Genomic DNA, 223992 nt, shown 5'->3' with positions numbered 1-223992 from the left:
AAGTTGTTCTCGGCCAGGACGGCCAACGCGCTCATACCCTCACCTTACGCCGGTGAAGAGGTCGTCCTCGGGCGTGGTGGTCTCGACGAAGCTCTTGACGAGCTCGTAGTCCTCCGTGGGCCAGATCTTCTGCTGGATCGGCATCGGCACCGCGAACCAGAAGCCGTCCGGGTCGACCTGGGTGGCATGGGCGCGCAGGGCGTCGTCGCGGACCTCGAAGAACTCGCCGCAGGGGACCCTGGTGGTGACGCGCTGGTCGGGGTCGGGCCGGTCCTCGCCGTCGCGGCGCTCCTGCCACTCCTTGAGCCACTCGGTGTAGGGCGACTCGCCCGTCGCCTCCAGCATGGCCTCGTGCAGGAGCGTCATGCGCTTCCGCGACCAGCCCATGTTGTAGTAGAGCTTCAGGGGCTGCCACGGCTCGCCGGCGTCCGGGTAGCGCGACGCGTCGGCGGCGGCCTCGAAGGCGACCATGCTGACGTTGTGCGTCATCACGTGGTCCGGGTGCGGGTAGCCACCGCGCTCGTCGTAGGTGGTGATGACGTGCGGCTTGAACGTGCGGATGAGCTTGACGAGGGGCTCCGCGGCGACCTCGGGGTCCATGAGCCCGAAGCAGCCCTCGGGCAGCGGCGGCAGCGGGTCGCCCTCGGGGAAGCCCGAGTCGACGAAGCCGAGCCACTCCTGGCGGACGCCGAGGATCTCGCGGGCGCGGTCCATCTCGGCGCGGCGGATCTCGCCGATGTTCTCCCAGATCTCCGGGCGGTCGAGCTTCGGGTTGAGCACGCTGCCGCGCTCACCTCCGGTGCAGGTCACGACGAGGACGTCGACCCCCTCGGCCGAGTATTTCGCCATGGCGGCCGCGCCCTTGCTCGACTCGTCGTCGGGGTGTGCGTGCACCGCCATCAAACGCAACTGCTCGGTCACGAGCTATCCCTCCAGAGAGACCCACCGCGAGGCGAGGAAACGGAACGACCCTATTGTGGTCGGTACCTCTGACAAAAAACGACGAGGACGCACTCCCGTGACCACTGCCAAAGAGACGCACACCACAGTCAAGTACCCGCCGGGCCGCTACGGCCGGCGGCGCGAGCCGCTGCCGCAGCGCCGCTGGCTGGTGGTCGCGCTGGCCGCGGTGGTGGCCGCGGCCGGGCTCGCGATCGCGTGGCAGCTCTTCCAGCAGTACGGTCCGCAGGACTTCGAGCCGCAGGTCCAGCGCTTCTACAACGTCACCGACGACGGCATCACCGTCGACTTCGTGGTGCGCAAGGAGCCCGACCAGCGCGCGACCTGCAGCGTGCGGGCGCGCTCGGCCAGCGGCCAGGAGGTCGGGCTGGCCCAGGTGGACGTGCCCGAGGGGGCGGAGGCGTACGTCACATATCGGCTGGCGACGAGCGATCGGCCGGTCACCGTCGAGGTCCCCGCGTGCGGGCCGCTGAAAAGCAGGTAACGCCCGGGAAAATTCAAGTGGCCGCGGTGATGCGAGTCACTGGTACTTTGGTGGTTTGACCCGAGCGTGCTTGTAAGGAGATCTTCAGTGTCGACCACCGACGGCAACCAGGCCACCACCTGGCTGTCGCAGGACGCCTATGACCGGCTGCAGGCCGAGCTCGACGAGCTCATCGCCAACCGCCCGGCAGTAGCTGCCGAGATCAACGCACGCCGCGAAGAGGGCGACCTGCGCGAGAACGGCGGCTACCACGCCGCCCGCGAGGAGCAGGGCAAGGCCGAGGGTCGGATCTTGTACCTCAAGGAGTTCCTCCGCAAGGCGGTCGTCGGCGACGCGCCCACCTCGGACGCGGTCGCGCCCGGCACCGTCGTCACCATCCAGTTCGACGACGACGAGGACGACACGGAGAAGTTCCTCCTCGGCTCGCGCGAGATCGCCGCGACGACCGACCTGACGGTCTACAGCCCGGAGTCCGCCCTGGGCAAGGCGATCCTGGGCACCAAGCAGGGCGACATCGTCACCTACACGGCCCCCAACGGCGCCGCGATCACGGTGAAGGTCATCGCCTTCGAGCCCTTCGCGGGCTGAGCAGGCGTCGAGAGCCCTACGGACGGCGGGCTACACGCCGAACGTCACCGTGTAGCCCGCCGACCTCAGGGCGTTGACCAGGCGATCCGAGTGCTCGGACCCGCGCGTCTCGACGGACAGCCCGAGCTCGACCTCCCCCAGCTGCAGCCGCGAGTCCTGGCGGCGATGAGCCACGTCGACCACGTTGGCGCCCTGCTCCGCGATGTACGTCAGCAGCTTCGCCAAATGCCCGGGCCGGTCCCCGCAGCGCACGGTGAACGTGAGGTACCGCCCCGCGGCCGCGAGCCCGTGCTCGATCACCCGCAGCATGAGCATCGGGTCGATGTTGCCGCCGGAGAGCACCGCCACCACCGGCGTCCGCACCGTCACGACCCCGGCGAGCAGCGCGGCCACCCCGACGCTCCCGGCCGGCTCGACCACCATCTTCCCGCGCTCGAGCAGCATGAGCAGCGCCCGGGAGATGTCCTCCTCGGTGACCGTCACGACCTCGTCGACGAGCTTGGCCACGTGCTCGAAGGTGATGTCCCCGGGCCGGCCGACCGCGATGCCGTCGGCGATCGTCCCGAAGTTCTCCAGCCGCACCGGGCGACCCTGGGCCAGCGAGGGCGGGAACGCGGCGGCGTCCGCGGCCTGCACGCCGATGACCCGCACGTCCGGGCGCAGCGCCTTGATCCCGACGGCGAGCCCGGAGATCAGCCCGCCGCCGCCGACCCCGGTGATCACGGTTTTGACCTCGGGCACCTGCTCGAGGATCTCGAGGGCGACGGTCCCCTGCCCGGCGATGACGTCGGGGTGATCGAAGGGGTGAATGAACACGGCGCCGGTGCGCTCGGCGAACTCCTTCGCGGCGACCAGGGCCTCGTCGACGGTGGAGCCCGCGAACTCCACGGTGGCGCCGTAGCCCTTGGTCGCGGCGATCTTGGGCAGCGGGGCGCCGTGCGGCATGTAGACCGTGCTGCTGATGCCGAGCAGCCCCGCGGCCAGCGCGACGCCCTGCGCGTGGTTGCCGGCGCTGGCGGCAACGACCCCGCGGCGGCGCTCCTCGGCGGAGAGGCGGGCGAGCCGGACGTATGCGCCCCGCACCTTGAACGAGCCCGCGCGCTGGAGGTTCTCGCACTTGAGCCACGCCGGGCCGCCGAGCTTGGCGGTGAGTGGCCGGCTCGGCTCCACCGGGGTCAGGCGGGTCACGCCGGCCAGCAGGTGCCGTGCCGCTTCAATCTCGGCCAGCGTCACGAGATCCGAGGAGACGGTCATGGCCCGATCGTCCCACCAACGACTCCGCGCAGCCGGGCCACCCGTCCGTACTGCGCGGAGGTCACATTGGCGATCAGGAAGAGTGCGGCCCCCGCGGCCAGAACGAACAGGGCGGCCGGAGGCAGATAGAGGATCAGCTCCCGCCCGAACAGGTACGCGGCCAGCGCGTCGTCCACCGGGTGCCCGGCCCGGGCCTGGTCGCGCACGGAGGCGATCTCCGCCGCGGTCTCGTGCCCCGCCAGCCAGGCCACCCAGGCCCACACCAGCGCCACGGACGCCGTGCCGTAGAAGACCCACTGCAGGATCGTCACGCGGCGACGCAGGTCCGGCGCCCGCCCGACGCTGTCGACGACCCGGCGCGACCGGACCCCGAAGGCGACCAGATTGCCGCGGGCCCGAAGCAGCCAACCGGCCCAGGCCACGGCGGCTATCAGCAGGCACCCGACGAGCAGGGTCCGGGCGAACCATCGCAGGAACAGGGCGACCGTCGCGGACTCGACGCCGGGGTGATGTACCGCATGCAGATCGGCCAGGGGCAGGAACGCGATCCCGAGGTTGACCAGCGCCGCGGCCGCGACGCCGAGCATCGCGGCCGCCGCCAGGCCCGATATCGCTCGGATCATCGGCGCCGCGCGGCGACGCGGGGCCACCCGGGCGCGTGCCGGCGCCAGGGCGAGGCCTGCTCCAGCTGACCGGCCAGGGCGAGCAGCAGCGGCTCCGCCCCGGGCGGGCCGACGAGCTGCACCGCGGCCGGCAGCCCGTCGGGGCGCACCCCGACCGGGAACACGAGCCCGGGGAAGCCGGCGAAGTTCCACGGCGCCGCATAGGGCGCATAGCGGGTGTTGACCAGCATGTTCGCGGCCCACGAGCGCGCCGACCAGCGGTCCGCGGACGGGGGCGCGGCGGCCAGCGCCGGGGTCACGAGCACGTCGAAGCCGCCGTCGCCGAACCAGTTGCGGCAGCGCTCCCGCCAGGTCGCCCGGTCGGCGTCGCGGACCAGGCCCTGCTTGAGCGCCCGCTCGCCGAGGGCCACGTGGCGGCGGGTCCGCGGCTGCAGCGCGGCCTTGTCCAGCTCGGCGGCGTCGAGGCTCGCGGCCCCGAACCAGGTGGACAGCACCCGGGCGGCCAGCGCGGGCGGATACGACGGGTCGGCGCGCACGGCGGCGTGGCCATGGGCGAGCAGCAGCCGTACCGCATCGCTGAGGCCCTTGCGCGACCCGGCGTCCGGCCACACCCCCGCGACCGGGCTGCGCAGCGACACGGCGACCCGAAGCCGGGCCGGCTCGGTGAGCGCGTGCGGGGTGCGCCCGGCCAGCACCGAGTAGCCCAGGTGCGCGTCGGCGACGGTGGTGGCCAGGATGCCGTTCTCGGCCAGCCCGTACCAGTCGTTGCTCCCGATCCCGGCCGGCACCGAGCCCGAGCCGGGCTTGAGCCCGACGATGCCGCAGCAGGCGGCCGGGATGCGGATCGAGCCGAGCCCGTCGTTGCCGTGCGCGATCGGCACCAGCCCGGCCGCGACCGCCGCGGCCGAGCCGCCCGAGGAGCCGCCGGGCGTGCGGTCGGTCCGCCACGGGTTGCGCGTGACGGTGCCGGCGTCGTCGGTGGTGGCCCAGATGCCCAGCTCCGGCATCCGGGTCACGCCCACGACCACCGCCCCGGCCCCGCGCAGCCGCCGGACGACCTCGTGGTCGCGGTCGGCCACGGGGCAGCGCGCGGTGGCCGAGCCGTTCCACGTCGGCAGCCCCGTGACCGGGACGTTCTCCTTGACCGCGACCGGCACCCCGGCGAGGGCCAGGTTCGCGAGGTTCGGCTGGTCGTCGACGATCTCCGCCTCCGCGATCGCGGCGCCCCCGCGGACCTCGCGGAAGGCGCCGACGATCCGGTCGTAGGCGCGGATGGAGTCCAGGTGATCGGCGACGACGGCCGTGGCCGAGGTGTCGCCGCGGCGCACCGCACGGGCGATCTCCCTGGCCGTGGCCCCTACCCAGGTGGTTGCGCGGTCCAGCATCGATGACACCTTCCGTACCCGTCCGTGGTGCGGTCAAGTGTGTCAACGAGCGAGCGCGTACTCCAGATCGGCCAGAAGATCGTCGATCGTCTCGATTCCGACGGACAACCGGACGAGGTCCCCCGGCACCTCCAGCGGGCTGCCGGCCGCGCTCGCGTGCGTCATCCGGCCCGGGTGCTCGATGAGCGACTCGACGCCGCCGAGCGACTCGCCGAGCACGAACAGGCGCGCGCGGTTGCAGATCTCGACCGCGTGCTCCTCGGACTGCGCGCGGAAGCTCACCATGCCGCCGAAGCGCCGCATCTGCTTGGCCGCCGTCTCGTGCCCGGGGTGTTCGGGCAGCCCGGGGTACAACACCTGCGAAACGGCCTTGTTCCGCGACAGGAACTCGACGACCTTCTCGGCGTTGTCGCAGTGGCGGTCCATGCGCACGCCGAGGGTCTTGATGCCGCGCAGGGTCAGCCACGCGTCGAACGGGCCGTTGATCGCGCCCATCGCGTTCTGGTGGAACGCCAGCTCGCCCATCAGCTGCTCGTCGGCGCCGATGAGCGCCCCGCCGACGACGTCGGAGTGCCCGCCGATGTACTTCGTCGTCGAGTGCACGACGAGGTCGGCGCCCAGGTGCAGAGGCTGCTGGAGGTACGGCGAGGCGAAGGTGTTGTCGACCACCAGCAGCGCCCCGCGGTCGTGCGCGACCTGGGCCAGCGCGGCGATGTCGGCGATGCCCAGCAGCGGGTTGGTCGGCGTCTCGACCCACACGATCCGCGTGCGGTCGGTCATCGCGGCGCGGATCGAGTCGACGCTGTGGATCGAGGCGGCGCTCCAGGTCAGGCCCCAGCGCTCGGCGACCTTGGAGAAGAGGCGGAACGTGCCGCCGTAGGCATCGTCGGGGATGACGACGTGATCGCCGGGGCGGCAGACCGTGCGCAGCAGCGTGTCCTCGGCGGCGAGGCCGGAGGCGAAGGTGAGCGCGCGGCGGCCGCCCTCGAGCGCGGCGAGGCACTCCTGCAGGGCGTCGCGGGTCGGGTTGGTGGTGCGGCTGTATTCGTACCCGAGCCGCGGGCTGCCGACGGCGTCCTGGGCATAGGTGCTGGTCTGGAAGATCGGCGGGACGACCGCTCCGGTTGCCGGGTCCGGGTCCTGCCCCGCATGGATGGCGAGGGTTTCGAAGCCGTGGGTCATGGGCCGACAGTAGTCGCGACTAGGCTGGCGATCGTGTCGGACTGCCTGTTCTGCTCGATCGCGTCGGGCGCCTCGCCCGGCTACCTGGTGGCCTCGACGGACACCGCCGCCGCCTTCCTCGACATCCGCCCGGTGTTCAAGGGCCATGTGCTCGTGGTGCCCAAGGCGCACGTGGTCACGCTGACCGATCTCGACCCGACGGACATCCCCTCGTACTTCACCTTCGTCCAGCGGATCGCGGCGGCCGTCGAGACCGGGTTGTCCGCGGGCGGCACCTTCGTCGCCATCAACAACCGGGTGTCACAGAGCGTCGCCCATCTGCACACGCATGTGGTACCGCGGACGAAGGGCGACGGCCTCAAAGGCTTCTTCTGGCCGCGGACGAAATACGCGAGCGAGGAGGAGGCGTTCTCCTTCGCGGAGAAGGTCTCCGCCGTAATGAGCTCATAAGGCATCGCGGCGCATTTCGCGGCAGACTTGAGCCCGAAAGCCTCAAGTTTTAAGGAGCGGATCGTGTTCCTGCGGTACAACAAGCAGCTTGACCTGCCGACCGCCGAGTCGGCCATCCCCGGGCGCGACACCGAGATGCCGGTCGCCGCGAAGCACACCGTCCTCGGCACCCCGCTGCGCGGCCCCTGGCCCACCGGGCTCGAGGTCGCCTACTTCGGCATGGGCTGCTTCTGGGGCGCGGAGCGCATCTTCTGGCGGATTCCCGGGGTGTATTCCACCGCGGTCGGCTACCAGGGCGGCTTCACGGCGAACCCGACGTACGAGGAGACCTGCTCGGGGCGCACCGGGCACACCGAGGCCGTGCAGGTGGTCTACGACCCGGCCAAGGTGTCGTACGAGACGCTGCTCAAGGCGTTCTGGGAGAACCACGACCCGACCCAGGGCATGCGCCAGGGCAACGACGTCGGCACGCAGTACCGCTCGGCGATCTACACCACCACGCCGGCCCAGGCGACCGTGGCCGAGGCCTCGCGCGCGGCGTTCGCACCGGTCGTGCAGAACGCGGGCCACGGCGAGATCACGACGGAGATCGGGCCGGCCGGGCCGTTCTACTACGCGGAGGACTACCACCAGCAGTACCTCTCCGACGCCAAGAACCCCGGCGGGTACTGCAACCACGGCCCGAACGGCATGACGTGCCCCATCGGCGTCGCAACCGTCCCCGACGCCGTCTGACCTGCCGGAACCACATGGCCGCCAGCCACGCTGGCGGCCATTCTGTTCGGAACGATCAGATCGGGCCAGACGTACAACTTCAACGTTCGTTCGGTACGCCCCGCAGCCCGAGCGTCGCGTGGCGGGCTCGCTCCTCGCCCGGGTACTGCTCGCCGAACAGCCGCGGAATGACGGCCAGCCCGAAGCCGACCGCCAGCGGCAGGAGCACCAGGAGCACCGGCCCGTAGGCGATGATCCCGCGCCCGGCGTCGCGCTCGTGGGTGGGCGCGTGGCGCAGCCAATGCCGCCCCCAGAACACGCCGGGGACGACGAGTGCCGCGTACACGTAGCTGACCACGTCCTCGCCGCGCGATGAGCTGTGCGCGGCCGCGCCGCCGAGCAGCCACACCATGGCCGCCGCGCCGCCGAGGGTGCCCAGCACCGCCGCGGCGGCGGCCAGAGCCCGGCGGCGGCGGTACTGCGGGCCGCGCTCCAGCCAGGTGGTACCGATCCACCGCAGCGTCACCGCCGGCCCGTCCGGCGTGTCCCGGACGTGCAAGACCCGCTCGACCGCCATGCGCCGGCCCCCGTTCCCCGCTACGACCGCCACGCCGCCCCGACGGGGCAGCGACGCGCACTGTACCGGCCAGGCGCACGGATATTCATGGCGGTCCGGACGTCCGTGGGCGTGTAACCACACGGGCCAGTGCAAGAGCACCGGCCGTGCTGCTCGCGCGGCTGGCGCTCGACAAAGTTCTTCACGGGCAGGGCCACGGCGGCGCACTGCTCTCGGACGCCCTCAACCGGATCGTCGTCGCCACGCAGACCGTTGCCGCCAGGTTCGTGGTCGTGGACGCGCTCGACAGCGCGGCCCACGGTTTCTACCGGCACCACGGCTTCCGGGAGATCCCTGGCTCGATGCGTCTGGTTCAAAAGGTCGGCGACATCGCCGCCGCGCCTGGCCCTTGAGACGATGCTTTCCGAAGTACCTCCAGGTCACTGTTCGCCCCATCGGCGTCGGCACCCTGCCGTCCTGACCTTGCTTGAGGACGGGCATCGACATAGCGAAGCCGCCGCGCCGGCCGATGACGGCGCGGCTTACATTGTCGGCATGATCGTGTTCGATATGGAGGAAGAGGAAGCCGAGCCCCATCCTCCCCGGTGGCGGAGGGTGCTGTCGCTTTCCGGTGGCTTCCTGAGCCTTCTGGTCATGACGATGCTCCTGCTCGCCGCGCTGGCCTTCGTGGCCTGGGTGCTGCTCTGGGCGGGCGTGCTCTTCTACGAGATTCCGCGGGCCTGACGGCGCCGACGCGGGCGTCCGCTCCAGCAGGCCGGGGCCGAGGGGCATCTCGACGATCTGACGGCCGGGCGCCTCGCGGGTCCTCGCGACCCATCGCCTCGACGGCCGGCGCGAGGATCGCGAATCGGGCGAGGCAGCGCCGGCGGCTTCCGCTGACACGCACCTCGACCTCGCCCATGGAGAGCCAGTCGGAGTCAGCCGCCCCGGGTTCCGCGCCTGAACCCGAACTGGAGACCGCCGAGTCCGGCGCAGATCACCAGGCCGACGAAGTACGTGCCCCATCGGCGGCGGCGCACCGACCGGGTAGCTGATTTGGGGGTTTTTGTCACTACTTCGGTGGGATGATCAGGGCTTGAGGCCGCCCCGCGGAGGCTTCCGCACGGGCGGCCGGCCATCGAAGCAGTGACACACGCGGGGGACTGAAGAGTATGGGCCACGCCGACGAACGTCGTGCCGAAGCGAAGAACCATCAGTCAGCGGATGAGAGGGTGCCCCGGTGGGCACGGCGGCGCCGGCCGTTCGTGCTCGGGGGCGTCGGGCTGGCGGCGATGCTGGGGGTCGGGGGCTTCGTGGCCCTGCAGACCAGCGCCGGGGCCGCCACCGACCCGGTCGCGAGGGCGGCCGCACAGAACGTGGCCGCGGCCGCCAGTGACGACACCGGCCCGTCGACCGCCCCGGCCCCGTCGGCCGGCGCGGCCACGAGCGAGCCGGGCGCCGCGGCCATGGACACCACGGCGACGCCGAGCCCGATGACGAGCGAGCAGCGCATCGGCGCGGCCCGCTCCGCCGCGGCGATGGCCAGCAACAACGTGCGGCAGCCGCTCCCGCCGGCGCCGGGCGGGGCCACGGCCTCGGCTTCGGTGAGCGAGACGACGGGCCCGGGCAAGACCACGCTGCGCATCGTGAGCGCGCACGCCGACCTCACCGGGCAGCGCGAGCTGGCCTGGGTGGCCGACGACGGTCGCGCGGTGGGCGACGCGCAGTGCTCGCAGAACTTCCGGCTGAGCGCGAACCAGCCGGTCTCGCACAAGCCGAACATGCTGATCTGCTGGCGGGTGAGCGCCGCGAAGAGCGTCTTCACGGTGCTCATCGACCAGGGCGGCCACCCGTCGGAGGCGGACAGCTTGGCCGCGATCGACCGGACGTGGTCCGAACTCGGCTGATCGAGTACGGCAAACAGCAAAACGGCCCGGGAGCTGAGCTCCCGGGCCGCTTTCGTGTGCTGGATCAGTAGTCGGACACCGTGAAGGTGGCGCCGCTGACGATCAGCGAGACGCTGTAGCCGGTGCCGGACTGCGCTCCGACCGAGCCGTCGTTGACGACCGTCAGCGTGTAGGTACCCTTCGGCACCGGCGTGCCCGACACGGCCGCACCGGTCGTGTCGTCGAGGCTGTCGTGCAGGTCCATCGTGCAGATGAGCTCGGTGTCGCTGACGACCAGCACGCTGCCGCACTCCGCGACGCCGCCGAGGGTCTTGTTGCTCGAGTTCGTCGTCGGGTCGTACTTGCCCGGCACCAGGTACACGTGCGCCTTGGTGTCGATCGTGCCGACCGTGTTCGAGCTGCTGAAGTCCATCGCCGAGAAGCCGACGCCCTGGACGTCGACGTCGACCGTGGTGTTCTGCGGGGCGGTGTTCGGCGAGATCACGATGCCGTTGGTGTACGAGTACGCCGTGGTCTTCGTGGCCATGCCGCCGGCCGAGTTGATGATCAGCGACACGCCCGTCTGAGCGGCGTGGGCCGGCACGGTGGCGGTGAAGCTGGTGCCGCCCGTCGCGACGACGATGTTGCTCAGCGCCAGGCCGCCCAGCGTGCCGGTCATGCCGGTGCTCGGGAAGTTGGTGCCGGCGACGGTGATGGTGTTGCCACCCAGCGCGGGGCCGGTGGACGGCGTCACGGTGGTGAGCGTCGGCTGGCCTGCGATCGCGTACGCCGCGTTGCCGATCAGCGGGCTGCCGGACGCGCCGGTCGTGGTGCCCGTGTAGACGCACAGGTTGTACTTCGCGGTGGACTGGTTCGTGCCGCCGCTGCTGCCGAGCACGACGCCGGCCGGGACGGTGACGGCGATCTTGTTGGTGGCGCTCGTGCCGAGCTTCTTGACGGTCGTCGCGGCGATGACGCCAGCGTTCTGCACGAAGGCGCCGCCCGTGACGGTGCCGGCGACCGCCGCCGGCGCCAGGTAGGTCGCGGAGCAGCTCGCCGCCGCGCCGGTGCCGACGTACTGGAACTCCACAACCGGCGTGATCGCGGTGGTGAAGATGTTGGTCGTCGCCGTGGCGGTGATGGTGTTGCCGCCGCCGCTCGGGCCCGTGGCCGAGCTCAGCGTCAGGGGCACCGTCGCCGCGAGGGCGGGGGCCGCGGTGGCCGCGATCATCGCGGTGACGGTGCCGCCGACGAGGACGGCCCGAGTCCGCCAGGTGCGAAGACGCGTCTTCGGGTGGTTCATGTGTGGTCTCCTCCGGTGGTCGCCACAGCAAAGCTGACTTGAGGGCTTACCTCACGCAAAGTAGCAGCGAAATAGCTGAGAGTTACTCAAATCAGCCAAGAAGAGAGCCCCGGCCGCAGCCGGGGCTCTCGAGGTACCACATGAAGGGTTTTGGCAGGCGAGGGCACATTTTCGCGATATATGCGGGGGAACCACGAGAAGTGCCCTCGCCTGCCGGGTAGACCCGCCCGTTCCCTGGGGAGGACGCCTGGCCGGAGGCGTTCGGAGCCGACGGAGGCATGTCGGCAACCGCGTCCGGGCGGGTCTTTGTGTCGCGGGACTGCGTTGCACTGGCGGGGCGCGCCGAAGTCTCCGCTGGTATCAACGATCGTGTTACAGGAAGGTTCCCCGGTTTCCGCCGGCTCGATGCCAGCCGCCGCGCGAGCGCGGCTTGCCGAGGTCGATCCGCCAGTCGGGCATGGTCCGCAGGCTGTAGAGGTCGTGACGCGCGGTCCAGGCCTCGTTCCAGGGGCGGCGCGAGGCCTCGGCGGCGTTCTCCGCGAGCCGGCGCGGCGCGCAGGGCCACTCCCGCCCGCACCAGAGGCACAGCCCCTCCCCGTCGGACTCGCTGTGCCGACTCAGGATCTGCGTGGCGTCCCGCCACAGGAGTCGATCGACGACGTCTGTTGGCTCGGACTGGTCAACACTGACCAACTTCCCTACCCCCAGTCTCATGAGGCTTCCTGAGCACCTCCGGACGAAACGTTAAACAGTCCGGCCCTCCAGTGGAGCGGACAAGCAGTGCGACATTCTCCCGACCACACGAAAGAGGACGGCGTGGCGCCTGGGATGATGACGGCCATGCAGAACCCCCTCTTGCAGCGCATTCGTGCCGCGGTGATCGGCGATGACCAGGTCATGCGGGGGCCCTTCGGCGCGCGCCGGGTGACCTATGCGGACTACACCGCCTCGGGCCGCGCGCTGGACTTCATCGAGCGCTTCGTCCGGGACGAGGTTCTGCCGCTGTACGCCAACACGCACACGGAATCGTCCGGCACCGGCCTGCAGACGACCCGCCTGCGGGAGGACGCGCGCCAGATCATCAACGAGGCCGTGGGCGGCGACGCCGACACCGTCGTGATCTTCACCGGATCCGGCTCCACCGCGGCGATCGACAAGATGGTGCACATCCTCGGCCTGCGGGTGCCGGCCGCGCTGGAGGACCGCTACGAGCTCTCGGCGCGCATCCCGGCCACCGATCGCCCGGTCGTGTTCATCGGCCCCTTCGAGCATCACTCCAACGAGTTGCCGTGGCGGGAGTCCATCGCGGACGTGGTCGTCATCCCCGAGGATCACAACGGCCACATCGACCTGGACCGACTGCGCGCCGAACTCGTGCGGCACGCCGATCGACCGCTGAAGATCGGATCGTTCTCGGCGGCCTCCAACGTGACCGGGATCGTCAGCGACACGCACGCGATCTCGGCGCTGCTGCACGAGCACGGGGCGCTGTCGTTCTGGGACTTCGCGGCCGCCGCGCCCTACATCGACATCGAGATGCACGACAAGGACGCCGTCTTCATCTCGCCGCACAAGTTCGTCGGCGGCCCCGGCACGCCGGGTGTGCTGGTCGTGCGCCGAACGCTGCTGACCAACCGGGTCCCCACCGTGCCCGGCGGCGGGACCGTGGACTACGTCAATCCGACCGACCACCACTACATCGCCGACCCGGCCCACCGCGAGGAGGGCGGCACCCCGGCGATCGTCGAGTCGATCCGCGCGGGCCTGGTGTTCCAGCTCAAGCGGGCGGTCGGCACGGACACGATCCGCGCCCTGGAGGAGGGGTTCCTGCGCGAGGCGATCGCGTCGTGGCAGACCAACCCCAACCTCGAGATCCTGGGCAACCTGGACGCGCCCCGCCTGTCGATCGTGTCCTTCGTGATCAAGAAGCCCCGGGGGCGGTACCTCCACCACAACTTCGTCGTCTCGCTGCTGAACGACCTGTTCGGCATCCAGTCGCGGGGCGGCTGCTCGTGCGCGGGCCCCTACGGCCACCGGCTGCTGGGCATCGACATCGAGCGCTCGCACCGCTTCGAGCAGGAGATCATCGCCGGCTGCGAGGGCATCAAGCCGGGCTGGGTGCGGGTCAGCTTCAACTACTTCATCTCCGAGGCGGTCTTCCGGTACATCGTCGACGCCGTCCACCTCGTGGCGACGCACGGGTGGGCGTTGCTGCCGCAGTACCGCTTCGATCCGCGGACGGGCCTGTGGAAGCACCGCGACGGCGTGGTCGAGCCCCCGCTGCGACTGTCGGAGCTGACCTACTCGGACTCCGGCGAGCTGACCTGGCCCTCGCACCACGAGCGGGCGCCCGAGTCCGACCTGGCCGGATACCTGCGCTACGCCCGGGAGCTGTTCGAGTCGCTGCCCGCCGAGGCGGAGCCGGACGGGGTCGTGTCGGCCAACTTCGAGGCGCTGCGGTGGTTCGACCTCCCGGCGGTATCGCTGTTGGCGTAACGGCGGGCGGCATTGCCGGGCCGTCCCCGGTGTTCCTCCTCGCATGGACCCCGAAATCGATGCGCTCGACGCGTACAGCCGGGTCGTCTCCACCGTGGCGGCCACCCTGTTGCCGAGCGTCGCCAGCCTGACCGTGCGCAGCCGCCGCGGCGAGGGCGCCGGCTCGGCCGTCGTCTACACCCCGGACGGCTTCACCCTGACCTCGGCGCACGTCGTCGCCGAGGCCGACGGGGGCGTCGCCGAGTTCACCAACGGCACCCAGACCCGCTTCGACGTGGTCGGCGCCGACCCGCTCGCGGACCTGGCGGTGCTGCGCATCCGCGAGGCCGGGGTGCCGCCGGCGACCCTGGGCAACGCCGACGACCTGCGCATCGGCCAGCTCGTCGTGGCGGTGGGCAACCCGCTGGGCCTGGCCGGCTCGGTCACCGCGGGCGTGGTCTCGGCGCTCGGGCGCTCGCTGCCGGTGCGCGACGGGCGGCACGCCCGGCTCATCGACGACGTCATCCAGACCGACGCGGCCCTGAACCCGGGCAACTCGGGCGGCGCCCTGGCCGACTCGGCCTCGCGGGTCGTCGGGATCAACACGGCCGTGGCCGGGATCGGGCTCGGCCTGGCGGTGCCGATCAACGGCACGACCCGCCTGATCATGTCCGAGCTGATGGCCACCGGCCGCGTCCGGCGCGCCTGGCTGGGCGTCGCCGGGGCCACCGTCCCGCTGCCGCCGCCCCTCGCGCAGCGCCTGGGGCAGTCCAAGGGGCTGCGGCTGGCCGAGGTGGTGCCCGGGAGCCCGGCCGGGCTGGCCGGGCTCTACGTGGGCGATGTGGTGCTCAGCGCCGGCGGGAAGCCCATCACCGGCGTGCAGGACGTGCTGCGGCTGATGCTCGGCCCCGCGATCGGCACGAGACTGCCGATCACGGTGCTCCGCAAGGACGCCCTGGTGGACGTGGTCGCCGTCCCGGCCCAACTGGAGTAAGCGCCCCGGGTGCGCTTTGCGGAGACCGAGGCGGCGACCGTGCAACGCCCGGTGCGCTTTGCGGAGACCGAGGCGGCGACCGTGTGCCCCGGTGCGCTTTGTGGAGGCCGGGACCTGAGACGATCCCGGCTCCCGCAACCGACTACGGCGACCAACGTGTGGGAGGGGGTTTGGGTGGAGCGGAGCTCCCCCAAGACGAGCGAAGCGGGGAACTCAGCTCAGGCGCTCCAGCACCATCGCCATGCCCTGACCGCCGCCGACGCACATCGTCTCGAGGCCGATGGACTTGTCGTGCCAGTTCAGCGAGTTGATGAGCGTCCCGGTGATGCGCGCGCCCGTCATGCCGAAGGGGTGCCCGACCGCGATCGCGCCGCCGTTCACGTTGAGCTTCTCCAGCGGGATGCCCAGCTGCCGGTACGACGGGATGACCTGCGCCGCGAAGGCCTCGTTGATCTCGACGAGGTCGACGTCGTCGATGGTCATCCCGGCCCGCCGCAGTGCGCTGCGCGAGGCCTCGACCGGGCCGATGCCCATGATCTCCGGCGACATCGCGGTCACGCCGGTGGAGACGATCCGGGCCAGCGGCGTGATCCCGAGCTCGCGGGCCTTGGTGTCGCTCATGATGACCACCGCGGCCGCGCCGTCGTTGAGCGGGCAGCAGTTGCCGGCGGTCACGCGGCCGTCGGGCCGGAACACCGGCTTGAGCCCGGCCACGCCCTCGAGCGTGACGCCCGCCCGCGGCCCGTCGTCGGTGGAGACGACCTCGCCGGTCGGGGTGGTGACGGGGGTGATCTCGCGGGCCCAGAAGCCGTTCTTGATGGCCTCCTCGGCGAGGTTCTGCGATCGGACGCCGAACTCGTCCATGTCCTGCCGGGTCACGCCCTCGAGCTCGGCCAGGTTCTCGGCGGTCTGCCCCATGGCGATGTAGATGTCGGGCAGCTCACCGTCCTCGCGCGGGTCGTGCCACGCGTCGGCGCCGCCCTCGGAGCGCTTGGTCGTGCGCGCGTAGGCGTCCGCGAACGCCGGGTTCTGCCATGGCCCGCCGACGGCCGCCTGCGCGTCGGGCGGGAGGGCGTCGGAGTTGCCGCGGGCGTACCGCGACACGCACTCCACCCCGGCCGAGATGAACACGTCGCCCTCGCCGGCCTTGATCGCGTGGAAGGCCATCCGCGTGGTCTGCAGCGACGATGCGCAGTACCGCGTGGTCGTGGCGCCGGGCAGGTGGTCGAACCCGAGCAGCGTGCTCACCACGCGGGCCATGTTGAAGCCCTGTTCGCCGCCGGGAAGGCCGCAGCCCAGGTAGAGGTCCTCGATCGCGCGCGGATCGAGCTGCGGCACCTTGTCGAGAGCGGCACGGACGATGGTGGCGGCAAGATCGTCGGGGCGGAGGTCGCGCAGCGATCCCTTGACGGCACGGCCGATCGGGGACCGGGCGGTGGCAACGATGACAGCTTCCGGCATACCTCGGATGCTACTTCGAGGTAACCCCGGCCCATCCGCCTTCGTCCAGCCAAAATTGTCACACGGCGTGCGTAATCACAGGGACCATGACTCGGGTCCGCGGTGGTCCGGACCGTCGCTCCCGCCAGACACCGCTGGGCGCTGGCGCGCCGACGCTGCCAGGCCCGCGGATGGTCACCCTTCCGTCTGTCAGCCTGGGCAGACAGGCTCGCGGCCGGTCACCCTACGCCGGCCGGTCCCGCACAACCCGGCGCACGGCCGGTCACCGCCTCCGGCGGCAGGTCACCCGACGATCGCCGGTCCTACAAGGCCCGGCGCACGGCTCGTCGCCGTCTCCCGCCCGCAAGTCCTCGCGGCAGGCCGCCCGACGATCGCCCGTCCTACGCGCCCCGACGCACGGCTCGTCGCCGTCTCCCGCCCGCAAGTCCCCGCGGCAGGCCGCCCGACGATCCGATCGCCCGTCCTACGCGGCCCGGCGCACCGCCGCGGCCTCCTCGACGGCGGGCAGCAGCGCGTGCGCCCAGACCCGATACCCGTCCGCCGACGGATGGAAGCCGTCATGGCAGAGCGTCCCCGCATCCGCCCGGAACACCGCCCCGGTACGCGCCCCCAGGTCGACCACCACCGCGCCCGCGGCCCCCGCCTCGGCCGCCTGGAGCCGGGCCATCCGCCGGCTCCGCAGCCCCAGGAGCTGCCGCAACGGCGGCGCGAAGGCACGCAGCGCGCCGAAGTCGGGGCAGGTCCCGACGACCACGGGAATGTTCGCGTCCTGCAGCCGCCGGCAGGCCGCCCCGAGGTGCTCGGCCGCGTCCGAGGTGCGGCCGGGGTGGGTGACGTCGTCGGTGCCGACGAGCACGAGCGCCACGTCGGGCACCGGCCCGACGAGCGCCCGGGCGACCTGGGTGGCCAGGTCGGAGGAGCGTGACCCCGCCACGGCGACGCTGGAGAGCTCGACCCGCCGCCCCGAGGCACCGCCCGCCAGCAGCGCCGCGAGCTGACCGCCGACGGTGTCCGCCACCCGCTCGACCCCCACGCCGAGCGCGGTCGCGTCGCCGAGCAGCACCAGGCGCATGGGCGGCTTCCCGGCACCCCCGATCGACGAGCGCATCGCGAGCCGCATGTCGGGCTTCGCGTAGGTGCGGGTGCGGGCGGCAACCGCCTGCGCTGCGAGCACGGCGGCCCCGCCGACCGTGCCCGCGATCACCGTCACGGTCGCGAGCTTGGCGAGGCGCTTGACGACACTCACGCCGTCACCTCCGTTCCGGGCCAGTCAATCGAATCACGGTCCGGGTGACGCGAACAAGGGGCAAATCCGGACGAATTGCAAAACGCAAGGTGACGGAAACCACCCTCGGCCCGTTCACCCTGCCGACTCCCGGGCCGGCACCGGGCCGTCGACTACGCGGCGTGTCACTGGCGCCACGTGATGGCCCACGAGCCGCCCGGCCCCGCGGACTGCCGCCCGCCGCCGAGCGCGGCCCCATGGCCACCCGAGGAACCGCTCTGGACCACCGGCCCACGAACCACCCGGGAGACCGCTCCGAACCACCGCCCACGGTCACCTGAGGAACCGCTCCGAGCCGCCGGCCCACGCCCGGCCGCGCCGAGCCCGGTCGCCGGTCCACCTGGCTCACGCGGGCTCCGCGGCCCGGTCCGGGGTGCGGTCCGCGGCGCCGTCCGTGGCTCGGTCCGGGGTGCGATCGGCCTGCTGCGGGAGCCGGTGCCAGACCCGCCGGCGCAGCTGGGCCCAGCGGCCCGCCGGACCCCGGTCGTGCCCGGCCACCTGGGCCGCGCTGACCTCGGTGCCCGGCCGGTGCGCGGCCTCCGCCGCGGCCTGCGGCAGCGCCCGCACCCCCTCGCCGGACGCCAGCGCCTGGGCCGGGGCCACGAGCGCGCCCGCGACCGGGACCGGCTCGGTGAGCGCGGCGACGACGGTGGGCAGGACGGCCTGGGCGGCGGCCAGGTATCCGGCGCCCGACGGGTGGAACCGGTCGAGGCTGAACATCCGGTCGGGCTCGGCGTAGAAGAGCTCGCCGAGCAGGTCGCCCAGCGAGACCGTCCGGCCGCCGGCCTCGACGACCGCGATCGTCTGCGCGGTGGCCATCTGCCGGCTCCAGCGCCGCGCGAGCCAGCGCAGCGGCGGCTGGATGGGGCGGATGGTGCCCAGGTCGGGGCACGTACCCACGACGACCTCCACGCCCGCCTCACGCATCACGCGCACCGCGCGCACCAGGTGCCGCACGGCGGTCGGGATGCTCACGCGATGGGTCACGTCGTTGCCGCCGATACAGATGACGGCGACGTCCGGCCGCTGCCGCAGGGCCACCTCCACCTGCGGCGGGAGGCCCTTGGACTCGGCGCCGACGACGGCCAGGCAGCGCATCCAGACCGGCCGGCGCAACTGCTCGGCCAGCCCGGCCGCCACCGCGGCGGCGAACGTCTCGCTGGGGCTCAGCGCGCCATACCCGGCGGCGGAGGAGTCCCCGAGCACCACCAGGCGCACCGGCGTCCCCTCGAACTGGGTGCCGTAGAGCCCGTTCGCGCGCGGCGGCGGGCTCACCACCTGGGGAATCGTCTTGCGCGCCAGCAGCGCCTGGCCCAGCACCAGCCCGTAGAACAGCGCGCCCGCCCCGGCCACGCCACCGCCACCGACCACCGCCGCCGTGGCTATCCGCTTCACCCGCTCCGACTGCAGCTTCACCGCCCCCGCCCTTTCCATCCCCGAGGTCCCTGCGGCCCCCGAGGCTAACCCCCGCCCTCCAAGTAACCGTCGCTCATCCGGACCGGTCCGGCCCCGCTCGGAGCAGGGTGATCCGAATCAGCACCCGTTGTTCCGCAACCATCGCGGCGCGATATTCATCCCAGTTGTCGTGTTCCCGTCCGGATGCCCGCCGGTAGTAGTCGACCAAACCTTCAACGCTCTGCGGGAGCGAAACGATCTCAGCTTCACCCTCGACCTGGACCCATCGGCCGTAGAACCCGTCGGGCAGCACGCACACCGCCGCGCGCGGGTCCCGCCGCAGGTTGCGCACCTTGTAGGCGGGCTCGCGGCTGCTGATCACCACGCGGCCCTCGGCGTCCACCGCGACCACGACCGGTGACATCTGCACCCCGCCGTCGGTCCGGCGGGTGGCGAGCACGGCCTGGTGCTGGTCCGTCAGGACGGCACGAGCCTCATCGAGATCCATGTCGCCATTGTCCCTCAGCCCGGCTCGTGGCCGCCTCGCGCGGACGAACCGGTCCGGGAGCCGACAGTGACTCCAGCACATGGTGACGGACACCGTTACATTCGAAGCAAGGCAGAGAGGGCGGTCATCATGGCGGACAGTGCGCTGCGACGGCGGATGGCGTGGACGGCGCTCGCGCGCGTGTTCCGCTCCGACACCCCCGGGATCGGCAGGCGGCTCGCGGCGATCCCGCGCATGGTCAAGGCGACCATGAAGGGGCAGTACGACGGCGGCACGCGCCTGGCGATGCTGGCCGTCGCGGGGGTGTACATCGTCTCCCCCATCGACGCCGTGCCGGAGGCGTTCCTGCTGGTCTTCGGGCTCGTCGACGACCTGGCCGTGGCCGGGTACTTCGCCGGCGCCCTGATGGACGAGCTCGAGCGCTTCCTGGAGTGGGAGAAGCAGCGGGAGCACATCATTCCCGGACACGTCGTCGGGTAGTCCCGGGCAGGCCGGATACGCTGGCGGCGTGCGCTACTACGACAACGTCGTCGAGTTGGTGGGCAACACGCCCCTCATCCGGCTCCGCAACGTCACCGCCGGCATCTCCGCCACCGTCCTGGCCAAGGTCGAATACCTCAATCCGGGCGGCAGCGTGAAGGACCGCATCGCGCTGCGGATGGTCGAGGAGGCCGAGAAGTCCGGGCTGCTCGGGCCGGGCGGGACGATCGTCGAGCCCACGTCCGGCAACACCGGCGTCGGGCTCGCGCTGGTGGCCCAGCTCAAGGGGTACCGCTGCGTCTTCGTCTGCCCCGACAAGGTGAGCGAGGACAAGCAGAACGTCCTGCGGGCCTATGGAGCCGAGGTCGTGGTCTGCCCCACCGCCGTCGCCCCCGAGGACCCCCGGTCCTACTACAACGTCTCCGATCGCCTCGCCCGGGAGATCCCCGGCGCCTGGAAGCCCGATCAGTACGCGAACCCGGCGAACCCCCGCTCGCACTACGAGACCACCGGCCCCGAGATCTGGGAGCAGACCGAGGGCCGCGTCACCCACTTCGTGGCGGGCGTCGGCACCGGCGGCACGATCTCCGGCGCCGGGCGCTACCTGAAGGAGGCCTCCGGGGGCCGCGTGCGCGTCGTCGGGGCCGACCCCGAGGGCTCGGTGTATTCGGGCGGCACCGGCCGCCCCTACCTCGTCGAGGGGGTCGGCGAGGACTTCTGGCCGACGACCTACGACCGCACCATCTGCGACGAGATCGTCGAGGTGTCGGACAAGGACTCGTTCGAGCTCACCCGCCGCCTGGCCCGCGAGGAGGGCCTGCTCGTCGGCGGCTCCTGCGGCATGGCCGTGGCCGCGGCGCTGAAGGTCGCCCGCGAGGCCGGCCCGGACGACGTGGTCGTGGTGCTGCTGCCCGACGGGGGCCGCGGCTACCTCTCCAAGATCTTCAACGACGACTGGATGGCTCGGTACGGCTTCCTCCGCACCGCCGAGCAGACCCCCACGGTCGCCGACGTCCTCGTCGGCAAGGACGGCCGGGTGCCCGGCATGGTGCACGTCCACCCCAACGAGACCGTGCGCGACGCGATCGACTACATGCGCGAATACGGCGTCTCGCAGCTGCCGGTGCTCAAGGCCGAGCCGCCCGTCGTCACCGGCGAGGTCGCGGGCTCGATCGCCGAGCGGGACCTGCTGGACGCGCTCTTCTCGGGCCACGCCCACCTGCACGACATGGTCGAGCGGCACATGGGCGACCCGCTGCCGATGATCGGCGGCGGCCAGCCCGTCAGCGAGGCGGTCGCGCTGCTGGAGAAGGCCGACGCCGCGGTGGTGCTCATCGACGGCAAGCCGGCCGGCGTCATCACCCGCCAGGACCTGCTCGCCCACCTGACCTGAGGCCGTCTACCCGAAGGCGCCGCGGACCGCCGTGATGCGGGCCGCGGCGTCCTGCCGCACCGCGAGCGGTGCGAAGCGGCGCAGGTCGGCCGCGACCACCTGGAGCTGGTCCGGCAGGGCCAGGTCGTTGTCGAGCCGCGGCACCGGGATCGGCGGCCGGCCCTCCGCCTCCGCGCACCGGTCGGCCATCCACTGCACCAGGTCGTGCATGAGGTCGGCCCGGCTTGGCCCAGACAGCCCGGAAACAGACAGACCGGACGCCGCCCATCGGGGCGGCGTCCAGTGTGAGACCTGGCCGACCAGCTTGCGCACCGCGGTGTCGAGCTGATCGTCGTGCGTCATCAGCGGCGCAGGTAGCTCAGCATGCGCAGGATCTCGTAGTACAGGAAGATCAGGCCCACGAGGATGCCGAACGCGCAGTACCAGGCGTACTTCTCCGGCATCCCGTAGCGGGTGCCCTGCTCGATCGCGTCGAAGTCCAGGATGAAGGTCAGCGCGGCCACGCCGATGATCACCAGGCTGAACACGATCGGCAGCCAGCTGACCTGGCCGTTCATCGTGTACTCACGCAGGCCCAGGTTCACGCCGAACAGGTAGAACAGCCAGTTGGCGAGGGACAGGACCACGACGCCGATGAGGGCGCCGATGACGAACTTGGTGAAGCGCGGCGTCGCGCGCAGCACCTTGAGCTTGTAGAGCACCGCCATCACGGCGAAGATGCCGAACGTGCCGACGATCGCCTGGAGCACGATGCCCGAGAACCAGCTCTCGAACGCGCGGCTGATGACGCCGAGCGCGACGCCCTGCAGCGCCGCGTAGGGGATGATCACCGCGGGGCTCGTGACCCGGCGGAACGAGATGACGAGGCCAAGCACGAGCCCGGCGATGCCGGACATGAAGGCCGCGAAGTAGGTCACCGGGCTGCTGGCCGGCAACAGGATCCACGCGCCGGCCCCGACCACGCCGGTGATGGCGAGCAGGGCGACGGTCCGGACGACGACGTCGTCCATGGTCATGGCGCGCGTGGGCGCGCCCGGATACGCGGTCTCGTAACGGGAAGCCCGCGCCGCCTCGCCAAGGCGGGTGAGCACCGGGTTCGAACTCTGCACGATCGGCCTCCATGGGCTCTCATTCACGTGTAAGCCCAGGGTACCGCGAACTCGCCCGCGGGAAACGAGCACCATACAGCCCGACGTTACGGTCGAAGATAACGACGGAATTCGTGCGATTTGTGGGGGCAACGACCATAAACTCGGTGCCCGGGGCGGGGTTCGAACCCGCACGCCTCGCGGCAGCCGCTTTTAAGGCGGCCGTGTCTGCCGTTCCACCACCCGGGCGTAGAAACGCGATCTCACGGTAGCCCGTCCGACGAACCCCCAACACCGACAAGGGGTTGGCCGTTACTGTCGTCCGGGTGACCAGCGCCCCACAGACCGACGAGGCGGGCACTGCGCCGGTTGACCATGAAACACCGGCCGCGCAGCCATTGCGCATTCGCCGCTTATGGATTAGCGACCTTGCCGCGTGCGCCCTCATGGTGCTCGCGGCCGCCCTGCTGACACGGGGCCTCTGGGCCGATCCAGCGGGTCGCGGCCTCGCGCTGAACGCCAATGACCAGGCTCTCGACGAGTGGTTTCTCGCCTACGCCACCCGAGCGTATCGCGGCGACTTCCATTTCGTGACCGGTGCTCTCAACGCGCCCGAGGGCATCAACGTGCTCGGCAACGCCTCGCTCGTCGGGCTCGGCGTGCTCTTCGCCCCCTTGACTCTGGCGTTCGGGGCGCCGGTGACGTTCGCGGTCGTGACCGGGTTCAACCTCGCGGCCACCGGCGCCGGGTGGTACCTCCTCTTCGCCCGCACCGCCGGACTCCACCGCCTGGCCGCGCTCATCGGCGGCGCCTTCTGCGGCTTCGCGCCGGGCATGGTGAGCCAGTCCAACGGCCACCTGCACATGACCGCGGCGTGGCTGGTGCCCGCGATCGCCTGGTGCGTGTTCAGCCTCGCCAAGGGGCAGCGCAGTGTCCGGCTCGGGCTGCTGCTGGGCGCGCTGGTCGTCGCGCAGTTCTTCCTCGGCGAGGAGGTACTGCTCCTGGCCGCCATCACCCTCACGCTGTTCTGCCTGGCGTTCGCCGCGACCACCCGGCCGATCCCGAGGCATGTGCTGCCGTCGCTGGGCATCGGGCTCGGCGTCGCCGCGGCCGTCGCCCTGGTCGCGCTCGCCTACCCGATCTGGCTGCAGTTCCGCGGACCGCAGAGCGCGCACGGCGGCGTGTTCAAGCCGGAGTTCTACTCGGCCGACCTCAAGAGCTTCGCGGCCATCTCCCCGCTCTCGCTGGCCGGCGGCGACGGCGCGGCGAGGCTGGCGAGCGGGCCGGCGGAGTACACCGCCTTCTTCGGCGCCCCCGTGCTCATCGTGGTCCTGGGCGCGACGCTGTGGATGTGGCGGCGCCCGGCCGTCGTGGCGTGCACGGTGGTGTCGGTCGTGCTGTGCGCGCTCGCGCTCGGCCCGCACGTCGTGGTCGGGCACGAGCGCACCGAGCAGTGGGCGCCGTACTCCCTGATCGCCCACGTCCCGATCGTGGAGTGGGCGCTGCCGACCCGCTTCGCGCTGGCCGCCGTCCCGCTGCTCGGATTCGTGCTGGCGTGCGTGGTACACGCCGCGCTGACCCAGACCGAGACGCTCAAGCTGCTCGTGCCGGTCGCGGTGGTGGCCGCGCTCGTGCCGCTGGCCCCGATGCCGCTGCCCACCGCCGAACGCGCCCCGGTGCCGAAGTTCTTCACCGAGGGGTACTGGCGCGGCTGCGCCCCCCGCGACGGCACGATCGTCCCGGTGCCGCTGCCCGACTGGAACGACCCGCAGGCGATGCGCTGGGCCGCGGCCACCGGGGTGTCGTTCGCGACCCCGCAGGGGTGGTTCATCGGCCCGTACGGCGACGGTGGCGCATCGGCCGTGGGCGTCTACCCGCGGCCGACGTCGCAGCTGCTGCACCGGGCGATGGCCAACGACAGCCCGCCGGTGCTCACCGACCAGGACCGCATCGACCTGCGCCGGGACGTCGCCTACTGGCGCGCGTCGTGCTTCGTGCTCGCCGACGGCCAGCGGGGCGCCGCGGCGCTCACGAGCACCCTCGACGCCCTGCTCGGCCCCGGCGAACGCGTCGCCGACGTGTGGGTCTGGCGCGCTCGAAGCTAGTCGGGCTCAGGCCGCCTTCTGCTCGGCGGTCTGGCCCCGCACGGGCAGCGGGATCGGGACCGCGACCTCGGTGAAGGCCTCGCGCGGCTCGTGCAGGGAGCCGAGCGCGACGACCTCGCGGCGCAGCACGAGCTGCAGGGTCCAGTCCACGAGCACCCGGATCTTGCGGTTCAGGGTCGGGATGCGGCTGAGGTGGTACGTCCGGTGCATGAACCACGCCGGGACGCCTCGGACCTTGATGCCGTACACCCGCGCGGCCCCCTTGTAGAGCCCGAGCCCGGCGACCGAGCCCACGTGCTTGTGCCGGTAGTCGGCGGGCGCCCGGCCCCGCACCACCGCCGCGATGTTGTCGGCGAGCTGGGAGGCCTGCCGCACCGCGTGCTGGGCGCTGGGCGAGCACAGCGCGCCCGGGTCCGCGGCGGTGAGGTCCGGCACCGCGGCACAGTCGCCGGCGCTCCACGCGCCCTCGACCACGTTGCCCTCGGCGTCGACGACCTGCAGCGTCGGCTTGCAGGTGATCGCGCCGCGGGGGCTCCTCGGCAGGTCGGTGTCCTCGAGCATCGGGTGCGGCTTGACGCCCGCGGTCCACACGATCGTGTCGGCCTCGAAGGCGTCGCCGTCGGAGAGCTTCACGAGGCCGTCGACGCACGACTCCAGCCGCGTGCCGAGGCGGATGTCGATGCCGCGCCGCGTCAGCTGTACCGCGGTGTAGGCCCCCATCTCCGCGCCGACCTCGGGCAGGATGCGGTTGGCCGCCTCCACGAGCATGAAGCGGACCTCGTCGCGGGGGATCTCCGGGTAGTACCGCAGCGCGCCCCGGACCATGTCCTCCATCTCGGCCAGCGCCTCGACGCCCGCGTAGCCGCCGCCGACGAAGACGAACGCGAGCGCGCGGCGCCGCGTGGCCTCGTCGTCGGTGGTCGCGGCGACGTCGAGCCGGTCGAGCACGCTGTTGCGCAGGAACACGGCCTCGCCGATGGTCTTGAAGCCGACCGCCTGCTCGCGCAGGCCGGGGATCGGCAGGGTGCGCGAGACCGAGCCGGGCGCGACGACGATGTGGTCGTAGGGAACCTCACGCGCCGGGCCGATGATCGGCTGGACGATGGCGACCTTCCGCGCGTGCTCGATGCTGGTCACCGTGCCGGACAGCACGTGACAGTCCTTGAGCTCGCGGCGCAGCGGGACGACGCTGTGCCGGGGGGAGATGTTGCCGGCCGCCGACTCTGGCAGGAACGGCTGGTAGGTCATGTGGGGCTGGGGGTCGACGACGGTGACCTCAGCCTCGTGCCGGTTGAGCTTCTTCGACAGGCGCAGGGCGGCATAGAGCCCGACGTGCCCGGCCCCGACGATCAGGATTCGCTTCGCAGCCACGAATGCAACGCTAGGGATGAGCGTCGCTCTCTTCTGCCGCGGGCCGGACACATGTAATGCCCGTTACCAGGGCTGTAACGGCGGCCACAGGGGTCAGCCGGACACCCGGCGGGCCACGAGATAGGCCAGGAGACCGGCCGCGGCGACCCCCACGAGGGACGCGACGAGGAACACGGGACCGATCGCCGCCCGCACGAGGAACAGCATCGCCACGCTGACCACCGCGCTCACGGCCACCACCGCGCCGGCCCGCAGCAGCCAGCCGCTGATCACGCCCGGGGAGAGCACGGCGTCGTACGGCAGCACCGCGGCCAGGGCGGCCAGGGAGTGCATGAGGTACAGCGCCGTCGAGAGCCCGATGAGCCGGGGGACGGAGACGCTCTCGCCGTAGAACAGCGGCCCCAGCAGCCAGCCGAACGCGCACGCGAAGATCGCGAGCCCGGGCAGGCGCGAGCGCGGGAACGTCGCGGGCAGCAGTGCCACGACGGCGGCCAGCACGATGGCGGCCACGTTGTGCATGACCTCGGCCGGGAACGCGAGCACCAGGCTCAGCGCCGCGAAGAGCACGATCGCGCCGCGGACCAGCAGCGGCCCGGCCGCGGCCCGCTCGACCTTGTCCCGCAGGCGGCCGATGCGCCCGGAGAAGTATTCCGCGAGCTCGTCGAGCATTACGCCGTCACCGTCCGCCCGACCGCCACGCGCGCGACCCCCTGCAGCACCTCGTCGAGGCTGCCGGCCCCGCCCCAGGCGACGACCGGCACGCCGTGCTCCCGCAGCTGGCCGATGATGGCCTCGCGCTCCAGGCGCCACATGCGCTGGGCGACGTCGCCCCATTTGCCGGTCGCGCGCAGGCGCAGTACCGGATCCGCCAGGGTGTCCACGGCCACCACGAACCTTCCGGCGCGGGCCAGGTTGGCCAGCATCGCCGCGCTGCGCACGTCCAGCAGCGGGGTGAGCACCATCACCAGCGCGTTGCCCTGGATCATGTGCGGGCCGAAGGACGACGGCGGCGGCTCGTCGGACTGCTCCCCGGCGGCGACGTCGAGCAGGAACTCCAGCGCGGTCATGTAGTGCCGCCGGCCGCTGGCCGCGCGCAGGTGCCGCACGGTCCCGCCGTACTGCAGCAGCGCCACCCGGTCGCCCCGGTGCAGGTAGTGCTCGGCGATGCCGGCCGCGGCGCGCACGGTGATGTCGAGCACCGAGGCGCGCCCATCGATGCCGCCGGAGCGCCCGGCCTCGTGCAGCGCGTCGAGCAGCACGACGACCTCGGCGTCGCGGTCGGAGAGGGTGCTCACGACGTGGATCTCGCGGGTGCGCAGCGACACCCGCCAGTCGATGCGGCGCAGGCGGTCGCCGGGGCCGAAGCGGCGCACGCCCGCGAGCTCGCCGCCCTCGCCGGTGCGCCGGGAGCGGTGGCCGCCGACGTGCCCGGCCGCGCGGGGCATCGCCTCGGCCGCGTCGAAGTGCTCGGTCGCCGGATACGCCTTGAGCGGCAGCGGCGGCGTCTGCACCGCGCGGCCGACGAGCAGCCCGTCGGAGGCGACGGCGTGCGCGGTCACCGGGCCGAGCGGGTGGCGGCCCCAGCGCAGCACCCGGCCCTCGAGGTCGACGCCGGAGATCGTCCCGCCGTCGACGGTGACCGCGTAGGGGCGGTCGCTGTGCTTGAGCCGGACCCAGCGCGGGACCACCGAGCGGACCACGAGCAGGTCGAAGCCGACCGGGTTCGGGTTGCCGACGTTGATCGTGACGCCGAGGTCGGCCCCCTCGACCAGGAACGGCTCGGCCGCGATGGCCTCGACGGTGGGGCCGCGGCGCGGGCGGCGCACCAGCGACACGGCGGTGCCGATGGCGAACGGCGCGGCGATGACCACCAGGTCGAAGCGGCCGGTGAGCACGGCGACGAGCACGAGCGCGCCCGTGACCAGCACCGCCCGGCCCAGGGCGCGGGTCGGCTCGAACGCCCGCGCGTGCGACCGGGGTGCCCCGCGCTCGCTCATCGGACCTCAGCCACGGCGACCGCCGTAGGACGGCAGCGCCCCGCTGGCCGGGGCCGGCGTCTGGGCCAGCACCTCGGTGACCACGGAGCGCGGGTCGATGCGCTTGAGCCACATCTCCGGGCGCAGCGAGATGCGGTGGGCCAGGGCCGGGATCGCGACCGCCTTGACGTCCTCGGGCACCACGTAGTCCCGGCCGCTCAGCGCCGCCGACGCGCGGGACAGCAGCAGCAGCGCGAGGGAGCCGCGGGGCGACGCGCCGACCAGCACGTGCGGGTGCACGCGGGTGGCGGCGGTCAAGGCGACGATGTACCGCCCGATCGAGTCCTCCACCACGACGTCCTCGAGCGCCGCCTGCATGGCCAGCAGCGTCTCGGAGTCGACGACCGGCTCGAGGATCGCCTCCTCCTGCCGCCGCGACATCCGCCGCCGCAGCACGTCCCACTCCTCGTCGGCCTCCGGATAGCCGAACGACACCCGCAGCAGGAACCGGTCGAGCTGGGCCTCGGGCAGGGGATACGTGCCCTCGTACTCGATCGGGTTCGCGGTGGCGAGCACGTGGAACGGCGCGTCGAGGCGGTAGGTGGCGCCCTCGACGGAGACCTGCCGCTCCTGCATCGCCTCCAGCAGCGCGGACTGGGTCTTCGGGGGCGTGCGGTTGATCTCGTCGGCGAGCAGCAGGTTGGTGAAGACCGGCCCGGCCCGGAACGAGAACTCGTGGTTGCGCTGGTCGTAGAGGAACGAGCCGGTGACGTCGGCGGGCAGCAGGTCGGGGGTGAACTGCAGGCGGCGGAAGCCGATGCCGAGCGCCTGCGCGAACGAGCGCGCGGTCAGCGTCTTGCCCAGGCCGGGCAGGTCCTCCAGCAGCACATGGCCGCCGGCCAGGATCCCGGCGAGGACCAGCTCCAGCGAGTCGCGCTTGCCGACGACCACCGTGCCGACCTGGTCCAGGACCACCTTGGCGATCCGGCCCACCTCGGCCGGTGCGAGCGTCTTCATAGCGCCTCCACCTTTGCGACGATCGATGCTATGTCCTGCGGGCTGGGCACGCGGGACGGTGTGTAGTGCAGCAGCTGCCAGAGCTCCTCGCCGACGAGCCGGCGCGCCTGCTCCGGCTGGCCGGCCAGGGTGATGCCGTGGCGCTGGCGGAGCCGGGCGTCGACCAGGTCGGTGAAGCGGGGCACGACGACGGCCGCGAAGCGGTTCGGGTCACGCTCGCCCCACACGAACCGGTCGTCCCACTTGGCCACGGCCAGCAGGATGCCGTCACCGGACGGGATCGCGTCGCGCCGCCCCGGCGCACGCTCCGGCCCTCGCCCCTCCCGCGGCCGGGCGACCGGCTCCAGGCCGGCGCCGGTCAGGGTGGCGGGCAGCTCGTCGGCGCGGACCTGCTGCAGCATCTCCCAGATCACCTGGATGGCGACGATGACGAGCAGCAGGAGCGCGTACTGCAGGGTGTAGCCGACGAAGTACAGGATGCCGCCGCCGACCGTGGTCAGCGCGACGGCGACGAACAGCCGGCGCACCCACCAGCGCCAGTCGAACGGGCGCGACGGGCGGCGGGCCGGGCGCGGCGCCTGCTCGCGGCGCGGGACCGCGGGGCCGCCGTCGAAGAGCTCGTCGAGGCCGACCACCTGCTCCTCACGGGGCACCGGGCTCACCTCCACGCGCGCCGACGCCGGCGAGCTCGGCGCGGATCTGCCGGAGGGCGCCGATCGCGTCCTGCCGGGAGCGCTCGCCGACCGGGTGGGTGGCGTAGCGGGCCTCGCGGTACACCTCGGCGAAGCCCTCGAGCGTGGGGCGGCTCACCTGATGGGCCGACAGCAGGCGGGTGACGAGCTCGGTCGGGCTGTCGCCGACCAGGCGCGGGGTGCCGGCGGCCGCGGCGGCGCGCTCCAGGCGCACCCAGCAGGCGATCACGGCCCGGCGGGGGTCGGTGTCGGTGTCGCTGAGCTCGACGATGCCCGCCTCGACGGCGGCCATGACCTCCTCGGCCGCGCCCGTGGTCATCGGGCGGGGGGCCTCGGGCTCGACGAAGACCCGCGGCTTGGGCTTGGCGGTGCGGTTGCTCAGCAGGTAGTACACCAGGCTGCCGACCAGGACCAGGACCAGCAGCCCGCACAGCGCGGTCGCGCCGGTCAGCACCCAGTCCGGGATCTCGAGGTCGTCGTTGCGCCCGGCGCCGGCCGGCGGCTCGGCCTCCTGCTGGTCGCTCGTGGCCACGACGGTCGGGGTCGGCCGGTCCACCGCCGGCGTCGCCACCGGCACGTTGTTGATCTCCAGCGTGGACATGGACGACGCCAGCCCACCGATGATGAGCACGGCGATGACGCCCAGCACCGGCCACCATCGGCTGAAGGTGCGGTCCCGAGCCTCCACCAGCATCCCGTCGCTCTAAGCAAGCCCGGCGAGCTGCTTCGCCCGGGCGAGAATCTCGTCCAGCATTCCTGGCGTGAGCCGACCGGTAAAGGTGTTCTGTTGACTCACGTGGTAACAACCGAGCAACGCCGGGGCGCGTTCGGCCTGCCACAGGGTCCCGTGGCCGAACGGTACCTTCCTTGCCGGTGCTACACCGTAGACGGCTCGCAGCGCCGGCCAGAAGGCGGCCCACGCGAATGCGCCGAGGGCGATCACCACGCGCAGGTCAGGGGCGATCTCGCGGAGCTCGCGATGCAGGAAGGGCGCGCAGGTGTCGCGCTCGACCGGGGTCGGCTTGTTGTCCGGCGGGGCGCAGCGCACGGCGGCGAAGATCCGCAGGCCGGTCAGCGTGAGCCCGTCGTCACGGGAGGTGCTGGTGGGCTGGTTGGCCAGGCCCGCGCGGTGCAGCGCCGCGAAGAGCACGTCGCCGGAGCGGTCGCCGGTGAAGATCCGGCCGGTGCGGTTGCCGCCGTGGGCGGCCGGTGCGAGCCCGAGGATGGCGATGGGCGCCCGGTGCGAGCCGAAGCCCGGCACCGGGCGCCCCCAGTACTCCTGGTCGCGGAAGGCCGCGCGCTTGACGGTGGCGACCTCCTCCCGCCACGCCACCAGCCGGGGGCAGCGGCGGCACTCGGAGATCTCCTGAACGAGCCGGTCGAGCGCGTCTTCCACAGGTCAGACGTTAGCCCGACGCCGACGGGGTCCCGCTCGGGCTGGCACTCGGGCTGGCACTCGGGCTGGCACTCGGGCTGCTGGACGGGGTGGCGGAGGGGGTCGTGGTCGGCGTGACCGAGGGGGTCGGTGCCGTCCGGCCCAGCGGGCACAGCGGGTAGGCGGGGGTCGCCCGGGGCTCGGGCTCCTGGCCCGTGTAGCAGCGCCACGCGTCGCCCATCGAGATCGGGTTGCCGTTCTGGTCGTACAGCGTGACGTTCTGCAGCGGCCGCCCGTCCTGGTCCACCGGGTACACGTCCACAACCCCCTCGTAGGGGTTGTAGGAGGACTGCGGCAGGTAGGTGTGCGAGCCCCCGAGCCGGTCCAGGTTCACGGCGATGACCAGCACGCCGATCACCCCGAGGGCGGTGATGCCGTAGCCGACGAACCGGTGCATGCGCGGGCGGCCGACGGCGCCCAGCCGCACCGAGACGATCACGGCCACGGCCATGAGCACCCAGCCGAGCGGGTCGTCGATGCGGTCGGACGGCAGGATGTCCATCGCGAAGATCAGCACCACGATGGCCACCCCGCGCGCGACCCACCAGGCCGGGCGCAACAGGCGCAGGAAGTCGGTGGCGCGCTCGTAGCCGATGAGCCGCCCGCCGCGCTCGTCCGCGATCCGCAGCCGGCCGCGCAGCCGCTCCAGGTCGATCCGGGCGGCGCTCGTGGTGCGGGCGCCGGCCTCGATGCCGGCCGCGGCGCGCAGCTCGGCGGCGTAGGCGGCGGGCGGGCCGAGCCGCTCGACCAGCGAGCCGCCCTGCTCCTCGAGGACCTCGGCGAAGTGCGCGGGCAGGTCCTCCATGAGGTCCTCGCGCACCTCCTGCGGCAGGTCGGCCAGCGCCTCCCCGACCCGCTCCAGGTAGTAGTCGATCTCCAGGCTGCTGCCACTCGGCGCGATCATGCCGCCACCTCCGCTTCGCTCCGGCGCCGGCATGACAAGGCCTGACCTTCCCGATGAGCGGCCACTCCGCTTCGCTCCGTACCGCTCATGCCGCCACCTCCCCGATGAGCCGGTCCATGGTCTGCGCGAAGCCCGTCCAGACCTTGCCGGACTGGGCGAGCTGGGCCCGGCCGGCGGCGTTGAGCGCGTAGTACTTGCGATGCGGCCCCGACTCGCTGGGCACCACGTAGGTGGTCAGCGCGCCAGCCTGGAAGAGGCGGCGGAGGGTGCCGTAGACCGACGCGTCACCGACGTCGTCGAGGCCGGCCGAGCGCAGCCGGCGCAGGATGTCGTACCCGTAGCCGTCCTCGTCGCGCAGCACGGCGAGAACGGCGAGGTCGAGCACCCCCTTGAGCAGCTGGGTGGTGTCCACGGCAAGCAGAGTAGTACGCAATGCACAGTAGTATCAAGCGCGTAGGACCGAGGCGCGCAAAAAGGCGGCCCGCTGCCGATGCGGACCGCCCTGCGAAGCTGTTGCCGGTTCTTGCTGCGCCTTTTACTTGGCGTCGTCGAGGCAGAGGGCGTCGCCGCTGCTGACGTCGGTGCCCTGCCAGAGCACGTACTTCGCGTCGGAGTACGCGTCGCAGACGGTGGCCTCGTCCTGCAGGGACTCGGTCTGGGACACGCCGTTCTTGATGCCCACGACCTTGTACTTCGCGGTCGCGTCGTCGCACTTCACGATCTTCACGCTGACGTTCTTCGACGTGCTGTCACTGATCGAGTCGCCGGCCAGGCAGTCGCCCACCTTGGCGTTCGACGGGTCCGAGTTGACGCTGTCGACGATGTCGTTCCAGGTGCTGCGGGCGAAGAAGAAGATGCCGCCGCAGCAGACGAGCGCGAGCACCAGGATGACACCGAGGATGATCAGAATGATCTTGCCGGCGCTGGACTTCTTCGGCGGCGGGGCACCGAACGGCGCGCCACCGGGCGCGGCCGGGGCACCGTAGGCCGGCGGCTGGCCGTAGGACTGGTCATACGGGGCGCCCGAGGAGGGCTGGCCGTACGGGGAACCCGAGGAGGGCTGGCCGTAGGGTGCGCCGGACGACTGCCCGTACGGCGGCTGGTCACCACCGGGCGGCGGGTAACCCCCGCCACCGGGTGGCGGGTAGCTGCCGGGCGGCGGGTACTGATCAGACATTGCGTTTCCTTCCGGGGTATGCCGCAAAGATCACCCTAACGGGCAAAATGACGGTTGAGCTTGGAAAACCGACCTCTTGCCTGCTGGAGACGGCTCACGATATCGGTAGAGGGCCAATGCGCGCAGCACTGAGCGTGCTCGTATTACGGTGTGCGCCGTGACCGATCTGTTGAAACGGCTCGCCGCGGCGCCCGGTGTCTACCGAGGCCGCGGGGACGGGCTGGAGTCCGGACCATTCGTCGCCCGGATCAAGGTGACCTCGGTGGTGCGGGGCAATGCCATCACGCTGGACTACGAGGCCGTCAGCGACAGCAAGGGCCTGCAGCACGTCGAGCACACGATCCTCACCGCGAGTGAGGCCGGCCGGCTGGAACTGCACGTCACGTGCCTGGAGCTGCCCGGCGTGACCCGATTCGTGCAGAGCGAGCCGGGGGTGTTCAACGCCTACGAGGGCGCCCTCCTGGCGAAGATCATCGTCACCATGCCGAGTGACGGTGTGCTCACGTACGGCTGGTGGTGGTCCCGCGACGACGCCGAGCCCCGCGAGCAGTCCCGGGCCGAGGTCCGCCGGACCGGGTGACCCTCCGTGCATGGCACCTGAGCTGCTCTGACACAAATCCGACAGGGCAAACCTGAGGAACTTACGCGAGTGACAGGGCGATTCCGTCGAGAATGTCCGACTCGGAGGCGATCACCGAGTCGACTCCCACCCGATCGACGATCACCCGCAGGATGAGCGCCCCCGCGCCGATCACGTCGGCGCGGCCGGGGTGCATGACGGGGTGCTCGAGGCGCTGGGCGGCGGACTGGCCGAGCAGCCCCGCGGTCACCTTGGCCACGTCGGCGGCGGAGATCCGCGCGCGGTGGATGCGCTTCGGGTCGTACTCCCCCAGCCCGAGCGCCAGCGCCGCCACCGTCGTCACCGAGCCGGCCAGCCCGACCAGCGTGCACGCCCGGGCGCCGTCGACCGCGGCCAGGGCCCGGTCCACCGCGGCCTCGATGTCCGCCTCGGCCGCCGCGATCTGCTCGGGGGTCGGCGGGTCCGTGCGCAGGTGCCGCTCGGTCATCCGCACACAGCCGATGTCGACGCTGATGGCCGCCTCGACGTCGCGCTCCCCCACCACGAACTCGGTCGAGCCCCCGCCGATGTCGACCACGAGGAACGGCGCCTCGGCGGTGAGCCCGCGCACGGCGCCGGAGAAGGACAGCCGCGCCTCCTCGTCGCCGGTGATCACCTCGGGCGGGAAGCCGAGCGTGTCGAGCACCATCGCGCGGAAGTCGCCCGCGTTCCCGGCGTCCCGGGAGGCGCTGGTCGCCACCATGCGGGCCGCGTCGACCCCGGCCCCGGCGATGTCCGCGGCGTAGTCGACCAGGGCCAGCCGGGTGCGCTCGATCGCGGCCTCGGACAGCCGCCCGGTCCGGTCCACGCCCTCGCCCAGCCGGACGATACGCATCTGCCGGGTCACGTCCGAGATCTCCGAGTCCTCGGAGACGTCGGCGATGAGGAGTCGGACCGAGTTGGTCCCGCAGTCGATGGCCGCCACGCGCTTCACACCCGGAAGCCTACAAATGCAGCAGCATCCGATGGTTGCCGAGGGTGTTGGGCTTGACCCGCTCCAGGTCGAGGAACTCCGCGACACCCTCGTCGTAGGAGCGCAGCAGCTCCTCGTAGATCTGGTGGGTGACCGGGGTGCCGTCGATCGGCACGAAGCCGAACGAGGCGAAGAAGCGGGTCTCGAAGGTCAGCACGAAGACCCGGCGCACGCCGATCTGGCGCGCCGCCTCGAGCAGCTCGGCGACGATCCGGTGGCCGATCTTGTGCCCGCGCAGGAGCGGGTCGACGGCGACGGTGCGGACCTCGGCGAGGTCCTCCCACATCACGTGCAGAGCGCCGCAGCCGACGATCGTGCCGTCGCTCGTGCGCTCGGCGACCCAGAACTCCGGCACGGCCTCGTAGAGCGCGACGGTGGGCTTGGAGAGCAGGCGCCGGTCCGCGACGTACATCGCGACCAGTCGCCGAATCCCCCGCACGTCGGCGGTTCGGGCCCGCCGGACGGTTACCTCCATGGGCGTAAGGGTAGTGGCGCGCGGATGTGGCTCCTGACACGCGATCGGGTGCTGATGGTCACCACTGCGCTCATGACGGTGGTGGCCGGCACCATGACGGTCCTGTACGTGACCAAGGACGCGCCCGCCGAGCGCCCGCCGATGGCCTCCGTGGCCGGCACGACCCAGCCGCCGCGGCCGACCGCCCACACGTCCGCCGCCCCCGGATCGGTCAAGGCGGCGTACGCGGTGCGCAGCAAGTGGAAGGACGGCTTCAACGCCGAGGTCACCGTCACCAACCTGGGCAGCCAGCCGCTCATGGGCTGGATCGTCCAGCTGAATCTGCCCAAGAACGTCGATGTCACATCGACCTGGGGCGCCACCGCCGAGCAGGGGCCCGGGCGGCTGGTGCTGCGCTCGCAGGCGTACAACACCTATCTGGAGGCCGGCGGGGCGATCCGGATGGGGTTCGAGGCCAAGGGACCAGCCGATCCACCGCCAAGCTGTTCCGTCAATGGCTCACCCTGCTAACGTCAACAATCCGACTGTTCGGCCGCGAACGGCCTCCGGTCCCGCCCGCGGGTGAAGTCTGACGTACCTTCTTTGGGTGCTGACCCCACCGGCCGGACTCCCCGAGGACGCCCTCGGGGCGGTGCTGACCAAGGAGTGGGGCATTCCGGTCAAGTCGCTGAGCTATCGGCCCGTCGGCTTCGGCAGCCACCACTGGGAGCTCGCCGACACCGCGGGTTTCCGCTGGTTCGTCACCGTGGACGAGCCGGCCGACCCGGCGAAGCTCGGCGCCTCGTTGCGGGTCGCCGCCGACCTGCACGCCACCGGGCACTCCTTCGTCGTCGCGCCGGTCCCCGCGCTGGACGGCGCCGTCGCGGTGCACCAGGGGCCGTTCACGATCGCGCTGTACCCGTTCGTCGAGGGCGCCAGCTTCGAGTGGAACGCGTTCACGGGCCCCACGCACCGCCGGGCCACCCTGGACATGATCATCCGGCTGCACACGGCCCCGCCCGTCGCCCGCCGGCACGCGCGCGTGGACGACTTCGCGGTGCCGCACCGCGACGAGGTCGAGGAGGCCCTGCGCCGGCCCGGCGACGAGATCGCCTGCGGCCCCTACGCGGTGCCCGCGGCCGACCTGCTCGAGGCGCACCGCCGGCCGCTGCAGCGGGTGCTGGCCCGTTACGACGAGCTCGTGCTGCAGAGCCGGGCCGAGCCGGTGCGGGCGGTGCTCACCCACGGCGAGCCGCACTCGGGCAACACCATGCGCACGCCGACCGGGTGGCGGCTCATCGACTGGGACACGGTGCTCGTCTCCCCGCCGGAGCGGGACCTGTGGCTGATCGAGCCCGGCGACGGGTCGATCTTCGAGGCCTACGCCGAGGCCACCGGGGTGCTCGTCCGCCCGTCCACGATCATGCTGTTCCAGCTGCGCTGGGCGCTGTCGGACATCGCGGTCGAGGTGCGCCGCTTCCGCCGGCCGCACACCGGCACCCAGGACGACGCCGAGGGCTACGAGATCCTGCGCTCAGTCGTCACCAGCATCGAGTGACACGCAGGGCCCCTGCGCCCACCACTCGCCGGCCAGCCGCACGGTCTCGTCGCCGAACGGATTCACGCCCGGCCCGACCGCCAGGGCGTGCCCGAGGTGCACGTGCAGGCACTTCACGCGGGTCGGCATGCCACCCGCGGAGACGCCGTCGATCTCGGCCACGTGCCCGACCGCCTCGCGGCGGCGCAGGTAGTCCTCGTGGGCGGCCTGATATTGGGCGGCGAGCTCGGGGTCCGCGGCGAGCCGGGCGCCCATCTCGCGCATCAGGCCGGCCGACTCGAGCCGGCTGCACTCGTGCACGGCCCGGGGGCAGGTCAGGTAGAACAGCGTCGGGAACGGCGTGCCGTCGGGCAGCCGCGGCGTGGTCTCGACGACGTCGGGCAGGCCGCAGGGGCAGCGGTGGGCGACGGCGCGGGTGCCGCGCGGCGTCCGGCCGAGCTGCTCCGCGACCACGGCGAGATCCTTCTCGGTGGCCGGTTCGAAATCGCTCACTGCTTGTCCGCCGCCTCGACGCTCGACCAGAGTTTGTCGTACCAGGGCCGGGGCGGCTTCGGCGCGCCCGGCAGCTCGGCGGGGTCGGTGGCCTGGTTGTTCGCCGGGTCGACGACCACGTAGGGCTTCTCGCCGGGCAGCACCATGTGCAGCCGCTGGCGGGCCTGGGAGATCACGTATTCGGGGTCGTCCCACTTCTTCGCGCGCGCCTGCATCTCGGCGACCTTGACGGACTGGCGCTGCTGGCTCTCCTCCAGCGCCTCGATCTCGGCCTGCTGGGCGAGGTAGACCCGCACCGGATAGGCGTAGGCGAGCAGCAGCACGAGGAGCACCAGGCTGAGCACGACCGCGCGGCTGGTGAACCGGCGCGGCTGCGGGGCCCGGGTGCGCAGCGCCGCCCCGGCGCCGGTGGCCACGGCCCGGCGCGCGACCATCGGCCGCGACGGAGCCCGGCCGGCCCGCTGCGTGCCCCGGCGCTCGCCCTGCCCGCGCGGGGCCGAGCCCCGGGGGCCGATCCCGCGCCCGCCGGGCCTGGTGCGCTGCTGCATGTGCTCCTCCCCCAGGTCCGTGCGGCCCGTGACCCCGGTCCGCCCGGGGGCAGATCGGGGTCGCGGGCCAATCAGAACGATTTATGCACGGTAGCGCGGGAAGGCGCCACGGCCGGCGTAGCGCGCCGCGTCGTCGAGCTCGTCCTCGATGCGCAGCAGCTGGTTGTACTTCGCGACCCGCTCGGAGCGGGCCGGCGCGCCGGTCTTGATCTGGCCGCTGCCCACGGCGACGGCGAGGTCGGCGATGGTGGTGTCCTCGGTCTCACCCGAGCGGTGGCTCATCATCGTGCGGAAGCCCGCGCGGTGCGCGAGGTCCACGGCGTCGAGCGTCTCGGTGAGCGAGCCGATCTGGTTCACCTTCACCAGCACCGCGTTCGCGGTGTCGGTGGCGATGCCCCGGGCGATGCGCTGCGGGTTGGTGACGAACAGGTCGTCGCCGACGATCTGGATGCGGGAGCCGAGCGCGTCGGTCATCGCCTTCCAGCCGTCCCAGTCCTCCTCCGACAGCGGGTCCTCGATGGACACGATCGGGTAGGCGTCGACGAGCTGGGTGTAGTACGCGATCATCTCGTCGGACGACTTGCCGGCGCCCTCGAACGCGTAGGCGCCGTCCTTGAAGAACTCGGTCGCGGCCACGTCGAGCGCGAGCACGATGTCGCTGCCCAGCGAGTATCCGGCCTTCTCGACGGCCTCGGCGATCAGGTCGAGCGCGGCCGCGTTGGTCGGCAGGTTGGGCGCGAAGCCGCCCTCGTCGCCGAGGCCGGTCGACAGGCCCTTCTTCTTCAGCACCGACTTGAGCGTGTGGTAGACCTCGGCGCCGGTGCGCAGGGCCTCGCGGAAGGTCGGGGCACCGACCGGCGCGATCATGAACTCCTGCACGTCGACGTTGGAGTCGGCGTGGGAGCCACCGTTGAGGATGTTCATCATCGGCACGGGCAGCAGGTGCGCGTTCGGGCCGCCGAGGTATTTGAACAGGCTCAGCCCGGCCGAGTCGGCCGCGGCCTTGGCCACCGCGAGCGAGACGCCGAGGATCGCGTTCGCGCCCAGCTCCGACTTCTCCGGGGTGCCGTCGAGGTCGAGCATGGCCTGGTCGACGAGGCGCTGCTCGGTGGCGTCGAAGCCGCGCACGGCCTCGGCGATGCGCTCGTTGACGTTCTCGACCGCCTTCTCGACGCCCTTGCCGAGGTAACGCTTGCTGTCGCCGTCGCGCAGCTCGTTGGCCTCGAACGCGCCGGTCGAGGCGCCCGAGGGAACCGCCGCCCGGGCCAGGGTGCCGTCGTCGAGGACGACCTCGACCTCAACCGTCGGGTTGCCCCGCGAGTCGAGGATCTCCCGCGCGCCGATTGCTTCGATAGTGGCCACTGTCGTGTCACTCCTTGCCGAAAAAATTGTGGTCGGCCGCCACGGTGCGGCACCCCTGAGCCTATCTCCCGGCGGGATCTCGCCCGGCGCTCGGGTTACAGATCCAGCAGCGTGCGCAGGTGGCGCGGGGGCGGGGAGCCGTGCGCGAGCATCCGGTCGTGCCAGTCGCGGAGGGTGACGTTCGCCGGGCGTTCATCGGCGATCTGCCGGACCTCGGTGTAGCCCACGAAATAGGTCGACAGCTGCGTCGAGCTCAGCAGGGCGCGGCGCCACTTGCCGGCCGCCTCGCCCTCCTCCTGGAAGCCGCGCTCCATCATCAGCGCCATGGCGTCGGCCTCGGTCATGTCGTCGCAGTGCACGCGCTGGTCGATGATGGCATTGATGCTCATGCGCAGCTGCATCTTCAGCTGCTGCAGGCGCACCGGCAGGCCGCCGAAGCCCCGCTCGGCCATGAGCTCCTCGGCGTAGACCGCCCAGCCCTCCACGAACGGGCCGCTCCAGCCGATCGCCCGGGCGCGGGTGCGGCCGCGGAAGCGGCGGGCGTGGGCCAGCTGCAGGAAGTGGCCCGGCGTCGCCTCGTGGACGGTCAGGTCGCGCAGCATGTGGCGGTTGTACTCGCGGTAGAACGACGCCACCCGCTCGCTCGACCAGTCGGCCGGCGTCGGGGAGATGCAGAAGAAGGTCGGCAGCTCCGCGGGCTCCAGCAGGCCCGGCGGGTCGCAGTAGGCCACGGCCACACCGCGCGCGAACTCGGGCATCTCCATGATCACCAGGGGGTCGTCGATAAGGGTGATCAGGTCGTGCTCGCGCACGAAGGCGGTCGCCTCGTCCAGGGAGACCTTGGCCAGCTCGACGATGGTGTCGTTGTCCGGCACGTCGGCCGCGGCCCGGGCCAGTGCCGCGCGGATGTCGCGGTCCCCGGTCAGCTCGGCCGCGGCCTCCCGCAGCTCCTCGGTCACCCGGTCCAGGTTGGCCTCGGCCCGCTCCAGCACCGTGCGGGCGCCCAGCTCGGTGTCCAGCGTGTGCCAGAGCCGCGCCTCCCACAGCCGGCGGCCCAGGCGGGGGTCGCGGTCGCTCGAGTCGAGGCGGCCGCGCAGCCAGTCGGCGAAGGCGTCCAGCTCGGTCGCGGCGCGCTCCTGGGCCGGCGCGATCACCTCGGCCAGGCCGGGCTCCTCCTTGAGCAGCTCGCCGAGCTCCTCGCGCACCAGCCGGGCGGTGCCCGCGAACTGGCCGATCGCTGTCTCCACGTGCACGCGGGGCGACTCGCCGAGCACCTCGCGGGCGGTGGCCAGGGCGTCGGGGATCGCGCTCAGCCGCGCGGCGAGCGACATCAGCCGCTGCTCGGCCGGGGCGAAGGGGCGCGAGATCAGGCCGTGCAGCAGGGTGCCGGGGTTGTGCACGAGCGGGTTCCACTCGTGCTCGCGGATCTCGGTGCGCTCGAACAGCATCCGCTCCACCCGGGCCAGCAGCACCGCGTGGTCGACCTGGTCCTGCCGGTCGAGCTCGTCGACGTCGATCTGGCTCAGCGCGGCGGAGGCGTCGCGCAGCATGTCGACGTCGCCGGCCACACCCTCGGCGGAGTAGTCGGGCAGCCGGTTGTCGAAGCGGTGATCCCCGGCGCCGGCGGCCAGCGCGGGCGCACACTCGAGCAACGCGTCCGCGATGTGCTCGGCCAACGGAACAAAGTGCTGGGACATGCCCCGACCGTATCCGGTGCACCGCCCCCCGCGCGCCCCGAGGCGGCCCCGACGCGCCGGGCGCTGGTCCGGGCGCGGCGGATCGCGCACATCATCCGGGGGCGAGCGCGCGGGCGACACCGGCCGGCACCGAAGGTGACGGCTCACATGAGCGTGGCGAGTTTGCGCACCGCGGCCGTCAGCTCGTGCGGCGTGTGCGCGGCGTAGCCCAGGACCAGCCCGCCCGGCCCGCCCTTGCGCACCCGCAGCGTCGACAGCGCCAGCGGGCCCAGACCGGCCTCGGCCGCGCGTTCGGCCAGGGCGCGGTCGTCGACGCCCGGCGGCAGCTCCACGACCAGGTGCAGGCCCGCCGCGATGCCGCCGATCCGGGCGCGCGGCAGGTGCCGGCGCACGGCCGCGACCACGGCGTCGCGGCGCTCGCGGTGCAGGCGGCGGGCGCGGCGCAGGTGCCGGTCGTAGCCGCCGCCGGCCAGGAACTCGGCGAAGGCGAGCTGCTGCAGGGCCGGGCCGCCGTTGTCGGCGTCGTGCTTGGCCGCGAACAGGTCGGGCAGCCACTGCGCCGGCGCGGCCAGCCAGCCCAGCCGCAGGCCGGGCGCGAGGACCTTGCTCACCGAGCCGACGAGGGCCACCCGGTCCGGGGCCAGGCCCTGCAGGCAGGCCACGGGCTCGCGGTCGTAGCGGTACTCGGCGTCGTAGTCGTCCTCCACCACGAGCCCGTCCACGCGGCGCGCCCAGGCGATCACGTCGGCCCGCCGCCCGGGAGCCAGGACCACGCCGGTCGGGAACTGGTGGGCCGGGGTCAGCACCACCGCGCGGACGCGGGTGCGGGCCAGGGCGGCGACGTCGAGGCCGTCGGCGTCCACGGGCACGGCGAGCACGTCGAGGCCGAGCCGGGCCAGGTGCTCGCGCAGCGCGGCCGGGCCCGGGTCCTCCAGCGCGATCCGCTTGATCCCGCGGGCCAGCAGCACCCGGGCCAGCAGCGCCAGGCCCTGCGTGACGCCGGCGGTGACGATCAGCCCGTCGGCGGGCACGAGGGCCGCCCGGACGCGGCCGAGGTAGCCCGCGAGCTCGGCCCGCAGCCGCGGCACGCCGATCGCGTCGGCGTAGTCGAAGTCCGCGTCGAGCGCGCTGGTCAGGGCGGTCTCGTAGGCGCGGCGCCAGGCCGTGCGAGGGAAGGCGCCCAGGTCCGGCACGCCCGGGCGCAGCGGGGCGACCGCGGCGCGCCGCTCGACGACGTCGGCGCGGCGGCGGGGCACGGCCGCGACCACCTCGGCCACCACGGTGCCGGAGCCGCGCCGGCTGACCAGGCGGCCCTCGGCGGCCAGCTGCTCGTAGGCGCCGACCACCAGGCCGCGGGACACGCCCAGGTCGGCGGCGAGGTCGCGGGTCGAGGGCAGCCGGGTGCCGGGGGCGAGGCGGCCTCGCGTGATCGCCTCGCGCAGGGCGCCGACGAGCTGCTCGCCGACCCGTGGGCGGGTGCGGTCGAGCTCGACCAACGCCTCCCATACCGACAAAAAGTGGCCCTTCAAAACGGTCCCTCGGTGGCACTGTAGCGGGTACCACTGGCGCTCGTAAGTTCGTGCGTATGAACCGGCGCCACTCCGCGTACTGCGCGCTGACCTGCGCGATTCTCGGCGGCTCGTTCGTCGTGAGCCGCTCGATCGTCGCCTATCCGATCCTGTCCGGCCAGGCCCTTCGCTACGCGCTGGCCGCCATCGCGCTCTTCGCGCTCGTCCGGCGCGAACCCGCCCGGATTCACCCGACCGGGCGAGAGCTGGTGCGCCTCGGGCTCGTGGCCGCGACCGGGCTGGTCGCGTTCAACATCCTGCTCCTGTACTCCCTCAAGCACGCGGACCCGGCCGTCATCGCCACCATCGTCGGCGTGAGCCCGCTGCTGCTGGCCCTGCTCGGACCGCTGTCGGAGGGCCGCCGCCCGGCCCCGCGGCTGCTCGGCGCGGCCGCGGTGGTCGTCGCCGGCGCGGCGCTGGTCTCCGGCTTCGGCGCGCACGACACCGCGGGGCTCGTCGCGGCCGGTGGCGTGCTGGCCTGCGAGGCCGCCTTCTCGCTGCTCGCCGCGCCGCTGCTGCCCCGGCTCGGACCCGTGCGCGTCTCGGCCTGGAGCACGGCTCTGGCCGTACCGATGCTGCTCCTGCTCCTGCCCCTGACCGGCGAGCGGCCGCGCCTGCCGCACCCGTCCGAGGCGGCCGCCCTCGCGTTCCTCGGGCTGGTGCTGACCGTGGTGGCGTTCGTGTGCTGGTACACGGGCGTGGCCGGGCTCGGCGTCGACCGCGCGGGCGTCTTCCTGGCCCTGGTGCCGGTGTTCGCCCTGGGCACCGCGGCCGTGGCCGACCACGAGGTTCCGGGCCCGGCGAAGGTCTTCGGCGTGTTGCTGGTGGGTGCCGGACTCCTGCTGACCGCGAGGCGTTCAGCAGCGCGTGTTAAGCAGGATGGATGCAACGCACCGCGCTCGTCCTCGGCGCCGGCGGCATCACCGGCGTCGCCTGGCAACTCGGCATCCTCGTCGGCCTGCACGACCGGGGCATCGACCTCGCCCGCGCAGATCTGATCCTGGGCACCTCCGCCGGCGCGATGACCGGTGCGCTGATCGCCGCGTTCGGCGACCCGCGCACCGCCGCCGCGATCGAAGCCCCGCTCGGCCCCGGCGACCCGCCGATCCGCGCCGACTGGAACCGCGGGGCGCTCGCCTTCCAGCTGCTGCAGGACGGCTCGCTGGAGCCGGCCGAGATGCGCCGGCGGATCGGCGCGATCGCGCTCGAGGCCGAGGTCGGCGCGCCGGATCCGTGGCTGGCCGCGTTCGGGCGCCGGCTGCCGATCGAGGGCTGGCCGGACCGGCTGACGGTGACCGCGGTGGACGCCGCCACCGGAGAGCCCGTCGCCTGGGATGCCGATTCGGGTGTACCGCTGGTGCCCGCCGTCACCGCCAGCTGCGCGGTGCCGTGCATCTTCCCGCCGATCCCCGTCAACGGCTCGCGCTTCATGGACGGCGGGGTGCGGTCGCGGACCAACGCCGACCTGGCCGCCGGCTACGACAAGGTCTACGTGCTCGCGCCCCGCATGCCGCTGCTGCAGCGCGAGGCGCTCGACCCGGCGTTCACCCTCATCGAGCCCGACGACCCCGCGACGGAGGCGATCGGCGGCAACGTCTTCGACGCCGGGCGCTGGATTCCGGTGCTGGCCGAGGCCGAGCGTCAGGGCCGCGAGCTCGTCATCGGCTTGTAGTACGTGTCCTGCGCGAGCGAGGAGCGGAACGCGTCCAGCACGCCGGGGTCGTCCGAGACCATGAACTGGTTCGTCGGCCCCTTGTTGTCGGTGGGGTCGGACTCGAAGTACAGCACCGCGCGGATCTGCGGGTTGGCCTTGAACGTGGCCGAGGCGTCGCGCAGCCACGACGCCCGCTGCTCGGAGCCCCAGCTGCGGGCGATGCCGAACTCGCCGACCATCACCGGCTTGCTCGGGTGCCGCGCGCAGAACTCGAGGAAGGGGCGCATGAGCGCGCCGATGGCGCCGTACTTCGTGCCGGCGTACACGTCCACGCAGGTCCAGTCGACCTGGTCATCGCCGGGGTAGAAGTCCGCCGCGTAGCCGCCCTGGAAGCCCTCGGCCGTCGGGCACCACACCCACGAGGCGTTCGTCGCGCCCTCCTGGGTGAAGATGTTGCGCACGTACTTCCACGCCGCGATGTAGTCCGCGCCCGACCACATCTGCGCGCGCAGGTTCGGGCGGTCCATCTCCCAGCGGTAGCGCAGCAGCACCGGATGGCCGAACGCCTTGAGCTCCCGGGCCCGCTGGCGGATGAGGTCGTCGTAGCGGCCCATGGTGATGAGCCGGGTGTCGCCGCCGGCCCACGACAGCATCAGCGTGCTGCCGCGGGCCGCGAACTGCCGGTCGGAGGCGGTGTCGAAGTCCTCGTCGAAGCGGCGGTAGGTGTTGACGATCGCCATCTTGCGCCCGAGCGACCGCTCCCAGGCCGTCATCGCGGTCACCCGGCCGGACTCGGTCAGGCTGCCGGGCCGCACCCAGGCGCCGAGGTAGGAGCCCTGCTTCGGCGGCCCGACGGGCCCGGCCTGGAACGGCCCCTCCGAAGTGGCGATGGCCGGCGGCCCCGTGTCCACTGTGGACGAGGGGGCCGCCGACGGCGGATGCGGCCGGCTCCCGTGGTTGAGCACCGTCAGGGTGATCCCCGCGGCGACCGCGACGGTCACGGCCACCACGGCGACGGTAACGACGATCCGCTTCAAAGGGCTCTCCTACTTCGGAATGCGCCTGGCTACATAGAGAACGTCCGTGGCCACCCCGGAGAGACTGCGCGAGCGGGTGGCGAGGTCGTCGGCCTTGCGGGCCATCGGGCGCAGCCACTCGCGGCGGTACGCGCCGGCCGGGAACACCGCGAAGCCGCGCCGGTCGATGACCTCGAAGCCGTGGCGGGCCAGCAGCTGCTCGACCTCCCCGTGCTGCAGCTCGGCGAACCAGGCGTTGCCGCGGTGCCGCCGGTGGCGCAGGTGGCGCAGCGACGAGCGGTTGCCGTGGTTCTCCACCACCAGCAGCCCCGAGTCGGCCTCGGGCAGGATCCGGGCGGCGAACGCGATCGCCCGGTCACGCACGTCCTTCGGGGCGTTGAGCAGCAGCCGGAACACGGTCACCAGGGCCGGCCCGTCGACCGTCGCCGGCTCCGGCAGCGGCCCCTCCTCGCTCACCTGGTGCAGCTTCGCGTAGACGCCCGCCTCCCGGGCCTTGGTCAGCATCTGCTCCGAGGTGTCGTAGCCGTGCGCGGCCCGCACCACCCCGTGCAGCAGCTTGATGGCCCGGCCGGTGCCGCAGGCGAAGTCGTGCTGAACGGGTCGCCGCGCCGTGAACTCCCGCCGCACCAGCCGGCGCAGGAAGGCCCGCTGGCGCCCGCTCACCGCCGTGGCGTAGGTCTCCGGCGCGTACACCACCCGCTCGTACTTGTCGACCGCCGCCTCCGACTGGAAGACCTCCGCGTAGTCCGTTCTCATCGCTCCCCCTGCATCAGAACCCTTTTCATGCGCACCGCCGCGTAGCAGTACGCGACGGCACCCGCCCCCGTGGCGGCGAATTTCACGATCAGTCCGGGGTGCAGCGGCCACAGCGCGAGCTGCGGCACCGCGAAGCACACGGTCGCCATGGCGGCGGCGAGCAGCGTGGCCCGGCCGAAGGGGTGCAGTCCGAGCCCGCGCACCACCTGCACGAGCGGGACCAGGTTGTTCACGAGCACCGCGGCCGCCAGGCCCACGGAGGCGCCGAGCGCGCCGCTGCGGGGGATGAGCAGCGAGTCGGCGGCGAGCATCACGACGAGGGCGAGCCCGACGTTGGCCAGGTTCCACCAGGTGCGCCCGGCCATCGCCAGCACCACGTCGACCATGCCGCAGGCGGTGGCGACCAGCATCGCGGCGGCGAGCACGCGCACGACCCCGACGCCGCCGTCCTCGTAGTGGTCGCCGAAGAGGCTCAGGTACAGGGGGGCGTAGGTGAACACCAGCAGGTACAAGGGCCAGCAGCACAGCACCACCCACGCGGTGGCCTGCCGGTAGAGCAGGTTGGCGCCCACGGTGTCCCGGACCGCCAGGCGCTCGGCGAGCCGCGGCTGCACGGACTGGGACACGCCCTGGTTCACGAACTGGCCGAGGATGACGAACCGGCCGGCGACCGCGTACATGGCGGCCGGGGCGAGCCCGGCCAGCGCCGCGACCATGAGCACGTCGACGCGCTGCAGCGCCATCTGGGCGAAGCTCGCCACCGCGCGGGGGGCGGTGAAGAACCAGAACCGCTTCGGGGTGAAGTCCGAGGCCTCCTTCCGGTCCGGGTCCAGCCCGATCCGGAGGCGCTTGAGCGCGTACCCCGCCAGCAGCGCCGTCGGGATGTACGGCAGCGCCCAGAACGCGGCGAACAGCTGCTCGCCCCAGCCCGCGGCCCAGACCAGCACCAGCAGCACGAGCTGCGCGGCCGGGCGCACGACCCGGTCCAGCAGCACCGTGGGGCGCATGGCCCGCAGCCCGCGGGTGGTGGACAGCAGCACGTCGGTGAACGCGGCCGCAGGCAGGAACAGCGCCAGCGCCCGCACCAGGTCGGGCCGGCCCGGCAGCAGGTCGGCCGCGAACCACAGCCCGCCCGCGATGCACACGGCGGCGACCGCCACCGGCAGCAGCGCGATGCGCAGGCACTCGCCGAAGCGGGACAGGTCGCCGACCGCGCGCATCCGGGCCGGCCAGTAGACCAGCGACGTCTGCACGCCGAGCTTGGCGAAGGTCACGCCGAGGCCGAAGGTGGCCGTGGCGGCGAAGAACGCGCCCGCCGCGTGCGGGTCGAGGGCCCGGGCGGCCAGCCAGGTGACCCCGACCCCGGCCAGCCCGGTGCAGGCGGTGCCGGCCAGGTTGGCGATCCCGCCGCGGGCCGCGCCGCGCAGCATCCCGCCGGGCGACTCCAAAGCCGGCCGCTCCAGCGTTGCCGTCACGATGGCATCCAGGAGGGTTTGTACCCGAGGAAGTTCGCCAGCCGCTCGTCGTAGGGCGCGTAGTGCTCGGCCAGCCGCTGGGCGATCGAGTCGTCGAGGCGGTTGCGCGGGCGGGCGTTGTGCCGCTCGAACTTCGGGTAGGTGTTCACGTGCGGCAGGTCGAGGAAGTCCACGACGGCGTCGTAGACGGGCTCGGGCCGGGTGAAGAACTCGCCGCTGTCCACCACGTGGATGCGGTCGCGGCCGAGGAGGCGGGCCATCGGCTCGAGGTACTCGATGTACTCGCCGCGGGCCCGGTAGGCGTGGTGCTGGTGGGCGAAGCTGTAGGCGAACGGGTCCCGCAGCAGCTTCTCGCGCTCGCCGGCCAGCCGCTGCTCCTCCAGCTCGAGCGCGCGGCCGAACTCGACCTCGGGCTCGAAGCCGCGGGCGACCTCGTGGGCGTGCTGCGAGTAGGCCCGCTCGACCGGGTCGCGCACGAGCACGACGAGGCGGACGCCGGGCAGGTCGGCGGCGATCCGGGTGAGCGCGTGCGGGTGGTACATGTAGTACGGGCTGGACTCGAAGGTCTGCGCGGGCACGCCGAACTCGGCCCGCACCCGCTCGGCCCGCCGCTGCAGCGGGAAGTGGCCGCGGTACCAGCGCAGGCCGTTGTGGTAGCCGACGTCGAAGTAGTGCACGCCCTTGTGCAGCACCGCCTTGATGACCGCGGGGTGCGCGGCCAGTGCCCGGTAGAGCGAGGTGGTGCCGCAGCGCTGCCCGCCGCAGATGAGGAACTGCGGCAGCATCCGCCGCCCGGCGGTGAGCTGGCCGTAGTTGCGGGATCCGAAGTGGACGATGCGCTTCATCGTCTCGGGTACCTGCACGGGCATGGTTACAGCGCCTCCACTCGCGCGACGAGGACGGGCAGCAGCCAGCTGCCGAGCACGCCCAGCCGGGCGCCGGCCTCCGCCTGCCGGTCGGTGACGTACCGGGTGGCCAGGTCGATGAGGTACAGCAGCGCGGTCACCTCGACCGCCTGGCGGTGCACCACGCCGAAGGGCAGCAGCAGGTCGGGCGCGGCCGCGACGAGCTCGTTGACGGCCTGTCCCGCCGAGGGCGAGCGGCCGATGCCGAGCTGGAGGGCGTGGTGCAGCCCGTCGTAGCCGATCGGCACGCCCGGGGTGAACCGCTCCCAGTCCCAGACCAGCACCCCGTCGGCGACGGCGGCCATGTTCCACGGCGACCAGTCCCCGTGCCACGAGCCGAAGTGCAGCTCCACGTCGCCGGCGGCGCGCGCGACGCGCTCCGCGGCCGTGCGCAGGGCGGCGCCCTCGGCGTGGTCGGCGACCGCGTCGAGCCGCGCGCGCAGCCGGTTCCAGTAGCCGCTGCCGTCGAGGCGGCCGTGGCTCGTGCCGCAGCAGCGCGCCACCTCGAGCATGGCGCCCGCGAGCCGCGGCGCGGTCAGGGCCACCCGCGGCTGCCACACCGGCAGCGCGGACTGCACGAGCACCTCGTGCTCGCCCCACTGCCCGGCGTGCAGCACGTCCGGCACGCGGGTCTGGGTCAGTCCGGCCGCGCCGACGGTGCTCAGCGCGGCGGCCTCGGCCCGCACCAGCTCGCGGGTCAGCGCCGAGGTGCCGAGCTTGGCGAAGGCGAGGGTGCGCCCGTCGCCGTCGAGCAGCTGCAGCACCGGCTTGCGGTTGGCCCGCGCGGGTCCGATGTGGACGCTCAGGCGCAGGCCGTCGCCGAGGTGGCGGCCGAGGTAGGTGTCGATGGTGTCCTCGGCCGGGCTCAGCGTCAGCCGGTCGCGCAGCAGCAGCCCGGACAGGCCGGTGCGCAGGGCGGCCACGACGGCGTCGCGCTTGAGCCGGGCCAGGCGCGACTGCGGCTCCGCGTAGCGGCGCACGGCCGCGGCGGCCACCCGCCGATCGTCGGCCGGCACCAGCAGGCGCGGCTTGCGCGCGTTGGGGATCACGAGGTACTCGACCGGCCGCTCGCCGTTGCCGGGGTACAGCAGGCCCAGGACCTCCTCGATGTACTGGGCGCGCAGCTGTTCGTCGCCGGCCCGCAGTGCGGCCGGCGCGGTCTTCATCGGACTCATCGCTCGCTGAAACCCTTCTGCTGGTTGCGCCACAGGACGGCGTACGCCAGGAACGTCAGGGCCAGCGGGGTGACCAGGGCGTTGTACCAGAGCATCGCCGCGAAGCCGGACACGAGCGCGGCACTGCCGGCGAGGCCGATCGGGCTCGCGTCGCGCCGGAACCGCCACAGGCCGGCCAGGAAGAAGCCGATGTACGACAAGGTGCCGAGCAGCCCGTGCGCGTAGAGCAGCTGCCACAGCTGGCCGTTGCCGCCGATGGTGAAGTTGCCGCAGCGCGCGCAGCTGCTGCTCTCGCCCACCGCGATCGAGTTGCGCCCGCCGATGGTGCTGCGGGTCGAGCCGAAGCCGATCAGCGGCGACTCCCACATGCCGGTGAGGGCCTTCTGGGTGGTGTACATCCGCACGCCGTTGGACTTGCCGTCGTCGACGCGCGCGTTGACCACGTCGCCGAGCGGGGTGACCGCGAGCGCCACGGCCAGGCCGACGGTGACGACCGCGACGAGGCCGAGCGCGGCCACGCGGCCCTTGAGCGCGAGCCGCACGGCCACGTAGACGGCCATCACGCCGAGGCCGATCCACAGGCCGCGGTTGAGCGAGTACACGATCGGCACGACGGCGACGAGCAGCGTCGCGGCCGCGGCGATCTTGGTGCGCCGGCGGCGGGCCAGGCAGAAGCCCGCCACGGTGAGCCAGCCCACCAGGAGGCACACGTTGTTGCCCCAGGTGTTCGTGTACCCCCACGGCGCCCCCGGCCGCGGCGTCTCCCCGCCGAGCAGGTTCATGATCTGGGCCGCGGTCGGGTGCACCAGCGACTGCACGAACCCGTCGTGGCGCACGTGCGCCGGCAGCAGCAGCTCGAACGGCGCGGTGAACTCGAAGCGGGGCGCGGCCATGCCGAGCACGCCGCCGGCCACCGTGACCGCGAACAGCCAGGCGAGCAGGCGCACGAAGCGCTCCTGCGTGAGCACCCGGCGCTCGAGGTTGCCGGCGTAGATCAGCAGCACGGTGAGTGCGCCGTAGCCGCCGAGGCGGAAGGCGTAGGACACCGAGCGGCTCGACCACGTGCCGGGGACGGTCCCGGCGGGGTCGGCGCCGAGGGTGAACAGCCCGAAGCCGACGGTGGCCAGGAACAGCAGCCACAGCAGGAACCCGGGCGGCAGCTTCACCACGTGGCCGGCCGCGCGGTGGCGGATCAGCGACCACGCCATCGGCACCGCGGCGAGGAAGAAGATGAGGACGCCGAGGCCCAGGGCCCACCACAGGGGGTACAGCAGGAGGATCCCGGTCACGGGCCAGGCGGCGAGCCGGTGGACCGGTTTGCGGGGCCGGGACGGCGCGCCGAGGCCGGCTTCGGCGGAGGGGTGGCTCGTCAGGGTCGTCATCGGCGCTTGTCGGCACCGTTCTCGCTGGGGGCCTCGGCCGAGATGCGGGTGACCGAGATGGTGCGGGTCTGCCGCGTCGGCGGGACCGTCTTGGCCTTGTTCACGGTGGGCGGTGCGGGGGTCGCGGGGGCCGTGGACGACGGGGCCGCGGCCGGGGCCGTGCGGATGCGCTTGGCGACCACCGGCTCCTCCTTCTCCTCCTTGGCCGGGAGCTTCTCCAGCACCGTGGTCATGTCGTCGGCCATGGTGGGCGTGACCGCGGCGGTGTCGCGCTCGTCGCCGCCGCGCGGGGCGGCGAGCTTGGGCAGCACCACGGCGCCGAGCAGCGGGGTGCCGACCCGGCGCAGCTGGTCGGCGGCGTCGGCGATCTCGGTGTTGCGGGTGCGGCGCACCTCGACCGCGACGATGGCGGCGTCGGCGAGGGCGGCCAGGCTCTGCGCGTCGGCGCTGGTGGCGGTGGACGGGGCCTCGACCACGACGTAGGCGGCCCGCTCCCGCAGCGTGGCCAGGGTGTCCCGCAGCGCCTGCGACTGCAGCAGCCCGCCGGCGCTGGCGGTGCCGCCGGTCGTCACGACGCTGAGGTTCGGGTGGCGCGGGGCGCGCTGGGTGGCGCTGCTGAGCGAGAAGCGGCCGGCGAGCACGTCGGAGAGGCCGGGCACCGCGCGCACGCCGAGCATCCGGTTCACCGAGGTGGTGTCGACCATGCTGTCGGGGAGGTGGGCGCAGACGAGCACGGTCTCGGCGCCGGTGCGGGCGAACGCGGCGGCGAGGTTGGCCGCGACCACGGTCGAGGCGGCGCCCCGGCTCGCCCCGGCGACGACCACGACCTGGCCCGCGAGCGCGACGCGGGCGTCGCCGCCGGCCGGGGCCGGGATGCTCGCGAGGACCTCGTTGCGCAGCCGGTTGAAGATGCGCCCGCCGGCCCCGAAGGGCGCGAACACGTCGTCGAGGCGCGGCTTGACCCGGCCCGGGACGCTGGCGAGCACGGCGACGTCGACGCGGCGGGGCAGGTCGGAGGCGCGGCGGACGCGCTGGTCGAGCCGCTCGCGGAGCATGGCCGCGCCGACGCCGAGCAGCAGGCCGGCGGCCGCGCCGCTGGCCAGGTTGAGCAGGCGGTTGGGCTTGACCGGGGCGCTGGGCAGGTCGGCGTCGCGGGTGATCTTGCCGGCGCTCACGGTCGTGGTGAGCAGCTGGTTGAGCTGGCCGGCGAGGGTGTTGATCTGCGCGGTGGCGGTGCTGCGCTGGCTCTCGAGGTTGGGCCGGTTGGGGTCCGACGGCTTGAGCGTGGCGAGCTTGTTGTTGATCTGGGTCAGCCCGGTGTTGAGCTGGTTGATCTTGTCGTTGAGGATCGCGATGCGGCCGGCGACGTCGGCCTTGGCGGACTCCTCGCGGTTGCGCAGGTAGGCCTCGGCGAACGCGTGCGAGCCGGCCTGGGCCTGCTCGGCGGTGCTCGCCGAGAACGTGATCACCAGGAAGGTCGTGTTCGGCGGGACCTCGACGCGCACGCTCGCCGCGAGCGTGTCGGGCGGGGTGGTGGAGCGCATGAGCGCGGCGGCGTCGGTGGCGACCGTGGTGCTGGCGACGAGCTGGGCCTCGTTGTCGAGGTTGATGTCGCCCTTGGTGCGGCCGCTGGTCGAGTTCGCGTCCTGCCCGTTGCCGATCGGCGAGACGAGGACCGACGTCGAGGACTCGTAGACCTTGGTCTGCATCGAGGTGAACTGCACGGCGCCGGCCAGGCCGACCAGCACGAGCACCAGCACCAGCCACCAATGGCGCCGGGCCATGCCGAGCAGATCGACGCCGGAGGAGTCGGTTGCGGCTTCGGCGTTGTGCAGGCGTGTGGCGTCCATTGAACGGCGGCCCCTTCGGCGTCAGGTTCTCCAGCCCTTAACGCCGTGACCGCTATGTTCGTAATGGCCGATTGGTCCGTGTCGGCGCGAGTTCACCCGTGCTCGCTACTGAGTTCAACGCGCCGAGCCTGGTCTTGCTACCACGGAGGCCGGGATTTCTGGCGGGAGTGCCCTGTGGGGTCAAGGGGTTTGGGTGAGGACTTTTTGCAGGGCGTTGTGCTGGTCGGGGTTGTAGGGGGTGTTGGTGGTCCAGCATTTCCAGATGATGCCGAGCCAGGCGCGGGCGAGGATTCTGACGGCGTGTGGGTGGCGGTGGCCGCGGGCTCGTGCCTGCTGGTAGAGGTGGGCGGCCCAGGGGTTGGTGTGGCGGGAGTCGGCGGCGAAGTCGCAGACCGCGCCGCGGAGTTGTTTGTTCACAGCCCACCGGAACGCGATGATGGTGACCTTGCCGGATTGGCGGGTTGATGGGGTGACGCCGGCCAGGCCGGCCAGTGCTGCCGGGTTTGGGTAACGCCCGCGGGCGTCGCCGATCTCGGCGAGCAGCCGTGCCGCGCGGACCGTCCCCGCCCGGGGCAGTGAGGTGAAGATCGGCCCGTCCGGGTGCGCGGCCAGGGCGTCGGCGATCTGGTCCTCGAGTGCGGTGATCTGGTCGATCAGGGCGGTCACGGCGGTGAGGTAGGCGGTGGTGACCCCGGCCAGGGCCTGCCCGGCGGGGCCGGTCACCCCGGCCGGGGCGTCGTGCAGCCGGGCGAGGAGAACGCCGGGTTTGATGCGGCGGTAGCGTTGCCCGGCCAGCCAGGCGGTCAGCGTGTCCAGGGTGAGCGCGTCGACCGCGTCCTGGGTGCCGAACGCGGTCAGGAACGCCCGGCTGATCGGCGAGGTCAGCTCACAGAACAACCCGACCGCCCCGGGCAGCACGCTCAGCAGATGCGCCCGCAGCTGGTTGACCATGCCGACCCGATGCCCGACCAGGTCCGCCCGGGCCCGCACCAGCGTGCGGAGGCTGGTCGTCGCGGCCGTGTCGGGCCGCAACGGCGTCAGCCGGCGCCGGTCCGTGCGCACCGTGTCAGCCAGCACATAGGCATCGAACCGGTCATCCTTGTGTCCCGCCGACCCATACCGGCCCCGCAAGCTCTTGACCTGCGACGGCGGCACCACGAACACCTCCAGGCCCGCCGCGAGCAACCCCGCAACCAGCGGCCCGTCCGGCCGTTCGATCCCGACCCCGGCCACCCCGTGACGGACCAGGACCGCCACCGCTTTCCCGATCCCGGCCTTCGAATGGCCCACGACCAGCCGCTCGACCGGCTCCCCAGCCCCGTCGATCACGCATATCGCGTGGGAGTCCTCAGCCCAGTCGATACCCGCGAACCGCTCACCTGTCACACTCAACACCGCTCCAACCGCTGCACAGATCAGTGGAAGGCGCACCTGGTGGTTCGGGACATCACTGCCGGACGCTCATTGACGGGCGCTCTCCACGGCGCAGTAGCCCTGTTGCCAGTCGGGATGCCCCGGACCGCCAAACCCCGCAGAAACTCCCGCAAGCCCTCACACCGGGGGCGGCAACGGTTGGCAGTGACCTAGCGGCCCAGGTGCCACCCAACCCCACCAAGAGCCGGGCAGCACCAGTTCTACCAATGAGCGACGGTCCGGACCACCGCGGACCCGAGCAAGGAATGTCCTAAGGAATGGGCCTCGGGTCCAGCCAGCCGTTGCTGCCCAGGTAGCGCAGGACCGTCGTGACCGCCTCGCCCTGGGACAGGTCGGTCGTGTCGATCGTCAGCTCGGCGTCCAGGGGATCCTCATACGGGTCGTCGATGCCCGTCATGCCCTTGATGAGGCCGGCCCGCGCCTTCGCATACAGCCCCTTGCGGTCCCGCCGCTCGCACTCGGCCAGCGGCGTCGCCACGTGCACCAGCACGAAGTCGGCGCCCGCGTTGTGCGCGAACTGCCGGGCCGCGGCCCGGGCGTCGCGGTAGGGGGCGATCGGGCAGCAGATGGCCACGCCCCCGTGCCGGGCCGTCTCGGCGGCCACCCAGCCGATGCGGCGGATGTTCGTGTCGCGGTCCTCGGCCGAGAAGCCCAGGCCCGCCGACAGGTGCCGGCGCACGATGTCGCCGTCGAGCAGGGTGATCGTCCGCTCCCCGGTCTCCAGCAGCACGTCCGCGAGGCCGGTGGCCATCGTGGACTTGCCGCTGCCCGACAGGCCGGTGAAGAAGACGACCAGGCCGCGCTGGCGGCGGGGCGGGCGGGCGCGGACCAGCTCGCGGGCGACGGCCGGCGGGGTGTGCCACTCCGGCAGGATCGTGCCCCGGTCGAGGAAGTCGTCGATCTCGGCGAAGGTGAGCGGCAGGCGGCGGTGCCGCGGCGGGATGTCGTCCAGGGAGCGCCACTGGCCGTCGCGGCCGTCGTAGGCGAGCTCGCGCGGGACCAGCACGCGCAGGCCGCCGCCGGAGAGCATCGACTCGCTCGAGGCCAGCAGGTGGGTCACGCCGTAGGACGCGGCGACCCGCGTGCGCAGCATCGCGTCGCGGATGTCGTCGCCGTCGTGGTTGGGCAGCGGCAGGGCCACGATCGTCGAGGCCGGCATGCGGTCGCGGGCGGCCAGCACGCAGCGGACCAGGGCCTCCGGGGCCAGGCCGTCCGGGCCGGGGCCGTCGACCGGGACGAGGACCACCAGGTGCGCGGCCAGGGTGCGGGCCGCGCGCGCGATCTGGGCCAGCTGCGGGCGGTGCAGCGGCCGGTCGGCGATGACCCCGAGGATCCGCCCGGGCGGCAGGGAGCCCCTGACCTCCGCCGGGGTGCGCCGCATCCGCCGGAACGCCCCGTGGCCGCCGTCGCCGAGCCGCCGGACCCGGCCGGCCACGCCGGCCGTGGTCTTGCGGGCCGGGTAGACCTCCTGCACGTCCAGGGCCGCGACCGGGGCGCCCTCCAGATCGGCGAGGATCAGCACCCGCCGCGCCGGGTCGGTCACGTCGAACTGCTCCGCGAGGGTGCGGGGCAGTTCGAGCGTGACCGGCACCGGCCAGGCGGTGCCGTCGGCCAGCCGGCCGGTGCGGCGCAGCGCGATCAGGTCGGCCGAGCCGAGGAACCCGGTCAGGGGCGCATAGGCCCCCGACACGAGCAGCTCCAGGTCCGCGAGTTCGGACGGTTTGGGGGTATAGGTCGGGGCGTCCCGCAGGACGTCATCCGGCAACGTGAAACCCTCGACACCCCAACCGTTCACAGACACCTCGCAAGCCTGCCATAGGAACGGTCCCGGGGCTCAGCCGGTGTTGCGCATGCCGGCCGCGATGCCGTTGATCGTGGTCAGCAGCGCGCGCTCCAGGGCCGGGTCCGGCGACGAGCGCCGGCCGCCGGGCCAGGCACTCGCGTCGGCCGACTTGCTGTCGCGGTACTGCCCCAGCAGCGTGACCTGCAGGTGGTGCAGCGGCTCGAGGTAGCTGTCGCGGACCCCGAGCGTGCGCTGCAGCACCGGCTGGCGGTCGAGCAGGGCCGTCTCGCCGGTGATCGCCAGCACCTCGGCGACCGTCTGCTCGTACTCCGCGCTGATCACCTCGAAGATCGGGCGCAGCGGCTCCGGCACGAGCGTCTCGACGTACCGCGACGCGATCTCCAGGTCGGTCTTGACCAGCATCATCTCCACGTTGGACAGGAACGTCGCGAAGAAGTGCCACTTCTCGTGCATCTCGCGCAGCACGTCGCCGAGGCCGGCCTCGCGCGCCGCCTTGAGACCGCTGCCCACGCCGAACCAGCCCGGCACGATCTGCCGCGACTGCGTCCAGCCGAACACCCACGGGATCGCCCGCAGGCCCGACAGGCCCGCGTCGGCGTTGGGGCGCTTGGCCGGCCGCGAGCCGATGTTCAGCGCGCCGAGCAGCTCGGTCGGGGTGGCCGCCCAGAAGTACGCCGGCAGGTCCGGGTTCTCCACCAGCGCCCGGTAGTTGGCGAAGGCCGCGGAGGACACGGTCTCCATCGCCGAGTCCCAGCGGGCCAGCGACTCGGCGGGCTGGCGGGGCTCGGTGTGCAGCAGCGCGCTCTGCAGCACCGCGGCCAGCGTCAGCTCGAGGTTCTCGCGGGCCAGGGCGGGCAGGGTGTACTTGTCCGAGATCACCTCGCCCTGCTCGGTCACCTTGATCGCGCCGTCCAGCGTGCCCCACGGCTGGGCCAGGATCGCCTCGTGGGTCGGGCCGCCGCCGCGCCCGACGGTGCCGCCCCGGCCGTGGAACAGCCGCAGCCGCACGCCGTGCCGGGCCGCGACGTCGCGCAGCTGGCGCTGGGCCTTGTGGATCATCCACTGCGACGTCGTGATGCCGGCGTCCTTGTTCGAGTCGGAGTACCCGAGCATGACCTCCTGCACGTCACCGCGGGCGCGCACGATCGCGCGGTACACCGGGATCGACAGCAGCTCGTCCAGCATCTCGCCGGCCATCTCGAGCTCGCGGGCCTGCTCCAGCAGCGGGGCGAAGCCCACCCGGGCCCGGGCCGACTCGATCGAGGCGCCGCCGAAGCCGGCCCCCGCGCTCACCTCGACCAGGCCCCACTCGCGAGCCAGGACGACGGCCGCGAGAACGTCGTCGATGCCCTGGGTCATCGAGATGATGTACGTCTCCACGACCTCCGGCCCGAAGCGCTCCTGCACCTCGCGGATCGCGGCGAACACGTCGAACGTCTTGCGCGCCGAGTCCGACAGCCCGGTGTCGCGGGTGGCCAGCGGGCGGCGGCCGTTGAGCTCGTCGATGAGCAGCTGGCGGCGGGAGTCGCGGGACAGGGCGTTGTAGTCGACCTCGCCGACGCGGCGGTACAGCTGGGCCAGCACCTCGTGGTGGGCGTCGGCGTGCTCGCGCACGTCCAGCGTGGCCAGCTGCAGGCCGAACGCCGACAGGGTGCGGATCGCCGAGGCCAGCTTGCCGGTCGCGGCGAGCTGGCCGCCGTTGCGGGCCAGGGACGCGCGCATGAGCTCGAGGTCGGCGATGAGCTCGGCGGTGCCGAGGTAGTCGCGGCCCGGCTTGTGCGGCGTGCCCGTGGCCAGGCGCTGGCGGGTGTGGCCGAGCTTCAGGCGGATGCAGCGCAGCTTGAGGCGGTACGACTCCTCCATGTTGACCCGGCGGTAGCGGGCCGGCAGCTCCGGGAGGTTGTCGAGGTCGGCCGCGAGGCTCGCCGAGAGGTCCAGCGAGACGCCGCGCAGGCGCTTGGAGACCGAGATCTCGTCGATGAGCGTGTCGACGACGCCCTCGGCCATGCGGATGCCGTACTCGTGCTGGATCAGCAGCACGTCCCGGGTGACCGCCGGGGTGACGAACGGGTTGCCGTCGCGGTCGCCGCCGATCCACGAGCCGAAGCTCAGCGGGCGGGCGGTCGGCGGCAGCTGTACGCCGAGATCGCGCAGCGTCTCGTAGAGGTCGTCGAGCACCTGCGGGGCCGCGCCCTCGGCCAGGTCGGCGAGGTAGTAGACCGCGTTGCGGGCCTCGTCGCTGGGCTCCGGGCGCTCCAGGCGCAGCTCGTCGGTCTGCCACAGCAGGTCGAGCACCTCGGCCAGGCGCCGGTCGGTGCGCGCGGTGCGGGTCTTGTCCGGCTCCAGCGAGCCGTCCAGCGCGGTCGCCACGGCCTCGGCGTCGAGCTCGTCGCCCACGGCGCGCAGCTTGGTCAGCACCGAGCGGCGGGAGGCCTCGGTCGGGTGCGCGGTGAAGACCGGGCGCACGGCCAGCTTCGAGGCGATCTGGCCGATCTCGCGCACGCCCACGCCGCGGTCCGCGATGAGCTTCGCGGCGCGTTCGAGCCAGCCGCCCTCGCGGACGCGAATCCGGCGCAGCTCGCGCGCGCGGTGGACCTGCTCGGTGATGTTGGCGAGGTGGAAGTAGGTCGAGAAGGCCCGCGCCAACTGCGTGCCCGTCACCACGTCGAGCCCGTGCAGCCGCTCGGCGGCCGCCTCCGGGTCGGTGCGCACCAGCGCGCGCACTTCCTCGACGAGATCGAGCAGCTGCTGGCCGTCCTGGCGGACCAGGCTCTGGCCGAGCAGCGAGCCGAGCCGGCGGATGTCCGCCCGCAGGGCGGCGTCAGCGGCGTCGTCGGACATGTGTCCCCTCCAAGTTGCGGTCGGCTTCAGGCGACTCGGGGCGGGGACGGCGCTGTCCGATTTCATCGGCATCGTATCGGCTCCGTCGTCGGCCCGTGCCGTTCCGGTGAGCCATGTCTCGGTTTCTGTCATACCCTCCGGATAGGGTTGAACCCGCATCGACCACCCCCGCCCGAATCTCGGCGCGGGGCTGTTTGCCGTGCAGATTGGGTGCAAAACGCCATGAAGCTCGCCGGTCTCACCGACGCCGTCCTCGCCGATCCGGCCCTCGCCCGCGCGCGCGACCTCGCCCGCGCCGGGCACAGCGACCAGGTCGACCTGACCGGGCCGCCCGCCCTGCGCGCCTTCGTCGCGGCCGCCGTCGCCGGCGAGCGCCCCGTCCTGGCCGTCACGGCCACCGGGCGCGAGGCCGAGGACCTGGCCGCGGCGCTGACCTGCCTGCTGGAGCCGGACACGGTCGCCGTCTACCCGTCGTGGGAGACGCTGCCGCACGAGCGCCTCTCCCCCCGCTCCGACACCGTCGGGCGGCGGCTGTCGGTGCTGCGCCGCCTGGCCCACCCGACCGCCGAGGCGCCCCGGCCCCGGGTCGTCGTGGCACCGGTCCGCTCGGTGCTCCAGCCGCAGCTCAAGGGCCTGGGTGACCTGGAGCCGATCGAGCTGCGCCAGGGCGGCTCGGCCGACCTCGACGCGCTCACGGTGCGCCTGGCCGAGCTGGCCTACGCCCGCGTCGACCTCGTCACCAAGCGGGGCGAGTTCGCGGTGCGCGGCGGCATCCTCGACGTCTTCCCGCCGACCGAGGAGCACCCGCTGCGGGTCGAGTTCTGGGGCGACGAGGTCGAGGAGATCCGCTCGTTCGCCGTCGCCGACCAGCGCACCATCGAGAAGGTCGAGCGGCTGTTCGCCCCGCCCTGCCGGGAGCTGCTGCTCACCGACGAGGTCCGCGACCGCGCCCGGGCGCTGTCCACCGACCACCCGCAGCTCGCGGAGATGCTCGACAAGCTCGCCGGGGGCATCCCGGTCGAGGGCATGGAGTCCCTCGCGCCGGCGCTGCTCGGCGGCACCGACTCGCTCGAGCTGGTGCTGCACTGCATGCCCGAGGGCACGCACGTGCTGCTCTGCGACCCCGAGCGCATCCGCACCCGGGCCCACGACCTGGTGCGCACCAGTGACGAGTTCCTGGAGGCCAGCTGGGCCGCGGCCGCCGTGGGCGGCAAGGCGCCGATCGACCTCGGCGCGGCGGCCTTCCGCCACCTGGGAGACGTCCGGGCCGCGGCGGCCTCGCTGGGGCAGCCGTGGTGGTCGCTGAGCCCGTTCGCCGCGACGCCCGATTCGGCGCTGCCCGCCGAGCCCTGGCAGGACGCGGCCCCGGCGGTCGCCGTCTCGGACGACGCCGTCTCGATCACGCTCGCCGCGCAGGCCGTGCCGCTCTACCACGGCGAGACCGCCCGGGTCGTCGACGACCTCAAGCGCCTCACCGGCGACGGGTGGCGGGTCGCGCTGGTGTTCGAGGGCACCGGGCCCGCCCAGCGCGCCGCCGAGGTGCTGCGCGGCTCCGACCTCGGCGTCTCCTTCGCCGAGGCGATCCCGGCCGCGCCCGCCGCCGGCCTCATCACGGTCGCCACCGGCTCGCTCGAGCTCGGGTTCCTCGACGAGGGCGCCAAGCTCGCGGTCATCACCGGCACCGACATCTCCGGCGGCCGGGGCGCGTCCACCAAGGACATGCGCAAGATGCCCAGCCGCCGGCGCAACCAGATCGACCCGCTGGAGCTGCGCGCCGGGGACTACGTGGTGCACGAGCAGCACGGCATCGGCCGCTACGTGGAGATGGTCCAGCGCACGGTCAACGGGGCCGACCGCGAATACCTCGTCATCGAATACGCGGCGTCCAAGCGCGGCCAGCCCGGCGACCGGCTCTTCGTCCCCACCGACCAGCTCGACCAGCTGTCGCGCTACGTCGGCGGCGAGGCGCCCACGCTGCACAAGATGGGCGGCTCGGAGTGGCAGAAGGCCAAGTCGCGGGCGCGCAAGGCGGTGCGGGAGATCGCCGCCCAGCTCATCCAGCTCTACGCGGTCCGGCAGAACTCGCAGGGCCACGCGTTCGGCCCCGACACGCCGTGGCAGCGCGAGCTCGAGGACGCCTTCCCCTACCACGAGACCCCCGACCAGCTCGCCGCGATCGAAGAGGTCAAGGGCGACATGGAGAAGGCGGTGCCGATGGACCGCCTGATCTGCGGCGACGTCGGCTACGGCAAGACCGAGATCGCGGTGCGGGCGGCGTTCAAGGCGGTGCAGGACGGCAAGCAGGTCGCCGTGCTCGTCCCCACGACGCTGCTGGCCCAGCAGCACTTCAACACGTTCTCCGAGCGGGTCTCGCAGTTCCCGGTCGAGGTGCGGCAGCTGTCGCGGTTCCAGACGCCCACGGAGACGAAGCTGACGATGGAGAAGGTCACCGACGGCACCGTCGACATCGTCATCGGCACCCACCGGCTGCTGCAGACCGCGACCCGGTTCAAACAGCTCGGCCTCGTGATCGTCGACGAGGAGCAGCGCTTCGGCGTGGAGCACAAGGAGTTCCTCAAGCAGCTGCGCGCCTCCGTCGACGTGCTCACCATGTCGGCGACCCCGATCCCGCGCACCCTGGAGATGGCGATCACCGGCATCCGCGAGATGTCCACGATCGCCACCCCGCCGGAGGAGCGCCACCCGGTGCTCACGTTCGTCGGCGCCCAGGACGACAAGCAGGTGGCCGCGGCCATCCACCGCGAGCTGCTGCGCGACGGGCAGGTCTTCTACCTGCACAACCGCGTCGAGTCGATCGAGCGGGCGGCGCGGCGGCTGCGGGAGCTGGTGCCCGAGGCGCGGGTCGCGGTCGCGCACGGCCAGATGACCGAGGAGGCCCTCGAGAAGATCATGGTGGGGTTCTGGGAGAAGGAGTACGACGTCCTCGTCTGCACCACGATCGTGGAGAGCGGCATCGACATCCCCAACGCCAACACCCTGATCGTCGAGCGCGCCGACCTGCTCGGCCTCGCCCAGCTGCACCAGATCCGCGGCCGGGTGGGCCGCGGGCGCGAGCGGGCCTACGCCTACTTCCTCTACCCGCCGGACAAGCCGCTGACCGAGCACGCCCACGAGCGGCTGGCGACGATCGCGCAGCACACGGAGCTCGGCGCGGGTATGTACGTGGCGATGAAGGACCTCGAGATCCGCGGCGCGGGCAACCTGCTGGGTGGCGAGCAGTCCGGGCACATCGAGGGCGTGGGCTTCGACCTGTACGTGCGGATGGTCGGCGAGGCGGTCCAGCAGTTCAAGGGCGAGCGGCCCGAGGAGGAGGAGCCGGACGTCAAGATCGACCTGCCGGTCGACGCGCACCTGCCGCTGGAATACATCGCGGCCGAGCGGCTCCGGCTGGAGATCTACCGCAAGATCGCGGGGGCCAAGGACGACGTGGCGCTGGACGAGATCGTGGCGGAGATGAAGGACCGCTACGGCGAGCCCCCGCTGCCCGTCGCGAACCTCCTGGCCGTCGCGCGCTTCCGGTTCCTGGCCCGCTCCTACGGGCTGACGGACGTGTCGCTGCAGGGCAAGCACGTGCGGTTCGGGCCGCTCGCGCTGCCGGACTCCAAGCAGATGCGGCTCAAGCGGCTCTACCCGGAGGCCGTCTACAAGGTCGCGGCCGACACGGTCTCGCTGCCCCGGCCGTCGACGCGCCGGGTCGGCGGCGAGCCGATGCGGGACACGCAGCTGCTGGACTGGGCGGCCGAGCTGCTCAAAACGGTCCTGGGCGAACCCGCGTCGCTCCGGGCCGCGGCCAACACTGCGTGAGAGGCTGCTGCACTATGCGTGTTCGTCGCCTCGCCGGCGTGGTCGCCCTGGCCCTGGCCGCCGGCTCCGCCCTGGCCGCCTGCCGTTCCCAGCCGGACGTCGCCGTCTACGTCGGCGAGCGCCAGGTCTCCGCGGCCTCGGTCGACGCGATCGTGAAGAGCGTCAACGACGAGGCCGACCGGCGCATCGCCGCCTTCGCCGAGGCCCACGCGAAGAACCCGGGCACCCTGCCGCCGCCGCTCGTGCGCACCAACGGCACCGAGGTCGTGTCCCTGATCGTGCTCGCCGACCTCGGCAAGCGGGTCATCGCCGAGCGCGGCCTGAGCGCGCGGACGGCCCCGGTCGACACGATCGCGGAGACCTTCGGGATGTCGCCGTCGGACCCGTACGTGGTGCTGTGGACGGAGTACCTGAGCGGCCTGCAGTCCGTGGCCGCGGCCGAGCAGGCGCGGCCGCTCACCGACGAGGAGGCCGACCGGCTCTGGGAGGCCGGCGGGGCGGACGCGGACGTCGACTACGACGAGGCCACGCACCACTTCAAGACCCAGATCAGCCTGGGCCCGCTGTTCTCGGCCCAGCAGCGGCTGGCCGGAGCCCTGGACGCGGCGAACGTGTCGGTGAACCCGCGGTACGGCCCGGTGGTCATGCCCGTGGTCTTCGAGGGCAAGCACCTTGACGTAGGGTTCCCCTCCGAGAAGGACATGCTTCCGGAGGAGGGCTGACGGCGGTGTCGGGCAGCGTGGTCCTGCTGGTGACGTCCCCCCGGCTGCCGGCGGGCGTCCTGACCGCCGAGGCCTGGGACCTGGTGCGCGCGCACCCCGTGTTCACCGCCGCCGCGACCCCGCAGTCCGACGCCCTGGTGGCCGCGGGCGCCTCGGTGTCCGTGCTGACCTCCGCCTTCGTCGACACCTTGCTGACCGCTGTGTCCGCCCACGGCACCGTGGTGTGGCTGGCCGCGCCGGACGGCGACGAGGACCTGGCCCGGGAGCTGGGCCTCCGCCTGGCCCGCGAACCCGGTCTGGCCGCCTTGGAGCTCGTGTACGGCTCGTGGGATCCCCCGGGCGCGCGCCTCCTCGACGTGGTGACCGTGATGGATCGCCTGATGCACCCGACCCACGGCGACGCCTGGAAGCGGGCCCAGACGCACGAAAGCCTGGCGCCGTTCCTGCTGGAGGAGTCCTACGAGCTCTTCGACGCCATCGCTTCCGGGGATTCGCCCGCCGTGCGCGAGGAGCTCGGCGATGTGCTCCTGCAGGTGGTGCTGCACGCCCGCCTGGCCGAGGAGACGTCGGACTTCACGATCGACGACGTGGCCGGCGACCTGGTAGCCAAACTGATCCGGCGCAACCCGCACGTGTTCGCGGACACGGAGGTGGGCGGCATCGACGAGATCATCGCGAACTGGGAGCAGATCAAGAAGGCGGAGAAGGCCCGGGGCTCGGTCGTGGACGGCGTCGCGTTGTCGCAGCCGGCGCTGGCCCTGGCCGCGAAGCTCCTGCAGCGCGTCGCCCGCGCGAACCTGGACGTTGCCCTGCCACCGCCCACTTCCCTGGGCGGCCGGCTGTTCGCGGACGTGGCTGCTTCGTCGGAGGACGCGGAGACGGCGCTGCGGGCGGCGGCCTTGGCGTACATGGAGTCCGTACGCGCAGCCGAGCGCGGCCGATGACACTGGGTTTCCGACGGTTGCTCTGCGTGTTCGGCCCGGAGATCGATTAGGTCGAGCGGGTTACGCTTGAGGTGTAAATCGGAACGCCCGGCCGAGGCAGATTCTGCAATTTCTTGAATGTGCGGGCCGGTCTTGTCGATGGCCTTTCCTTTCCTTTCCTTTCCTGGCCTGGCCTGGCCTGGTCGATCAAAGCAGGCCGAGGAGTCGCTCGGCTTGCTGGTCGAGGGTGCCGGGTGGGTTGCGGTGTTCGGCGGGGCCGCCGGGGCGGAGCGCGTGCAGCCAGAGGATGGCGTAGAGCCGGCGCGCGTCGAGTAGTCGGTCGCCGTCGAACATGGGGGAGGAACTTGGTCCAGTCAGCGCGTCGAGGCGTCTTCGAAGTCGACGATCCGGATCCGCTGCCCGTCCCACAGGTAGTTGGCGAGGCTCGGGTCGGCGTGGCCCAGCACGGTGTTGCCGGCGGGGCCGAGGCGAAGGCCGGCCAAGAAGGACCGGGCCGCGCGGGCGGCCTCGCCCGCTGGGCCCGGCAGGTCCAGACCGGCCATGCGCTCGGTCACCAGCGCGTGGATCTCGGCGGGCGGGTAGGCCGACGCACGGTGCTGACCAGCATTGGCGCAGCGACGCGGGCCAACGCGGCTTGCTGATCGGTGTCCAGGTCGCCGGTCAGTGGGGTGCCGGGCAGCGCATCCAAGTCGGCGTCGTTCGGCTCGGGCACCAGGTCGGGATGTTGGGCGTGTACCCGGTGCAGCACGGCCTACTCCCGGAGGTGTTCGCCGCGTGACCACGACACGTAGCGCTATTCACGGGTTGGGTCCTGATCGGTCTTGCGCCGGGATGGTCGCCTTGATCCCACGGTGACGCAGGTGCCGGCGGTTCGCGCGGGACTGTCCGCGCGCTGCCCAGCGGTCACGAGGGCATGGTCGGCGGGCTCCTGTTCGACCCGCCCGGCGGCTTGTGCCGCAGGTCATCGTCGCGGCGGGCGTCGGCGGTGGGGCTGACGGTCCAGGCGATCAGCCCGGCCGCGTCAGCACAGGCCCGCGGCCCGGTGACGACTCGCTGCCGGACACCGGCACGCTGCCACCCGGACCCACCGCCCGACGCCGCAGACCACGGGCGTAGCGGAAGATGTCAGCGCCAGGAGTCCCGCCGCCGACGCGCGTTGATGTTCGCGTCTCGTGCGTGGAGGGCCTCGGTGATGTCGGAGGTTCGCCCTCGTTGCCGCAGGACCGGCATGAGCGCACGCAGGGGCGGGATGATGCGGTACTCGGCGAGGCGCCGCTGGTGCACGACTCGCGCGTCGCGCACGGCCGCGGGGGCGTAGACGCGAACCTGCTGGACGGAGCAGCCCGCCCGCCGGGCCACGCCGGCGGTGCGCAAGGGGCGATGAGGGTTCGCATCGCCGGCGTCGAGCCTCCGTGATCCAAGGTCGGGACGTGATCGTCCTGCGGCCGCAGCCCGGCGACGAGTCACCCGAGATCAGCCGGGGCGTTGCGTTCTGCTCCCGTCGACGCAGCTGTTCGCCACGATCGTGACGAAGGACTATCCCGACGAACCCGCCTCCGGCCTGGACGAGCCGGGCGCCTTCCGGCTCGACATCGCCGTGCCCAAAGCCGAGTTCGCGCGAGTCTCCGCACGACGCCCATGCCCGCGACATCCGGTCTACGGCGGCGCGGGCATGCATCGGGCGGCGCGCGTCCTGAGCGAGGACGGGGATCAGGCTCGGTGGGCCGGGCGGCGGGTCAGGCGGTAGTGCAGCGAGCGGGCCAGCAGTGCGGCGGCGAAGGGGGCGTCCTCGCGGAGATAGCGGCGGGCCAGGCGCCGGGGCTCGCGGGCCAACCGGTCCAGCCACTCGAGGCCGGCCTTCTGCATCGCCGGGCGGGCTCGCTGAACGTCTCCGGCCACGAAGTTCACCGCCGCGCCGCAGCCCAGGAACCAGGTCGCGGGCAGGGACCGGCGCAGGGACGCGATCAGGTGCTCCTGGCGGGGGAAGCCGATGCCGACGTACACCATCTGGGGTTCGGCCTCGATGACGCGCGCGCAGACGTCGCGTAGCTGGGTTCGGTTGCGGTCGAAGCCGAACGGGGGGCAGTGGGCGCCGGCGATCTGCAGGCCCGGGCACTCCTCGGCCAGGCGGGCGGCCGCGCGGTGAGCGCCGTCCTTCTGCGCGGAATCCGCGGGAGTGCCGCCCAGCACGAAGACGCTGCCGCCCTGGCTCGCCAGGCCCCGCGACAGCGACCAGATCAGGTCGGAGCCGGGCACCCGAGCGGGTAGCGCCCGGCCCGCCAGGCGCGCCGCCCAGACCAGGGGGGCGCCGTCGGCCACCACCAGGTCGGCCGCGCTCAGTTGGGCTCGCAGGGCGGCGTCTCGGGCCACCTTGCGCAGGATGTCCACGTTCGGGGTCACGATCCAGCCGCCCCGGCCCCGCTTCAGGGCGCTGAGGACGCGTGTGACCACCTCGGACTCCGTTACCGGGTCGATGGGCAGGCCGCCGACCGGTACTCGACGGGTGTGGGAGTAGCTGCGCAGCATCGTTCGTCCGCGATTCCTCGTTAGACCTACCAGATGCCAGCGAAACTGGCATATCCACCAAAACGACCAAGGAGGGCGCTTTGGTACGCGTTCTGTTCCTCGGAGGGCTTGGGCGCAGCGGCACCACGCTGCTCGAACGCCTGCTGGGGGAACTGCCCGGCGTGGTACCGCTCGGGGAGGTCGTGCACCTCTGGGAGCGCGACATCGCCGGCGACGAGCGCTGCGCGTGCGGCGACCACTTCTCGGAGTGCGGGTTCTGGCAGGCCGTCGGGGAGAAGGCGTTCGGCGGGTGGCAGCACGTCGATGTGTGGCGGGTGCTCGCACTGCGCCACGCCGTCGAGCGCACGCGGCACATTCCGCGGCTCGCCAGTGTGCGGATGAGTCCGGCGCACCGGCTGCTCGTCGAGGAGTACGCCGACTGGTACGCCCGCCTCTACGAGGCCGCCGCGATCGTCTCCGGGGCCGATGTGCTCGTCGACTCCTCCAAGCACGCCGCGCTGGCCTACTGCCTTCGGTTCGCGCCGAGCATCGACCTGCGCGTCGTGCACATGGTCCGGGACAGCCGAGGGGTGGCCTACTCCTGGACGAAGAAGGTCTCGCGGCCGGAGACCGACAATGCCGAGGAGATGACGCGGTACTCCCCCGGCCGCTCGGCCCTCCTGTGGAACGCGCACAACGTGGCGTTCTCGGCACTGCACCGCTGCGGGGTGCCGGTGCAGCGGGTGCGGTACGAGGAGCTGCTCGACCGCCCCGAGGACACCCTGCGCGATTTGTCGCGATTTATCGAGATAAAGCCGGGTGACCTGCCGTTCCTGGCCGGCAACACCGCCACCCTCGGCGCCTGTCACAGCGCCGCCGGCAACCCGATGCGCTTCACCGTCGGGCCGGTGCCCCTGCGCCGCGACGACGCCTGGCGCACGTCCCTGCCCGGCCGGCAGCGGCGGGTCGTGAGCGCGCTGACCGCCCCCCTGCTCGGCGCATACGGCTACCGGGGCGCCCGATGAGCGCGCCCGCCGGCCACACAAGCTCAACGAGCGCGGCCGGGCATTGGCCGAGCGTCGGCGTCATCATTCCCACGCGCAACCGGCCCGAGCTGCTGCGCCGCGCGGTGGCCGGGATCGTCGCCCAGGACTACCCCGGGCCGGTACGCACCATCGTGATCTTCGACCAGCACGACCCGGACGCGAGCCTGTGCCGCGGGGGTGAGCGCCCGCTCGACGTGCTGCCCAACCTGCGCAAGCCCGGGCTGGCCGGTGCGCGCAACACGGGCATCGTCGCGCTCGACACCGACCTGGTGGCGTTCTGCGACGACGACGACGTGTGGCTGCCGACGAAGCTGCGCCGCCAGGTGCACGCGCTGCAGCAGCGGCCGCAGGCCGAGTTCTGCACGTCGGCGATCGAGGTGGAGTTCGCCGACCGGCTCACGCCGCGGCTGGCGGGCGCCTCGCTGGTCGGGCTGGACGACCTGGTCCGCTCGCGGATGTCGATGCTGCACTCCTCGACGTTCCTGGTGCGGCGCGCCGCGTTCGCCGCCGACGAGATGGGGCTGGTCGCCGAGGACGCGCCCGGCAGCCAGAACGAGGACTGGGACCTGCTGCTGCGGGCGGTCAAGCGCGGCGAGATCGTGCACGTCGACGACCCGCTGGTGCGGGTGCTGTGGGGGCGCTCGTCGCTGTTCGCCTACGAGTACGGGACGAAGATGGCCTCGCTGCGCTGGATGATGACCCGCCACCCCGAGATCGCGGCGTCGACGACCGGGGCCGGCCGCGTGTACGGGCAGCTCGCCTGCTGGTCCGCGGCGACCGGCAACCGCCGGGACGCGTGGCGCTGGACGAAGGCGGCGATGCGCTCGAACTGGCGGGAGCCGCGCGCCGCGATCGCCCTCGCGGCCGTGACCGGCGTGGTCAAGGTCGAAAGCGTGCTCGGGGCCCTGCACCGGAGGGGTCGCGGCATCTAGGCTGCGTATCCATGAGGCTTCACGTTCGCGTGCACGGGGAGGGCCTCGAGGGGGTGCCGTTCCTGCTCGTGCACGGGCTGTCGTCGAACGCCCGGCTGTGGGACAGGGTGGCCGCGCACCTGGTGGCGGCGGGGCACCCGGTCCACGCGGCCGACCTGCGGTCGCACGGGGAGTCGCCGAGCCCGCCCGACGGGTACGACACCGCGACCGCCGCCGACGATCTCGCGGAGCTGGGCCTGCCGCCGGCGATCGTGGCGGGGCAGTCGTGGGGCGGCAACGTGGTGGTACAGCTGGCGGCCCGTCATCCCGAGCGCGTGCGCGCCCTGGCCCTCGTCGACGGCGGGTGGATCGACCTCGCGGCGCAGTTCCCGAGCTGGGCGGCGTGCGAGGAGCGGCTGCGGCCGCCGGACGTGAGCGGCCTGACCGCGACGCGGCTGCGGGCGCGGCTGCGGGCCGCGCACCCGGACTGGGAGCCGTGGGCGATCGAGGCGACGGTGAGCAACCTGCACGTGCACCCGGACGACTCGCTGAGCCGGCGGCTGCCCGTGCCCGAGCACATGCGGATCGTGCGGAGCATGTGGGACGACCCGCCGCAGCCGTACTTCCCGCGGATCGCCGTCCCCGTGCTCGCCATCCCGGCCGGCTCGCACACGCCCGACCTGACCGGTCTCGCCGACGTGAAGCTGCGGCCGTATCCGGGCGCGGACCACGACGTGCACGCCCAGCACCCCGCGTCCGTCGCGGCCGACCTGCTGAGCCTCGCATGAGCGGGCTGCTGGTGATCATGGGCTCGGGCGAGACCGCGCCGACGATGGTCAAGCCGCACCGCGAGATCTTCCGGCGCTGCGGGCACCGGCCGGCGGTGCTGCTCGACACGCCGTACGGCTTCCAGGAGAACGCCGACGACATCTCGGCCAAGGCCGTGAAGTACTTCGCCGACAGCACGGGCCGCGCGCTCTCGGTCGTCAGCTGGCGCAGCACGCCCGCGGCCGGCCTGCCGCTCGAACGGGCGCTGAGCGGCCTGCGCGAGGCCGGCTGGCTCTTCGCGGGGCCGGGCAGCCCCACCTATGCGCTGCGGCAATGGTCGGAGACGCCCTTCCCAGGTGTACTGGCTGAGGTCCTCGCGGCCGACGGCGTGGTCTGCTTCGCCTCGGCCGCGGCGCTGACCCTCGGCTCGCACACGATCCCGGTGTACGAGATCTACAAGGCCGGCAGCGACCCGCACTGGGTGCCCGGGCTGGACCTGTTCCACCAGGTGACCGGGCTGCCCGCGGTGCTGATCCCGCACTACGACAACGCCGAGGGCGGGCACCACGACACGCGCTTCTGCTATTTGGGCGAGCGCCGCCTGGCCCGGCTGGAGCCGCTGCTGCCGCCCGAGGCGTTCATCATCGGCATCGACGAGCACACCGCGGGGCTGTTCGACCTCGGCGCGCGCACGGTGACGGTGGTCGGCAACGGCGGGCTGACCCTGCGCCGGGGCGGCCGCTCGCAGCGCTGGCCGGCCGGCACGACACTGCCCTTCTCGGTCTTCACCGGTCTCCCCGAGGCGGACTTCACGCCCGAGGCTCCCGCCGTCGTGCGGGAGCCGCCGCCGCCCACCTCGCTGGCCGCCTCGACGCAGGCGGCGACGGGCAGGTTCGACGCATGCCTGGCGGCCCGCGACCCGGACGGCTGCGTGGCCGCGGCCCTGGAGCTGGAGCAGGCGCTGCAGGACTGGATCGCGGACACGGACGTGTCCGACGAGCGCGAGCAGGCCCGGGCGGCGCTGCGGGGGATGCTGGTGCGGCTCGGCTCGCTCGCGGGCCCGGACCGCTTCGGTCCCCTGGTCACGGCCCTGGTCGCGCTGCGCACGGAGGCCCGCACGGCGAAGCACTGGGCCCTGAGCGACTCCCTCCGCGACGTCCTGGCCGACGCGGGCGTGACGATTCGGGACACTCCGACCGGCCCGTCGTGGTCCGCACGATAAGTCGGGCACTCCGTGCCGCGACTTATCGGACATTTCGCGATATAGCGTTATCCTGCCAGCTCAGGGCCCGACTTCGAGCCCACCCAAGCCATGCAGTACGCTCGTACTGCTAAGCGTGGACAGCGCGAGAGGAGCGCCCGGCCGATGGCGAAGATCAAGGTAAACAACCCTGTCGTCGAGCTCGACGGCGACGAGATGACCCGGATCATCTGGAAGCAGATCCGCGAGCAGCTGATCCTGCCCTACCTCGACGTCGATCTGAAGTACTACGACCTGTCGATCGAGTACCGCGACCAGACCGACGACCAGGTCACGGTCGACGCCGCGAACGCCATCAAGCAGCACGGCGTCGGCGTGAAGTGCGCCACGATCACGCCGGACGAGGCGCGGGTCGAGGAGTTCTCGCTCAAGAAGATGTGGCGCTCCCCGAACGGCACCATCCGCAACATCCTCGGCGGCGTGGTCTTCCGCGAGCCGATCATCATGTCGAACGTGCCGCGCCTGGTCCCCGGCTGGACCAAGCCGATCATCATCGGCCGCCACGCCCACGGCGACCAGTACAAGGCGACCGACTTCGTGGTGCCCGGCCCGGGCAAGGTCACGGTGACCTACACGCCGGCCGACGGCGGCGCCCCGATGGAGTTCGAGGTCGCCAACTTCCCCGGCGGCGGCGTCGCGATGGGGATGTACAACTACGACGACTCGATCCGCGACTTCGCCCGCGCCTCGCTGCGCTACGGCCTCGACCGCGGCTACCCGGTCTACCTGTCGACCAAGAACACGATCCTCAAGGCCTACGACGGCCGCTTCAAGGACCTGTTCGCGGAGATCTTCGAGACCGAGTTCAAGGACGAGTTCGCGAAGGCCGGCATCACCTACGAGCACCGGCTCATCGACGACATGGTCGCCGCGGCGCTGAAGTGGGAGGGCGGCTTCGTGTGGGCCGCCAAGAACTACGACGGCGACGTGCAGTCCGACACCGTCGCGCAGGGCTTCGGCTCGCTCGGCCTCATGACCAGCGTGCTGATGACCCCCGACGGCAAGACCGTCGAGGCCGAGGCCGCCCACGGCACCGTCACCCGGCACTACCGGCAGTGGCAGAAGGGCGAGAAGACCTCGACGAACCCGATCGCGTCCATCTTCGCCTGGACGCGCGGCCTGGCCCACCGCGGCAAGGTCGACGGCACGCCCGAGGTGACCAACTTCGCCAACACCCTGGAGCAGGTCTGCGTCGACACCGTCGAGGGCGGCCAGATGACCAAGGACCTGGCCCTGCTGATCTCGCGCGACGCCCCGTGGCTGACCACGGACGAGTTCATGAACGCGCTGGACCAGAACCTCGCGAAGCGCCTGAGCGCCTAGTTTTTCCGCGAACGGCCCCGCCGCCCGATGGGTGGCGGGGCCGTTTCGTATCAGGCCTGACGCTCGGCCAGCTCCACGACGTTGGCCAGGAGCATCGCGCGGGTCATCGGCCCGACGCCGCCCGGCATCGGGGCCAGGAAGCCGGCCACCTCGGCCACGTCGGGCGCCACGTCGCCGACCAGCCGCGCCTTGCCGGACTCGTCCACGACGCGGGTCACGCCCACGTCGAGCACCGCCGCGCCCGGCTTGACCATGTCCCGGGTGAGCAGCCCGGCCGAGCCCGCCGCGACGATCACGATGTCGGCGTCGCGGGTGTGCGCGGCCAGGTCCCGGGTGCCGGTGTGGCACAGGGTCACGGTGGCGTTCTCCGTCTTGCGGGTGAAGATCAGCCCGAGCGGCCGGCCCGCCGTCGTCCCGCGCCCGATCGCGGTGATCTCGGCGCCGTTGATCGGCACGTCGTACCGCCGCAGCAGCTGCACGATGCCGTTGGGCGTGCACGGCAGCGGGGCCGGGATGTTCAGCACGAGCCGGCCCAGGTTGGTCGGGTGCAGCCCGTCGGCGTCCTTGCCGGGGTCGATGAGCTCCAGGAGGCGCTGCTCGTCGAGGCCGGGCGGCAGGGGCAGCTGCACGATGTACCCCGTGCACGCCGGATCCTCGTTCAGCTCCCGCACCGCCGCCTCGACCTCGTCCTGGGTCGCGGTCGCGGGCAGGTCGCGGCGGATCGAGGCGATGCCGACCTCGGCGCAGTCGCGGTGCTTGCCCGCCACGTACGCGTGCGAGCCCGGGTCGTCGCCCACGAGCACGGTGCCCAGGCCGGGCGTGATGCCCCGGGCCGTGAGCGCCGCCACCCGCACGCGCAGCTCGTCCTTGATGGCGGTCGCGGTCGCCTTACCGTCGAGAATCGTTGCCGTCACGGGACCCGAGTCTGCCATTAGAGTGCAGGGCGTGCTGCTTCGGCGCGGGGTTGTCGCCCTCCTCACCTTGTTCGTCCTCACGGCGTGCGGCGACGACGCGGCCCCGCAGCCGATGGTGGGCCAGCCGTCGGGCGGGCAGAGCCAGGGCCGCCAGGTCGACGACGGCTCGGCCGGTCTGGCCGGCAAGGGCGCCTCGGCCGCGCCCGGGAACACCGCGGACCAGGCCACGAAGGCGCTCGCGTTCGTGAAGAAGCAGCCGGGCACCTTCGGCATCGTCGTGCGGGACCGGCAGACCGGGCAGGTCTGGCGGGCCGGGGACACGAAGGCGACGACCTGGACCGCGTCGACCATCAAGCTCGCGATCGCCACCGACCTGCTCGAACGCCAGCAGGCCAAGGCGATCACGCTCGCCGCGGCCGACAGGGCGAACCTCGACAAGGCCCTGATCAACTCCGACAACGACGCCGCCACGGCGCTGTGGAACAAGTTCGACGGGCCCGGCATGCTCGACCGGTTCACGGCGAGGTTCGGCATGGGCGATCTCGCCGTCATCGACGGGTACGACACCTTCTGGCGCAATCTGCGGTGCAGCGCCGAGGATCTGCAGAGCCTGATGACGTACGTGCTGGAGAAGCTCGACGCGACGAGCCGGACGTATCTGGTGACGACGCTGCGGAAGGTCGCGGCCAACCAGCACTGGGGCGTGTGGGCGGCCGGCTCGGCGCTGCGGCCCGGCAACAAGGACGGCTGGGCGGAGAAGCCGGTCGACGGCAAGAACGTCTGGGTGACCCACACCGTCGGGTTCGCGGGCGACGGCGAGCGCTATGTCGTGGCCGCGATGTACGAGCAGAAGCCGGGCGGCACCCTGGAGAAGGGCGCCCACGCGGTCAGCGACGCGGTCGCGACCTACTTCGGGGCCAAGGTGCCCGCCCCCGTCACGCTGCCGTAGCCGGGGGCGGGCCGCCTTCGCTAGTGGAATTCGCTAGTGGAAGAAGTGCCGGGTGCCGGTGAAGTACATCGTCACGCCGGCGGCGTTCGCGGCCGCGATGACCTGGTCGTCGCGGATCGAGCCGCCGGGCTGGACGATCGCCTTCACGCCGGCCGCGATGAGCGCCTCGGGGCCGTCCGGGAACGGGAAGAAGGCGTCGGAGGCGCAGACCGAGCCGGTGACCCGCTCGCCGGCCCGGCTGATCGCCAGGCGCACCGAGTCGACCCGGTTGACCTGCCCCATCCCGACCCCGACGGTCGCGCCGCCGGAGGCGAGCAGGATCGCGTTCGACTTGACCGCGCGCACCGCCCGCCAGGCGAACGCCAGGTCCGCCAGCGTCTCCTCGTCGGCGGCCGAGCCGGTGACGAGGGTCCAGTTCGCGGGGGCGTCGCCGTCGGCGTCGATGCGGTCGGCCGCCTGCACGAGCACGCCGCCGGAGATCTGGCGCTGCTCGGCCGGGGCCGGCGTCCAGACCGGGGCGCGCAGCACGCGCAGGTTCTTCTTGGCGGTCAGCACCTCCGCGGCGCCCTCTTCGTAGGCGGGCGCCACGACGACCTCGGTGAAGATCTCGCTGATCTGCTTGGCCAGGTCGACGGTGACCGGGGCGTTGACGGCGATCACGCCGCCGTAGGCGCTGACCGGGTCGCAGGCGTGGGCCTTGCGGTGCGCCTCGGCCACGTCGGCGCCGACCGCGATGCCGCACGGGTTCGCGTGCTTGATGATCGCGACGCAGGGGTCGGTGAAGTCGTGCGCGGCGCGCCAGGCGGCGTCGGCGTCGACGTAGTTGTTGTAGGACATCTCCTTGCCGCCCAGCTGCTCGGCCTGGGCCAGGCCCGGGGCGGCGGCGGGGTCGGTGTAGAGCGCGGCGGCCTGGTGCGGGTTCTCGCCGTAGCGCAGGGTCGCCGCGTGGCGCAGGGCCGTGCCCGCGAACCGCTGGTCGTCGCGGGCGAACCAGGCGGCCACGGCGACGTCGTACTCGGCGATGTGCGCGAAGGCCTGGCCGGCCAGGGCGCGGCGCTCGTCCAGCGTGAAGCCGCCGTCGGCGACTGCCTGCAGTACCGAATCATAGGAAGCGGGCGACGTGACCACCGCGACGCTCGGGAAGTTCTTGGCCGCGGCCCGCACCATGGCCGGCCCGCCGATGTCGATCTGCTCGACGCATTCGTCGTCCGACGCGCCGGAGGCCACCGTGTCGGTGAACGGGTAGAGGTTGGAGACCAGCAGCTCGAACGGCTCGATGCCGAGCTCGCCGAGCTGGGCGGCGTGGGCCTCCAGGCGCAGGTCGGCCAGCAGCCCGGCGTGCACCTTCGGGTGCAGCGTCTTGACCCGCCCGTCCAGCGTCTCCGGGAAGCCCGTCAGCTGCTCGACCCGGGTGACCGGCAGCCCGAGGGCCTCGATGCGGCCCGCGGTCGAGCCGGTGGAGACGAGCTCGACACCGGCGCCGGCGAGGGCGCGCGCGAGCTCCTCGAGACCGGTCTTGTCGTAGACGCTGATGAGCGCGCGCCTGATGGGACGGCGGTTAGCCACGGCCCAGCCTGACCTTTCGTTCGTTGACGGTCCAGCCTTCGCGCACCATCCGCCCGACCGTGTCGACCAGCTGGCGGCGCTCGGCCACTTTGATCCGCTCCAGCAGCGTGTCCTCGGTGTCGTCGTCGAGGACCGGCACCGCGACCTGCGCGATGATCGCCCCGGTGTCGACGCCGCTGTCGACGAAGTGCAGCGTGGCCCCGGCGAGCTTCACGCCATAGGCGAGGGCGTCGCGGGGCCCGTGCGTCCCGGGGAACGCCGGAAGCAGGGCGTTGTGCGTGTTGACATACCTGCCCTCGTACTCGCCGAGAAACCGCGGCCCGACAAGTTTCATGAACCCGGCGGAGACCACGAGATCCGGCTCGAAGCGCGAGCACTCGGCCAGCAGCGCGGCGTCCCACTCGTCGCGGGTCGCGAAGTCCTTGACCGACGCCACGAAGGTGGGCACGCCGTGACGCTCCGCGCGCGCCAGCCCTTCGATGCCGGGGCGGTCCGCGCCGACCGCGACGACCTCGGCGCCATAGGCCGGGTCGGCGGCCGCGTCGAGCAGGGCCTGCAGGTTTGACCCGGAACCGGACACGAGCACGAGAAGCCGAACGGTCACCGCAAAACTCTATCGACCGGGTCGGCCCTGCTCAGCGGCGGGTCGGCCGCCATTTGCTGACAAACTACGCAAAAGTCTAGCGCGTTACCGATACTCCATCGTTTACCACTGCGAAGAGTTGATCGGTCCAAGTAGGCTGCCGTGGTTCCGTATCCCCTCGGGACTACCCTGGTGCGAACCACCACACAGCGATAGTCCCCAGTCTTAGGAGCCAGAAGTCATGGGCTACCCACCACCGGGCCAGGATCCGTACGGGCAGCAGCCCAACCAGGATCCCTACGGCCAGCAGCCGCAGTACGGTCAGCAGCCCCAGTACGGGCAGCAGCCCGGCTACCAGGACCCGTACGCGCAGCCGCAGCAGCCCGCCTACCAGGACCCCTACGCCCAGCCGCAGCAGCCGGCGTACCAGGACCCGTACGCGCAGCAGCCGCCGGTCTCCGGCCAGCCGTACCCGACCTCGGGCGGGGCGTACCCGACCTCCGGTGGCGCCTACCCGGCCGCCGGTTACCAGGCGCCGTACGGTCAGCCCGCGGGCGGCCAGCCGCAGAACACGCTCGGCCTCGTCGGCATGATCCTGGGCATCGCGGCCATCCCGCTGCTGTGCTGCTTCTCGATCGGTCTGCCGCTCGGTATCGCGGCGGTCGTCGTGAGCTACCTCGGCATGAACAAGGTGAAGCAGGGCCTGGCGAACAACCGGGGTCAGGCGCTCGCCGGTCTCATCTGCGGTGGCGTGGCCGTCGGCCTCTGGGTGATCCTGCTCATCCTGTCGCTGACCCTCAACCTCAGCACCGGCTACAGCTACCCGTAAGCCTTCTCGCAGGGCTTTTCTGAAGGGGCGTGCGGGCTCGGCTCGCGCGCCCCTTTTACGTGTCCGCTTACTCGCGCCAACTCGCGCTAACCGCCCTTACTCGCGTGCCGCCTTCGCCCGCAGGGCGATCTTGGTCGCGGCCGCCGACAGCAGCGTGCTCACTCGCGCGCCGCCTTCGCCCGCAGGGCAATCTTGGTCGCGGCCGCCGACAGCAGCGTGCCGATCGCGACCATGAACATCGCGACGAAGCCGACCGCGCCCGAGTGGGGGCCGACGTCGGTCAGGCCGCCGGAGCCCAGCGAGCCGCTGGCCGCCGCGCTCACCAGCCCGAGCAGCATCCCGGCAACGGGCCCGGCCAGCAGGGCGGCGCCGAGCAGGGCGTACCACGAGCGCCCGGGATCGAGCCGCAGCGACCGGCGGGCCAGCAGCCAGCCCGCGATCAGGGCCGCGAGCAGGGGCAGCCCGAGCAGCAGCGGGGCGTAGCCCGTCGCCGGGGTCGAGGGAAGACCGGCCAGCAGTGGTACGGCGGGCAGGGGCCCCACCGTCACGTGCGCCGCGCTGATGAACGTCTCCGAGCCGATGGTGAAGCCGGGCCCGACCAGGTAGCTGGCGGCCCACGCCGCCACGTCCGGGGCGAAGAACCCGCACACCACCACGAGCCCGACCTGCCCCGCGATGCCCGTGTGGTAGTCGTCGATGATCTGGCTCGCGTCGCCGCCGCTGAACGCGACCGCCATGCCGGTGGTCGCCGCGCCGGCCCCGAGCACCAGCAGCGCGGCGACGGCCCCGGTGCGGGTCGCGTCGCGCAGCACCCGCGGCGTGCGGGCGGCGAGCCGGGCGATGCCGCGGGCCTCGGCGAACGCCCCGAGGGAGCCCGCGACCAGGCCGAAGCCGGCGAACGTGAGCGCGGCGCGGACCGGGGACACGCTGATGCCCTTGTGGCCGGCGATCGTCGCGGCGAGGGCGCCCAGCAGGCCGTACACCACCATGATCCCGATCCCGGCGCGCGTCGCCGGCCATGGGGACCACGGTGTGCCCTTGTGGTGGGCGCGCGCCCCGATCGCGCGGGCCGTGTGCACGCCCGCGCGGTAGACCCGCCACGCGGCGATCGCGGTGAGCCCGAGCGGGGCGAGGCTGATGGGGCCGATGCCGGTTTGCAGCGGTACCCAATGGGCCAGCACCCAACCGGCCAGCCCGAGGCGCAGCACCTGCCCGAGCGGGGCGCCGGAGCTGTCGAGGGCGAAGAGCAGCCAGACCACCAGCAGGGTCGGCAGCAGCGACACCAGGGCCGCCCAGAGGGAGTTGACCACCGCGGCCAGGACCAGCGGGGCACGCCGAGCCGGGCGCTTGGCGGGGTCCTTCCCCCGCACCGCGCGCCGCTGGATCGGCAGCCGGACGGTCTCGCGGTCGGCGAGCCGGGTCTGCGCCCCCTCTTCCGGGTCTTCAGGGGTGGTGGTCGGCATCGCCTTTTACTCTGCCAAAGACCGGACGGCCGGTCACTAACCCCGGCCGTCCGGACCTATGTCTTTACAGGGCGGTGACGATGTCCCGCATGAGGTTCGCCGTCTCCGTGGGGGTCTTGCCCACGGCGACGCCGGCCGCCTCGAGCGCGAGCTTCTTGGCGTCCGCGGTGCCCGCCGAGCCCGAGATGATCGCGCCCGCGTGGCCCATGGTCTTGCCGGGCGGGGCCGTGAAGCCCGCGATGTAGCCGACGACCGGCTTGCGCACGTTGGCCTTGATGAAGTCCGCGGCCCGCTCCTCGGCGTCGCCGCCGATCTCGCCGATCATGACGATCGCCGCGGTCTCCGGGTCCGCCTCGAACGCGGCCAGCGCGTCGATGTGCGTGGTGCCGATGACCGGGTCGCCGCCGATGCCGATGCACGTCGAGAAGCCGATGTCGCGCAGCTCGTACATCATCTGGTAGGTCAGCGTGCCCGACTTGCTCACCAGGCCGATCTTGCCCGGGCCGGTGATGTCGGCCGGGATGATGCCGGCGTTGGACTTGCCCGGGCTGGCGATGCCGGGGCAGTTCGGGCCGATGATCCGGGTCTTGTTGCCGGCCGCCTGGGCGTGTGCCCAGAAGGAGGCCGTGTCGTGCACCGGCACGCCCTCGGTGATGACCACCGCGAGCGGGATCTCCGCGTCGATCGCCTCGATCGCGGCCGACTTGGTGCCGGCCGGCGGGACGAAGATGACGGTGGTGTCGGCGCCGGTCTGCTCCATCGCCTCACGGACGCTGGCGAAGACCGGCAGCTTCGTGCCGTCGAAGTCGACCTGCTGGCCCGCCTTGCGCGGGTTCACGCCGCCGACCACGTCGGTGCCCGCGGCGAGCATGCGCCGGGTGTGCTTGGAGCCCTCGGCGCCGGTCATGCCCTGGACGATGACCTTGCTGGACTCGGTCAGCCATACCGCCATGGTCGTTACACCCCACTCGCTGCGAGCTCGGCGGCCCGGCGGGCCGCGCCGTCCATCGTGTCCACCCGCTCGATCAGCGGGTTGCCGGCCTCGTCGAGGATCCGGCGGCCCTCTTCGGCGTTGTTGCCGTCGAGGCGGACCACGAGCGGCTTGGTGACCGCCTCGCCGCGGTCGGTGAGCAGCTGCAGCGCCTGCACGATGCCGTTGGCGACCGCGTCGCAGGCGGTGATGCCGCCGAAGACGTTGACGAAGACGCTCTTGACGTCGGGGTCGCCCAGCACGATCTCGAGGCCGTTGGCCATGACCTGAGCGCTGGCGCCGCCGCCGATGTCGAGGAAGTTGGCCGGCTTGCTGCCGAGGCCCTCGCCCGCGTAGGCCACGACGTCCAGGGTCGACATGACCAGGCCCGCGCCGTTGCCGATGATGCCGACGTTGCCGTCGAGCTTCACGTAGTTGAGGTTCTTCTCCTTGGCCGCCTGCTCCAGCGGGTCGGCCGCGGCCTTGTCCTCGAGCTCTTCGTGGTCCGGCTGACGGAAGTCGGCGTTGGCGTCTAGCGTGACCTTCGCGTCCAGGCAGAGCACGGTGCCGTCGGTGGTCTTGGCCAGCGGGTTGACCTCGACGAGCGTGGCGTCCTCGGCGACGAACGCCTGCCACAGCTTGACCGCGATCGACACGACCTGGTCGGCGACGTCGGCCGGGAACTTGGCCTGCTCGACGATCTGGCGGGCCAGGGCCTCGTCGACGCCCTTGACGGCGTCGATGGCGACCTTGGCCACCTTCTCCGGGGCGTCGTGCGCGACGGTCTCGATCTCCATGCCACCCGCGACGCTGGCGATGCACAGGAACGTGCGGTTCGCCCGGTCGAGCAGGTAGGAGAAGTAGTACTCCTCGGCGATGTCGGCCGTGGTGGTGACCATCACCTTGTGGACCGTGTGGCCCTTGATGTCCATGCCGAGGATGTTGGTCGCGTGCGTGGTCGCCTCGTCGGCGCCCTCCGCGAGCTTGACGCCGCCGGCCTTGCCGCGGCCGCCGACCTTCACCTGGGCTTTGATGACAACCCGGCCACCGAGTTGTTCGGCGATCGCCCGGGCCTCTTCAGGGGTCTCGGCGACACCGCCGCCCAGCACGGGCAGCCCGTGCTTGGCGAAGAGGGCGCGCCCCTGGTACTCGTACAGGTCCACAGTTGGTCCCGTTCCGTCAACCGTGCCGCCTGCCCCATCGCGAGGACGGCTCAACGATCGCAGCCTAACCAGGCGCGGGCCGTCCGGCTTCGCGCGGGTTCCCGATGTGCCCCATTCCACTCCCTGTGACTTTTCACTTCCGGGGGACACGGGCAGGACCGCGTAACCGCCCCGGCGGAGCGTCGTTGAGAGCAGTGTCGGCCCGCCCACGGGAAACCCGGGGGGCGAGGCCGGCACCAAAAACGGCCGATGCCCTGTCGGTCGAGGGGTGGCGGCGGGGCATCGTGCGATAGAGGGGCCGGACGTGTGAGGGGTGCGTCCGGCCCCTCCCCCTTTTTGCCCATTCCGCGTTGACGTACGCCTATTCGGCGACCAGATTCCCCTGCGCCCATTCCACGATGGACTGCGTCGTCGCGCCCGGGGTGAAGATGGCGGCCACGCCGAGCCGCTGCAGTTCGGGCAGGTCCTCGTCCGGGATGATCCCGCCGCCGAACACGGTGACGTCGGCGGCGCCCCGCTCGGCCAGCAGCTCGATCACCCGGCGGAACAACGTCATGTGCGCGCCCGAGAGCACCGACAGCCCGACGGCGTCGGCGTCCTCCTGGATCGCGGTCTCCACGATCTGCTCGGGGGTCTGGTGCAGCCCGGTGTAGATGACTTCCATGCCGGCGTCGCGCAGCGCGCGCGCCACGATCTTGACGCCTCGGTCGTGCCCGTCGAGGCCAGGCTTGGCGATGACGACGCGGGTCCGCGCGCTCATCCTCACGGTCCTTCCCGGCCGTTCGTGGCGGCCACTGGGTCGAGCCCGCACCGTTGCGGGATCTCAGCCGAAGGTACCGCACGCCGCGCCGCCCATTCCGCGATGCGCCCGCAACGACGACCCGACAATGCGGTTACGCACAATTAACCCGACGGGCTTTTATTCGGCGCGGCGCGCACCACAACTTGTGCGAACGATTCCGGCGTGGCTACCGTGACCTTCGGCTTTCAGCATTCTTGATTTATGTTCACGATTTCTTTGTACTTTGTCCGACTCGGAGGTTCCCGCGTTGCCAGCACGGAACATGCGCGCGAACTACCGTGGCCGCCGCCGCCTCGAGGACCCCCGCAGCCGCTATCTCGCCGTGTTCACGACCGCGCTGGTCGCCTCGGGAATCGTGGCGCTCGGCACCGCCACCACGCTGCCCGAGTCGCACACGGACGGCCTGTCCATGGAGTCGACGGGCAACTACGACGACATCTCCACCCGTTCGGGCGACCGCGCGAGCCGCGGCGACGCCCACAGCACGGTGACGACCGCGAACCAGCCCGCGCCCGACGTGTGGATCCTGCCGCTGCGCAAGTACACGCTGACCTCGTTCTACGGCCAGCGCTGGGGCCGCCTCCACCCCGGCGTCGACCTCGGCGCCGCCCAGGGCACCCCCTTCGTCGCGGTAGCCGCGGGCAAGGTCATCCTGTGCCGCTGGAACGCCGGCTACGGCAACAACGTGATGATCGACCACGGCGACGGCGTCGTGACCGTGTACGGCCATGCCTCCAAGCTCCTCTGCAAGGAGGGCCAGCAGGTCAAGGCCGGCGATCGGCTCGCACTGGTGGGCAACACCGGGCATTCCTTCGGGTCACACCTGCACTTCGAGGTGCGCGAGAACGACAAGCCGATCGAACCGCTCGCCTTCATGCGCGAACACGGCGTGGACATCCAGCGGCACACGGAAGCGATCTATTCGTAAATCCGTTTCGGCTCTCGGCCGCTTTCACGTTTCCACCCCCGCCGAGTCCGCGCCCAAACGCTCCAGGCCTTCACACCACATTCGCACTGACTCTGCTCCTCAGGGCGGCGCACGCAATTCGGCAGCCGACGATTCCGCACACCCGGGGTGCCCACTTCCCTGACCGGATTGAGCCAGCACGACGCTCGCCCGCACCCAGCCGCAGCCCGATCCCCACGCGTCTCGGCCGCCCACGCTCTCCTAGCCGGCCCCGTTCGCGCTTTCTCCCAACCGTGGCCCCGCGGACTCGGCTCCGCGAACTTGGCTCGGCGGACTCGGTTGGTCGTCCGGGTCAACGTGGCTCAGCGCGAACGGCGGTGAAAGTCGGCAAGGGCGTGGAAGGCCTCCTTCGGCTCCCACGCCATGTCCGGATAGGTCGTGCTCCGCGCACCGCGGCGCAGCGTCCGGACGATGCTCAGCGCACTGGCGTCCAGGTCATACCGTGGGTCGGGGTCGTACGGCGCGAGCGGGAAGCTGAAGCTCATCACGAAGGTCCCGGCGACGCCGGCCCGCTCCAGCCGTTCGAGCTGGTCGATGAGCAACGTGGCCTGCGCGTGCTCGTCCCGCAAGCGGACCGTGCGCACCCGGGGCCGGACGAGCCGGCCGACCGTGGGCAGGTGCGCGCCGACCATGCTGATCGGGGTCGCGTTGAAGGTGCCGAGCAGCTCGGGGTTGTCGGCCTCCCGGCAGGCGGCGAACCCCAGTTCGGTGTTCACGACCGGTTTGCCGAGGGCCAGCAGCCGATCCAGCACAACCTCGTAGCGGTCGCCGAACTGACGGTAGAGGTTGACGGCGACGACGTCGAAGAGCTCCCAATCCGGTTTCTCGAACGGCAGTGAGCTGTAGCTGACCGGGCCGTGGAAGCTCCGGCGGACAGCGGCGGCAGCGTCGGCGAGGAAGGCGCGTAGCGGCGGGGTGTGCCGGCCGGAGCGCACCAGCTCGCGCAGCGCGGCCGCCTGCCGGCGCCGGCCGAAGGTGCGGCCGGGCACGATGCCGCGCATAAAGAGGGTCAGCTCGTTGCCGACGTTGAAGGTGAGCTGGTCGGGCCACCGACGGCGCAGCGGTTCGACGGCGGCGGCGACCTCGGTGAGATAGGCCAGAGTTTGCGCGGGCGTGGCATTCCAGAGCTCCGGGGAGAACCACACCCGCAAGCCGAGGGCGAGCGCGTCTTCGGTGGCGGCCAGCAGCCGGGCGGGGTCGCGCCCGCAGAGCCGTACGGCGTTGGCGGCCAGGTCGGTACGGATGATCTCCAGCTCGCGGCGGACCAGGGCCGGGGTGTAGTCGGGCCGCCAGGTCGGCAGCCGAGGACCCATCGCCCGGCCCACGTCGTACAGCACCCCGAACTGGCTCAACATCGCCCCTCCAGTTGCATCGCTACCGATGCATCGGCGACGCTATACGGCAGCTCTCCAAGATCGCCGAAGTGACGATGCGGTCGGCGGCCAAGGCGGCCAGCACTCCCCCTGGCGTGGGGCTGATCCTGGCCGATGTCAGCGCCGCCCCCGACAGCTCCATCAGCCAGATCACGGCCCGAACCGGGCTGCCGCAGAGCTATGTGTCGGAGTCCGTCGCCCGGCTGCGCGACCAGGGTGTCTTCGAGACCTCGGCCGATCCCGGCGACGGGCGGCGCACCCTGGTCCGGGTCAGCGCGGCCATCCCCCACGCGGTCAGCCGGTCGGGCGCGGTCACCGTCGACGAGGCTCTGCTGGCCGCCGCCGGCACCGGCGATCCCGCCGCTGACCGGGAACTGGTCGCGGCACTGGAGACCCTGGCCGACCGACTGGTTACGCGTTCCTGACAGCGGCGGCCGACTGAAGGGCGACGGCCTTCACGCGCACCTCCACCTTGCGGACCTTGCCGGTGACGGTCATCGGGAAGCCATCCACCACCTGCAGATGACGACTGACCGTCGGCAACCGCACTGAAACACACAATCAGGCAACGAGGAGACGCCGATGGGACCGTCGCTGCTCGGCCAGGCCGCCGGCATGTTCGCCGTGACCAACATCGACGATCTGCTCGTACTGGCCGTCCTCTTCATCGGCATCGGCCTGACGATTCTGATAGAAAGCGGCGCGTTCGGACTCTGACCGGGTAGGCCCACAGACCCGTTCGTCGCCGACGAATCCGTGCGCTCCGCCAGGACGCCGGGATGCCGTTGTTCGCCTCCGCTCAGTCCGGCCGACGCGCAGCCGAACCGCCCCAGACCGGCCAGCCGACGCGCGCCCGAACCGGCCGCCGGACTCCGGGGCGCTCCCCCGCAAGGCGCCGCGAACCCCGACGCGTCGCCGCGCCCGCCGAACTGCCGACGCGCGCCCGAACCGGCCGCCGGACTCCGGGGCGCTCCCCCGCAAGGCGCCGCGAACCCCGACGCGTCGCCGCGCCCGAACTACTGACGCGCGCCCGTGGTCAGATGACGCTCAAATACACCTTCGTGGCCTTCTCCTCTCGGGTCGCGACCACCGCGCGGCCGTCCGCCGCCTCGATCGTGGCCTCCGGGCAGCGCGTGTCACAGGCGATCGCGCGCTCCTCCGTCGTCGAGCCGTCGTTCGTCGAGGCCGTGAGCAGACGGAGGGCGCCGGCGGTGTTGCGCCACAGCGTGTAGACGCGGCCGTCGGCCGTCGTCGCCGCCACCGGCTGGTAGCCGCCGAGTCCCGCGAGGTCGGCCTTCCACTGCTCCTTGCCGGTCGCCGCCTCGACGGACGCGATCCGGGCCTTGGCCGAGCCCGGGTCGGCGTAGACGATGCTCGCGCCCACGGCCAGCGGCAGCGTGCCGGGCGCTTCGTGGCGGGCCCCGACCGAGCCGCTGCCCGCGTCCATGTACGTCACCCGCTGCGGAGCCGCGCCCGTCAGCGTGACGAACCCGGCGCCGGAGGAGAGGACTCGGAGCTCGGTCGTGCCGCGCTGAATCGCGTGCCAGGACCAGCGCTCGGCCCCCGACCCGGTGTCGAGCCCGACGGCGACGTCGTCGACGCCCTGGGCCCGGCACCGCAGCGCGACCGCGACGGTCTGCGGGGAGCCGGCCAGGTCGGTCACGTCGCACGCCGCCCCGCCCCGCGCCGGCGTCCACCGCCAGCGCTGGGTGCCGTCGTGGGAGTCGATGCCGAGCAGGTCCCCGGCGCCGATCCCGGCCCCGGACAGCACCGCCGTGCTCCCGGCGGCGTGGACGGTCGCCATCTTCCCCGACTGGTACCGCCGGGAGAACCGCTCCGCCCCGCTCGCCGCGTCGAGCGCGGTGACGAGCACGCCGTCGTCGGTGCCGAACACGACCACGACCGCGCCGTCGACCAGCCCCGCGGCCTGGCTGGGCAGATCGGATCGCAGGTATTGCCAGGCCGGGGTGCCGTTGCCGAGCCAGACCGCCCGGATGCCGTCGGCGGCGCGAACGACGGCCAGGCCCTTGTGCACCCCGACGAGCTGCACACCCGGGAACGCCAGCGGCCACGTCTGCCCCTGCGAGGTCGCCGGGGCAGCGCCGGCGGTCGTGGCGTCCACGAACCTTCCCTCGCGCGCCCAGGAGATGGCGTATCCGGCGGCCACGGCCAGTACGACTGCGAAAACCCCGACGGGAGTCCACCGCCGCCAGTTCGCGCCGGGCAGGCGGCCCACGCCGGTGACGACCAGCAGCACCCAGCCCAGGACCAGCGCGGCGGTCCCCACCACGGTCACGGGCCCGCCGAGCCCGATGCCCGCGCTGGGCTCGACCAGGCGGGCGAGCGCCACCGCGATCACGGTCGCCGCGGCGGCCGCGACTCCGGCGACCACCGAGATCAGGCGCGAGCGGCGCGGCTCACTCCGCCCGTACACCACGCAGAGCCCGCTCAGCAGGGGCCCCAGGAACGCGACTCCGGCGATGGTGACCAGGTCGGGATGCCGGCCGCCGGCCATCGTCCACGGCAGCGCCAGGCCGGCGATGGTGGCGACCACGCCGAGCCCGATGACGACGACGCCTGCGGCGCGAGCGATGAGGTTCACGAGGACAGGATGACGGGTGGGTACGACAGTTTCTATTCGGGCTGCTCGCGGCGCTTCTGACGGTAGGCGGCCGACTTCGCGCGGTTCTGGCACGCGAGCGAGCAGAAGCGGCGGGAGGCGTTCTTCGTGGAGTCGAGGTAGTACGCGTCGCAGCTGTCGGCGCCGCACTGCCCGAGCCGGTGGGTCTGCTGCGTGCCGACGAGGAAGGCCAGCGCGGTCGCGGACTCGGCGGCCCAGGCGTCCACGATCGGCGCGTCCGCCGCGTGGAAGGTCAGGTGCGGCACTTCCCCGGCTGCCGCATGCAGATTTGGTACCGCTCCGAACTCCGCCAGCACCGTGTTCAACGCGAACGCGGCGGTCAGCAGGTCCCCGGCGATGCACGTGTCGATCGCGATGTGCAGCCGCCGCGCCGCCGACGCCAGGTCGTCCACGTCGGCCGACGACACCTCGAAGTCCCTGGTCAACGGGTCGGCCGCGAGCCGGGCGAACGCGTCGGCGAGCCCGGCGTCGGCCGGCGCCCGGCGCCCCTGCCGGACCTCGATCGCGAGGTCGTTGACGATCGCGAGACAGAGTTCGACCCAGGCCGAGACGTGACTGTCTATCGCGGCTTGACCAGTGATACTCCCGCCGGATATCGTCACTGCCATAGCGTACCAAGGCAGTGACGGGGAGGACCGAAATGCAGTTCGAGTTCACCGACGCCGGCCGCATCCTGGCCGGAATCGCCCTGCTCTCGATCGTCACCATCGAATTCGGCGGCTACTTCCTCACCAAGATCGTGCGCGGCTCCGTGCCGACGACCCCCTTCCAGCAGGCCTTCGCTCGCGCCGGCCACGCCCACGCCGGCGTCCTGGTCACCCTGGGGCTGGTCGGCATCCTCTACGCGGACCTCGCCCGGCTCGACGGCGTCGTGGGGTGGCTCGGACGGGTCGGCATCCTGGCCGCGGCGATCCTGATGCCGGGCGGGTTCTTCGCATCCTCGGCCGGGAAGGACCGCACGAAGCCCAACGGGGCGATCGTCATGGTCTGGCTGGGGGCGGCTTGCCTGGCCGCGGGGGCACTGGGCCTGGGAATCGGCGTGCTGACGTCCTGAGCGGAGCCGCCACCGACTCGGCAAAGCCCGACTAGACGCAATGCCGTTCAGTCAGGTGGGTGGCTGGTGGGTCAAGGTTCGTCGGTAGCCGCCGCCGCGCTCGCGCTCATGTGGGCCACCGTCCGCGGCACCCGGCTGTACCGCGCCGGCCTCACCGCCGTCGCCGTCCTGCTCGCCTACCTCGTCGCCACCCCCCGACGGCTGGGGCGCCCAACTGCTCAGCCTGCCGTTCGACCAGCATGTTCGCGCATTCTCACACACGCGCTGCAGACGGCAGGCCGTTGCCTGAGCCCCTAACGGGAAGGCCCCCGCCAGAACGACGGCGCCCATTGGACGCGACGAAGTGCCGCAGTAACGTCAGCTGCCTGTCCGCGCGACCACCGGCACGTCCAGGTCGGTCTGCGGCGATTGTCGAATGTTCCGCCCTCGCCCATCCAGAGCCTGCGTCACGCGACGCCCGAGCCGCTGCGCCGGCCGCTCGATAAAACGATGGGTCAATTCGCTGACGCCCAGCGACAGGGCCAGGAATCCAAGCGCCCATAGCACCTGCACAAACACGGGCTCATGCCAATGGCGTTGCATGACCGGCCCCATCCACAAAATCACCACATAATGCACCACGTACACCGAGTAGCTGATCACCCCCAGCCGTACCAGAACCCGCGGAACGCGGCGGCGACGCAACCCCATCCCGATGACGAACAGCACCGCCACGAGCGTCAGCGTTCCCATCCACGGGCGGGCCGAACGCAGACTCGCCGCGCTCAGATCGGACAGCGCCCACCAGGTACTGGCCATGACGCAGGCGAACACCACCCCGATCGCCGGCGCGGTGACCCGCCAGGACAGCTGGCCCTGCTCAGCTCGGTACAACGCCGTGCCGGCGAACATCAAGGCCGGAATCGAGAGCAAGAACCAGCCAGGAAAGCGGCCGCTGGTCACCAGCAGCACCGCGGCCAGCCCTGTGAGCACCACCGCGCCCGCCCCCACCAGCACTTCTCGGCGGCTGACCAGGGCGACGACACCCAGAACGACGGCCAGCACGACCAGAACGGCCGCACGCCGTGGACCCAGTCCGAGCGCGGGCAGCGTGACGAGCGGGAACACGCCCCCCAGCCCGACCGCGACGGCGGCGAACGCGACCGCCCACGCAGCGCTGAACCGGTGCCATCGGACCACGAACAACGCCGATACCAAGAGATAGAAAATCATCTCGTAAGACAGCGACCACAGCACCGCCGGCACCGACGGAAGACCCAAAATGTCCTGCAGCATCACCGTCGACGCGATCGCCGCCGCCAACCCGTGCTTGACCCCCAGCGACTGCGCAGACACCACACCGGTCACCAGCATGACCAGCGTTGCGCCCATACCCGCCAGCATCATCGGGTACAACCGGAACGCCCGACCGGTCCAAAACGCACGCAGGTCACCCCGGCGCTCCAGCGACGCCGGCACGATGTACCCGCTGATCACAAAGAACAGGAACACCCCGGCCTGGCCAGGGTTGAACCAGGAATCCAGATGCACCCGCACCGCGCGCAGGATGTTGTCAGTGGCGTGCTCATACACCACCAGCAGCACCGCGACCCCTCGCAGCGCATCCAACCAGTCCAACCGCGCGTGCCGGTCACTCTGCTCTCCAACACCCTGCCGTCGCACCAAGGCAGCCTAGAGGACCTCCGACTTTTCGTCAGCCGCCCCATCAGACACCTCACGCACCGTCCAACATGCCGCCACCAACCGGAAGAGGTGGCGACGTGGGCAAGGTGGCGCTGCCCGACGGCGCGGCTTCTACAGCGGCTTCTGCTCGTCCCTGGTCGACGCGTCCTCGATCTGAGGTCGGTCGGGGCCTGAACAGCGAAGCGGCCGCCCCGCGGACCGCGCCGGCCGCACCGGTGATCGCTCCACCCACGCCCTTGGCGGCGGTGAGTGCCTGCGGCGCGTCCGGGATGCCGTCGCCGTCCAGGTCGACACTTCTGAACGGACGTGTCACAGCACTCGCCGCGGTCGTCACCCCGGTGAACCCGGACTGGGCCGTCTGAACGGTCATCATGGCAACGCTCATCGACATAAGCGCGCATCGTTGGGCGCGCGAGCTTTGCCTACGGGCTGCGGCCTTACCGAGGCGACGTATCCGGCCTCAACTCACTCGGCGCCGCCGGCCGAATCCAGGCCGAGTCCGTTTCGATCGAGCACTTCGATGTCGACGACAGTCGTACCGGTGGGATCGAGGCTGAGCCAGATGACGTCCATCCCGTCCCGCTCCAGTTGGACAAGGTAAGGTCCAGCCGACCCGGGCGGCGCGGTCAAGAGGTTGGTGCAGGTCGCCGTGCAGGGGCAGCGACCGTAGAACCGCAGGCTCCCCACTGTGCCGGCGAGCGGGTGTGACGGATCGTCCAGCCTCAAGAGCCGGTCGATTTCGGCCGCCAGCGTCGGAAATACCTCAGCCATTCGAGGCAGGGTCGCAACGCCATCGCCCATCCCGTGAGGGTACGGCGAGAGACTCGACCGCTCGCCGGCGTGCCGCGGACGTCGGTCGGGGTGGGCTCTTGGCACCACGGACATGGCTAGGGCGGTCCCTCCGGCCGAAGGCCATCCGGACCGCCCTTTTGTCTGGCGGGAGCAACGGTCCGCAAGTGACGCGGACCCGAGCAAAAAGCGTTTCAGATCTTCTCCACCGCGGCGTGCCGCAGCACGATCCACATCACCTGGTCGCCGAAGTCGATCTGGGCCTGGGCTCGGGGGCCGGCGCCCTCCACGGCCAGGACCCGGCCGAGGCCGTAGCGCTGGTGGTTGACGCGGTCGCCCACGGCCAGGGCCGGCACGTCGCGCTGGAGCTCGCTGGCCGTCGAGAGCTTCGACGCGTCCAGGCCCAGCTTCGCGGCCAGCTGGGCGGCCTTCGGCGTTCCGCCCACGAAGGACGAGGTGCGGGACTGGGTCGTGCCCGAGGAGCGGCCGCCCACGCCCGCGCGGCCGGACCAGCTCGTGTAGGACGCCTCGGTTCGCTCCCAGCGCATGAGCTCCGGGGGGAGCTCCTCCAGGAAGCGCGACGGCGGGTTGTAGGACGGCTGGCCCCAGGCGGAGCGGGTCACGGCGCGGGAGATGTAGAGGCGCTGGCGGGCCCTCGTGATGCCCACGTAGGCCAGGCGGCGCTCCTCCTCGAGCTCCTTGCGGTCGCTCATGGCCCGCTGGTGGGGGAAGACGCTGTCCTCCAGGCCGGTCAGGAAGACGACCGGGAACTCCAGGCCCTTGGCGGTGTGCAGGGTCATGAGGGTCACGACGCCGGTGTGGTCGGGGTCGTCCGAGGGGATCTGGTCGGCGTCGGCCACCAGGGAGACCTGTTCCAGGAAGCCGGCGACGCTCGGGGGCGGGGCGGCGGTCGCGTCGCCCTGCTCGGCGGCCACGGCGACCGTGGCCTCGGCGCGCTCGGTGTATTCGCGGGCCACGCTCACGAGCTCCTGGAGGTTCTCGACCCGGCCGGCCTCCTGCGGGTCGGTGCTCTCCTCGATCTCGCCCAGGTAGCCGGAGCGCTCCAGGGCGGCCTCGAGGACCTCCTCCGGCATCGCGGTCTCGGCCAGGGTGCGCAGGTCGTCGAGCAGGGCGACGAAGTCGCCGATGGCGTTGACGGCGCGGCTGGAGATGCCGGGGGCCTCGGCCGCGCGGCGCAGGGCGGCGCCGAAGGAGATGCGGTCGCGGCTCGCGAGGGCCTCGATGCAGGCCTCGGCGCGATCGCCGATGCCGCGGCGCGGGGTGTTCAGCACGCGGCGGACGCTCACCGTGTCGTCCTCGTTGACCACGGCGCGCAGGTACGCCAGCGCGTCGCGGACCTCCTTGCGCTCGTAGAAGCGGACGCCGCCGACGACCTTGTAGGGCAGGCCGAAGCGGATGAACATCTCCTCGAAGACGCGGGACTGCGCGTTGGTGCGGTAGAACACGGCGACGTCGGCGGGGCGGACGCCCTCGTTGTCGGAGAGGCGGTCGATCTCGCGGGCGACCCAGTCGGCCTCGGCGTGCTCGGTGTCGGCGACGTAGCCGACGATCTGCTCGCCGGCGCCCTGGTCGCTCCACAGGCGCTTGGGCTTGCGCTCGGTGTTGCGGCCGATCACGGCGTTGGCCGCGGACAGGATGGTCTGGGTGGAGCGGTAGTTCTGCTCCAGCAGGATCGTGTGCGCGTTGGGGAAGTCGCGCTCGAACTCCAGGATGTTGCGGATCGTGGCGCCGCGGAAGGCGTAGATCGACTGGTCGGCGTCGCCCACCACGCAGAGCTCGCCGGTGCTGCCGACCAGCTCCTTCACCAGCATGTACTGCGCGTGGTTGGTGTCCTGATACTCGTCGACGAGCACGTGGCGGAAGCGCCGGCGATAGGTCTCGGCGACCTCCGGGTGGCTCTGCAGCAGGTTGACCACGCGCATGATCAGGTCGTCGAAGTCGAGCGCGTGGGCCTCGGTGAGGCGCTGCTGATAGAGCGTGTAGGCCTCGGCGAGCGCCCGCTCGGCCGGGCCCTTGGCGGTGCCGGCGAAGGTCTCGGGGTCGACGAGCTCGTTCTTGAGGTTGGACACCTGCGTGGCCAGGCCGCGGGCCGGGTAGCGCTTCGGGTCCAGGTCGAGCTCGCGCGCGACGAGCTGCATGAGGCGGCGCGAGTCGTCGGCGTCGTAGATCGAGAACGTCGACTTGAGCCCGGCGTGGTCGTGCTCGGCGCGCAGGATGCGCACGCAGGCGGAGTGGAACGTGGACACCCACATCAGCCGGGCGCGGTTGCCGACCAGCTTGGCGACCCGCTCCTTCATCTCGCCGGCGGCCTTGTTGGTGAACGTGATGGCGATGATCTCGCCGGGGTGCACGTGGCGCTCGCCGAGCAGGTAGGCGATGCGGCTCGTGAGCACCTTGGTCTTGCCCGACCCGGCGCCGGCCACGATGAGCAGGGGCTGCCCCTCGTGCGTCACCGCGTCGCGCTGGGGGCCGTTGAGCCCGTCCAGCAGGTCGCGCCTGGGTGGCCTGGACTGCGCCGCCGGGCCCTCGGGCTGCGGCGGGCGGGACTGAGGTACCTCGAAGAGAGCATGCATCGCAGGGGCGACTCTACGCCGACCCCCCGACAGTTTCCGGCGGCCCGGGCCCGGCGGGTCGAACGGGTGACCGAAAACCGACGGCGTCCCAACTTTCGGAAGACCTTTCCGCTGACCTTGACGCCGTGCCATACTCGGCAACGTGATCGAGAGCGCGCGCTACTTTTTTTACGGCTACCGGAGTCCGGCAGCCGTAGGTCGCGCCTGATCGCAGAACCTACCGACGCCCCGGGCTCCGAAGCCCGGGGCGTTCGCGTTCCCGGGGAGCCCAAACCCCGAGTCAGAGGAACGAAGAGAAATGGCCGCCATCACCATGGAGCAGCAGCCCGCCGACGCCCAGACGGCAACCCCCGACCAGCACATCTCCGGTCTGCGGACCCGGATCGACGAGATCGACTCGGCGATCGTGGCGCTGTGGAAGGAGCGCGCCGCGATTTCGCAGGAGGTCGGCAAGACCCGCGTCGCGGCCGGTGGCACCCGGCTCGTGCTCAGCCGCGAGCGTGAGATCCTCGAGCGCTTCTCCCAGGAGCTCGGCGCCGACGGCACGCAGCTGGCGCTGTTGATCCTTCGCGCGGGTCGCGGGCCGCTGTAGGCGGTACAAATAGGAGCATGACGTTTCCTCCCTCGGCCGCGCCCCTGACTGACGTCCAGCGCGCGCTGTGCGTTCTCGCGCACCCCGACGACGTCGACTTCGGCTCGGCCGGCACGATCGCGACCTGGGTCGATGCCGGCATCGAGGTCGCCTATCTGCTGGTGACGCGCGGCGACGCGGGCGGTTTCGACGACACGCCGCGTGAGGAGATGCCCGTGCTGCGCGAGGCGGAGCAGCGGGCGGCCGCGGCCGCGGTGGGCGTGAAGCAGGTGGAGTTCCTCGACGGATACCGCGACGGCATCCTCGAGCCGACGATCGGGCTGCGCCGGGACATCACGGCGGCCATCCGGAGGTTCCGGCCCGACCGCGTGCTGACCAGCTCGCCGCTGCGGCGCTGGGAGCGGCTCGCCGGGCCGAGCCACCCCGACCACCTGGCGGCGGGCGAGGCGACGACCTGCGCGGTGTACCCGGACGCGCGCAACCCGTTCACGTTCACCGACATCGGGCTCGAGGCCTGGACCGTGCGGGAGATCTGGTACAGCGGCGGCCCGAACCCGGATCACATCGTCGACATCACCGACACGTTCCCGCGCAAGCTCGCCGCCCTGCGCGCGCACGCCTCGCAGACGGCCCACCTGGACGGCTTCGAGGAGATGCTGCGCGAGCGCCACGCGATGGTCGCCCGGGCCGGCGGCCTGCCCGAGGGACGACTGGCCGAGGGCTACTCGATCTTCGCGACGGCCTGAAGAAACCGCCAAAGACCATGACTCGGGCCGTCGGGGTGCGGACCGTCGCTCCCGCCAGACACCGCTAGGCGCTGGCGCGCCGACGCTGCCAGGCCCGCCGTTGGTCACCCCACCCCAGCGCCTCAGACCAGACGGCGGTCGGCGGCCCAGCGCGACAGCTCGTACCGGTTCGACATCTGCAGCTTCCGCAGCACGTTGGAGACATGCGTCTCGACCGTCTTGATCGAGATGAAGAGCTCCTTCGCGATCTCCTTGTACGCGTACCCCCGAGCGAGCAGCCGCAGCACCTCCCGCTCGCGGTTGGTCAGCTGGTCCAGCTCCGGATCGGCGACGGGCGCGTCCGGGCGGGCGGCGAACGCGTCGAGCACGAAGCCGGCCAGGCGCGGCGAGAACACCGCGTCGCCGTCGGCCACGCGGCGGATGGCGTCGGCCAGCTCGTCCGGGGAAATGGTCTTGGTGACGTAGCCGCGGGCGCCGGCCCGGATCAGCCCGATCACGTCCTCGGCCGCGTCGGAGACCGACAGGGCCAGGAAGCGCACCTGCGGATGGGTGCGGCGCATCGCGTCGAGCACCGCGCGGCCACCCCCGTCGGGCATGTGCACGTCGAGCAGCACCACGTCGGGCTCCAGCGCGGAGATCTTCTGCACCGCCTCCGCCACGGCGCTCGCCTCGCCGATCACGTCGACGTGCAGGCCGAGCTCGGCCCGGACGCCCGCCCGGAACATCGCGTGGTCGTCGACCAGGAACACGCGCAGCCGCTGGGTCTCTTCGGTGCTCATCGCTCTCCGCTTTCAGAAGACGAACTGGTGGCCGCGGGTTTGCGGCGCCGGCCCTCGGTGTCGATCGGCATGCTGAGGCGCACCTCGGTGCCCTCCCCCGGCGTGCTGCGGATCTCGGCCTTGCCGCCGTGGCGCTGCATGCGCAGGACGATCGAGCCGCGCACCCCGTGCCGATCGTCGTCCACGGCGGACAGGTCGAAGCCGGCGCCCCGGTCGCGCACGAAGACGCTCACGCAGTCGGGCTCGACCTCGGCGTACAGCGAGATCGTCTGCACCTTCGCGTGCTTGGCCGCGTTCACCAGCGCCTCCCGCGCGGCCGCGACGATGGCGCCGACCTTCTCCTCGACGTCCACGTCGCCGACCACGACGGTCTCCACGGCGACCGCGAACGTGTCCTCGACCTCGGCCGAGGCCTCCTCCAGCGCGGCGCTGAACTTCTCCATGGGCGAGGCCGTCGGCTTGTACAGCCAGTTGCGCAGCGTCCGCTCCTGCCCGCGCGCCAGCCGCTGGACCTCCTTGAGGTCGCCCGCATTGCGCTGGATCAAGGCGAGCGTGTGCAGCACCTGGTCGTGGATCATCGCCGCCAGCTCGGCCCGCTCCTGCTCGCGCACCCGGGCCTCGCGCTCGGCGCTGAGCTGGGTGAACATGCGGTACAGCAGCGGCGCGAGGGCAAGCCCGACGCCGGCCAGGGCCACGGCCGCGAACGCGAGCCCGTAGCCGATCGAGGAGAACGGCACGCCCCGCAGCGGGAACACCCCGACCACGAACACGCCGATGATCCCGGCCACGACGAGCAGGCCGCCGCCGACGAAACGCAAGAGGTAGGACTTGCGGTTGTTGTCGACCGCCGCGCCCAGCCACGGCATCCCGGGAACGGTCGCCGACCAGCGCTCACGGCGCTTCGGGTCCGCCTGGTGCCAGATGATGCCGGCGCCGAGCGCGATGATCGCGGCGAGCCAGCCGATCACCGAGGAGACGCTGCCGTCGGGCTGCACCATGAGGCGCAGGATCACGATGCCGACGCCGAGCGCGAGGAACGAGAACAGCTGGTTGACGTTGCGCCCGCCGCCGCGCCCGTGCGGCTGCAGCGGCAGGACGGCCCAGAACGCCGCGTAGAGCAGCGCCCCGAGCCCGTTGAACGCGGCCAGCACCACGAACGCCGCCCGAACCAGCACGACCGGCGCACCCAGGTGCGCGGCGATGCCGGCGGCAACCCCTCCCACGACCCGGTCGGCGGGCTCGCGATAGAGGCGGCGGACGGGGAACGGGCTGCTCATCGGGCTCGTCTCTGCTCGGGTTCCGGATTCGGTACCTCCAGATCGTCACACGGATCCAGGGCGCGAAACCACTCCCAGCGCCCCGGAGCCGCAGAATCAGGGTGGCGTCAGGGTCGATGCCTGAGGCGGTCGACCCCGCGCGTCCGCCAGCATGGATGGCATGACGAACCCGCCTGCCGCCGACGAGCCGGCCGCCCACGCCGTCGCGGGACGGGCCGCGGAGCCAGATCCCGCGCCGCCCGCCGCCCCCGGCGCCGGCGACGCGACACCCGAACCATCGACCCCCGAGCCCTCGACCCCCGAACCCTCGGCCCCCGAACCCTCGGAATCGGACACCGCGCGGCTCGACGCCACCCCGGCCCCCGAATCCGACAAAACGCCCGAGTGGGAGCCGGGCACCGCCACCGCGGCGAACGAATCCGACGAAACGCCCAAGGACGACGAGCCCCGGCTCGAGGCCGAGTACGAGTCGTCCAACCCGTCCGCGCCGTTCGAGTGGCCGACGGGCGACACCCACACTCCCCCGCCCGGGGACGTGCCGCCGCCACCGCCGCCCGGGAGCGCGCCGCCGCCCCCGCCGTTCGGAGCATCGGTGCCGCCACCGCCCCCGTTCGGGTCCGCGGGGTTCAACCGCCACCTGCTCGTCCGGCCGCAGCAGGGCCGGTACATCGCGGGCGTCTGCGCCGCCATCGGTCGCGCCACGAACACCGACCCCACGCTGTGGCGGGTCATCTTCGCCGTGCTCACCCTGGCCGGCGGCGTGAGCATCGTCGCCTACCTGCTCGGCTGGCTCCTGCTGCCCGCCGAGGGCGACACCGGCTCCCCGCTCGAGGCGCTGCTCGGCCGCGGCCGCTCCGGCACCTCCGCGCCCCTGGCGATCGTCATCGGCGTCGGCGCGGTGCTCGCGTTCCTGCTGGTCATGTCGCAGAACTTCGGCGCCGCGCTGGTCGGGCTGGCCGTGGTCGTCGGCGTGATCGCGCTGGTCCTGCGCGGACAGGCCGGCAACGGCCAGCCGCCGCCGGGGCCGTTCGTGCCGCCGGCGGTGCCGAACCCGCCGCCCACGCCGTTCGCGACCGCCGGCGCGCCGTTCGGAGGCCCGCAGTTCCAGCCGACCGCACCGGGCCCCTCGTTCGGGCCGATGTCGTTCGGCGCCCCTTCGTTCGGTGCCCCGTCGTCCGGGCCCACGCCGTTCGGCCAGGCACCGATGCAGCCCCAGGCCCCAGTGACCCCAGGAGCACCCACGATGTCCACCGCACCCGGCGCGCCCCCGGCGCCCGAGTCCGGCACCGGCCCGGCCGAGGACTTCCGCTCCGCCTCGACGCCGCCGGCCCCGCAGCCCGCGGCGTACGCGGAGGGCAAGTCGCCGACGATCGGCCCGCGACCACCGCAGCTGCCGCCGTTGCCGCCCCTGCCCCCGCTGCCGCCGATGCCGGGCAGCGGACCCGGGGCCGGCTACCGGCCGCCGTTCGCACCGCACGGGCCCTACGCGGCCTCCAGCCCGTATGCGGCCAGCCTCGGCTACCCGCCCCCCGGCGTGCCGATGTCGCCGTATCCGGGTCTGGCCCCGACTCCGCCGCCGAAGAAGCCCAAGGAGCGCTCGCGCCTGGGCCGGATCACGTTCTCGCTGATCCTGCTCTCGCTGGGCATCCTCGCGGCGCTCGAGGTCACCGTGGCGGACTTCAAGGCCTCGACGTTCTTCGCGGTACCGCTGGCGATCACCGCCCTCGGCCTGATCACGGGCGCGTGGCTCGGCCGGGCTCGGATCCTGATCCTGCTGGGCGCGGTGCTGAGCATCGCGCTGGCGATCGCGACCGCGGCGACGGGCACCTCGGTGCCGCACCGCAGCGACAACATCAGCATCCGGCCGACCTCGTTCGACGAGCTGGGCGAGCGGTACTCCACCGACATCGGCAACATCGACGCCGACCTCACGCAGCTCAACTTCAAGACGCAGGAGGTCACCCCGACGGTGGTCGCCTTCCGGATCGGTACCGCGGGCAACCTGACAATCACGGTCCCGCCGGACGTGGACGTGACGGTGACCGTGCACATCCAGGGCGGGGACTGCCGGGTGTTCGAGTCCAGCTGCGGCGGGTTCAACACGACCACCACCGTCACCGACTACGGCGCCGACGGGCCCGGTGGCGGCAAGCTTGCACTGGACCTGGACACGCAATGGGGAGATGTGAGGGTGGACCGATGAAGCCGCACCGTCTGGACGGCGTCTCGCTGACGTTCGGCCTGATCTTCCTGGGCATCGTGGTCGTCTGGCTGTTCAACCAGGCCGTCTCGGTGCACCTGAACGCCGGCTGGATCGTGGCCGTGGGCCTGATCCTGTTCGGGGGACTCGGCCTGCTGGGGGCGCTGCGCTCGGACAAACCCGAGCGTGGCAAGGCCGGGCAGCACGGCGACGGGCTCGACTACGACCTGGACGCGGAGTAACCCGGCCGGGCGGGGGGCCCGGCTCGCGCACCAGGACGTGGACCGCCACGTCGCGGCACGGAATATGCTGGCCGACGGGGTTCGTGACCCCGTCGGCCAGCTGCCTGTTGCGGCCAAGACATCTTCACCCTTCTGCCTTTGAGGAGCCCTTCCGAGATGACCCAGTTTCCCGTTGGCGGCACATCCGGCGCTTCCCGCCGCCCGATCCAGATCGGTGACCGGGCCGCCCGGGTCCTCGCCTCCGAGCTCGCCCGCCACGGCGGTCCCAAGACCGGCCTGGTGATCGGCGCGGCGGCCGGTTCCGCGGCGCTGGCCGCGGTGATCGACGCACTGCTGCCCGACGACCGGCTGACCGTGGTCGGCACCGGTCCCGGCGCGGCCGCCGCCCTGCGCGAGCACGTGGAGCGCCAGGGCCGCTGGGTCGCCGACCGCACCCGCGTGATCGACTCGATCGACGCCGCCGAGCCCGCCGACGTCGTGATCCACGCCGAGGCGCTGAGCGGCAGCGCCGAGGACGCCCGCGAGGTGCTCGGCGGCCTGGCCAAGCTGGTCGCCGACGGCGGCGTGCTCACCGTCGTGGTGGCCGCGACCCGCCTGCCCAGCGGGGCGGCGGACGAGGTCGAGCGGCAGGCGGCGCTCTACGGCGTCGGCAGCGACCTGGTGCTGCGCAACGTCCCGCCGGTGCGCATCCACCGGCTGCGGCACACCCCGGCCCACCACAGCGCGGCCGCGAAGCTGCTGCCGGCGCTGCGCCCGTCCAGCGTGCCGCTGACCCGGGGCATGCACATCGACTCCAACGGCGTGGCCGCCGCCGGCATCGCGCTGGGCCTGGCCGCGCTGGCCAAGGCGGCCCGCCCGAAGTCGAAGCTCTGGCTGGTCCCGGCCCTGGCCGCGGCCCCGGTGGCGGCGTTCTTCCGCGACCCGCAGCGCGACGTGCCGGAGGACGCGAAGGCGGTCGTGGCGGCCAGCGACGGCAAGGTGCTCGGGGTCGAGCGCATGCACGACAAGCGCTTCGGCGACATGGAGTTCCTGCGGATCGCGGTGTTCCTGTCGGTGCTCGACGTGCACGTCAACCGCGCGCCGGTGGCCGGCAAGGTGGTCGACTACTTCGTCGAGGACGGCGGCTACGCGGCGGCGATGAAGCCGGAGGCGGAGCACAACGTCGCGGCGTACACGCTGCTCGAGACGGTCCACGGCCCCGTCGCGGTCGTGCAGCGCACCGGGCTGATCGCGCGCCGGATCGTGCAGCGCGCCCCGATCGGCTCGCTGCTGGCCAAGGGCGAGCGGTTCGGCCTGATCCGCTTCGGCTCCCGCACCGACGTCTACCTGCCCGCGGACAAGGCCGACCCCGAGGTCGCGCCCGGCGACCGCGTGGTGGGCGGCCAGACGGTCATCGCCACCTGGAAGTAACGGCCAAGCAGAACGGCCCCGCTCCTGCGATCAGGAGCGGGGCCGTTTTTCGCTGTGGGGACCGCGACTCAGGCGGCCTTGTGGCGCTGCTTGAGCCACAGCAGGGGGCCGCTGACCAGGTAGGCGAAGACCACCACGACGAACGTGATGCGGTAGTTCACCAGGGCGCCGATCACCGGCAGCGCCAGCAGCCACGGCGGCAGCTTCACGAGGCGGGCGAGCTTCGCGTAGGGGAAGCTCGAGACCATCGCGAGGCCGAGCAGCACCACGCCGGCGACGCGCAGGGCGGCCGGCATCTGCGGGGCGATCAGCGTGGCCAGCGCGAGGACCGCGGCGCACATCGTGGTCGGCACGCCGCAGAAGAAGCGGCCGTCCTTCGGCGAGACGTTGAAGCGCGCGAGGCGGATCGCCGCGGCCGCCGCGACCAGGGCACAGGCCGGGATGAGCAGCCAGCCGGGCGCGGACGCGTTCAGCCAGGAGTAGACCACGACGGGCGCGGCCAGGCCGAACGAGCACATGTCGGCGAGCGAGTCCATCTGCGCGCCGAAGGGGCTGGCCACACCGAGGCGGCGGGCCAGGAAGCCGTCGAGGCCGTCGAAGATGACGCAGGCGATGAGCAGCGAGGCCGCGACCCGCACGTCACCCTGGTTCACCGCGATGAAGATCGCCGACAGGCCGAGCATGAGGCTGCTCAGGGTGCAGGCATTGACGAGCGCGAAGCGGATGCGGCGGGCGACGGTGCGCTCGCCGGGCAGCAGCGGGATGGCGAGCGACTGCGGCTCGTCTTCCACCGGCGACGTGACCGCCGGGGGGGCGACCGTCGGCGCGGTCTCGACGGCCGGGCTGACCGGCGCGAGCGCGATGACCTCGGCCGCCAGGTCCCGTGACACTCCGTCACGGCGGCGCATGCGCAGACGCGGCAGGCGGACGCGTCCGGTGCGGGTGTCGGTCTCCGCGGCGGGGACGAGCAGGGAGGTCGCGCCGGCCACATTGCCCTCACCACGGCGCCCCACACGTCCGGCGAAGAGCACCTGGCGGGCGAGGGAGCCGCTGCGTCGCAGCCGTCCCGCCCATTGCCTTCCGCCACCGGGGCGCGGGCTGTCCGTAGTGCGTCGTCGCTGCCAAGGTGTGCTCGGCACTGATCCTCCACTGTAGGAACGAGGTTCCCACGGTCGCTTTTCGGGGCCTTTCGACCCTCGATGTCCGTTTCGCGAGACGGTCTCGCGATCTACACGGTCTCATATCAGGTCGCGATTGGCGATGCCTCAGGACGGAAACCGCCGGTTCAGGCGAACCGCAGAACTACTCAGTGTAGTTTTTCGTTAACCTCTAGTCCATTTTAACGACGTCGGTCACTCGCCCGTTGCGGGCAGTGAAGCGGCCCACTGCACCACCTCGGTGACGGGCAGCCCAGCGAGGTCGCCCGGCTCGAACCAGGCCGCCGACGCGGTCGAGCCGCCGGCCTCCTCCGTCACGCTCGGTGTCGAGGGCTCGGGCACCAGGACGCGGTAGAGCGCCCGGACCGCGTGCCAGTTCATCGGGTACCCCTCCGGGCCGACAAGACCCGAACTGCGCCGGTGCGTCACCCCGAGCAGCTCGACGATCTCGCCGCGCTGGCCGGTCTCCTCGTACAACTCGCGCAACAGGGCCTCGGCCGGCTGCTCGCCGACGTCGGTCCCGCCGCCCGGCAGGTGCCAGCGGCCCGCCCCGGGGAACCCGCGGGCGATCTCGGTGAGCAGGACGCGTCCGGCCGGGTCGGTGACGAACCCGTAGGCGGCGAAGCGCTGCCCCTTCGGCAGCTCGGACTCGCTCGCCGGCTCGGCGTCGGCGGGCCCGGGCGCGTCGGCGGGGACGACGTCGAAGAGGACGCGATCCTCGTGGAGATCGGGGGTGGTCAGGGCGAGCACGTCGCGTACACCCGAAACAGCAACCGGAAGCCCGGCACTCTCGCGGAACAGCCGGACCACCGCGGTCGCCGGATTCTCCCCGTGCCGGATCGGCCCGCCGACCTCCTCGGCCGTGCCCAGCAGCCGCCCGTAGACCGTGATCACCCGTGTCCGCGTCATGGTGATCAGCGTAGGCCGACCCCGCGAAGGGCCTCCTCCGTCACTTCGGTCAATGGCAGCTCGTCCAGGTCGTCCGGGTCGAACCAGCGCGCCTCGGCGGTCGAGCCGCCCACGTCGTGGATCACCGGGCGGCTGGAGCGGGCCACCTGGACGCGGTAGAACGCGCGGACCCCGTGCCAGTCGATCGGGTAGCCCTCGGGGCCGAGCTGGGCCGCGTCGCGGTGGCTGGCCACGCCGAGCAGCTCGACGATCTGCCCCTCCTGGCCGGTCTCCTCGACCAGCTCGCGGATGAGCGCGACGCCGGGCTGCTCGCCGAAGTCCGTGCCGCCGCCGGGCAGGTGCCAGCATCCGCCGCCGGGGTAGCCGTCGGAGATGCGGGTGAGCAGGACGCGGTTGCGCCGGTCGGTGCAGACCGCGTAGGCGGCGAAGCGCTGGGCGCGGTGCAGGCCGTCGGGGCCGGGCACCGCGTAGAAGGACGGCACCTCGGGCGTGCCGTCGGGGCGGATGTCGGCGGTGGCGTCGGGCAGGCCGAGCGCGTCGGCGGTGAACCGGCGCAGCGGCAGGGCCTGGGCCTCCTCGAGGGTGACCCAGCGGGCGAGGTCGGTGGGCTGCCCGACCCGGTCGCGCAGCGCGCCGCCGCGCATCGAGACCTCGTAGATCAGCCGATCGGTGTGGATCGTGAGCCCGCGCGTCGGCAGGGCCCGCATGTCGGCCAGCACGTCGCGCAGCTTGACCACGGCGACGGAGAGGCCGGTCTCGGCCGCGGTCTCGCGCACGACGGTGTCGACCGGGTTCTCACCGTGGTCGACGGCGCCGCCGGGCAGCGACCAGGCCCCGGGCGTCCCGGACTTGGCCGAGGCCCGCACGAGCAGGAAGGCATCGCCGTCGACGCAGACGCAGTAGGCCGCGATGCGCCGCAGCGGCTGTAGCGCTGGAGTCACGGAAATGAATTGTCCGGCTTTCTCAGCCGCTCGCCAAGAGCGAGTTCAGCCTGAAATGGCTGAATGAAATTCTTCTCAGGGGTGGGTGGTCGGGGCGGCAGCCGGGTCATTCCCATTCAATGGTGCCCGGCGGCTTGGACGTAACGTCCACGACCACGCGGTTGACCTCGCGGACCTCGTTCGTTATCCGGGTCGAAATCTTGGCGATCAGCTCGTGCGGCAGCCGCGACCAGTCCGCGGTCATCGCGTCGTCGCTGGAGACCGGGCGCAGCACGATCGGGTGACCATACGTCCGGCCGTCCCCCTGCACCCCGACGCTGCGCACGTCCGCGAGCAGCACCACCGGGAACTGCCACACGCTGCGGTCCAGCCCCGCGGCGGTGAGCTCCTCGCGGGCGATCAGGTCGGCGGCCCGCAGGATGGCCAGCCGCTCCTCGTCCACCGCGCCGATGATCCGGATCGACAGGCCCGGCCCCGGGAACGGGTGGCGCATGACGATCTCCTCGGGCAGCCCGAGCGCGGCCCCGATCTGGCGCACCTCGTCCTTGAACAGCGTCCGCAGCGGCTCGACCAGCGCGAACTGCAGATCGTCGGGCAGCCCGCCGACGTTGTGGTGGGACTTGATGTTGGCGGTGCCGGTGCCGCCGCCGGACTCGACCACGTCCGGGTAGAGCGTGCCCTGCACGAGGAACTCGACGTGCTCGTCGGCGTCGAGCTCGCGGGCGGCCGCCTCGAAGGTGCGGATGAACTCACGCCCGACGATCTTGCGCTTCTGCTCCGGGTCGGTCACCCCGGCCAGCGCGCGGAGGAAGGTCGCGGACGCGTCGACGACCTTGAGGTTGATCCCGGTCGCGGCGACGTAGTCCTTCTCGACCTGCTCCGCCTCGCCCGCGCGCAGCAGGCCGTGGTCCACGAACACGCAGGTCAGCTGGTCGCCGACGGCCTTCTGCACCAGGGCCGCGGCCACCGCGGAGTCCACCCCGCCGGACAGCCCGCAGATCACCCGCTTGGTGCCGACCCGGGCCCGGATCGCCTCGACCTGCTCCTCGATGATGTTGTTCGAGGTCCAGGTGGGCTCGATGCCGGCGATGTCGTAGAGGAAGCGGCGCAGCACCTCCTGGCCGTGCGGGGTGTGCGCCACCTCGGGGTGGAACTGCACACCGGCCAGCCGGCGGTCGGTGTCCTCGAACGCGGCCACCGGCGCGCCCGGCGAGCCGCCGGTGACCGTGAAGCCGGCCGGCGCCGCGGTCACGCAGTCGCCGTGGCTCATCCACACCGACTGCTCGGCCGGCAGGTCGCGCAGCAGCACGCCGCCGTCGGCGGCGAGGGTGAGCGGGGTGCCGCCGAACTCGCGGTTGCCGGTGTGGGCCGCCTCGCCGCGCAGGGCCACCGCCATCGCCTGGAAGCCGTAGCAGATGCCGAAGACCGGCACCCCGGCCTCGAACAGCGCCGGGTCGACCTGGGGCGCGCCCTCCTCGTAGACCGATGAGGGGCCGCCCGAGAGGATGATCGCCGCGGGGCGCTTGGCCAGCAGGTCGGCGACCGGCATCGAGCTCGGCACGATCTCCGAGTAGACGTGGGCCTCGCGCACCCGGCGGGCGATCAGCTGGGCATACTGCGCACCGAAGTCGACTACGAGCACTGGCTGCGGCGTGGTCATGGGCAAAAGCCTAGTCGGAGCGCGGCCGGAGCCTCCGCGGGGACGGCGGGACGTGACGGAGTTATCGGTGCGACCGGGCGATACGGGGCGCCCAGGTCCGGGCGCCGATCCGGCTCACCCTTGTTCGGCCACATCGACGCCGCCCGTTCGGCCTGCGCCGCGATCGTCAGCGACGGGTTCACCCCCAGGTTGGCCGAGACCGCGGCGCCGTCGACGACGTGGAGTCCCGGATGGCCGAAGACGCGGTGGTACGCGTCCACGACGCCCGTCTCCGCCGAGTCCCCGATCGCCGCGCCGCCGAGGATGTGCGCGGTGAGCGGAATGTTGAAGACCTCGGACCAGCCGCCGCCGGGCAGCCCGCCGATCTCCTCGGCCAGCAGCCGGACCGCCTCGTTGCCGGCCGGGATCGAGGCCGGGTTCGGCTCGCCGTGCCCCTGGGTCGTGGTGAGCCGCCGCCGGCCCGTCCACGAGCGCTTGTAGTGCACGTCCAGCGAGTTGTCGAGCGACTGCATGACCAGCGCGATCACGGTCTTGTGCGACCAGCGGCGCACCGAGAGCACCCGCAGGTGCCGCAGCGGGTGCCGGAAGAACACGCCGAACCAGCGCAGCGGCCGCCAGGGGCCGCCGTCGGTGAGCACGGTCTGCAGCAGGCCCATCGCGTTGGAGCCGGGGCCGTAGCGGACCGGCTCGATGTGGGTGTTCGCGTCCGGGTGGAAGGAGCTGGTGATCGCCACGCCGTCGGTGAAGTCGACGCCCTTGCGCAGCGAGCGGGCGCCGACGATGGACTCCGAGTTGGTGCGGGTCAGCTTGCCCAGGCGGGGCGAGATCCGGGGCAGCACGCCGTCGGCCCGCATCCGGTGCAGCAGGCGCTGGGTGCCGATCGCGCCGGCCGCGAAGACGACCTGGCCGGCCTCGAAGGTCTGCCGCCGGCGGCGCCGGTCGGTGCCGCGGGTCTCGACCGAGTAGCCCTCGGCGGCGGGGCGCACCGCGGTGACCGTCGTGAGCGGGTACACCCGCACGCCCTGCTGTTCGGCGAGGTGGAGGTAGTTCTTCACGAGCGTGTTCTTGGCCCCGACGCGGCAGCCGGTCATGCAGGAGCCGCAGTGCGTGCAGGTCTGGCGGATCGGCCCGGCGCCGCCGAAGTAGGGGTCCACGCCGGAGCGCCCGAAGTACACCCCGACCGGCGTGGCGTGGAAGGACTCCCCGACGCCCATGCGCTCGGCCACCGCACGGAAGGCCCGGTCGGCGGCGGTGGTGCGGGCGTAGGTCGCGACCCCGAGCATTCGCTCGGCCTGGTCGTAGAAGGGCTCGAGCTCGGCCTGCCAGTCGGTGATGCCCCGCCACTGGGGGTCCTCGTAGAAGGGCGGGAGGGGGCGGTACAGCGTGTTGGCGTAGACCAGCGAGCCGCCCCCGACCCCGGCGCCGGCGAGCACCAGCACGTTGCGCAGCATGGTGATCCGCTGGATGCCGAAGCAGCGCAGTGCCGGTGCCCACAGGAAGCGCCGCGCGTCCCAGGACGTCTTCGGGAACTCGTCGTCGGCGAAGCGGCGCCCGGCTTCCAGGACGGCGACCGAGTACCCCTTCTCGGCCAGGCGCAATGCGGTCACACTGCCGCCGAACCCCGATCCGATGACCACGACGTCGTAGCGCATGCCCCATAGTGACCCGTGAGTAACTTGGACGGAAGCCCCTTCGGTTTCGGTGGTCATCTGCGGCAGACTGGTCAACTATGGCGAGACTTCCCGGCGGGCTGCCCGTCTGGCGTGGTCGCCGGCTGCTGGGCGCCGACGACGCCGGCCGCGCCGTCGGGGCGACGCCGCCCGCGCTACCGGCCGTCGATGCGAGCCACCACGCGGCGCTGCACTCCGTGGTGCTCGACGCCCTGAAGTTCGCCGACGTGGGGGCTCCGCAGTCGGTACACCTGGGAGGCTCCCCAACGGTGGAGTTCCGGGGCGGCGCGCTCGTCATCGGCCTGCCTCTGGCCTGGGGACTCTCCGCCGACCAGCTGCGCATGCTGCTCACCCACGAGCTCGCCCTGCCCGCCTCGCGCCACCCCGACCTCGTGCGGGGCCTGCTCGACGCCCGCCAAAGCACTCCCGCCGGCGAGAAGGCCGCCGCCCGCCACGCCCGCCTGCTCGGCGCCACCGAGCCGCTGCTGGCCGAGGCCGAGCAGGTCCGCGACGCGGCCGCGATCACGGCGGCCGGCGGCGGCCTCTCCGCCGTCGAGGACGCGGCCCGGGCCCTGCTCAAGGCGGCCGCGATCCACGCCGCGTTCTCGGCCTTCGCCGCGGCCCCGCTGGCCTCTGGCACCATGTCGGCCTTCAACACCGGCTCCCTGCCGACGACCGGCCCGATCCACGCGGAGGACCTGCACGCGGGCTGGCGGCTGCGACTCTCACGCTGGGGCGCGCCCACCGCCGACGTCGACCGCGAGGAGCTCGCCGGGCACCACCCAGGGCTCGCCGAGGAGCTGCGGGCCCCCGCCGACGGCCCGCTGGTGACCCTGGACCCGGACGCGGCCCACATCGACGAGCTCGGCCCGGCGGCGCTGCGAGCGCTGGCCGCCGAGGTGCTGCCGTCCGGCTCCGGCGAGCCCTGGGTCCGCCTCGCCGACCTGCCCGTCGAGGCTTACCTGCCGGACGTGGAGCGACGGGCCCGGCAGTACGTCGAGGCGGTCAACGAGGTCCTCGGCCGCACGCCGGACGGGCGCGACGAGCTGGCCGGGACGCTGCTGCGCCGCCCGGTGGACGTGGAGCGGGCGCGGCGGGGGCTGCCGGCGGCCGCCGACGCGGAGCCGCCGCCACCGTGGATGGGGGCGGCGCTGCTGGCCGTGGTGGTCGAGTACACGCTGCTGCGCAAGGGGTGGCGGCGGGAGCATCCGCTGCTGCCGCGGCGGCTGGTCGCGCCCGACTCGGACGCGGTGCTGGACCTGAACGAGCTGGTGCGCAGCGACCCGGGCGCCCTGCGCAGGCACCTCGGCTGACGCCGGTCGCGCGTCAATTTGCCGCCGGACGCGGCGCCGGACCTCGACAAGTGCGCGGGCACCCCGGCTGACGCCGGTCGCGCGTCAATTTGCCGCCGGACACGGCGCCGGACCTCGACAAGTGCGCGGGCACCCCCGGCTGACGCCGGTCACTCGTCAATTTGCCGCCGGACGCGGCGCCGGACCTCAACGGGCTCGTGCGCAGCGACCCGAGCATCCCGCGTAGGCACCTTGGCTGGCGCTCGTCGCGCGCCGGCGCCGCCAGTCCTGCGGACAGCGATCCTCGATATGTCGGGCCTCAGCTACGTCGGGTGCCCCGCGTAGGCACCTTGGCTGACGCTCGTCGCGCTCCCAGACCCGCGAACAGCGATTTTCGATATGTCGGGCGCTCCGCGCCGCGACATACCGGATTTATGCCCCGTCAGGCGATAAGTCGGAAATATCTGTGCGCGAAGCGCCGGATATTTCCGACAAGCGCGACAGCTACAGGTTCGGCGCCTGGGTGATCGAGAGCTCGGCGGGCTGGATGACCATGTAGCCGTTCTGCGTCCGCTGCTCCACCACGCCCGCCGCGAGCTGGTTCACGCCCGTGCCGTCGAACCGGACCCCGTTCCACGGCATGATCGTCTGGGTCGCGGGCATGCTGAGCTGCTGGACCGAGTTGCGCACCGCCTGCTTCGTGTAGTCGCCCGCCTGGTCCATGGCCATCGCCAGGGTGAGCGTCGCCATGAACGCGTCCGCCGCGACCTCGGTCAGCTTGGTGTGGAACGCCTGCTCGAACATCGCGCCGATGACCTGCGCGGTCGGGTTGCGTGTGGCGAACTCGTTCGACCAGCCGGAGGCCCGCAGCGCGGTCGGGTTCTTCACGCCGTCGAGCGCGGCGACGGCCGGGCCGAGCGCGATCACCGAGGCGGTGCCCTTGAGCTTCACCGCCAGGTCGTTGGCGGCGCTCGCCTCGGCGGGGCTGGTCACGATGGCGAGCACCGCGTCGCCCTTTTGCACCTGCCCGTTCGGCTGGCCGGCCTCGCTGCCGGTGAGGGGCAGCACGTGGTCCTTGCCCGCGACCTCGTAGCCGGAGGACTGACTGAGGTCCTCGATCGAGTTCTTGAGGCTCGCGACCTCCTTGCCGAGCTCGCCGCCGGGCGCGCCGGACGCGGTCACGATGCGCTTGACCTGGCCGTTCGTGCCCTTGTAGCGGTAGAGCAGGTCCAGCGCGGTGTTGACCAGGTGCCGGTCGGTCGGCTGGATGCGGAAGTGCCCGGCGCGGTTGGACTCGCTGAAGGTGTCCGACGTGGTCAGGCCGTCGATCAGGGAGACGCCGAGGAAGTCCGCGACGCGGCTGGTCGTCTGGGCGACGTCGATGGTGTCGGCGAGGATCAGGCCGACCGCGCCGTCGTCGACGAGCTTGGTCGCCTCCTTCTCGATCCGCTCCGGCGCGCTGGCGGTGTCGCCGGTGAGCAGCGTGATCTTGGTGCCACTGCGCAGGCCGACGCCGGGGCCGAGGGGCAGGGGCAGCGGCTTGCTCGGGACGTCCCGGTTGACCACCTCGAGGGCGAGCCGGGCGCCGAGGGTGGCCTGCTGGCCGAGCTGCGCGTTGGGCCCGCTCGTGGGCACCAGGAGCCCGATCGCGACGCTGGCCGGCGGGGTCACGGCCGGCTTCGCGTCGCCCGTGCACGCCGACATGAGTAACGCCGACGCCAGCACCAGGGCGGTCACTGCGGGCCGTCGGCCCCGGGTGAGCACGGCGTATGACTCCTTGTGGCGCGTGGCTGGTCGGACGGCCGTATCCTTCCCGTCTGATCAATGCCTAGCAAGCCCGCTGTCCGGCTTCGAGTATTGTGACCTGCGCCACTATGACGTGGTTGGACACTGGTCGCAACCCTGGTTTGATAAGTGCCGCACGCTGCTCAGCAGCGCGATGACGCATGCGAAAGGTGTGGAGGGGTGCAGACCTTCGCTTCGCCGCCTTCGACGAGGGCTCCGGCCGTCGTGATGAAGGTGAACAGCCATCGCCGTCGGCGGCCGGGGGAACCGCAACGGCGCAGCGCATCCCTGTTCCGGGTGCGCGACTGGCGCGTGCCCACGAAGCTCGCGGCGGTGCTCGTGCTGCCCGCGGTGGCGTTCCTCGTCATCGCCGGCGTGCAGATCAACCTCTCCGTGCAGGACGCGACGAAGCTGGACCAGTTCGCCCAAGGGGTCAAGGTCGGCCGCCAACTGACCGATCTCATCCACCAGTTGCAGCTGGAGAGGGACCGAACGGTCGGATATCTCGCCAAGTCGACCAGCGGGCCCCAGCCGTCCGGTCCGAATCAGGCCGCCGACGACCTGGCCGAGAGCCAGGCGGCGACCGACTCCGCGCTGCGCGCCTTCTCCGAGCAGGCGCGCCCGCTGCTGAAGAACCCGATCTTCAGCGGCGTGCAGAACCGGATGACCGCCGACTTCACCGACCTCGGCCTGGTCCGCGACGGCGTCGCGCACCGGTGGCTGCGGGAGGAGGCGGTGTTCGAGCAGTACTCGGTGACCATCCAGCACCTCTTCGACCTGGTGCCGGACCGGCCCGACATCGGCGGCGACTCCCAGTCGGTGGCCGAGGTCTCCTCGCTCATGGACCTCGCCCAGGCCAAGGAGCTCAAGGACCAGCTGCGCGGGCGGATCTTCGCCGCGGCCAGCGCCGGCAAGTTCGCGCCGGACGACTTCGAGACCTTCTCGGAGATCCAGGCGCGGCAGGTCGCCGCGGTCGAGCGGTTCCGCGCGTCGGCGAGCCCGGCCCACCTCGCGCTCTACGTGCGCAACCTGCGCCAGGACGCGGTCTCCACCGTGGCCCGGCTGCAGCAGGACATCATCTCCCGGGCCCGGGGCGCCGCGGTCGGCGTCTCCGCCGAGGACTGGTGGCGGGCGAGCACGCTGGAGCTGGGGTACATCCGCAGCATCGAGAAGGCGATGCTGGAGGACGCGATCACGGGTGCCGCCGACCGCAGTAGCACCCAGCGGACCAACGCCATCGTCGCCACCTCGGCGATCGTGCTGGTCATGCTCCTGGCGCTGCTGCTGTCCTGGCTCATCGGCCGGTCGATGGCCCGCTCGCTGCGCCAGCTGCGGGCCCAGGCGCTCGACGTGGCCCAGCACCGGCTGCCGGAGGCGATCCAGCGCCTGCGAACGCTGCCGCGGGGCGAGACGGTCACCGTCGACACCACGACCCGCGTGCGCTCGTCCGACGAGATCGGCGAGGTGGCGGACGCGTTCACCGCCGTGCACCGCAGCGCGGTCAGCCTGGCCGTCGAGCAGGCGGTCATGCGACGCAACGTCAACTCGATGTTCGTCAACCTGGCCCGCCGGTCGCAGACGCTGGTCGAGCGCCAGCTGCAGCTGCTGGACCAGCTCGAGTCGGCCGAGACCGACCCGGACCAGCTGGCCAACCTGTTCCGCCTGGACCACCTGGCCACCCGCATGCGCCGCAACGACGAGAACCTGCTGGTCCTCGCGGGCAGCGAGGCGACCCGGCGGTGGGCCCAGCCCGTGTCGCTGTCCGCGGTCATGCTCGCGGCCATGGCGGAGATCGAGCAGTACGCCCGCATCCGCCAGGACGTGTCCAACGACGTCTTCGTCGTCGGCCACGCGGTCTCCGACATCGTGCACCTCTTCGCGGAGCTGCTGGAGAACGCGACCACGTTCTCGCCGCCGGACACCGTGGTGACGGTGACCGGCTGGCCGGCCCAGCAGGCCCGCGAGGCGACGATCGTCATCGAGGACAAGGGCATCGGCATGACCGAGTCCGGCCTCATCGAGGCGAACGAGCGCGTGTCCAGCCCGATCGCGATCGACGTGGCCGCCTCCGAGCGGATGGGTCTGGTCGTCGTCGGCCACCTTGCCGACCGGCACGGCGTGTCGGTGCGGCTCACGGCGAGCGAGGAGGGTGTGACGGCGTACGTCACGCTGCCCGCCCGCCTGCTCGCGGCCCCGCCGGACGGGGTCGGGCTCTACGGCAACAACGCGGCCACGCGGCTCGCGGGCGCGGCTCGCCTGCCGATCCCGGTCGACGGCGGCACCTCGCAGGCCCCGGCCGCGAGCGAGCCCTCCGGCGAGCACCCGACCGCGATCCTGCCGGCGCTGCCGTCCCGCCCCTCGATGCCGGCCGAGGAGCCCGCCGATGACGAGGCGGATTCGGACGTACCGGCGGTAGCGGCGCCCCGGCTGCCGGACGTCCCCGAGGCCGCGCCGGTCTCGGCGGTCCCTGTGTCCGCCGCGCCGGTGTCCGCGGTGCCGGTCTCGGCCGCACCCGTGTCAGCCGCACCCGTGTCAGCCGCGCCGGTGTCGGCCGCGCCGGTGTCGGCCGCACCCGTCTCGGCCGCACCCGTCTCGGCCGCGCCCGTCTCGGCCGCTCCGGTGTCAGCCGCGCCCGTCTCGACGGTCCCCGTGTCCGCGGCGCCGGTCGCGGCCGCGCCCGGCTCGTCGGCGCCGAAGAGCACCAACGGCGTCAAGCGCGGCCCGGCCCGGGCCGAGGACATCATCGCCGGTGCGTCGCGGCCCAATGGTGCGCCCGCGACGGCCGCGAAGGGCACCCGCTGGTGGTCGCGCGGCGGGGGCGGCGACGCTCCGGCTCCGGCCCCGCTCATCCCGGCCCAGCGGCAGCCGGTGACCGCCGGTACGAGCAGCGCCGGGCTGCCGATCCGGGTGCCGCAGGCGCAGCTGCCGGGCGATGCGAGCGTGCCCGCGCCCGCGCCGGAGGAGACGCAGCAGGTCACGGTGGCGCACACCGAGCCGGACCCGGCCAGCGTCGGCAGCATGCTGACCCGGTTCTACAGTGGCGTGCATCGGGCCGCGAACGAGGACGAGGTGCCCACGGTGCCGATCAACGAACATCGAGGGAGCACGGCGTGACCCTGAGCCAACAAGCACGGGACCTGAGCTGGCTGATCAACGCGTTCACCGAGCGGGTCCCCGGCATCGCCCATGCTGTGGTGGTGTCCTCCGACGGCCTGCTCGTGGCCGTCTCGGACCATCTGCCCCGCGACAGCGCCGATCAGCTCGCCGCGGTCACGTCGGGCCTGGTGAGCGTCACCAGCGGCGCCGCGCGGATCTTCGACGGCGACGAGGTCAAGCAGACCGTGGTGGAGATGGGCCAGGGGTTCTTCCTGGTCATGTCGATCCGCGACGGCTCGATCCTGGCGACGCTGGCCGGCCGTGAGGCCGACATCGGCGTGGTCGGCTACGAGATGGCCCGCCTGGCCAAGCAGGCGGGCGAGATGCTGACCCCGGCGCTGCGCGCGGAGCTGCAACAGGCGCTGCCCCGCTGACAAGACGGCCTCGGGTGCCCGGCTCTTCGCCCGGCACCCGAGGCCCTGTGGCTTTTCGGGCGAAATGCCCGGCCCACCGACCGACGAGACGAAAAGCCGACCCGAGACCGCACCGCTGACAGAACGACCTCGGGTGCCCGGCACCCGAGGTCGTGTGCTGTCGTGACGAGCGCGATGGTCCGGCCGCCGCGCCCACCGCGGACGGTGAGGCCACGGGAGTAACGGTCCGGACCACGACGGACGTCGCGGTAGCTCTCTGCTGCTACTTGTCTCTGTTGTTACTTGTCGAGGATGAGCCCGACCTTCTGGAATTCCTTGAGGTCGCGGTACCCGCACTTCGCCATCGCCCGCTTGAGCGCGCCGAACAGGTTGAGCGCGCCGTCGGGGTCCTCGGACGGGCCGTAGAGCACCTTCTCCAGCGTGCCCAGCACCGGCTCGGCCGAGCCGAAGGAGCCGCGGGGCAGCTTCGGGTGGCTCGCCGCCGAGTGCCACCACGCGCCGCCGCCCGGGGCCGAGTCGCTGCGCGAGAGCGGCTCGCCGACCATCACGGCGTCGGCGCCGCAGCCCAGCGCCTTGGCGATGTCGCCCGAGGTCTGGATGTTGCCGTCGGCGATGATGTGCACGTAGCGCCCGCCGGTCTCGTCCAGGTAGTCGCGGCGCGCGTCCGCGGCGTCGGCGATCGCGGTCGCCATCGGCACCCGGATGCCAAGGACGCGGTCGGTGGTCGACCACTCGTCGGCGCCGATGCCCACGATGACGCCCGCGGCGCCGGTGCGCATCAGGTGCAGCGCGGTCTGGTAGTTGGTGCATCCGCCGACGATGACCGGCAGGTCGAGGTCGGCGATGAACTCCTTGAGGTTCAGCGGCTCGTCGGTGGTCGAGACGTGCTCGGCCGAGACCAGCGTGCCCTGGATCACCAGGATGTCCACGCCGGCGTCGAGGATCACCGGGGCGAGGGCCAGGGTGTGCTGCGGCGAGACGCGCACGGCGACCGTGATGCCGCCGTCGCGCATCTCCTTGACCCGCTCGCCGATCAGCTCGGGCTTGATCGGCTCCGCGTAGACCTCCTGGAGGCGCCGCGTGGCGGGGGCCTCGTCGTCGAGATCGGCGAGCTCCTCGAGGATCTTGGTCGGGTCGGCGTACCGCGTCCAGAGCCCCTCGACGTTGAGCACGCCCAGGCCGCCGAGCTTGCCGAGCGCGACCGCGGTGGCCGGGCTCATCGTGGCGTCGGACGGGTGAGCGACGCAGGGGATCTTGAACGGGTACGCGTCGAGCTGCCAGTTCGTGGATACGTCGTCGACGTCGCGGGTGCGGCGGGTCGGGACGATCGCGATGTCGTCCAGGTGGTAGCCACGCCGGGCGCTCTTGCTGAGCCCGATCTCGACCACGTCACGCATGTCAGCTCCTGTTGAAATAGGGGTGTTCGTCCACCGCGTCAGCGCGAGTGGTAGTTCGGGGCCTCGACGGTCATCTGGATGTCGTGCGGGTGGCTCTCCTTGAGGCCCGCCGCGGTGATCCGGATGAGCCGGGCGCGCTCGTGCATGTCGGCCATCGTGGCCGCGCCGACGTAGCCCATGCCGGAGCGCAGGCCCCCGATAAGCTGCTGGGCGACGGCGGAGAGGGGGCCGCGGTAGGCGACCTGGCCCTCGATGCCCTCCGGCACCAGCTTGTCGTCGGAGCTCACGTCGTCCTGGAAGTAGCGGTCCTTGGAGTAGGAGCGCGCCTGGCCGCGGGACTGCATCGCGCCGAGGGAGCCCATGCCCCGGTACGTCTTGAACTGCTTGCCGTTGATGAAGATCAGGTCGCCGGGGCTCTCCTCGCAGCCGGCCAGCAGGCTGCCCAGCATCACGGTGTCGGCGCCGGCCGCGATGCCCTTGGCGATGTCGCCGGAATACTGCATGCCGCCGTCGGCGATGACCGGCACGCCCAGTGGACGACAGGCCCGGGACGCCTCCATGATCGCCGTGATCTGCGGCACACCGACGCCGGCGATGACGCGCGTGGTGCAGATGGAGCCGGGCCCGACGCCGATCTTGACCGCGTCGGCGCCGGCCTCGGCCAGCGCCCGGGCGCCCTCGTAGGTCGCCACGTTGCCGCCGACGACGTCGACCGCGGTGTCCTTCTTCAGCCGCTGCACCATCTCCACAACCATCCGGTTGTGCCCGTGTGCGGTGTCGACCATCACGATGTCCAGGCCGGCGTCGATCAGGGTGCGGGCCCGCTTGTAGCTGTCCTCGCCGACCCCGACCGCGGCGGCGACGCGCAGGCGTCCGGCGTCGTCCTTGGTCGCGTGCGGGAACTTCTCGCTCTTCGAGAAGTCCTTCACGGTGATGAGGCCGCGCAGCTTGCCGGAGCCGTCGACGATCGGCAGCTTCTCGACCTTGTGCTTGCGCAGCAGCGCGAGGGCCTCGTCCTTGCTGACCCCGACCTGCGCCGTGATGAGCGGGGTGACGGTCATGATGTCCCGCACCCGGGTCTCGGGGTCGGAGACGAAGCGCATGTCGCGGTTGGTGACGATGCCCACGAGCTGGCCGTCGGCGTCGGTGACCGGAACGCCGGAGATGCGATACCGCCCGCAGAGGGCGTCCACCTCCCGCAGCGTCGCATCGGGCGAGCAGGTCACCGGGTTGGTGACCATGCCGGCCTCGGAGCGCTTGACCAGGTCGACCTGCTGGGCCTGGTCCTCGATCGAGAGGTTGCGGTGCAGGGTGCCGATGCCTCCCTGCCGCGCCATCGCGATCGCCATCCGGGCCTCGGTGACCGTGTCCATCGCGGAGGACACCAGCGGTATCCGGAGGGTGATGTTCCGGGTGATCCGGCTCGAGGTGTCGACGCCACTGGGCACGACGTCCGATTCGCCCGGAAGCAGCAGCACGTCGTCGAAGGTCAGGCCCAAAGGCAGCACGTCAGGTCGGGAGAAATCCATGAAGCGCATCCCAGCTCTCGGTCGTCCGGCGGGTGCGTCTCATCGTACTTCCGCCCCGGCGGCGCACCCGTCCGCCATGGCAGAGCCGTGCCCGGCCCCACACCAGGGCCGAATGGGGATACCGTTGAGGCGTGCACGAAGAGCCCATCGACCCGTTCGCCGGCGACCCGGCCGATCCTTCGGCCGAGCTCGACGACAGCGGGAACGAAGACCCGTTGACCGCCGCCGAGCGCCAGGACGTTCTCGAGGACCTCGCGGACCTCGAGATCTACCAGGCGCTGCTCACGGCGATCGGCGTCCGTGGGCTCGTCATCGAGTGTGAGGACTGCCACGAACCGCACTATTTCGACTGGGATTTGCTGCGGGGGAACCTGAAACACCTGCTCACGTCCGGTCGACCGCGCGTGCACGAGCCCGCCTTCGACCCCGATCCGGACCATTACGTCACATGGGAATACGCGCGGGGTTACGCTGACGGTGTTCACGACGCACTGGCGAGTGCGACCGACGACGGCGACGGCTAGCAGGCCCTCGTTTAGGTTTGTCGCGCGGCGGGTACCGCAGCGGCATGCCCCGGATGGCCTGCAGCGCCGCTAACTCACGAGCCCGGCGCGGAACGCCGCCGCTACGGCGTGTGCCCGGTCGCGTGCTCCGAGCTTCCGGAACAGCCGGCGAGCGTGCGTCTTGACGGTGTCCTCGGAGACGAACAGCTCCCGCCCGATCTCGGCGTTGCTCTTCCCGTCCGCCATCCCGCGCAGCACCTGCAGCTCCCGCTCGGTCAGCTCCACCCGCCGGCGCGGAGGCTCGCCGGGCACGTCGCCGCGCTGCTGCGGCACGCCGGCCCCGGTCACCCGGGCCGCCCCGGGCATCCCGACCGCGGTCCGCGCCGTCGCGGGCAGTCCGCGCCCGGCCTGCAGCATTCCCCCGGCCGCCTGGCTCGGCGCGCCCATGCGCGCCTGGAGCACCGGCTCGCCGTTGCTGCGGCCCACCTGGCTCAGCACCAGCAGCACCGCCTTCGCGAGCGTCGTGACCGGATCAGCCGTGTCGACCCGGATGACCGCCCGCGCGCCGGCCGCGATCGCCGCGGCGGCGGCCCGGGGCTCCTCCGTGCCGAAGAAGACCACCGTCGCGCCCGGCGCCACGGCCAGCACGCGGCGGGAGAACTCCGCGCTGTCGGGACGGGCCAGCGTCGGGTCCGCCAGCACCAGGTCGGCCGGCTGCTCCGAAAGACGCGCCAGGGCCTCGACCATCGTGACGGCGGTCCGCACCGCGTGTGCCACTCCCAGCCTGGCCGCGGCCGCGGCAACCGTCTGTGCCGCGACCTGTGTTCGCACACACACCAAAATCGTCCGCACCGTCGTGCTCCTCTCTCTCAAAGAGAGAAACACGAAAAGGCGAGATCTAGACGTGGTTTTACCGCGATTGGCCTACGAGAAATTGACCGACGACATGCCGTTACCTGTGGCGGTCTCGCGCGTTGTACCGGAAATGGGCAGCACGCGAATTCCAGGCCGCACGCCTGGAAGGAGGAGCGAATGACGAATGTGACTCGCCTGCCCGGTCCGATCGCGGACATTTGGGACTGGCAGCGGCTCGGACTGTGCCGCGGACGGGACAGTGCCCAGTTCTTCCACCCCGACGGCGAGCGCGGCGCTTCGCGCGGTCGCCGGGAGTCCGCCGCCAAGAACGTGTGCCGGGCGTGCCCGGTCCGCGCGGAGTGCGCCGCGCAGGCGCTCACCACGCGGGAGCCCTACGGCGTGTGGGGCGGCTTCACCGAGGGCGAGCGGCTGCGGCTGCTGGCGCTGGGCTGGGAGGACGCCGCCGACCGGCGCCGCTCCCGGGTCGACGTCGGGCGCCTGGAGTCGAAGCTGGGCCTGCGCCCGACCGCGCCGACGCCGTCGCCGAACCAGGGCGCCCAGCAGCCGCTGCGCGCCGTGCCGGCCCGCCCGGGCCCGACGCACCCCGCCCCCGGCGTGCCGTCGCAGCGGCGCCCGCAGGTGTCGGCCGGCAACTCCTCCCGGTCGCGCACCGCGGCGCGCTAGGCGCTACTTCACCTCAATATTGATCGAATGCCACCCCGTGGCGCCGTCGGGATCCGGCGGCGCCACGGCGTCTGTCTGCGTGTCGCCGCCGTTGTCGGTGGCGCGTACGGTGATGCGGTGCCGCCCCGGCGTGGCCTGCCACTTGAGGGTCCATTGCCGCCAGGTGTCGATCGACGGTACGGGCAGCAGGCTCGCGACCTGCCAGGCCCCGCCGTCCACCTGGATTTCGACCTTGGAAATGCCGCGATGCTGCGCCCAGGCCACGCCCGCAATCATGATCTCGCCCGCCCTGGGATTGCTCCCGTCCCGCGGCGTGTCGATTCTTGACTCGGTCTTGATCGGCCCCTTGGCGGCCCATCCGCGCTTGATCCAATAGGCGTCGAAATCGGCGAACGAGGTCAGCTCGAGCTCGACCAGCCATTTCGTGGCGGAGACATATCCGTACAGGCCCGGCACCACCATCCGAACCGGGAACCCGTGCTCGACGGGCAGCGGCTCGCCGTTCATGGCGATGGCGAGCATGGCGTCGCGGCCGTCCTGGAGCACCGCCGTCGGGGTGCCCGCGGTGAACCCGTCGATCGAGCGGCTCACGACCTGGTCGGCGCCGGACTTGGGCCGCGCCTCGGCCAGCAGGTCCGCGATGCGCACGCCCTGCCACTTCGCGTTGCCGATGAGGCCACCGCCGACCTCGTTGGAGACGCAGGCCAGGGTGACGTACCGCTCGATCATCGGCCGTTTGAGCAGCTCGCCCCAGCTGATCGTGAGCTCCTTCTCGACCCGGCCGTGAATGCGCAGCTTCCAGTCCTCCGTGGTGAGCTGCGGCACGACCAGCGCGGTGTCGATCTGGTAGAAATCCTTGTTCGGCGTGACGAAGGGCGCGAGATCGGGCAGGGCCGCGTCGGCCTGGGGCGGCAGCGGCGCCACGGTGTTCGGCGGGACGCTGGGCAGTTCGATCGACGCCCGGTCCGCCTCGACGTTGCGCCGGGTGGACCACCAGCGCCCGGCGAAGCCCACGATGGCGGCGCCCAGCAAGGTGTACCCGCTCGCGCGCAGGAACCACCGGCGCTCCTCGGCCGTGGCGTTGTCGCCGGCCTCGTGGGTGAGCAGCCAGTGCAGGACCCCGGCGCCGGCGGCCGCGCCCAGCAGCGTGGGGACGAACGCATACCAGTGCGCGTTGTGGCGACTGAGCGCGGCGGCGATCCCGATGACGCCGAAAAGGGCGATTCCGGCGTACCCCCACACGCGCCGCCTGACCGCAAGCATCCCGATGCCCGCCGCGAAGGCCGCGAGGATGACGAGCGTACCGATGCTGAGCGCAAGCTTGTCGTAGGTGTAGAACACCTCGACGGCGAGATCCTTGACCTTGGCCGGAACGCTGTCGATGACCACGCCGCCGACGCTGACCAGCGGCGATGTGGACGCGCCGGTGAAGATCGCGACCACTTCGGCCACGCCGAGCGCGGTGCCCGCGGCGGCGAGGCCGGCGAGCGCACCGAACCTTCGAGTGTGCACGCTTACAGCATGCGGCGATCATCCGTACCGCACCAAGCGGCGTAATGGGTCCCTAACCTTTTCCTGAGCCGACTGTGACGCTCGCACAGTCCGCCGGGCACCCAACGTGACCGCGCCCGCCGCCACCAGCCGCGCGCCGCGCCCCCGTTTCGCACACCCCGCGGCACCGCTGGCCCCACGCACCGCTCGACCCACGCGCCGCTCGACCCCATGGACAGTTCACCCCGCTCGGACGGCTCGATCCGCGTGACCGCTCGCCGCCAGCCACTCGCCCCGGCACCGTTTGGACCGCCGACCTCCACGGACGGCTCCTTGGAGCACTCGACCCGCCCCTTCAACGGGCGGACGAAGACCCCAAGCACCACACGACGCCACGACACAAAGGCGCCCACCTCAGTAGGACCGCCATCGCCACCTCAGTCGCCCGAGCACCGCACCCACCGGCGACACGCACGCCATCAGCGCGCACGATCGACGCCCGGCGGCGAAACGGCCATACACCACCGGAAGCCCCGAAAACGGATTTATCTCCCGACAGGGTATAAATCCGATATGTCGCGGCGCGCAGCGCCCGACATATCGCGCCCAACACCGAACGAAAACGCCAACGAGCCCCGGGCCGAAACCCAGGGCTCGTCGAACGTGCGGTGCGGAACCGGTCAGAAGCCCGGCCCGTGCGAGTGGCCGTGACCGTGCCCGTGGCCGTGACCACCGGCGGCCGGCTCAGCAGCCTCCGGCTTGTCCACGATCAGGCTCTCGGTGGTGAGCAGCAGACCCGCGATCGACGCGGCGTTGGCCACCGCGCTGTGGGTCACCTTCACCGGGTCGACGATGCCGGACTTGACCAGGTCGACGTACTCGCCCGTGGCCGCGTCGAGGCCGTGGCCGAAGTCGAGGGCCTGGACCTTGCCGACCACGACGTAGCCGTCGAAGCCCGCGTTCTGGGCGATCCACCGCAGCGGCTCCACGAGGGCCTTGCGAACGATCGCCACGCCGACCTTCTCGTCGCCGGTCAGGCCGAGGTCGCCGTCGAGGACCGAGGCGACCTGGGCGAGGGCCGCGCCGCCGCCGGGGACGATGCCCTCCTGCACCGCGGCCTTGGTCGCCGAGATGGCGTCCTCGATGCGGTGCTTGCGCTCCTTCATCTCGATCTCGGTCGCGGCGCCGGCCTTGACGACCGCGACGCCACCGGAGAGCTTGGCGATGCGCTCGTTCAGCTTCTCCTTGTCCCAGTCGCTGTCGGAGGCCTCGACCTCCTTGCGGAGCTGGTCGACGCGCCCGCTGACCTCGGACTGCTCGCCGCCGCCGTCCACGATCGTGGTCAGGTCCTTGGTGACCACCACGCGGCGGGCGGTGCCGAGCTGCTCGAGACCGGTGTTCTCGAGCTTGTAGCCCAGCTCGGGCGCGACGAGCTCGGCGCCGGTCAGGATCGAGATGTCCTGCAGCATGGCCTTGCGGCGCTCGCCGAAGCCGGGGGCCTTGACCGCGACGACCTTGAAGGTCTTGCGGATGGCGTTCACCACGAGGGTCGACAGGGCCTGGCCCTCGACGTCCTCGGCGATGATCAGCAGCGGCTTGCTGTTCTGGACGATCTTCTCCAGCAGCGGCAGGAGCTCCTCGATGGCGGAGATCTTCTGCGTGGTGATGAGGACGTAGGCGTCCTCGAGGACCGCCTCCTGCGCCTCGCCGTCGGTGACGAAGTGCGGGGAGACGAAGCCCTTGTCGAACTGCATGCCCTCGGTGACGTCGAGCTCGGTGGTCAGCATCGAGCCCTCCTCCACCGTGATGACGCCGTCGCGGCCGACGCGCTCCATGGCCGAGGCGATCAGGTCGCCGATGGTGGCGTCCTGGGCGGAGATGGTGGCGACCTGCGCGATCTCGGTGTGGCTGTCGACCGCGGTGGCCTTGTCCTTGAGGGCCTTGACGATCGCGGCCGCGGCCTGGTCGATGCCGCGCTTCACGCCGGCCGGGTTGGCGCCGGCGGCCACGTTGCGCAGACCCTCGCGGACGAGCGCCTGGGCCAGGACGGTGGCGGTGGTGGTGCCGTCACCCGCGACGTCGTTGGTCTTGGTGGCGACCTCTTTGACCAGCTGCGCGCCGAGGTTCTCGTAGGGGTTGGCGAGCTCGATCTCCTTGGCGATCGTCACGCCGTCGTTGGTGATGGTCGGGGCGCCGAACTTCTTGTCCAGGACGACGTTGCGCCCGCGGGGGCCGAGCGTGACCTTGACCGTGTCGGCCAGGTGGTTGACGCCGTGCTCCAGAAGGTGGCGCGCCTCGTCGGAGAAGCTCAGGATCTTCGCCATGCGTGTGGATTCCCTTCAAAGCGACACCGCCCCGGCTGCCTCGCGCCTGTTCGCACGGGTCCGGGGCGGTGGCCACTGCTTCTAGTGAAAAACGGTCACTTCTCGATGACAGCGAGGACGTCGCGGGCCGAGAGCACGAGGTACTCCGAGCCGGCGTACTTGACCTCGGTGCCGCCGTACTTCGAGTAGATGACGGTGTCGCCGACCTTGACGTCGATCGGCACCCGGTTGCCCTTGTCGTCGATGCGACCCGGGCCCACCGCGATGACGGTGCCCTCCTGGGGCTTCTCCTTCGCGGTGTCCGGAATGACGATGCCCGAGGCGGTGGTCGTCTCAGCCTCGTTGGCCTGGACCAGGATGCGGTCCTCGAGCGGCTTGATCGCAACCTGCGTCGCGGTAGTCACGGGCATACCCTCCTGGGGTATCGAGCTTGCTAATCGAGTGCCCGGTGAAGCCGTCGTCGCGGGTGCCGGCCCCGGCCGGGTATGTCTGGCACCCTCGGCAGGAGAGTGCTAACTCGGAGGTTATGCCGGTGGCTAGCACTCCGTCAACTAGAGTGCCAGACACGCCACGAAATCACCCCGGACTTGAAGGATCACGTGCGCCCCGAGGATGTGCAGCCCCTGTTCACGGCGGCCGGGCGGGACGCGCTGGCGGCCGCGTCCGAGCTGCCCGACGGCGATCCGCTGGCCGCGGCCTCGGCCCTGCGCGCGCGGGGCCTGCCGCCCGAGCTCGCCGCGGCGGCGCTGACCCAGGTCGCGCTGCGGCGGAAGGCGGCGGCGAAGTTCGGTACCGATGCCGCCGTCATGTTCTTCACCCGGGCCGGACTGGAGCAGGCGACCCGCGCCACGGTCGCGCGGAGAAGGGCCGAACGGCTGGCCGCGGCCGGCGCGACCCGGGTGGCCGACCTGGGCTGCGGGATCGGCGCGGACACCATCGCGTTCGCCCGGGCCGGGATGCGCGTGCTGGCCGTGGACGCCGACCCCGCCACGGCCGCCGTCGCCCGGGCCAACGTCCAGGCCCTCGGGCTCGCCGACCAGGTGCTCGTCGAGGCGCGCGACGCGACCGAGACCCCGCTGGTCGCGGTCGAGGCGGTGTTCTGCGACCCGGCCCGGCGCACGTCGGGCGGGCGGCGGGTGTTCGACCCGCGGGCGTACTCGCCGCCGTGGGACTTCGTCACCGCGCTCCCGGGCCGGGTCCCGCTCACGGTGCTCAAGCTCGCGCCGGGGATCGATCACGCGCTGCTGCCGGAGGGCGCGGAGGGCGAGTGGGTGTCGGTCGACGGGGACGTGGTCGAGGCGGCCGCCTGGTGCGGGCCCCTGGCCGAGGTCCCACGGCGGGCGACACTGCTCCGAGGCGGGCAAGTCGCGCACATCACCGGCACCGGCGACCGGAAAGCCCCGGTCGGGCCCATCGGCTCGTACCTCTACGACCCCGACGGCGCCGTGGTGCGCTCGCACTTGATCGCCGAGCTGGCCGAGACGCTGGACGGCACGCTGCTGGACGCGTCCATAGCCTACATAACCACTACATCACCCATATCCACAGCATTCGCCAAATGCTATGAAATAACCGAAACGCTGCCGATCGCGCTCAAGAAGCTGCGCACGGCGCTGCGAGACAGGAACATCGGCGCCCTGCAGATCCTCAAGCGCGGCTCGGCTCACGACGTGGAGGACCTGCGCCGGCAGCTCAGGCTCCAGGGGACGGAAAGCGCCGTCCTGGCGCTCACCCGCGTCAACCACCAGCCCGCGGCCATACTCCTCAGACCAGCGGATGCCCCAGGCGCCGCTGGAGGTCGCTGAGCGTGTCGTCGGCCAGCGCCTCGGGCGAGCGCAGGCCGAGCTGGCCGAGCAGGTGCCGCCCGGTGTCGCGGCACATCTCGTAGGTGAGGCGGTCGTTGAGCCAGCGCAGCCACTCCACGATGTCGTTGACGTAGAAGGCGACGCTCTGCTCGGAGTTGCGCTGCCGGCGCTCCTCGGCCACCACCAGCAGGGCCGCGGCCAGGCGCCGCCGCGCGAAGTCGTGCCCGGCCAGGGCGTCGGCGAACGCGTCGGCCCGGTGCCGGGGCGCGGTCGGGGACACGGTCAGCTTCGGGAACGGCGGCTCGCCCGCGGTCCACACCTGCGCGCTGCGGGGCACGAACTCGGGGTCCAGCACGACCTCGACCCGCGAGGCGTGGCCGGGGTCGTCGACCGCGATGAGCACGCGCGGACTGTGGCTGGTGACCTTGGTGACGTACCGCGAGAGCCCCCCGCCCTCCTCCACGCAGAACTTGGCGTCCGGCAGCTTCAGCGGCCCGTCGAAGACCAGCTTGCCGACCCGGGGACCGGCTCCCTGCCACAGCCGCACCCGCACCAGACCGACCTGCGGGCGCGCGGCGATGCGGACGTGGTGCTCGGTCGCGGTCACCGCGCCGTCGCCGTCGAACACCGACAGGTCGACGCCGCTCGTCGCGCCCAGGAACAGGTGGCCGTGGCCGAGGTACAACTGGACCGAGCCGATCTGCATGTCGCTATTGTGGGCCAGTGGCGAGCAAGGGCACCCCGGCGACCGCACTGCTGACGCGCTCGAAGATCGCGTTCACCCCGCACACCTACGAGGTCGACCCGCGCGCCTCCTCCTACGGCGAGGCGGCCGCCGCGGCCCTCGGCGTCGACCCGGCGCGGCTGTTCAAGACGCTGGTGACGACCGTCGACGGGCAGCTGACCGTCGGCGTGGTGCCGGTGTCGGCCTCGCTGGACCTCAAGGCGCTTGCGGCCGCGGTCGGCGGCAAGCGCGCCGCGATGGCCGAGCCCGCCGCGGCCGAGCGCGCGACCGGCTACGTCACGGGCGGGATCTCCCCGGTCGGGCAGCGCTCGCGGCTGCCGATCGTCATCGACGCCTCGGCCGAGGGGTTCCCCACGATGTACGTCTCCGGCGGCCGCCGCGGCCTGCAGATCGAGCTCGCCCCGGCCGACCTCGTCCAGGTCACCGGCGCGACCCTGGCGCCGATCGCGTCGCACTGACAGCATGTCCGTCGTGCGGGCATCGGACGAGGACCGGCAGCGCGTGATCGGCGTGCTGCAGCGGCACACCGAGGAGGGCCGTCTGTCGCTGGACGAGTTCTCCGACCGGGTCGGGACCGTGTACGCGGCGAAGACCCTCGACGATCTGCGCGCCGCGATCGTGGACCTGCCCGCGCTCGCCCCGGTGCCCTCCGCCGAGCCCCCTGACCGCCACCTGTTGGTGATCTTCGCCCTGGCCATCGCCGTGGTGGCGGTCTTCGCGGTCGTGTACGCGCTACTCAAGTAGGTCGTGTACGCGCTGCTCAAGTAGCGCGGGAGCCGTGCCACGACCGCCAGAGCGCGGCGTAGGCGCCCCCGGCCGCGACCAGCTCGTCGTGGCTGCCCAGCTCGGTGATCCGGCCGTCCTCGACCACCGCGACCCGGTCGGCGTCGTGCGCGGAGAAGAGCCGGTGCGCGATCGCGATCACGGTCCGGCCCTCCAGCGCCCCGGCCAGCGACCGCTCCAGGTGCCGGGCGGCGCGCGGGTCGATGAGCGACGTCGCCTCGTCGAGGACCAGCGTGTGCGGGTCGGCGAGGACGAGCCGGGCGAGCGCGAGCTGCTGCGCCTGGGCCGGCGACAACGACAGCGACGTGGTGTCGAGGCCCTGCGGCAGCGCGAGCGCCCAGTCCAGCGCGTCGACGGTGGCCAGGGCCGCGCACAGCTCGGCGTCGGTCGCGCCCGCGCGGGCCAGGGTCAGGTTGTCGCGCAGGCTGCCCATGAACACGTGGTGCTCCTGGGTCACGAGCGCGACGTGGCCGCGCAGCTCGTCGAGGGGCAGATCCCGCAGCGGTACCGTGCCGAGCTCGATCACCCCCGACCGCGGCGCGTGAATCCCGGCGAGCAGCCGGCCCAGCGTGGACTTGCCGGCGCCGCTGGGGCCGACCATGGCGAGCCGCTCGCCGGGCCGCACCGCGAGGTCGATGCCGTGCAGGACGTCCCGTCCGTCCACGTAGGAGTACCGGACGTCCTTGGCCGTCAGCACCTCGTCGACCGGCTGGGGGCCGCCCGCGGGGATCGGCGGCTCGGCCGCGGCGCGTACGCCGATGAGGCGCGCGAAGGAGGCGAGGCCGAGCTGCAGCTGGTCGACGTAGCTGAGGATGCGGTCGAGCGGGTCGATGATCGACACGAAGTACAGGACCGCGGCGGTGACCTGGCCGACGCTCACCCAGCCCTCGAGCACGAACCAGCCGCCGGCGACCAGGGTGACGGCGGCGGGCAGCGCGTAGCCGAACTCGGAGAGCGGGAACCACACCGTGCGCAGGCGCAGGGTGTACATCGCCGCGGCGTACGTGCCCTCGAGCTGTTCGCGGGTCCGCTCGAGGCGGCGCTGCTGCAAACCGAGGGTCTCGACGGTCCGGGCGCCCTCGACGGTCTCGGCCAGGCCGTCGGCCATGCGGGCCAGGGCCGCGGACTCGCGCAGGTAGCCGGCGTTGGCGCGGCGGAAGTACCAGCGCGACGGGAGGTACAGCAGCGGCAGGGCCAGCAGCCCGGGCAGCAGCAGGATCGGCCCGACCACCGCGACGGCGACCAGGGTCAGCAGCATCTGCAGGCCGCCAACGACGATCGTGGGCAGCGCCGACTGCACCGAGTCGGAGGTCTGCGAAACGTCCCGGGAGGCGCGGCTGAGCAGGTCGCCGGTGCCGGCGCGCTCCACGGTGGACAGCGGCACCGCGAGCACCCCGTCGACGAACTCCTCGCGCAGCCGGGCGAGGACGCGCTCGGCGAGCTGGGCGGCGGCGACGCGGGCGTAGCGCACGAGCACCGCCTGCGCGACGACGAACCCGGCGATGGCGAGCGCGATGCGATCGACGGTCCACGCGGTCGTCCCGGCCGCGACCCGCTCGACGAGCGCGCCGAGCAGCGGAGGCGCGGCGAGGCCGGCGGCGGCCCCGACGACGTGCAGCGCGAGGACCCCGGCGAGCCGCCAGGGGTAGTCGGTGAACAGCGTGCGCAGGTAGGCGCGCACCTCCCCGCCGGATGCGATCGGCAGCACCGTCAGTCCTCCCCACGCGTGACGGTCATGGCGTACTGCGGGCAGCTGTCGAGCAGCTCCCGATGCGCCCCGGTCGCGGCGACGCGCCCGTCGGCGCCCACGAACGCGACGGTGTCGGCCCGGTCGAGCAGCAGCGGGCTGGTCGTGCACACCACGGTCGTGCGCCCGGCCCGCGCGGCGGGCAGCCGCTCGGCGATGCGCGCCTCGGTGTGCGCGTCGACGGCGCTCGTGGGCTCGACGAGCACGAGCACCGGCGGGTCGGCCGCGAGCGCCCGGGCCAGCCGCAGCCGCTGCTGCTGCCCGCCGGAGAAGTCGCGCCCGCGCTCGGCGATCTCGGCGTCGAGCCCGCCGGGCAGCGCCTCGACGACGTCCACGGCCGCGGCGTCGGCGAGCGTGGCCCCGTCGCCGACCTCGTCGCGCAGCGGGCCGCGGAACAGCGTCGCGTCGTTGTCGCTGAGCAGCACGTGCCGCCGGACGTCCGCGATCGCCATGTCCCGCAGCGGTACGCCGTGCAGGCGCGCCCGCGACGCCGGATCCAGCAGTGCGAGCCGCTCCGCGATCGCGATCGCGTCCTCGGGCCGCACGGCCGCGACCGCCGTGAGCCGGTGCCGGGGCACGCGCAGGCCCGAGTCGGGGTCGTCCAGGTCGCCGTCTTCAGCCGGTACCGAATCCGGACGCTCCTGAAAGTCGGGCTCGAGCCGGAGCACGGCGACCACGCGGCCCGCGGCGACCAGGCCGCGGGTCAGCTTCTCGGCGAACTCGGTCAGGGTGCGCAGCGGCCCGATCAAAAACGCCGCGTAGGCGTAGAAGGCGACCAGCTCCCCCGGGCTGATCCGGCCCGCCACCGCGAACCGCGCGCCCAGCCACGTCACCAGGGCGATGAAGCAGCCCGGGAGCAGGATCTGGGCGGCCTCCAGCGTCGACTCGACCCTGGCCACGCGCACGCCGGCGAAGCGGACGCGCTGCGACTCCGTGCGGTAGCGCCGGGAGAACTCCGCCTCGCCGCCGACGCCGCGCAGGACCCGCAGGCCGGCCACGATGTCCCCGGCGCGGCCGGTCAGCTCGCCGGCGAGCTGGCGCTGGTGGCGGCGCCGGCGGTGCAGCGGCCGCAGCAGCAGGCCGACCACGGCGACCAGCAGCGGCACCCCGAGCACCACGACGAGCCCGAGCGGCACCGACACCCGCAGCAGCAGCGCGGTCACGACGACGATCGCGACCACGGAGCCGCTGGCGCGGGCGGAGACGTCCACGGAGTAGCCGATGTGGTCGAAGTCCGTCGTGCCGATGCTCACGACCTCGCCGGTCGCGACCCGCTTCTGCAGCGCGGCCCCGAGTCGCGTGGCGTGGCGCGCGGTCACCTGGACCGTCCGGAACCCGGCGCTGAGGAAGTTGGACACCGCGAACCGGTGGCGCAGGATCCCGGTGACCGCGGTGGCGGCGCCGAGGCCGAGCACGGCCGCGCCGGCCTCGAGCAGCCCGTGCCGGTCGCCCCGCGCGAGCGCGTCGACGCCGGCCCCGATCGCGGCGGGCACGAGCGCCTGGCTGATCATCCACAGCACGCCGAAGCACACGCCCCCGGCGATCAGGGACAGTTGCCCCCGCGCGATCCAGAGCAGATAGCGGCCGGCCGATCGACTGTCGGGCTCTCCGGGCTCGGCTTGAGGCAGTCTCCGCACAGCCCCCGACGGTAACCGTTGGGGTCCCTCGGGCGCCTTACATTTATTACCGGTCGACCTCGGTGAAGTCCCAGAACTGCGGCTTGCGGGCGACCAGGTGCGACGGCGGCTCGGCGAACGGCTCGGGCGTGCTGCCCCGCCACTTCGACACGACGACGAGGCGCTGGTCCGTCGATGCGTACACCTCGCTGCTCAAATGCAACGGGTGCACCTCGACCTTGGGCAGCATCGCCTCACACACCCAGGACAACAGCTCCCCGAACCCCTCCGGGTGCGCCCTGACCTCCCACATGCGCACGATCACGGCGCTGGACTCTACCCCCACGGCGTCAGGCGGTCACGAGGGTGATCGGCATGGCCGAATCCGAGGGCAGGCCGAGCTCGCCCGGCGCGGCCCCGGCCGCGACCAGGTGCGAGCCGAGCGCGGCGACCATCGCGCCGTTGTCGGTGCAGAGCTTCGGCCGCGGCACGCGCACCGTGATGCCGTGCTTCTCGGCACGCTCCTGGGCCATCGACCGGATGCGCGAGTTGGCCGCGACGCCGCCGCCGATGACCAGGGTCTCGATCCCGTGCTCGCGGCAGGCGTCGATCGCCTTCGCGGTGAGCACGTCACAGACCGCCTCCTGGAAGCTCGCGGCCACGTCGGAGACCGGCACCGGCTCGCCGGCGCGCTCGCGGGCCTCGACCCAGCGCGCCACCGCCGTCTTCAGGCCCGAGAACGAGAAGTCGAAGCGGTGCTCGGCAAGGTCGCGGGGGCCGGTGAGCCCGCGCGGGAAGGGGATCACGACCTGGCCGTCGCGGGCCGCCTTGTCGATCGGCGGTCCGCCCGGGAACGGCAGCCCGAGCAGGCGCGCGACCTTGTCGAAGGCCTCGCCGGCCGCGTCGTCGATGGTCGCGCCGAGCGGGACCACGCCCCCGGCGAGATCGTCGACCCGCAGCAGCGAGGAGTGCCCGCCGGAGACCAGCAGGGCGACCGCGGGCTCGGGCAGCGCCCCGTGCTCGAGCGTGTCGACGGCGACGTGCGCGGCGAGGTGGTTGACGCCGTAGATCGGCTTGCCGGCGGCGAGCGCGTAGGCCTTGGCCGCCGCGACCCCGACGAGCAGCGCGCCGGCGAGCCCGGGGCCGGCCGTGACCGCGATCGCGTCCACATCGGACAGCGTCACGCCGGCCTTGTCCAGCGCCCGCTGCATCGTCGGGACCATGGCCTCGAAGTGGGCCCGGCTGGCGACCTCGGGCACCACGCCGCCGAACCGCGCGTGCTCGTCGACGCTGGACGCGATCTCGTCCGCGAGCAGCGTGTGCCCGCGCACGATCCCGACGCCGGTCTCGTCGCACGACGTCTCGATCCCCAGAACGAGCGGTTCAGACATGTTCACGCTTCATCACCAGTGCATCCGTGTTGCTGGGCTGGTAGTAGCCGCGGCGGATGCCGACGGCCTCGAACCCGTGCTCCGCATACAGGCGCTGCGCGGGGCCGTTGTCCACGGCCACCTCCAGCAGCACCTGCTCGACCCCGCGCCGCCGCGCCTCGGCGAGCAGCGCCTCCAGGAGGCGCCGGCCGATCCCGCGCCGCTGCGCGTCCTTGCGCACGCCGATGTTCTGCACCCAGGCCTCGTCGGGCGCGGCGACCGCCAGCCCGGCGTAGCCCACGACGCGCTCGCCGTCGAGGGCCACGAGGTAGTGGTGGCCCATCGCCAGCTCGTTCCAGAACATGCCCGCCGACCACCGCTCCTCGCCGAAGAGCTCGTCCTCGATCGGCAGCAGGTCGGCGATGTGGAACCAGCGCAGCTCGGCGAGCTCGACGTCGTGCACGACCGCGTCCGTCACTGCAGCGCCGGTTTCCGCTCACCGGGCAGCACCGCGTCGGGCCGGCGCAGATAGAGCGGTGTGAGCGTCTCGGCGGGCGCCTTGCCCCGCACCCGGTCGGCGGCGAGCTCGGCCAGGGCGAGCGACGGCGGATAGCGCGGCCCGTCGACGGGGAGCTTCAGGATGTCGGCGTACTTCACCGCGCCGTCGCCCGCCGCGAGCCCGATCCCGTCGAGCGCGACCGCCGCCGGCTTGGCCACGTCGGGCCCCGCGAGCCGCTGGCCGTCGACGTAGGTCGCCCAGTAGATCTCCTTGCGCCGGGCATCGGTCGCGACCAGCGCGCGGCCCGGCAGCCCCAGCCCGATCGCGTCGAGCGTGCAGACGCCGTAGACCGGGATCGCCAGGGCGTGCCCCAGCGCCGCGGCCGTCACGAGCCCGGCGCGCAGGCCGGTGAACGGGCCCGGTCCGACGCCCGCGACCACTCCGGCCAGGTCGCCGGCGGTGACCCCGCCGTCGGCCAGCACGGCGGCGATCTGCGGGGCCAGCAGCTCCCCGGCGCCGCGCGCGTCGACCGTCACCCGCTCCGCGAGCAGCGTGACCTCGTCGTCGATCCGCGCAAGCGCCGCGGTCACCGCCGCCGTCGCCGTGTCCACCACCATCACCAGCACGGCCCCAACTCTAAATCAGTTAACAGCGCCGCAATGAGGGAGACCTAGCATCGGCGCCTATCGACGCGGGGAGAGAGCCGCCGTGAACTCACCGATTCTGGTCGTGGACCTCGGGTCCTGGGCCCTGTCCGCCGCCGTCGTCCTGCCCGATGAGCTGCACCCGGTGCGCGAGCCGGTGACGGGCGCGCCCCGCTGGCCGGGCAGCGCCACGATGGCCGGCCGCTCGCGCCTGCTCGTCGGGGCCGCGGCCGAGCAGGCCCGCGACAGTCACCCGCGCGAGTACGTCGACGGTGTGCGCCGCGCGGTCGACGCCGGCGCGCCCATCTGGCTCGGAGACCAGCTCGTGAGCGGCGTGGAGCTGGTCGGCACGGCGCTGGAGTCCATCGTGGACGAGGCGCGCCGGGTGTACGGCCCGGTCGCGCGCCTGGTGCTGAGCGCTCCGGCGGCGTACCGAACCCACGATCCCCGACGCGAGGCGCTGATCGCGGCCGCCTCCGTGGCCGGCTTCCCCGACGCCGAGCTCGTCGTGGACGCGAGCGCCGCGGTGCTCGACCCGATGACGATGCTGGAGGTGCCCGAGGGCGGCTACGTGCTCGTCTGCGACCTCGGGGCGACCTGGACGGCGACGCTCGCGCAGGTGCAGCACGGCCGGCCCGTACCGCTGAGCCAGGAGAGCTCGGGCACCGGCCGCGACATCGACGTCATGCTCGTCGCCGACCTGCGGGCCGCGCTGGCCGAGTGGGTCGAGCCCGCGTTCGCGGCCGGCGGGGACACCAGCGTGCGGGCGAACCTGCACGCGCTGGACATCGTGCGCCGGCTCAAGCACCGCCTCGCCGACGTCCCCGAGGCCGCGGAGGAGGTGGAGGCGGGCGTTCCGCCGTACCGGATGGACCGCCGGCTCCTCGACCGGCTCACCGAACCCGCCGCGCGGTGGCTGATCGCCAGCGCCCGGGCGGTCGTGGCGCGCGCGGGCATCCGGCCGTCGGACGTGGCCGCGGTGCTGCTCGTCGGCGGGGCGGCCCGGCTGCCGGGGATCGGCCAGGTCCTGCACGACGGGCTCGGGTGCCCGGTGACCCGCCCGGCCGACCCGGAGCTGGCGGTGCTGCGCGGGGCGGCGGCGTGGGCGCGGGGGCGCGCGGGCCGCAGCGTGCCCGCCGATCCGCCGTCGTGGCGCGTCGAGCCGCTGTCCTGGACCATCCCGGGCGGGCGCGGGCGGCTGGTGCGCTGGCTGGTGAAGGAGGGCGAGGCGTACGGCCGCGAGGCGCCCCTGGCCCAGGTCCGCACCGCCGACGACCGCGTCTTCGACCTCTCGTCCGGCCGCGGCGAGGGGATCCTGCTCGAGCAGCGGGTCGCGATCGGGGGCATGGTGGTCTCCGGCGCCGTGGCCGCCCACGCGCGCCTGGAGCCGGCCGGGCCCGAGCGGTTCCAGCTGGCCAAGCGCCATCACCTGCGCGTAGCCGGGGACTGGCTGCTCATGCCGGACCGGCGCACGCTCGTGGAGTGCTCGGGCGACGGCGAATACGTCAAGGTGCGCGCGATCGCCACCGGCGCCCTGGTCACCGAGCTGCGCCCGGGCCGCGGCGCCGGGCGGGGCGGGCACGCGCAGGTCGCGCTGGGGCCGGGCCAACAGCTGGCCCTCGTGACCTGGGACGCCGAGGGACATTTCGCGGTCTGGGACGTGCTCTCCGGCCGCGTGACGGCGAGCTTCTCCGATGTGCACAAGCCGGATGCCGTACTGCTCAATGAGGCCGAATGGCGCCTCGTCACGACGGGCGAGGGCGCGGCGCACGTCGGCCGCTACCGCCGGGACGTCGCGACCGTGTGGGACCTCGCCACCGGCGCCCGCCTCGACCGGATCGTGGGCGAGGACCTGCCCAGGCGCTTCTCCGGCTACACCGAGTCGAGCCGCGCGGACGCGTTCGCGGCCGAGATGGAGAGCCCGGACGGTCGGCTGCGCGCCGCGACGCTGGACGGCACCCTGTCGGTCCGCGATCTCGAGACGGAGGCCGAGGTGTTCCGGGCCGACCTGACCCCGGGCCGCTCGGTCAGCACGGCGTTCTGCCACGAGGGGCGGCACCTGCTCGCGCGCGGCACCGACGACGCAGGCACCTGGGTCGACGTCTGGGAAGTGCTCCAGCCCGCCTGAGCGCCCCGCCCGGGACCGACACTCGCCTGCGCGCCGCGCCCGGGACCGACACTGACCTGAGCGCCACGACGGCGGATCGGCGGGCACGCCGCGCGGCCCGCCCGCGCCCACGCCGCCGCCCCGCGCAGCACCCGCCGCCAGCTCCGGGTCCGCCGGGCGGGTCACCGGGCACCGAGCCCTCGCGGCCACCCACAACGCCGGCACCCTTCCGCGCCCCGCACTCGCAGCGCCCCGCGACGGCCCCGCGCCGCACCCGCAACGCGCCGCCACCCGCCCGCGCCGCACTCGCAACGCCTTCACTTGACCGCGCACGGCACCGGCCCCGAGCCGCCGACCACGACGCTGGCACCCGCCCCCGCGCGGCACCGGCGACGCCAGCGCCGGCGTCAACGTCCGGGCAGCAGTCGGTCCGGTCCCCGCGCCGAGCTGGGCTTTTTCCGGCGATCAGCCGCACAAATCCGACTTAAGGTATAAATCCGATAAGTCGTGGCACGGAGTGCCCGACTTATCGTGTCCACACCGCGGCTCAGCTCGCGAACGCCTCCGCGCGGGCGGGCCAGTCCCCGCCCCGCGGGATCAGGGCCACCACGCGCGAGTCGTCGTCGCGGCGGTCGAGGCGCACCTCCAGGTGCTCGTCGCTGAGCTGCTCGACCAGCCCCTCGCCCCACTCGACCAGCGTGACGGAGTCCTCCAGCGTCGCGTCGAGGTCGAGCGCGTCCACCTCGCCGATCGGGTCGGAGACGTTGCCGAGCCGGTACGCGTCGACGTGCACCATCGGCAGCGTGCCCCCGCGCTCGGCGTCGGGCCGGTGCACGCGCGCGATCACGAACGTCGGCGAGGTGACGTCGCCGCGCACGGCGAGCCCCGCGCCAACGCCCTGGGCCAGGGCGGTCTTGCCGGCGCCGAGCGGGCCGGTGAGCACGACCAGGTCGCCCGCGCGCAGCACGGACGCGAGCGCCTTGCCGAAGTCCCGCGTCTGCTCGACGGTGGACAGGATTCGAGTCACTGCAGCACCTTTGTGAGGAACAGGTCCATGGCCTCGTTGACCTCGTCGGCGTGCTCGAGGAGCACCACGTGGCCGCCGTCGGCGACGACGACCAGCTCCGCCTCGGGCAGCACCGACGTTATCTCGTACGTGTGGGCGAGCGGCGTCAACACGTCCTTGTCGCCGCAGACCAGTAGCACGGGGACCGAGCGTAGCGGGCCGAGAACGAGCAGCCGCGAGTGCGTGTAGAGGGTGCGCAGGTACCTGGCGATGACCTCGGTCGACGTGGTCGAGTTCATCTTCTCGACGTACGACACCAGCGCCGGGCTGGGGCGGGACGTCCCGAACCCGTAGCGCCGGGTCAGCAGCCAGGCGAGGTCGGTCGAGGCCTTCCGGGCGCGGTCGATCACGGCCGAGCTGATCGGGCCGGCGAGCCCGACGACCGGCAGCAGCGGCCGGCGGAACCGGGCCACGACCTCGGGGAAGCCGAACGTGACCTGGTCCAGCTTGCCGGCCGAGGTGGAGATGAGCACGCAGGCCACGACCCGGTTCTCGAACAGCTCGGGCAACTGCTCGGCCAGGGCCATGATCGTCATGCCGCCCATCGAGTGTCCGACCAGGATGATCGGTCCCTCGGGGCACGTGGCCGCGATCACCGCGCGGAGCCCGGAGCCGAGGGAGTCGATCGTGTACTCCCCCTTGCTCAGCCGCCCCGAGCGACCGTGCCCGGGCTGGTCGTAGAAGACCATGCGGTGCTTGCCCTCGAAGTACGTGCGCTGGAAATGGAACGTGCCCATGTCCAGGCAGAACCCGTGCACGAAGACCAGCGTGGGGCCGGGCTCGCCCGCGGGCCCCTCGACGACCTCGACGTGCAGGTCGATGCCGTCGTCCGTGGTGACCGTCAGCTCCTCGTCGGCGGCCCAGACGCCGAACTCCTCGTCGGCGTGCGGGTCGTCAGCGTTCTTGGAGCGGCGCACGATGTACCGCTCGGTGGCCACCCCCGCCGCGACGCCGGCCGCGGCGAGGCCGACGATCGCCCCGATGATCCCGGCCGTGCGCTTGCGGTTGCCGCCCTTGACCACCTCGGTACCCATGACAAGAGCCTAAACGGTCGTTACCGGCGGGTTAAGCTCCCGACGGCCCCGCGCAGGTGGGAGGCCACCTCGGCGGCGGTCACCGGCCCGCCCTCGGCCGCGCGCCGCCCGGCCAGCCCGTGCGTGTAGGCGGCGGCCACGGCCGCGTGCTCGGCCTGCATGCCCCCGGCGAGCAGCGAGCCGAGCAGCCCCGCGAGCACGTCCCCGGTGCCGCCCGTGGCCAGCGCCGCGGTGCCGGTCGGGTTCACGTAGACCCGCCCGTCCGGGGTCGCCACGATGGTCCGGTCGCCCTTGAGCAGGACCACCGCGTCCATCCGGCACGCGAGGGTCACGGCCGCGGCGATCCGGTCGTCGCCGGGCGCGCCGCCGGAGAGCCGCTGGAACTCCCCGTCGTGCGGGGTGACCACGGTGGGCGCGTCGCGCTCGCGCAGCCAGTCGGCCAGGCGGGCGTCGGCGAGCAGGGTGAGCGCGTCGGCGTCGAGGATCACGGGCACCGGGGCGCCGAGCACCGCGCGCAGCTCGCCGTAGGCGCGCTCGTCGGTGCCGAGGCCGCTGCCGCAGACCCAGGCCTGCACGCGCCCGGCGTCGGCGACCCGCTCGGTGGCGATGACCGGCGGATGGTGCAGCCGCACGGCGTCGGCGGCGCCCCCGGCGTACCGCACCAGCCCGGTCGGCCCGGCCAGCGCCCCGGCGGTGGAGAGCACCGCGGCGCCCGGGTACTTGTCCGAGCCGGTCGCGAGCCCGACGACCCCGCGGGAGTACTTGTTGTCGCTGGCCTGCGGCCGAGGCCACCACGCCGCGATGTCGTCCGAGTCCGGGACGTACAGCGCGGGGTCCCCGTCGAGGTGCTCGGTGAGCCCGATGTCGACGAGCTCGACGATGCCGGCGTGCACCGCGCCCGCCCCGACGAGCAGGCCCGGCTTGAGCACGCCGAAGGTCACGGTGATGTCGGCGTGCACCGCCATGCCGGTCACGGCCCCCGTGTCGGCGTCGACGCCCGAGGGCACGTCCACGGCGATCACGGGCGCGCCGATGAGGATGCCGGCGATGTCGGCGACCTTGGCGGCGGCGGGCTCGCGCAGGCCGCCGTGCCCGCCGATGCCGAGGATGCCGTCGACCACGAGGTCGGCCCCGGCCGGGGCGGCCTCGCTCAGGCGTCCCCCGGCCCGGTACAGCGCCTCGGCCCCGCCCCGGTGCACCCGGTCGGGGTCGAAGAGCAGCGCGTCGACACGGGCGCCACGGCGGGCCAGCCGGGCACCGGCGTAGAGCGCGTCGCCGCCGTTGTTGCCGGGGCCGACGAGGAGCAGGACGCGCGCGCCGTACACCCTGGGCAGGGTGTCGGCGCAGCGCCGGGCCAGCCCCGCCGCGGCGCGCTGCATGAGCGCGCCGTCCGGCAGGGTTTTCATCACGGACTCTTCGGCCGCGCGCACCTGCGCGACCCGCCAGGCTGCTCTCACGGAACAACCCAACCACACGGGCCCTATTCGACGGTCACGGACTTGGCCAAGTTGCGCGGCTGATCGACGTCGTGGCCGCGGGCCGAGGCGATCTCGCAGGCCAGCACCTGCAGCGGCACCGTGGTGACCAGCGGGGCGAGCAGCGTCGGGGTGACCGGGACGTAGAAGAGGTGGTCGGCGTAGGGCTTCACGGCCACGTCCCCCTCCTCGGCGATCACGATCGTGCGGGCGCCGCGGGCGCGGACCTCCTGGATGTTGGAGACGACCTTGTCGTGCAGCACGCCGCGGCCCCGGGGCGAGGGCACCACGCACACGACGGGCGTGCCCTCGTCGATCAGCGCGATGGGGCCGTGCTTGAGCTCGCCGGCGGCGAAGCCCTCGGCGTGCATGTACGCCAGCTCCTTGAGCTTCAGCGCGCCCTCCAGGGCCACCGGGTAGCTCACGTGCCGCCCGATGAACAGCACGCTCTTGGCCTCGGCCAGCTCGCGGGCGAGCTCGCGGATCGGGGCCATCATCGCCAGCACCTGCTCGATCTTGGCCGGCATCTCCTGCAGCTGGGCGACGACGGCGGCGACCTCGTCGGCGTACTTCACCCCGCGCACCTGGGCCAGGTGCAGCCCGACGAGGTAGCAGGCCACCAGCTGGGTCAGGAACGCCTTGGTGGAGGCGACCGCGATCTCCGGGCCGGCGTGGGTGTAGAGCACGGCGTCGGACTCGCGCGGGATCGTGGAGCCGTTGGTGTTGCAGATCGCCAGCACCCGCGCCTTCTGCTCCTTCGCGTGGCGCAGCGCCATCAGGGTGTCCATGGTCTCGCCGGACTGGGAGATGGACACGACCAGCGTTGAGCGGTCGAGCACCGGGTCGCGGTAGCGGAACTCGCTGGCCAGCTCGACCTCGCAGGGGATGCGGGTCCAGTGCTCGATCGCGTACTTGGCGACCATCCCCGCGTGGTAGGCCGTGCCGCAGGCGACGATGAAGACCTTGTCGACGTCGCGCAGGTCCTGGTCGGTGAGGCGGACCTCGTCGAGCATGAGGTCACCGTGCTCGTTGAGCCGGCCCAGCAGCGTCTCGGCGACCGCGTGCGGCTGCTCGGCGATCTCCTTGAGCATGAAGTAGTCGTAGCCGCCCTTCTCGGCGGCCGAGGCGTCCCAGTCGATGTGGAACGTCTTGCCCTCGGCGGGGTTGCCGAGGAAGTCGGTGATCACGATGTCGTCGCCGCTGATGAGCACGACCTGGTCCTGGCCGAGCTCGACCGCCTCACGGGTGTGCTCGATGAACGCGGAGACGTCGCTGGCCAGGTAGTTCTCGCCCTGGCCGCGGCCGACGACGAGCGGGGAGTTGCGCCGGGCGCCGACCACCACGCCGGGGGCCTGCACGTCGACGGCGAGCAGGGTGAACGCGCCCTCGAGGCGGCGGCACACGGCGCGCATGGCCTCGGCCAGCCGCTCGGCCGGGGTGTCCCCCGCCGCGTCGGCCAGGGCCTGCGCGAGCAGGTGGGCGGCGCACTCGGAGTCGGTGTCGCTGGCGAACTCGATGCCGCCGTTCTCCAGCTCGGCCCGCAGCTTGGCGAAGTTCTCGATGATGCCGTTGTGGATGACCGCGACCCGGCCGTCGAACGAGCGGTGCGGATGCGCGTTGCGGTCGGTCGGGCCGCCGTGCGTGGCCCAGCGGGTGTGGCCGATGCCGGTCGTGCCGACGTCCAGGCCATGGGAGCTCTCGTCGGCGAGCGCCTTCTCCAGGTTGGCGAGCTTGCCGGCGCGTTTGGCGGTGAGCAGCTCACCGTTCACGATGGCGACGCCGGCGGAGTCGTAGCCGCGGTACTCCAGCCGCCGCAGCCCGTCCAGCACGATGTTCAGAGCCGGCCGGGCGCCGGCGTACCCCACGATTCCGCACATGCCCGTACCGTAGCAGAATTTCGCGCAGGACCCGTGCGCGAAACTGTCGCATACGCGCACGGGACATGCGCACGAATGGGTATGACTAGATGAGCGAGGAGCGGATCTGCGCCCCGCCGTCGACCACCAGGGTCTGGCCCGTCATCCAGCGTGACGCAGGACCGGCCAGGAAGGTGATGACATCGGCGATGTCGTCCGGCTCGCCGATGCGCCCGAGCGGGAGCTTGTCGTTGAGGAAGTCCTCGTTGCTCTCCCACAGCCCGCGCGCCAGATGGGTGCGCACGATCCCGGGCGCGACGGCGTTCACCCGGACCGGGGCCAGCTCGGCCGCCATCTGGCGGGTCAGGTGGATGACGGCGGCCTTGGTCGCGTTGTAGTAGCCGATCCCCGGCTCGGTGAGCACGCCGCCGACCGACGCGACGTTGACGATCGTGCCCGTGCCCCGCTGCGACATCGACGCCTTCCACACCAGCTGGCTCCACAGCACCGGGCCGAACTGGTTGAGCCGGACGGTCTTCTCGGCGCGGACCGGGTCGATGTCCATGAGCGGTCCGAAGTACGGGTTCGTGCCGGCGTTGTTGACCAGCACGTCGATCGCGCCGAAGCGGGCCATGGCGGCCTCGACCACCGCCGCGGCCTGGTCCGGCTCGGCGGCGTGCGCGGCGTGGGTGAGCACGCCGACGGCCGGGAACCGCGCGGTGATCTCGGCCGCGACCTCGTCCAGGGTCTCGATCTTGCGCGAGGTGAGCACGACGTTGCAGCCCTCGGCGGCGAAGGCGAGGGCGCTCGCCTTGCCGATGCCGCGGGACGCGCCGGTGACGATGACGGTGCGGGGTTCTGTCATGGGCGCACATTACTAACTGGCTGGGGATGGTCTAGATAGGAGACACAGCCCGCACGATGTGAGCGATCCGCTCGGCGGCGGCCTTGGCGGTCTCCTGCGTGCCGGCCTCGACCATGACCCGGACGAGCTGCTCGGTGCCGGAGGGGCGCAGCAGCACCCGGCCCGTCCCGCCGAGCTCGCCCTCGACCTGCTTGGCCGCGTCGAGCACCTGCGGCGAGCGGGCGGCCGCGGCCCGGTCGAGCACGGGCACGTTGATCATCACCTGCGGCAGCCGGTGTACCACGGACGCGAGCTCCTTGAGGCTCTTGCCCGTGCGCTCCATGCGCCCCATCAGGTGCAGGGCGGTCAGCACGCCGTCGCCGGTGGTGGCGAACGCGGGCATGACGATGTGCCCGCTCTGCTCGCCGCCGAGCGCGAGACCCTTGGCCCGCAGCTCCTCCAGCACGTACCGGTCGCCGACCTTGGTCTCCAGCAGCCGGATGCCGGCCTCGGCCATCGCCAGCTTCAGCCCCAGGTTGCTCATCACGGTCGCGACGAGGGTGTCCTCGGTCAGCTGGCCGGCCTCGCGCATGGACAGCGCCAGGATCGCCATGATCTGGTCGCCGTCGATCTCGGTGCCGTCCGCCGCCACCGCGATGCACCGGTCGGCGTCGCCGTCGTGCGCGATGCCGAGGTCGGCGCCGTGCTCGACGACCGCCTGGCGCAGGGCGGCGATGTGGTTGGAGCCGCAGTCCTCGTTGATGTTGAGGCCGTCGGGGTCCGCGTTGATCGCGATGACCGAGGCGCCGGCGCGGCGGTAGGCCTCGGGCGCGGCGGACGAGGCGGCCCCGTTGGCGCAGTCGACCACGACGGTCAGCTCGGCCAGCGGGCTCGGCAGCGAGGTCAGCAGGTGCTGGACGTAGCGGTCCTCGCCGTCGGCGTAGTCGGTGACCCGGCCGACCCCGGCGCCCGTGGGGCGGCGGTGGCTGGCGCCCTCCATGAGGCGCTCGATCTCGTCCTCGACCTCGTCCGGCAGCTTGTGCCCGCCGGCGGCGAAGAGCTTGATCCCGTTGTCGGGCATCGGGTTGTGCGAGGCCGAGAGCATCACGCCGATGTCGGCGTTCAGCACGCCGGTGAGATAGGCCACCGCGGGCGTCGGCAGCACGCCGACCCGCACCACGTTCGCGCCCGCGCTGGTGAGGCCGGCCACGACGGCCGCCTCCAGCATCTCGCCGCTCGCGCGCGGGTCCCGCCCGACGACCGCGACCGGCGCGTGGGAGTGATCGTGCTCGAACAGCGCCTGGGCCGCGGCGATGGCGACCCCCATCGCCAGCTCGGGAGTCAGGTCGGCGTTGGCCCGCCCACGGACTCCGTCAGTGCCGAAGAGTCGCCCCATCGCGAAACCTCCCATGGTCGAACCACCGCGCGCGCCCCAGCCGGCCCGCTGCCCGCCTGTACCCGTCCGCACGACACGAAACGGCCGGGCGACCACCTCCCAGGGTGGCACCCGGCCGACATGCTTCGTTAGCGCTTCGAGTACTGAGGAGCCTTACGGGCCTTCTTCAGACCGTACTTCTTGCGCTCGGTGGCGCGGGCGTCACGGGTCAGGAAGCCGGCCTTCTTGAGCGCCGGGCGGTCGTCGCCGTCGTTCTCGACCAGCGCCCGGGCGATCGCGAGGCGCAGCGCGCCCGCCTGGCCGGTGGTGCCGCCGCCGCGGAGGTTCGCGAAGACGTCGAAGGCCTCGGCCTTCTCCGCGATCACGAGCGGCTCCTTCACCGACTGCTGGTGGACCTTGCTCGGGAAGTAGTTCTCGAGCTCACGGCCGTTGAGCAGGAACTTGCCGGTGCCGGGGACCAGGCGGACCCGGACGATGGCCTCCTTGCGGCGGCCGACGGTCTGGATCGGCTGGCCGGCGCGGCGCGCACGGGTCGGCGCCGAGCTGGTGGCCGTCGCCGTGGCCGTGGCGGCCGGGGCGGCGGGGGGTCTCGACGGTCGCGACAGCGGCCGGCGTCGGGGCGGCGGTGGTCTCGTCGGTCACGCTCAGTCCTTCGTCCGCGCTCACTGCGCGATCTGCTTGATCTCGAACGGCTGGGGCAGCTGAGCGGCGTGCGGGTGCTCGGCCCCCGCGTACACCTTCAGCTTGTGGATCTGGCGCGCGCCCAGACGGTTGTGCGGGAGCATGCCCTTGACGGCCAGCTCGATCGCCCGCTCGGGGTTCTTGGTGAGCAGCTCCTCGTAGCCGACCCGCTTCAGACCACCCGGGTAGCCCGAGTGGCGGTAGGCCACCTTCGTCTGCCGCTTGTTGCCGGTCAGCGCCACCTTGCCGGCGTTGATCACGATGACGAAGTCGCCGGTGTCCACGTGCGGGGCGAACGTCGGCTTGTGCTTGCCGCGCAGCAGCGTCGCAGCGTGCGTGGCGAGGCGGCCGAGCACAACGTCGGTGGCGTCAATGACGTGCCACACGCGCTCGATCTCGCCCGGCTTCGGGCTGTACGTACCCACAGGTCTACCTTGTCTTCCACGTCGTCGGTTCTGGGGTGCGTCTCGATGACGGCGCTGAACCGAATCAGTCCGGGCGCACGATCATCCAGCGTACCCGAACGGTGGGAACGCCTTGTCATCGCACAACAGCAATCCACGATACTCGGCGTCCCCAGCGGAGCCAAATCGGGGGCTCGTGCCGACACCTCCGCAGACTCCGGCGCCGGCCCGAGCTAAGGCTGTATTTATGGTGAGCGGCCACCTCGCTTCGCTCGGTACCGCTACACGTTACTGAGCTTCCGCGGCGATCGGCGCAAGTAGACCAGCCAGGTGACGCCGAAGCACAGGGCGTAGAAGGCGATGAACGCGATGTACGCTCCGTCGCCGGTCTTGTACGTCAGGAAGGACTCGCGGAAGGCGAGGTTCACGAGCACCCCACCGGCCGCCCCGATCGCCCCGGCCACGCCGATGAGCGCGGTCGCCAGCCGCCGGGCCTCGCGCTCGTCGGCCGGGAACTTGGCCTTGAAGATCGCCGGGATCATCTTGTACGTCGAGCCGTTGCCGAGGCCGCTGAAGAGGAACAGGAACACGAACCCGGTCACGAACAGCGGCAGCGAGTGCTGGCGGGAGGCGAGCAGGACGGTGACCGCGCCGAGCGCCATGGCCACGAAGTTCCAGAAGGTGATCAGCGCGCCGCCGAAGCGGTCGGCCAGCAGCCCCCCGACCGGGCGGATCAGCGAGCCGAGCAGCGGGCCGAGGAAGGTGAGGTAGGCCGCCTTCACGGGGGTGTCGAAGTCGGCCTTGAACTGCACCTGGAGCACCTGCCCGAAGGCGAACCCGAAGCCGATGAAAGAGCCGAACGTCCCGATGTACAGCAGCGACATGATCCAGGCGTGGCCGTCCTTGATCACGTCCCGCATCGCCCGCCGGTCGTTCGAGGCGTGCGTCAGGTTGTCCATGTAGATCGCGGCCAGCGCCGCGGCGATGACGATCAGCGGCAGATAGATCAGCACGATGAGCCGCGGGTGGGCGGCCCCGGCGGTGGCGAGCACGAGCAGCCCGACGAGCTGCACCGCGGCCACCCCGATGTTGCCGCCGCCGGCGTTGATGCCCAGCGCCCAGCCCTTCAGGCGCTGCGGGTAGAAGGCATTGATGTTGGCCATCGAGGAGGCGAAGTTGCCGCCGCCGACGCCGGCCACGGAGGCGGCGACGAGCAGCATGGGGAACGAGACGCCCGGCTCGAGGATGATGCCCGCGAAGATCGTCGGCACCAGGAGCAGCAGGGCGCTGAAGATCGTCCAGTTGCGCCCGCCGAACGTGGCCACGGCGAAGGTGTACGGCAGCCGCAGAACCGCCCCGACCAGCGTCGGCGCGCTCGTGAGCAGGAACTTCTGGGCGGGGTCGAGCCCGTACTTGGGGCCCAGGAAGAGCACGAAGACCGACCACAGGCTCCAGATCGAGAAGCCGATGTGCTCGGAGAGGATGGAGACGATCAGGTTGCGCCGGGCGATTTTCGCGCCGGTCCGCGCCCAGAACTCGGGGTCCTCGGGGTGCCAGTCGTCGATCCAGCGGCCGCGGCGCGGCTCGGGCTGAGACTGCGGTTTGTCCACGGCAAGAGTCATGGCCGTGGATGCTATGGGCGGCCCGTTTCAGCTCGTCGCATCGATGTTGTCGACGCCGAAACGTTTCCCCCACGGCGGCGGATCTCCGCTTGTGAGATCCGCCGCCGGGAAGAAAGTCCTGCTAGGCCTTCTTGAACGTCCAGGTGCCGGTGTCCTCGGCGCCCGCGGGCGGCGAGAGCTTCAGGGTGCCGCTGCCGCACTCGTACTGGCTCTTCTTGAGGATCGGCTGGGCGTCCACGGCCCCGCCGGTGTTGGCGCTGCCCGTCCCGGCGAACTCGGCGATCGAGACCTTGTCGGCCACGCGCTGGGCGACGGGCGCGGTGAGGTCCACGGTCACCGTGAGCGTGCCGAAGTCCACGGAGCCGCTCGGCTCGAGCGTGCCGGTCGTGCCGGACGCGCTCTTGACCGCGCCGTTGACCTTGCCGCCGTACGAGAAGCTGCCCTTCACGTCGTTGCCGGAGACGGAGAACGTGAAGGTCACCGGCTGCATGGGGCCGAAGTCGACCTGCGCCTTGCCGCCGGAGTCGATCGTGAGCAGCGCGCCACCGCCGCCCTGGAACGTGCCGCCCACCGGGCCGGAGAGCTTGCCGGTGATGTTGTCGGCCTTCCACGTGCCGACCAGGCACGACGCCACGCTGCCCTGGCCGCCGCCGGTGGTGCCGCTGGTGTCGCCCGAGGCGCCGGTGGAGGCGCCGGCCGACGTGCCGGTGCCCGCGGCGCCCGAGGCTCCGGCCGAGGCCCCGGCCCCGGGTTGAGCCTTGTCGCCACCGCATCCGGTGAGCCCGATGCTGAGCACCGCAACGGCCGCGAGTGCGGCCTTGCCGGTCGTGCGCATCTGCTTCCTCCTCGTTGCTACATAGGGGTCGATGGTTCTTTACCCAGCGGCGAACCGTCGCCACCCTACAGTGTGAGGATCTGGCACAATCGGCGCCCAGATTCCGGGAATCCATCGATGCTCATCGACACCGATTCCAACACGGAACGGTAACGACCCGATGCCGATGCGTGTGAGGCGCTCTTAGCAGGCGCGAAACATTCGGGACTTTGGAGCGAAACCGCCCACCGGCAGCCTTTGGGCCATGTCCGAAGCGGTTGACGCCTGCCGCCCCGCCCGCGAGCGAAGCGGTCGCAGGGTTGTTACAGCACCGAAATGGCTGTGTCATGCCAGCGTTACCGGGGCGCCCGAATGAAAAACTCAGACTCGTCGATGCGTGTCGTGGTCGTCGGGCACGGCATGGTCGGGCACCGGTTCGCGGAGGCGCTGACCGCTCGCGACCCCGGGCACCGGTGGCACATCACCGTGCTCGCCGAGGAGGGCCGCGGCGCCTACGACCGGGTGCGCCTGTCGGCGTACTTCGACGGGGTCACCGCCGAGGAGCTGACCTACGGCGTGCCCGAGAGGGTCGACGTCCGGCTCGGCGAGCCGGTGCTGTCGATCGACCGGGGCACCCGGCGGGTGCGCACGGCCCGCGCGGAGTACCAGTACGACGCCCTGGTCCTGGCCACGGGCTCGTCCGCGTTCGTGCCGCCGATCACCGGGGTGGACCAGCCGGGCGTCTTCGTCTACCGCACCCTCGACGACCTCGAGGCCATCCGGGCCCACGCCCGCGGGCGCGAGGTCGGCGCGGTCATCGGCGGCGGGCTGCTCGGCCTGGAGGCGGCCAACGCGCTGCGCCTGCTCGGCCTGCGCACGCACGTGATCGAGTTCGCCCCGCGGCTGATGCCGATGCAGGTCGACGCGGCCGGAGGGGCGGTGCTGCGCCGCTACGTCGAGGACCTCGGCGTGCGCGTGCACCTCGGCGCCGGCACGACCGCGATCCGGCAGACCTCGCCGAGCGGGCGGCTCAACCTCACGCTCTCCGACGGCGCCCACGTGCCGGCCGACCTCGTGGTGGTCGCGGCCGGCATCCGGCCCCGCGACGAGCTCGCCCGGGCCGCCGGACTGACGACGGGCGCACGCGGTGGGGTGCTCGTGGACGCCGGCTGCCGCACCGACGACCCCGCGATCTACGCGATCGGCGAGTGCGCCGCGGTCGACGGCAGCTGCTACGGGCTGGTCGCGCCCGGGTACGCGATGGCCGAGGTGGTCGCCGACCGGCTCCTCGGCGGCTCGGCCGAGTTCCCCGGGGCCGACCTGTCGACCAAGCTCAAACTGCTCGGCGTCGACGTCGCGAGCTTCGGCGACGCCCTGCCTTCCGAGACGGGCGCCCGGGCGGATCTGCTCGACATCGTGTACCTCGACCCGGCGAACGGGCGCTACGCGAAGCTGGTGCTCTCCGACGACGCGCAGACGCTGCTGGGCGGCATCCTGGTCGGGGACGCGAGCGCGTACCCCACGCTGCGCGCCAGCGTCGGCGGCCCGCTGCCCGGGCACCCGCTCGCGCTGCTGGCCGGGGACGCGTCCGGCGACGTGGCGCTGCCCGCCGAGGCGCAGGTGTGCAGCTGCAACGCGGTGACCCAGGGCCAGGTGGTCGCCGCGATCGCGGAGGGCTGCACCGACGTCGCCGCGCTCAAGGAGTGCACGCGGGCCGGGACGAGCTGCGGGTCCTGCATCCCGCTGCTGAAGAAGATCCTGTCCGCGCAGGGGGTCGCCGCCTCGAAGGCGTTGTGCGAGCACTTCGACTTCAGCCGCGCCGAACTCTTCGACATCGTGCGGATCCGCCAGATCCGCACCTTCTCCCAGCTCATCGCCGAGCACGGGACCGGGCGCGGCTGCGACGTGTGCAAGCCGACGGTCGCCTCGATCCTCTCCTCGCTGCACAACGACTATGTCCTCGACGGGGAGCAGGCCTCGCTGCAGGACACCAACGACCACTTCCTGGCCAACATCCAGCGCAACGGCACCTACTCGGTGGTGCCGCGCATCCCCGGCGGGGAGATCACGCCGGAGAAGCTGATCGTGATCGGCGAGGTGGCGCGGGACTTCAAGCTGTACACGAAGATCACCGGCGGCCAGCGCATCGACCTGCTCGGGGCGCGGGTCGAGCAGCTGCCCGCGATCTGGGGCCGGCTGGTCGCGGCCGGGTTCGAGTCCGGGCACGCCTACGGCAAGGCGCTGCGCACCGTGAAGTCCTGCGTCGGGTCGACCTGGTGCCGGTACGGCGTGCAGGACTCGGTCGCGCTGGCGATCGAGCTCGAGCTGCGGTACCGCGGCCTGCGCGCCCCACACAAGATCAAGTCCGCGGTGTCCGGCTGCGCCCGCGAGTGCGCCGAGGCCAGGGGCAAGGACTTCGGCATCATCGCCACCGACCAGGGCTGGAACCTCTATGTCGGGGGCAACGGCGGCTTCCGGCCCCGCCACGCCGACCTGCTCGTGTCGGACCTGTCGACGGAGGAGCTGATCCGGGTCGTGGACCGGTTCCTCATGTTCTACATCCGCACCGCCGACCGGCTCCAGCGCACCGCGGCCTGGATCGAGGGACTCGAGGGCGGGCTGGACTACCTGCGCGCGGTGATCGTCGAGGACTCCCTCGGCATCGCCGCGGAGCTCGACGCCCAGATGGCGCGGCACATCACGTCGTACGCCGACGAGTGGCGCGCGACGCTCGAGGACCCGGAGCGGCTGGCCCGGTTCGTGTCGTTCGTGAACGCGCCCGGCACGCCCGACCCGACGATCACCTTCGTATCCGAACGCGGACAGCCCGTACCCGTCGTCCTGGGAGCGCGCCCATGAAGTGGACCGTCGTGTGCCCGTACCTCCGCCTGGAGCCGGACCGCGGAGTGGCCGCGCTGGTGGGCGGGCAGCAGGTGGCGCTGTTCCGCGTGTTCGACGGCGGGGTCTACGCCATCGGCAACCTCGACCCGATCAGCGGCGCGGCCGTGCTCTCGCGCGGGATCGTGGGCAGCCGGGGCGATCGGGCCGTGGTCGCGTCGCCCATGCACAAGCAGTCGTTCGACCTCGTCACCGGCGAGTGCCTGGACGATCCGGGCATTCGGGTTCCGGTGTACTCCGTGCGCGTCAACGACGGCATGGTGGAGATCGGCGGTCTCGAATGAGTGCCGGCAGCCGGCTCGAGGCGCGGCCCTCCTCCGGCGAGGACCTGCCGCTCGCCGGGTTCACCGTGGCCGTGACCGCGGACCGGCGGCGCGACGAGCTGAGCGCGCTGCTGGAGCGGCGCGGTGCGCGGGTCGTGCTCGCCCCGGCGCTGCGGATCGTGCCGGTCGCGGACGACACCGAGCTCAAGGCGGCCACGGTCTCGTGCGTCGACGTGGCGCCCGACATCGTCATCGCCACCACGGGCATCGGCCTGCGCGGCTGGATCGAGGCCGCCGAGGGCTGGGGCCTCGGGGAGGCGCTGCGGACGCGGCTCAGCGAGGCGTACCTCATCGCGCGCGGCCCCAAGGCCAAGGGCGCCGTCCGCGCGGCCGGCATGCTGGAGGCCTGGTCCCCGGAGACCGAGAGCTGCGACGAGGTCCTCGACTACCTGACGCAGTCCTTCCCCGGCGGCCTCACGGGCCGGCGCATCGCCCTGCAGCTGCACGGCGAGCCCCACCCCGAGTTCACGTCCGCCCTGCGCGAGGCCGGCGCGATCGTCGTGGAGATCCCGGTGTACCGCTGGGCGCCTCCGGTCGACCCCGCCCCCCTGCGCCGCCTGGTGGACCTGACCTGCTCCCGCCTGGTCGACGCGGTGACGTTCACGTCGGCCCCGGCCGTGAGCTCGCTGCTGCGCGTGGCCGGCCCGGAGGCGCCGGACGTGCTGGAGGCACTGCGCACGGACGTGCTCGCGGCGTGCGTGGGCCCGGTGACCGCCGCCCCGCTGCAACGCCTGGGCGTGCCGGTGGCGGCCCCGTCCCGGGCCCGCCTCGGCGCTCTCGTCCGCATCCTCGTGGACGAGCTGCCGAAGCGCTCCCCCACCCTGCACGTGGCGGGCGCGGCGGTGACCCTGCGCGGGCACGCCGCGATCATCGACGGCACCTTGAAGCCCTTGGCGCCCGGCCCCATGGCGGTCCTGCGCGCCCTGGCCGCCTCTCCGGGCCGCGTCCTGTCGCGGGCGGCCCTGCTGCGCGAGCTGCCGCGGGGCGCGGACGAGCACGCGGTGGAGATGGCGGTGGCACGGCTGCGGGCGGCCCTGGGCGGCTCGGCCTTCGTCCAGACGGTGGTGAAGCGCGGCTACCGCCTCAGGGTCGACTGACGCCCCTGCCCGTGGTCACTGGAGGTAGTGCTCGACCTCGTCGACGGAGTGCGCCTCGACCTCGTCGGGCGAGACCCCCTGCAGCTTCGCCGCGCGCCGGCGCCGGAGCAGGTCCCAGAGCTGATCGAGCTGCTCTTCCACCCCCCGCAGCCGGTCGTGCTCCTCCTGCTCGGTGATCTTCCCGGCCTGCAGCTGCGTGCGGAGCTTGTGCTCCTCGTCGACCAGGGTCGAGATCTGGTGGATCAACGTCTTCTCGTCCATGGGTTGCATCATCCACCACGCGTCGAGAAGTTCTCGGCCACGCGCCTGTCTCGCTCGCCACACCACCCACCGCACCGGCTCACCCCCGCACGGACCCGGCACCCCGCGGCGTGGGCCTCATCGCAGCGCAGGGAGCAGGCGAGCACGAGCCCGGCGCGGCCAGCGACGGCGGCGTCAGCGCAGGGTCAGGGAGGACCAGCCGAACTGGTCGATCGGGCCGGTGCCGCCGCCCAGGCGCCAGTCCGACGCGTCGCCGATGGCCCGGCCCACGAAGCCCTTCGCCCACGATACGGCCGCGTCCGCCTCGTCGCCGATGGCCAGGCGCGCGGCCACGGCCGTCGCGAAGGTCGCCCCGCTCCCGTCGGTGTTGCGGCTCGCGATGCGCGGGCTGTGCAGGACGCGCGCCTCGCCGTCGGACCAGAGGACGTCGATCGCGTCCCGGCCGGCCGCGAAGTCGCCGCCCGTGATGACCACGCAGCGGGGGCCGCGGGCGGAGAGCTGCGACGCGGCCGCGGCCATGTCCGTCGGGGTGAAGACGTCCCAGCCGAGCAGGGCCGAGGCCTCCTCGCGGTTCGGCGTGAGGACGCTGGCGTGGGGCAGTAGGCGCTCGTACGCCGCGACCAGCCCCCGCCGCGAGCCCGACGCCGCCGTGAGGACGGGGTCGACGACGAGGTTCGGCAGGGCACCCGTCCGCGCGCGGGCCGCGATCGCCACCGCCGTCTCCGGGGTCGGCAGGATGCCGGTCTTCACCGCGGCCACCGGCAGGTCCTCCAGCACGCAGCCGAGCTGCGCGGTGACGACGTTCGTGGGCTGCGGGAAGAGGTCGGCGACGTCGCGCGTGTTGCGCGACATCACCGCGGTCACCACCGAGGCGCCGTGCATCCGCAGCGCGGCCAGGGTGCGCAGGTCGGCCTGCAGGCCCGAGCCACCGGAGGAGTCGGACGCCCCGATGGTGAGTACAACAGTCGGCTCCACGGGCGATAGATGACCACGGAGCGTGACCAGTGAACCGCACAAGCAGTCCGTCAGGAGCGGCCCTCCCAGACCGGCTCGGGGACCTCGACGACCTCGCCGTCGGCGCGGAAGAGCACGTACCGATCGAAGGAACGACTGAACCAGCGATCGTGCGTGACCGCGATCACGGTGCCGTCGAAGCCCCGCAGCCCCTCCTCCAACGCCTCCGCGCTGGCCAGGTCCAGGTTGTCGGTCGGCTCGTCGAGCAGCAGCAGCGTCGCCCCGGACAGTTCGAGCAGGAGCACCAGGAACCGGGCCTGCTGGCCGCCGGAGAGGGTGCCGAAGCGCTGGTCGGCCTGGGCCGCGAGCTCGTAGCGCCCGAGCGCGGGGATCGCCTGCGGCCGCGGCAGGCCGGCCCGCCAGTCGTCGCCGCGCCACAGGATCTCGGCGAGGGTCTTGTCCAGCAGCTCCGGGCGGTCGTGCGTCTGTGAGAAGTGACCCGGCCGCACCCGCGCGCCGAGGCGCACCCGGCCGCCGTGCGCCACCGGGGCGAGCTCCGCGCCGATCGACCCGGACCAGGTGCCGATCTGGGGGCCGTCGGGGTCGGTGCCGCCGCGGGCCAGCAGCCGCAGGAAGTGCGACTTGCCGGTGCCGTTGCCGCCGAGGACGGCCACGCGGTCGCCGTACCAGATCTCCAGGTCGAACGGGTAGGTCAGCCCGTCGAGCTCCAGCTGCTCGCACATGACGGCGCGTTTGGCCGTACGACCCCCGGAAAGACGCATGCGAATGTCCTGCTCCTTCGGGGGTGCCGGCGGCGGCCCGGCCTCCTCGAACTTGCGCAGGCGGGTCTGGGCGGCCTGCAGGCGCGACGCCAGCCCGTCGTTGTAGGCGGCCTTGGTGCGGTACATCAGCACGAGCGCCTTGAGCTTCTCGTGCTCCTCGTCCCAGCGCCGCCGCTGCTCCTCCAGGCGCTCGTGGCGCGCGCCGCGGGCCTCGTGCCAGGACGCGAACCCGCCGGGGTGCACCCACGCGGAGCCGCCCTCGACCGCGACCACGCGATCCGCGGACCGGGCCAGCAGCTCGCGGTCGTGCGAGACATAGAGCACGCTCTTCGGGGATTCGCGGAGCCGCTCTTCCAGCCAGCGTTTCCCCGGTACGTCCAGGAAGTTGTCGGGCTCGTCCAGCAGCAGCACCTCGTCCTCGCCGCGCAGCAGCAGCTCGAGCGCGAACCGCTTCTGCTGCCCGCCCGACAGCGTGCGCACCGGCCGGTCCCGCGTGGCGTCCCACGGCAGGCCCAGCGCCGCGACGCTCACGGTGTCGAAGAGAACCTCCGCGTCGTACCCGCCCGCCTCGCCCCACGCCGTCAGCGCGTTCGCGTATCTGAGCTGCGATTTCTCGGTCCCGTCGGCCAGCGCGCGCTCGGCCGTGGCCAGCCGGTGCCCGACCTCGCTCAGGCGCGGCGGCGCGAGCTGCAGGGCCAGGTCGTACAGCGTCCGATCGTCGCCGATCATGCCGATGAACTGGCGCATCACGCCCAGCCCACCCGAGCGCGCGACGGCGCCCTCGCGCACCGGCAGGTCGCCGGCGACCATCTTCAGCAGGGTCGTCTTGCCGGCCCCGTTGGGCCCGACGAGCGCCACCTTCGCGCCCTCGCCGACCCGGAACGAGACCTCGGAGAAGAGCTCACGGCCGTCCGGCAGCGTGTGCCCGACCCCTGCGACGTCCACATATCCCACGTCTGAAGAGCTTCATCGGCAGCCGTACGTCACGAAAGCGGTTTTCCGACGCGCAGCACCCGGAAACCCTTGTCGGTCGCGTGGCGCTCGGCCGTGAAGCCCTGCTCGGCGAGCCAGCGCTGCAGCGAGTCGCCGCCCAGGTTCTTGGCCACGACCAGCCACGCGACGCCGTCCGGGGTGAGCCGGGGCAGCCACCGCAGCAGCAGCGCGTGCAGTTCGGCCTTGCCGATGCGGATCGGCGGGTTGGACCAGATCTGCGCAAAGCTGACAGTCTCCGGCACCTCGTCGGGCAGCGCCGCGACGATGCGCCGCCCGCCCGCGTTCTCCCGCACCAGGTCCAACGCGCGCTGATTCACGTCGATCGCGTACACCGTCGCCCTGGGCGCGGCGGTGGCGAGCACGATCGAGATCGGGCCATATCCGCAGCCCAGGTCCAGCAGCGCGCCCTCCGTGTCCGGCCCCGGCGGCGGGGCCTCGGCCAGCAGCACCGCGGTGCCCCGGTCCAGCCCGCTCCAGGAGAACACCCCGGACGCCGACGCCAGACGAAACTCCTGGTCAAGGGCCTCGAACACGACCTCGTGGCGCTGGTGCGCGACCTCCGGGTCGGCCGAGAAGTAGTGCTCGCCTGACAACATGCCCTCCATCACCCGCGTTCCGCAACGCATTGTCCACGCGCAGGTGACCGGCGGTTTGCGCGGCCACCCGTTCGGATTGTGCGCAACATCGCCGACAAGCCACCGCGCGACGGCGTCGGCTACCCTGTGCGACATGACTTCTCGGGACGAGCAGCGCCGGAAGCGGCGATCCGACTCGTTCCGCCGGGACGAGGCGGACGAAGCCGACAACTGGCTGGCCGGTCTGCGCGGCAGCGGACGCGGCGAGCCCGACCCCTTCGCGGGGCCGCCCGACCCCTTCGACCGCCCCGGCCCTCCCGACCGCTCCGGCTCGTTCGACTTCGACCGTCCCGACCCGATGGACCGCTCCGGATCCTTCGACCGCCCGGGCCCGCTCGACCGCCTGGGCCCGGCCGACCGTCCGGGTCCGCCCGACCGCTCGGGCTCGTTCGACCGCCCGGGCCGGATGGAGCGCTCGGGCACGGGCGAGCGCGCCGCCTCCTTCGAGCGCCCCGGGCGCATGGAGCGCTCCGGCACCGGCGAGCGCGCCGGCGACTTCGACCGCACGACGGCCATCCGCCGCCCCGGCGCCGACTCCCGTTCCGGCGCCGACTCCCGCCCCGGCGACCCGCGCGGAGGTGACCCGCGCGGCGACTCCCGCACGGGCGACATCCGCGAGCCGCGGACCGGGGACACCCGGCGCGGCCGCCGGTCGCGCGACGACTCCCCCAGCGGCGTCTTCGGCCCCGGATCGCTCCCACCGGCCGCGCCCCCGAGCCGCCCGGCCAACGTCGACGGCTGGTCGACGCCGGACGCCTCCGCGCCGCCCGCGGGTCGCCGCCGGGCCGCCGACGACGACTCCCCCAGCGGCGTCTACGGACGCCCGGCGGCACCCCCGGCCCGCCCCCCGCTCGACCAGCAGCTTCCCGGCGCCGGCCTCGACGAGCCGCGCGGGGGCCGCCGGCGCGCGCGGGACGAGGAGGAGGCGCGCGCCTCGGAGTCGTACGATCACGGTCCCCAACTGACCCCGATCATCAAGCCGCTCGGCGAACTGAGCGCGGCCAACCCGCCGGCCGACCCGCCGCCGCTGGTGCCGATCTTCCCGAACATGCGCCCGGACTCGTCGCCCACGAGCGGCGCCGCCCGCCGGGCCCGCCGCGCCGCCGAGGAGCAGCGCGCCTACGCGGCCGACCCGCGCACCGGCGACTTCACCCCGCGGACCAGCGATTTCGGCCCCCGGACGAGTGACACCGGCCCGCGCACAGGCGACCTCGGCTCCCGCACAGGCGACCTCGGTCCCCGCACAGGCGACCTCGGCTCCCGCACAGGCGACCTCGGTCCCCGCACAGGCGACCTCGGCTCCCGCACAGGCGACCTCGGTCCCCGCACCGGCGAGGTCAACGGTGGCGGGCGCCGCCGGGCCGCCGATGAGCCCCGCACGGGTGACGCGGGCGGGCGCCGGCGCGCGGCCGAGCCCGAGCCTCGCAATCGGTTCGGGGAACCCGGCGACGAGGCGAACGGCGGCCGCGGAGCGCTCTACACCGGCGAGACCACGATGTTCCGCCCCGGCGACGACACGGGCGCCCGCCGTCGGCGCGACGGTGCCAACGGGGCAGGCAACGGCTCCGCCCGCACGTACGGCGCCCCGGCCAACGACCCGCCCGCGCGCGGGTTCGACGAGGACGGGCCCCGCAGCGGCGCGCCCTACGCCGGCGAGACCACGATGTTCCGCCCGGGCGAGGACCCGCGCGGGCGTCGGGGGCGCCCGGCGTACGACGACGACCTCGAGAGCACCGGACGCCGCGCCCGCGCCGGGTTCGAGTCGGCGGCCCCACCCGAGACCGGGCGCCGCGACGACAGCGGGGTGCGGCGGCGCGACGAGGCCATGCGGCGCCGGCCCGCGTACGACGAGCCCCCGCAGCAGCGCCGCGCGCCCGAGGACGAGCCGGGCCACGACCGCTACGACGAGCCCTCCGGCGCGCGCCGGGGCCGCGGGGGTCGGGGCTCCGGGGAGTACACGGGCGAATACACCACCGGGGGCACCAAGCGGGCCCTGCGTGAGCCGCCCCGCCGCCCCGACCGCGGGGACCCGCCGGAGCGCCTCGACCGGCTGGACCGCCCGCGAGCCGTCATCGACCCGGTGCGCCCGGTCCCGCGGCCGCACCGGTGGGTCGCGCTGCTCAGCGCGATCGCGGTCGTCGTCGTGCTCGGCGTGTGCGGCGTGGGCACCTGGTTCATCTTCAAGGACGAGAAGAACGGGCCGGAGTCGGCCAAGTCCGGCCAGTCGTCGGCGCCGAAGAAGCGCGACATCAGCAGCCGCGACGTGGACCCGAAGGCGCTCACCGAGGCCGAGGTGTTCCCGAGCAACAACATCGTGGCGGTGCCGGACGAGGCGCCCTACGTGATCCTGGCGACGAAGGCGTCCAACGACTGCAAGGTGGCCGCGACCGAGCAGCTGGCGACGCTGCTCGCCGGGGCGGGGTGCTCGGAGGTCGTGCGCGCGACGATGAAGTCGCCGAATCAGGAGTACCTCATCACGGCCGGCATCTTCAACGTGACCAGCGAGGAGGTCGCGGCCAAGACCTTCGACGGGATCAAGCCCATCGTCGACGGTCAGAAGGGCCGGTTCGCGGGCATGAGCGTGGGCGCGGGCACCGGCACCGACGCGCTCGTGCGGGCGCCGACGCAGCTCGGGTGGAACTACAAGGGGCACTTCATCACGTACTGCGTGATCGCCCGCGTCGACGGCAACAACTTCACCCAGGGCGACCCGTATCCGAACCAGATCACGTACGACATCGTCGAGACGTACCTGGACAACGGGATCATCGAGAACCGCTCGGTCATCCAGCCCGAGGCGACCCCGGCCGCGTCCCTGCCTGGCTCGGCCCCGCCGAGCTGATCGCCCGCGGGCTCCCGCTGCGCCCTCGTCCACCGCGGGCGCAGCGGTCTCAGCACGGACTCCGGGTCGCCACCGGCTCGACCGGGCCCAGTTTGCGGCCCGCCGCCACGCGGTGCCGCCCACGTTCAGCGCAGGCCCGCCGCCACGCGGTTCCGCCCACGCTCAGCGCGGGCCGGACTCAGCGCGGACGCCGAGTCGCCACCGGCTCGATCAAGCCCAGTTGGCGGTCCGCCGCCACGCCGTTCCGCCCAGGCTCAGCGCAGGCCCGCCGCCGCGTGGTTCCGCCCAGGCTCAGCGCGGTCCCGCCGCAGCGCCGACCCAGTTTCGGCCCGCCGCCAACGCCTGGGCGCCGGAGTGGCTGAATGCCGCGAAACGGCCATGTGTCGCAGAACGCGAAAAATGCCGATAAAGGCGATAAGTCGCGGCGCGGAGCGCCCGACTTATCGAGCCCCAACCGTCAGAGATCCCGGCGGCGCCGAGTCAGCTCCGCCCGCGCACTCAACGCATCCGCGTCACCCGGATAGGTCACCTCGACCAGCGTGAGCCCGTGCGCCGGCGCCACCACCACCTCGTCGGCCCGCACCGTCCGCGTCAGCAGCGAACCCGGCCACGAGGTAGCCCGCCGCCCGTCCCCCGCCACCAGCTGCGCCCCCACGAGACTGCGGACCATCGACCAGCAGAACGCGTCCGCCGCCACGGTGGCCACCACGGTGCCGTCGGCATCGCGGCGCCAGTCCATCCGCGACACGGCCCGGATCGTGCTCGCGTGCTCCTTGCGCCGGCAGAACGCGGCGAAGTCGTGCTCGCCCACCAGCCCCGCCGCGGCCTCGTTCAGCAGCGCCAGGTCGAGCGGGCGCGGCCAGGCGAGCGTGTCGCGGCGGCGCAGGGGCTCGGCGCCGAAGGGGGCATCCGTGACGCGGTACTCGTACCGCCGCGCCAGCGCCGAGAAGCGCGCGTCGAACTCGGGCGGCACCGCACCCGCGGCGAGCACGCGCACGTCAGGCGGAAGGAGCCCGGCCAGCTTGCGCACGAGGGCGGACTCGAGCACCGCCCAGCGCTCCTCCTCCACGTCGACGTGGCACACCTGCCCGGTCGCGTGCACGCCGGCGTCGGTGCGCCCCGCCACGGTCAGGCCCGCGACCGAGCCGAACAGGCGCTCCAGGACCGCGAGGAGCTCGCCCGCGACCGTCCGGCGGCCCGGCTGCAGGGCCCAGCCGGAGAAGTCGGTCCCGTCGTAGGAGACGTCCAGGCGGATGCGCACGCTCATGCGGTACAACTCCCAAAAGAAAGCCCGGCACCCCCGAAAGGGTGCCGGGCCGACGAACCTCGACCGGTGATCAGGCCTTGGTCTCTTCGTCCTTCGCCTCGGCGGCGTCCTCGTCCGCGGGCGAGGACGCCGCGGCCGGGGCCGGGGTCTCGTCCGCGTCGTCGCCGGCGAGCACCGCGATCGAGTCGGCCTTGGCGGCCTTCCGGGCGGTCTTGCGCGGCGCCTTGGGGGCGGCCACCTCGAGCTCCTCGACCAGCTCGATGATCGCCATCGGAGCGGCGTCGCCCTTGCGGGGGCCCGTCTTCACGATGCGGGTGTAGCCACCCGGACGGTTGCTGAACCGCGGCGCGATCTGGTCGAACAGCGCGAACACCACGTCCTTGTCCCGCACCACGGAGAGCGCTTGACGGCGCGCGTGCAGGTCGCCGCGCTTGGCCTTGGTGATGAGCTGCTCGGCGAGCGGGCGCAGCCGCTTGGCCTTCGTCTCGGTCGTCGTGATGCGACCGTGCTTGAACAGCGACGTGGCGAGATTCGCCAGCATCAGCCGCTCGTGCGCGGGGCTGCCGCCGAGGCGGGGACCTCTGGTGGGCGTGGGCATTGTCAGGGCTCCTCTAATACAGCGGCTGAACTACAGCTGCTCGGTCTCGCGGTAGTCGTCGGCGTCGTAGTCCACCTCGGCGAAGGAGTCCACGACGTGGGCCGGGTCGAACGTCGGGGCGGAGTCCTTCAGACCCAGACCCATCCCGGCGAGCTTCATCTTGACCTCGTCGATCGACTTCTGACCGAAATTCCTTATATCGAGGAGGTCTGCTTCCGTGCGGCTGATCAGCTCACCGACGGAGTTGATGCCCTCGCGCTTGAGGCAGTTGTAGGAGCGGACGGTGAGGTCCAGCTCCTCGATCGGCAGCGCCAGGTCGGCCGCGAGCTGCGCGTCCTGCGGCGACGGGCCGATGTCGATGCCCTCGGCGGTCTCGTCCAGCTCGCGCGCGAGGCCGAACAGCTCCACCAGCGTCGAGCCGGCCGAGGCCAGCGCGGTGCGCGGGGTCAGCGACGCCTTGGTCTCGACGTCGATGATGAGCCGGTCGAAGTCGGTGCGCTGCTCGACACGGGTCGCCTCGACGCGGTACGTCACCTTGAGCACCGGCGAGTAGATCGAGTCGACCGGGATGCGCCCGATCTCCTGGCCCTGCTGCTTGTTCTGGTTGGCCGTGACGTAGCCGCGGCCCCGCTCGACGGTGAGCTCCATGTCGAGGCGGCCCTTGCCGTTGAGCGTGGCCAGCTTGAGGTCGGGGTTGTGCACGGAGACGCCGGCCGGGGGCTGGATGTCGCCCGCGGTGACGTCGCCGGGGCCCTGCTTGCGCAGGTACATCGACACCGGCTCGTCAAGCTCGGAGCTGACGCACAGCTCCTTGATGTTCATGACGAGCTCGACCACGTCCTCCTTGACGCCGGGGATCGTGGTGAACTCGTGCAGCACGCCGTCGATCTTGATGCTCGTCACGGCCGCGCCCGGGATCGAGCTGAGCAGGGTGCGCCGCAGCGAGTTGCCGAGGGTGTACCCGAAGCCAGGCTCGAGGGGCTCGATGGTGAACTTGGACCGGACCTCGCTGATCGACTCTTCCGCGAGGCTGGGCCGCTGGGAGATGAGCACGTTCTTTCCTCCAGTTTCGTTGCGCGCCCGCTATTTGACGCGCTCCGTATCGGAGGGGCCATGAGGCCCCTCCGACAGTCTTGCTACTTGCTGTAGAGCTCGACGATGAGCTGCTCCTGGACCTGGGTGTCGATGACCTGCCGGGCCGGCAGGCTGTGCACCAGGACCTTGAACTCGCTCGGGATGAACTCGAGCCACGCCGGGACGGTCTTGCTGCCCGCGAGGCCCTGCGCGACCTGGAAGGGGGTGAGCTCCCGCGACTTCTCCCGCACCTGCACGATGTCGTGCTCACGCAGGCGGTACGACGGGATGTCCACCTTCCGGCCGTTGACCACGATGTGGCCGTGCTTGACGAGCTGGCGAGCCATGTCGCGCGACGACGCCAGGCCGGCGCGGTACACGACGTTGTCGAGCCGCGACTCGAGGATGCGCAGCAGCTCCTCACCGGTCTTGCCCGGCTTGGCCACGGCCTCCTCGTAGTAGCCGGCGAACTGCCGCTCCAGCACGCCGTAGATGCGGCGGGCCTTCTGCTTCTCGCGCAGCTGCAGGAGGTACTCGGTCTCCTTCGGCCGGCCGCGGCCGTGCTGGCCGGGCGGGAAGGGACGCGACTCGAACGGGCACTTCGGCCCGTCGCACTTGCTGCCCTTGAGGAACAGCTTCATCTTCTCGCGCCGGCAACGGCGGCAGTCGGCACCTGTATAGCGAGCCATGTTCTTCTCTTCCCTTAGACCCGGCGGCGCTTCGGCGGACGGCAGCCGTTGTGCGGCTGCGGCGTGACGTCAGAGATCTGCCCGACCTCCAGGCCCACGGCCTGCAGCGAACGGATCGCGGTCTCCCGGCCGGAACCGGGGCCCTTCACGAAGACGTCGACCTTGCGCATGCCGTGCTCCATCGCGCGGCGCGCGGCGGCCTCGGCGGCCAGCTGCGCGGCGAACGGGGTCGACTTGCGCGAGCCCTTGAAACCCACCTGGCCGGCAGAGGCCCAGGAGATCACAGCACCGGTCGGATCGGTGATCGACACGATGGTGTTGTTGAACGTGCTCTTGATGTGCGCCTGCCCGTGGGCGACGTTCTTGCGTTCCTTGCGCCGGACCTTCTTGACAGCGGCCCCACCGGCGCGAGCCTTCGGCGGCATTCTCTATGCGCTCCTAGATACGTTTCTGATCGGACCGGTGGTTACTTCTTGCCCGGCTTCTTCTTGCCGGCGACCGTGCGCTTCGGACCCTTGCGGGTGCGCGCGTTGGTCCGCGTGCGCTGACCGCGCACGGGCAGGCCCTTACGGTGCCGGATGCCCGCGTAGCAACCGATCTCGACCTTGCGGCGGATGTCCGCGGCGACCTCGCGGCGCAGGTCACCCTCAACCTTGTAGTTGGCCTCGATGTAGTCGCGCAGCTGCACGACCTCTTCATCGGTCAGGTCACGGGCCCGCTTGTTCGGGTCGATGCCAGTGGCGGCCAGGGTCTCGACGGCGCGGGTACGCCCGATGCCGTAGATGTAGGTGAGTGCGATCTCGGTGCGCTTGTCGCGCGGGAGATCGACACCGACGAGACGTGCCATAAGTGGGCGTGCTCCTCAAGTGTGCGGAGGTCTGTGCCCGCTCCACTCCCGTCTGCCCACAGACGGGCCCTGGCCTCCGACCAGGGGTGCAGCCCCACGCACGCCACGCCGTTGCCGGCGGGCCGCCCGAGGCTGGAACGGGCTGTTACTCAGAAAAGCGGGTGCCGGGGACTCAGCCCTGGCGCTGCTTGTGGCGCGGGTCAGTGCTGCAGATGACCATGACCCGGCCATGCCGCCGGATGACCCGGCAGTTGTTGCAGATCCGCTTGACGCTCGGCTTGACCTTCACGGTTTGCCTAACTCTCGCTGCGCACGCGCTCATTGCGAGCGGGCACGACAGAACCCGACCGTTAACTGGGTACCGACACCGATTACTTGTAGCGGTAGACGATGCGCCCGCGAGTGAGGTCGTAGGGCGAAAGCTCCACGACCACACGGTCCTCGGGCAGGATGCGGATGTAGTGCTGTCGCATCTTGCCGCTGATGTGCGCCAAGACCTTGTGGCCGTTGGCGAGCTCCACCCTGAACATCGCGTTCGGCAGTGGCTCGATCACTCGGCCCTCGATCTCGATGGCCCCGTCTTTCTTCGGCATGTCCTCCGCTACCTGACATCGGGTCGGTTGGTCGACGCTCGCATCCATTTCTCGAGGTCACGGGACCCCGAGCCAGCCGCGGCTCCGGTCATGCCACTAGAAGCGCGTGGGGGCATGCCGGAGTGGACGCTCTGCGCCAATCGGCAAGTCTACGCGCGGGTCCCCCAGCTACCAAATCGGGGGTATCTAACTGTCCCGGTAGCGTCGCTGTTCGTTCTCGTCCGGGCTGTGGCCGAGCGCCTTGACCGAGAACGTCGAGACGAGCAGCACCGCACCCCACGGGCCCGCGACCCACATCGGCCAGAAGTAGACGGCCTCGCCGGAGGACAGGCTCACCAGCGCCCAGATGACCACGTTGACCGAGACGGCGACGAGCCAGGCGCTCCAGATGCCGATCAGCCAGCGCGGGTTGCTCCGAGTGTCGCCGCGCCCACGGCGCTCGTCCGGGTCGTCGACCACGGGCTCCTGCGGCGCCAGCTGGGAGCCGCCCGCCGGGTGGAAGCCGGGGAGGTCCTTGAGGATGCCGTCCAGGTCGCCGTACGTCCGGGCCGCGTAGGCCTCCTTCAGCCGGTCGTCGTACTCGCCGAGCGACAGCCGGCCCTCGTCCAGCGCCGCCTTCAGGCGCTCCGCCACGAACTGCCGGTCCACGTCGGCCGCGCGCAGGTCTTCCCGCCGGTCTGCCACCGTTCCCCCTTCGGACACTGCACACAGCATCGCATCGAGGCGCACACCGGTTCCACCCCGGTATTTCCCTTACTCGGCGGCGGGGACGGGCTCCCGGGCCGTGACAAGGTCGCCGAGCCGGCCGCGCCCGCCGTCGTGCGCGGTGAGCACCCAGACGCCGTCCTCGCAGAAGGCCATCGTGTGCTCCACGTGCGCCGCGGCCGAGCCGTCGACGGTCACCACGGTCCAGCCGTCGTCGAGCTCCGCGACCTTCGGCTTGCCCCGGGTGATCATCGGCTCGATGGCGAGCGCCATGCCGGGCCGCAGCAGCGGGCCCTTGCCCGGGCGGCCGGAGTTCTGCACGAACGGGTCCTGGTGCATGGCGCTGCCGATGCCGTGCCCGCCGTAGCCCTCGACGATGCCGAAGCGGCCGGCCTTGCGGATCGAGGACTGGATGGCGAACGAGATGTCCGTCAGCCGCCCCTTGCCCGAGCGCGCCCCCCGGGCGGCCGCGGCGATGCCCGCCCACATGGCGTCCTCGGCGACGCGCACGAGACTGCGCATATCCGGGTGTACCGCTCCGACGCCGACCGTGATCGCCGCGTCCCCGTGCCAGCCGTCGAGGTCGGCGCCGCAGTCGATGGAGATGAGGTCACCCTCGGCCAGGATCTGCCGCGGGCTCGGGATCGCGTGGACGACCTGGTCGTTGACCGAGGAGCAGATCGAGGCCGGGTAGCCGTGGTAGCCCTTGAAGGACGGCACGGCGCCCGCGGCTCGGATGGTCTCCTCGGCGATGCGGTCCAGCTCCGCGGTGGAGACGCCGGGCGCGACCGCGGCCCGCATCCGCTCCAGCGCGTCCGCCACGACCAGCCCGGCGCGGCGCATGAGGCCGATCTGCTCGGGCGTCTTGAGCTCGATCTCGAGCTGATGAGGGGCCATGAGACTTACCCGTCGTGTGCTGTTGTGCGCTCAGGCGCCGTAGGAACGGAGGGCGTCGATCGCGCGAACGGTGACGTCCTCGACCGGACCCGTCGCGTCGATGCCCACCAGCTTGCCCTGTGCGCCGTAGTAGTCCACCAGCGGCGACGTGTCGCGCGCGTAGACCTTCAGCCGCTCGGCGATGGTCTCGGCCTTGTCGTCGTCGCGCTGGAACAGCTCGCCGCCGCAGCGGTCGCAGACGCCGTCGTGCGTCGGCGCGTCGAACTCGACGTGCCAGATCTTGCCGCAGCCACGGCAGGTCCGCCGGCCCGAGAGCCGGCGGATGACCTCTTCGTTCTCCACGACGAGCTCGAGGACGATGTCCAACCCGGTGCCGAGGTCGGCCAGGAGCTTGTCCAGCGCGTTGGCCTGCGGCACCGTGCGCGGGAAGCCGTCGAGCAGGAAGCCGTCGGTCGCGTCCCCCTCGGCCAGCCGGTCGGACACCATGTTGATGGTGACCTCGTCCGGCACCAGCTGCCCGGCGTCCATGTACCGCTTGGCCTCGACGCCGAGCGGGGTGCCCTGCCCGACGTTGGCCCGGAAGATGTCGCCGGTGGAGATTTTGGGCACGGCGAGATGCGCGGCGATGTACTCGGCCTGGGTCCCCTTGCCCGCCCCGGGGGGACCTACCAGCACCAGCCTCACTACCGGAGGAACCCTTCGTAGTTGCGCTGCATCAGCTGGCTCTCGATCTGCTTCACCGTCTCGAGGCCCACACCAACAATAATGAGTACCGCGGTGCCACCGAACGGGAAGTTCTGCAGAGCCTGCCCGCCGCCCACGATCCCGATGAGCAGGTTGGGCAGGATCGAGATGATGCCCAGGTAAAGCGCGCCGGGAAGCGTGATGCGGCTGAGGATGAAGTCAAGATACTCGGCCGTCGGCTTGCCCGGGCGGATGCCGGGCACGAAACCACCGTACTTCCGCATGTTGTCCGCCACCTCGGTCGGGTTGAAGGTGATGGACACGTAGAAGTAGGTGAAGAAGATGATCAGCAGGAAGTAGATCGAGATGTGCCAGGCGCTGTTCTGCGGCACGATGTTCCGGTTGATCCAGAGGATCGTCTTGTTCGTCGAGTCGGAACCCGCGAACGAGGTGATCAGCTGCGGGATGTAGAGCAGCGACGAGGCGAAGATGACCGGGATGACACCCGCCTGGTTGACCTTCAGCGGGATGTAGGTCGAGGTGCCGCCGTACATCCGCCGGCCGATCATCCGCTTGGCGTACTGCACCGGGATGCGGCGCTGGGCCTGCTCGAGGAAGACCACGAAGGCGATGACCACGACCGCGAGGCCGACGATCACGAAGAACGTGGTCTTGTTGTCCTGCCAGATCTGGATGCCCTCGATCGGGAGCCGGGCCGCGATCGAGGTGAAGATGAGGACCGACATGCCGTTGCCGACGCCGCGGTCGGTGACCATCTCGCCCAGCCACATGATGACGCCGGTCCCGGCGGTCATGGTGACGACCAGGGCGGCCAGCGTCAGCCACATCGGGATCTTGCCGGTGTCCGGGATGATCGGGTACTGCGACTGGTCGCACGCGCCACCGAAGAGCTGGCCGGACCGCGCCAGGGCGACGAACGCCGAGGCCTGCAGGATGCCGAGGCCGAGGGTCAGGTAGCGCGTGTACTGCGTGATCTTCGCCTGGCCGGACTGGCCTTCCTTGCGCAGCTGCTCAAGGCGCGGGATCACCACCGTCAGCAGCTGGAGGATGATGCTCGCGGTGATGTAGGGCATGATGCCCAGCGCGAACACCGACAGCTGGAGCAGTGCCCCACCGGAGAACAGGTTCAACAGGGTGAAGACCTGGTTGTCCTTGCTGTTCTCGACGATGTTGAGGCACTTCTGCACGTTGCCGTAGCTGACGCCGGGGCTGGGCAGCGTGGCGCCGAGCCGGTAGATGGCGATCATCAGCAACGTGAACAGGATTTTCTTGCGCAGGTCAGGCGTTCGGAACGCACTAACAAAGGCGGAGAGCAACTTCATCCTCCTGCGCAAGGCGGCCGGTCGTTCGGCCGACGAGGTGGGGTCCGGGTGGTGCGGGTGACGCTGTCGAACGTATGAGTCGAGTGTGCTACTGCGCAACGGACTCTAACAGGATGTCCGGGGCACATCACGTCCGGCTTTGAAGGCGCCGCGTGGCGCCCACCAAGATGGTGGACGCCACGATAGCGCTCTATTCGCTGTCGCCGCCGAGCAGCTTCACAGAGCCGCCGGCCGCCTGGATCTTCTCCTTGGCCGACGCGCTGAACTTGTGCGCGCTGACCTGCAGCTTCACGCCGCCGAGCTCCCCGTCGCCGAGGACCTTCACCAGCTCGCCCTTGCGGACGGCACCGGCGTCGACCAGCTCGGCCACGCCGACCTCGCCGCCCTGCGGGAAAAGCTCCGCGAGGCGTGCAAGATTCACAACCTGGAACTCGATCCGGTTGCGGTTGCGGAAGCCCTTGAGCTTCGGCAGGCGCATGTGGAGGGGCGTCTGCCCACCCTCGAACGCCGCCGAGATGTTCTTACGGGCCTTGGAGCCCTTGGTACCACGACCGGCGGTCTTGCCCTTGGAGCCCTCACCGCGACCCACACGGGTCTTGTCGGTCTTGGCGCCCGGGGCGGGCCGCAGGTGGTGCAGCTTGATCGTCATCGGATTACTCCACCTCTTCCACGGTGACGAGGTGCGCCACAGTGTGGATCATGCCGCGGATCTCCGGGCGGTCCTCCTTGACGACCACGTCGCGGATCCGCTTCAGGCCAAGCGTCCGCAGCGTGTCACGCTGGTTCTGCTTGCCACCGATCTCGGACCGGATCTGGGTCACCTTCAGACGGGCCATGGCTATGCCCCCACCCCGGCGCGAGCGGCCAGCATGGCGGCCGGCGCGACGTCCTCGACCGGCAGGCCACGGCGCGCGGCCACGGCCTCCGGGGACTCGAGCTTCTTCAGCGCCGCCACCGTCGCGTGGACGATGTTGATGGCGTTGGAGGAGCCGAGGCTCTTGGAGAGCACGTCGTGGATGCCCGCGCACTCCAGGACGGCACGAACCGGGCCGCCGGCGATGACGCCCGTACCGGCGGAGGCCGGCTTGAGCAGCACGACACCGGCCGCGTCCTCGCCGATCACCGGGTGCGGGATGCTCGCCGCGAGCCGCGGAACCTTGAAGAAGTGCTTCTTGGCCTCCTCGACACCCTTGGCGATGGCCGCGGGCACCTCCTTGGCCTTTCCGTAGCCGACGCCGACCGTGCCGTCGCCGTCGCCGACGATGACCAGGGCGGTGAAGCTGAAGCGACGACCACCCTTCACGACCTTGGCGACGCGGTTGATCGCGACGACCCGCTCGAGGTGCGGGGTCTTCTCGGCGGGCGCGTTGCCGCGGCCGCCACCCTCGCGACGATTCTCGCGACGGCCGCCACCACCTTCTTGGGTGTTACCGGACCCGCCGCCCCTGCGCTGAGGACCAGGCATGAACGTTTCTCCTTCTCAGAACTCGAGTCCGGCTTCGCGGGCGGCGTCCGCCAGAGCCGCGATGCGGCCGGCGTACTTGTTGCCACCACGGTCGAAGACGACCTTGCCGACACCCGCGGCGGTAGCGCGCTCGGCGAGCAGCTTGCCCACCTTCGCGGCCTGGGCCTTCTTGTCGCCCTCGGCGCCACGGATGGTCGCGTCGAGCGTCGAGGCCGAGGCCAGCGTGTGGCCCTTGAGGTCGTCGACGATCTGCGCGGTGATGTTCCGCAGCGAGCGGGTGACCACCAGGCGAGGACGCTCGGCGGTGCCACCAACGTGCTTGCGGATGCGGAAGTGCCGGCGAGCACGCCCCGTGCGGCGCGCGGCGGCAACGCCGCCGGAGTTGCGGCGCTTGAGCAGCGTGGCGCTCATTTCTTACCAGCCTTTCCGGCCTTGCGGCGGATGACCTCGCCCTGGTACCGCACGCCCTTGCCCTTGTACGGCTCCGGCGGGCGAATCTTGCGGATGTTCGCGGCGATCTCGCCGACCTGCTGCTTGTCGATGCCGGCGATGTGGAACACCGTCGGCTTCTCGACCGTGAAGGTGATGCCGGGCGGCGGGGTCACCAGGACCGGGTGCGAGAACCCGAGCGCGAACTCGAGGTCGCTGCCCTTGGCGGTGACGCGGTAACCGGTGCCGGCGATCTCCAGGCTCTTGCGGTAGCCCTCGGTCACGCCGACCACCATGTTGGAGACCAGCGTGCGCGACAGGCCGTGCAGCTCCTTGGACTTCCGCTCGTCGTTCGGGCGGACGACGCTGTAGGTGCCGTCCTCGGCCCGCTCGATCGTGATCGGCTCGGCCAGCGTGTGCGAGAGCTCGCCCTTGGGGCCCTTGACGGTGACGACCGGGCCGTCGATCTTGATTTCGACGCCGGCGGGCACCGTGATCGGCTTACGTCCGATTCGAGACATGTGATGCCTTCCCTTACCAGACGTAGGCGAGGACTTCCCCGCCCACCCCTCGCTTGCGAGCCTGCTTGTCGGTCAGCAGACCCTGGGACGTCGAGATGATCGCCACACCGAGACCGCCGAGCACGCGCGGCATCTCCACCGACTTCGCGTAGACGCGGAGGCCGGGCTTCGACACGCGGCGGATACCGGCGAGGCTGCGCTCACGGTTCTGGCCGTACTTGAGGTCGACGACAAGGGTCTTGCCGACCTTGCCCTCCTCCGGGTCCTGAACCAGCCACGCGGACACGTAGCCCTCGGACTTGAGCACCTCGGCGATGTTCGCCTTGATCTTCGAATATGGCATCGACACCCGGTCGTGGTACGCCTGGTTGGCGTTGCGCAGACGGGTCAGCATGTCTGCGATCGGGTCGGTCATGGTCATGGGTTTGTCAGCCTTTCTCGCCGCGGTTCCGCACCGGGTCGGTGGGCCTGCGGCGAAGGAGGATTACCAGGAAGCCTTGGAAACGCCGGGCAGTTCGCCACGGTGCGCCATCTCGCGGATGCACACGCGGCACAGGCCGAACTTGCGGTAGACGGCCTTGGGCCGGCCGCAGCGCTGGCAGCGGGTGTACGCGCGGACCGCGAACTTGGGCTTCGCGGCGGCCTTGAGGACGAGAGCCTTCTTCGCCATGGTCAGTTCTCCCTAGTTCTCACGGAAGGGGAAGCCGAGCAGCTTGAGCAGCGCGCGACCTTCCTCGTCCGTGCGGGCGGTGGTGACCACGGTGATGTCCATCCCTCGCGGCCGGTCGATGCGGTCCTGGTCGATCTCGTGGAACACCGACTGCTCAGTGAGACCGAACGTGTAGTTGCCGTTGCCGTCGAGCTTGCGCCCGTCGAGACCGCGGAAGTCGCGGATACGCGGCAGCGCGATCGACAGCAGCCGGTCCAGGAACTCCCACATGCGGTCGTTGCGCAGGGTGACCTTGGCGCCGATCGGCATGCCCTCACGGAGCTTGAACTGCGCGATCGACTTGGTCGCCCGCCGGACCTGCGGCTTCTGACCGGTGATGGTGGCCAGGTCGCGCACCGCGCCGTCGATGAGCTTGGAGTCGCGAGCGGCCTCGCCGACACCCATGTTCACGACGACCTTCACCACGCCCGGGATCTGCATGACGTTGGCGTACTTGAACTGCTCCTGCAGCGCGCCGGCGATCTCGTCGCGGTAGCGCTGCTTGAGGCGCGGGTTCACCTTCTCGACCGTCGTCATCACAGTTCCTTACCGGAACGACGGGACACGCGGGTCTTCACGCCGTTCTCGTCCTCGCGGGAGCCGACCCGGGTGGCGTTGCCGTCCGAGTCGATCACCATCACGTTCGAGATGTGGATCGGGGCTTCCTGCGTCACGATGCCGCCGGTCTTCGAGCCCCGCTGGGTGGTGCGGATGCGGGTGTGCTTCTTGACCCGGTTGACGCCCTCCACGACGACCTTGTCCTCGCGGGGCAGCGCGGCGAGAACCTTGCCGCGGGAACCCTTGTCCTTGCCGGCGATGACGAGGACGGTGTCGCCCTTCTTGACCTTCACGGCTACAACACCTCCGGCGCGAGCGAGATGATCTTCATGAAACGCTTGTCCCGCAGCTCACGGCCGACCGGGCCGAAGATACGGGTACCGCGCGGGTCGCCACCGTCCTTGATGATGACGGCGGCGTTCTCGTCGAAGCGGATGTACGAGCCGTCCGGCCGGCGCCGCTCCTTCGTGGTGCGGACGACGACGGCCTTGACCACGTCACCCTTCTTCACGCCGGCGCCCGGGATGGCGTCCTTCACCGTGGCCACGATGATGTCGCCGATGCCTGCATAGCGGCGGCCGGAGCCACCGAGCACACGGATGCACAGGATTTCCCGGGCTCCCGTGTTGTCGGCGACGCGCAGCCGCGACTCCTGCTGAATCACGCTTGTCTCCTAATGTCTGCCAGTTCTCGGCGCCAGGTCCTAGGCGATCCTGGTCACCCGGCGCCGAGCTTGGCGGAACGACGGCCTTACTTGGCCTTTTCGAGGATCTCCACGACCCGCCAGCGCTTGGTCGCCGACAGGGGACGGGTCTCCATGAGCAGCACCCGGTCACCGACGCCGCACGCGTTCTGCTCGTCGTGCGCCTTGAGCTTGCTCGTGCGGCGCATGACCTTGCCGTACAGCGGGTGCTTGACCTGGTCCTCGACCGCCACGACGACGGTCTTGTTCATCTTGTCGCTGACCACGAGGCCCTCGCGGACCTTGCGGCGGCCGCGCACCTCGGTGCCCGACTCGGTCGTCTGCTCGCTCATGCTCATGCCACCTCAGCCACAGCGTCGGGCGCGGCCGAAAGACCCAGCTCACGCTCGCGCATGATCGTGTAGATCCGGGCGATGTCCCTGCGGATGATCTGCAGGCGCCCGTGGTTGTCCAGCTGGCCGGTGGCCGACTGCACGCGGAGGTTGAACAGCTCCGCCTTGGCTTCCCGCAGCTTCTCGACCAGGCCCTCGTCGGACAGCTCACGCAGGTCGGTCGCCTTGATACCGGCGGCCATCACACATCAGCCCCTTCGCGCGTGACGATCCGGCACTTCAGCGGAAGCTTGTGGATCGCGCGACGCATTGCTTCCCGGGCGATCTGCTCGTTCGGGAATGACATCTCGAAGAGGATCCGGCCCGGCTTGATGTTGGCCACCCACCACTCCGGCGAGCCCTTGCCGGAACCCATGCGGGTCTCGGCCGGCTTCTTGGTGATGGAGCGGTCCGGGAAGATCGTGATCCAGACCTTGCCACCACGCTTGATGTGCCGGGTCATGGCGATACGGGCCGCCTCGATCTGGCGGTTCGTGATGTATGCGGGCTCAAGCGCCTGAATACCGAACTCGCCGAAGACCACGCGCGTGCCACCCTTGGCCGGACCGTGCCGGTCCGGGTGGTGCGGCTTACGGAAGCCCTTCGGGGGCTTACGAGGGATCAGCATTCGTCAGCCCTCCTGCTGCGTCTCTGCCGGAGCCGGAGCGGCCGCCTCGGCGGGTGCGCTCTCGGTCGCGGCGGCCTCGGCGGCGTGCGCGGCGGCTGCCGCGCGACCGGCCTCAGTGCCACCGGCGGTCGTGCCGGAGGAGCCGGAACGCCCGCGGCGCGGCCGCTCGGGCCGGTCCGCACGCTCACGACGACCACGCGGCGGGGCGGCCTCGGCCGGCGCCTCGCGACCCGGAACGGCGTCGCCCTTGTAGATCCAGACCTTCACGCCGATGCGGCCGAAGGTCGTACGGGCCTCGAAGAAGCCGTACTCGATGTTCGCGCGCAGCGAGTGCAGCGGCACGCGACCCTCGCGGTAGAACTCGGTGCGGCTCATCTCGGCGCCACCGAGGCGACCGGAGACCTGCACCCGAATCCCACGCACGAGCGGGTTCTTCATGGCCGACTGCATCGACTTGCGCATCGCGCGGCGGAAGCTGACCCGGCTGGACAGCTGCTCGGCCACGGCCTGCGCGACGAGCTGGGCGTCCGACTCGGGGCTCTTCACCTCGAGGATGTTGAGCTGCACCTGCTTGCCGGTGAGCTTCTCGAGCTCCGCGCGGATGCGGTCCGCCTCGGCGCCCTTGCGGCCGATCACGATGCCCGGGCGGGCCGTGTGGATGTCCACGCGGACCCGGTCGCGGGTGCGCTCGATGTCGACCTTGGCGATGCCGGCCCGCTCCAGGCCCTTGGACATCATCCGGCGGATCTTGACATCCTCCGCGATGTAGTCCTTGTAGAGCTTGTCGGCGTACCAGCGCGACTTCCAGTCGGTGCTGATACCGAGCCGGAACCCGTGCGGGTGAACCTTCTGACCCATTACTCGGTCCCTTCCTCGGCGTCAGCCTGCTCGGCGTCCGCCTTCTTGGCCGGCGCGGCCTTCTTGGCCGGCGCGGCCTTCTTCGCGGCCGCCTTCTTCGCGGGCTGCGACTCGACCTCGTCGCCCTCGTCCGTCTCCGGCGTCACGGCCTTCGCGGCCTTGGTCGCCTTGGCCACGCCGGCCTTCGCCGCACGGGCCTGGGCGGCCGGAACGCTCTCGACCACCATCGTGATGTGGCTGGTGCGCTTGCGGATCCGGTACGCCCGGCCCTGCGCCCGCGGCCGGAACCGCTTGAGCGTCGGGCCCTCGTCGACATAGCACTCGGCGACCAGGAGCGAATCCGGGTCGAGGCGCTCGTTGTTCTCTGCGTTGGCGATGGCGCTGGCCAGAACCTTGTAGACCGGCTCGCTCGCCGACTGCGGCGCGAACTGCAGCACCGTGAGCGCCTCGCGCGCGGGCAGGCCCCGCACAAGGTTCACCACACGGCGCGCCTTCATCGGCGACACGCGCACGTGCCGCGCGATCGCCCGCGCACCGGGCAGCGCCGCCTCGCTCTTCGTTGGCATCGGGAAATCCTCTTGATTCCTATCGGCTGCCTTAGCGGCGGCGGCTCTTCCGGTCGTCCTTCTCGTGACCCTTGAACGTGCGGGTCAGCGCGAACTCGCCGAGCTTGTGCCCGACCATTGCCTCCGTCACGAAGACGGGCACGTGCTTGCGTCCGTCGTGGACGGCGATCGTGTGCCCGAGCATCTCGGGGATGATCGTCGACCGGCGCGACCAGGTCTTGATGACGTTCTTGGAGTTCTTGGCGTTCTGGACTTCCACCTTCTTGACGAGGTGGTCGTCAACGAACGGGCCCTTCTTGAGGCTGCGAGGCATTGCTCAGGCTCCTTAGCCGCGCTTCCGGGTGGCGTAACGCCGACGGACGATGAGACGGTCGCTCGGCTGGCCCTTGCGCCGCGTACGGCCCTCCGGCTTGCCCTTCGGGTTGACCGGGTGGCGACCACCCGAGGTCTTACCCTCACCACCACCGTGCGGGTGGTCAACGGGGTTCATCGCGACACCACGGACGGTCGGGCGCTTGCCCTTCCACCGCATGCGGCCGGCCTTGCCCCAGTTGATGTTCGACTGGTCGGCGTTGCCGATCTCACCCACGGTCGCGCGGCAGTTCACGTCGACGCGCCGGATCTCGCCGGAGGGCATACGCAGCGTGGCGTACTGCTCCTCGCGGCCCAGCAGCTGGATGCCGACGCCGGCCGAGCGGGCCAGCTTGGCCCCGCCACCCGGGCGCAGCTCCACCGCGTGAACGGTGGTGCCGACCGGGATGTTGCGCAGCGGCAGGTTGTTGCCCGGCTTGATGTCCGCGCCGGCACCGGCCTCGACCGCGTCGCCCTGCTTGAGGTCCTTCGGGGCGATGATGTAGCGCTTCTCGCCATCGGCGTAGTGCAGCAGGGCGATGCGCGCGGTGCGGTTGGGGTCGTACTCGATGTGCGCGACCTTGGCGGGAATCCCGTCCTTGTCCGCACGCCGGAAGTCGATCAACCGGTACTGGCGCTTGTGCCCGCCGCCCTGGTGCCGAGCGGTGACCCGCCCGTGGACGTTGCGGCCGCCCTTGCTCGGCAGCGGCACGAGCAGCGACTTCTCGGGCGTCGATCGGGTGATCTCGGCGAAGTCGGCAACGCTCGAACCACGACGACCGGGCGTCGTCGGCTTGTATTTACGGATAGCCATCGTCTATACCCCTCAGCTGACCGGTCCGCCGAAGGCTTCGATCCGGTCACCCTCGGCGAGCTTGACCATCGCCCGCTTCGTGTCCTTGCGCTTGCCCCAGCCCGTGCGGGTGCGCTTGCGCTTGCCTTCGCGATTGATGGTGTTGACCGACAGGACGCGGACGTTGAAGATCTGCTGAATCGCGATCTTGATCTCGGTCTTATTGGCGTCCGGGTGCACCAGGAACGTGTACCAGTTGCGGTTGAGCTCGCTGTAGCTCTTCTCCGAGACCACCGGCTGGATGATCACGTCCCGCGGGTCTGCGATCGTCGCCATGGCTCAGCCCTCCTCGTTGCTGTCGTCGGCGCGCGCGCTCGACTCGGCCGGAACCCCGAGGAACTCGTCCAGCGCCGCGGTGGTGAACACCACGTCGTCGGCCACGAGCACGTCGTGGGTGTTGAGCTGGTCGGCGACCAGCAGGTGCACCGACTGCTCGTTGCGCAGGCTGAGCCAGTTCGCCTCGTCGTCGCGGGCGAGCACCACCAGGACCCGGCGGGCCTCGGTGATGGCGCGCAGCGCGACCAGCGCGGTCTTGGTCTTCGGCGTCTCGCCCTCGATGAAGGACTCGACGACGTGGATGTGACCCTCGCGGGCGCGGTCCGACAGCGCACCGCGCAGGGCGGCGGCCTTCATCTTCTTGTTCACCCGCTGGGTGTAGTCGCGCGGCACGGGGCCGTGGACCACGCCACCACCGGTGAACTGCGGCGCGCGGATCGAGCCCTGGCGGGCGCGACCGGTGCCCTTCTGCTTGTAAGGCTTCTTGCCACCGCCGGCGACCTCGCCGCGGGACTTCGCCTTGTGCGTGCCCTGGCGGGCCGCGTTCAGCTGCGCGACGACGACCTGGTGCATCAGCGGAATGCTGGCCTGGGCGTCGAAGATGTCGTCCGGCAGCTCAACGGTGCCGTTGGTGGTGCCGTCGGCCTTGCGAACGTCGACGGTGCTCATCGGGTGATCCCGCCCTTCTGCGCCTTCGCCTCGACCTTGGCCGCGCTGCGCAGCAGCACGAGGCTGCCCTTCGGGCCCGGGACCGCGCCGCGGACCAGGATCAGGCCCGCCTCGGCGTCGATCGCCTGAACCGTCAGGTTCTGCACGGTGAAGCGCGCGCCACCCATGCGACCGGCCATCCGCACGCCCTTGAAGACGCGACCGGGGGTCGCGCAGGCGCCGATGGAACCGGGCGAGCGGTGCTTGCGCTCGACACCGTGGCTGGCCCGCAGGCCGTGGAAGCCGTGCCGCTTCATGACACCGGCGTAGCCCTTGCCCTTGGTGCGGCCGGTCACGTCGATGCGCTGGCCGGCGGCGAAGGTGTCGGCGTTGATCTCCTGGCCGAGCGAGTACTCGCCGGCGTCGGTGGTCCGCAGCTCGACGATGTGCCGGCGCGGCGCGACGTCCGCCTTGGCGAAGTGGCCGGCGCGCGGCTTGTTGACCTTGCGCGGGTCAATCTGACCCCACCCGATCTGCACCGCCGAGTAGCCGTCGTTGTCGGGCGTGCGCACCTGGGTCACGACGCACGGGCCGGCCTGCACCACGGTCACGGGGACAACCTTGCCGTTGTCCCAGACCTGGGTCATGCCGAGCTTCTCACCCAGGATGCCCTTGACTTGCCTGTCCATAAGTCCGAGTCCCTACAGCTTGATCTCGATGTCGACGCCGGCCGGCAGATCGAGCCGCATCAGCGAGTCGACCGTCTTCGGGGTGGGGTCGATGATGTCGATCAGACGCTTGTGCGTGCGCATCTCGAAGTGCTCGCGCGAGTCCTTGTACTTGTGCGGCGAGCGGATCACGCAGTAGCGGTTGATCTCAGTGGGCAGCGGCACCGGCCCAGCGACCTGAGCCCCGGTGCGCGTGACCGTCTCGACGATCTTCCGCGCCGAGGAGTCGACGACCTCGTGGTCGTAGGCCTTGAGCCGGATGCGGATCTTCTGTCCCGCCATGGTGGCTTCAGTTCCCTCTCTCATGCGGGGCCTCGCAGCCCCGCCAAACCCCGCAGGGTCCGGTGCCGCCTAATGTGTTTGTCCGACCCCCGCGGTCGGGCGTGTCGCGGCCAAGGGCCAGGCTCCGCCGCAGACGACTTCCGCTGTGGAGACCTACCCCAGGGCGTGCCACGCCCAGTCGAGGGGATCCGCGTCGGTCACAGGACCGACGCCGCGCGGAAGCGGCCGAGACTTCTCATTGAGCAGTCTCGACCGCCCCACGACGCAACCCGACCATTATGCCGCACGTACTGCGACAAAGTGAAATCGGGGTACCTCTAGGTGTTACTTGATGATCTTCGTCACGCGGCCGGCGCCGACGGTACGGCCACCCTCGCGGATCGCGAAGCGGAGGTTCTCCTCCATCGCGATGGGCTGGATGAGCTGCACCGACATGCTGGTGTTGTCGCCCGGCATGACCATCTCGGTGCCCTCGGGCAGCGTGACGACGCCGGTGACGTCCGTGGTACGGAAGTAGAACTGCGGCCGGTAGTTCTGGAAGAACGGGGTGTGCCGGCCACCCTCCTCCTTCGAGAGGATGTAGACGGTCGCCTCGAACTCGGTGTGCGGGGTGTTGCTGCCCGGCTTCACCACGACCATGCCGCGCTCGACGTCCTCGCGCTTGATACCACGCAGGAGCAGACCGACGTTCTCGCCGGCACGCGCCTCGTCGAGGATCTTGCGGAACATCTCGATCGCCGTGCAGGTGGTCTTCATCGACTTGGCCTTGATGCCAACGATCTCGACCTCCTCGTTCGGCTTGAGGATGCCACGCTCGACACGGCCGGTGACGACCGTGCCACGACCGGTGATCGTGAAGACGTCCTCGACGGGCATGAGGAACGGCTTCTCGGTCTCACGCTCGGGCTGCGGGATCGCGGTGTCGACCGCGTTCATCAGCTCCAGGAGCGCGCCGGTCCACTGGCTGTCGCCCTCGAGCGCCTTGAGCGCCGAAACGCGCACGACCGGCGCGTCGTCGCCCGGGAACTCCTGGCTCGACAGCAGCTCGCGAACCTCGAGCTCGACGAGCTCGAGGAGCTCCTCGTCCTCGACCATGTCGCTCTTGTTGAGCGCCACGACGATGTACGGCACACCGACCTGGCGGGCCAGCAGCACGTGCTCGCGGGTCTGCGGCATCGGACCGTCGGTCGCCGCCACCACCAGGATCGCGCCGTCCATCTGCGCGGCACCGGTGATCATGTTCTTGATGTAGTCGGCGTGACCCGGGCAGTCGACGTGCGCGTAGTGCCGGTTCGCCGTCTGGTACTCGACGTGCGCGATGGAGATCGTGATACCACGGGCCTTCTCCTCCGGCGCCTTGTCGATCTCGTCGAACGGCGTGTAGGGGTTCAGGTCCGGGAACTCGTCGTGCAGCACCTTGGTAATGGCCGCCGTCAGCGTCGTCTTACCGTGGTCGATGTGACCGATGGTGCCGATGTTGACGTGCGGCTTAGTCCGCTCGAACTTCGCCTTCGCCACTGGTGTCCTCCTGTGGACTTCTTGGTTCACGGTGCGCCGACGCTGGAAGCGCCGACGCACCCTGTCGACTTGGGTCTGGCTGGCCCCGACTTGCAGGAATCCGAATCAGCCCCGCTGACACAGCCTCACGGCCAAACTACCGGGGTGCTTACTCCCCGGTCGCCTTCGCGATGATTTCCTTCGCCACGTTCGCGGGAACCTCGGCGTAGGAGTCGAACTGCATCGAGTAGCTAGCCCGGCCCTGAGTCTTCGACCGCAGGTCGCCGACGTAGCCGAACATCTCCGACAACGGCACGGTGGCGCGGACGACACGGGCGCCGCCACGCTCCTCCATCGCCTGGATGGTGCCGCGCCGGGAGTTGAGGTCGCCGATGACGTCGCCCATGTTCTCCTCGGGCGTCGTCACCTCCACCGCCATGAGCGGCTCGAGCAGCACGGGGTTGGCGCGGCGAGCCGCGTCCTTGAGCACCATCGAGCCGGCGATCTTGAACGCCATCTCGGAGGAGTCGACCTCGTGGTACTGCCCGTCGAGCAGCGTGAGCTTGATACCGACGAGCGGGAAGCCCGCCAGCACGCCGTACTGCATCGCGTCCTGCGCACCGGCGTCGACCGAAGGGATGAACTCCTTCGGGATGCGACCACCGGTGACCGCGTTGACGAACTCGTACGTGGGGCCGTCGGCGCTGGTCTCCAGCGGCTCGAGCTTGATGATCACGCGCGCGTACTGGCCGGAGCCACCCGTCTGCTTCTTGTGGGTGTACTCGACCTTCTCCGCGACCGACTTGATCGTCTCGCGGTACGCCACCTGCGGCTTGCCGATGTTCGCCTCGACGTTGAACTCGCGCCGCATGCGGTCGACGAGGATGTCGAGGTGCAGCTCGCCCATGCCGGCGATGACCGTCTGCCCGGTCTCCTCGTCGTTCTTGACGCGGAAGGTCGGGTCCTCCTCGGCCAGGCGCTGAATGGCGGTGCCCAGCTTCTCCTGGTCGGCCTTCGTCTTGGGCTCGATGGCCACCTCGATGACCGGCTCCGGGAAGGTCATCGACTCGAGGATGACCGGGTTCGCCGGGTCGCACAGCGTGTCGCCGGTGGTGGTCTGCTTGAGACCCTGCACGGCGATGATGTCGCCGGCACCCGCGCTGCTGCGCTCCTCACGCTTGTTCGCGTGCATCTGGTAGATCTTGCCGATCCGCTCCTTGCGGTCCTTGGTGGAGTTGACCACCTGGGTGCCGGATTCGAGCGTGCCGGAGTAGATGCGCACGTAGGTGAGCTTGCCGAGGTGCTTGTCGGTCTGGATCTTGAACGCCAGGCCCGAGAACGGCTCGCTGGTCGACGGCTTGCGCAGCAGCGGCGTCTCGCCGTCCGTCGCGATGCCCTCGATGGCCGGGATGTCCAGCGGGGAGGGCAGGAACTCCACGACGGCGTCGAGCATGGGCTGCACGCCCTTGTTCTTGAACGCCGAGCCACACACGACCGGGTTGAGCTTGCCGGCGATGGTGGCCTTGCGGATCGCGGCCTTGAGCTCCTTGACGTCGAACGTGTCGCCGTCGAGGTAGCGGACCATGATCTCGTCGTCGGTCTCGGCCAGCGTCTCGAGGAGCTTGTCCCGGTATTCGTTGGCCTGCTCGACCAAGTTCTCCGGGATCTCCTCGATGGCGTAGTCCTCGCCCTTCTGGGTCTCGCCGCGCCAGGTCAGCGCGCGCATCTCCAGCAGGTCGACGACGCCGATGTGGTCACCCTCGAGGCCGATCGGAATCTGCAGCACCAGCGGGGTGGCGTTGAGCCGGTCGACCATCATCTGCACGCAGCGGAAGAAGTCGGCACCGGTGCGGTCCAGCTTGTTGACGAAGCACATACGCGGGACGTTGTACTTGTCCGCCTGCCGCCAGACGTTCTCGGTCTGCGGCTCCACGCCGGCGACGCCGTCGTAGACCGCCACCGCGCCGTCGAGGACGCGCAGCGACCGCTCGACCTCGACCGTGAAGTCGACGTGGCCGGGCGTGTCGATGATCTGGATCGTGTGGCCCTTCCACTCGCACTTCGTGGCGGCGGAGGTGATGGTGATGCCGCGCTCCTGCTCCTGCTCCATCCAGTCCATGACCGCCGCGCCCTCGTGGACTTCGCCGATCTTGTACGTGATGCCGGTGTAGAAGAGGATGCGCTCGGTCGTCGTCGTCTTACCGGCGTCGATATGCGCCATGATGCCGATGTTGCGGACCTTGGCGAGGGCGGCGTCTGCGGCAGCCACTACAAATCCCTACTTCGTCTCTCGTCGGATGCTGGGGAAGCGTCGCTTACCAGCGGTAGTGCGCGAAGGCCTTGTTGGACTCCGCCATCTTGTGGGTGTCCTCGCGGCGCTTCACCGAAGCACCGAGACCGTTGCTGGCGTCGAGCAGCTCGTTCATGAGCCGCTCGGTCATGGTCTTCTCGCGGCGGGCGCGGGAGTACGTGACCAGCCAGCGCAGGCCCAGCGTGGTGGCGCGGACCGGCTTGACCTCGACCGGCACCTGGTAGGTCGCGCCACCGACACGGCGGCTGCGGACCTCGAGGGTCGGCTTCACGTTGTCCATGGCGCGCTTGAGCGTCACCACGGGGTCGGTACCGGTCTTCTCGCGAGCACCCTCGAGCGCGCTGTACACGATGCGCTCGGCGAGCTGACGCTTGCCCTCGACCAGGATCTTGTTGATCAGCTGGGTCACGAGCAGGGAGTTGTAGACCGGGTCCGCCACGAGCGGCCGGCGCGGCGCGGGGCCTTTACGCGGCATGTCAGCTCTTCTCCTTCTTCGCGCCGTAACGGCTGCGAGCCTGCTTGCGGTTGCGGACGCCCTGGGTGTCCAGCGAACCACGGATGATCTTGTACCGGACGCCGGGAAGGTCCTTCACACGACCGCCACGGACCAGCACGATCGAGTGCTCCTGAAGGTTGTGACCGACACCGGGGATGTAGGCCGTCACCTCGATGCCGTTGCTCAGCCGCACACGGGCCACCTTGCGCAGCGCCGAGTTGGGCTTCTTCGGCGTGGTCGTGTACACACGCGTGCAGACGCCCCGCCGCTGCGGGCTTCCCTTGAGCGCCGGCGTCTTCGTCTTGCTCAGCTTCGCCTGGCGGCCCTTGCGGACCAGCTGCTGGATCGTAGGCACTGGGCCTGCCTCTCCCTTCGGCCTCGCGGCCGCAACGTCTTCTCTTCTGTCTGCCCGGCGTAGACCGGCACCCGCGGTCGGGCGTGTCGCCAGTTCCGCGGACCCGGCCCGTTTGATCCCAGCCCGGGGTTGTGGTCCGCACCCACCCTCACTCCCGCGGAGCGGGCGATGTGGGCGCACGCACGAGTTGCCCAGCAATGCCGGGCACGAGGGGAAAGAGTACCCACCGTAAGGACGCTGGTCAAAATCGCCCGGCACGCCCGCCGACGGAACACTCTTCACACCAAGAGTACCTGGTCGCTGATCGAAGCGTCCGGGGGGCTCGTTTTCCCCGCTCAGCTGAGCAGGAAGGTGAGCATTATGACGAACATCGCCAGGCCGCCGCCCGTGCAGCCGAGCACGATGCCGGTGATGGCCATGCCCCGCCCGCTCACCGCGGCGCCGGCGGCGGCCTTGCGGATCTGGCGGGTGCCGGCGAGGCCCAGGCCGGCCGCACCGGCGCCGAGAAAGATACCCAGGACGGTGAACGCGCCCGCGGCGGCGAGCCCCCAGCCCTCGGACGCGCCGGTGGCGCCGAGGCAGAGCGCGAACAGCGCGACCAGGATCGAGGCGATGCCCGCGACCAGGGAGCCGATGGACGGACCGCTCGGTGTGGTCGGCGCGGCCGGGTAGGCGACGCCGAACGGGGTGCCCTGGACGACGTCGACGCGCATGGCGGGCGTCAGCGCGGGCGACGGCGGGGCCGGGGGCGGCGCGTAGCCCGGCGGCGGGCCATAGGCGGGCGGCGGGCCGTAGACGGGCGGCTGCGGCTGATACGGCGGGTAGGACATCTAGTTCACCGTCGAGTCGAAGTCGGTGCCACGCTGCCGCGCGTAGTGCAGCAGGCCGACGATCGCCAGCACGACGAGGCCGGCGATGGCGAGCACGATCCCGGTCCAGGCCAGCCGCACGCCGTTGCGCAGCCGCCGGGCGCCGAGCAGGAAGCCTTCGGCGGCGACCAGTTCCTTGTGCGACTCGCGGGCCATGAGCAGCGCGAGCGTCGCCGGAATCACCCCACCGAGGAACGGGCCCGTGACGACGGACAGCAGGCCCAGCCCGAACACGGCGGTGGCCTTGGTCGCTCGAACGGGATCCGGATCCAGCGGATGCCGGGTGGATGACGTCACCAGACGACTCTATCCGGTGAACGACGAAGGGGCGGAGACCCCTGAAGGTCCCCGCCCCTGCGCTTGTTCAGATCGCTCTTACCCGGCCCAGCGCAATGAGCCCAGTGCAAGGAGCCTAGCGGAAGGAGCCCAGGTCGAAGTCGTCCAGCGGGACGGCCTGGCCGCTCGCGGGCCCGAAGCCGTAGTCGGCCTCCGGGTAGCCCGTCATCGAGTAGACCTTCGCCTTCGCCTCCTCGGTCGGCTCGACCCGGATGCTGCGGTACTTGCTGATGCCCGTACCGGCCGGGATGAGCTTACCGATGATGACGTTCTCCTTCAGACCGATCAGCGAGTCGCTGCGCGCGTGGATCGCGGCATCGGTCAGCACCCGGGTCGTCTCCTGGAACGAGGCCGCGGACAGCCACGACTCCGTCGCCAGCGACGCCTTGGTGATACCCATGAGCACCGGACGACCCGCGGCCGGCTCACCGCCCTCGGCGACGACGCGGCGGTTCTCCGCCTCGAACATCGCGCGGTCGACGAGCACGCCCGGCAGGAACTCGGTCGAGCCGGAGTCGATGACCGTCACCCGCTTGAGCATCTGGCGGATGATGATCTCGATGTGCTTGTCGTGGATGAGCACACCCTGCGAGCGGTACACCTCCTGGACCTCGGACGTCAGGTGCACCTGCACCGCCCGGGGACCCATGATGCGCAGCAGCTCGTGCGGGTCGATCGTGCCCTCGGTCAGCTTCTCGCCGACCTCGACGTGCTCGCCGTCCTGGATCCGCAGCTTGACGCGGCGGCTGAGCTTGTCGTGGACGATCTCGTCGCTGCCGTCGTCCGGCACGATGATGATCTTCCGCATCCGCTCGCCGTCCTCGATGCGCACGCGGCCGGGGGTGTCGGCGATGGGCGCCTTACCCTTCGGCACGCGGGCCTCGAAGATCTCCGTGACACGCGGCAGACCCTGGGTGATGTCCTCACCCGCGACACCACCGGTGTGGAAGGTACGCATCGTCAGCTGCGTGCCCGGCTCACCGATGGACTGGGCGGCGATGATGCCGACCGCCTCGCCGACGTCGACCGTCTTGCCCGTGGGCAGCGACCGGCCGTAGCAGGCGCCGCAGACGCCCAGCTTCGACTCGCAGGTGAGCACGCTGCGGACCCGGACGTTCTCGGTGCCGGCCGCGACCAGCAGGTCCACGACCATCGAGTTGATGTCCGTGCCCCGCTCGGCGACCATCCGGCCGTCCTTGTCCCGCACGTCGTCGGCGAGGGTGCGCGCGTGCACACCGGTCTCCGCGTGCTGGTGGATGCGCAGCACGCCGTCGACCAGCTCGCCGACCGCCATCGGGATGGCGCGGTCGGTGCCGCAGTCCTCCTCGCGGATGATGACGTCCTGCGAGACGTCGACCAGACGACGGGTCAGGTAACCCGAGTCGGCGGTCCGCAGCGCGGTGTCGGCCAGACCCTTGCGGGCACCGTGCGTGGAGATGAAGTACTCCAGCACGGACAGACCCTCCCGGTAGCTGGCCTTGATCGGCCGCGGGATGATCTCGCCCTTCGGGTTGGCCACCAGGCCACGGATCGCGGCGATCTGGCGGAGCTGGAGGAGGTTACCGCGGGCACCCGAGTTGATCATCTTCCACAGCGGGTTCTCGCGCGGCAGCGCGCTCTCCATCTCCTTGGCCACCTCGCCGGTCGCCTTGGTCCAGATCTCGATGAGCTCGCCGCGGCGCTCCTCGGCGGTCATGAGACCACGCTGGTACTGCTTGTCGATCCGCTCGGCCTCCTTCTCGTAGCGCTCGAGAATCTCGCGCTTGCGAGGCGGCTGGATGACGTCCTCCATGCCGATGGTGACGCCGGACCAGGTGGCCCAGTGGAAACCGGCCAGCTTCAGCGCGTCCAGGGCCGCCGCGAGGGAGACCTTGGGGAAGCGCTCGGCGAGGTCGTTGACGATCGCCGACAGCTGACCCTTGCGGATCTCGTAGTTCACGAAGCGGTACCCGACGGGGAGCGCCTCGTTGAACAGCACGCGCCCGAGCGTGGTCTCGATCGTGACCGTGTCGCCCGGCTGCCAGCCCTCCGGCGCCTCCCACGGCTCGGCACCGGCGCCGTTGTCGACCCCGATGAGCTCCTTGAGCCGGATCTTGACGGGCGCCTGCAGGTGCAGCTCGCCGTTGTCGAACGCCATCCGCGCCTCGGCGTCGGAGCTGAACGTGCGCCCCTCGCCGAGCAGGTTCTTCTGGATGTGCGTGAGGTGGTACAGGCCGATGACCATGTCCTGGGTAGGCATGGTGACCGGCTTGCCGTCGGCCGGCTTGAGGATGTTGTTGCTGGACAGCATGAGGATGCGGGCCTCGGCCTGCGCCTCCGCGGACAGCGGCACGTGCACAGCCATCTGGTCGCCGTCGAAGTCGGCGTTGAAGGCGGTGCAGACGAGCGGGTGGATCTGGATCGCCTTGCCCTCGACCAGCTGCGGCTCGAAGGCCTGGATGCCCAGACGGTGCAGGGTCGGCGCGCGGTTGAGCAGCACCGGGTGCTCCGCGATGACCTCCTCCAGCACGTCCCACACGACCGGGCGCTGACGCTCGACCATGCGCTTGGCCGACTTGATGTTCTGCGCGTGGTTGAGATCCACCAGGCGCTTCATCACGAACGGCTTGAACAGCTCCAGGGCCATCTGCTTCGGCAGGCCGCACTGGTGCAGCTTGAGCTGCGGGCCGACGACGATGACCGAACGGCCGGAGTAGTCGACGCGCTTGCCGAGCAGGTTCTGCCGGAACCGGCCCTGCTTGCCCTTGAGCATGTCGGACAGCGACTTCAGCGGCCGGTTGCCCGGGCCGGTGACGGGACGACCGCGGCGGCCGTTGTCGAACAGCGCGTCGACGGCCTCCTGCAGCATCCGCTTCTCGTTGTTGACGATGATCTCCGGGGCACCCAGGTCGATCAGGCGCTTGAGCCGGTTGTTGCGGTTGATGACCCGGCGGTACAGGTCGTTGAGGTCGCTGGTGGCGAAGCGGCCACCGTCGAGCTGCACCATCGGGCGCAGGTCCGGCGGGATGACCGGGACGCAGTCCAGCACCATGCCCAGCGGCGAGTTCGCGGTGTTGAGGAACGCGGCGACGACCTTGAGGCGCTTGAGCGCCCGGATCTTGCGCTGGCCCTTGCCGCTGCGAATGGTCTCGCGCAGCAGCTCGGCCTCGTCCTCGAGGTCCAGGTTCTCGAGCAGGGCCTTGATCGCCTCGGCGCCCATGGAGCCGTTGAAGTACTCACCGAACCGGTCGCGCAGCTCGCGGTAGAGCAGCTCGTCGGTGATGAGGTTCTTGCGCTCCAGCTTGCGGAACGTGTCCATGACCTCGTCGAGGCGGTCGATCTCGCGCTGCGCGCGGTCACGGATCTGCCGCATCTCGCGCTCGCCGGCCTCCTTGACCTTGCGGCGCACGTCGGCCTTCGCACCCTCGGCCTCGAGCTCGGCCAGGTCCTGCTCCAGCTTGGCGGCCCGCTTCTCGATCTCGGAGTCGCGCGCGTTCTCCGCCTGCCGCTTCTCGGCCGACACCTCGTTCTCGAGGGTGGCGAGGTCGCGGTGGCGAGCCTCCTTGTCGACGCTGGTGATCACGTACGACGCGAAGTAGATGATCTTCTCGAGGTCCTTCGGCGCCAGGTCGAGCAGGTAGCCGAGGCGGCTGGGCACACCCTTGAAGTACCAGATGTGCGTGACCGGCGCGGCGAGCTCGATGTGGCCCATGCGCTCACGGCGGACCTTCGCCCGGGTCACCTCGACGCCGCAGCGCTCGCAGATGATGCCCTTGAAGCGGACCCGCTTGTACTTACCGCAGTAGCACTCCCAGTCCCGGGTCGGACCGAAGATCTTCTCGCAGAAGAGCCCGTCCTTTTCCGGCTTCAGGGTGCGGTAGTTGATGGTCTCGGGCTTCTTGACCTCGCCGTGCGACCACTGGCGGATGTCGTCGGCCGTGGCCAGGCCGATGCGGAGCTCGTCGAAGTAGTTGACGTCGAGCACTTCGTCTATGTCCTCACGATTCAGTTGCTCGGGTAATTGCTAGGTCGCGTGCCGGTCCTCAACGGGCCGGCGAGGCGGCGCCCCCGCAGGAGCGCCGCCCGCGATATCAGACTTCCTCGACGCTGCTCGGCTCGCGCCGCGAGAGGTCGATGCCCAACTCCTCGGCCGCGCGGAACACCTCGTCGTCCGTCTCGCGCATCTCGAGGGCCACGCCGTCGCTGGAGAGCACCTCGACGTTCAGGCACAGCGACTGCAGCTCCTTGAGGAGCACCTTGAAGGACTCCGGGATGCCCGGTTCCGGGATGTTCTCGCCCTTGACGATCGCCTCGTAGACCTTGACGCGTCCGAGGACGTCGTCGGACTTGATCGTCAGCAGCTCCTGCAGCGCGTAGGCCGCGCCGTAGGCCTGCATCGCCCAGCACTCCATCTCACCGAAGCGCTGGCCACCGAACTGCGCCTTACCACCCAGCGGCTGCTGCGTGATCATGGAGTAGGGGCCGGTGGAGCGAGCGTGGATCTTGTCGTCGACCAGGTGGTTGAGCTTCAGGATGTAGATGTAGCCAACCGCGATCGGGTCCGGGAGCGGCTCGCCGGAGCGGCCGTCGAACAGCCGCGCCTTGCCACTGGCCCCGATGAGCTGGTTGCCGTCCCGGTTGGGCAGCGTGCTGCTCAGCAGGCCGGCGATCTCCTCCTCCTTGGCGCCGTCGAAGACCGGGGTCGCCACGTTGGTGTCCGGCTCGGACTCCCCCGCGTTGATGGCCTTCAGGGCGCGCTGCCACTCGTGCTCGTCGCCGTCGATCTTCCAGCCGGTCTTGGCCACCCACCCGAGGTGGGTCTCCAACACCTGGCCGATGTTCATACGGCTCGGCACGCCGAGCGGGTTGAGCACGATGTCGACCGGGGTCCCGTCCTCGAGGAACGGCATGTCCTCGACGGGCAGGATCTTCGAGATGACACCCTTGTTGCCGTGGCGGCCGGCGAGCTTGTCGCCGTCCTGGATCTTCCGCTTCTGGGCCACGTAGACGCGCACCAGCTCGTTCACGCCCGGGGACAGCTCGTCGCCGTCCTCGCGGCTGAACGTCCGCACGCCGATGACCGTGCCGGTCTCGCCGTGCGGCACCTTCAGGCTGGTATCGCGGACCTCGCGGGCCTTCTCACCGAAGATCGCGCGCAGCAGCCGCTCCTCCGGGGTCAGCTCGGTCTCACCCTTGGGCGTGACCTTGCCGACGAGGATGTCGCCGGTGACGACCTCGGCGCCGATCCGGATGATCCCCCGCTCGTCGAGGTCGGCGAGCATCTCCTCGCTGACGTTCGGGATGTCGCGGGTGATCTCCTCCGGCCCCAGCTTGGTGTCGCGCGCGTCGACCTCGTGCTCCTCGATGTGGATCGAGGTGAGGACGTCGTTCTGCACCAGCTTCTGGGACAGGATGATCGCGTCTTCGTAGTTGTGGCCCTCCCAGGGCATGAACGCCACGAGCAGGTTGCGCCCGAGCGCCATCTCGCCCTCGTCGGTGCACGGGCCGTCGGCGATGACCTGCCCCGCCTCGACCCGGTCGCCCTCGAAGATCACCGGCTTCTGGTTGACGCAGGAGCCGGAGTTGGAGCGGCGGAACTTGTGCAGCAGGTAGGTGCGACGGTGGCCGTCGTCCTGGTGGATGGTGACGTAGTCGGCGCACATGTCCTCGACGACCCCGCCGACCTCGGCCACGACCACGTCGCCGGCGTCGACGGCGGCACGGTACTCCATGCCGGTGCCGACCAGCGGCGACTCCGCCTTGACCAGCGGCACGGCCTGGCGCTGCATGTTCGCGCCCATCAGTGCCCGGTTGGCGTCGTCGTGCTCGAGGAACGGGATCATCGCCGTCGCGACCGAGGTCATCTGCCGCGGCGACACGTCCATGTAGTCCACCTGGTCGGCGGGGACGTTGTCGACCTCACCGCCCTTTCGGCGAACCAGGATGCGGTCCTCGGCGAAGTTGCCGTCGCTCTTCAGCGGGGCGTTGGCCTGGGCCTTGACGAACCGGTCCTCTTCGTCCGCGGTCAGGTAGTCGATCTGGTCGGTCACCCGGCCGTCGACGACCTTGCGGTAGGGCGTCTCGACGAAGCCGAACGGGTTGACCCGCGCGAACGTCGAGAGCGCGCCGATGAGACCGATGTTGGGACCCTCAGGGGTCTCGATCGGGCACATGCGGCCGTAGTGGGACGGGTGCACGTCGCGGACCTCGAAGCCGGCCCGCTCACGGGACAGACCACCCGGGCCGAGCGCGCTCAGCCGGCGCCGGTGGGTCAGGCCCGCCAGCGGGTTGGTCTGGTCCATGAACTGCGACAGCTGGGAGGTGCCGAAGAACTCCTTGATCGCCGCCACGACGGGGCGGATGTTGATCAGGGTCTGCGGCGTGATCGCCTCGACGTCCTGGGTCGTCATGCGCTCGCGGACGACGCGCTCCATCCGGGACAGGCCCACGCGGACCTGGTTCTGGATGAGCTCGCCGACCGTGCGCAGGCGACGGTTGCCGAAGTGGTCGATGTCGTCGGCCTCGTAGCCCTCTTCGCCCGTGTGCAGGCGGCAGAGGTACTCGACCGTGGCGACGATGTCCTCTTCGGTCAGGACGCCCTGGTTGATCGGCACGTCCAGTTCGAGCTTCTTGTTGAACTTGTATCGACCAACCTTGGCGACGTCGTACCGCTTCGGGTTGAAGAACAGGTTGTCGAGGAGGTTCTGCGCGTTCTCCCGCGTCGGCGGCTCACCCGGCCGCAGCTTGCGGTAGATGTCCAGCAGCGCCTCGTCCTGGCCGGCGATGTGGTCCTTCTCGAGCGTGGTCATCATGAGCTCGGACCAGCCGAACTTCTCACGGATACGCTCGGCGGACCAGCCGATGGCCTTGAGCAGGACGGAGACCGCCTGCCGACGCTTGCGGTCGATGCGGACACCGACGGTGTCGCGCTTGTCGATGTCGAACTCAAGCCAGGCACCCCGGCTCGGGATGACCTTGACGCTGGTGAGGTCGCGGTCGGAGGTCTTGTCCGGCTGCTTGTCGAAGTACACGCCCGGGGAGCGGACGAGCTGGCTCACCACGACGCGCTCGGTGCCGTTGATGATGAAGGTGCCCTTGGGCGTCATCATCGGGAAGTCACCCATGAACACCGTCTGGCTCTTGATCTCGCCGGTGGTGTGGTTGGTGAACTCCGCGGTCACGAACAGCGGGGCGCAGTAGGTGAGGTCCTTCTCCTTGCACTCCTCGATCGGGGCCTTGACCTCGTCGAAGCGGGGCGCGGAGAACGACAGTGACATCGTGCCGGAGAAGTCCTCAATAGGACTGATCTCATCGAGGATCTCCGCGAGCCCGGAACGGGCGTGCTGATCACCGGCCGAGCGGCTCTGCCAATTCTCGTTGCCAACCAGCCAGTCGAACGAGTCGGTTTGGATGGCAAGGAGGTTGGGAACCTCTAGGTGTTCGGTGATCCTGCCGAAGGAGACCCGGCGGGGAGCGTAAGCGCTCGAACTGGTCTTCGCAGGGCGGGAAGCTGCCAAGATGCGTCCTTCCGAGGACCGGTGTTGCAGACAGGCCGTTTCGCGTGCAGCCTGACGACCCCCGATGTGGAGGAGCCCACGAAGGGACACCTCACGCCGAAGGTGAAGTCAGAAGACAGCGCAAACTAGCAGTGTAGCCGAGAGGCTCACCGCTGTCCAGCGGCATCGTGCACGATGTTTCCAACGACCTTTTGCGAAGATCGTTTCTCCACCGGCCGGGCCGCTCGCGACGGTCGTGGCCTGCGGTTCCCTGTTGATGCGCGCTGAGCCGGACCCAAGAAGGATCGGGGCACATCTAGTCGGTCCGCCCGGCCCACCGCGTCCGCGGAAGGCAGTGCCTGATTAGCGTGCCTGGCCGCCGGTCACCGCGTCAAGGGTTCCCACGCGCGTCGGGGCTTCGTGACAGATATCTCGCACGCCGACCACTAAGTGTTGTGGTCGGCCCCCTAGATCTTGGGGTCCTTACAAGTTGCTGACAAAAAAGACGGCCGCCGGAGTCCGGCGGCCGTCCTTGATCGACGCTGAGTTACTTGAGGGTAACCTTGGCGCCCTCGGCCTCGAGCTTCGCCTTGGCCTTGTCGGCGTTCTCCTTGTTGGCCTTCTCGAGGACGGCCTTCGGCGCGGCCTCGACGAGGTCCTTGGCCTCCTTGAGGCCCAGGCCGGTCAGCTCGCGCACGACCTTGATGACCTGGATCTTCTTGCCACCGTCACCCTCGAGGATGACGTCGAACTCGGTCTTCTCCTCGACCTCGGGGGCCGCGGCGGCCGGGCCGCCGGCGGCGGCGATGGCGACCGGGGCGGCCGCGGTGACCTCGAAGACCTCTTCGAACTGCTTCACGAACTCGGAGAGCTCGATCAGCGTCATCTCCTTGAACGCGTCGAGGAGTTCGTCGGTGCTCAGCTTCGCCATGGTGGCGTTTCCTCTCAAAAGTTTGGGTATCGGGGCGGGCCGGACTTACTCGGCCTCGCCACCGGCTTCCTGCGCGCGCTTGTCCACCAGAGCCTGGGCGGTGCGGGCCGCCTTCGACAGCGGAGCCTGGAACAGCGCCGCCGCCTTGCTCAGGTTGCCCTTCATGGCGCCGGCCAGCTTCGCCAGCAGCACCTCACGGGACTCCAGGTCGGCCAGGCGACGGACCTCGTCCGCGCTGATGGCCTTGCCCTCGAAGACACCACCCTTGATGACGAGCATCGGGTTGGTCTTCGCGAACTCGCGGAGGCTCTTGGCCGCCTCCACCGGGTCGCCGCCGACGAAGGCGAGCGCGGTAGGACCGGAGAACAAATCGTCGAGCCCGCTGATGCCCGCGTCCGTCGCGGCACGCTTCGCGAGCGTGTTCTTCGCGACGGCGTACGTGGTCTCGCGGCCCAGGCTGCGGCGCAGGGTCTTGAGCTGCGCCACGGTGAGGCCGCGGTACTCGGTCAGCACGGTGGCCGAGGAGCCCCGGAACTGCTCGGTGAGCTCCGCGACTGCCGTGGCCTTGTCGTCTCGAACCGGCTTGTCCGCCATGTCCCTCCTCTCTCGTTGCTTCGGTGCCAGTCAATTGGCCCCAGCAATGAAAAACGCCCCGGGCGCAGGGGCGCTCGGAGCGGAGGGCGGCACTTTGCGGCGCCGGCATTCACACCATGTTCGCGTCCCTGCGCGGGTCGCCCGCATTGCGGCGGGGCCTTCGATGTCCGCTCACGCGGACATGACCAGCGGTCTTCGGGTTTGCGCTACCAAAGTACGCGACGGTTCGACGTTTTTCCAAATCAGGCGCGGTCGAGCCGCAGGCGGCCGTAAATGATCATGAAGATTGTGGTCCACGCGATGCCCCACAGGGTGGTGACCGCGAGCGTGGGAAGGTGGGCTCCGCCGACCGTATCGCGGGCCGCGGCCATCACCGGCGGGGCGAGCCAGGGCGCCGGGAAGCTCTTGAGGCCGAAGACGATCGTGAACACGATGCCGGCCACGAGCACGGTCAGCCCGCGCGCCGCCTGCAGGGTCACCGCGCGGCTGGCCAGCGCGCCGAGCACCACGGCCGGCAGCAGGAGCAGCAGGTGCGCCCACAGGCCGAGCGCGACGCCGGTGGCCAGCGACGGGTCGCCGGGACCCGGCGTGGTCACGCCGTTGACGACCCACGGCAGGACCATCGCGATGAGGATCAGGGGCAGCCCGGCGACCAGGCCGGCGGCCAGGCCGGCGGCGATCTCCCGCGCGGCGCCGCCGGCCGCGACCCGGCCGAGGCGGCGCTGCACGTCCGGCTCGACGTCGAGCAGCACCTTGGTCTGCCAGGCGAGCACCACGAACAGCACGGCCGCGGAGACGCCGTAGGCCTCGCCGGCCTGGGCCTGGCCGCCGCCGTAGAGGATGGAGAGCACCACGAGCGCGGCGAGCAGCGGCGCGGCGGCGCGGCCGGTCTGGACGAACCCCGTCAGCCGCATGCGGATCAGGGCGGTCATGGCAGGGGCACCTCGTCGCGTACCGACACCACGTCGAAACCGGCCGAGCGCAACCGCGAGACCGCTTCCCCCGCCTCCGACGCGTCGACCGCCAGCTCGATCACCGTCTTGCGCGCCGGCCGGTCGCCGGCGTGCACCTCACCGTCGCGGACGTGCCAGCGGCGCGCGCCGGGCAGCCGTGCGACCTCCCCCAGGTGGTCGCTGACCAGCACGGACCCGCCGCGCCCGACGACCTCGGCGACGATCGCGGGCACCTGCTCGCGGGTCTGCGCGTCGAGACCCTCCCAGGGCTCGTCGAGCACCAGCAGCCCGGGCGGGCGCAGGAGCGCCTGGACCAGGCCGACCTTCTGCGCCGAGCCCTTCGAGAGCCGGTTGAGCCGGACGTCGAGAAAGTGCTCGAAGTTCAGCCGGCGCGCCCACCGCTCGATGTCCTCGGTGGCGTCCAGGCCGCGAATGGCCACCATGTGCCGCAGATGGGCGCGCGCCGTGAAGGGCTGATCCGCCGGGAAGCGCTCGGGCACCCAGCCGACGACCGGGGGCCGCTGCGTGACCAGGCCGCGCCCCGGCCGCAGTACACCGGCCGCCAGCTGCAGCAGCGTGGACTTCCCCGACCCGTTCGGGCCGGCCACGATCGCGGTCTCCCCCGGCTCGAGGGTCAGGTCGACCCCGCGCAGCGTCCAGGGTGCACGGCGGCCGTATCGATACCACACGTCCTGCAAACGCACCGGGACAGCGTGCCACAGGCACGCTGTCCCGGATGTTCCCGCTTGGCTGGGAGTCTGCTGACTACTCCGCGGCGGTGATGACGCTGTCGTCCTCGAGGAGGTTGCGCGTCTTGTTCGGGTCGACCGGGATGCCCGGGCCCATGGTGGTGGTGAGGAAGATCTTCCGCAGGTACTTGCCCTTGGCCGCCGAGGGCTTCGCCCGGTTGACCTCCTCGAGCACGGCCGCGTAGTTCTCCACGAGCTGCTGCTCGCTGAAGCTCGCCTTGCCGATGATGAGGTGCAGGTTCGAGTGCTTGTCCACCCGGTAGGTGATCTTGCCACCCTTGATCTCGTTGACCGCCTTGGTGACGTCCATGGTCACCGTGCCCGTCTTCGGGTTCGGCATCAGGCCGCGCGGGCCCAGGATCCGCGCGATCCGGCCGATCTTGGCCATCTGGTCGGGCGTGGCGATCGCCGCGTCGAAGTCCAGCCAGCCCTCCTGAATGCGGGCAACCAGCTCGTCGGTGCCCACCGCGTCGGCGCCGGCGGCCTCGGCCTCGGCGGCCTTCGCGCCCTGCGCGAAGACGATGACGCGGGCGGTCTTGCCGGTGCCGTGCGGCAGGTTGACCGTGCCCCGGACCATCTGGTCGGCCTTGCGCGGGTCGACGCCCAGGCGCATGGCCACCTCGACGGTGGGGTCGAACTTCACGGTCGTCGTCTGCTTCGCGAGCTTGACGGCGGCCATCGGGCTGTAGAGCGCGTTGCGGTCGACGAGGTCGACGACCTTGCGGTAGTTCTTGCCGTGCTGCGACATGTCGCTGAGTTCTCCTGTGGTCTCAGTGCGGACGCCCTCGGGCGCCCTCCCACTTCTGCCGATCGGTGCTGCGGTGCGGTGCGTCAGTCCTTGACGACGATGCCCATGGAGCGGGCAGTGCCGGCGATGATCCGCTCGGCCATCTCGATGTCGTTCGCGTTCAGGTCGGCCATCTTCTTCTCGGCGACCTCGCGGAGCTGCGCCTTGGTGATCGAGCCGACCTTGTCCTTCTGCGGGACGCCGGAGCCCTTGGGCACGCCGGCGGCCTTGAGCAGCAGGCGCGCGGCCGGCGGCGTCTTGAGGATGAAGGTGAACGTGCGGTCCTCGTAGACGCTGATCTGCGCCGGGATGATGTCACCGCGCATGGACTCCGTCTGGGCGTTGTACGCCTTGACGAACTCCATGATGTTCACGCCGTGCTGACCGAGGGCGGGACCGACCGGCGGTGCCGGGGTGGCCTGGCCGCCCGGCAACTGAAGCGTGAAGGTCTTGACGAGCTTCTTCTTCGGAGGCATGGCTGCTTTCGTCTTCCTGGGCTGGAATTCGGTTTCGTGCTGTTCTCGAGTTCGCCTTACCGGCGGTCTCTACGCACGACTGAGCGCCCGGCAACTGAGGCCGGACGCTCAAGCGTACCGCAGGCGAATTCGATCTTTGACCTGGCCTCGGGCCGGGTCGCGACTCAGATCTTCGTGACCTGGTTGAAGTTGAGCTCGACCGGGGTCTCGCGACCGAAGATCGAGACCAGCACCTTGAGCTTCTGCTGGTCGGCGTTGATCTCGCTGATGGTCGCCTGGAGCGAGGCGAAGGCGCCGTCGGTGACCGTGACGGAGTCGCCGACCTCGAAGTCGAGGACCTTGACCTCGGTCTTGCCGCCGGCCTTCTTCCCGCCCTCCTGCTGCACGGCGGGGGCGAGCCACTTGAGCACCTCGTCGAGCGACAGCGGAGCCGGGCGGTCGGCCCGGTCCGTCGCGCCGACGAAGCCCGTGACGCCCGGCGTGTTGCGCACGCAGGAGTACGACTCCGGGGTCAGCTCCATCCGGACGAGGATGTAGCCGGGAAAGACCTTGTTCTGCACCTGGGTGCGTTTGCCGTTCTTGATCTCGACCTCTTCACGAGTCGGGACCTCGACCTGGTAGATGAACTCTTCCATGTCGAGGCTCGTGATGCGGGTCTCGAGATTCGTCTTGACCTTGTTCTCGTAGCCGGCGTAGGAGTGCACGACGTACCAGTCACCGGGCGCGAAGCGCAGTGCGGCACGCAGCTCGGCGACGGGGTCCTCGGCGTCGGCCGTCACCGGCGGGGTGTCGGCCGTCATCACCGTCGACGTTTCCTCGTGCTGCTCGTCGTCGTCGGTACCGGGCGTCTCGTCGAATTCCTGCACGCTGCTCACTTCCGTCTGTCTGATCTTCGGGTCGCCGTCTGTGCTGGTCCGGCCTTCATCGGCGGTATGTCGCCCGATCGGCCGGCGCCCTTACTGGTCGGCGTTGCCGTTGCCGAAGGACCAGAGGACGAGCTTGGCGAAGCCGAAGTCGAGGCCGCCGACGATGGCCAGCATGATGATCACGAACACCACTACCACGAGGGTGTAGGTGGTCAGCTCTTTGCGGGTCGGCCAGATAACCTTACGCAGCTCGGCGACAACCTCGCGGATGAAGTTGATGAGCCGCACGAAGATGTTGTTCGAGCCGCCCTCTTTGACCTTGACCTTCTTGCCGTCTTTGGTCTTGAGGTCCTTCGACTTGGCGTCCTTGGACTTGTCCTTGGACCGGCCGTTCTTGCTCGCGGTCTCCTCGTCGAGGTCATCGTCCTCGTCGATCTCGTCATCGACGTCGAGGCTGTCCAGCTCGTCCGCGAACTCTTCCTCGATGGCGGCGTCCTCGGCGCTGAGCTCCTCTTCACGGCGATCGTCGGCGGGGTTGGTCCCGCGTCGCCTGCGTTCGGCCACTTTCGCCCTCTTCCGTGATCTCGCGAGTGCTCGGTCCGTGTCGGCCGACAGCGAGAACCCGGGCCCTTGGACCCGTCGACCACCGGTTCGGCTCGGTTCGCGGGACACCGGCGAGAAGCCGGTGGCACGCGGTCGGACCAACCGTGACCGCTGTGGTCGACGTCCCGGCCTTCCGGCCGGGCGCACCAGACCCAGGTCAGGCCTTCGGCGCAGGGGCGACAGGACTCGAACCTGCAACCTGCGGTTTTGGAGACCGCTGCGCTACCAATTGCGCCACACCCCTTCGTGAGGAAGGCAGCTCCGACAGGTCCGGACAGGCCGGTGTCGGGTTGCTCACCCCACGGCGGACCAGTGTACGGGTTGTCGGCGGGATATCCCAACCACCCCCCTCTACCGGTTGTCGTCGTTGTTTCGAACGAGTGCCTTCGCGGCCCCCAGGACCTTGTCCCCCTCGCAGGTCGCGGTCACATCGATCTGCACCAAGCCGTCGTCGTGGATCTTCTTGACCACGCCGCTGATGACCACCTCGGTGCCCTTGTCGTCGTCGGGCACGACCACCGGATTCGCGAACCGGGTGGAAAATTCCACGATCGCGGCCGTTCCGCCCACCCAGCACGCCACCGCCTGGCCCGCCAGACCCATGGTCAGCATGCCGTGCGCGATGACGCCGGGCAGCCCGACGGCGGTCGCCTGACGGTCGCTCCAGTGGATCGGGTTGAAATCGCCGGACGCGCCCGCGTAGCGCACCAGGGTGGCCCTGGTGACCCGGTAGGTCTGGGCCGGGAACTCGGTGCCTGGCTGCATCGTTCAGCCCTCCCCACGAATCACGAGCCGGGTCCAGATCGTCACGACGGCCTCGCCCTCGACCGTGGCCACCTCGTGCCGCGTGGTCAGGAACGCGTGGCCGGCCCGGCTGCTGATCTCCTCCACCGTCATCACCGTGACGAGGTGGTCGCCGGCCTGGATCGGCCGCTCGTAGCGGAACGTCTGGCCGCCGTGCACCACCCGGCTGTAGTCCATGCCGAACGAGGGGTCGTCGACGAGCTGCTGGCCGGCGTTCTGGCTCAGGATGATGGCGAACGTCGGCGGGGCGATCACGTCGCTGTAGCCCCTCGCGCGCGCCTCGGCGAGGTCGCGGTGCACGGGGTCGGCGGCGAAGACCGCGTCCGCGAACTCGCGGATCTTCTCCCGGCCCACCTCGTAGGGCGGGGTCGGCGGGTACACCCGGCCCAAGAACGACTGATCCAGCGGCATGACCTGAAATTTACCGGTAACGCCTAACGGCTCCGGTCGCAGGCCGGTCGTTCCTGCGCCGGCTCCCCCGCGAACACGATGAAGCCCCGGTCCCATCGGGGCCGGGGCTCATCGAAAGATCGTGTTGCGGCAGCGACTAGCGCGTCTCGCGGTGGAGGGTGTGCTTGCCATCGCGCGGGCAGAACTTCTTCAGCTCAATGCGGTCCGGGTCGTTGCGGCGGTTCTTCTTCGTGATGTAGTTCCGCTCTTTGCACTCCGTGCACGCCAGCGTGATCTTCGGACGAACGTCGGTCGCCTTGGCCATGGCGAAGTGCCTTCCTTCAGAGCGTTCAGGTGGGGCGGAATCAGATCCAGCGAACCATCATAGCGGCTCACACAGATGGACGCCCAATCGGGCGTCCCAGTGGTGCTTCTGTAGCGGTGGCCGGACTTGAACCGGCGACACAGCGATTATGAGCCGCTTGCTCTGCCATCTGAGCTACACCGCCGCGGCGGACTCGATGTCTCAAGCCCGGTCTCGAGCCCCCTTACGGAATCGAACCGTAGACCTTCTCCTTACCATGGAGACGCTCTGCCGACTGAGCTAAGGGGGCGCATCGCGTACGTTCCCGCACACGCGCTCGCTAAGCGTACACGGCCCCGGGCCGGGCACGAAATCGACTTACCCACTTTCGGTCTTCTCGCAGCTCAGATGCCCTTTTCGGCGCGTCTGGGCCCGTGTCCCGGCCCTTCGCGCGCGGCGTTCGAGGGTCGTCCTGTGCTTCCGCCTGCGGCCGGCCCATGCCTTCGCTTTGGGCTACGGAACGGCGCGCAGCCAGCGGACCTCGCCCGCCGGGGCCTCGGCCGAGTCCTCCGCGGTCTGGACCTGGAGCCAGGACTCGAAGCGCTCGTAGGGCAGCGGGCGGCTGAACAGGAAGCCCTGGCCCATGTCGCAGCGCATGTCCTCGAGCAGCCCGAGCGTGAGCTCGCTCTCCACGCCCTCGGCGACCACGTCGAGCTCGAAGTTGCGGGCCATGTCCACGATCGTGCGCACGATGGCGAGGTCGCTGGGTGAGGTCGCCATGCCCTGCACGAACGTCCGGTCGATCTTGACCTCCTGCACCGGCAGGCGGCTGAGGTCGGCGAACGAGGAGCGCCCGGCGCCGAAGTCGTCGACGGAGAGCCGCACGCCGAGGTCGCGCAGGCGGGTGAGGGTCGACAGGGCGCGGCCGCCGACGAGCAGGCCCTCGTCCTCGGCGATCTCCAGGATCAGCCGGTCCGCGGGCACGCCGTGCTCGTCGAGCAGCTCCGAGATCTGCAGCGGCAGGTCCGAGTCGCCCAGTGTGCGGGCCGAGAGGTTCACGGCGACGACGAGCGGCCGCCCGGCGTCGGCCCACTCGCGGGCGTGGCGGATGCCCTCGCGTAGAACCACGCCGTTGAGGCGGCCGAGCTGGCCGGTGTGCTCGGCCACGGCCACGAAGTCCGGCGGCGCGACCTGGCCGTGCACGGGGTGTTCCCAGCGGGCCAGGCACTCGACGCCGACGAGCCGGCGGTCGGAGAGGGCGACCTTCGGCTGGAAGTACACCTCCAGCTCGCCGCCGGCGAGGGCCGTGCGCAGGTCGGCCGCGAGCCCGACCCGCCGCACCGCGCGGGACTGCAGGCCGGCGTTGAAGACCTGCACGATCCCCCGCGACTTCGCGACGTGCGTGGCCACGTGGGCCCGCTGCACCAGTTCCTCGGGGTCCGAGCCGTGCTCGGGATAGATCGAGATCCCGACGTACGTGTCGATGTCGATCGTCAGCGAGTCGATCACCATCGGGTCGCGCAGCCCCTGGCGCAACGTGTCCGCGACGGTCGCGGCCGCGTCGGCGCTGGCCGTGCGCAGCTCGATCGCGAACTCGTCGTCGCCGACCCGGGCCACCAGCGCGCCCTGTGGCGCGAGGGCCCGCAGGCGCCGGGCCACCTCGGCGAGCACCTTGTCGCCGGCGGCGTGCCCGAGCGAGTCGTTGACCTGGCGCAGCGCGACGACGTCGAAGAGCAGCACGGCCACGACCTCGCGCGGGCCGCGGCCGGTCATCGCCTCGCCGAGCGCCTCGAGCATCCGGCGGCGGTTGGCCAGGCCGGTGAGCGAGTCGTGGTTGGCGTCGAACTGGAGCCGGTCGACGAGCCGGCTGTTCTCGACCGCGACGCCGGTGTGAGCCGCGAGCGTCTCGATCAGCTGCACGTCGTCCTTGCCGAACGCGGTGCGCTCGCCGAGCCGCCCGGCGACCTCGAGCGTTCCGATGGTGACGCCGCCGGAGAGCAGCGGGACGACGATGATGTCCTTGACCGACGCCTCCTGCAGCGGTGCGCGCAGCTCGGCGTCGCCGACGTGCGGGCCGACGGCGACGGTGCGCCCGGTCCGCATCGCGAGCTCGCGGAACATGTCCGGCGTCGGAGCGGCGTCGAGCAGCCCCGGGTAGTCGAAGCGCGCGGAGAGCAGCACCTCCTGGTGCCGCCCGTGCTGCGGGAGCCAGAGCGACGCGGAGTCGGCGACGAGCAGCGCCCGGACCCGGCCGAGCAGCACGTCGGGCAGGGTGCCGTCGTGGTTGGTGCTGGCGATGTCGCGGGTCAGCCCGTACATCTCCATCAGGCTCTTGTGCTGGCGCAGGAACCGCGCGTAGGCCCGGTTGCCGAGCACCAGCACCACGGCGATGAAGATCAGGAACAGGACGGCCCAGGGGCTGGCCTGCAGCGTCAGCAGCATCACGAGGCCGAGCACGATGCCGAAGCCCATGACCCCGAAGCCGGGCAGGGCCGTGCGCAGGAACTGCGGCAGGTGGGCGACGCCCTGGACCAGCGTCATGACGCCGGCGACGCCGGCCAGGGTGACGACGTTGTTCGCGACGATCGCGAACGCGAGCACCAGCCAGGTCCGCGGCTGCTCGGCGTCGCCGAGCGGGAACGAGAAGATGACCAGGACGGCGGCCGAGACGCCGGCGAAGTGGCTTGCGGCGTTGAAGGCGATCTTGTGCGGGCCGGGCCGGACGTTGAAGAAGTTCCAGGTCAGGCTCGCGATGATTCGGATGACGATGACGAGTGCGGGCGGCAGATAGTAGAGCGCCAGCAGGATCGGCACGTCGTTCATCCCGATCGCCAGCACCTGCCGGCGCACGTCCAGGCGCAGCTGCATGTGCGTGGCCAGGATGGCGAAGAGCAGCAGCGCGGGCGCGTAGAGGATGTTGTCGGTGATTGGACGCGACTGCGCGGAGAGCAGGCCCGGCAGGGCCATGCCGAGCCCGAGCAAGATCAGCGGACCGGTGACGATCCAGGCATGCGAGTCAGCACGCCTGATCGGCGTCTTCGGTGCAGGCACCAGCTCCCCAATCGCATGCAGCAGTGGCCACGATCAACCGCCGTCCCGCTGCATCGGCGACGAGCGGGTCAGTCCCAGGTGAAGTCTTCGGTGAAGAAGATCGGTTCCGGAGCCGGGCTCAGTTGCGCCACGCCAACCAGAGTGGTCGGGTGGGCATTGAATCGGGCGTATTGGGACGTATCGGCATGAGCCGCGGCGGCCGACAGCCCTAACGCCAGTGAGCCGGCCCCGACGGTCACCGCCAACCGCACAATCCACCGGCCTAGCGTCTTTTCGCGCATCTCTTGCTCCCATGCGATCGCTGTGACACGTGGCCCGGTTTGGTTACCCACGATCGTGCCACAAGCCACGTCAGGACCAACAGAGCGCGGGCCAAGATGACGTGGCCACGCGGAAGAATCGACCTTTCGGCCGATTTCAGGGTTGGCGAACCGGCTATATCAGCTCACTCGTCGCAGCTTCCCCGCAACGTTTTGGCGTCGCCGGGAGTCGGCCTTCGTCGAACTTCACGCCCTTCGTTCGCCGCCGCCGACGGTTCGGTCTCTGCAAGCTCACACAAATCGGACCCCCCGTTCTTCCTACGCCGATTGATCGTAAGCATCCGAACGACTTCCCATGTCGCAGCAAGTCCGACGTGTCAGGACATGCCCCCCTCAGGCGACCTGCCCGCCGCTATTCCCGCCGGGCGCGACCCGGAGCGCGCCACGCCGGCCACGCCCCTTTCCCTTGGACCGGGTCGCCACGATCTCCCGCCAGTTCGGCTCGGCGCCGACGACCGTGGCCTCGATCCACTCGATCGCCTCCCGCTCGGAGCCGAACCCGCGGGTCCGCACGCGCCCCTCGGGCCCACCCCGGCGCAGCTCCACATCCCACCGGCCGTCGGCCGCGTTGCGCACGTAGACGTCGCGGCGCGTGAGCCGCGACCAGCTGCCGTTCCACCACCGTCGCTCGTTCATGGGGACATCTTAGAACAGGTGTACGACATTTTTTGGCCTCGCCGAGCGAGGCCACCCATCCGGGTCCGGTGTTACCTTCCGAACGTGGAGTTTCCGGGGAAAGGCCTCGCCAAGGGACTGGCCGTCACGCTCGGCACGATGACGAAGCGGTCGCACACGCAGCAGTACCCGGACGTCGAGCCCGACCTGCCGCCCCGCTCCCGTGGCGTGATCGCGCTGCTGGAGGAGAACTGCACCGTGTGCATGCTGTGCGCGCGGGAGTGCCCGGACTGGTGCATCTACATCGACTCGCACAAGGAAGAGGTCATGGTCCCCGGCGCCGCGCGGGCCCGCCAGCGCAACGTCCTCGACCGGTTCGCGATCGACTTCTCACTCTGCATGTACTGCGGCATCTGCATCGAGGTCTGCCCGTTCGACGCGTTGCACTGGTCGCCGGAGTTCGAGTACGCCGAGCACGACATCCGCGATCTGCTGCACGAGAAGGAGCGGCTCGAGGAGTGGGTGCCCACCGTGCCGGCGCCGCCCGCACACGATCCGCGGGGCGAGCCGGCCAAGGAGCAGACGGCCGCCGCCAAGCGCGCCGCCCGCGACTCGAACGCATCCTGAGGTTGCGCACGAACCCAGGCTGATCGCACCGCGGCCCGGCGGTCGATTCCTGTCATACCCGGATGGCAGGATGTCGGCCATGAGGGTGGCGCAGCGATGACCGTGGCCGACGTGCTCACGCTGGCGCTCGGCGCTGTGGCGCTGGGCGCCGGCCTCCTGGTCGTGACCACCCGGCACGTCGTGCGGGCCGGGCTCTGGCTCGTCGTCGCCCTGGGCGCGATCGCCGGCCTCTATCTGGTGCTCACCGCCGAACTCGTCGCCTGGGTGCAGGTGCTGGTCTATGTCGGCGCGGTCGTGGTGCTCCTGCTCTTCGCGGTGATGCTCACGCGGGCCCCGATCGGGGCGAGCGACGACCTCGACCGCACCCGGTGGCCCGGGGCCCTGATCGGCGCCGGCGCCGGGCTGGGGCTCGCGGCCCTGTTCATCGACGCCTTCCGGTGGACCCGGGTCGCGATGCCGGAGCCGGGCACCGCCGAGCGCCTGGGCGCGGCCCTGTTCCGCACGTGGGTCCTGCCCTTCGAGCTCGTGTCGGTGCTGCTGCTGGCGGCCCTGGTGGGCGCGATCGTGGTGTCCCGCCCGGACATCGGCGGCCGCGCGGCGGAACGGAGGCGCGGCTGATGGCCCCGGACCCGAAGCCCGCGAGCGGCCGCACACCGGCCCGCGACTCCCGGCCGGCCCACAGCACTCGGCCGGCCCGCGGATTCCGGCCGGCCCACAGCACTCGGCCGGCCCGCGGATTCCGGCCGGCCCACAGCACTCGGCCGGCCCGCGGATCCCGGCCGGCCCCGACCGGACGGGGGCGCGGCTGATGCATCCCGTGCTGCCGTTCACCATCGCCGGCCTGCTGTTCGGCATCGGGGTCTACGGCGTGCTGGTGCGCCGCAACGCCGTCCTGCTGCTCATGGCCGTCGAGCTCATGCTCAACGCGGTCAACCTGGTGTTCGTGACCGCGGACGCGACCATCCGGGCCGCGGCACCCCAGGCCGGGCAGTCCTTCACGCTCTTCGTGATCGTCCTGGCCGCCGCGGAGATCGGGGTCGGACTGGCCCTGATCCTGCAGCTGTATCGGCTGCGGCGCACGGTCGGCGTCGACGACCTCCCGCTCGGCGACGGGCCGCCTTCGCCCGGACCGTCGACCTCCCCGTCGCCGGAGCCGGGTGCGGTGCCGGACCCGGACGGTGCGGTGGGCGCGGCGAGAACCGGTCCGGGCCCTCGATCCGATGCAGCGGTGGAAGAGCCGGACGCGGGCGGAACGGGGGTGGCTCGGTGAGCGTCGACGCGCTGGGGGCCGCGCTGCCGGGGGTGCCGGTCGCGGCGGGGCTGGCGGGGTTGCTGCTGCGGTACCGGATGCGGGGCTTTGCCGCTCTTCTCGGGGTGGGCGGGGCCGCCGTCGCGCTCGTGTGCGCGATCGCGGTCGCGGTGCGGGGGGTTCGCGGAACCGACGGCGGGGTGACGATCGCCGAGTTCGGGCGGGTCACCGTGACGTTCGGGACGTGGCTGGACGGGCCTGCGGGTCTGGTCGCCGTCGCGGTCGGCGTGGTCGCGCTCTGCGTGCAGGTCTACTCCGTCGCCTACCTGCACGACGACGAGCGATATGCGCCGTATGCGGCGCAGGTGAGCCTGTTCACGGGCGCGATGCTGCTGGTGGTCGTGTCCGGGGACCTCATCGCGCTGCTGGTGGGGTGGGAGGTCATGGGCATCTGCTCATACCTGCTCATCGGGCACGACCGGCGGCTGCCCGAGGCGCCGCGGGCCGCGGTCAAGGCGTTCCTGGTGACACGGGTCGGCGACATCGGCTTCCTGCTCGGGATCGTGGTGCTGGGGCTGCACGCGCACAGCTTCCGGATCGCCGAGGTGTTCGCGGCGGCACAGTCGGGGGCCATCTCCGGCGGGACGCTGACCGCGGCGTGTGTGCTGCTGCTCGCCGGGGTGGCGGGCAAGAGCGCGCAGTTCCCGCTGCACACGTGGCTGCCCGACGCGATGGCCGGCCCGACGCCGATCTCGGCGCTGATCCACGCCGCGACGATGGTGGCCGCCGGGGTCTACGTGGTCGCCCGGCTGTATCCGCTGTTCGAGCGCTCGACCGCGGCGATGGTGGTGCTCGCGGTGATGGCCTCGGTGACCATGCTCCTCGGCGCGCTCAGTGCGCTGGGGCAGGACGACATCAAGCGGGTGCTCGCCTGGTCGACGGTGAGCCAGCTGGGGTACATGACGGGGGCGCTGGCGGTCGGCGCGCCCTCGGCGGCGCTGTTCCACCTGCTCACCCACGCGGCGTTCAAGGCGCTGCTGTTCCTCGCGGCCGGGTCGGTGATCCACGCGGTCGGGACCAACCTGATGTCGGCGATGGGCGGGCTGCGCGGCCGTATGCCGGCGACGTTCTGGACCATGACGATCGGGCTCGGGGCGCTGGCCGGGGTGCCGCCGCTGGCCGGGTTCTGGAGCAAGGACGCGATCCTCGAGGCGACGACCGGGTCCGGGCCGGTGCCGCGCGGGGTCGCGTGGATCGTGCTCGGCTCGGCGGGGGTGACGGTGGCGCTGACCGCGGCCTACGTGGTGCGGCTCTGGCGCCGGACGTTCTTCGGCGCGCCGCGCACCGCCGCGGCCGAGGCCGGGCACGAGCCGCCGTGGGCGATGCGGGGGCCGCTGCTGGTCCTGGCCGTGCCGGCGGCGCTGCTCGGGCTGGCCGGGCTGCTGCCCGGCTTCAGCGAGCGGCTCGGTTCCGGCGAGCCGGTGGCGCACCTGGGCTGGATGACGCCGGTCGCGCTCGTGCTGCTGGCCGCCGGGGCGCTGCTCGCCTGGCGCCGCGATCCGGCCGCCGCGCCGCCCGACACGGCGCTCGGGCGGCTGCTCGCGAACGCCTTCTATCTGGATGCCGCGCAGGACGCCCTCGTGACGCGGCCGGTGGCCGCGCTGGCACGGCTGGCGCGCCGCGGCGACGAAGGGCTCGTGGACGGGGCCGTCGAGGGGGTCGGCTCCGGGGCCGGCGGGCTCGGCGGGCTGCTCGCCCGGGCGCACACCGCCGCGCTGCCTCGGGCCGCGACCGCGGTGCTGGCCGGTGGCGTGGTGCTCGCGGCCGTGATCGTCATCGCGCTGGGGGTGGGGCGATGAGCTCCGCACAGACGTTGTTGCTCGCCACGCTGCTGCTGCCGGCGATCGGGGCGCTGTTCGCGGCCGCGATGCCGGCCCGGCTCGACCGGGCCGGGCGGGTCGGCGGGACCGTGTTCGCGGCGGCCACCGCCGGGGTCGTCGTCGCCCTCGGCCTCGCGCGCACCGACACCGCGGGGGTGCGGCGGATCGAGCCGTTCGCCGAGATCGACGCGCCCTGGGCGCCGTCGCTCAGCCTGCGGTTCCACATCGGCGTGGACGGCATCTCCTATCCGCTGGTCGCGCTGACCGCCCTGCTGACCGTGCTCTGCTGCGCCTACTGCCTCTGGCGGGTGCCGGAGCCAGGGCGCGGGCGGCTGCTCGTGTCGCTGCTGCTGGTGCTGCAGGCCGGCATCACCGGGGTGTTCCTCGCCCTCGACCTGGTGCTGTTCTTCGTGTTCTTCGAGGTCGTGCTCCTGCCGATGTATGCGGTGATCGCGGTCTGGGGCGGGGCCGATCGGCGGCGGGCGGCGCGGAAGTTCGTGCTGTACACCCTGTTCGGCTCGGTGCTGTTGCTGGTCGGCGTGTTCGTGGTCGTGTCGTCGGCCGGCACTGGGGACCTGGTGGCGCTGAGCGACCCGGCGGTGCGGCCGATGTCGGCGGGCATGCAGCTGCTGGCGTTCGTCCTGCTGGCGCTCGCGTTCGCGGTGAAGAGCCCGCTCTGGCCGCTGCACACCTGGCTGCCGGCGGCGCACACCGAGGCGCCGACGGTCGGGTCGGTGATCCTGGCCGGGGTGCTGCTGAAGATGGGCACGTATGGGCTGCTGCGGGTCGCCGTCGGGGTGGCGCCGGACGGTGCGGCCCGCAGCGCGCCGGTGCTCGGGATCCTCGCGACCGCGGCGATCCTCGCGGGCGGCCTGATCTGCCTGGCGCAGACGGAGTTGAAGCGGCTGATCGCGTACTCCTCCGTCGGTCACATGGGCTTCGTCCTGCTGGGCGTGGCCACGCTCACGGCGACGGGCATGCAGGCGGCGCTCATCGGCAACATCGCGCACGGGATCGTCACCGGGCTGCTGTTCTTCGTCGCCGGCGGCATCAAGGACCGCACCCACACCGGCGAGCTCGACCGGCTCGGCGGCCTGCGCGAGACGGCTCCGGCCCTGAGCGGGGTGCTGGCGTTCGCGGCGATCGCGTCGCTCGGCCTGCCGGGGCTCGCCGGGTTCTGGGGCGAGGCGTTCGCGGTGGTGGCGGCCTTCCAGCGGGGCGGGCCGCTGTGGATCACGCTGGGCGTGCTGGCCGCGGCGGGGGCGGCGCTGGCGGCGGCGTACTTCCTGCGGCTGCTGCGCCGGGTCACCCACGGCGCGGCCACGCCCGACGTCGCCGCGCTCGCCCGGCCGCTGCCCGCGCTCGTGGGAGCGGCGCCACCCGGCGCGGCGCTCCCCCGCGGCGACGATCCTCCGCCCGGGCGCCGGGCGGAGGGTGACGGAGGGCGGACGGCGGCTCGGTTGACCGCGGGTGAGCTGGTCGCCTGGGCGCCGCTGATCGTGCTCACGCTCGCCGTCGGTGTGGCACCGGCGCTGGCGCTGGGCTGGTCCAACGCGGCCGTCGAGGCGCTCGCGGGGGTGTTCGGGCGATGAGGATCGACCAGGTGGCGCTGATTCCCGCGTACGTGGCGGCGGGGACGGCCGTGCTCGCGCTGCTCGTGGACCTGTTCGTGCCGGGGCGGCGGGGGCCGGTGATGGGCGCCACGGCGATCGGGATGGCGGGGGTGCTCGCCGCGGCGATCGCGGTCGGGGCCGGGGGCGAGCGGCGGACCGCCTTCTGCGTCGGGCCCGACCAGTGCTCGCTGGTGCTCGATCCGGCGACGGCGATCGTCTCCGCCGTGTTCGCGGGGCTCGCGCTCGGGGCGCTGGCGCTGTCGGTGCCGCTGCTGCGGACCGGCGAGGTGCCGGTCGGCGAGCACTGCTTCCTGCTCGCCTGCTCGCTCACCGGGGCCGTGGTCCTGGGCGGGGCGCGCGACCTGATCACGCTGATCGTGGCGCTGGAGACGCTGACCCTGCCGCTGTACCTGCTGGTGGGGCTGCGCCGCGGGGCTCGCGAGGGCGCGTCGGCGGCGGTCACGTTCTTCGTGGTGAGCGTCGTGTCGACGGCGATCGCGCTGCTGGGGGCGGCGCTGGTGTTCACCGCGACCGGCGGGGTGCACTTCTCGGACATCGCGGCGGGACAGGCCCACCTGGCCGGGCAGTCGGCCGAGGCCGGCGCGGCGGGGCTCGCGACCGGGGCGATGCTCAAGGTCGGCGTGGTGCTGCTGCTGGTCGGGCTCGGGTTCAAGGTGGCGGCGGTGCCGGCGCACGCGTGGGCGCCCGCGACGTACGACGGGGCGCCGCTGCCGGTCGCCGCGTACCTCTCGACCGCCTCGAAGCTGGGTGGGGTCGTCGCGCTGCTGCTCGTCGGGGTCTCGGCGGCCCGGCCGGTGCTGTCGACCTCGGGGCTGACGCTCGCGGTGCTGGCCGTGCTGAGCATGACCGTCGGCAACCTCGTGGCGCTGCGGCAGCGGCGGATGGTGCGGCTGCTCGCCTGGTCGTCGGTCGCGCAGGCCGGCTATCTGCTCGCGCCGCTCGGGGCGCTGATCGCCGCCGACGAGGTGACGCCACTGCTGGTGGCGGCCGCGATCGGGTACGCCTTCTTCTACGTGGTGCTCGAGTTCGCCGCGTTCGGGGCGCTGGTCGCGGTGCGCGGGGCGGCCGACGGCGGGGAGATCGCCGACTACCGCGGGCTGGCCCGGCGGTCGCCCTGGCTGACCGCGGTGCTGGTGCTGGCCCTGGCCGGGCTGGCGGGTCTGCCGCCGGGGCTCGCGGGGCTGTTCGCGAAGGTGGCGGTGGTCCGATCGCTGCTCGGCGGGGACGCCACCTGGCTGGCGATCGTGGTCGCGGTGAACGCGGTGATCGGGCTCGCGTACTACGTGCGCGTGGGCGCGACCTTCTTCGCCGCGCCGGGCGACGGGGCGGCGGGGGTGACGCCGCGCACTCGGGTGCCATGGCCGGTCGCCGCCTCCGTGGGGGCCGCCGCGGTCGTGGCCGCGCTGGTGGGCTTCGGCCCCGAGCTGGTGATGCGCGCCGCGGGGACGTTCGGCTGACGGTCAGCTTGGCGGCGTGACTTTCAGCCAGCTCACAGCGAGCGTCGGGAAGGAGTACGGGGAGTCGCGCTGTTGTAGGTGGCATGCAGCACAGGCATTTCAACGGCGTGAAGACGGCAGCCCTGCTCGGGTTGCTGACCTCGCTCATTCTGCTTGTCGGCTACTGGCTCGGCGGTAGCACCGGTCTGGTCATCGCCGTGTTCCTGTCGCTGGCCATGAACGCGTTCAGCTACTTCTACTCCGACAAGATCGCCCTGCGCGCGATGAACGCGCAGCCGGTCACCGAGGCTCAGGCGCCCCAGCTGTACGCGATGGTTCGCGAGCTGGCGACCAGTGCCGGCCAGCCGATGCCCCGGCTCTACATCAGCCCGACCCGGCAGCCGAACGCATTCGCGACCGGGCGCAATCCGCAGAACGCGGCCGTCGCGGTCACCTCGGGGATTCTCGAGATGCTCACGCCGCGCGAGCTGCGGGGCGTCATCGGACACGAGCTGTCGCACGTGTACAACCGGGACATTCTGATCTCGAGCGTGGCCGGGGCGCTCGGCGGAATGATCACCATGCTCGCCAACCTGGCGATCTTCCTGCCGCTCGGCGGGTCCGACGACGACGAGGAGGGGCCCGGCATCGCGGGGCTGCTGCTCATGATGATCCTCGGCCCGCTGGCCGCGACCGTGATCCAGCTGGCGATCAGCCGGAACCGGGAGTACCAGGCGGATGAGTCGGGCGCCAAGCTCACCGGGGACCCGCTCGCGCTGGCCAGCGCGCTGCGGAAGATCCACCGGGGCACCCAGGCCCTGCCGCTGCCGGCCGACGGGCAGATGGCCAGCCAGGCGCACCTGATGATCGACAATCCGCTGCGCGGGGGCGGGATCGCGTCGCTGTTCTCGACGCACCCGCCGATGGAGCAGCGGGTGGCGCGGCTGGAGCAGATGGCGGGGGTCGCGCTGCACCGGTGACCCCGGAGCCCAAGACGAGCGCTGACCGGTGCCGCCGGTCAGCGCTCGTCGCGTTCACTCACACGAGCGACCCGAAACCGGCCGCCCTGTAGGGTCGGCAGCCATGGCTCAGACGCTCCAGGTCGTGCTGACCGATCCGGACGAGACCGGCGAGCGCGACATCGAGATCCGCCACACGGACAGCTTCCTGCTCGTCCGCGCGCCCAACGACCTCCGCGATCTTGTCGATCGAGACGGGTCAACGGCGCAGGTGTCACTCGGCTAGGCTGCGTGCTGCTGCGTCGTGGTGGTGGCCGTGATCGTGACCGCCGTCGTGGTGGTGGTCGTGCGGCGCGGCAAGCGCCACTGACCGCCCCGGGCCCACCGACCGCTCCGGCCCGCGGGCGAGCCGGAGCGGCGCCGGGTCAGCGGTAGTTGGTGAACTGCAGGGCGATGCCGAAGTCCTCCTGCTTGAGCAGGGTGATGACGGCCTGCAGGTCGTCCTTCTTCTTGCCGGTCACCCGCAGCTGGTCGCCCTGGATCTGGGCCTGCACGCCCTTCGGGCCCTCGTCGCGGATCTTCTTCGAGATGGCCTTGGCCTTGTCCGACTCGATGCCCTGCACGATCTTGGCGTCGATCTTGTAGGTCTTGCCGGACGCGCGGGGCTCGCCCGCGTCGAGGGACTTGAGCGAGATGTTGCGCTTGACCAGCTTCTCCTTGAAGACCTCGAGGGCGGCGACGACCCGCTCCTCGGTCTCCGCCTGGAGGGCCACCGTCTCCTCCCCGGCCCACTTGATCTCAGCGCCGGTGCCGCGGAAGTCGAACCGCTGCGCCAGCTCCTTCTCGGCCTGGTTGAGCGCGTTGTCGACCTCCTGCCGGTCGACCTTGCTGACGATGTCGAACGAGGGTGCCGAAGCCATGGCAGACGCTCCCTGTTACTGCGCGCGAAAGACGGTTGTGGGCGTGCCGAGGGTACCCGTTTGCATTGCCCCCGGGGCCTACCGCTATTCTGGCTTCCGCCAGGCGGGTTGCCCGAGCGGCCAATGGGAGCGGACTGTAAATCCGTCGCGAAAGCTACAGAGGTTCGAATCCTCTACCCGCCACTGGCAAGGCCGAAGGGCCCTTCACCTGCGGAAACGCCGGTGAAGGGCCCTTCGCGTTGGTCCCGTTGCGTCTCAGTGCGACCCGTCCGATCTCAGCCGCTGCCCCGAATCCGCCCCGACGAACGAGGACCAAGCGACGGCCTGCGGGCGCGGGGTGCCGGCGCCCGTGGCGGGTCGGTGCTGACGGTGGACCGGTCGTTGGCGCTGATGAGGCGAACCGCGCCAACGAGGGCAGCCAGAGGGTGGAGCCGACGTGATACGGCGCCCTGATGGCGCAGAAGCCGAGCAACCCGCTCACCATGCCGCCCCGCCCGGCCGGGACCCGAGCAGGGTCACACATGCAAACGGGACGGGCGCGCTACCCGTCTGCCGCATATAGCCGCTCAGCTTGCCCTGAAGGGAACAAACAAGCTAGCCACGCGTGCGCCCACTTGGCCATAGGCCGCCCCACAGAGCCCGACCTCGTTCGCCCGGATCGCGTACGACTACACACCAGGCTGACCAGCACCCGCAGCCAAACCGGTCGGAGGACACTCCAAAGAACAGTCCGCCCGCCAGCAATAGGCGACATCGGCCCCAGCGTCGGTCAGTCCCGGCTGCGGCTACGCCTACGCGGGTTCACTGGTCCAGGCTACCGTCACCCACAGGCAAATTCCTGCACCAGATCGCCAGTTCGCGATGTCAACCGCGACAACCACTGCTACTCGAACCAAAAGCTTTCGGCCGGCAACAGGGGGCGCCGTGTCGAACTTGGGCTCCGCTGCTCGCCGACTCCTTCCTGACAGTATGGAGGGGCGCGCGCGGGAAGACGCCTGTTGCTTCCCCATGCATCTGCAGCAAAATGTCACCATGACTAACGACCCCCGCGCGAAGCGATGGAGGCGTCTCGTTGAGGCGAACACTCCCGTGCATCTTCAGTCCCTTTCAGTCATTGAATCAGATGCGTTTGAAATACAGACAGTGGATTTCCAACGAGTAACAGCCCTGACGGGATCTCACGGCACAGGGAAGTCGTTGCTACTGCGAACCGTCGAAGCCCTGTTTGGATATGCCACGCCAACCATGGTCCCGCCCTTCATTCGCATCGGCGACAGCACGTATGAGCGCGATAGATTGGGCGGCGTTTTCGAGGTCACAGTGATGACGCCAGAAGGATGCCTTACTCGAAGAGTCAACGTAGGAGATACGGCTGAACGCCGTTTGGAGACGTGGCGGGACGCCGAGGTAGACGACGCTCCACTCACCGCAAATTGGTGGCCGAGCTATTGTGGACCCATCTACGCGTTCGCCGAGCTAAACAATCTGGAGGATTACATAAGGACCGAAGACCGCTTGTCGGACTGCAAGCACAGCAACCTATCACCAGAGGACCTCCGAGGACTCAAGAATATACTCGGGCGGTCATACGATCGCGTAACTGTCTACACGTTTCCCACCGAATCTGCAGACGACCTTGGACACGACTACCCCATTCCGCTCGTCTTCGCTGAGCACGGGGGAAAAGTGATCGACAGTTCGAAAATGAGTACTGGCGAATTGTGGGTACACTACCTCCTCTGGTTCTTGCGAGAAGCAGAGGAGGGGACATTTGTGCTCATAGACGAGCCAGAGGCATTCATAGCCAGCCGAGGTCACAGAGCGCTGGCCGACGAGATTGCGCGATATTGCTTACGGAAAGATCTGCAACTACTGGTCGCTACACATTCTCCCGACATTCTTTCACGCTTCCCTCTGAGTCATGTCCGCATGTGCATAAGATCGTCCGAAAAGATAGAGATTGTCCGTCCGACTTCGTTGGTCCAACTACGTGACGCCGTGGGCGTGGAGAGCGCGGTCCGCGGACTCGTCCTCGTCGAAGATGACATGGCTGTTCACGTGTTGCGTTCAGTTCTCGGAGACTTTGATGTCTCACTCACAAGAGAACTAGAGATCGTGCCAGCTTTCGGGGAGGCGAACGTAATCGCCGGCCTGCGCAGCTTCGAAAGTAGTAGCCGAATTGCTGTCGTAGCCGTCCTTGACGGAGACCAACGCAACTCAATCAAGGACTCGCCTCGCCTTTTCTTCCTGCCGGGCAAACGGTCCCCAGAGGACGAGCTGCTCGACTTGACTAAGAACGGGCTAGAGAGATTGGCAGGAATTATAGGACGGCCAGTAACCGACATTAGCGCTACGCTGTCGAACCTTGCAGGACTTGATCATCAGTACCAGTTGCGAAAACTGGCTGAGGAACTTGGGGTGCCAGAGTCATTCATCCGGCATGCACTGGTCAAGACTTGGCTGAACAGACCAGAGATTCGAAACGCAGCAAGCAACCTAGTTGACGCTTTGCGCTCGGCGGTAAACCGGCAGTATTGAATCACTTGATGCCTGTCCCGCTGCCCTCCTCCTCACATCCGACGGTCGGTCGGCAACAGGCGCCGACTGAAGCAGGCGACGGCCTAGCGCCAGTTGGTTATGTGTCAGCCCAAGCTGCTTTGTCTTGCCCTCCCGAGCTTCAAAATGGGTGCTATTGCCGCGGGAAGTCCAGCGCTAGTGCGATGCGACTCAGCGCTGCGTCGACACCGCCGTCGAGGCACCTCGCGTAGAAGTCGAGCAAGACCTTGACGCTGTTGCCTGCCCACTCCGCGACCTGGGGGGCAGGTACGCCGGCGTTAAGCCAAGTCGAAAGGCAGGCGTGACGCAGGTCATATGGGCGCAGCGCCAGCGGTGAAGCTACCTGCGCCGGAGTCAGCGCCTTCTTACGCGCCCGCTTCCATGCAGTCGAGAGGGCATTACGAGGCACCGGAGTGCCGATCGGGTGCTCGATCAGTCGGCCACCCGGACCGCGGCGGGTCACGAACAGCCGGCCGTTGCTCGCCGACGGGAAGCGCTTAACGTGGTCGGTGAGCATCGCGGCGAGAGGCGGCGCGACTGGTACCGATCGGGTGGTTTTCGCCGACCGGTGCTTCAGACCCCGGTCCTCCGTCGCCTGGTCGCCGTCGTTCCAACCTCGGCCGGGTTGCGCCGTTGCGCCTGACAGGTGCAGCCAACCCCAGCCCTCCGGAGTCGCCGGGCGTTCGAACTCGGACTCGGTTAGGTGGAGCGCCTCTTCGGGGCGTAGGCCGGCGTAGTACAGGCAGCCGAAGTACGCCTTCAGCTCCGGCGTGTCGACCGCCACTGCGTCGAGCAGAGCGGCGGCCTGCGTCGGGTTGGCGACCACGTTGCGCTCTACGCCGTTGGGCAGCTTCGGCGGCGACCAGGACACCACCGAGAGCGGGTGAACCTCCAGCCGGCCGAGTTCGACCGCGTACAGCAGGGCGTTGGAAAACACGGCGCGCTTCCTGGCCACCGTCGCGGCGGCTGCCGCCTTGCCGTCCGTACGGCGCAGCGCGATGGCGTCGAGCGCCTTGCGCACCAGCGCCGCGTCCTTCAGCGCGGTGAGGTCGACCGTGTTGCCCGACAGCCAGTCGACGGCAGCGGCCAGGTCCCGAGGAGGCGGGCCGGCCGCTCGCGCTCCGGCGTTGAAGACGTAGCGGTACAGGGCCATCCGCATAGTTTCGTCGTCGGGCGCTCCTCGCTCCGTTGCCAGCAAAATTGGCGTGAGGTCAGCGAGCGTCTCAGCGATTCCGCGGCGATGGTTAGGCGAGGCGTGGGGCCACTTCATGTCTACGTACTCAACCGCGTGCTGGTACCACGACCTGGTGCGCAGCTGCCGTGCCATAGGTTCGGGCAGGCCGCACTGCTCGTCAAAGGCGACGCCCTCGCGCTGGGCCACCAGAAGCCGCGAGCGGAAGCTTTCGGCGAGCGGGCGGGACGCGAATGAGTCGCCGAAGCGCTTACCGGCCACGACCCACCGGACTCGGAAAGTGCTCTTCGGCTTGCCGGACTTGCGGTCCTTGCCCTTGTGCTCCTCGATGGACCAGACACGCACGTCGAAGGTGCTCATGCTGCCCTCGGCTCCTCTCGATCGTCTAGCCATGCCTCGAAGTCGGATCGGCGGATACGCAGCTGGCCGTTGGGCAGCTTGTAGGTGCGGGGTGCTTCGCCGAGCGCCTTCCAGCGGAAGAAGGTCGACTTCGGGACGTCCAACTCGGCCAGGAACTCGGCCAGGGTGAGGAAGTTCCGCTTCGGTCGCGCCGCGGAATCCGCGCTATCCGCGGAAGTCCGAAGCGGCGTGACGTTCTGCGGTTTCTGCGGATTGCGCGGGCGGCTCATCCGGCCACCACCGAGAGCGGGTGCACCGTCGCTGCGGGCTTCGTGACGTCCGGGTGCGTCAGCCAGGCCGGTGAGGGCGGACGGCCGGCACCGGCGCGCTCGGGAGCTGGTTCAGCGCGGAGGTATCCGTGGGCCTGTAGCAGGTTGAGCGCCGGGTCCAGGTCGGCTGCCTTGCGGAATCGGCCGCGGGAGAGTGCGCTGAACAGGTCGCGTTTGGTGAAGCGGCGGCAAGCGGTGCGCTCGATCCAGCCGAGGATGTGTCGGGCGTCGTCAACGACGGGATCGGTGCCCATGTCGTCGAACGCCGCCAGGGCGTGTTCGGCGAAGTAGCGGCCGAGCCTCGCGGCCTGGTCGACGGTGTCGGCGTCGATCGGTCGTGTGCAGCCGTCGCCGCCATGTGCGGCGAGGTGGAGCAGGCCTGCGATGCGGACGATGGCGCCGGTGTACTTGCTGCCCCAGTCGACGATGTGTGCCCACGCGCCGGCCGGGCCGAGGCGGGGTTCGACCTCGCGCTCGATGTCGAGCACGCGGGCGTTTGCCGCGGGCAGGAGCGGCATGATGGCCGGGTCGGTCCACTCGTCGAGCACGGCGACCAGGCCGCCGAGCCGGTCCGCGTACCGCTCGGCGACTGCGGGCGGTACGGGTTCGGTGCCGATGCGGCGGCGGCCGACGGTGTTCTCGGGGACCGAGAACAGGATGCGGGCGAGCAGGCCCTTGCCGCGGAAGCCGGGCATGGAGGCGATGTCGCGCAAGACCTCCGGCTGGATGGCCAAGCCAAGCGTCAACGCCGGTCGGTCGACGTGTTCGGCAGGGCGGGAGCGGCGGTCGACGCGGAGCATGTCGCCGGCGTGGCCCTTGAGGAAGACCTCCAGGTTCGGCGCGCCGCTGTACCGGCCGGCGAGGGTGGCGAAGATGCCACCCTCGGCCGATAGCACCGCCAGCCGGCCGCCCTGCTCAGCCAGCAGCGACGCTGCCTGCTCGCTGGTGACGTCGTCGGCGACCAGGCGCGGCAGTACCGGCACGGTGATGGCGTCGGCGTTCATCGTCGCGCCGGCCGCGTCGGCGAGCAGCCGATCGCGGGCGGCGTTGTCGGCGTGCGCGGCCGCGTTCGCCGCGCGTTCGGCGGCCTTGCTCGCCACGCGCCGCGCGAGGTCCGCCTCTACGATCGCGGGCTTCGCCCGGTCGATGAGCGCTCGCTCGGCCGCGAGTAGTGGCCCAGTCATGGTGGCGAACACGGCGGACTTGCGGGAGCCAGGCGGCAAGACGACAACCGTGAAGAGGTTGCACGGCTCTCGCCAGCCGGGTCGGATCTCGACGCACGCGCGACCGCCGGCGGCTGTCGACAGCGCCGCGAGCGCGAGGCACCCGGCGAGGTCGGCGGGCGTCTGGGTGAACTCGGCGACCCCGCAAACCATGTCGGCGAGCCAGCCCGGCAGGGCGTCGACCGGGAACGGCGGTGCCCCATGCCGAGCGGTGAGCGGGATCGGCGGCGGCCAGGCCGGCGAGGCCACGTCGGCGAGCAACGCGCGGCCGGTGGCGAGCAGCTCGTCGGCGTCGCCGTCGCCGATGCGGGTCAGCCGCTCCCCCAGGTCGACGACGGCGCGGCGGCGGGCGTGCTCGGCGACGATGCGGGCGTAGTGCGTGGCGTTGTCGAGGGTGGGTACGGCAGCAACGAGCGTGTGCAGATACGCCGCTCCCCCAAGCTTCGCCAGGGCGCCGATCGAGGCGAGGTGTGCGGCGACTGATACCGGGTCGCCGGGCGAGCCCGCTGCGCGCAGCTCGACCAGGGTGCGCCACAGGAACCCGTGGGTGGGGCGGTAGAAGTCGTCGGCTGTCAGGATGCCCGCGAGGTCGGCGATGAGTGCCGGGGCGAGCAGGGCCGCGCCGATCACCGCTTGTTCGGCGGCGTTGTCGTGCGGCGGTGTGCGGTGCACGAGTCGGTACCTCCGTTCAGCGGGTGCCGTCGCGATGGAGGCGACGGGCTTCGTTGATGAGGTGGGCGCCGTACCGCAGCCGCAGCCCGGTGGCGTCGCAGCGGCGGCAGGAGCGGCTGACGCGGCCGTACTGACGGCGGGCGAGCCCGGTCCCGCCGCACGTGCGGCAGCGGCGAAAGGGCGCGATCCGGCAGAGCGCGAGGTAACCGAAGGTGATGGTCGGCAGGCCGAGGCAGAGCAGGCCGGCTAGCAGGTCGAGGGGGTTCACAAAGCCCTCCAGGGCAGGAAAGGGCGCGGCAGCACGCGAGGGCTGCTAGAGCGCTAGAGACCAGGCAGGGGCACGGATCGGGTGCTAGCGGGGGTGCTAGGTCTAGCGGCGGCCGGCTGCTAGACCTAGCACCCTCCGGGTCAGGCGGCGTCGCGCCGACGGTTACGTTCGGTCAGCGCAGCGATCAACAAAGCGCGTTCGAAGCCGCGCCGGTTGGCGCCCTTGCCGGTTGCCGGGTCGGTCCCCCAGACCTGCGAGACCTTCACCTTGAAGGGCTTCAGCGCGACCGTGACCCGCTCGCCGTCCCACCCGCCGTACACGTCGGGCCGCAGCTCGGCCAGGCGGGCGGCGACGGTCTCGCACCAGACCTTGGTCTCGCCGAGTGGTACCACCGCGGCGATGTCGTCGAGCAGCGAGATCGACGCGACCGCCGCCGGTGCGAACTGGTCGCCGAGCGCGTGCCCGCTCAACGTCCCCGCCGCGGAGCGCAGCGCCCGGGCGCGGGCGACGATCGCCTCGGCGGCGACGACGTCCACGTAGTACGTGCGCGTGATCTGCGGTTCGTCGCCTTCGCCGGCGAGGTACCCGATGCCGAGGTCGCGGCGGGTGAACATGGTCGCGCGGATGCCGTTGCGGTAGGCGCTGGTGCCGAGCACCATGTCGTTCTCCATCTGCCCCATCACCTTGAGGCAGAAGCGCAGTACCGCGTTGCCGGAGATGCCGGTCGGCAGCGACTTCGAGTCAGGCCGCTGGGTCGCGAAGGCGCCGATGATGAGCGCGGCCGGCCCGCGCCGGACGAGATCTTCGGCGATCGCGCGCAGTTCCTCGCCGTGCTCCGGGTGTTCGAACCACCGTTGGCACTCGTCGACCACGAGCAGGATCGGATGCAGCCGGTACTGCTTCGCGGCGGCCAGCTCCGGCGTGATCTTCGATTCCGGGGCCTGCTCCCGCGGCAGTTCCCGCACGACCTTCGTGCGCCGGGTCAGCTCCTTGGCCAGCTCGCGCATGTCGGCCAGGGCGTACGCGATGTCCTCGTCATCGTCGCCGGCCCGATACCGATGCGCGACCGGCTGGAGCGGCGCGAAGTCGCCCATGCCCTTGAGGTCGTACGCGTGCAGCTCGGCCAGGGGGTCGAGCGCGGCGGCGAGCAGGAGCAGCCGCGCGGCGAACGTCTTGCCCACGCGCGGGATGGAGCCGATGACCATCGACGCGAACGCCAGCGTCAGCGTGACGGGCCGGCCGCGCTGGTCGGTGCCGAACGGGATCGGCTTGAACAGGTCGACGGTGCCCGACTTCAGCAGCGGCCACGCCGGCTGCCGCGACTTCGACAGATCCTCGTCGCCGACCCACAGGACCAACCGTCCCGGGTGTACGTCGAGATTGCCCTCCGGCCACACGCACCCGAGCGGCCGGCCGAGCGCCGACGCCAGCTCCTTGCGCTTGTCGGCGACCTGATCCACGGTCGTGCCGGGCGGCAGATCGACCACGGCACGCCACCCAGGCCCGTCCCGGCTGATCGGCTCCGCGAACCGGATCGCATCCTTCGCGCCGCGCTTGGCGATCGCCTGGTTGATGCCCGCGACGCCGATCGCGCCCAGGGCCGCGAGCACGACATCGGACGTCAGGCGCGGCGCACGAGTGACCGACACAGCGGTGTCGAGCAGCGGCCGATCGGCCGGCGCACCGGCGAGGCCGAAGAGTGCGACAACGGCGACGAGGACTCCGTACAGGTACACCGGCCGCATGATGAGCATCGCGAACACCACGCCGCCGAGCGCCACCGCGCCCGACGCCAGCAGGATGAGCGTCCGCAGCCGCACGCGGGCGTCGCGCTGCCGCGACAGCCGGAGGTACTCCTCGGCGCTCTCCCGCCGCACCGCCGCCGCGCGGACCGGCGCGCCCTCGGCGTCGGTGACCCACCGGGCGGTGCCGGCCACGAACCGGACCACGCCGCGCGGGCTTCGGAGCAACAGCTTGCCGGTGCACTTCGGCAGACGCGTGAGGTGGTACAGGCACGCGTGCGTGTAGTACGTGACGACCCAACGGGCCTGGGTCAGCAGTTCGGTTCGCGACCGCGCCCACGCGGGGACGATCGGGCGGCGCTGGGCAGTCCGCGGCGCCGGCTTGTGCGTGTCGGGCAGGTCGACCGGGGTCGGGCGGTGGGCGTCGAGGTCGAGAATCTCGGCCTCGTGCCGGTCCCAGTCGAACTCTTCGGGGTTTGTCATGATGAGGGTTCCTCCGCGGAGGTCTGATGGCTGACGAGGAGGCCGGGGCGCGGCCGGAGGTTTGCGAGGCCGGAAGGCCGCGCCCCGGGCGGAGCTACCGTTCGAGGTCGTCGATGACCTCGCCGTCGGTGCGGGTGATGACGGCCGCGAGGTCGTCGTAGGCGCCGCCGTCGAACGCGGACACGAACTGCGCGGGGCCGGCGGGCAGCGTCGCCTCGCACATCTCCCCGTCGGTCGTGATGACCGTGATGCGGTTGCGGGTGACGGATGCGGCCTCGGCGTGCGGGACGACGGCCACGATGTAGTTGGACACCGGGCAGCAGAGCCCGTCCTGGCGCAGCCCGGTCCAGCCGCCGGCGAGCAGCGAGTCGGCGACCGCGTCCGCGGACGCGCCGAGCGCTTCGAGGGCGTGCATCAGGTGTCGGTACAGCGTGCTCATTCGCTTGTCTCCTAAGCGGTTTTGGCGTTGAGGTGGCGGCGGACGGTCCGGTCGGTAACGCCGACGCGGCGCGCGATGTCCGCGGCGGACATGTCCGGGTGCTTGGCGCGCAGCCGCGCGATGGCCGACGCGGTGTCCTTCTTGCGGTCCGGCGATGTCCGTTCGGGGTCCGCTTTGGCGTCCGGCTCGATGCCCGGCTTCACAGGCTCGGCGCGCATCCGGCCGGCCAGCTCGACCAGGCACACGGACGCGACCACGACCACGCCATCGACGGACAACGGAATGAGGTACGGCGCGAGGCCCTGCTCCCCGTACCGCGCCGCGACGCCGGCCATGTGCGTGTACGACACCCACGCAGCAATCCCCGCAATGCACGCCGTCGCGGTCAGGCGCACCGCGGCGAGCAGCGGGCGGTGCACCGGTACCCGCGAGATCAGCTCGACGGTGAGCAGCAGCGCGAGCGGCGGCCACGCCGAAATGGCCTGCGAGATCGGGTTCGGGTTGGCGTGCAGGATGTTCGCGGCAACCGAGGTGGCCACGCCGAGCACGAGCGCGGCGCGGACACCCCAGCGGACGCGGATCAGGTGGTGCTCGGTCACTTGCCGCCGCCGAGCGAGTCGCCGATGGCGGTCATGCCCGAGCGGACGCCGTCCACGACGGCGCGCGAGGGCTTGGCCAGCACGCCGTTGGACGCGGCGACGACCATGCCGAGCAGGAACGCGGACAGCGCGGTGACGGCGATCCGGCCGCGCGTCTTGCGGTCGACGAACAACGTGCACAGCAGGCCGAGCAGGATCAACGAGAAGATGCCGAGGCTCATGGCTGGCTCCTTTCAGGCGGCGGGGTCGAGGGTTTCGGAGATGCGGCGGTAGACGAGTGCGGCGGCTGCGCGCAGGACGTCGCGCTCGGCGGTTCGCAGCCGGTGCCAGTCGCGCACCGTGGGCTGCGGCTCGGCGGTCAGGACCCGGATCTCGGCGGCGACGAGGGACATCTCCGCCTCGATGAGCGGCCACTCCCGCTGGATGGCAGCCAGTTCGGCGGGCGAGGGACCGCCGGAGGGGACGAAGTTCATGACCTTCCTTTACAACTCGACGTTGTATTCGGGCGTGAGCAACGTACAACTTGACGTTGTATTCGAGCAAGCCCGCTGATCGATCAGGAGCTAGCGATTGCCGGACCGGGCGTCAGATGCCCACTCGCGCGGACACGGCCTTAACGTTGTCCTCGCCAGGTGACATACGCTCGACCCGATGGCGGATACAAGCAATGAACTGCCTGTGGACTGGTGGACGACAGATGACGTCCTGGCGTACCTGCGATCAGTGGGCGCGCCGATCAGTCGCGTGACGTGGGCGGCCTACGTGTCGCGCGGCCAAGCCCCGGCCGCCGATCGCATGTTCGGCCGCTCGCCGGCCTGGCGGCCCGCGGCGGTCAAGGCTTGGCAAGCCTCACGCCCGCGCCGTGGATCACTTGCTAGTGGACCAAAACTTGCAAGGCAACCAACCACGGATGCTTCACCTCCTCCCGTTGACCCGTCTTCCGATGAAGACAAGTCAACCGGGAAACCGGCGCGCCGCCGATGAACCAAGCCACCATCGTCGATGCAGTTCCGGTGCAGCGACGATGTAAAGAGCCCCCGAGCACCGCGCTCGGGGGCTCTTCACGTTACGGCTAAGCGGCGCCGAGCGACCGTAGGGCCGCGTCGAGACCGTCGCGCAGCCTACGCGTATCGCGCTTGCCGAGGAACGCGATTGCCGGCGCCTCGCCCGCCGCGTGGTACGCGATCTCGACGCCGTCATCGTCGCCGCGCCGTGTCACCACGAGCACGATGCTCCCCTCGCTCCAGCGAACCTCGCCGGCGCAGTGCGCGTGGAACCCCGCCCCACGTTGGTGATTGACCCCGCACCAGGCGGGGCAGTCGGTGACCTCCAGCGCCTCCGACTCAACCGTCATTGACCTCTCCCTTCGCCTGACCTGCATGTCCAAAGGTACAGACGTCTAGACGTATACACCACCAGGCGACTGCATGTCCGTACGTACAGTAACCACATGATCACGCCGGATCGCGAAGGTGCTGCATACAGGCAGCTCGCCGCAGTCCTGCGCGACCGCATCAGTAGCGGAGAGCTACCACCGGGCCGGCGAATGCCGTCGGAGAAGGATCTCCACGACGAATTCGGCCTCGCCCGCGAGACGGTTCGCCGCGCGATGGCGGTCCTACGCGCTGAAGGCTTGATCGAGATCCGGCAGGGCCACGGCACGTTCGTCGTCGACACGCCGCCCAAGGTGACACTCGGCCCGGGCGACAGCGTCACGTCGAGCGCCGGCCTGACGGTCACCCGAGCCTCCGGCGAAGTCGAGACATTCCCGGCCGGTACCACCCTGACGGTCTCCTGACGCGCGATGGGCCAGCCGGCGCGGGAGACGGTCATCGACCAGTGGACCGGCCGCCACGCCTGCGCGCTCCAGGCAGCCCTGCGCCTCTCCCAAGACGAGATGGCCGACCGCCTCGGCGTCGCGAAACGCACCATCGCGTCCTGGCACCAGCAGCCCGACGTACGCATCCGCCCAGAACTGCAACGCGCCCTCGACACCGTCTACGAACAGGCGCCCGAGTCGGTGAAGGTTCGCTTCGCCCGCCAGCTCCGCGCCGACGACCGGGCCGAGGTGGATGCGGCCCCGAGTGGCGTCGCGCTGACGGTCGCCATCGCGGTCGTCACCAACGAGACCGACGTCCTGCTCGTCTGCCGCCGCGAGGACGATCCCGGCGGCATCACGTGGCAGTTCCCGGCCGGCATCGTCAAGCCGGGCGCCAAATCCCGCACCGTCGCCGTACGCGAAACCCTCGCCGAGACCGGCATTCACTGCCAGGTCATCCGCGAACTCGGCAGCCGCGTCCACCCCGTGACCGGCGTCTTCGCCGAGTACTTCCTCTGCGTCTACCTCGCCGGCCAGGTCGAGAACCGCGACACGGACGAGAACGTCGACGCCATCTGGATTCCCCGGCAGCGGGTCACCGACTTCATCCCGACCGAGCGCATCTTCCCACCCGCACTGCAAGCACTCAGCGAGGAATCATGACCGAGCCAACCCGCCCCACCATCGCCGCCGCCGTCATCGTCGAAGAGGGCCGGCTCCTGCTGGTCCGCCGCCGCGTCAAGGAGGGCCAGCTCTCCTGGCAGTTCCCGGCCGGCGAGGTCGAGCCTGGCGAGACCGACGAGGAAGCCGCCGTACGCGAGGCCAACGAGGAAACCACGCTCACGGTCCGCGCGACCCGCTCACTCGGCAGCCGCGTGCACCCGAACACGGGCCGCACCATGGCCTACGTCGCGTGCGACCGCGTCAGCGGCACCGCGGAGGTCGGCGACGCGGAGGAGTTGGCAGAGGTGGCATGGTGCGACCGCGCCACCCTCACCGAATACGTCCCGTACCCGTTCTTCGGGCCGGTTCAGGAGTACCTCGACACCGAGCTCGCCTGACGCGCGTCAGGCGGCGTCGAGCAGATCCCGCAGCCGCGACCGGACCACACCGTCATGGAAGTGATCCGGCAGCGGTACCCCGCCCACGCTCTGCCGCCCCGAGGCAACGTCGTCGAGCGTGTTCGACGGCAGCGCCTCGGCGAGCTGGAGGCACTCGCGCGCGTACTTGCGCGCCTCGTCCGTCTCCCCCAGCTCCCGCAGCCGCACGGCCAGGGCGTAGGCGTACTCCGCGGCGGCCCGGTCGTCCTGGTAGAACCGCTCCTCGTCGTACTGCTTGCGCAGCTCGCCGATCGTCACCACGGGCGCCGCGTCGTCGTCGACCATCAGAACAGGAACCTCTCGGCCACGGTCTGGTAGTTGAACAGCTCCTTCTCCGAGAACCACAGCTCGACCTCGTACTTCGCCTCTTCCGAGTTCCCGGACGCGTGGATGAGGTTCGCAGCCACCGTGTGGTTGGCCTCGGTGTACGCCTTCGACGTGTGCGCGAAGTCGCCGCGGATCGTGCCGGGGTTCGCCTGGTTCGGGAACGTCACACCAACAAGCCGGCGCACGGTCGGCACCGCCTCGACACCCTCCAGCACCAGCGCGATGACCGGCCCGGACTGCATGAAGTTCGCCGTCACGTTGAACACGGACTCGCCGAACCGCTCCTCCAGGTCGAAGTAGTGCTTCTTCGCCAGGTCAGCGTCCATCTGCACCATCTTGGTCCCACGATCTTCAACCCAGCTTCCTCGAACCGCTGGATGATCCGCCCAACCAGCCCGCGCGCCACCGCGTCCGGCTTCAGCAGTACAAGGGTCCGTTCCAACGCCGCCATGCCTATACTCCCGGTGCCGAAGAATCGCTGTTCTGGGACTCAAGTTTGCCCTACAACCTCTGGCGAACGATAGGCAGGGTCGACATCATGCGCCAAGATGTAACCCGCTTACGGCGAGAAGGCAGGCCAACTTTCGGCGTTAGCGCTTCTGGAAGCACGACCACACGCCCCGGCAACCGAAGGGTCATATGGAGACTACAAGCGAAGAAGTCGCCGCAGTTATTGCCGACGCACTACGCCTAACCGTTCGCAGCGACAATGACAACTTCGTCTTCGACGGAAGTCGAGTGTTCAACTCCTCGCCGACCATATCACGCTCAGAGATCGACGACATCGCAAATGCAATCCGAACATTCAATCCCATCACCGAAGCCTCGGTCGTCAGCCCTGTGGCGTACGAGACGATGGTGCAGTCGAGTCGTCCTTACTTCGCTCGGGCTTACGACGAGTCGCAACCGGTCATTGATCCAATCGCTGGTTTGACCTACGAGATAGGATGGGCCAGTCCGGCGTTCATCGTATATTGCTGCCTTACCCTTCAGCAGCGCATAGGCCCTCGATGGCGCAGAATATCAAGACCGGTTAATTTATATCGCGACCGACAACCCGTCGATATGGATGTGTTTTCCGCCCTTCGCATCGTCATACGCATACCGACGTTACGCATCATATCCAGCACTTCGCGACCGCAGAATTTCTGGCAACCGTACGTTGACTCTTTTCTGTTTCACTTCGGCTATAACCTCGATGTCGCCGTACTTCCACAACGGAGTTTGGATTCGCTCGCTAGCCCTTCACGGATCAGCAGCATGCGCCGGTCATCGATCACGGAAATGGAGGCGCCCCGGCGGCATTACGTTGCAGATCTAGTTCACCATTACCAGCTAGGCATTTCCGGCGACAGTCCAATGCTGCAATACCTATCGTATTACCATGTAGCTGAGCATTGGTTTGAGAATGTATACCAGGACGATCTGATAGACCGTGTCCAGGCACTCATCACAGCGCCTGGATTCTCCTACAGGCGCAAGCAAGACGTCAGGAGCCTGATCCGGAACGTCACCAAGGCGGTCCAGCTCCGCGACGAGGAGCTGGCGATCAACAATGAGCAGGCCGCATTAACGCTAACGCTCAATCGATTCGTCAATATAAGCGATCTCAACGATGACATTCGCCGGTTCGACGCCGCCTTGCCAGAACTATACGCGAGCCATACTGTCAGCTTCTCCGGCGGGGATCCGGTCGACCTGAACTCCACAGACGCACAAGGCACCTTAGTCTCCCTAAGCCGGCGGATATACAAAACACGCAATGCGTTAGTCCACAGCAAGGAGGGTTCCAAAGGCAGGTTCGTCCCCTTTACTCATGACAATGAGCTAGCACGGGAGATTCCTCTCATGCGCTTCGTGGCAGAGCGAATCATCATTGCGACGTCGAAGGTTATATCCCAATAGCGGACCGGCCACGCCAACAAGCTAGAAAAGGTAGCTCGCTGCCGCTAGCGGGCCATCCTGCTCGAATTCGACGGGCCGGTGTGCGGCATCTTCGGCGGCCACCGGGCCCCGCTCGTTGCAGCCGAGCTGCTCAACCCTCTTGAAACGCGCGGCGTCGACCTCACCGATGACCTCCGGTCCGAGACGGACCCGATGGAGGTACTCTGCTGGTCTGGCACGCCCGGCAAACCCAAATTGCTTCACGAGGTCCAAGACGTGGCTTGGTCTTCATGGTTCCCCAGCGCGGCACCTTTGTTGCGAACGACGGCGGCTACTCCTAAACGCCTTAACGCCTTAACGCCTCACGACCCCGCCCCCAAACCCATGACACTCTTGTCGCAACAATCAACCTGCTTTCATGCAGATTGCGCTATTGCTCGCCCGCCTGCAGCTCCTCCGGTGCCACACCGCCTTCATGCGCAGCCAAAATCCTCGCCCTGGCTTCGCTGCCGTCCGCAGGCCGCAACTCTAGATCAACCTCCGTTTCGTCCGGCAAACCAGAGATGTCCGGCCAATCAGCGACAACAGCCGAGAAAATTCTTTCCACACGTCCCAGCGGGATCTCGACATCTCCAAGCAAAAGAGACTGCTCGGACTCAGTCTTGATCTGACCTGGCTTCCCTACGAATGCCGGCTTCATTGACTTCACGCCGCCGACAGTTGTTGCGATCGCTAGAGACGACCACCGTTCGCTAATAGTCTCGCCAGACAGAAGCCGATATGCCGCGTCGATGTCTACATAGTCTTGGCGGCTCAGTTTCTCGGGGACTGCAAAGTACACGCCAGTCTTCCTCTGGATATCTTCCAGAGTCTGGAGAATCTCCAGGTATGCACCGTAGTCTGTTGCAGGGGCATCCGTAATTGGAACAGGGGCTAACAACTCCCGCCCTTTCGACATCAGGACGACGGACCGCTTCGGCTTAAATTCAGCCAGAAGTCGCAGGGTCGGAATAATAACTCCTGGCAGAGCATTCTCGGGGCGCCGGTACGCGTAGTTAAACAGCACGCTCTTCTTGATTTCGTCGAGCCTTAGCGTGAAGATGACACAGTCTGTCGGATCACGAAAGACTAATTCTCCTCCACGCTGTCCGGCTGACGCCGTCCGCGCGATTAGAGGCAACTGAGCTACCGGCGAACCGTTGTCGTCAATAATTCTGAGTTCAGTTCCTTCAAGCTCCGCCATCGCCCTCTCAATGGGTTTAAGTTCGATGATGTTTCGAGAACTGTTCTCAATGGGCACACCACCAACACTAACCTCGACTTTGTCGACGAAGTTGGCGGGAATTGTGACAGCGCTACCGTAGTCGATTGCGTCGCGCATGGCCTTCCGCGTCGCTCGACCTTCATCGGTCGGCGGAAGACTTACCTCGGCCCGCAAAGTCCGAGGTCGGTCTTTTTCCGCACCCTGATATCGCGGCCATGTCGACACCTCAACTCGACCGTCAGGCTGTATCGACAAGCCGAACGAATAATATGGATCAATGCTATTAAGCCGCGAATGGATGGCTTGCAGGCGCTCCACTGCCTCTGGAACTCCACGAGCAAGGGCAGCCTGCGCGCGAGTCAACTCCTGAATATTCCTGACGATCTCGTCGGGCGTCTCGGGTCGCAGGAAATAGCGGACGACGTCCGGGTACTTCGCCGCCTGACCGTCAAGCCACGTCCGCCCTAGCCAAACGCAGTCAAACGGATAATGCGATGAGATTTCGTCAAACCATGAAATTTGCCGTGCAGTCGGATCAACAGGAATTACTAGATGCCACCGAACGGGGTTATGCTCGGCAGCCTTCGAGAGAGAGTCAGCTATGACGTGACGCTTCGAAGCTGTAACATGTCCAGCAAAGCTCTTGATCTGATAGATGACCATTCCGTCGGAACTGTTCAGCTGTACATCGATTCCATTATCGCCGCCAGCGGTATTGATGCGCGTGGACGACGGATGATCCCGGCTGAGGAATACAGACACGATGCTCTCAAAGGTGCGAGAGTCAAGATTGCGCCAGGGGATAGGCGCCTCCGCCGCCGGAGCTTGATCCGATGCAGGCTCATGGCGTCCGACCCGATGCTGGACGATGTAAAGCTGCAGCAGTGCAGACAAGTGATCAGTTGCCTTAAGCGCCCGTTCGGTAATGGCAGGCGTCAGGCTTTCTCGGGCATGCATCAACCTATTGCGCAGGTTGCGAAGGAATTCCAA

Annotated in this window: 223 protein-coding genes, 5 tRNA genes and 5 pseudogenes (2 of these 233 only partly in view); 64 read left to right on the top strand and 169 right to left on the bottom strand. The window is 71.2% G+C overall.

Annotated elements, in window-relative coordinates:
• Positions 1–35 carry the beginning of a hypothetical protein gene (locus AC6JBM_RS48370; protein ID WP_350612155.1) on the bottom strand. Its footprint begins 187 nt before the window's first position, so the window shows 35 of its 222 coding nt (coding positions 1–35); its start codon is at positions 33–35; its stop codon lies beyond the left edge, outside the window.
• Between the two features lie 4 nt (positions 36–39).
• The gene (gene mca / locus AC6JBM_RS48365; protein ID WP_497980318.1) at positions 40–921 is read right to left on the bottom strand and encodes a mycothiol conjugate amidase Mca; all 882 of its coding nucleotides are present in this window, start codon (positions 919–921) and stop codon (positions 40–42) included.
• Positions 922–1018: 97 nt separating this feature from the next.
• Here mca and AC6JBM_RS48360 point away from each other — a divergent pair, with 97 nt between their 5' ends.
• Together AC6JBM_RS48360 and greA are read left to right on the top strand one after the other, a co-directional pair.
• Positions 1019–1444 carry a DUF4307 domain-containing protein gene (locus AC6JBM_RS48360; protein ID WP_497980317.1) on the top strand — a complete coding sequence of 142 codons (426 nt, stop codon included), beginning with the start codon at positions 1019–1021 and terminating at the stop codon, positions 1442–1444.
• 87 nt (positions 1445–1531) lie between these two features.
• Positions 1532–2032, top strand: a complete 501-nt coding sequence (greA, locus tag AC6JBM_RS48355; protein ID WP_350612024.1) for a transcription elongation factor GreA — start codon at positions 1532–1534, stop codon at positions 2030–2032.
• 30 nt (positions 2033–2062) lie between these two features.
• On the opposite strand, the gene ilvA is transcribed toward greA, so the two are convergent.
• The 4 genes from ilvA to AC6JBM_RS48335 are packed head-to-tail and all read right to left on the bottom strand — an operon-like array spanning position 2063 to position 6476.
• The gene (gene ilvA, locus AC6JBM_RS48350; RefSeq protein ID WP_497980316.1) at positions 2063–3286 is read right to left on the bottom strand and encodes a threonine ammonia-lyase; all 1224 of its coding nucleotides are present in this window, start codon (positions 3284–3286) and stop codon (positions 2063–2065) included.
• Positions 3283–3909, bottom strand: coding sequence for a hypothetical protein (locus AC6JBM_RS48345; RefSeq protein WP_497980315.1), 627 nt, complete (start codon positions 3907–3909; stop codon positions 3283–3285). Before AC6JBM_RS48345 ends, ilvA begins: the two co-directional genes overlap by 4 nt.
• Complete coding sequence (locus AC6JBM_RS48340; RefSeq protein ID WP_497980314.1) at positions 3906–5294, bottom strand: amidase; 1389 nt, start codon at positions 5292–5294, stop codon at positions 3906–3908. Before AC6JBM_RS48340 ends, AC6JBM_RS48345 begins: the two co-directional genes overlap by 4 nt.
• 42 nt (positions 5295–5336) lie before the next feature.
• The gene (locus AC6JBM_RS48335) at positions 5337–6476 is read right to left on the bottom strand and encodes a cystathionine gamma-synthase (RefSeq protein ID WP_350612020.1); all 1140 of its coding nucleotides are present in this window, start codon (positions 6474–6476) and stop codon (positions 5337–5339) included.
• A gap of 33 nt (positions 6477–6509) precedes the next feature.
• Between AC6JBM_RS48335 and AC6JBM_RS48330 the strand changes: the two genes are divergently transcribed.
• Together AC6JBM_RS48330 and msrA are read left to right on the top strand one after the other, a co-directional pair.
• Entirely contained in the window at positions 6510–6926 is a 417-nt protein-coding gene (locus AC6JBM_RS48330) for an HIT family protein (RefSeq protein ID WP_497980313.1), read from the top strand.
• 63 nt (positions 6927–6989) lie between these two features.
• Entirely contained in the window at positions 6990–7661 is a 672-nt protein-coding gene (msrA, locus tag AC6JBM_RS48325; RefSeq protein ID WP_497980312.1) for a peptide-methionine (S)-S-oxide reductase MsrA, read from the top strand.
• A gap of 79 nt (positions 7662–7740) precedes the next feature.
• Here msrA and AC6JBM_RS48320 read toward each other — a convergent pair whose 3' ends face one another.
• Positions 7741–8217, bottom strand: a complete 477-nt coding sequence (locus AC6JBM_RS48320) for a hypothetical protein (RefSeq protein WP_497980311.1) — start codon at positions 8215–8217, stop codon at positions 7741–7743.
• A 146-nt stretch (positions 8218–8363) separates the two neighbouring features.
• Here AC6JBM_RS48320 and AC6JBM_RS48315 point away from each other — a divergent pair, with 146 nt between their 5' ends.
• From AC6JBM_RS48315 to AC6JBM_RS48305, 3 genes are all read left to right on the top strand, one after another.
• Positions 8364–8609 carry a GNAT family N-acetyltransferase gene (locus tag AC6JBM_RS48315; protein ID WP_497980310.1) on the top strand — a complete coding sequence of 82 codons (246 nt, stop codon included), beginning with the start codon at positions 8364–8366 and terminating at the stop codon, positions 8607–8609.
• Between the two features lie 142 nt (positions 8610–8751).
• On the top strand, positions 8752–8940 hold the full coding sequence (locus AC6JBM_RS48310; RefSeq protein ID WP_497980309.1) for a hypothetical protein: 189 nt from the start codon (positions 8752–8754) through the stop codon (positions 8938–8940).
• 488 nt (positions 8941–9428) lie between these two features.
• Positions 9429–10103 (top strand): hypothetical protein, encoded by a 675-nt coding sequence (locus tag AC6JBM_RS48305; protein WP_497980308.1) that lies wholly within the window; start codon positions 9429–9431, stop codon positions 10101–10103.
• Between the two features lie 64 nt (positions 10104–10167).
• On the opposite strand, the gene AC6JBM_RS48300 is transcribed toward AC6JBM_RS48305, so the two are convergent.
• Positions 10168–11385: an IPT/TIG domain-containing protein gene (locus AC6JBM_RS48300; RefSeq protein ID WP_497980307.1), complete on the bottom strand. Its 1218-nt coding sequence runs from the start codon at positions 11383–11385 to the stop codon at positions 10168–10170.
• A gap of 372 nt (positions 11386–11757) precedes the next feature.
• Complete coding sequence (locus tag AC6JBM_RS48295; protein WP_350612011.1) at positions 11758–12099, bottom strand: hypothetical protein; 342 nt, start codon at positions 12097–12099, stop codon at positions 11758–11760.
• A 126-nt stretch (positions 12100–12225) separates the two neighbouring features.
• Between AC6JBM_RS48295 and AC6JBM_RS48290 the strand changes: the two genes are divergently transcribed.
• Together AC6JBM_RS48290 and AC6JBM_RS48285 are read left to right on the top strand one after the other, a co-directional pair.
• A complete protein-coding gene (locus AC6JBM_RS48290) occupies positions 12226–13881 on the top strand; it encodes an aminotransferase class V-fold PLP-dependent enzyme (protein ID WP_497980306.1) in 1656 nt (551 codons plus the stop codon).
• A gap of 43 nt (positions 13882–13924) precedes the next feature.
• Entirely contained in the window at positions 13925–14854 is a 930-nt protein-coding gene (locus AC6JBM_RS48285) for a S1C family serine protease (RefSeq protein WP_497980305.1), read from the top strand.
• A gap of 213 nt (positions 14855–15067) precedes the next feature.
• Here the strand turns inward: AC6JBM_RS48285 and AC6JBM_RS48280 are convergent, their stop codons facing one another.
• The 4 genes from AC6JBM_RS48280 to AC6JBM_RS48265 form a co-directional block, all read right to left on the bottom strand.
• The gene (locus tag AC6JBM_RS48280; protein ID WP_497980304.1) at positions 15068–16315 is read right to left on the bottom strand and encodes an acetyl-CoA C-acetyltransferase; all 1248 of its coding nucleotides are present in this window, start codon (positions 16313–16315) and stop codon (positions 15068–15070) included.
• 463 nt (positions 16316–16778) lie between these two features.
• Positions 16779–17561: an SGNH/GDSL hydrolase family protein gene (locus AC6JBM_RS48275; protein ID WP_497980303.1), complete on the bottom strand. Its 783-nt coding sequence runs from the start codon at positions 17559–17561 to the stop codon at positions 16779–16781.
• A gap of 384 nt (positions 17562–17945) precedes the next feature.
• Positions 17946–19034, bottom strand: a complete 1089-nt coding sequence (locus tag AC6JBM_RS48270) for an SGNH/GDSL hydrolase family protein (protein ID WP_497980302.1) — start codon at positions 19032–19034, stop codon at positions 17946–17948.
• 55 nt (positions 19035–19089) lie between these two features.
• Entirely contained in the window at positions 19090–19503 is a 414-nt protein-coding gene (locus tag AC6JBM_RS48265; protein WP_497980301.1) for a PPOX class F420-dependent oxidoreductase, read from the bottom strand.
• A 129-nt stretch (positions 19504–19632) separates the two neighbouring features.
• Here AC6JBM_RS48265 and AC6JBM_RS48260 point away from each other — a divergent pair, with 129 nt between their 5' ends.
• Positions 19633–19983 carry a YkvA family protein gene (locus AC6JBM_RS48260; RefSeq protein WP_497980300.1) on the top strand — a complete coding sequence of 117 codons (351 nt, stop codon included), beginning with the start codon at positions 19633–19635 and terminating at the stop codon, positions 19981–19983.
• A 28-nt stretch (positions 19984–20011) separates the two neighbouring features.
• Positions 20012–21376 carry a cystathionine beta-synthase gene (locus AC6JBM_RS48255; protein ID WP_497980299.1) on the top strand — a complete coding sequence of 455 codons (1365 nt, stop codon included), beginning with the start codon at positions 20012–20014 and terminating at the stop codon, positions 21374–21376.
• Positions 21377–21382: 6 nt separating this feature from the next.
• On the opposite strand, the gene AC6JBM_RS48250 is transcribed toward AC6JBM_RS48255, so the two are convergent.
• The 3 genes from AC6JBM_RS48250 to AC6JBM_RS48240 form a co-directional block, all read right to left on the bottom strand.
• Positions 21383–21718: a hypothetical protein gene (locus AC6JBM_RS48250; RefSeq protein ID WP_350612002.1), complete on the bottom strand. Its 336-nt coding sequence runs from the start codon at positions 21716–21718 to the stop codon at positions 21383–21385.
• Complete coding sequence (locus AC6JBM_RS48245; protein ID WP_497980298.1) at positions 21718–22485, bottom strand: Bax inhibitor-1/YccA family protein; 768 nt, start codon at positions 22483–22485, stop codon at positions 21718–21720. Before AC6JBM_RS48245 ends, AC6JBM_RS48250 begins: the two co-directional genes overlap by 1 nt.
• Before the next feature lie 147 nt (positions 22486–22632).
• Positions 22633–22713 (bottom strand) — tRNA-Leu (locus AC6JBM_RS48240).
• Positions 22714–22910: 197 nt separating this feature from the next.
• Here AC6JBM_RS48240 and AC6JBM_RS48235 point away from each other — a divergent pair.
• Entirely contained in the window at positions 22911–24569 is a 1659-nt protein-coding gene (locus AC6JBM_RS48235; protein WP_497980297.1) for a hypothetical protein, read from the top strand.
• Between the two features lie 6 nt (positions 24570–24575).
• On the opposite strand, the gene AC6JBM_RS48230 is transcribed toward AC6JBM_RS48235, so the two are convergent.
• The 10 genes from AC6JBM_RS48230 to AC6JBM_RS48185 form a co-directional block, all read right to left on the bottom strand.
• Complete coding sequence (locus AC6JBM_RS48230; RefSeq protein ID WP_497980296.1) at positions 24576–25940, bottom strand: NAD(P)/FAD-dependent oxidoreductase; 1365 nt, start codon at positions 25938–25940, stop codon at positions 24576–24578.
• Between the two features lie 93 nt (positions 25941–26033).
• Positions 26034–26609 carry a hypothetical protein gene (locus AC6JBM_RS48225; protein ID WP_497980295.1) on the bottom strand — a complete coding sequence of 192 codons (576 nt, stop codon included), beginning with the start codon at positions 26607–26609 and terminating at the stop codon, positions 26034–26036.
• Positions 26609–27937: a DUF58 domain-containing protein gene (locus AC6JBM_RS48220; protein ID WP_497980294.1), complete on the bottom strand. Its 1329-nt coding sequence runs from the start codon at positions 27935–27937 to the stop codon at positions 26609–26611. Before AC6JBM_RS48220 ends, AC6JBM_RS48225 begins: the two co-directional genes overlap by 1 nt.
• 6 nt (positions 27938–27943) lie before the next feature.
• Positions 27944–28933, bottom strand: coding sequence for an AAA family ATPase (locus AC6JBM_RS48215; RefSeq protein ID WP_350611996.1), 990 nt, complete (start codon positions 28931–28933; stop codon positions 27944–27946).
• Positions 28930–29586: a hypothetical protein gene (locus AC6JBM_RS48210; RefSeq protein ID WP_497980293.1), complete on the bottom strand. Its 657-nt coding sequence runs from the start codon at positions 29584–29586 to the stop codon at positions 28930–28932. The genes AC6JBM_RS48215 and AC6JBM_RS48210 overlap by 4 nt, the downstream gene beginning before the upstream one ends.
• The gene (locus AC6JBM_RS48205) at positions 29576–30319 is read right to left on the bottom strand and encodes a DUF4129 domain-containing protein (protein WP_497980292.1); all 744 of its coding nucleotides are present in this window, start codon (positions 30317–30319) and stop codon (positions 29576–29578) included. The genes AC6JBM_RS48210 and AC6JBM_RS48205 overlap by 11 nt, the downstream gene beginning before the upstream one ends.
• Before the next feature lie 9 nt (positions 30320–30328).
• A complete protein-coding gene (locus AC6JBM_RS48200) occupies positions 30329–31021 on the bottom strand; it encodes a uracil-DNA glycosylase (protein ID WP_497980291.1) in 693 nt (230 codons plus the stop codon).
• 10 nt (positions 31022–31031) lie between these two features.
• Positions 31032–31964 (bottom strand): HAAS signaling domain-containing protein, encoded by a 933-nt coding sequence (locus tag AC6JBM_RS48195; RefSeq protein ID WP_497980290.1) that lies wholly within the window; start codon positions 31962–31964, stop codon positions 31032–31034.
• 85 nt (positions 31965–32049) lie between these two features.
• Positions 32050–32376, bottom strand: coding sequence for a PadR family transcriptional regulator (locus AC6JBM_RS48190; RefSeq protein ID WP_497980289.1), 327 nt, complete (start codon positions 32374–32376; stop codon positions 32050–32052).
• 123 nt (positions 32377–32499) lie between these two features.
• Positions 32500–33141, bottom strand: a complete 642-nt coding sequence (locus AC6JBM_RS48185; RefSeq protein ID WP_497980288.1) for an LppU/SCO3897 family protein — start codon at positions 33139–33141, stop codon at positions 32500–32502.
• A gap of 157 nt (positions 33142–33298) precedes the next feature.
• On the opposite strand from AC6JBM_RS48185, the gene AC6JBM_RS48180 reads away from it, so the two are divergent.
• Positions 33299–33721: a hypothetical protein gene (locus tag AC6JBM_RS48180; protein WP_350611989.1), complete on the top strand. Its 423-nt coding sequence runs from the start codon at positions 33299–33301 to the stop codon at positions 33719–33721.
• A 61-nt stretch (positions 33722–33782) separates the two neighbouring features.
• On the opposite strand, the gene AC6JBM_RS48175 is transcribed toward AC6JBM_RS48180, so the two are convergent.
• Positions 33783–34685, bottom strand: a complete 903-nt coding sequence (locus tag AC6JBM_RS48175) for a Ppx/GppA phosphatase family protein (RefSeq protein WP_497986704.1) — start codon at positions 34683–34685, stop codon at positions 33783–33785.
• A gap of 19 nt (positions 34686–34704) precedes the next feature.
• Positions 34705–35208, bottom strand: a complete 504-nt coding sequence (locus AC6JBM_RS48170) for an amino-acid N-acetyltransferase (RefSeq protein WP_497980287.1) — start codon at positions 35206–35208, stop codon at positions 34705–34707.
• A 24-nt stretch (positions 35209–35232) separates the two neighbouring features.
• On the opposite strand from AC6JBM_RS48170, the gene AC6JBM_RS48165 reads away from it, so the two are divergent.
• Positions 35233–35718: a cellulose binding domain-containing protein gene (locus AC6JBM_RS48165; protein WP_497980286.1), complete on the top strand. Its 486-nt coding sequence runs from the start codon at positions 35233–35235 to the stop codon at positions 35716–35718.
• Between the two features lie 76 nt (positions 35719–35794).
• Positions 35795–36745 (top strand): phosphotransferase, encoded by a 951-nt coding sequence (locus tag AC6JBM_RS48160; RefSeq protein WP_497980285.1) that lies wholly within the window; start codon positions 35795–35797, stop codon positions 36743–36745.
• On the opposite strand, the gene AC6JBM_RS48155 is transcribed toward AC6JBM_RS48160, so the two are convergent.
• The 5 genes from AC6JBM_RS48155 to pdxR form a co-directional block, all read right to left on the bottom strand.
• On the bottom strand, positions 36722–37237 hold the full coding sequence (locus AC6JBM_RS48155) for a DUF501 domain-containing protein (RefSeq protein WP_497980284.1): 516 nt from the start codon (positions 37235–37237) through the stop codon (positions 36722–36724). The genes AC6JBM_RS48160 and AC6JBM_RS48155 overlap by 24 nt on opposite strands.
• Positions 37234–37785, bottom strand: a complete 552-nt coding sequence (locus AC6JBM_RS48150; protein ID WP_350611984.1) for an FtsB family cell division protein — start codon at positions 37783–37785, stop codon at positions 37234–37236. The genes AC6JBM_RS48155 and AC6JBM_RS48150 overlap by 4 nt, the downstream gene beginning before the upstream one ends.
• An 81-nt stretch (positions 37786–37866) precedes the next feature.
• Complete coding sequence (gene eno / locus AC6JBM_RS48145) at positions 37867–39147, bottom strand: phosphopyruvate hydratase (RefSeq protein ID WP_350611983.1); 1281 nt, start codon at positions 39145–39147, stop codon at positions 37867–37869.
• A 95-nt stretch (positions 39148–39242) separates the two neighbouring features.
• Positions 39243–40844 carry a DUF885 domain-containing protein gene (locus AC6JBM_RS48140; protein WP_497980283.1) on the bottom strand — a complete coding sequence of 534 codons (1602 nt, stop codon included), beginning with the start codon at positions 40842–40844 and terminating at the stop codon, positions 39243–39245.
• Positions 40845–40987: 143 nt separating this feature from the next.
• Positions 40988–42358, bottom strand: coding sequence for a MocR-like pyridoxine biosynthesis transcription factor PdxR (gene pdxR, locus AC6JBM_RS48135; RefSeq protein ID WP_497980282.1), 1371 nt, complete (start codon positions 42356–42358; stop codon positions 40988–40990).
• Positions 42359–42429: 71 nt separating this feature from the next.
• Between pdxR and AC6JBM_RS48130 the strand changes: the two genes are divergently transcribed.
• Both AC6JBM_RS48130 and AC6JBM_RS48125 read left to right on the top strand, forming a co-directional pair.
• On the top strand, positions 42430–43410 hold the full coding sequence (locus tag AC6JBM_RS48130) for an EamA family transporter (protein ID WP_497980281.1): 981 nt from the start codon (positions 42430–42432) through the stop codon (positions 43408–43410).
• Entirely contained in the window at positions 43296–44084 is a 789-nt protein-coding gene (locus tag AC6JBM_RS48125) for a patatin-like phospholipase family protein (protein ID WP_497980280.1), read from the top strand. The genes AC6JBM_RS48130 and AC6JBM_RS48125 overlap by 115 nt, the downstream gene beginning before the upstream one ends.
• Here the strand turns inward: AC6JBM_RS48125 and AC6JBM_RS48120 are convergent.
• The 10 genes from AC6JBM_RS48120 to ppc all read right to left on the bottom strand — a co-directional run bounded on the left by AC6JBM_RS48120 (position 44054) and on the right by ppc (position 58725).
• Positions 44054–45103 carry a glycoside hydrolase family 26 protein gene (locus AC6JBM_RS48120; protein WP_497980279.1) on the bottom strand — a complete coding sequence of 350 codons (1050 nt, stop codon included), beginning with the start codon at positions 45101–45103 and terminating at the stop codon, positions 44054–44056. The two genes, AC6JBM_RS48125 and AC6JBM_RS48120, sit on opposite strands and share 31 nt — an antisense overlap.
• A 9-nt stretch (positions 45104–45112) precedes the next feature.
• Positions 45113–45859, bottom strand: coding sequence for a methyltransferase domain-containing protein (locus AC6JBM_RS48115; RefSeq protein WP_497980278.1), 747 nt, complete (start codon positions 45857–45859; stop codon positions 45113–45115).
• Positions 45856–47334 (bottom strand): lipopolysaccharide biosynthesis protein, encoded by a 1479-nt coding sequence (locus AC6JBM_RS48110; RefSeq protein ID WP_497980277.1) that lies wholly within the window; start codon positions 47332–47334, stop codon positions 45856–45858. Before AC6JBM_RS48110 ends, AC6JBM_RS48115 begins: the two co-directional genes overlap by 4 nt.
• Entirely contained in the window at positions 47331–48203 is an 873-nt protein-coding gene (locus AC6JBM_RS48105) for a sulfotransferase domain-containing protein (RefSeq protein ID WP_497980276.1), read from the bottom strand. Before AC6JBM_RS48105 ends, AC6JBM_RS48110 begins: the two co-directional genes overlap by 4 nt.
• Before the next feature lie 2 nt (positions 48204–48205).
• Positions 48206–49414: a hypothetical protein gene (locus AC6JBM_RS48100; RefSeq protein WP_497980275.1), complete on the bottom strand. Its 1209-nt coding sequence runs from the start codon at positions 49412–49414 to the stop codon at positions 48206–48208.
• Positions 49411–50796, bottom strand: coding sequence for an O-antigen ligase family protein (locus tag AC6JBM_RS48095; protein WP_497980274.1), 1386 nt, complete (start codon positions 50794–50796; stop codon positions 49411–49413). The genes AC6JBM_RS48100 and AC6JBM_RS48095 overlap by 4 nt, the downstream gene beginning before the upstream one ends.
• Positions 50793–52646 carry a Wzz/FepE/Etk N-terminal domain-containing protein gene (locus AC6JBM_RS48090; RefSeq protein ID WP_497980273.1) on the bottom strand — a complete coding sequence of 618 codons (1854 nt, stop codon included), beginning with the start codon at positions 52644–52646 and terminating at the stop codon, positions 50793–50795. Before AC6JBM_RS48090 ends, AC6JBM_RS48095 begins: the two co-directional genes overlap by 4 nt.
• A 180-nt stretch (positions 52647–52826) precedes the next feature.
• Positions 52827–54032 carry an IS110 family RNA-guided transposase gene (locus AC6JBM_RS48085; protein ID WP_497980272.1) on the bottom strand — a complete coding sequence of 402 codons (1206 nt, stop codon included), beginning with the start codon at positions 54030–54032 and terminating at the stop codon, positions 52827–52829.
• Positions 54033–54330: 298 nt separating this feature from the next.
• The gene (gene cysC / locus AC6JBM_RS48080) at positions 54331–55845 is read right to left on the bottom strand and encodes an adenylyl-sulfate kinase (RefSeq protein ID WP_350611971.1); all 1515 of its coding nucleotides are present in this window, start codon (positions 55843–55845) and stop codon (positions 54331–54333) included.
• A gap of 69 nt (positions 55846–55914) precedes the next feature.
• Positions 55915–58725: a phosphoenolpyruvate carboxylase gene (gene ppc / locus AC6JBM_RS48075; protein ID WP_497980271.1), complete on the bottom strand. Its 2811-nt coding sequence runs from the start codon at positions 58723–58725 to the stop codon at positions 55915–55917.
• A gap of 222 nt (positions 58726–58947) precedes the next feature.
• Here ppc and mfd point away from each other — a divergent pair, with 222 nt between their 5' ends.
• From mfd to AC6JBM_RS48060, 3 genes are read left to right on the top strand one after another with little or no spacing between them, the layout of a single operon-like run.
• Positions 58948–62550, top strand: a complete 3603-nt coding sequence (gene mfd, locus AC6JBM_RS48070; RefSeq protein WP_497980270.1) for a transcription-repair coupling factor — start codon at positions 58948–58950, stop codon at positions 62548–62550.
• Positions 62551–62564: 14 nt separating this feature from the next.
• Positions 62565–63272, top strand: coding sequence for a hypothetical protein (locus tag AC6JBM_RS48065; protein WP_497980269.1), 708 nt, complete (start codon positions 62565–62567; stop codon positions 63270–63272).
• Positions 63273–63277: 5 nt separating this feature from the next.
• Entirely contained in the window at positions 63278–64216 is a 939-nt protein-coding gene (locus AC6JBM_RS48060) for a nucleoside triphosphate pyrophosphohydrolase (RefSeq protein WP_497980268.1), read from the top strand.
• 186 nt (positions 64217–64402) lie between these two features.
• On the opposite strand, the gene AC6JBM_RS48055 is transcribed toward AC6JBM_RS48060, so the two are convergent.
• The 3 genes from AC6JBM_RS48055 to AC6JBM_RS48045 form a co-directional block, all read right to left on the bottom strand.
• Positions 64403–64549, bottom strand: coding sequence for a hypothetical protein (locus AC6JBM_RS48055; RefSeq protein ID WP_497980267.1), 147 nt, complete (start codon positions 64547–64549; stop codon positions 64403–64405).
• Between the two features lie 20 nt (positions 64550–64569).
• Positions 64570–64998, bottom strand: coding sequence for a phosphotransferase (locus tag AC6JBM_RS48050; protein WP_497980266.1), 429 nt, complete (start codon positions 64996–64998; stop codon positions 64570–64572).
• A 343-nt stretch (positions 64999–65341) separates the two neighbouring features.
• Entirely contained in the window at positions 65342–65590 is a 249-nt protein-coding gene (locus AC6JBM_RS48045) for a MerR family transcriptional regulator (protein ID WP_497980265.1), read from the bottom strand.
• Positions 65591–65708: 118 nt separating this feature from the next.
• Between AC6JBM_RS48045 and AC6JBM_RS48040 the strand changes: the two genes are divergently transcribed.
• Positions 65709–65963 carry a DUF6194 family protein gene (locus AC6JBM_RS48040; protein WP_497986703.1) on the top strand — a complete coding sequence of 85 codons (255 nt, stop codon included), beginning with the start codon at positions 65709–65711 and terminating at the stop codon, positions 65961–65963.
• On the opposite strand, the gene AC6JBM_RS48035 is transcribed toward AC6JBM_RS48040, so the two are convergent.
• A complete protein-coding gene (locus tag AC6JBM_RS48035) occupies positions 65927–66742 on the bottom strand; it encodes a WecB/TagA/CpsF family glycosyltransferase (RefSeq protein WP_497980264.1) in 816 nt (271 codons plus the stop codon). The genes AC6JBM_RS48040 and AC6JBM_RS48035 overlap by 37 nt on opposite strands.
• Positions 66743–66822: 80 nt before the next feature.
• Between AC6JBM_RS48035 and AC6JBM_RS48030 the strand changes: the two genes are divergently transcribed.
• From AC6JBM_RS48030 to AC6JBM_RS48010, 5 genes are all read left to right on the top strand, one after another.
• Positions 66823–67746 carry a sulfotransferase gene (locus AC6JBM_RS48030; protein WP_497980263.1) on the top strand — a complete coding sequence of 308 codons (924 nt, stop codon included), beginning with the start codon at positions 66823–66825 and terminating at the stop codon, positions 67744–67746.
• A complete protein-coding gene (locus tag AC6JBM_RS48025) occupies positions 67743–68699 on the top strand; it encodes a glycosyltransferase family 2 protein (protein ID WP_497980262.1) in 957 nt (318 codons plus the stop codon). The genes AC6JBM_RS48030 and AC6JBM_RS48025 overlap by 4 nt, the downstream gene beginning before the upstream one ends.
• A gap of 11 nt (positions 68700–68710) precedes the next feature.
• Entirely contained in the window at positions 68711–69466 is a 756-nt protein-coding gene (locus AC6JBM_RS48020) for an alpha/beta fold hydrolase (RefSeq protein ID WP_497980261.1), read from the top strand.
• Positions 69463–70668: a CysS/YqeB C-terminal domain-containing protein gene (locus tag AC6JBM_RS48015; RefSeq protein WP_497980260.1), complete on the top strand. Its 1206-nt coding sequence runs from the start codon at positions 69463–69465 to the stop codon at positions 70666–70668. The genes AC6JBM_RS48020 and AC6JBM_RS48015 overlap by 4 nt, the downstream gene beginning before the upstream one ends.
• A gap of 144 nt (positions 70669–70812) precedes the next feature.
• Entirely contained in the window at positions 70813–72030 is a 1218-nt protein-coding gene (locus AC6JBM_RS48010; RefSeq protein ID WP_350611959.1) for an NADP-dependent isocitrate dehydrogenase, read from the top strand.
• 50 nt (positions 72031–72080) lie between these two features.
• Here AC6JBM_RS48010 and AC6JBM_RS48005 read toward each other — a convergent pair whose 3' ends face one another.
• Entirely contained in the window at positions 72081–72944 is an 864-nt protein-coding gene (locus AC6JBM_RS48005) for a bifunctional methylenetetrahydrofolate dehydrogenase/methenyltetrahydrofolate cyclohydrolase (RefSeq protein ID WP_497980259.1), read from the bottom strand.
• A gap of 31 nt (positions 72945–72975) precedes the next feature.
• On the opposite strand from AC6JBM_RS48005, the gene AC6JBM_RS48000 reads away from it, so the two are divergent.
• Positions 72976–73893, top strand: a complete 918-nt coding sequence (locus AC6JBM_RS48000; RefSeq protein WP_497980258.1) for a serine hydrolase — start codon at positions 72976–72978, stop codon at positions 73891–73893.
• A gap of 33 nt (positions 73894–73926) precedes the next feature.
• Here AC6JBM_RS48000 and purH read toward each other — a convergent pair whose 3' ends face one another.
• Both purH and purN read right to left on the bottom strand, forming a co-directional pair.
• On the bottom strand, positions 73927–75459 hold the full coding sequence (gene purH / locus AC6JBM_RS47995; protein WP_350611956.1) for a bifunctional phosphoribosylaminoimidazolecarboxamide formyltransferase/IMP cyclohydrolase: 1533 nt from the start codon (positions 75457–75459) through the stop codon (positions 73927–73929).
• A complete protein-coding gene (gene purN / locus AC6JBM_RS47990) occupies positions 75452–76063 on the bottom strand; it encodes a phosphoribosylglycinamide formyltransferase (protein ID WP_350611955.1) in 612 nt (203 codons plus the stop codon). The genes purH and purN overlap by 8 nt, the downstream gene beginning before the upstream one ends.
• 220 nt (positions 76064–76283) lie before the next feature.
• Here purN and AC6JBM_RS47985 point away from each other — a divergent pair, with 220 nt between their 5' ends.
• Positions 76284–76871 (top strand): DUF4190 domain-containing protein, encoded by a 588-nt coding sequence (locus AC6JBM_RS47985; protein ID WP_350611954.1) that lies wholly within the window; start codon positions 76284–76286, stop codon positions 76869–76871.
• 158 nt (positions 76872–77029) lie between these two features.
• On the opposite strand, the gene AC6JBM_RS47980 is transcribed toward AC6JBM_RS47985, so the two are convergent.
• The 4 genes from AC6JBM_RS47980 to icmB all read right to left on the bottom strand — a co-directional run bounded on the left by AC6JBM_RS47980 (position 77030) and on the right by icmB (position 81227).
• Positions 77030–78334 carry a cell division protein PerM gene (locus AC6JBM_RS47980; protein WP_497980257.1) on the bottom strand — a complete coding sequence of 435 codons (1305 nt, stop codon included), beginning with the start codon at positions 78332–78334 and terminating at the stop codon, positions 77030–77032.
• A 64-nt stretch (positions 78335–78398) separates the two neighbouring features.
• Positions 78399–79286 carry a succinate--CoA ligase subunit alpha gene (gene sucD, locus AC6JBM_RS47975; protein ID WP_497980256.1) on the bottom strand — a complete coding sequence of 296 codons (888 nt, stop codon included), beginning with the start codon at positions 79284–79286 and terminating at the stop codon, positions 78399–78401.
• A 5-nt stretch (positions 79287–79291) separates the two neighbouring features.
• Positions 79292–80467, bottom strand: a complete 1176-nt coding sequence (gene sucC, locus AC6JBM_RS47970; protein ID WP_497980255.1) for an ADP-forming succinate--CoA ligase subunit beta — start codon at positions 80465–80467, stop codon at positions 79292–79294.
• Positions 80468–80828: 361 nt separating this feature from the next.
• On the bottom strand, positions 80829–81227 hold the full coding sequence (gene icmB, locus AC6JBM_RS47965) for a coenzyme B12-dependent isobutyryl CoA mutase small subunit (RefSeq protein ID WP_350611950.1): 399 nt from the start codon (positions 81225–81227) through the stop codon (positions 80829–80831).
• A gap of 304 nt (positions 81228–81531) precedes the next feature.
• Between icmB and AC6JBM_RS47960 the strand changes: the two genes are divergently transcribed.
• A complete protein-coding gene (locus AC6JBM_RS47960; RefSeq protein WP_497980254.1) occupies positions 81532–82197 on the top strand; it encodes a M23 family metallopeptidase in 666 nt (221 codons plus the stop codon).
• Positions 82198–82538: 341 nt separating this feature from the next.
• Here AC6JBM_RS47960 and AC6JBM_RS47955 read toward each other — a convergent pair whose 3' ends face one another.
• The gene (locus tag AC6JBM_RS47955; RefSeq protein WP_497980253.1) at positions 82539–83591 is read right to left on the bottom strand and encodes a glycoside hydrolase family 113 protein; all 1053 of its coding nucleotides are present in this window, start codon (positions 83589–83591) and stop codon (positions 82539–82541) included.
• Positions 83592–83665: 74 nt separating this feature from the next.
• On the opposite strand from AC6JBM_RS47955, the gene AC6JBM_RS47950 reads away from it, so the two are divergent.
• Positions 83666–84034 carry a helix-turn-helix domain-containing protein gene (locus AC6JBM_RS47950; protein WP_497986702.1) on the top strand — a complete coding sequence of 123 codons (369 nt, stop codon included), beginning with the start codon at positions 83666–83668 and terminating at the stop codon, positions 84032–84034.
• On the opposite strand, the gene AC6JBM_RS47945 is transcribed toward AC6JBM_RS47950, so the two are convergent.
• Complete coding sequence (locus tag AC6JBM_RS47945) at positions 84021–84158, bottom strand: hypothetical protein (RefSeq protein WP_497980252.1); 138 nt, start codon at positions 84156–84158, stop codon at positions 84021–84023. The two genes, AC6JBM_RS47950 and AC6JBM_RS47945, sit on opposite strands and share 14 nt — an antisense overlap.
• 33 nt (positions 84159–84191) lie before the next feature.
• Between AC6JBM_RS47945 and AC6JBM_RS47940 the strand changes: the two genes are divergently transcribed.
• The gene (locus AC6JBM_RS47940; protein WP_497980251.1) at positions 84192–84326 is read left to right on the top strand and encodes a hypothetical protein; all 135 of its coding nucleotides are present in this window, start codon (positions 84192–84194) and stop codon (positions 84324–84326) included.
• Between the two features lie 319 nt (positions 84327–84645).
• On the opposite strand, the gene AC6JBM_RS47935 is transcribed toward AC6JBM_RS47940, so the two are convergent.
• Entirely contained in the window at positions 84646–86211 is a 1566-nt protein-coding gene (locus AC6JBM_RS47935) for a PQQ-binding-like beta-propeller repeat protein (protein ID WP_497980250.1), read from the bottom strand.
• A gap of 32 nt (positions 86212–86243) precedes the next feature.
• Positions 86244–86852, bottom strand: coding sequence for a CGNR zinc finger domain-containing protein (locus AC6JBM_RS47930; protein ID WP_497980249.1), 609 nt, complete (start codon positions 86850–86852; stop codon positions 86244–86246).
• A gap of 38 nt (positions 86853–86890) precedes the next feature.
• Between AC6JBM_RS47930 and AC6JBM_RS47925 the strand changes: the two genes are divergently transcribed.
• A complete protein-coding gene (locus tag AC6JBM_RS47925) occupies positions 86891–87304 on the top strand; it encodes a hypothetical protein (RefSeq protein WP_497980248.1) in 414 nt (137 codons plus the stop codon).
• Positions 87305–87661: 357 nt separating this feature from the next.
• Here AC6JBM_RS47925 and AC6JBM_RS47920 read toward each other — a convergent pair whose 3' ends face one another.
• The 4 genes from AC6JBM_RS47920 to pcrA form a co-directional block, all read right to left on the bottom strand.
• Positions 87662–88966 (bottom strand): acyltransferase family protein, encoded by a 1305-nt coding sequence (locus AC6JBM_RS47920; RefSeq protein ID WP_497980247.1) that lies wholly within the window; start codon positions 88964–88966, stop codon positions 87662–87664.
• A gap of 52 nt (positions 88967–89018) precedes the next feature.
• Positions 89019–89372, bottom strand: coding sequence for a hypothetical protein (locus AC6JBM_RS47915; protein ID WP_497980246.1), 354 nt, complete (start codon positions 89370–89372; stop codon positions 89019–89021).
• 80 nt (positions 89373–89452) lie between these two features.
• Positions 89453–89788 carry a hypothetical protein gene (locus tag AC6JBM_RS47910; protein WP_497980245.1) on the bottom strand — a complete coding sequence of 112 codons (336 nt, stop codon included), beginning with the start codon at positions 89786–89788 and terminating at the stop codon, positions 89453–89455.
• A gap of 182 nt (positions 89789–89970) precedes the next feature.
• Entirely contained in the window at positions 89971–92370 is a 2400-nt protein-coding gene (gene pcrA, locus AC6JBM_RS47905) for a DNA helicase PcrA (RefSeq protein WP_497980244.1), read from the bottom strand.
• A gap of 298 nt (positions 92371–92668) precedes the next feature.
• Here pcrA and AC6JBM_RS47900 point away from each other — a divergent pair, with 298 nt between their 5' ends.
• Together AC6JBM_RS47900 and AC6JBM_RS47895 are read left to right on the top strand one after the other, a co-directional pair.
• Positions 92669–92962 (top strand): chorismate mutase, encoded by a 294-nt coding sequence (locus AC6JBM_RS47900; RefSeq protein WP_497980243.1) that lies wholly within the window; start codon positions 92669–92671, stop codon positions 92960–92962.
• A gap of 17 nt (positions 92963–92979) precedes the next feature.
• Positions 92980–93708, top strand: a complete 729-nt coding sequence (locus AC6JBM_RS47895; RefSeq protein ID WP_497980242.1) for a PIG-L deacetylase family protein — start codon at positions 92980–92982, stop codon at positions 93706–93708.
• Positions 93709–93830: 122 nt separating this feature from the next.
• On the opposite strand, the gene AC6JBM_RS47890 is transcribed toward AC6JBM_RS47895, so the two are convergent.
• A complete protein-coding gene (locus AC6JBM_RS47890) occupies positions 93831–94487 on the bottom strand; it encodes a response regulator (RefSeq protein ID WP_350611938.1) in 657 nt (218 codons plus the stop codon).
• Positions 94484–95764 carry a PspC domain-containing protein gene (locus AC6JBM_RS47885; RefSeq protein WP_497980241.1) on the bottom strand — a complete coding sequence of 427 codons (1281 nt, stop codon included), beginning with the start codon at positions 95762–95764 and terminating at the stop codon, positions 94484–94486. The genes AC6JBM_RS47890 and AC6JBM_RS47885 overlap by 4 nt, the downstream gene beginning before the upstream one ends.
• 160 nt (positions 95765–95924) lie before the next feature.
• Here AC6JBM_RS47885 and AC6JBM_RS47880 point away from each other — a divergent pair, with 160 nt between their 5' ends.
• From AC6JBM_RS47880 to AC6JBM_RS47870, 3 genes are all read left to right on the top strand, one after another.
• Positions 95925–97967 (top strand): PspC domain-containing protein, encoded by a 2043-nt coding sequence (locus AC6JBM_RS47880; protein WP_497980240.1) that lies wholly within the window; start codon positions 95925–95927, stop codon positions 97965–97967.
• Complete coding sequence (locus AC6JBM_RS47875) at positions 97964–98206, top strand: hypothetical protein (RefSeq protein ID WP_350611935.1); 243 nt, start codon at positions 97964–97966, stop codon at positions 98204–98206. The genes AC6JBM_RS47880 and AC6JBM_RS47875 overlap by 4 nt, the downstream gene beginning before the upstream one ends.
• Positions 98207–98362: 156 nt before the next feature.
• Positions 98363–99616 (top strand): phosphatidylserine decarboxylase, encoded by a 1254-nt coding sequence (locus AC6JBM_RS47870; protein ID WP_497980239.1) that lies wholly within the window; start codon positions 98363–98365, stop codon positions 99614–99616.
• Between the two features lie 68 nt (positions 99617–99684).
• Here AC6JBM_RS47870 and AC6JBM_RS47865 read toward each other — a convergent pair whose 3' ends face one another.
• From AC6JBM_RS47865 to AC6JBM_RS47845, 5 genes are all read right to left on the bottom strand, one after another.
• A complete protein-coding gene (locus tag AC6JBM_RS47865; protein WP_497986701.1) occupies positions 99685–100677 on the bottom strand; it encodes a CDP-alcohol phosphatidyltransferase family protein in 993 nt (330 codons plus the stop codon).
• 291 nt (positions 100678–100968) lie between these two features.
• Entirely contained in the window at positions 100969–101682 is a 714-nt protein-coding gene (locus AC6JBM_RS47860; RefSeq protein WP_497980238.1) for an NUDIX hydrolase, read from the bottom strand.
• Between the two features lie 5 nt (positions 101683–101687).
• The gene (locus AC6JBM_RS47855; protein ID WP_497980237.1) at positions 101688–102623 is read right to left on the bottom strand and encodes an NUDIX domain-containing protein; all 936 of its coding nucleotides are present in this window, start codon (positions 102621–102623) and stop codon (positions 101688–101690) included.
• A 106-nt stretch (positions 102624–102729) separates the two neighbouring features.
• Positions 102730–104283, bottom strand: a complete 1554-nt coding sequence (guaA, locus tag AC6JBM_RS47850; protein ID WP_497980236.1) for a glutamine-hydrolyzing GMP synthase — start codon at positions 104281–104283, stop codon at positions 102730–102732.
• A complete protein-coding gene (locus tag AC6JBM_RS47845; protein WP_497980235.1) occupies positions 104280–105935 on the bottom strand; it encodes an FAD-dependent oxidoreductase in 1656 nt (551 codons plus the stop codon). The genes guaA and AC6JBM_RS47845 overlap by 4 nt, the downstream gene beginning before the upstream one ends.
• 77 nt (positions 105936–106012) lie before the next feature.
• On the opposite strand from AC6JBM_RS47845, the gene AC6JBM_RS47840 reads away from it, so the two are divergent.
• Positions 106013–107266, top strand: a complete 1254-nt coding sequence (locus AC6JBM_RS47840) for a hypothetical protein (RefSeq protein ID WP_497980234.1) — start codon at positions 106013–106015, stop codon at positions 107264–107266.
• Positions 107267–107749: 483 nt separating this feature from the next.
• Here AC6JBM_RS47840 and AC6JBM_RS47835 read toward each other — a convergent pair whose 3' ends face one another.
• Positions 107750–109009: an ABC transporter substrate-binding protein gene (locus tag AC6JBM_RS47835; protein WP_497980233.1), complete on the bottom strand. Its 1260-nt coding sequence runs from the start codon at positions 109007–109009 to the stop codon at positions 107750–107752.
• Between the two features lie 318 nt (positions 109010–109327).
• On the opposite strand from AC6JBM_RS47835, the gene AC6JBM_RS47830 reads away from it, so the two are divergent.
• Together AC6JBM_RS47830 and AC6JBM_RS47825 are read left to right on the top strand one after the other, a co-directional pair.
• Positions 109328–112144 (top strand): sensor histidine kinase, encoded by a 2817-nt coding sequence (locus AC6JBM_RS47830; protein WP_497980232.1) that lies wholly within the window; start codon positions 109328–109330, stop codon positions 112142–112144.
• Positions 112141–112560, top strand: coding sequence for a roadblock/LC7 domain-containing protein (locus tag AC6JBM_RS47825; protein WP_425556692.1), 420 nt, complete (start codon positions 112141–112143; stop codon positions 112558–112560). The genes AC6JBM_RS47830 and AC6JBM_RS47825 overlap by 4 nt, the downstream gene beginning before the upstream one ends.
• Before the next feature lie 278 nt (positions 112561–112838).
• Here the strand turns inward: AC6JBM_RS47825 and AC6JBM_RS47820 are convergent, their stop codons facing one another.
• Positions 112839–113957 carry a GuaB3 family IMP dehydrogenase-related protein gene (locus AC6JBM_RS47820; protein WP_497980231.1) on the bottom strand — a complete coding sequence of 373 codons (1119 nt, stop codon included), beginning with the start codon at positions 113955–113957 and terminating at the stop codon, positions 112839–112841.
• Positions 113958–113995: 38 nt separating this feature from the next.
• Positions 113996–115495 carry an IMP dehydrogenase gene (gene guaB / locus AC6JBM_RS47815; protein ID WP_497980230.1) on the bottom strand — a complete coding sequence of 500 codons (1500 nt, stop codon included), beginning with the start codon at positions 115493–115495 and terminating at the stop codon, positions 113996–113998.
• A gap of 122 nt (positions 115496–115617) precedes the next feature.
• Between guaB and AC6JBM_RS47810 the strand changes: the two genes are divergently transcribed.
• Positions 115618–116010 carry a DUF5319 domain-containing protein gene (locus AC6JBM_RS47810; protein ID WP_350611924.1) on the top strand — a complete coding sequence of 131 codons (393 nt, stop codon included), beginning with the start codon at positions 115618–115620 and terminating at the stop codon, positions 116008–116010.
• Positions 116011–116079: 69 nt separating this feature from the next.
• On the opposite strand, the gene AC6JBM_RS47805 is transcribed toward AC6JBM_RS47810, so the two are convergent.
• Positions 116080–116841: a helix-turn-helix transcriptional regulator gene (locus AC6JBM_RS47805; protein ID WP_497980229.1), complete on the bottom strand. Its 762-nt coding sequence runs from the start codon at positions 116839–116841 to the stop codon at positions 116080–116082.
• Positions 116842–117021: 180 nt separating this feature from the next.
• Between AC6JBM_RS47805 and AC6JBM_RS47800 the strand changes: the two are divergent.
• Positions 117022–117396, top strand: a pseudogene (locus AC6JBM_RS47800) (WhiB family transcriptional regulator); the annotation flags it as partial.
• Between the two features lie 135 nt (positions 117397–117531).
• Here AC6JBM_RS47800 and AC6JBM_RS47795 read toward each other — a convergent pair.
• The 3 genes from AC6JBM_RS47795 to groES form a co-directional block, all read right to left on the bottom strand.
• Complete coding sequence (locus AC6JBM_RS47795; RefSeq protein ID WP_497980228.1) at positions 117532–119040, bottom strand: molybdopterin-dependent oxidoreductase; 1509 nt, start codon at positions 119038–119040, stop codon at positions 117532–117534.
• A 659-nt stretch (positions 119041–119699) separates the two neighbouring features.
• Positions 119700–121343 (bottom strand): chaperonin GroEL, encoded by a 1644-nt coding sequence (groL, locus tag AC6JBM_RS47790; RefSeq protein ID WP_497980227.1) that lies wholly within the window; start codon positions 121341–121343, stop codon positions 119700–119702.
• Between the two features lie 95 nt (positions 121344–121438).
• Positions 121439–121747 carry a co-chaperone GroES gene (gene groES / locus AC6JBM_RS47785; RefSeq protein ID WP_497980226.1) on the bottom strand — a complete coding sequence of 103 codons (309 nt, stop codon included), beginning with the start codon at positions 121745–121747 and terminating at the stop codon, positions 121439–121441.
• Between the two features lie 195 nt (positions 121748–121942).
• Between groES and AC6JBM_RS47780 the strand changes: the two genes are divergently transcribed.
• A complete protein-coding gene (locus AC6JBM_RS47780) occupies positions 121943–123148 on the top strand; it encodes a class I SAM-dependent methyltransferase (RefSeq protein WP_497986700.1) in 1206 nt (401 codons plus the stop codon).
• On the opposite strand, the gene AC6JBM_RS47775 is transcribed toward AC6JBM_RS47780, so the two are convergent.
• Positions 123108–123854 (bottom strand): hypothetical protein, encoded by a 747-nt coding sequence (locus AC6JBM_RS47775; RefSeq protein ID WP_350611919.1) that lies wholly within the window; start codon positions 123852–123854, stop codon positions 123108–123110. The genes AC6JBM_RS47780 and AC6JBM_RS47775 overlap by 41 nt on opposite strands.
• Before the next feature lie 17 nt (positions 123855–123871).
• Between AC6JBM_RS47775 and ybaK the strand changes: the two genes are divergently transcribed.
• Positions 123872–124351, top strand: coding sequence for a Cys-tRNA(Pro) deacylase (ybaK, locus tag AC6JBM_RS47770; RefSeq protein WP_350611918.1), 480 nt, complete (start codon positions 123872–123874; stop codon positions 124349–124351).
• 13 nt (positions 124352–124364) lie between these two features.
• Positions 124365–124637, top strand: coding sequence for a DUF1707 SHOCT-like domain-containing protein (locus AC6JBM_RS47765; protein ID WP_497980225.1), 273 nt, complete (start codon positions 124365–124367; stop codon positions 124635–124637).
• A gap of 16 nt (positions 124638–124653) precedes the next feature.
• Here the strand turns inward: AC6JBM_RS47765 and AC6JBM_RS47760 are convergent, their stop codons facing one another.
• From AC6JBM_RS47760 to tsaB, 6 genes are read right to left on the bottom strand one after another with little or no spacing between them, the layout of a single operon-like run.
• Positions 124654–126384 carry an ABC transporter ATP-binding protein gene (locus tag AC6JBM_RS47760; protein ID WP_497980224.1) on the bottom strand — a complete coding sequence of 577 codons (1731 nt, stop codon included), beginning with the start codon at positions 126382–126384 and terminating at the stop codon, positions 124654–124656.
• A gap of 2 nt (positions 126385–126386) precedes the next feature.
• Positions 126387–128060 carry an ABC transporter transmembrane domain-containing protein gene (locus AC6JBM_RS47755; protein ID WP_497980223.1) on the bottom strand — a complete coding sequence of 558 codons (1674 nt, stop codon included), beginning with the start codon at positions 128058–128060 and terminating at the stop codon, positions 126387–126389.
• Between the two features lie 46 nt (positions 128061–128106).
• Positions 128107–128364 carry a hypothetical protein gene (locus AC6JBM_RS47750; protein ID WP_497980222.1) on the bottom strand — a complete coding sequence of 86 codons (258 nt, stop codon included), beginning with the start codon at positions 128362–128364 and terminating at the stop codon, positions 128107–128109.
• Positions 128365–128389: 25 nt separating this feature from the next.
• Positions 128390–129430 (bottom strand): tRNA (adenosine(37)-N6)-threonylcarbamoyltransferase complex transferase subunit TsaD, encoded by a 1041-nt coding sequence (gene tsaD / locus AC6JBM_RS47745; protein WP_497980221.1) that lies wholly within the window; start codon positions 129428–129430, stop codon positions 128390–128392.
• Entirely contained in the window at positions 129423–129872 is a 450-nt protein-coding gene (gene rimI, locus AC6JBM_RS47740) for a ribosomal protein S18-alanine N-acetyltransferase (protein ID WP_497980220.1), read from the bottom strand. Before rimI ends, tsaD begins: the two co-directional genes overlap by 8 nt.
• An 11-nt stretch (positions 129873–129883) precedes the next feature.
• Positions 129884–130534 (bottom strand): tRNA (adenosine(37)-N6)-threonylcarbamoyltransferase complex dimerization subunit type 1 TsaB, encoded by a 651-nt coding sequence (tsaB, locus tag AC6JBM_RS47735; RefSeq protein WP_497980219.1) that lies wholly within the window; start codon positions 130532–130534, stop codon positions 129884–129886.
• 82 nt (positions 130535–130616) lie between these two features.
• Here tsaB and AC6JBM_RS47730 point away from each other — a divergent pair, with 82 nt between their 5' ends.
• On the top strand, positions 130617–132680 hold the full coding sequence (locus AC6JBM_RS47730) for an Hsp70 family protein (protein WP_497980218.1): 2064 nt from the start codon (positions 130617–130619) through the stop codon (positions 132678–132680).
• Positions 132681–133206: 526 nt separating this feature from the next.
• Here the strand turns inward: AC6JBM_RS47730 and tsaE are convergent.
• The 10 genes from tsaE to AC6JBM_RS47680 form a co-directional block, all read right to left on the bottom strand.
• Positions 133207–133686 carry a tRNA (adenosine(37)-N6)-threonylcarbamoyltransferase complex ATPase subunit type 1 TsaE gene (tsaE, locus tag AC6JBM_RS47725; protein WP_350611909.1) on the bottom strand — a complete coding sequence of 160 codons (480 nt, stop codon included), beginning with the start codon at positions 133684–133686 and terminating at the stop codon, positions 133207–133209.
• Positions 133683–134759: an alpha/beta fold hydrolase gene (locus AC6JBM_RS47720; protein ID WP_497980217.1), complete on the bottom strand. Its 1077-nt coding sequence runs from the start codon at positions 134757–134759 to the stop codon at positions 133683–133685. Before AC6JBM_RS47720 ends, tsaE begins: the two co-directional genes overlap by 4 nt.
• Before the next feature lie 20 nt (positions 134760–134779).
• Positions 134780–136216, bottom strand: a complete 1437-nt coding sequence (locus tag AC6JBM_RS47715; protein WP_497980216.1) for an NAD(P)H-hydrate dehydratase — start codon at positions 136214–136216, stop codon at positions 134780–134782.
• 23 nt (positions 136217–136239) lie between these two features.
• Positions 136240–138111: a glutamine--fructose-6-phosphate transaminase (isomerizing) gene (glmS, locus tag AC6JBM_RS47710; protein ID WP_497980215.1), complete on the bottom strand. Its 1872-nt coding sequence runs from the start codon at positions 138109–138111 to the stop codon at positions 136240–136242.
• A gap of 85 nt (positions 138112–138196) precedes the next feature.
• Positions 138197–138955 (bottom strand): SDR family oxidoreductase, encoded by a 759-nt coding sequence (locus AC6JBM_RS47705; protein ID WP_497980214.1) that lies wholly within the window; start codon positions 138953–138955, stop codon positions 138197–138199.
• Between the two features lie 31 nt (positions 138956–138986).
• Complete coding sequence (gene glmM / locus AC6JBM_RS47700; protein WP_497980213.1) at positions 138987–140330, bottom strand: phosphoglucosamine mutase; 1344 nt, start codon at positions 140328–140330, stop codon at positions 138987–138989.
• 128 nt (positions 140331–140458) lie between these two features.
• Positions 140459–140935 (bottom strand): 30S ribosomal protein S9, encoded by a 477-nt coding sequence (rpsI, locus tag AC6JBM_RS47695; RefSeq protein ID WP_497986699.1) that lies wholly within the window; start codon positions 140933–140935, stop codon positions 140459–140461.
• A gap of 57 nt (positions 140936–140992) precedes the next feature.
• Complete coding sequence (gene rplM / locus AC6JBM_RS47690) at positions 140993–141436, bottom strand: 50S ribosomal protein L13 (RefSeq protein WP_246655830.1); 444 nt, start codon at positions 141434–141436, stop codon at positions 140993–140995.
• Between the two features lie 260 nt (positions 141437–141696).
• Positions 141697–143037: a nitrate/nitrite transporter gene (locus AC6JBM_RS47685; RefSeq protein ID WP_497980212.1), complete on the bottom strand. Its 1341-nt coding sequence runs from the start codon at positions 143035–143037 to the stop codon at positions 141697–141699.
• Between the two features lie 121 nt (positions 143038–143158).
• A complete protein-coding gene (locus tag AC6JBM_RS47680; protein ID WP_497980211.1) occupies positions 143159–143872 on the bottom strand; it encodes a hypothetical protein in 714 nt (237 codons plus the stop codon).
• A 372-nt stretch (positions 143873–144244) separates the two neighbouring features.
• Here AC6JBM_RS47680 and nirB point away from each other — a divergent pair, with 372 nt between their 5' ends.
• From nirB to AC6JBM_RS47665, 3 genes are read left to right on the top strand one after another with little or no spacing between them, the layout of a single operon-like run.
• On the top strand, positions 144245–146710 hold the full coding sequence (gene nirB / locus AC6JBM_RS47675; protein WP_497980210.1) for a nitrite reductase large subunit NirB: 2466 nt from the start codon (positions 144245–144247) through the stop codon (positions 146708–146710).
• Positions 146707–147033, top strand: a complete 327-nt coding sequence (nirD, locus tag AC6JBM_RS47670) for a nitrite reductase small subunit NirD (protein WP_350611898.1) — start codon at positions 146707–146709, stop codon at positions 147031–147033. The genes nirB and nirD overlap by 4 nt, the downstream gene beginning before the upstream one ends.
• A complete protein-coding gene (locus AC6JBM_RS47665) occupies positions 147030–148169 on the top strand; it encodes a uroporphyrinogen-III synthase (RefSeq protein ID WP_350611897.1) in 1140 nt (379 codons plus the stop codon). The genes nirD and AC6JBM_RS47665 overlap by 4 nt, the downstream gene beginning before the upstream one ends.
• A 15-nt stretch (positions 148170–148184) precedes the next feature.
• Here AC6JBM_RS47665 and AC6JBM_RS47660 read toward each other — a convergent pair whose 3' ends face one another.
• The 4 genes from AC6JBM_RS47660 to AC6JBM_RS47645 form a co-directional block, all read right to left on the bottom strand.
• The gene (locus AC6JBM_RS47660; protein ID WP_497980209.1) at positions 148185–148430 is read right to left on the bottom strand and encodes a DUF2630 family protein; all 246 of its coding nucleotides are present in this window, start codon (positions 148428–148430) and stop codon (positions 148185–148187) included.
• 174 nt (positions 148431–148604) lie between these two features.
• Positions 148605–149405: a bifunctional hydroxymethylpyrimidine kinase/phosphomethylpyrimidine kinase gene (gene thiD, locus AC6JBM_RS47655; RefSeq protein ID WP_497980208.1), complete on the bottom strand. Its 801-nt coding sequence runs from the start codon at positions 149403–149405 to the stop codon at positions 148605–148607.
• 50 nt (positions 149406–149455) lie between these two features.
• Positions 149456–151120, bottom strand: a complete 1665-nt coding sequence (locus AC6JBM_RS47650) for an ABC-F family ATP-binding cassette domain-containing protein (protein ID WP_497980207.1) — start codon at positions 151118–151120, stop codon at positions 149456–149458.
• Between the two features lie 29 nt (positions 151121–151149).
• Positions 151150–151752: a class I SAM-dependent methyltransferase gene (locus AC6JBM_RS47645; protein WP_497986698.1), complete on the bottom strand. Its 603-nt coding sequence runs from the start codon at positions 151750–151752 to the stop codon at positions 151150–151152.
• A gap of 136 nt (positions 151753–151888) precedes the next feature.
• Between AC6JBM_RS47645 and AC6JBM_RS47640 the strand changes: the two genes are divergently transcribed.
• Positions 151889–154636 carry a hypothetical protein gene (locus tag AC6JBM_RS47640; RefSeq protein ID WP_497980206.1) on the top strand — a complete coding sequence of 916 codons (2748 nt, stop codon included), beginning with the start codon at positions 151889–151891 and terminating at the stop codon, positions 154634–154636.
• 457 nt (positions 154637–155093) lie between these two features.
• Here AC6JBM_RS47640 and truA read toward each other — a convergent pair whose 3' ends face one another.
• The 58 genes and pseudogenes from truA to AC6JBM_RS47350 all read right to left on the bottom strand — a co-directional run bounded on the left by truA (position 155094) and on the right by AC6JBM_RS47350 (position 198082).
• Positions 155094–155903: a tRNA pseudouridine(38-40) synthase TruA gene (truA, locus tag AC6JBM_RS47635; RefSeq protein WP_497980205.1), complete on the bottom strand. Its 810-nt coding sequence runs from the start codon at positions 155901–155903 to the stop codon at positions 155094–155096.
• 70 nt (positions 155904–155973) lie between these two features.
• The gene (gene rplQ, locus AC6JBM_RS47630) at positions 155974–156501 is read right to left on the bottom strand and encodes a 50S ribosomal protein L17 (RefSeq protein ID WP_497980204.1); all 528 of its coding nucleotides are present in this window, start codon (positions 156499–156501) and stop codon (positions 155974–155976) included.
• Positions 156502–156531: 30 nt separating this feature from the next.
• Positions 156532–157554, bottom strand: coding sequence for a DNA-directed RNA polymerase subunit alpha (locus AC6JBM_RS47625; protein ID WP_350611890.1), 1023 nt, complete (start codon positions 157552–157554; stop codon positions 156532–156534).
• Between the two features lie 83 nt (positions 157555–157637).
• Positions 157638–158264 carry a 30S ribosomal protein S4 gene (gene rpsD / locus AC6JBM_RS47620; RefSeq protein WP_350611889.1) on the bottom strand — a complete coding sequence of 209 codons (627 nt, stop codon included), beginning with the start codon at positions 158262–158264 and terminating at the stop codon, positions 157638–157640.
• 14 nt (positions 158265–158278) lie between these two features.
• Positions 158279–158689, bottom strand: a complete 411-nt coding sequence (gene rpsK / locus AC6JBM_RS47615; RefSeq protein WP_223099064.1) for a 30S ribosomal protein S11 — start codon at positions 158687–158689, stop codon at positions 158279–158281.
• A 41-nt stretch (positions 158690–158730) separates the two neighbouring features.
• Complete coding sequence (rpsM, locus tag AC6JBM_RS47610; protein WP_350611888.1) at positions 158731–159111, bottom strand: 30S ribosomal protein S13; 381 nt, start codon at positions 159109–159111, stop codon at positions 158731–158733.
• Positions 159112–159283: 172 nt separating this feature from the next.
• Positions 159284–159400 (bottom strand): 50S ribosomal protein L36, encoded by a 117-nt coding sequence (gene rpmJ, locus AC6JBM_RS47605; protein ID WP_014440745.1) that lies wholly within the window; start codon positions 159398–159400, stop codon positions 159284–159286.
• Positions 159401–159482: 82 nt separating this feature from the next.
• On the bottom strand, positions 159483–159704 hold the full coding sequence (gene infA, locus AC6JBM_RS47600) for a translation initiation factor IF-1 (protein WP_007073013.1): 222 nt from the start codon (positions 159702–159704) through the stop codon (positions 159483–159485).
• A gap of 186 nt (positions 159705–159890) precedes the next feature.
• Complete coding sequence (locus AC6JBM_RS47595) at positions 159891–160388, bottom strand: DUF1707 SHOCT-like domain-containing protein (RefSeq protein ID WP_497980203.1); 498 nt, start codon at positions 160386–160388, stop codon at positions 159891–159893.
• Positions 160389–160457: 69 nt separating this feature from the next.
• Complete coding sequence (map, locus tag AC6JBM_RS47590; RefSeq protein ID WP_497980202.1) at positions 160458–161306, bottom strand: type I methionyl aminopeptidase; 849 nt, start codon at positions 161304–161306, stop codon at positions 160458–160460.
• Positions 161307–161336: 30 nt separating this feature from the next.
• Positions 161337–161990, bottom strand: coding sequence for an adenylate kinase (locus AC6JBM_RS47585; RefSeq protein WP_350611885.1), 654 nt, complete (start codon positions 161988–161990; stop codon positions 161337–161339).
• Positions 161990–163327, bottom strand: coding sequence for a preprotein translocase subunit SecY (gene secY, locus AC6JBM_RS47580; RefSeq protein ID WP_497986697.1), 1338 nt, complete (start codon positions 163325–163327; stop codon positions 161990–161992). The genes AC6JBM_RS47585 and secY overlap by 1 nt, the downstream gene beginning before the upstream one ends.
• Before the next feature lie 196 nt (positions 163328–163523).
• Entirely contained in the window at positions 163524–163982 is a 459-nt protein-coding gene (gene rplO / locus AC6JBM_RS47575) for a 50S ribosomal protein L15 (protein ID WP_497980201.1), read from the bottom strand.
• Positions 163983–163986: 4 nt separating this feature from the next.
• A complete protein-coding gene (rpmD, locus tag AC6JBM_RS47570; protein WP_350611883.1) occupies positions 163987–164169 on the bottom strand; it encodes a 50S ribosomal protein L30 in 183 nt (60 codons plus the stop codon).
• 2 nt (positions 164170–164171) lie between these two features.
• Entirely contained in the window at positions 164172–164798 is a 627-nt protein-coding gene (gene rpsE / locus AC6JBM_RS47565; RefSeq protein WP_344615997.1) for a 30S ribosomal protein S5, read from the bottom strand.
• Positions 164799–164813: 15 nt separating this feature from the next.
• On the bottom strand, positions 164814–165209 hold the full coding sequence (gene rplR, locus AC6JBM_RS47560) for a 50S ribosomal protein L18 (RefSeq protein ID WP_497980200.1): 396 nt from the start codon (positions 165207–165209) through the stop codon (positions 164814–164816).
• Positions 165206–165748, bottom strand: a complete 543-nt coding sequence (gene rplF, locus AC6JBM_RS47555) for a 50S ribosomal protein L6 (protein ID WP_350611881.1) — start codon at positions 165746–165748, stop codon at positions 165206–165208. Before rplF ends, rplR begins: the two co-directional genes overlap by 4 nt.
• A gap of 13 nt (positions 165749–165761) precedes the next feature.
• Positions 165762–166169 (bottom strand): 30S ribosomal protein S8, encoded by a 408-nt coding sequence (gene rpsH, locus AC6JBM_RS47550; protein WP_350611880.1) that lies wholly within the window; start codon positions 166167–166169, stop codon positions 165762–165764.
• A 63-nt stretch (positions 166170–166232) separates the two neighbouring features.
• Positions 166233–166418, bottom strand: a complete 186-nt coding sequence (locus AC6JBM_RS47545; RefSeq protein WP_190249376.1) for a type Z 30S ribosomal protein S14 — start codon at positions 166416–166418, stop codon at positions 166233–166235.
• Between the two features lie 12 nt (positions 166419–166430).
• Positions 166431–166994 carry a 50S ribosomal protein L5 gene (gene rplE / locus AC6JBM_RS47540; protein ID WP_350611879.1) on the bottom strand — a complete coding sequence of 188 codons (564 nt, stop codon included), beginning with the start codon at positions 166992–166994 and terminating at the stop codon, positions 166431–166433.
• Positions 166994–167308, bottom strand: coding sequence for a 50S ribosomal protein L24 (gene rplX, locus AC6JBM_RS47535; protein WP_350611878.1), 315 nt, complete (start codon positions 167306–167308; stop codon positions 166994–166996). The genes rplE and rplX overlap by 1 nt, the downstream gene beginning before the upstream one ends.
• Positions 167309–167310: 2 nt before the next feature.
• Complete coding sequence (gene rplN, locus AC6JBM_RS47530) at positions 167311–167679, bottom strand: 50S ribosomal protein L14 (protein ID WP_033357657.1); 369 nt, start codon at positions 167677–167679, stop codon at positions 167311–167313.
• Positions 167680–167765: 86 nt separating this feature from the next.
• A complete protein-coding gene (gene rpsQ / locus AC6JBM_RS47525; protein ID WP_344615991.1) occupies positions 167766–168050 on the bottom strand; it encodes a 30S ribosomal protein S17 in 285 nt (94 codons plus the stop codon).
• A 2-nt stretch (positions 168051–168052) separates the two neighbouring features.
• Entirely contained in the window at positions 168053–168292 is a 240-nt protein-coding gene (gene rpmC, locus AC6JBM_RS47520; protein WP_350611877.1) for a 50S ribosomal protein L29, read from the bottom strand.
• On the bottom strand, positions 168292–168717 hold the full coding sequence (gene rplP, locus AC6JBM_RS47515; RefSeq protein ID WP_203845084.1) for a 50S ribosomal protein L16: 426 nt from the start codon (positions 168715–168717) through the stop codon (positions 168292–168294). Before rplP ends, rpmC begins: the two co-directional genes overlap by 1 nt.
• Before the next feature lie 3 nt (positions 168718–168720).
• The gene (gene rpsC / locus AC6JBM_RS47510) at positions 168721–169575 is read right to left on the bottom strand and encodes a 30S ribosomal protein S3 (protein ID WP_497980199.1); all 855 of its coding nucleotides are present in this window, start codon (positions 169573–169575) and stop codon (positions 168721–168723) included.
• A 116-nt stretch (positions 169576–169691) separates the two neighbouring features.
• A pseudogene (gene rplV, locus AC6JBM_RS47505) lies at positions 169692–170141 on the bottom strand (50S ribosomal protein L22); the annotation flags it as partial.
• A 31-nt stretch (positions 170142–170172) separates the two neighbouring features.
• Positions 170173–170454 carry a 30S ribosomal protein S19 gene (rpsS, locus tag AC6JBM_RS47500; protein ID WP_350619916.1) on the bottom strand — a complete coding sequence of 94 codons (282 nt, stop codon included), beginning with the start codon at positions 170452–170454 and terminating at the stop codon, positions 170173–170175.
• Positions 170455–170466: 12 nt separating this feature from the next.
• Positions 170467–171306, bottom strand: a complete 840-nt coding sequence (rplB, locus tag AC6JBM_RS47495; RefSeq protein WP_350619914.1) for a 50S ribosomal protein L2 — start codon at positions 171304–171306, stop codon at positions 170467–170469.
• A gap of 12 nt (positions 171307–171318) precedes the next feature.
• Positions 171319–171621, bottom strand: a complete 303-nt coding sequence (gene rplW, locus AC6JBM_RS47490; protein ID WP_033357665.1) for a 50S ribosomal protein L23 — start codon at positions 171619–171621, stop codon at positions 171319–171321.
• Between the two features lie 3 nt (positions 171622–171624).
• Complete coding sequence (gene rplD / locus AC6JBM_RS47485) at positions 171625–172290, bottom strand: 50S ribosomal protein L4 (RefSeq protein WP_497980198.1); 666 nt, start codon at positions 172288–172290, stop codon at positions 171625–171627.
• On the bottom strand, positions 172287–172958 hold the full coding sequence (rplC, locus tag AC6JBM_RS47480) for a 50S ribosomal protein L3 (protein WP_350619909.1): 672 nt from the start codon (positions 172956–172958) through the stop codon (positions 172287–172289). The genes rplD and rplC overlap by 4 nt, the downstream gene beginning before the upstream one ends.
• Before the next feature lie 12 nt (positions 172959–172970).
• On the bottom strand, positions 172971–173279 hold the full coding sequence (gene rpsJ, locus AC6JBM_RS47475; protein WP_018347762.1) for a 30S ribosomal protein S10: 309 nt from the start codon (positions 173277–173279) through the stop codon (positions 172971–172973).
• Positions 173280–173603: 324 nt separating this feature from the next.
• Positions 173604–174797, bottom strand: a complete 1194-nt coding sequence (gene tuf, locus AC6JBM_RS47470) for an elongation factor Tu (RefSeq protein ID WP_350619906.1) — start codon at positions 174795–174797, stop codon at positions 173604–173606.
• 148 nt (positions 174798–174945) lie between these two features.
• Positions 174946–177045 (bottom strand): elongation factor G, encoded by a 2100-nt coding sequence (gene fusA, locus AC6JBM_RS47465; protein WP_497980197.1) that lies wholly within the window; start codon positions 177043–177045, stop codon positions 174946–174948.
• 46 nt (positions 177046–177091) lie between these two features.
• Positions 177092–177562, bottom strand: coding sequence for a 30S ribosomal protein S7 (gene rpsG / locus AC6JBM_RS47460; RefSeq protein WP_350619901.1), 471 nt, complete (start codon positions 177560–177562; stop codon positions 177092–177094).
• A gap of 1 nt (position 177563) precedes the next feature.
• Entirely contained in the window at positions 177564–177938 is a 375-nt protein-coding gene (gene rpsL, locus AC6JBM_RS47455; protein ID WP_033357671.1) for a 30S ribosomal protein S12, read from the bottom strand.
• 335 nt (positions 177939–178273) lie between these two features.
• Complete coding sequence (locus AC6JBM_RS47450; RefSeq protein ID WP_497980196.1) at positions 178274–178768, bottom strand: hypothetical protein; 495 nt, start codon at positions 178766–178768, stop codon at positions 178274–178276.
• The gene (locus AC6JBM_RS47445; RefSeq protein ID WP_350619895.1) at positions 178769–179104 is read right to left on the bottom strand and encodes a hypothetical protein; all 336 of its coding nucleotides are present in this window, start codon (positions 179102–179104) and stop codon (positions 178769–178771) included.
• A gap of 115 nt (positions 179105–179219) precedes the next feature.
• Positions 179220–183107, bottom strand: coding sequence for a DNA-directed RNA polymerase subunit beta' (locus AC6JBM_RS47440; RefSeq protein ID WP_497980195.1), 3888 nt, complete (start codon positions 183105–183107; stop codon positions 179220–179222).
• A gap of 106 nt (positions 183108–183213) precedes the next feature.
• Positions 183214–186639 (bottom strand): DNA-directed RNA polymerase subunit beta, encoded by a 3426-nt coding sequence (rpoB, locus tag AC6JBM_RS47435; protein WP_433080826.1) that lies wholly within the window; start codon positions 186637–186639, stop codon positions 183214–183216.
• Between the two features lie 526 nt (positions 186640–187165).
• The gene (gene rplL / locus AC6JBM_RS47430) at positions 187166–187549 is read right to left on the bottom strand and encodes a 50S ribosomal protein L7/L12 (protein ID WP_497980194.1); all 384 of its coding nucleotides are present in this window, start codon (positions 187547–187549) and stop codon (positions 187166–187168) included.
• Between the two features lie 45 nt (positions 187550–187594).
• Entirely contained in the window at positions 187595–188143 is a 549-nt protein-coding gene (rplJ, locus tag AC6JBM_RS47425) for a 50S ribosomal protein L10 (protein ID WP_350619886.1), read from the bottom strand.
• A 242-nt stretch (positions 188144–188385) separates the two neighbouring features.
• Positions 188386–189075 (bottom strand): hypothetical protein, encoded by a 690-nt coding sequence (locus AC6JBM_RS47420; protein ID WP_497980193.1) that lies wholly within the window; start codon positions 189073–189075, stop codon positions 188386–188388.
• Positions 189072–189800 carry an ATP-binding cassette domain-containing protein gene (locus AC6JBM_RS47415; protein ID WP_497980192.1) on the bottom strand — a complete coding sequence of 243 codons (729 nt, stop codon included), beginning with the start codon at positions 189798–189800 and terminating at the stop codon, positions 189072–189074. The genes AC6JBM_RS47420 and AC6JBM_RS47415 overlap by 4 nt, the downstream gene beginning before the upstream one ends.
• Before the next feature lie 61 nt (positions 189801–189861).
• Complete coding sequence (gene rplA / locus AC6JBM_RS47410; protein WP_497980191.1) at positions 189862–190593, bottom strand: 50S ribosomal protein L1; 732 nt, start codon at positions 190591–190593, stop codon at positions 189862–189864.
• Between the two features lie 83 nt (positions 190594–190676).
• Positions 190677–191108: a 50S ribosomal protein L11 gene (gene rplK / locus AC6JBM_RS47405; RefSeq protein ID WP_350619877.1), complete on the bottom strand. Its 432-nt coding sequence runs from the start codon at positions 191106–191108 to the stop codon at positions 190677–190679.
• Positions 191109–191272: 164 nt separating this feature from the next.
• Positions 191273–191872, bottom strand: a pseudogene (gene nusG, locus AC6JBM_RS47400) (transcription termination/antitermination protein NusG); the annotation flags it as partial.
• Positions 191873–192064: 192 nt separating this feature from the next.
• Positions 192065–192538 carry a preprotein translocase subunit SecE gene (secE, locus tag AC6JBM_RS47395; protein ID WP_497980190.1) on the bottom strand — a complete coding sequence of 158 codons (474 nt, stop codon included), beginning with the start codon at positions 192536–192538 and terminating at the stop codon, positions 192065–192067.
• 210 nt (positions 192539–192748) lie between these two features.
• A tRNA-Trp gene (locus tag AC6JBM_RS47390) sits at positions 192749–192821 on the bottom strand.
• A gap of 107 nt (positions 192822–192928) precedes the next feature.
• Positions 192929–193342 (bottom strand): MaoC family dehydratase, encoded by a 414-nt coding sequence (locus AC6JBM_RS47385; RefSeq protein WP_433080840.1) that lies wholly within the window; start codon positions 193340–193342, stop codon positions 192929–192931.
• A gap of 3 nt (positions 193343–193345) precedes the next feature.
• Positions 193346–193792 carry an FAS1-like dehydratase domain-containing protein gene (locus AC6JBM_RS47380; RefSeq protein WP_497980189.1) on the bottom strand — a complete coding sequence of 149 codons (447 nt, stop codon included), beginning with the start codon at positions 193790–193792 and terminating at the stop codon, positions 193346–193348.
• Between the two features lie 136 nt (positions 193793–193928).
• A complete protein-coding gene (gene rpmG / locus AC6JBM_RS47375) occupies positions 193929–194096 on the bottom strand; it encodes a 50S ribosomal protein L33 (RefSeq protein WP_350619868.1) in 168 nt (55 codons plus the stop codon).
• 111 nt (positions 194097–194207) lie between these two features.
• Positions 194208–194280: transfer RNA gene (locus tag AC6JBM_RS47370), tRNA-Met, on the bottom strand.
• A gap of 32 nt (positions 194281–194312) precedes the next feature.
• Positions 194313–194385 (bottom strand) — tRNA-Thr (locus AC6JBM_RS47365).
• Positions 194386–194588: 203 nt separating this feature from the next.
• A complete protein-coding gene (locus tag AC6JBM_RS47360; RefSeq protein WP_497980188.1) occupies positions 194589–197126 on the bottom strand; it encodes a putative bifunctional diguanylate cyclase/phosphodiesterase in 2538 nt (845 codons plus the stop codon).
• 68 nt (positions 197127–197194) lie between these two features.
• Positions 197195–197407, bottom strand: coding sequence for a hypothetical protein (locus tag AC6JBM_RS47355; RefSeq protein WP_497980187.1), 213 nt, complete (start codon positions 197405–197407; stop codon positions 197195–197197).
• A 372-nt stretch (positions 197408–197779) separates the two neighbouring features.
• Positions 197780–198082: a hypothetical protein gene (locus AC6JBM_RS47350; protein WP_497980186.1), complete on the bottom strand. Its 303-nt coding sequence runs from the start codon at positions 198080–198082 to the stop codon at positions 197780–197782.
• 68 nt (positions 198083–198150) lie between these two features.
• Here AC6JBM_RS47350 and AC6JBM_RS47345 point away from each other — a divergent pair.
• The 8 genes and pseudogenes from AC6JBM_RS47345 to AC6JBM_RS47310 form a co-directional block, all read left to right on the top strand.
• Positions 198151–198679 (top strand): annotated as a pseudogene (locus AC6JBM_RS47345) (NuoI/complex I 23 kDa subunit family protein); the annotation flags it as partial.
• A gap of 105 nt (positions 198680–198784) precedes the next feature.
• Positions 198785–199306 carry an NADH-quinone oxidoreductase subunit J family protein gene (locus tag AC6JBM_RS47340; protein WP_433080850.1) on the top strand — a complete coding sequence of 174 codons (522 nt, stop codon included), beginning with the start codon at positions 198785–198787 and terminating at the stop codon, positions 199304–199306.
• A gap of 190 nt (positions 199307–199496) precedes the next feature.
• Positions 199497–199958, top strand: a complete 462-nt coding sequence (nuoK, locus tag AC6JBM_RS47335; RefSeq protein ID WP_497980185.1) for an NADH-quinone oxidoreductase subunit NuoK — start codon at positions 199497–199499, stop codon at positions 199956–199958.
• Positions 199955–201796, top strand: coding sequence for an NADH-quinone oxidoreductase subunit 5 family protein (locus tag AC6JBM_RS47330; protein ID WP_497980184.1), 1842 nt, complete (start codon positions 199955–199957; stop codon positions 201794–201796). Before nuoK ends, AC6JBM_RS47330 begins: the two co-directional genes overlap by 4 nt.
• Positions 201793–203409: a complex I subunit 4 family protein gene (locus AC6JBM_RS47325; RefSeq protein ID WP_497980183.1), complete on the top strand. Its 1617-nt coding sequence runs from the start codon at positions 201793–201795 to the stop codon at positions 203407–203409. Before AC6JBM_RS47330 ends, AC6JBM_RS47325 begins: the two co-directional genes overlap by 4 nt.
• Positions 203406–204908: an NADH-quinone oxidoreductase subunit N gene (locus AC6JBM_RS47320; protein WP_497980182.1), complete on the top strand. Its 1503-nt coding sequence runs from the start codon at positions 203406–203408 to the stop codon at positions 204906–204908. Before AC6JBM_RS47325 ends, AC6JBM_RS47320 begins: the two co-directional genes overlap by 4 nt.
• A gap of 83 nt (positions 204909–204991) precedes the next feature.
• Complete coding sequence (gene htpX / locus AC6JBM_RS47315) at positions 204992–205867, top strand: zinc metalloprotease HtpX (protein WP_497980181.1); 876 nt, start codon at positions 204992–204994, stop codon at positions 205865–205867.
• A gap of 103 nt (positions 205868–205970) precedes the next feature.
• Positions 205971–206132, top strand: a complete 162-nt coding sequence (locus tag AC6JBM_RS47310; RefSeq protein ID WP_497980180.1) for a hypothetical protein — start codon at positions 205971–205973, stop codon at positions 206130–206132.
• Positions 206133–206271: 139 nt separating this feature from the next.
• Here the strand turns inward: AC6JBM_RS47310 and AC6JBM_RS47305 are convergent, their stop codons facing one another.
• Positions 206272–206766 (bottom strand): YajQ family cyclic di-GMP-binding protein, encoded by a 495-nt coding sequence (locus AC6JBM_RS47305; RefSeq protein ID WP_497980179.1) that lies wholly within the window; start codon positions 206764–206766, stop codon positions 206272–206274.
• A gap of 102 nt (positions 206767–206868) precedes the next feature.
• Between AC6JBM_RS47305 and AC6JBM_RS47300 the strand changes: the two genes are divergently transcribed.
• Both AC6JBM_RS47300 and AC6JBM_RS47295 read left to right on the top strand, forming a co-directional pair.
• Positions 206869–206949 (top strand) — tRNA-Tyr (locus AC6JBM_RS47300).
• An 849-nt stretch (positions 206950–207798) separates the two neighbouring features.
• Positions 207799–209304: an AAA family ATPase gene (locus AC6JBM_RS47295; RefSeq protein WP_497980178.1), complete on the top strand. Its 1506-nt coding sequence runs from the start codon at positions 207799–207801 to the stop codon at positions 209302–209304.
• Between the two features lie 151 nt (positions 209305–209455).
• Here AC6JBM_RS47295 and AC6JBM_RS47290 read toward each other — a convergent pair whose 3' ends face one another.
• From AC6JBM_RS47290 to AC6JBM_RS47245, 10 genes are all read right to left on the bottom strand, one after another.
• Positions 209456–210874, bottom strand: a complete 1419-nt coding sequence (locus tag AC6JBM_RS47290; protein WP_497980177.1) for a tyrosine-type recombinase/integrase — start codon at positions 210872–210874, stop codon at positions 209456–209458.
• Positions 210871–211038, bottom strand: coding sequence for a helix-turn-helix transcriptional regulator (locus tag AC6JBM_RS47285; protein ID WP_497986696.1), 168 nt, complete (start codon positions 211036–211038; stop codon positions 210871–210873). Before AC6JBM_RS47285 ends, AC6JBM_RS47290 begins: the two co-directional genes overlap by 4 nt.
• A 101-nt stretch (positions 211039–211139) precedes the next feature.
• The gene (locus AC6JBM_RS47280; protein WP_497980176.1) at positions 211140–213077 is read right to left on the bottom strand and encodes a YfjI family protein; all 1938 of its coding nucleotides are present in this window, start codon (positions 213075–213077) and stop codon (positions 211140–211142) included.
• Positions 213078–213093: 16 nt separating this feature from the next.
• A complete protein-coding gene (locus AC6JBM_RS47275; RefSeq protein ID WP_497980175.1) occupies positions 213094–213345 on the bottom strand; it encodes a hypothetical protein in 252 nt (83 codons plus the stop codon).
• A gap of 140 nt (positions 213346–213485) precedes the next feature.
• Positions 213486–215570 (bottom strand): cell division protein FtsK, encoded by a 2085-nt coding sequence (locus tag AC6JBM_RS47270; protein ID WP_497980174.1) that lies wholly within the window; start codon positions 215568–215570, stop codon positions 213486–213488.
• Positions 215571–215664: 94 nt separating this feature from the next.
• A complete protein-coding gene (locus AC6JBM_RS47265; protein ID WP_497980173.1) occupies positions 215665–216009 on the bottom strand; it encodes a hypothetical protein in 345 nt (114 codons plus the stop codon).
• 11 nt (positions 216010–216020) lie between these two features.
• Positions 216021–216557: a DUF2637 domain-containing protein gene (locus AC6JBM_RS47260; protein ID WP_497980172.1), complete on the bottom strand. Its 537-nt coding sequence runs from the start codon at positions 216555–216557 to the stop codon at positions 216021–216023.
• A 47-nt stretch (positions 216558–216604) separates the two neighbouring features.
• Positions 216605–216829: a hypothetical protein gene (locus AC6JBM_RS47255; protein WP_497980171.1), complete on the bottom strand. Its 225-nt coding sequence runs from the start codon at positions 216827–216829 to the stop codon at positions 216605–216607.
• Between the two features lie 12 nt (positions 216830–216841).
• Complete coding sequence (locus AC6JBM_RS47250; RefSeq protein ID WP_497980170.1) at positions 216842–217081, bottom strand: DUF6284 family protein; 240 nt, start codon at positions 217079–217081, stop codon at positions 216842–216844.
• Positions 217082–217680: 599 nt separating this feature from the next.
• Positions 217681–217962 (bottom strand): hypothetical protein, encoded by a 282-nt coding sequence (locus AC6JBM_RS47245; RefSeq protein ID WP_497980169.1) that lies wholly within the window; start codon positions 217960–217962, stop codon positions 217681–217683.
• Positions 217963–218058: 96 nt separating this feature from the next.
• On the opposite strand from AC6JBM_RS47245, the gene AC6JBM_RS47240 reads away from it, so the two are divergent.
• From AC6JBM_RS47240 to AC6JBM_RS47230, 3 genes are read left to right on the top strand one after another with little or no spacing between them, the layout of a single operon-like run.
• Positions 218059–218406, top strand: coding sequence for a GntR family transcriptional regulator (locus AC6JBM_RS47240; protein WP_497980168.1), 348 nt, complete (start codon positions 218059–218061; stop codon positions 218404–218406).
• Between the two features lie 6 nt (positions 218407–218412).
• Positions 218413–219090 carry an NUDIX hydrolase gene (locus AC6JBM_RS47235; protein ID WP_497980167.1) on the top strand — a complete coding sequence of 226 codons (678 nt, stop codon included), beginning with the start codon at positions 218413–218415 and terminating at the stop codon, positions 219088–219090.
• A complete protein-coding gene (locus AC6JBM_RS47230) occupies positions 219087–219488 on the top strand; it encodes an NUDIX hydrolase (RefSeq protein ID WP_497980166.1) in 402 nt (133 codons plus the stop codon). The genes AC6JBM_RS47235 and AC6JBM_RS47230 overlap by 4 nt, the downstream gene beginning before the upstream one ends.
• Positions 219489–219494: 6 nt before the next feature.
• Here AC6JBM_RS47230 and AC6JBM_RS47225 read toward each other — a convergent pair whose 3' ends face one another.
• Positions 219495–219812: a hypothetical protein gene (locus tag AC6JBM_RS47225; RefSeq protein ID WP_497980165.1), complete on the bottom strand. Its 318-nt coding sequence runs from the start codon at positions 219810–219812 to the stop codon at positions 219495–219497.
• Positions 219812–220305 (bottom strand): annotated as a pseudogene (gene ndk / locus AC6JBM_RS47220) (nucleoside-diphosphate kinase). Before ndk ends, AC6JBM_RS47225 begins: the two are co-directional and overlap by 1 nt.
• A 188-nt stretch (positions 220306–220493) precedes the next feature.
• On the opposite strand from ndk, the gene AC6JBM_RS47215 reads away from it, so the two are divergent.
• Positions 220494–221759, top strand: a complete 1266-nt coding sequence (locus tag AC6JBM_RS47215) for a hypothetical protein (protein WP_497980164.1) — start codon at positions 220494–220496, stop codon at positions 221757–221759.
• A 409-nt stretch (positions 221760–222168) separates the two neighbouring features.
• Here the strand turns inward: AC6JBM_RS47215 and AC6JBM_RS47210 are convergent, their stop codons facing one another.
• On the bottom strand, positions 222169–223992 hold the 3' portion of the coding sequence (locus AC6JBM_RS47210; protein WP_497980163.1) for a hypothetical protein. It continues 378 nt past the right edge of the window; the window shows 1824 of its 2202 coding nt (coding positions 379–2202); its start codon lies off the right edge, out of view; it ends in the stop codon at positions 222169–222171.

This window comes from Dactylosporangium thailandense, from assembly GCF_059739745.1.
The sequence above is the reverse complement of the archived record's forward strand: the minus strand, read 5'-3'. Positions and strand labels throughout refer to the sequence as shown.

Bases quoted from the DNA above. Each gene is read 5' to 3' on its own strand.
- AC6JBM_RS47955 (WP_497980253.1), bottom strand. From the start codon at position 83,591: ATGTTGAGCCAGTTCGGGGTGCTGTACGACGTGGGCCGGGCGATGGGT.
- rplQ (WP_497980204.1), bottom strand. From the start codon at position 156,501: ATGCCCACGCCCACCAGAGGTCCCCGCCTCGGCGGCAGCCCCGCGCAC.
- rplJ (WP_350619886.1), bottom strand. From the start codon at position 188,143: ATGGCGGACAAGCCGGTTCGAGACGACAAGGCCACGGCAGTCGCGGAG.
- AC6JBM_RS48270 (WP_497980302.1), bottom strand. From the start codon at position 19,034: ATGGAAAGGGCGGGGGCGGTGAAGCTGCAGTCGGAGCGGGTGAAGCGG.
- AC6JBM_RS47325 (WP_497980183.1), top strand. From the start codon at position 201,793: ATGAGCTCCGCACAGACGTTGTTGCTCGCCACGCTGCTGCTGCCGGCG.
- AC6JBM_RS47385 (WP_433080840.1), bottom strand. From the start codon at position 193,342: ATGCAGCCAGGCACCGAGTTCCCGGCCCAGACCTACCGGGTCACCAGG.
- AC6JBM_RS47960 (WP_497980254.1), top strand. From the start codon at position 81,532: ATGCGCGCGAACTACCGTGGCCGCCGCCGCCTCGAGGACCCCCGCAGC.
- ppc (WP_497980271.1), bottom strand. From the start codon at position 58,725: ATGTCCGACGACGCCGCTGACGCCGCCCTGCGGGCGGACATCCGCCGG.
- rplR (WP_497980200.1), bottom strand. From the start codon at position 165,209: ATGAGCGCCACGCTGCTCAAGCGCCGCAACTCCGGCGGCGTTGCCGCC.
- map (WP_497980202.1), bottom strand. From the start codon at position 161,306: ATGGCCCCTCATCAGCTCGAGATCGAGCTCAAGACGCCCGAGCAGATC.
- AC6JBM_RS47915 (WP_497980246.1), bottom strand. From the start codon at position 89,372: ATGAGCGTTGCCATGATGACCGTTCAGACGGCCCAGTCCGGGTTCACC.
- AC6JBM_RS48185 (WP_497980288.1), bottom strand. From the start codon at position 33,141: ATGTCTGATCAGTACCCGCCGCCCGGCAGCTACCCGCCACCCGGTGGC.
- AC6JBM_RS48065 (WP_497980269.1), top strand. From the start codon at position 62,565: ATGCGTGTTCGTCGCCTCGCCGGCGTGGTCGCCCTGGCCCTGGCCGCC.
- AC6JBM_RS47840 (WP_497980234.1), top strand. From the start codon at position 106,013: ATGGCGAGACTTCCCGGCGGGCTGCCCGTCTGGCGTGGTCGCCGGCTG.
- AC6JBM_RS48220 (WP_497980294.1), bottom strand. From the start codon at position 27,937: ATGAGCGAGCGCGGGGCACCCCGGTCGCACGCGCGGGCGTTCGAGCCG.
- AC6JBM_RS48250 (WP_350612002.1), bottom strand. From the start codon at position 21,718: ATGACGCACGACGATCAGCTCGACACCGCGGTGCGCAAGCTGGTCGGC.
- rplB (WP_350619914.1), bottom strand. From the start codon at position 171,306: ATGGCTATCCGTAAATACAAGCCGACGACGCCCGGTCGTCGTGGTTCG.
- mfd (WP_497980270.1), top strand. From the start codon at position 58,948: ATGAAGCTCGCCGGTCTCACCGACGCCGTCCTCGCCGATCCGGCCCTC.
- AC6JBM_RS47310 (WP_497980180.1), top strand. From the start codon at position 205,971: ATGGCTCAGACGCTCCAGGTCGTGCTGACCGATCCGGACGAGACCGGC.
- AC6JBM_RS47295 (WP_497980178.1), top strand. From the start codon at position 207,799: ATGACTAACGACCCCCGCGCGAAGCGATGGAGGCGTCTCGTTGAGGCG.
- AC6JBM_RS47665 (WP_350611897.1), top strand. From the start codon at position 147,030: ATGAGTGCCGGCAGCCGGCTCGAGGCGCGGCCCTCCTCCGGCGAGGAC.
- AC6JBM_RS47320 (WP_497980182.1), top strand. From the start codon at position 203,406: ATGAGGATCGACCAGGTGGCGCTGATTCCCGCGTACGTGGCGGCGGGG.
- AC6JBM_RS47340 (WP_433080850.1), top strand. From the start codon at position 198,785: ATGACCGTGGCCGACGTGCTCACGCTGGCGCTCGGCGCTGTGGCGCTG.
- glmM (WP_497980213.1), bottom strand. From the start codon at position 140,330: ATGGGGCGACTCTTCGGCACTGACGGAGTCCGTGGGCGGGCCAACGCC.
- AC6JBM_RS47875 (WP_350611935.1), top strand. From the start codon at position 97,964: ATGAAGCCGCACCGTCTGGACGGCGTCTCGCTGACGTTCGGCCTGATC.
- AC6JBM_RS47940 (WP_497980251.1), top strand. From the start codon at position 84,192: ATGGGACCGTCGCTGCTCGGCCAGGCCGCCGGCATGTTCGCCGTGACC.
- AC6JBM_RS48215 (WP_350611996.1), bottom strand. From the start codon at position 28,933: ATGAAGACGCTCGCACCGGCCGAGGTGGGCCGGATCGCCAAGGTGGTC.
- AC6JBM_RS47895 (WP_497980242.1), top strand. From the start codon at position 92,980: ATGACGTTTCCTCCCTCGGCCGCGCCCCTGACTGACGTCCAGCGCGCG.
- rpsC (WP_497980199.1), bottom strand. From the start codon at position 169,575: ATGGGTCAGAAGGTTCACCCGCACGGGTTCCGGCTCGGTATCAGCACC.
- pcrA (WP_497980244.1), bottom strand. From the start codon at position 92,370: ATGCATGCTCTCTTCGAGGTACCTCAGTCCCGCCCGCCGCAGCCCGAG.
- rpmG (WP_350619868.1), bottom strand. From the start codon at position 194,096: ATGGCCAAGGCGACCGACGTTCGTCCGAAGATCACGCTGGCGTGCACG.
- AC6JBM_RS47380 (WP_497980189.1), bottom strand. From the start codon at position 193,792: ATGCCGCTGGATCAGTCGTTCTTGGGCCGGGTGTACCCGCCGACCCCG.
- rpsQ (WP_344615991.1), bottom strand. From the start codon at position 168,050: ATGAGCGAGCAGACGACCGAGTCGGGCACCGAGGTGCGCGGCCGCCGC.
- AC6JBM_RS48225 (WP_497980295.1), bottom strand. From the start codon at position 26,609: ATGCTCGACGAGCTCGCGGAATACTTCTCCGGGCGCATCGGCCGCCTG.
- AC6JBM_RS47250 (WP_497980170.1), bottom strand. From the start codon at position 217,081: ATGAACTTCGTCCCCTCCGGCGGTCCCTCGCCCGCCGAACTGGCTGCC.
- AC6JBM_RS48320 (WP_497980311.1), bottom strand. From the start codon at position 8,217: ATGGCGGTCGAGCGGGTCTTGCACGTCCGGGACACGCCGGACGGGCCG.
- AC6JBM_RS48025 (WP_497980262.1), top strand. From the start codon at position 67,743: ATGAGCGCGCCCGCCGGCCACACAAGCTCAACGAGCGCGGCCGGGCAT.
- AC6JBM_RS47880 (WP_497980240.1), top strand. From the start codon at position 95,925: ATGACGAACCCGCCTGCCGCCGACGAGCCGGCCGCCCACGCCGTCGCG.
- AC6JBM_RS48340 (WP_497980314.1), bottom strand. From the start codon at position 5,294: ATGCTGGACCGCGCAACCACCTGGGTAGGGGCCACGGCCAGGGAGATC.
- tsaD (WP_497980221.1), bottom strand. From the start codon at position 129,430: ATGTCTGAACCGCTCGTTCTGGGGATCGAGACGTCGTGCGACGAGACC.
- AC6JBM_RS48140 (WP_497980283.1), bottom strand. From the start codon at position 40,844: ATGTCCCAGCACTTTGTTCCGTTGGCCGAGCACATCGCGGACGCGTTG.
- AC6JBM_RS47305 (WP_497980179.1), bottom strand. From the start codon at position 206,766: ATGGCTTCGGCACCCTCGTTCGACATCGTCAGCAAGGTCGACCGGCAG.
- rplF (WP_350611881.1), bottom strand. From the start codon at position 165,748: ATGTCTCGAATCGGACGTAAGCCGATCACGGTGCCCGCCGGCGTCGAA.
- truA (WP_497980205.1), bottom strand. From the start codon at position 155,903: ATGAGCGTGCGCATCCGCCTGGACGTCTCCTACGACGGGACCGACTTC.
- AC6JBM_RS48115 (WP_497980278.1), bottom strand. From the start codon at position 45,859: ATGAGAACGGACTACGCGGAGGTCTTCCAGTCGGAGGCGGCGGTCGAC.
- AC6JBM_RS47890 (WP_350611938.1), bottom strand. From the start codon at position 94,487: ATGAGCACCGAAGAGACCCAGCGGCTGCGCGTGTTCCTGGTCGACGAC.
- AC6JBM_RS47265 (WP_497980173.1), bottom strand. From the start codon at position 216,009: ATGAGCACGCTGTACCGACACCTGATGCACGCCCTCGAAGCGCTCGGC.
- AC6JBM_RS47270 (WP_497980174.1), bottom strand. From the start codon at position 215,570: ATGACAAACCCCGAAGAGTTCGACTGGGACCGGCACGAGGCCGAGATT.
- rpsM (WP_350611888.1), bottom strand. From the start codon at position 159,111: ATGGCACGTCTCGTCGGTGTCGATCTCCCGCGCGACAAGCGCACCGAG.
- AC6JBM_RS47245 (WP_497980169.1), bottom strand. From the start codon at position 217,962: ATGACGGTTGAGTCGGAGGCGCTGGAGGTCACCGACTGCCCCGCCTGG.
- AC6JBM_RS47240 (WP_497980168.1), top strand. From the start codon at position 218,059: ATGATCACGCCGGATCGCGAAGGTGCTGCATACAGGCAGCTCGCCGCA.
- AC6JBM_RS48035 (WP_497980264.1), bottom strand. From the start codon at position 66,742: ATGCTGCGCAGCTACTCCCACACCCGTCGAGTACCGGTCGGCGGCCTG.
- rplL (WP_497980194.1), bottom strand. From the start codon at position 187,549: ATGGCGAAGCTGAGCACCGACGAACTCCTCGACGCGTTCAAGGAGATG.
- AC6JBM_RS47820 (WP_497980231.1), bottom strand. From the start codon at position 113,957: ATGCGTGACGTGGTCGAGATCGGGCTCAGCAAGAGCGCCCGGCGTGGC.
- rpsK (WP_223099064.1), bottom strand. From the start codon at position 158,689: ATGCCGCCGAAGGCTCGCGCCGGTGGGGCCGCTGTCAAGAAGGTCCGG.
- AC6JBM_RS48345 (WP_497980315.1), bottom strand. From the start codon at position 3,909: ATGATCCGAGCGATATCGGGCCTGGCGGCGGCCGCGATGCTCGGCGTC.
- AC6JBM_RS47900 (WP_497980243.1), top strand. From the start codon at position 92,669: ATGGCCGCCATCACCATGGAGCAGCAGCCCGCCGACGCCCAGACGGCA.
- AC6JBM_RS48055 (WP_497980267.1), bottom strand. From the start codon at position 64,549: ATGTTCGACGGCGACCGACTACTCGACGCGCGCCGGCTCTACGCCATC.
- AC6JBM_RS47870 (WP_497980239.1), top strand. From the start codon at position 98,363: ATGACCCAGTTTCCCGTTGGCGGCACATCCGGCGCTTCCCGCCGCCCG.
- rpsE (WP_344615997.1), bottom strand. From the start codon at position 164,798: ATGCCTGGTCCTCAGCGCAGGGGCGGCGGGTCCGGTAACACCCAAGAA.
- AC6JBM_RS48100 (WP_497980275.1), bottom strand. From the start codon at position 49,414: ATGAGTCCGATGAAGACCGCGCCGGCCGCACTGCGGGCCGGCGACGAA.
- groL (WP_497980227.1), bottom strand. From the start codon at position 121,343: ATGGCGAAGATCCTGAGCTTCTCCGACGAGGCGCGCCACCTTCTGGAG.
- rpsD (WP_350611889.1), bottom strand. From the start codon at position 158,264: ATGGCTCGCTATACAGGTGCCGACTGCCGCCGTTGCCGGCGCGAGAAG.
- rplD (WP_497980198.1), bottom strand. From the start codon at position 172,290: ATGAGCACCGTCGACGTTCGCAAGGCCGACGGCACCACCAACGGCACC.
- AC6JBM_RS47230 (WP_497980166.1), top strand. From the start codon at position 219,087: ATGACCGAGCCAACCCGCCCCACCATCGCCGCCGCCGTCATCGTCGAA.
- rpsH (WP_350611880.1), bottom strand. From the start codon at position 166,169: ATGACCATGACCGACCCGATCGCAGACATGCTGACCCGTCTGCGCAAC.
- AC6JBM_RS47420 (WP_497980193.1), bottom strand. From the start codon at position 189,075: ATGACCGCCCTGATCCGCATGCGGCTGACGGGGTTCGTCCAGACCGGC.
- infA (WP_007073013.1), bottom strand. From the start codon at position 159,704: ATGCCGAAGAAAGACGGGGCCATCGAGATCGAGGGCCGAGTGATCGAG.
- AC6JBM_RS47640 (WP_497980206.1), top strand. From the start codon at position 151,889: ATGACTTCTCGGGACGAGCAGCGCCGGAAGCGGCGATCCGACTCGTTC.
- rpsS (WP_350619916.1), bottom strand. From the start codon at position 170,454: ATGCCTCGCAGCCTCAAGAAGGGCCCGTTCGTTGACGACCACCTCGTC.
- glmS (WP_497980215.1), bottom strand. From the start codon at position 138,111: ATGTGCGGAATCGTGGGGTACGCCGGCGCCCGGCCGGCTCTGAACATC.
- rpmC (WP_350611877.1), bottom strand. From the start codon at position 168,292: ATGGCCGCCGGTATCAAGGCGACCGACCTGCGTGAGCTGTCCGACGAG.
- ilvA (WP_497980316.1), bottom strand. From the start codon at position 3,286: ATGACCGTCTCCTCGGATCTCGTGACGCTGGCCGAGATTGAAGCGGCA.
- AC6JBM_RS47545 (WP_190249376.1), bottom strand. From the start codon at position 166,418: ATGGCGAAGAAGGCTCTCGTCCTCAAGGCCGCCGCGAAGCCCAAGTTC.
- AC6JBM_RS47775 (WP_350611919.1), bottom strand. From the start codon at position 123,854: ATGCAGATCGGCTCGGTCCAGTTGTACCTCGGCCACGGCCACCTGTTC.
- htpX (WP_497980181.1), top strand. From the start codon at position 204,992: ATGCAGCACAGGCATTTCAACGGCGTGAAGACGGCAGCCCTGCTCGGG.
- AC6JBM_RS47255 (WP_497980171.1), bottom strand. From the start codon at position 216,829: ATGAGCCTCGGCATCTTCTCGTTGATCCTGCTCGGCCTGCTGTGCACG.
- AC6JBM_RS48205 (WP_497980292.1), bottom strand. From the start codon at position 30,319: ATGCTGGTGGAGGCTCGGGACCGCACCTTCAGCCGATGGTGGCCGGTG.
- AC6JBM_RS47950 (WP_497986702.1), top strand. From the start codon at position 83,666: ATGCGGTCGGCGGCCAAGGCGGCCAGCACTCCCCCTGGCGTGGGGCTG.
- AC6JBM_RS47450 (WP_497980196.1), bottom strand. From the start codon at position 178,768: ATGTCCTACCCGCCGTATCAGCCGCAGCCGCCCGTCTACGGCCCGCCG.
- AC6JBM_RS47985 (WP_350611954.1), top strand. From the start codon at position 76,284: ATGGGCTACCCACCACCGGGCCAGGATCCGTACGGGCAGCAGCCCAAC.
- AC6JBM_RS47215 (WP_497980164.1), top strand. From the start codon at position 220,494: ATGGAGACTACAAGCGAAGAAGTCGCCGCAGTTATTGCCGACGCACTA.
- AC6JBM_RS48020 (WP_497980261.1), top strand. From the start codon at position 68,711: ATGAGGCTTCACGTTCGCGTGCACGGGGAGGGCCTCGAGGGGGTGCCG.
- rplP (WP_203845084.1), bottom strand. From the start codon at position 168,717: ATGCTGATCCCTCGTAAGCCCCCGAAGGGCTTCCGTAAGCCGCACCAC.
- AC6JBM_RS48195 (WP_497980290.1), bottom strand. From the start codon at position 31,964: ATGATCGCGCCGAGTGGCAGCAGCCTGGAGATCGACTACTACCTGGAG.
- nirD (WP_350611898.1), top strand. From the start codon at position 146,707: ATGAAGTGGACCGTCGTGTGCCCGTACCTCCGCCTGGAGCCGGACCGC.
- AC6JBM_RS48130 (WP_497980281.1), top strand. From the start codon at position 42,430: ATGAACCGGCGCCACTCCGCGTACTGCGCGCTGACCTGCGCGATTCTC.
- AC6JBM_RS47355 (WP_497980187.1), bottom strand. From the start codon at position 197,407: ATGCGCGAAAAGACGCTAGGCCGGTGGATTGTGCGGTTGGCGGTGACC.
- nirB (WP_497980210.1), top strand. From the start codon at position 144,245: ATGCGTGTCGTGGTCGTCGGGCACGGCATGGTCGGGCACCGGTTCGCG.
- AC6JBM_RS48285 (WP_497980305.1), top strand. From the start codon at position 13,925: ATGGACCCCGAAATCGATGCGCTCGACGCGTACAGCCGGGTCGTCTCC.
- AC6JBM_RS47885 (WP_497980241.1), bottom strand. From the start codon at position 95,764: ATGAGCAGCCCGTTCCCCGTCCGCCGCCTCTATCGCGAGCCCGCCGAC.
- AC6JBM_RS48235 (WP_497980297.1), top strand. From the start codon at position 22,911: ATGGTGCTCGCGGCCGCCCTGCTGACACGGGGCCTCTGGGCCGATCCA.
- rplC (WP_350619909.1), bottom strand. From the start codon at position 172,958: ATGGACAGGCAAGTCAAGGGCATCCTGGGTGAGAAGCTCGGCATGACC.
- rplW (WP_033357665.1), bottom strand. From the start codon at position 171,621: ATGGCGACGATCGCAGACCCGCGGGACGTGATCATCCAGCCGGTGGTC.
- AC6JBM_RS48280 (WP_497980304.1), bottom strand. From the start codon at position 16,315: ATGCCGGAAGCTGTCATCGTTGCCACCGCCCGGTCCCCGATCGGCCGT.
- icmB (WP_350611950.1), bottom strand. From the start codon at position 81,227: ATGAGCGCGCGGACCCGCGTCGTCATCGCCAAGCCTGGCCTCGACGGG.
- AC6JBM_RS47705 (WP_497980214.1), bottom strand. From the start codon at position 138,955: ATGACAGAACCCCGCACCGTCATCGTCACCGGCGCGTCCCGCGGCATC.
- AC6JBM_RS47720 (WP_497980217.1), bottom strand. From the start codon at position 134,759: ATGGGTACCGAGGTGGTCAAGGGCGGCAACCGCAAGCGCACGGCCGGG.
- rplO (WP_497980201.1), bottom strand. From the start codon at position 163,982: ATGACGATCAAGCTGCACCACCTGCGGCCCGCCCCGGGCGCCAAGACC.
- AC6JBM_RS48105 (WP_497980276.1), bottom strand. From the start codon at position 48,203: ATGCCCGTGCAGGTACCCGAGACGATGAAGCGCATCGTCCACTTCGGA.
- guaB (WP_497980230.1), bottom strand. From the start codon at position 115,495: ATGCGCTTCATGGATTTCTCCCGACCTGACGTGCTGCCTTTGGGCCTG.
- AC6JBM_RS47910 (WP_497980245.1), bottom strand. From the start codon at position 89,788: ATGGGCGATGGCGTTGCGACCCTGCCTCGAATGGCTGAGGTATTTCCG.
- nuoK (WP_497980185.1), top strand. From the start codon at position 199,497: ATGCATCCCGTGCTGCCGTTCACCATCGCCGGCCTGCTGTTCGGCATC.
- AC6JBM_RS48260 (WP_497980300.1), top strand. From the start codon at position 19,633: ATGGCGGACAGTGCGCTGCGACGGCGGATGGCGTGGACGGCGCTCGCG.
- AC6JBM_RS47685 (WP_497980212.1), bottom strand. From the start codon at position 143,037: ATGACTCTTGCCGTGGACAAACCGCAGTCTCAGCCCGAGCCGCGCCGC.
- AC6JBM_RS48170 (WP_497980287.1), bottom strand. From the start codon at position 35,208: ATGGAGGTAACCGTCCGGCGGGCCCGAACCGCCGACGTGCGGGGGATT.
- rpsG (WP_350619901.1), bottom strand. From the start codon at position 177,562: ATGCCGCGTAAAGGCCCCGCGCCGCGCCGGCCGCTCGTGGCGGACCCG.
- AC6JBM_RS48150 (WP_350611984.1), bottom strand. From the start codon at position 37,785: ATGCAGCAGCGCACCAGGCCCGGCGGGCGCGGGATCGGCCCCCGGGGC.
- rpsJ (WP_018347762.1), bottom strand. From the start codon at position 173,279: ATGGCGGGACAGAAGATCCGCATCCGGCTCAAGGCCTACGACCACGAG.
- AC6JBM_RS48165 (WP_497980286.1), top strand. From the start codon at position 35,233: ATGTGGCTCCTGACACGCGATCGGGTGCTGATGGTCACCACTGCGCTC.
- AC6JBM_RS47925 (WP_497980248.1), top strand. From the start codon at position 86,891: ATGCAGTTCGAGTTCACCGACGCCGGCCGCATCCTGGCCGGAATCGCC.
- rplE (WP_350611879.1), bottom strand. From the start codon at position 166,994: ATGACGACGGTCGAGAAGGTGAACCCGCGCCTCAAGCAGCGCTACCGC.
- AC6JBM_RS47845 (WP_497980235.1), bottom strand. From the start codon at position 105,935: ATGCGCTACGACGTCGTGGTCATCGGATCGGGGTTCGGCGGCAGTGTG.
- AC6JBM_RS48090 (WP_497980273.1), bottom strand. From the start codon at position 52,646: ATGGACGCCACACGCCTGCACAACGCCGAAGCCGCAACCGACTCCTCC.
- AC6JBM_RS48335 (WP_350612020.1), bottom strand. From the start codon at position 6,476: ATGACCCACGGCTTCGAAACCCTCGCCATCCATGCGGGGCAGGACCCG.
- AC6JBM_RS48010 (WP_350611959.1), top strand. From the start codon at position 70,813: ATGGCGAAGATCAAGGTAAACAACCCTGTCGTCGAGCTCGACGGCGAC.
- AC6JBM_RS48310 (WP_497980309.1), top strand. From the start codon at position 8,752: ATGATCGTGTTCGATATGGAGGAAGAGGAAGCCGAGCCCCATCCTCCC.
- rplA (WP_497980191.1), bottom strand. From the start codon at position 190,593: ATGTCGCAGCACGGCAAGAACTACCGCAAGGTCGTCGACCTCGTCGAC.
- AC6JBM_RS48015 (WP_497980260.1), top strand. From the start codon at position 69,463: ATGAGCGGGCTGCTGGTGATCATGGGCTCGGGCGAGACCGCGCCGACG.
- AC6JBM_RS47680 (WP_497980211.1), bottom strand. From the start codon at position 143,872: ATGCGCACGACCGGCAAGGCCGCACTCGCGGCCGTTGCGGTGCTCAGC.
- AC6JBM_RS48300 (WP_497980307.1), bottom strand. From the start codon at position 11,385: ATGAACCACCCGAAGACGCGTCTTCGCACCTGGCGGACTCGGGCCGTC.
- rplK (WP_350619877.1), bottom strand. From the start codon at position 191,108: ATGCCTCCGAAGAAGAAGCTCGTCAAGACCTTCACGCTTCAGTTGCCG.
- AC6JBM_RS47980 (WP_497980257.1), bottom strand. From the start codon at position 78,334: ATGCCGACCACCACCCCTGAAGACCCGGAAGAGGGGGCGCAGACCCGG.
- AC6JBM_RS47660 (WP_497980209.1), bottom strand. From the start codon at position 148,430: ATGGACGAGAAGACGTTGATCCACCAGATCTCGACCCTGGTCGACGAG.
- rpmD (WP_350611883.1), bottom strand. From the start codon at position 164,169: ATGGCCCGTCTGAAGGTGACCCAGATCCGGTCCGAGATCGGTGGCAAG.
- AC6JBM_RS48095 (WP_497980274.1), bottom strand. From the start codon at position 50,796: ATGACGACCCTGACGAGCCACCCCTCCGCCGAAGCCGGCCTCGGCGCG.
- guaA (WP_497980236.1), bottom strand. From the start codon at position 104,283: ATGACCACGCCGCAGCCAGTGCTCGTAGTCGACTTCGGTGCGCAGTAT.
- AC6JBM_RS47225 (WP_497980165.1), bottom strand. From the start codon at position 219,812: ATGGTCGACGACGACGCGGCGCCCGTGGTGACGATCGGCGAGCTGCGC.
- AC6JBM_RS48295 (WP_350612011.1), bottom strand. From the start codon at position 12,099: ATGAGACTGGGGGTAGGGAAGTTGGTCAGTGTTGACCAGTCCGAGCCA.
- sucD (WP_497980256.1), bottom strand. From the start codon at position 79,286: ATGGCGGTATGGCTGACCGAGTCCAGCAAGGTCATCGTCCAGGGCATG.
- AC6JBM_RS47350 (WP_497980186.1), bottom strand. From the start codon at position 198,082: ATGAACGAGCGACGGTGGTGGAACGGCAGCTGGTCGCGGCTCACGCGC.
- AC6JBM_RS47235 (WP_497980167.1), top strand. From the start codon at position 218,413: ATGGGCCAGCCGGCGCGGGAGACGGTCATCGACCAGTGGACCGGCCGC.
- AC6JBM_RS48290 (WP_497980306.1), top strand. From the start codon at position 12,226: ATGCAGAACCCCCTCTTGCAGCGCATTCGTGCCGCGGTGATCGGCGAT.
- AC6JBM_RS48265 (WP_497980301.1), bottom strand. From the start codon at position 19,503: ATGGATCTCGATGAGGCTCGTGCCGTCCTGACGGACCAGCACCAGGCC.
- AC6JBM_RS47860 (WP_497980238.1), bottom strand. From the start codon at position 101,682: ATGACGCGGACACGGGTGATCACGGTCTACGGGCGGCTGCTGGGCACG.
- AC6JBM_RS48125 (WP_497980280.1), top strand. From the start codon at position 43,296: ATGCAACGCACCGCGCTCGTCCTCGGCGCCGGCGGCATCACCGGCGTC.
- AC6JBM_RS47290 (WP_497980177.1), bottom strand. From the start codon at position 210,874: ATGAGCACCTTCGACGTGCGTGTCTGGTCCATCGAGGAGCACAAGGGC.